This window comes from Nonomuraea sp. IBHARD001 (assembly GCF_056106265.1).
On sequence record NZ_JBWBBW010000002.1, the window covers coordinates 6,017,813 to 6,248,498 of the forward strand.

At 70.7% G+C, this 230,686-nt stretch carries 197 protein-coding genes and 2 pseudogenes (2 of these 199 cut by a window edge); 109 read left to right on the forward strand and 90 right to left on the reverse strand.

Translation table 11 applies throughout. From position 1 onward, the window contains the following. The 7 genes from ACTWNK_RS29445 to ACTWNK_RS29475 all read left to right on the forward strand — a co-directional run. Nucleotides 1-602 carry the 3' portion of a 1,2-dihydroxy-3-keto-5-methylthiopentene dioxygenase gene (locus ACTWNK_RS29445; RefSeq protein WP_474307800.1) on the forward strand. It extends 4 nt beyond the left edge of the window, so the window shows 602 of its 606 coding nt (coding positions 5-606); its start codon lies off the left edge, out of view; its stop codon occupies nt 600-602. A gap of 84 nt (nt 603-686) precedes the next feature. Further along, entirely contained in the window at nt 687-2,924 is a 2,238-nt protein-coding gene (locus ACTWNK_RS29450; protein ID WP_474307801.1) for a hypothetical protein, read from the forward strand. Further along, entirely contained in the window at nt 2,921-5,116 is a 2,196-nt protein-coding gene (locus ACTWNK_RS29455; protein WP_474307802.1) for a hypothetical protein, read from the forward strand. The genes ACTWNK_RS29450 and ACTWNK_RS29455 overlap by 4 nt, the downstream gene beginning before the upstream one ends. A gap of 26 nt (nt 5,117-5,142) precedes the next feature. After that, entirely contained in the window at nt 5,143-7,311 is a 2,169-nt protein-coding gene (locus ACTWNK_RS29460) for a hypothetical protein (RefSeq protein ID WP_474307803.1), read from the forward strand. Between the two features lie 11 nt (nt 7,312-7,322). Then, a complete protein-coding gene (locus ACTWNK_RS29465; RefSeq protein WP_474307804.1) occupies nt 7,323-9,551 on the forward strand; it encodes a hypothetical protein in 2,229 nt (742 codons plus the stop codon). Nucleotides 9,552-9,596: 45 nt separating this feature from the next. Further along, a complete protein-coding gene (locus ACTWNK_RS29470; protein WP_474307805.1) occupies nt 9,597-12,539 on the forward strand; it encodes a hypothetical protein in 2,943 nt (980 codons plus the stop codon). Further along, nucleotides 12,536-13,435 carry a hypothetical protein gene (locus ACTWNK_RS29475; protein WP_474307806.1) on the forward strand — a complete coding sequence of 300 codons (900 nt, stop codon included), beginning with the start codon at nt 12,536-12,538 and terminating at the stop codon, nt 13,433-13,435. Before ACTWNK_RS29470 ends, ACTWNK_RS29475 begins: the two co-directional genes overlap by 4 nt. A 135-nt stretch (nt 13,436-13,570) precedes the next feature. Here the strand turns inward: ACTWNK_RS29475 and ligD are convergent, their stop codons facing one another. Further along, nucleotides 13,571-14,752: a non-homologous end-joining DNA ligase gene (gene ligD, locus ACTWNK_RS29480; RefSeq protein ID WP_474307807.1), complete on the reverse strand. Its 1,182-nt coding sequence runs from the start codon at nt 14,750-14,752 to the stop codon at nt 13,571-13,573. 72 nt (nt 14,753-14,824) lie between these two features. Between ligD and ACTWNK_RS29485 the strand changes: the two genes are divergently transcribed. Beyond that, nucleotides 14,825-16,240: an LVIVD repeat-containing protein gene (locus tag ACTWNK_RS29485; protein WP_474307808.1), complete on the forward strand. Its 1,416-nt coding sequence runs from the start codon at nt 14,825-14,827 to the stop codon at nt 16,238-16,240. Nucleotides 16,241-16,252: 12 nt separating this feature from the next. On the opposite strand, the gene ACTWNK_RS29490 is transcribed toward ACTWNK_RS29485, so the two are convergent. Next, entirely contained in the window at nt 16,253-16,624 is a 372-nt protein-coding gene (locus tag ACTWNK_RS29490) for a DUF5997 family protein (protein WP_474307809.1), read from the reverse strand. Between the two features lie 54 nt (nt 16,625-16,678). Here ACTWNK_RS29490 and ACTWNK_RS29495 point away from each other — a divergent pair, with 54 nt between their 5' ends. After that, nucleotides 16,679-17,392: a LysR family substrate-binding domain-containing protein gene (locus ACTWNK_RS29495; RefSeq protein WP_474307810.1), complete on the forward strand. Its 714-nt coding sequence runs from the start codon at nt 16,679-16,681 to the stop codon at nt 17,390-17,392. A gap of 14 nt (nt 17,393-17,406) precedes the next feature. Here the strand turns inward: ACTWNK_RS29495 and ACTWNK_RS29500 are convergent, their stop codons facing one another. Continuing rightward, nucleotides 17,407-17,952 carry a DUF4291 domain-containing protein gene (locus tag ACTWNK_RS29500; RefSeq protein ID WP_474307811.1) on the reverse strand — a complete coding sequence of 182 codons (546 nt, stop codon included), beginning with the start codon at nt 17,950-17,952 and terminating at the stop codon, nt 17,407-17,409. Nucleotides 17,953-18,032: 80 nt separating this feature from the next. On the opposite strand from ACTWNK_RS29500, the gene ACTWNK_RS29505 reads away from it, so the two are divergent. Then, nucleotides 18,033-18,209, forward strand: coding sequence for a hypothetical protein (locus tag ACTWNK_RS29505; protein WP_474307812.1), 177 nt, complete (start codon nt 18,033-18,035; stop codon nt 18,207-18,209). On the opposite strand, the gene ACTWNK_RS29510 is transcribed toward ACTWNK_RS29505, so the two are convergent. Beyond that, entirely contained in the window at nt 18,196-18,612 is a 417-nt protein-coding gene (locus ACTWNK_RS29510) for an SgcJ/EcaC family oxidoreductase (protein ID WP_474307813.1), read from the reverse strand. The genes ACTWNK_RS29505 and ACTWNK_RS29510 overlap by 14 nt on opposite strands. 57 nt (nt 18,613-18,669) lie before the next feature. After that, the gene (locus tag ACTWNK_RS29515; protein WP_474307814.1) at nt 18,670-19,068 is read right to left on the reverse strand and encodes a hypothetical protein; all 399 of its coding nucleotides are present in this window, start codon (nt 19,066-19,068) and stop codon (nt 18,670-18,672) included. A gap of 273 nt (nt 19,069-19,341) precedes the next feature. On the opposite strand from ACTWNK_RS29515, the gene ACTWNK_RS29520 reads away from it, so the two are divergent. Continuing rightward, nucleotides 19,342-20,814 carry a hypothetical protein gene (locus ACTWNK_RS29520; protein WP_474307815.1) on the forward strand — a complete coding sequence of 491 codons (1,473 nt, stop codon included), beginning with the start codon at nt 19,342-19,344 and terminating at the stop codon, nt 20,812-20,814. Here the strand turns inward: ACTWNK_RS29520 and ACTWNK_RS29525 are convergent. Next, the gene (locus tag ACTWNK_RS29525; RefSeq protein WP_474307816.1) at nt 20,735-21,634 is read right to left on the reverse strand and encodes a hypothetical protein; all 900 of its coding nucleotides are present in this window, start codon (nt 21,632-21,634) and stop codon (nt 20,735-20,737) included. The genes ACTWNK_RS29520 and ACTWNK_RS29525 overlap by 80 nt on opposite strands. A 541-nt stretch (nt 21,635-22,175) precedes the next feature. Here ACTWNK_RS29525 and ACTWNK_RS29530 point away from each other — a divergent pair. After that, nucleotides 22,176-23,648, forward strand: a complete 1,473-nt coding sequence (locus ACTWNK_RS29530) for an AlbA family DNA-binding domain-containing protein (protein WP_474307817.1) — start codon at nt 22,176-22,178, stop codon at nt 23,646-23,648. 44 nt (nt 23,649-23,692) lie between these two features. Here ACTWNK_RS29530 and ACTWNK_RS29535 read toward each other — a convergent pair whose 3' ends face one another. Next, nucleotides 23,693-25,384, reverse strand: coding sequence for a DUF6119 family protein (locus tag ACTWNK_RS29535; protein WP_474307818.1), 1,692 nt, complete (start codon nt 25,382-25,384; stop codon nt 23,693-23,695). A gap of 96 nt (nt 25,385-25,480) precedes the next feature. Here ACTWNK_RS29535 and ACTWNK_RS29540 point away from each other — a divergent pair, with 96 nt between their 5' ends. From ACTWNK_RS29540 to ACTWNK_RS29560, 5 genes are all read left to right on the forward strand, one after another. After that, complete coding sequence (locus ACTWNK_RS29540; protein ID WP_474307819.1) at nt 25,481-27,505, forward strand: N-6 DNA methylase; 2,025 nt, start codon at nt 25,481-25,483, stop codon at nt 27,503-27,505. Between the two features lie 73 nt (nt 27,506-27,578). After that, the gene (locus tag ACTWNK_RS29545; protein ID WP_474307820.1) at nt 27,579-29,570 is read left to right on the forward strand and encodes a type I restriction-modification system subunit M; all 1,992 of its coding nucleotides are present in this window, start codon (nt 27,579-27,581) and stop codon (nt 29,568-29,570) included. Continuing rightward, nucleotides 29,567-30,832, forward strand: a complete 1,266-nt coding sequence (locus ACTWNK_RS29550) for a restriction endonuclease subunit S (RefSeq protein ID WP_474307821.1) — start codon at nt 29,567-29,569, stop codon at nt 30,830-30,832. Before ACTWNK_RS29545 ends, ACTWNK_RS29550 begins: the two co-directional genes overlap by 4 nt. A 190-nt stretch (nt 30,833-31,022) precedes the next feature. Further along, nucleotides 31,023-34,166 (forward strand): type I restriction endonuclease subunit R, encoded by a 3,144-nt coding sequence (locus ACTWNK_RS29555; protein WP_474307822.1) that lies wholly within the window; start codon nt 31,023-31,025, stop codon nt 34,164-34,166. 80 nt (nt 34,167-34,246) lie between these two features. Beyond that, nucleotides 34,247-35,797: a protein kinase domain-containing protein gene (locus ACTWNK_RS29560; protein WP_474307823.1), complete on the forward strand. Its 1,551-nt coding sequence runs from the start codon at nt 34,247-34,249 to the stop codon at nt 35,795-35,797. A 1-nt stretch (nt 35,798) separates the two neighbouring features. Here ACTWNK_RS29560 and ACTWNK_RS29565 read toward each other — a convergent pair whose 3' ends face one another. The 3 genes from ACTWNK_RS29565 to ACTWNK_RS29575 all read right to left on the reverse strand — a co-directional run bounded on the left by ACTWNK_RS29565 (nt 35,799) and on the right by ACTWNK_RS29575 (nt 38,183). Next, nucleotides 35,799-36,329 carry a hypothetical protein gene (locus tag ACTWNK_RS29565; RefSeq protein WP_474307824.1) on the reverse strand — a complete coding sequence of 177 codons (531 nt, stop codon included), beginning with the start codon at nt 36,327-36,329 and terminating at the stop codon, nt 35,799-35,801. A 61-nt stretch (nt 36,330-36,390) separates the two neighbouring features. Continuing rightward, complete coding sequence (locus ACTWNK_RS29570) at nt 36,391-37,377, reverse strand: hypothetical protein (protein ID WP_474307825.1); 987 nt, start codon at nt 37,375-37,377, stop codon at nt 36,391-36,393. Between the two features lie 8 nt (nt 37,378-37,385). Then, on the reverse strand, nt 37,386-38,183 hold the full coding sequence (locus ACTWNK_RS29575) for a MinD/ParA family ATP-binding protein (RefSeq protein WP_474307826.1): 798 nt from the start codon (nt 38,181-38,183) through the stop codon (nt 37,386-37,388). Nucleotides 38,184-38,765: 582 nt separating this feature from the next. Between ACTWNK_RS29575 and ACTWNK_RS29580 the strand changes: the two genes are divergently transcribed. The 15 genes from ACTWNK_RS29580 (at nt 38,766) to ACTWNK_RS29650 (ending at nt 49,980) form a co-directional block, all read left to right on the forward strand. Beyond that, nucleotides 38,766-39,299: a hypothetical protein gene (locus ACTWNK_RS29580; protein WP_474307827.1), complete on the forward strand. Its 534-nt coding sequence runs from the start codon at nt 38,766-38,768 to the stop codon at nt 39,297-39,299. Continuing rightward, nucleotides 39,275-40,048 carry a hypothetical protein gene (locus ACTWNK_RS29585; RefSeq protein WP_474307828.1) on the forward strand — a complete coding sequence of 258 codons (774 nt, stop codon included), beginning with the start codon at nt 39,275-39,277 and terminating at the stop codon, nt 40,046-40,048. The genes ACTWNK_RS29580 and ACTWNK_RS29585 overlap by 25 nt, the downstream gene beginning before the upstream one ends. 2 nt (nt 40,049-40,050) lie before the next feature. Then, entirely contained in the window at nt 40,051-40,689 is a 639-nt protein-coding gene (locus tag ACTWNK_RS29590) for an SAF domain-containing protein (protein ID WP_474307830.1), read from the forward strand. Then, the gene (locus tag ACTWNK_RS29595; RefSeq protein ID WP_474307831.1) at nt 40,690-41,460 is read left to right on the forward strand and encodes a hypothetical protein; all 771 of its coding nucleotides are present in this window, start codon (nt 40,690-40,692) and stop codon (nt 41,458-41,460) included. Beyond that, nucleotides 41,457-42,872: a CpaF family protein gene (locus ACTWNK_RS29600; RefSeq protein ID WP_474307832.1), complete on the forward strand. Its 1,416-nt coding sequence runs from the start codon at nt 41,457-41,459 to the stop codon at nt 42,870-42,872. Before ACTWNK_RS29595 ends, ACTWNK_RS29600 begins: the two co-directional genes overlap by 4 nt. Then, nucleotides 42,869-43,183: a hypothetical protein gene (locus ACTWNK_RS29605; protein ID WP_474307833.1), complete on the forward strand. Its 315-nt coding sequence runs from the start codon at nt 42,869-42,871 to the stop codon at nt 43,181-43,183. The genes ACTWNK_RS29600 and ACTWNK_RS29605 overlap by 4 nt, the downstream gene beginning before the upstream one ends. Nucleotides 43,184-43,192: 9 nt before the next feature. Continuing rightward, entirely contained in the window at nt 43,193-43,738 is a 546-nt protein-coding gene (locus ACTWNK_RS29610; RefSeq protein WP_474311017.1) for a type II secretion system F family protein, read from the forward strand. Nucleotides 43,739-43,819: 81 nt separating this feature from the next. Continuing rightward, nucleotides 43,820-44,644: a type II secretion system F family protein gene (locus ACTWNK_RS29615; RefSeq protein WP_474307834.1), complete on the forward strand. Its 825-nt coding sequence runs from the start codon at nt 43,820-43,822 to the stop codon at nt 44,642-44,644. A gap of 12 nt (nt 44,645-44,656) precedes the next feature. Then, nucleotides 44,657-44,872 (forward strand): hypothetical protein, encoded by a 216-nt coding sequence (locus tag ACTWNK_RS29620; RefSeq protein ID WP_474307835.1) that lies wholly within the window; start codon nt 44,657-44,659, stop codon nt 44,870-44,872. After that, nucleotides 44,865-45,248, forward strand: coding sequence for a TadE/TadG family type IV pilus assembly protein (locus tag ACTWNK_RS29625; RefSeq protein WP_474307836.1), 384 nt, complete (start codon nt 44,865-44,867; stop codon nt 45,246-45,248). Before ACTWNK_RS29620 ends, ACTWNK_RS29625 begins: the two co-directional genes overlap by 8 nt. Further along, on the forward strand, nt 45,214-45,696 hold the full coding sequence (locus ACTWNK_RS29630; RefSeq protein ID WP_474307837.1) for a hypothetical protein: 483 nt from the start codon (nt 45,214-45,216) through the stop codon (nt 45,694-45,696). Before ACTWNK_RS29625 ends, ACTWNK_RS29630 begins: the two co-directional genes overlap by 35 nt. Then, complete coding sequence (locus ACTWNK_RS29635; RefSeq protein WP_474307838.1) at nt 45,693-46,127, forward strand: pilus assembly protein TadG-related protein; 435 nt, start codon at nt 45,693-45,695, stop codon at nt 46,125-46,127. Before ACTWNK_RS29630 ends, ACTWNK_RS29635 begins: the two co-directional genes overlap by 4 nt. Next, nucleotides 46,124-47,239: a LysM peptidoglycan-binding domain-containing protein gene (locus tag ACTWNK_RS29640; protein ID WP_474307839.1), complete on the forward strand. Its 1,116-nt coding sequence runs from the start codon at nt 46,124-46,126 to the stop codon at nt 47,237-47,239. Before ACTWNK_RS29635 ends, ACTWNK_RS29640 begins: the two co-directional genes overlap by 4 nt. Nucleotides 47,240-47,347: 108 nt before the next feature. Further along, the gene (locus ACTWNK_RS29645) at nt 47,348-48,691 is read left to right on the forward strand and encodes an IS4 family transposase (RefSeq protein ID WP_474301915.1); all 1,344 of its coding nucleotides are present in this window, start codon (nt 47,348-47,350) and stop codon (nt 48,689-48,691) included. A gap of 71 nt (nt 48,692-48,762) precedes the next feature. Further along, the gene (locus ACTWNK_RS29650; RefSeq protein WP_474307840.1) at nt 48,763-49,980 is read left to right on the forward strand and encodes an AfsR/SARP family transcriptional regulator; all 1,218 of its coding nucleotides are present in this window, start codon (nt 48,763-48,765) and stop codon (nt 49,978-49,980) included. Between the two features lie 9 nt (nt 49,981-49,989). Here ACTWNK_RS29650 and ACTWNK_RS29655 read toward each other — a convergent pair whose 3' ends face one another. Further along, nucleotides 49,990-50,697, reverse strand: a complete 708-nt coding sequence (locus ACTWNK_RS29655) for a hypothetical protein (RefSeq protein WP_474307841.1) — start codon at nt 50,695-50,697, stop codon at nt 49,990-49,992. A gap of 30 nt (nt 50,698-50,727) precedes the next feature. On the opposite strand from ACTWNK_RS29655, the gene ACTWNK_RS29660 reads away from it, so the two are divergent. The 4 genes from ACTWNK_RS29660 to ACTWNK_RS29675 are packed head-to-tail and all read left to right on the forward strand — an operon-like array spanning nt 50,728 to nt 53,967. Then, on the forward strand, nt 50,728-51,195 hold the full coding sequence (locus tag ACTWNK_RS29660; protein WP_474307842.1) for a RidA family protein: 468 nt from the start codon (nt 50,728-50,730) through the stop codon (nt 51,193-51,195). Continuing rightward, nucleotides 51,192-52,190: an HIT family protein gene (locus ACTWNK_RS29665; protein WP_474307843.1), complete on the forward strand. Its 999-nt coding sequence runs from the start codon at nt 51,192-51,194 to the stop codon at nt 52,188-52,190. The genes ACTWNK_RS29660 and ACTWNK_RS29665 overlap by 4 nt, the downstream gene beginning before the upstream one ends. Nucleotides 52,191-52,226: 36 nt before the next feature. Further along, nucleotides 52,227-52,676 (forward strand): hypothetical protein, encoded by a 450-nt coding sequence (locus ACTWNK_RS29670; RefSeq protein ID WP_474307844.1) that lies wholly within the window; start codon nt 52,227-52,229, stop codon nt 52,674-52,676. Nucleotides 52,677-52,713: 37 nt separating this feature from the next. Further along, nucleotides 52,714-53,967: a barstar family protein gene (locus ACTWNK_RS29675; RefSeq protein WP_474307845.1), complete on the forward strand. Its 1,254-nt coding sequence runs from the start codon at nt 52,714-52,716 to the stop codon at nt 53,965-53,967. 16 nt (nt 53,968-53,983) lie between these two features. Here the strand turns inward: ACTWNK_RS29675 and ACTWNK_RS29680 are convergent, their stop codons facing one another. Next, a complete protein-coding gene (locus ACTWNK_RS29680; protein WP_474307846.1) occupies nt 53,984-54,547 on the reverse strand; it encodes a flavoprotein in 564 nt (187 codons plus the stop codon). Between the two features lie 71 nt (nt 54,548-54,618). On the opposite strand from ACTWNK_RS29680, the gene ACTWNK_RS29685 reads away from it, so the two are divergent. Both ACTWNK_RS29685 and ACTWNK_RS29690 read left to right on the forward strand, forming a co-directional pair. Further along, nucleotides 54,619-54,852 (forward strand): helix-turn-helix domain-containing protein, encoded by a 234-nt coding sequence (locus ACTWNK_RS29685; protein WP_474307847.1) that lies wholly within the window; start codon nt 54,619-54,621, stop codon nt 54,850-54,852. 12 nt (nt 54,853-54,864) lie between these two features. After that, nucleotides 54,865-56,105 (forward strand): IS3 family transposase gene (locus ACTWNK_RS29690; RefSeq protein ID WP_474307848.1). Its coding sequence is split into 2 segments (ribosomal slippage): nt 54,865-55,147 and nt 55,147-56,105, totalling 1,242 coding nucleotides; the frame shifts between segments, so codons are not numbered across the junction. On the opposite strand, the gene ACTWNK_RS29695 is transcribed toward ACTWNK_RS29690, so the two are convergent. After that, entirely contained in the window at nt 56,102-56,797 is a 696-nt protein-coding gene (locus tag ACTWNK_RS29695) for a zinc-ribbon domain-containing protein (RefSeq protein WP_474307849.1), read from the reverse strand. The genes ACTWNK_RS29690 and ACTWNK_RS29695 overlap by 4 nt on opposite strands. A 141-nt stretch (nt 56,798-56,938) precedes the next feature. Here ACTWNK_RS29695 and ACTWNK_RS29700 point away from each other — a divergent pair, with 141 nt between their 5' ends. The 7 genes from ACTWNK_RS29700 to ACTWNK_RS29730 all read left to right on the forward strand — a co-directional run bounded on the left by ACTWNK_RS29700 (nt 56,939) and on the right by ACTWNK_RS29730 (nt 62,388). Beyond that, nucleotides 56,939-57,496: an XF1762 family protein gene (locus ACTWNK_RS29700; protein WP_474307850.1), complete on the forward strand. Its 558-nt coding sequence runs from the start codon at nt 56,939-56,941 to the stop codon at nt 57,494-57,496. Then, nucleotides 57,493-58,671 (forward strand): DNA cytosine methyltransferase, encoded by a 1,179-nt coding sequence (locus tag ACTWNK_RS29705; protein ID WP_474307851.1) that lies wholly within the window; start codon nt 57,493-57,495, stop codon nt 58,669-58,671. Before ACTWNK_RS29700 ends, ACTWNK_RS29705 begins: the two co-directional genes overlap by 4 nt. A 125-nt stretch (nt 58,672-58,796) precedes the next feature. After that, nucleotides 58,797-58,937, forward strand: a complete 141-nt coding sequence (locus ACTWNK_RS29710; RefSeq protein WP_474307852.1) for a helix-turn-helix transcriptional regulator — start codon at nt 58,797-58,799, stop codon at nt 58,935-58,937. 3 nt (nt 58,938-58,940) lie between these two features. Then, complete coding sequence (locus ACTWNK_RS29715) at nt 58,941-60,203, forward strand: tyrosine-type recombinase/integrase (RefSeq protein WP_474307853.1); 1,263 nt, start codon at nt 58,941-58,943, stop codon at nt 60,201-60,203. An 89-nt stretch (nt 60,204-60,292) separates the two neighbouring features. Next, complete coding sequence (locus tag ACTWNK_RS29720) at nt 60,293-60,973, forward strand: DUF2637 domain-containing protein (RefSeq protein ID WP_474307854.1); 681 nt, start codon at nt 60,293-60,295, stop codon at nt 60,971-60,973. 108 nt (nt 60,974-61,081) lie between these two features. After that, entirely contained in the window at nt 61,082-61,576 is a 495-nt protein-coding gene (locus ACTWNK_RS29725) for an endonuclease domain-containing protein (RefSeq protein WP_474307855.1), read from the forward strand. Between the two features lie 281 nt (nt 61,577-61,857). Continuing rightward, a complete protein-coding gene (locus ACTWNK_RS29730; protein WP_474307856.1) occupies nt 61,858-62,388 on the forward strand; it encodes a hypothetical protein in 531 nt (176 codons plus the stop codon). 153 nt (nt 62,389-62,541) lie between these two features. On the opposite strand, the gene ACTWNK_RS29735 is transcribed toward ACTWNK_RS29730, so the two are convergent. Beyond that, nucleotides 62,542-64,281 (reverse strand): acyl-CoA dehydrogenase family protein, encoded by a 1,740-nt coding sequence (locus tag ACTWNK_RS29735; RefSeq protein ID WP_474307857.1) that lies wholly within the window; start codon nt 64,279-64,281, stop codon nt 62,542-62,544. A 31-nt stretch (nt 64,282-64,312) separates the two neighbouring features. Here ACTWNK_RS29735 and ACTWNK_RS29740 point away from each other — a divergent pair, with 31 nt between their 5' ends. Then, nucleotides 64,313-65,038, forward strand: a complete 726-nt coding sequence (locus ACTWNK_RS29740) for a PaaX domain-containing protein, C- domain protein (RefSeq protein ID WP_474307858.1) — start codon at nt 64,313-64,315, stop codon at nt 65,036-65,038. 27 nt (nt 65,039-65,065) lie between these two features. Here the strand turns inward: ACTWNK_RS29740 and ACTWNK_RS29745 are convergent, their stop codons facing one another. After that, entirely contained in the window at nt 65,066-66,106 is a 1,041-nt protein-coding gene (locus ACTWNK_RS29745) for a hypothetical protein (RefSeq protein ID WP_474307859.1), read from the reverse strand. 51 nt (nt 66,107-66,157) lie between these two features. Next, on the reverse strand, nt 66,158-67,600 hold the full coding sequence (locus ACTWNK_RS29750) for a glutamate-cysteine ligase family protein (protein ID WP_474307860.1): 1,443 nt from the start codon (nt 67,598-67,600) through the stop codon (nt 66,158-66,160). A 53-nt stretch (nt 67,601-67,653) separates the two neighbouring features. On the opposite strand from ACTWNK_RS29750, the gene ACTWNK_RS29755 reads away from it, so the two are divergent. Continuing rightward, the gene (locus ACTWNK_RS29755) at nt 67,654-68,679 is read left to right on the forward strand and encodes a zinc-dependent alcohol dehydrogenase family protein (protein WP_474307861.1); all 1,026 of its coding nucleotides are present in this window, start codon (nt 67,654-67,656) and stop codon (nt 68,677-68,679) included. Here ACTWNK_RS29755 and ACTWNK_RS29760 read toward each other — a convergent pair. The 3 genes from ACTWNK_RS29760 to pta are packed head-to-tail and all read right to left on the reverse strand — an operon-like array spanning nt 68,676 to nt 72,934. After that, nucleotides 68,676-69,770 carry a class I SAM-dependent methyltransferase gene (locus ACTWNK_RS29760; protein ID WP_474307862.1) on the reverse strand — a complete coding sequence of 365 codons (1,095 nt, stop codon included), beginning with the start codon at nt 69,768-69,770 and terminating at the stop codon, nt 68,676-68,678. The two genes, ACTWNK_RS29755 and ACTWNK_RS29760, sit on opposite strands and share 4 nt — an antisense overlap. Nucleotides 69,771-69,821: 51 nt before the next feature. After that, nucleotides 69,822-70,904, reverse strand: coding sequence for an acetate/propionate family kinase (locus ACTWNK_RS29765; RefSeq protein WP_474307863.1), 1,083 nt, complete (start codon nt 70,902-70,904; stop codon nt 69,822-69,824). Then, nucleotides 70,904-72,934: a phosphate acetyltransferase gene (gene pta / locus ACTWNK_RS29770; protein WP_474307864.1), complete on the reverse strand. Its 2,031-nt coding sequence runs from the start codon at nt 72,932-72,934 to the stop codon at nt 70,904-70,906. The genes ACTWNK_RS29765 and pta overlap by 1 nt, the downstream gene beginning before the upstream one ends. 64 nt (nt 72,935-72,998) lie before the next feature. Here pta and ACTWNK_RS29775 point away from each other — a divergent pair, with 64 nt between their 5' ends. Genes ACTWNK_RS29775 through ACTWNK_RS29795 form a run of 5 tightly spaced genes read left to right on the forward strand, consistent with a single transcriptional unit; the run spans nt 72,999 to nt 77,017 of the window. Beyond that, complete coding sequence (locus ACTWNK_RS29775; protein ID WP_474307865.1) at nt 72,999-73,490, forward strand: hypothetical protein; 492 nt, start codon at nt 72,999-73,001, stop codon at nt 73,488-73,490. Next, nucleotides 73,448-73,921 carry a zinc-binding dehydrogenase gene (locus ACTWNK_RS29780; protein ID WP_474307867.1) on the forward strand — a complete coding sequence of 158 codons (474 nt, stop codon included), beginning with the start codon at nt 73,448-73,450 and terminating at the stop codon, nt 73,919-73,921. The genes ACTWNK_RS29775 and ACTWNK_RS29780 overlap by 43 nt, the downstream gene beginning before the upstream one ends. A gap of 13 nt (nt 73,922-73,934) precedes the next feature. Next, nucleotides 73,935-74,198, forward strand: coding sequence for a hypothetical protein (locus ACTWNK_RS29785; RefSeq protein WP_474307868.1), 264 nt, complete (start codon nt 73,935-73,937; stop codon nt 74,196-74,198). Continuing rightward, the gene (locus tag ACTWNK_RS29790; RefSeq protein ID WP_474307869.1) at nt 74,176-75,150 is read left to right on the forward strand and encodes an aldo/keto reductase; all 975 of its coding nucleotides are present in this window, start codon (nt 74,176-74,178) and stop codon (nt 75,148-75,150) included. The genes ACTWNK_RS29785 and ACTWNK_RS29790 overlap by 23 nt, the downstream gene beginning before the upstream one ends. Before the next feature lie 46 nt (nt 75,151-75,196). After that, nucleotides 75,197-77,017, forward strand: coding sequence for a sensor histidine kinase (locus ACTWNK_RS29795; RefSeq protein WP_474307870.1), 1,821 nt, complete (start codon nt 75,197-75,199; stop codon nt 77,015-77,017). A gap of 188 nt (nt 77,018-77,205) precedes the next feature. Here ACTWNK_RS29795 and ACTWNK_RS29800 read toward each other — a convergent pair whose 3' ends face one another. Beyond that, nucleotides 77,206-79,794 carry a M14 family zinc carboxypeptidase gene (locus tag ACTWNK_RS29800; RefSeq protein ID WP_474307871.1) on the reverse strand — a complete coding sequence of 863 codons (2,589 nt, stop codon included), beginning with the start codon at nt 79,792-79,794 and terminating at the stop codon, nt 77,206-77,208. Nucleotides 79,795-79,970: 176 nt separating this feature from the next. Between ACTWNK_RS29800 and polX the strand changes: the two genes are divergently transcribed. The 4 genes from polX (at nt 79,971) to ACTWNK_RS29820 (ending at nt 85,641) form a co-directional block, all read left to right on the forward strand. Further along, entirely contained in the window at nt 79,971-81,662 is a 1,692-nt protein-coding gene (polX, locus tag ACTWNK_RS29805) for a DNA polymerase/3'-5' exonuclease PolX (protein ID WP_474307872.1), read from the forward strand. 154 nt (nt 81,663-81,816) lie between these two features. Continuing rightward, complete coding sequence (locus tag ACTWNK_RS29810; protein ID WP_474307874.1) at nt 81,817-82,884, forward strand: sulfite oxidase; 1,068 nt, start codon at nt 81,817-81,819, stop codon at nt 82,882-82,884. A gap of 239 nt (nt 82,885-83,123) precedes the next feature. Beyond that, the gene (locus tag ACTWNK_RS29815) at nt 83,124-84,611 is read left to right on the forward strand and encodes a WS/DGAT/MGAT family O-acyltransferase (protein ID WP_474307876.1); all 1,488 of its coding nucleotides are present in this window, start codon (nt 83,124-83,126) and stop codon (nt 84,609-84,611) included. Nucleotides 84,612-84,702: 91 nt separating this feature from the next. Next, on the forward strand, nt 84,703-85,641 hold the full coding sequence (locus ACTWNK_RS29820) for a GlxA family transcriptional regulator (protein ID WP_474307878.1): 939 nt from the start codon (nt 84,703-84,705) through the stop codon (nt 85,639-85,641). A gap of 9 nt (nt 85,642-85,650) precedes the next feature. On the opposite strand, the gene ACTWNK_RS29825 is transcribed toward ACTWNK_RS29820, so the two are convergent. Then, nucleotides 85,651-86,205: a TetR/AcrR family transcriptional regulator gene (locus tag ACTWNK_RS29825; protein ID WP_474307879.1), complete on the reverse strand. Its 555-nt coding sequence runs from the start codon at nt 86,203-86,205 to the stop codon at nt 85,651-85,653. A 126-nt stretch (nt 86,206-86,331) separates the two neighbouring features. Between ACTWNK_RS29825 and ACTWNK_RS29830 the strand changes: the two genes are divergently transcribed. From ACTWNK_RS29830 to ACTWNK_RS29840, 3 genes are read left to right on the forward strand one after another with little or no spacing between them, the layout of a single operon-like run. Continuing rightward, the gene (locus tag ACTWNK_RS29830) at nt 86,332-86,904 is read left to right on the forward strand and encodes a TetR/AcrR family transcriptional regulator (protein WP_474307880.1); all 573 of its coding nucleotides are present in this window, start codon (nt 86,332-86,334) and stop codon (nt 86,902-86,904) included. Next, a complete protein-coding gene (locus tag ACTWNK_RS29835) occupies nt 86,901-88,454 on the forward strand; it encodes an MFS transporter (protein WP_474307881.1) in 1,554 nt (517 codons plus the stop codon). The genes ACTWNK_RS29830 and ACTWNK_RS29835 overlap by 4 nt, the downstream gene beginning before the upstream one ends. A 35-nt stretch (nt 88,455-88,489) precedes the next feature. Then, nucleotides 88,490-89,419 (forward strand): aldo/keto reductase, encoded by a 930-nt coding sequence (locus tag ACTWNK_RS29840; protein WP_474307883.1) that lies wholly within the window; start codon nt 88,490-88,492, stop codon nt 89,417-89,419. A 3-nt stretch (nt 89,420-89,422) separates the two neighbouring features. Here the strand turns inward: ACTWNK_RS29840 and ACTWNK_RS29845 are convergent, their stop codons facing one another. After that, a complete protein-coding gene (locus ACTWNK_RS29845) occupies nt 89,423-93,175 on the reverse strand; it encodes an nSTAND1 domain-containing NTPase (RefSeq protein WP_474307885.1) in 3,753 nt (1,250 codons plus the stop codon). 74 nt (nt 93,176-93,249) lie between these two features. On the opposite strand from ACTWNK_RS29845, the gene ACTWNK_RS29850 reads away from it, so the two are divergent. Together ACTWNK_RS29850 and ACTWNK_RS29855 are read left to right on the forward strand one after the other, a co-directional pair. Beyond that, the gene (locus tag ACTWNK_RS29850) at nt 93,250-93,651 is read left to right on the forward strand and encodes a hypothetical protein (RefSeq protein WP_474307886.1); all 402 of its coding nucleotides are present in this window, start codon (nt 93,250-93,252) and stop codon (nt 93,649-93,651) included. Nucleotides 93,652-93,699: 48 nt separating this feature from the next. Next, nucleotides 93,700-94,071 (forward strand): hypothetical protein, encoded by a 372-nt coding sequence (locus ACTWNK_RS29855; RefSeq protein ID WP_474307888.1) that lies wholly within the window; start codon nt 93,700-93,702, stop codon nt 94,069-94,071. 98 nt (nt 94,072-94,169) lie between these two features. On the opposite strand, the gene ACTWNK_RS29860 is transcribed toward ACTWNK_RS29855, so the two are convergent. From ACTWNK_RS29860 to ACTWNK_RS29885, 6 genes are all read right to left on the reverse strand, one after another. After that, the gene (locus ACTWNK_RS29860; RefSeq protein ID WP_474307889.1) at nt 94,170-95,156 is read right to left on the reverse strand and encodes an aldo/keto reductase; all 987 of its coding nucleotides are present in this window, start codon (nt 95,154-95,156) and stop codon (nt 94,170-94,172) included. A 205-nt stretch (nt 95,157-95,361) separates the two neighbouring features. Continuing rightward, entirely contained in the window at nt 95,362-96,972 is a 1,611-nt protein-coding gene (locus ACTWNK_RS29865) for a solute symporter family protein (protein WP_474307891.1), read from the reverse strand. Beyond that, complete coding sequence (locus ACTWNK_RS29870; protein ID WP_474307892.1) at nt 96,969-97,271, reverse strand: DUF485 domain-containing protein; 303 nt, start codon at nt 97,269-97,271, stop codon at nt 96,969-96,971. The genes ACTWNK_RS29865 and ACTWNK_RS29870 overlap by 4 nt, the downstream gene beginning before the upstream one ends. Nucleotides 97,272-97,576: 305 nt before the next feature. After that, complete coding sequence (locus ACTWNK_RS29875) at nt 97,577-99,067, reverse strand: sodium/solute symporter (protein WP_474307893.1); 1,491 nt, start codon at nt 99,065-99,067, stop codon at nt 97,577-97,579. Between the two features lie 7 nt (nt 99,068-99,074). Beyond that, nucleotides 99,075-99,437, reverse strand: a complete 363-nt coding sequence (locus ACTWNK_RS29880) for a hypothetical protein (protein WP_474307895.1) — start codon at nt 99,435-99,437, stop codon at nt 99,075-99,077. Then, nucleotides 99,434-100,183 (reverse strand): LytR/AlgR family response regulator transcription factor, encoded by a 750-nt coding sequence (locus ACTWNK_RS29885; RefSeq protein WP_474307897.1) that lies wholly within the window; start codon nt 100,181-100,183, stop codon nt 99,434-99,436. Before ACTWNK_RS29885 ends, ACTWNK_RS29880 begins: the two co-directional genes overlap by 4 nt. Before the next feature lie 153 nt (nt 100,184-100,336). Between ACTWNK_RS29885 and ACTWNK_RS29890 the strand changes: the two genes are divergently transcribed. Genes ACTWNK_RS29890 through ACTWNK_RS29900 form a run of 3 tightly spaced genes read left to right on the forward strand, consistent with a single transcriptional unit; the run spans nt 100,337 to nt 108,068 of the window. Next, a complete protein-coding gene (locus tag ACTWNK_RS29890; protein ID WP_474307899.1) occupies nt 100,337-101,512 on the forward strand; it encodes a hypothetical protein in 1,176 nt (391 codons plus the stop codon). Further along, on the forward strand, nt 101,509-103,512 hold the full coding sequence (locus ACTWNK_RS29895; RefSeq protein WP_474307900.1) for a CHAT domain-containing protein: 2,004 nt from the start codon (nt 101,509-101,511) through the stop codon (nt 103,510-103,512). The genes ACTWNK_RS29890 and ACTWNK_RS29895 overlap by 4 nt, the downstream gene beginning before the upstream one ends. Next, nucleotides 103,509-108,068 (forward strand): hypothetical protein, encoded by a 4,560-nt coding sequence (locus tag ACTWNK_RS29900; protein WP_474307902.1) that lies wholly within the window; start codon nt 103,509-103,511, stop codon nt 108,066-108,068. Before ACTWNK_RS29895 ends, ACTWNK_RS29900 begins: the two co-directional genes overlap by 4 nt. A gap of 3 nt (nt 108,069-108,071) precedes the next feature. Here the strand turns inward: ACTWNK_RS29900 and ACTWNK_RS29905 are convergent, their stop codons facing one another. Genes ACTWNK_RS29905 through ACTWNK_RS29925 form a run of 5 tightly spaced genes read right to left on the reverse strand, consistent with a single transcriptional unit; the run spans nt 108,072 to nt 112,262 of the window. Beyond that, on the reverse strand, nt 108,072-109,256 hold the full coding sequence (locus tag ACTWNK_RS29905) for a sensor histidine kinase (RefSeq protein WP_474307903.1): 1,185 nt from the start codon (nt 109,254-109,256) through the stop codon (nt 108,072-108,074). 45 nt (nt 109,257-109,301) lie between these two features. Continuing rightward, complete coding sequence (locus ACTWNK_RS29910) at nt 109,302-109,706, reverse strand: HIT family protein (RefSeq protein WP_474307905.1); 405 nt, start codon at nt 109,704-109,706, stop codon at nt 109,302-109,304. Beyond that, the gene (locus ACTWNK_RS29915) at nt 109,703-110,863 is read right to left on the reverse strand and encodes an acyl-CoA dehydrogenase family protein (RefSeq protein ID WP_474307907.1); all 1,161 of its coding nucleotides are present in this window, start codon (nt 110,861-110,863) and stop codon (nt 109,703-109,705) included. The genes ACTWNK_RS29910 and ACTWNK_RS29915 overlap by 4 nt, the downstream gene beginning before the upstream one ends. 24 nt (nt 110,864-110,887) lie before the next feature. Further along, nucleotides 110,888-111,634: a DUF1838 family protein gene (locus ACTWNK_RS29920; RefSeq protein WP_474307909.1), complete on the reverse strand. Its 747-nt coding sequence runs from the start codon at nt 111,632-111,634 to the stop codon at nt 110,888-110,890. A 43-nt stretch (nt 111,635-111,677) separates the two neighbouring features. After that, nucleotides 111,678-112,262: a TIGR03086 family metal-binding protein gene (locus tag ACTWNK_RS29925; RefSeq protein WP_474307911.1), complete on the reverse strand. Its 585-nt coding sequence runs from the start codon at nt 112,260-112,262 to the stop codon at nt 111,678-111,680. Nucleotides 112,263-112,315: 53 nt separating this feature from the next. Here ACTWNK_RS29925 and ACTWNK_RS29930 point away from each other — a divergent pair, with 53 nt between their 5' ends. After that, nucleotides 112,316-112,744: a MarR family winged helix-turn-helix transcriptional regulator gene (locus tag ACTWNK_RS29930; protein ID WP_474307913.1), complete on the forward strand. Its 429-nt coding sequence runs from the start codon at nt 112,316-112,318 to the stop codon at nt 112,742-112,744. 6 nt (nt 112,745-112,750) lie between these two features. Here ACTWNK_RS29930 and ACTWNK_RS29935 read toward each other — a convergent pair whose 3' ends face one another. Further along, on the reverse strand, nt 112,751-113,194 hold the full coding sequence (locus ACTWNK_RS29935) for a protease inhibitor I42 family protein (protein ID WP_474307915.1): 444 nt from the start codon (nt 113,192-113,194) through the stop codon (nt 112,751-112,753). 64 nt (nt 113,195-113,258) lie between these two features. Continuing rightward, the gene (locus ACTWNK_RS29940) at nt 113,259-114,032 is read right to left on the reverse strand and encodes a hypothetical protein (protein WP_474307917.1); all 774 of its coding nucleotides are present in this window, start codon (nt 114,030-114,032) and stop codon (nt 113,259-113,261) included. Nucleotides 114,033-114,228: 196 nt separating this feature from the next. Here ACTWNK_RS29940 and ACTWNK_RS29945 point away from each other — a divergent pair, with 196 nt between their 5' ends. Beyond that, the gene (locus ACTWNK_RS29945) at nt 114,229-114,915 is read left to right on the forward strand and encodes an alpha/beta hydrolase (protein ID WP_474307919.1); all 687 of its coding nucleotides are present in this window, start codon (nt 114,229-114,231) and stop codon (nt 114,913-114,915) included. Between the two features lie 68 nt (nt 114,916-114,983). Further along, nucleotides 114,984-115,955 (forward strand): phosphotransferase, encoded by a 972-nt coding sequence (locus ACTWNK_RS29950; RefSeq protein WP_474307921.1) that lies wholly within the window; start codon nt 114,984-114,986, stop codon nt 115,953-115,955. 9 nt (nt 115,956-115,964) lie between these two features. Here the strand turns inward: ACTWNK_RS29950 and ACTWNK_RS29955 are convergent, their stop codons facing one another. The 9 genes from ACTWNK_RS29955 to ACTWNK_RS29995 form a co-directional block, all read right to left on the reverse strand. Next, nucleotides 115,965-116,903 carry a diacylglycerol/lipid kinase family protein gene (locus ACTWNK_RS29955; RefSeq protein ID WP_474307923.1) on the reverse strand — a complete coding sequence of 313 codons (939 nt, stop codon included), beginning with the start codon at nt 116,901-116,903 and terminating at the stop codon, nt 115,965-115,967. Nucleotides 116,904-116,989: 86 nt separating this feature from the next. Beyond that, the gene (locus tag ACTWNK_RS29960; RefSeq protein WP_474307925.1) at nt 116,990-119,758 is read right to left on the reverse strand and encodes an immune inhibitor A domain-containing protein; all 2,769 of its coding nucleotides are present in this window, start codon (nt 119,756-119,758) and stop codon (nt 116,990-116,992) included. A gap of 128 nt (nt 119,759-119,886) precedes the next feature. After that, complete coding sequence (locus tag ACTWNK_RS29965) at nt 119,887-120,222, reverse strand: hypothetical protein (protein WP_474307927.1); 336 nt, start codon at nt 120,220-120,222, stop codon at nt 119,887-119,889. A 5-nt stretch (nt 120,223-120,227) separates the two neighbouring features. Continuing rightward, complete coding sequence (locus ACTWNK_RS29970) at nt 120,228-120,605, reverse strand: hypothetical protein (RefSeq protein WP_474307929.1); 378 nt, start codon at nt 120,603-120,605, stop codon at nt 120,228-120,230. Then, nucleotides 120,602-121,339: a succinate dehydrogenase iron-sulfur subunit gene (gene sdhB / locus ACTWNK_RS29975; protein ID WP_474307931.1), complete on the reverse strand. Its 738-nt coding sequence runs from the start codon at nt 121,337-121,339 to the stop codon at nt 120,602-120,604. The genes ACTWNK_RS29970 and sdhB overlap by 4 nt, the downstream gene beginning before the upstream one ends. After that, entirely contained in the window at nt 121,336-123,066 is a 1,731-nt protein-coding gene (frdA, locus tag ACTWNK_RS29980) for a fumarate reductase (quinol) flavoprotein subunit (RefSeq protein WP_474307933.1), read from the reverse strand. The genes sdhB and frdA overlap by 4 nt, the downstream gene beginning before the upstream one ends. A 10-nt stretch (nt 123,067-123,076) precedes the next feature. Then, a complete protein-coding gene (locus ACTWNK_RS29985; RefSeq protein WP_474307935.1) occupies nt 123,077-123,310 on the reverse strand; it encodes a hypothetical protein in 234 nt (77 codons plus the stop codon). A gap of 78 nt (nt 123,311-123,388) precedes the next feature. Continuing rightward, on the reverse strand, nt 123,389-124,438 hold the full coding sequence (locus tag ACTWNK_RS29990) for a hypothetical protein (protein ID WP_474307937.1): 1,050 nt from the start codon (nt 124,436-124,438) through the stop codon (nt 123,389-123,391). A 103-nt stretch (nt 124,439-124,541) separates the two neighbouring features. Then, a complete protein-coding gene (locus ACTWNK_RS29995; RefSeq protein WP_474307939.1) occupies nt 124,542-125,030 on the reverse strand; it encodes a PASTA domain-containing protein in 489 nt (162 codons plus the stop codon). Nucleotides 125,031-125,227: 197 nt separating this feature from the next. On the opposite strand from ACTWNK_RS29995, the gene ACTWNK_RS30000 reads away from it, so the two are divergent. Continuing rightward, nucleotides 125,228-126,487 carry an aspartate aminotransferase type Ic gene (locus tag ACTWNK_RS30000; RefSeq protein ID WP_474307941.1) on the forward strand — a complete coding sequence of 420 codons (1,260 nt, stop codon included), beginning with the start codon at nt 125,228-125,230 and terminating at the stop codon, nt 126,485-126,487. Between the two features lie 15 nt (nt 126,488-126,502). Here the strand turns inward: ACTWNK_RS30000 and ACTWNK_RS30005 are convergent, their stop codons facing one another. Continuing rightward, a complete protein-coding gene (locus tag ACTWNK_RS30005) occupies nt 126,503-127,024 on the reverse strand; it encodes a hypothetical protein (protein WP_474307943.1) in 522 nt (173 codons plus the stop codon). Nucleotides 127,025-127,152: 128 nt separating this feature from the next. On the opposite strand from ACTWNK_RS30005, the gene ACTWNK_RS30010 reads away from it, so the two are divergent. From ACTWNK_RS30010 to ACTWNK_RS30040, 7 genes are all read left to right on the forward strand, one after another. Then, nucleotides 127,153-128,514, forward strand: a complete 1,362-nt coding sequence (locus ACTWNK_RS30010) for an FAD-binding oxidoreductase (protein ID WP_474307945.1) — start codon at nt 127,153-127,155, stop codon at nt 128,512-128,514. A 105-nt stretch (nt 128,515-128,619) separates the two neighbouring features. Continuing rightward, entirely contained in the window at nt 128,620-130,530 is a 1,911-nt protein-coding gene (locus ACTWNK_RS30015; protein ID WP_474307947.1) for a serine/threonine protein kinase, read from the forward strand. 50 nt (nt 130,531-130,580) lie between these two features. Then, on the forward strand, nt 130,581-131,219 hold the full coding sequence (locus tag ACTWNK_RS30020) for a TetR/AcrR family transcriptional regulator (protein ID WP_474307949.1): 639 nt from the start codon (nt 130,581-130,583) through the stop codon (nt 131,217-131,219). Continuing rightward, nucleotides 131,219-132,811, forward strand: coding sequence for an acyl-CoA carboxylase subunit beta (locus ACTWNK_RS30025; RefSeq protein ID WP_474307951.1), 1,593 nt, complete (start codon nt 131,219-131,221; stop codon nt 132,809-132,811). The genes ACTWNK_RS30020 and ACTWNK_RS30025 overlap by 1 nt, the downstream gene beginning before the upstream one ends. Then, the gene (locus ACTWNK_RS30030) at nt 132,808-134,694 is read left to right on the forward strand and encodes an ATP-binding protein (RefSeq protein ID WP_474307953.1); all 1,887 of its coding nucleotides are present in this window, start codon (nt 132,808-132,810) and stop codon (nt 134,692-134,694) included. Before ACTWNK_RS30025 ends, ACTWNK_RS30030 begins: the two co-directional genes overlap by 4 nt. Beyond that, nucleotides 134,691-135,470, forward strand: a complete 780-nt coding sequence (locus ACTWNK_RS30035) for an enoyl-CoA hydratase-related protein (protein ID WP_474307955.1) — start codon at nt 134,691-134,693, stop codon at nt 135,468-135,470. Before ACTWNK_RS30030 ends, ACTWNK_RS30035 begins: the two co-directional genes overlap by 4 nt. A 109-nt stretch (nt 135,471-135,579) precedes the next feature. Then, on the forward strand, nt 135,580-137,337 hold the full coding sequence (locus ACTWNK_RS30040) for an acyclic terpene utilization AtuA family protein (protein ID WP_474307957.1): 1,758 nt from the start codon (nt 135,580-135,582) through the stop codon (nt 137,335-137,337). Between the two features lie 149 nt (nt 137,338-137,486). Here the strand turns inward: ACTWNK_RS30040 and ACTWNK_RS30045 are convergent, their stop codons facing one another. Next, complete coding sequence (locus tag ACTWNK_RS30045; protein ID WP_474307959.1) at nt 137,487-138,371, reverse strand: ROK family protein; 885 nt, start codon at nt 138,369-138,371, stop codon at nt 137,487-137,489. Between the two features lie 154 nt (nt 138,372-138,525). Between ACTWNK_RS30045 and ACTWNK_RS30050 the strand changes: the two genes are divergently transcribed. From ACTWNK_RS30050 to ACTWNK_RS30065, 4 genes are all read left to right on the forward strand, one after another. Then, a complete protein-coding gene (locus ACTWNK_RS30050; RefSeq protein WP_474307961.1) occupies nt 138,526-139,347 on the forward strand; it encodes a GNAT family N-acetyltransferase in 822 nt (273 codons plus the stop codon). 783 nt (nt 139,348-140,130) lie between these two features. Next, nucleotides 140,131-140,337, forward strand: coding sequence for a hypothetical protein (locus tag ACTWNK_RS30055; protein ID WP_474307963.1), 207 nt, complete (start codon nt 140,131-140,133; stop codon nt 140,335-140,337). A 73-nt stretch (nt 140,338-140,410) separates the two neighbouring features. Next, on the forward strand, nt 140,411-141,262 hold the full coding sequence (locus tag ACTWNK_RS30060; protein WP_474307967.1) for a helix-turn-helix domain-containing protein: 852 nt from the start codon (nt 140,411-140,413) through the stop codon (nt 141,260-141,262). Nucleotides 141,263-141,336: 74 nt separating this feature from the next. Next, the gene (locus tag ACTWNK_RS30065; protein WP_474307969.1) at nt 141,337-141,615 is read left to right on the forward strand and encodes a hypothetical protein; all 279 of its coding nucleotides are present in this window, start codon (nt 141,337-141,339) and stop codon (nt 141,613-141,615) included. Here ACTWNK_RS30065 and ACTWNK_RS30070 read toward each other — a convergent pair. The 8 genes from ACTWNK_RS30070 to ACTWNK_RS30105 all read right to left on the reverse strand — a co-directional run bounded on the left by ACTWNK_RS30070 (nt 141,612) and on the right by ACTWNK_RS30105 (nt 150,925). Further along, on the reverse strand, nt 141,612-142,586 hold the full coding sequence (locus ACTWNK_RS30070; protein ID WP_474307971.1) for a P1 family peptidase: 975 nt from the start codon (nt 142,584-142,586) through the stop codon (nt 141,612-141,614). The two genes, ACTWNK_RS30065 and ACTWNK_RS30070, sit on opposite strands and share 4 nt — an antisense overlap. Beyond that, on the reverse strand, nt 142,583-143,218 hold the full coding sequence (locus tag ACTWNK_RS30075; RefSeq protein WP_474307973.1) for a TetR/AcrR family transcriptional regulator: 636 nt from the start codon (nt 143,216-143,218) through the stop codon (nt 142,583-142,585). The genes ACTWNK_RS30070 and ACTWNK_RS30075 overlap by 4 nt, the downstream gene beginning before the upstream one ends. Nucleotides 143,219-143,249: 31 nt before the next feature. Then, complete coding sequence (locus ACTWNK_RS30080; RefSeq protein WP_474307975.1) at nt 143,250-145,076, reverse strand: glycosyltransferase family 39 protein; 1,827 nt, start codon at nt 145,074-145,076, stop codon at nt 143,250-143,252. Further along, nucleotides 145,073-146,242: a bifunctional glycosyltransferase family 2/GtrA family protein gene (locus ACTWNK_RS30085; RefSeq protein WP_474307977.1), complete on the reverse strand. Its 1,170-nt coding sequence runs from the start codon at nt 146,240-146,242 to the stop codon at nt 145,073-145,075. Before ACTWNK_RS30085 ends, ACTWNK_RS30080 begins: the two co-directional genes overlap by 4 nt. A gap of 77 nt (nt 146,243-146,319) precedes the next feature. Next, on the reverse strand, nt 146,320-147,639 hold the full coding sequence (locus ACTWNK_RS30090; protein ID WP_474307979.1) for a HAMP domain-containing sensor histidine kinase: 1,320 nt from the start codon (nt 147,637-147,639) through the stop codon (nt 146,320-146,322). Further along, nucleotides 147,636-148,340 carry a response regulator transcription factor gene (locus ACTWNK_RS30095; RefSeq protein ID WP_474307981.1) on the reverse strand — a complete coding sequence of 235 codons (705 nt, stop codon included), beginning with the start codon at nt 148,338-148,340 and terminating at the stop codon, nt 147,636-147,638. The genes ACTWNK_RS30090 and ACTWNK_RS30095 overlap by 4 nt, the downstream gene beginning before the upstream one ends. A 19-nt stretch (nt 148,341-148,359) precedes the next feature. After that, a complete protein-coding gene (locus ACTWNK_RS30100) occupies nt 148,360-149,883 on the reverse strand; it encodes a phytoene desaturase family protein (RefSeq protein WP_474307983.1) in 1,524 nt (507 codons plus the stop codon). Between the two features lie 112 nt (nt 149,884-149,995). After that, nucleotides 149,996-150,925, reverse strand: a complete 930-nt coding sequence (locus ACTWNK_RS30105) for a LysR family transcriptional regulator (protein WP_474307985.1) — start codon at nt 150,923-150,925, stop codon at nt 149,996-149,998. Between the two features lie 70 nt (nt 150,926-150,995). Between ACTWNK_RS30105 and ACTWNK_RS30110 the strand changes: the two genes are divergently transcribed. The 4 genes from ACTWNK_RS30110 (at nt 150,996) to ACTWNK_RS30125 (ending at nt 155,973) form a co-directional block, all read left to right on the forward strand. Further along, nucleotides 150,996-152,036 (forward strand): YeiH family protein, encoded by a 1,041-nt coding sequence (locus ACTWNK_RS30110; RefSeq protein ID WP_474307988.1) that lies wholly within the window; start codon nt 150,996-150,998, stop codon nt 152,034-152,036. 132 nt (nt 152,037-152,168) lie between these two features. Next, nucleotides 152,169-153,098, forward strand: coding sequence for a pseudouridine-5'-phosphate glycosidase (locus tag ACTWNK_RS30115; RefSeq protein ID WP_474307990.1), 930 nt, complete (start codon nt 152,169-152,171; stop codon nt 153,096-153,098). 3 nt (nt 153,099-153,101) lie between these two features. Continuing rightward, nucleotides 153,102-154,046, forward strand: coding sequence for a carbohydrate kinase family protein (locus ACTWNK_RS30120; protein WP_474307992.1), 945 nt, complete (start codon nt 153,102-153,104; stop codon nt 154,044-154,046). A 64-nt stretch (nt 154,047-154,110) separates the two neighbouring features. After that, the gene (locus ACTWNK_RS30125; protein WP_474307994.1) at nt 154,111-155,973 is read left to right on the forward strand and encodes a hypothetical protein; all 1,863 of its coding nucleotides are present in this window, start codon (nt 154,111-154,113) and stop codon (nt 155,971-155,973) included. Nucleotides 155,974-155,982: 9 nt separating this feature from the next. Here ACTWNK_RS30125 and ACTWNK_RS30130 read toward each other — a convergent pair whose 3' ends face one another. The 7 genes from ACTWNK_RS30130 to ACTWNK_RS30160 all read right to left on the reverse strand — a co-directional run bounded on the left by ACTWNK_RS30130 (nt 155,983) and on the right by ACTWNK_RS30160 (nt 163,505). Continuing rightward, nucleotides 155,983-156,417 (reverse strand): GNAT family N-acetyltransferase, encoded by a 435-nt coding sequence (locus tag ACTWNK_RS30130; protein WP_474307996.1) that lies wholly within the window; start codon nt 156,415-156,417, stop codon nt 155,983-155,985. A 109-nt stretch (nt 156,418-156,526) separates the two neighbouring features. Continuing rightward, entirely contained in the window at nt 156,527-156,763 is a 237-nt protein-coding gene (locus ACTWNK_RS30135; protein ID WP_474307998.1) for a hypothetical protein, read from the reverse strand. Further along, entirely contained in the window at nt 156,760-157,746 is a 987-nt protein-coding gene (locus tag ACTWNK_RS30140; protein ID WP_474308000.1) for a RelA/SpoT domain-containing protein, read from the reverse strand. Before ACTWNK_RS30140 ends, ACTWNK_RS30135 begins: the two co-directional genes overlap by 4 nt. Nucleotides 157,747-157,937: 191 nt before the next feature. Further along, nucleotides 157,938-159,089: an acyl-CoA dehydrogenase family protein gene (locus ACTWNK_RS30145; RefSeq protein WP_474308002.1), complete on the reverse strand. Its 1,152-nt coding sequence runs from the start codon at nt 159,087-159,089 to the stop codon at nt 157,938-157,940. Beyond that, nucleotides 159,089-160,009 (reverse strand): hydroxymethylglutaryl-CoA lyase, encoded by a 921-nt coding sequence (locus tag ACTWNK_RS30150; protein WP_474308004.1) that lies wholly within the window; start codon nt 160,007-160,009, stop codon nt 159,089-159,091. Before ACTWNK_RS30150 ends, ACTWNK_RS30145 begins: the two co-directional genes overlap by 1 nt. Beyond that, on the reverse strand, nt 160,006-161,949 hold the full coding sequence (locus tag ACTWNK_RS30155) for an acetyl/propionyl/methylcrotonyl-CoA carboxylase subunit alpha (protein ID WP_474311018.1): 1,944 nt from the start codon (nt 161,947-161,949) through the stop codon (nt 160,006-160,008). The genes ACTWNK_RS30150 and ACTWNK_RS30155 overlap by 4 nt, the downstream gene beginning before the upstream one ends. A gap of 2 nt (nt 161,950-161,951) precedes the next feature. Next, on the reverse strand, nt 161,952-163,505 hold the full coding sequence (locus tag ACTWNK_RS30160) for a carboxyl transferase domain-containing protein (RefSeq protein ID WP_474311020.1): 1,554 nt from the start codon (nt 163,503-163,505) through the stop codon (nt 161,952-161,954). A 70-nt stretch (nt 163,506-163,575) separates the two neighbouring features. On the opposite strand from ACTWNK_RS30160, the gene ACTWNK_RS30165 reads away from it, so the two are divergent. Further along, nucleotides 163,576-164,160 (forward strand): SACE_7040 family transcriptional regulator, encoded by a 585-nt coding sequence (locus tag ACTWNK_RS30165; protein ID WP_474308006.1) that lies wholly within the window; start codon nt 163,576-163,578, stop codon nt 164,158-164,160. On the opposite strand, the gene ACTWNK_RS30170 is transcribed toward ACTWNK_RS30165, so the two are convergent. After that, complete coding sequence (locus ACTWNK_RS30170) at nt 164,157-164,897, reverse strand: AMP-binding protein (RefSeq protein WP_474308008.1); 741 nt, start codon at nt 164,895-164,897, stop codon at nt 164,157-164,159. The two genes, ACTWNK_RS30165 and ACTWNK_RS30170, sit on opposite strands and share 4 nt — an antisense overlap. Before the next feature lie 207 nt (nt 164,898-165,104). Beyond that, nucleotides 165,105-167,564, reverse strand: a complete 2,460-nt coding sequence (locus ACTWNK_RS30175; RefSeq protein WP_474308010.1) for an ATP-binding protein — start codon at nt 167,562-167,564, stop codon at nt 165,105-165,107. Between the two features lie 160 nt (nt 167,565-167,724). On the opposite strand from ACTWNK_RS30175, the gene ACTWNK_RS30180 reads away from it, so the two are divergent. Genes ACTWNK_RS30180 through ACTWNK_RS30190 form a run of 3 tightly spaced genes read left to right on the forward strand, consistent with a single transcriptional unit; the run spans nt 167,725 to nt 170,004 of the window. Further along, entirely contained in the window at nt 167,725-168,177 is a 453-nt protein-coding gene (locus ACTWNK_RS30180) for a PadR family transcriptional regulator (RefSeq protein WP_474308012.1), read from the forward strand. 4 nt (nt 168,178-168,181) lie between these two features. Next, a complete protein-coding gene (locus ACTWNK_RS30185; protein ID WP_474308014.1) occupies nt 168,182-169,150 on the forward strand; it encodes an ATP-binding cassette domain-containing protein in 969 nt (322 codons plus the stop codon). Then, nucleotides 169,150-170,004 carry an ABC transporter permease gene (locus ACTWNK_RS30190; RefSeq protein ID WP_474308016.1) on the forward strand — a complete coding sequence of 285 codons (855 nt, stop codon included), beginning with the start codon at nt 169,150-169,152 and terminating at the stop codon, nt 170,002-170,004. The genes ACTWNK_RS30185 and ACTWNK_RS30190 overlap by 1 nt, the downstream gene beginning before the upstream one ends. A 4-nt stretch (nt 170,005-170,008) precedes the next feature. Here ACTWNK_RS30190 and ACTWNK_RS30195 read toward each other — a convergent pair whose 3' ends face one another. Beyond that, nucleotides 170,009-170,230 carry a hypothetical protein gene (locus ACTWNK_RS30195; protein ID WP_474308018.1) on the reverse strand — a complete coding sequence of 74 codons (222 nt, stop codon included), beginning with the start codon at nt 170,228-170,230 and terminating at the stop codon, nt 170,009-170,011. A 126-nt stretch (nt 170,231-170,356) separates the two neighbouring features. Further along, nucleotides 170,357-171,724, reverse strand: a complete 1,368-nt coding sequence (locus ACTWNK_RS30200) for a hypothetical protein (protein WP_474308020.1) — start codon at nt 171,722-171,724, stop codon at nt 170,357-170,359. A gap of 204 nt (nt 171,725-171,928) precedes the next feature. Here ACTWNK_RS30200 and ACTWNK_RS30205 point away from each other — a divergent pair, with 204 nt between their 5' ends. Continuing rightward, complete coding sequence (locus ACTWNK_RS30205; RefSeq protein WP_474308022.1) at nt 171,929-174,148, forward strand: thiamine pyrophosphate-dependent enzyme; 2,220 nt, start codon at nt 171,929-171,931, stop codon at nt 174,146-174,148. A 7-nt stretch (nt 174,149-174,155) separates the two neighbouring features. On the opposite strand, the gene ACTWNK_RS30210 is transcribed toward ACTWNK_RS30205, so the two are convergent. Beyond that, entirely contained in the window at nt 174,156-175,274 is a 1,119-nt protein-coding gene (locus ACTWNK_RS30210; protein ID WP_474308024.1) for a magnesium and cobalt transport protein CorA, read from the reverse strand. Nucleotides 175,275-175,285: 11 nt separating this feature from the next. Next, nucleotides 175,286-175,762: a nuclear transport factor 2 family protein gene (locus ACTWNK_RS30215; protein ID WP_474308026.1), complete on the reverse strand. Its 477-nt coding sequence runs from the start codon at nt 175,760-175,762 to the stop codon at nt 175,286-175,288. A 138-nt stretch (nt 175,763-175,900) separates the two neighbouring features. Between ACTWNK_RS30215 and ACTWNK_RS30220 the strand changes: the two genes are divergently transcribed. Beyond that, the gene (locus ACTWNK_RS30220; protein ID WP_474308028.1) at nt 175,901-176,602 is read left to right on the forward strand and encodes a M50 family metallopeptidase; all 702 of its coding nucleotides are present in this window, start codon (nt 175,901-175,903) and stop codon (nt 176,600-176,602) included. Nucleotides 176,603-176,661: 59 nt separating this feature from the next. Then, the gene (locus tag ACTWNK_RS30225) at nt 176,662-177,576 is read left to right on the forward strand and encodes a TauD/TfdA dioxygenase family protein (RefSeq protein WP_474308030.1); all 915 of its coding nucleotides are present in this window, start codon (nt 176,662-176,664) and stop codon (nt 177,574-177,576) included. A 63-nt stretch (nt 177,577-177,639) separates the two neighbouring features. Here ACTWNK_RS30225 and ACTWNK_RS30230 read toward each other — a convergent pair whose 3' ends face one another. The 6 genes from ACTWNK_RS30230 to ACTWNK_RS30255 form a co-directional block, all read right to left on the reverse strand. Continuing rightward, the gene (locus tag ACTWNK_RS30230) at nt 177,640-178,989 is read right to left on the reverse strand and encodes an LLM class flavin-dependent oxidoreductase (protein WP_474308033.1); all 1,350 of its coding nucleotides are present in this window, start codon (nt 178,987-178,989) and stop codon (nt 177,640-177,642) included. Next, nucleotides 178,989-179,810, reverse strand: coding sequence for an ABC transporter permease (locus tag ACTWNK_RS30235; protein WP_474308035.1), 822 nt, complete (start codon nt 179,808-179,810; stop codon nt 178,989-178,991). The genes ACTWNK_RS30230 and ACTWNK_RS30235 overlap by 1 nt, the downstream gene beginning before the upstream one ends. Further along, nucleotides 179,803-180,627 carry an ABC transporter ATP-binding protein gene (locus tag ACTWNK_RS30240; protein WP_474308037.1) on the reverse strand — a complete coding sequence of 275 codons (825 nt, stop codon included), beginning with the start codon at nt 180,625-180,627 and terminating at the stop codon, nt 179,803-179,805. The genes ACTWNK_RS30235 and ACTWNK_RS30240 overlap by 8 nt, the downstream gene beginning before the upstream one ends. Next, on the reverse strand, nt 180,624-181,646 hold the full coding sequence (locus tag ACTWNK_RS30245) for an ABC transporter substrate-binding protein (RefSeq protein ID WP_474308039.1): 1,023 nt from the start codon (nt 181,644-181,646) through the stop codon (nt 180,624-180,626). The genes ACTWNK_RS30240 and ACTWNK_RS30245 overlap by 4 nt, the downstream gene beginning before the upstream one ends. A gap of 260 nt (nt 181,647-181,906) precedes the next feature. Continuing rightward, on the reverse strand, nt 181,907-182,416 hold the full coding sequence (locus tag ACTWNK_RS30250) for a hypothetical protein (RefSeq protein WP_474308041.1): 510 nt from the start codon (nt 182,414-182,416) through the stop codon (nt 181,907-181,909). A gap of 48 nt (nt 182,417-182,464) precedes the next feature. Beyond that, on the reverse strand, nt 182,465-183,460 hold the full coding sequence (locus tag ACTWNK_RS30255) for a winged helix DNA-binding domain-containing protein (RefSeq protein WP_474308043.1): 996 nt from the start codon (nt 183,458-183,460) through the stop codon (nt 182,465-182,467). Nucleotides 183,461-183,568: 108 nt separating this feature from the next. Here ACTWNK_RS30255 and ACTWNK_RS30260 point away from each other — a divergent pair, with 108 nt between their 5' ends. From ACTWNK_RS30260 to ACTWNK_RS30280, 5 genes and pseudogenes are all read left to right on the forward strand, one after another. After that, complete coding sequence (locus ACTWNK_RS30260; protein ID WP_474308045.1) at nt 183,569-184,774, forward strand: hypothetical protein; 1,206 nt, start codon at nt 183,569-183,571, stop codon at nt 184,772-184,774. Between the two features lie 14 nt (nt 184,775-184,788). Continuing rightward, on the forward strand, nt 184,789-186,024 hold the full coding sequence (locus ACTWNK_RS30265) for a hypothetical protein (protein WP_474308047.1): 1,236 nt from the start codon (nt 184,789-184,791) through the stop codon (nt 186,022-186,024). A gap of 1 nt (nt 186,025) precedes the next feature. Next, the gene (locus ACTWNK_RS30270) at nt 186,026-189,043 is read left to right on the forward strand and encodes a coiled-coil domain-containing protein (RefSeq protein WP_474308049.1); all 3,018 of its coding nucleotides are present in this window, start codon (nt 186,026-186,028) and stop codon (nt 189,041-189,043) included. A 143-nt stretch (nt 189,044-189,186) separates the two neighbouring features. After that, nucleotides 189,187-189,465 (forward strand): annotated as a pseudogene (locus ACTWNK_RS30275) (threonine/serine exporter family protein); the annotation flags it as partial. Nucleotides 189,466-190,036: 571 nt separating this feature from the next. Beyond that, nucleotides 190,037-190,444 carry a threonine/serine exporter family protein gene (locus tag ACTWNK_RS30280; RefSeq protein ID WP_474311021.1) on the forward strand — a complete coding sequence of 136 codons (408 nt, stop codon included), beginning with the start codon at nt 190,037-190,039 and terminating at the stop codon, nt 190,442-190,444. Between the two features lie 38 nt (nt 190,445-190,482). Here the strand turns inward: ACTWNK_RS30280 and ACTWNK_RS30285 are convergent, their stop codons facing one another. Next, nucleotides 190,483-191,886, reverse strand: coding sequence for a citrate synthase (locus tag ACTWNK_RS30285; protein WP_474308051.1), 1,404 nt, complete (start codon nt 191,884-191,886; stop codon nt 190,483-190,485). Nucleotides 191,887-191,939: 53 nt separating this feature from the next. On the opposite strand from ACTWNK_RS30285, the gene ACTWNK_RS30290 reads away from it, so the two are divergent. Further along, on the forward strand, nt 191,940-193,163 hold the full coding sequence (locus ACTWNK_RS30290) for a homocitrate synthase/isopropylmalate synthase family protein (protein WP_474308053.1): 1,224 nt from the start codon (nt 191,940-191,942) through the stop codon (nt 193,161-193,163). Nucleotides 193,164-193,259: 96 nt separating this feature from the next. On the opposite strand, the gene ACTWNK_RS30295 is transcribed toward ACTWNK_RS30290, so the two are convergent. The 3 genes from ACTWNK_RS30295 to ACTWNK_RS30305 all read right to left on the reverse strand — a co-directional run bounded on the left by ACTWNK_RS30295 (nt 193,260) and on the right by ACTWNK_RS30305 (nt 198,383). Then, nucleotides 193,260-193,625 (reverse strand): VOC family protein, encoded by a 366-nt coding sequence (locus tag ACTWNK_RS30295; RefSeq protein WP_474308055.1) that lies wholly within the window; start codon nt 193,623-193,625, stop codon nt 193,260-193,262. Nucleotides 193,626-193,742: 117 nt separating this feature from the next. Continuing rightward, a complete protein-coding gene (locus ACTWNK_RS30300; RefSeq protein ID WP_474308057.1) occupies nt 193,743-197,258 on the reverse strand; it encodes an AAA family ATPase in 3,516 nt (1,171 codons plus the stop codon). Then, the gene (locus tag ACTWNK_RS30305; protein WP_474308059.1) at nt 197,259-198,383 is read right to left on the reverse strand and encodes an exonuclease SbcCD subunit D; all 1,125 of its coding nucleotides are present in this window, start codon (nt 198,381-198,383) and stop codon (nt 197,259-197,261) included. 107 nt (nt 198,384-198,490) lie between these two features. On the opposite strand from ACTWNK_RS30305, the gene ACTWNK_RS30310 reads away from it, so the two are divergent. Further along, a complete protein-coding gene (locus ACTWNK_RS30310) occupies nt 198,491-199,981 on the forward strand; it encodes an alpha/beta hydrolase family protein (RefSeq protein ID WP_474308061.1) in 1,491 nt (496 codons plus the stop codon). Between the two features lie 21 nt (nt 199,982-200,002). Here the strand turns inward: ACTWNK_RS30310 and ACTWNK_RS30315 are convergent, their stop codons facing one another. Together ACTWNK_RS30315 and ACTWNK_RS30320 are read right to left on the reverse strand one after the other, a co-directional pair. Beyond that, a complete protein-coding gene (locus tag ACTWNK_RS30315) occupies nt 200,003-200,920 on the reverse strand; it encodes an alpha/beta hydrolase (RefSeq protein ID WP_474308063.1) in 918 nt (305 codons plus the stop codon). A gap of 5 nt (nt 200,921-200,925) precedes the next feature. Further along, entirely contained in the window at nt 200,926-201,807 is an 882-nt protein-coding gene (locus tag ACTWNK_RS30320) for an enoyl-CoA hydratase-related protein (RefSeq protein ID WP_474308065.1), read from the reverse strand. 130 nt (nt 201,808-201,937) lie between these two features. Between ACTWNK_RS30320 and ACTWNK_RS30325 the strand changes: the two genes are divergently transcribed. Continuing rightward, complete coding sequence (locus ACTWNK_RS30325; protein ID WP_474308067.1) at nt 201,938-203,383, forward strand: LCP family protein; 1,446 nt, start codon at nt 201,938-201,940, stop codon at nt 203,381-203,383. Here ACTWNK_RS30325 and ACTWNK_RS30330 read toward each other — a convergent pair. Continuing rightward, nucleotides 203,380-204,735, reverse strand: coding sequence for a hypothetical protein (locus ACTWNK_RS30330; protein WP_474308069.1), 1,356 nt, complete (start codon nt 204,733-204,735; stop codon nt 203,380-203,382). The genes ACTWNK_RS30325 and ACTWNK_RS30330 overlap by 4 nt on opposite strands. 74 nt (nt 204,736-204,809) lie before the next feature. Here ACTWNK_RS30330 and ACTWNK_RS30335 point away from each other — a divergent pair, with 74 nt between their 5' ends. Beyond that, nucleotides 204,810-205,325: a GNAT family N-acetyltransferase gene (locus ACTWNK_RS30335; RefSeq protein WP_474308071.1), complete on the forward strand. Its 516-nt coding sequence runs from the start codon at nt 204,810-204,812 to the stop codon at nt 205,323-205,325. 10 nt (nt 205,326-205,335) lie between these two features. Here the strand turns inward: ACTWNK_RS30335 and ACTWNK_RS30340 are convergent, their stop codons facing one another. The 8 genes and pseudogenes from ACTWNK_RS30340 to ACTWNK_RS30375 all read right to left on the reverse strand — a co-directional run. Then, nucleotides 205,336-206,337, reverse strand: coding sequence for an enolase C-terminal domain-like protein (locus ACTWNK_RS30340; protein WP_474308073.1), 1,002 nt, complete (start codon nt 206,335-206,337; stop codon nt 205,336-205,338). A gap of 12 nt (nt 206,338-206,349) precedes the next feature. Further along, complete coding sequence (locus ACTWNK_RS30345; protein ID WP_474308075.1) at nt 206,350-207,717, reverse strand: MFS transporter; 1,368 nt, start codon at nt 207,715-207,717, stop codon at nt 206,350-206,352. 390 nt (nt 207,718-208,107) lie between these two features. Further along, a complete protein-coding gene (locus tag ACTWNK_RS30350) occupies nt 208,108-209,289 on the reverse strand; it encodes a VWA domain-containing protein (protein ID WP_474308077.1) in 1,182 nt (393 codons plus the stop codon). Next, the gene (locus ACTWNK_RS30355) at nt 209,286-211,589 is read right to left on the reverse strand and encodes a DUF5682 family protein (protein ID WP_474308079.1); all 2,304 of its coding nucleotides are present in this window, start codon (nt 211,587-211,589) and stop codon (nt 209,286-209,288) included. The genes ACTWNK_RS30350 and ACTWNK_RS30355 overlap by 4 nt, the downstream gene beginning before the upstream one ends. A gap of 1 nt (nt 211,590) precedes the next feature. Further along, nucleotides 211,591-212,658, reverse strand: coding sequence for an ATP-binding protein (locus ACTWNK_RS30360; RefSeq protein ID WP_474308081.1), 1,068 nt, complete (start codon nt 212,656-212,658; stop codon nt 211,591-211,593). Next, nucleotides 212,655-214,016: a DUF5691 domain-containing protein gene (locus tag ACTWNK_RS30365; protein WP_474308083.1), complete on the reverse strand. Its 1,362-nt coding sequence runs from the start codon at nt 214,014-214,016 to the stop codon at nt 212,655-212,657. Before ACTWNK_RS30365 ends, ACTWNK_RS30360 begins: the two co-directional genes overlap by 4 nt. Nucleotides 214,017-214,427: 411 nt before the next feature. Continuing rightward, on the reverse strand, nt 214,428-215,429 hold the full coding sequence (locus ACTWNK_RS30370) for an SWIM zinc finger family protein (protein WP_474311164.1): 1,002 nt from the start codon (nt 215,427-215,429) through the stop codon (nt 214,428-214,430). A gap of 225 nt (nt 215,430-215,654) precedes the next feature. Continuing rightward, a pseudogene (locus tag ACTWNK_RS30375) lies at nt 215,655-215,909 on the reverse strand (SWIM zinc finger family protein); the annotation flags it as partial. A 121-nt stretch (nt 215,910-216,030) separates the two neighbouring features. Here ACTWNK_RS30375 and ACTWNK_RS30380 point away from each other — a divergent pair. The 3 genes from ACTWNK_RS30380 to ACTWNK_RS30390 are packed head-to-tail and all read left to right on the forward strand — an operon-like array spanning nt 216,031 to nt 218,997. Further along, a complete protein-coding gene (locus ACTWNK_RS30380; protein ID WP_474308085.1) occupies nt 216,031-217,332 on the forward strand; it encodes an ABC transporter substrate-binding protein in 1,302 nt (433 codons plus the stop codon). A 31-nt stretch (nt 217,333-217,363) separates the two neighbouring features. Continuing rightward, nucleotides 217,364-218,194: a carbohydrate ABC transporter permease gene (locus tag ACTWNK_RS30385; RefSeq protein ID WP_474308087.1), complete on the forward strand. Its 831-nt coding sequence runs from the start codon at nt 217,364-217,366 to the stop codon at nt 218,192-218,194. Beyond that, the gene (locus tag ACTWNK_RS30390) at nt 218,191-218,997 is read left to right on the forward strand and encodes a carbohydrate ABC transporter permease (protein WP_474308089.1); all 807 of its coding nucleotides are present in this window, start codon (nt 218,191-218,193) and stop codon (nt 218,995-218,997) included. Before ACTWNK_RS30385 ends, ACTWNK_RS30390 begins: the two co-directional genes overlap by 4 nt. Nucleotides 218,998-219,029: 32 nt before the next feature. Here ACTWNK_RS30390 and ACTWNK_RS30395 read toward each other — a convergent pair whose 3' ends face one another. Further along, nucleotides 219,030-221,558 carry an ABC transporter permease gene (locus ACTWNK_RS30395; RefSeq protein ID WP_474308091.1) on the reverse strand — a complete coding sequence of 843 codons (2,529 nt, stop codon included), beginning with the start codon at nt 221,556-221,558 and terminating at the stop codon, nt 219,030-219,032. Then, complete coding sequence (locus ACTWNK_RS30400; RefSeq protein WP_474308093.1) at nt 221,555-222,313, reverse strand: ABC transporter ATP-binding protein; 759 nt, start codon at nt 222,311-222,313, stop codon at nt 221,555-221,557. Before ACTWNK_RS30400 ends, ACTWNK_RS30395 begins: the two co-directional genes overlap by 4 nt. Nucleotides 222,314-222,455: 142 nt before the next feature. Between ACTWNK_RS30400 and ACTWNK_RS30405 the strand changes: the two genes are divergently transcribed. The 7 genes from ACTWNK_RS30405 to ACTWNK_RS30435 form a co-directional block, all read left to right on the forward strand. Beyond that, complete coding sequence (locus ACTWNK_RS30405; RefSeq protein ID WP_474308095.1) at nt 222,456-223,031, forward strand: cupin domain-containing protein; 576 nt, start codon at nt 222,456-222,458, stop codon at nt 223,029-223,031. Nucleotides 223,032-223,279: 248 nt separating this feature from the next. Further along, nucleotides 223,280-224,476 carry a Cmx/CmrA family chloramphenicol efflux MFS transporter gene (locus ACTWNK_RS30410; RefSeq protein WP_474308097.1) on the forward strand — a complete coding sequence of 399 codons (1,197 nt, stop codon included), beginning with the start codon at nt 223,280-223,282 and terminating at the stop codon, nt 224,474-224,476. 20 nt (nt 224,477-224,496) lie between these two features. After that, nucleotides 224,497-226,050 carry an aldehyde dehydrogenase family protein gene (locus tag ACTWNK_RS30415; RefSeq protein ID WP_474308099.1) on the forward strand — a complete coding sequence of 518 codons (1,554 nt, stop codon included), beginning with the start codon at nt 224,497-224,499 and terminating at the stop codon, nt 226,048-226,050. Nucleotides 226,051-226,188: 138 nt separating this feature from the next. After that, nucleotides 226,189-227,307, forward strand: a complete 1,119-nt coding sequence (locus ACTWNK_RS30420) for a hypothetical protein (RefSeq protein ID WP_474308101.1) — start codon at nt 226,189-226,191, stop codon at nt 227,305-227,307. 16 nt (nt 227,308-227,323) lie between these two features. Further along, the gene (locus ACTWNK_RS30425; protein WP_474308103.1) at nt 227,324-228,382 is read left to right on the forward strand and encodes a hypothetical protein; all 1,059 of its coding nucleotides are present in this window, start codon (nt 227,324-227,326) and stop codon (nt 228,380-228,382) included. A gap of 1 nt (nt 228,383) precedes the next feature. Next, complete coding sequence (locus ACTWNK_RS30430; protein ID WP_474308105.1) at nt 228,384-229,799, forward strand: hypothetical protein; 1,416 nt, start codon at nt 228,384-228,386, stop codon at nt 229,797-229,799. Between the two features lies 1 nt (nt 229,800). Next, on the forward strand, nt 229,801-230,686 hold the beginning of the coding sequence (locus ACTWNK_RS30435) for a tetratricopeptide repeat protein (RefSeq protein WP_474308107.1). It continues 2,633 nt past the right edge of the window; 886 of the gene's 3,519 nt are visible here — the first part of the coding sequence; the start codon lies at nt 229,801-229,803; the stop codon falls past the right edge of the window.

Sequence of the window (230,686 nt, forward strand, 5' to 3'; positions counted from 1 at the left end):
CTTACCTGACCGTCTACACCGACGGAGAGCGCCCCGAGACCCTGCTGGAGACCCAGGACACCGACGAGATCGCCGCCGCGCTCAAGGAGATCGACGTGCTGCTGCGGCACTGGCGCGTCGCCGAACTGCCGGAGGGCGCGGGCCAGGAGGAGATCCTGGCCGCCTACCGCGAGGAGATCGGCAAGGTGACCGCCGATGAGGGCTACACCTTCGTCGACGTGGCCAGGCTGCGCCCGGACGACAGCCCCGACTGGCCCGAGCGCGCGGCGGCGGCCCGGCAGAAGTTCCTCGCCGAGCACACCCACGACGACGACGAGGTGCGCTACTTCGTCGACGGCTCCGGCATCTTCTACCTGCACGTCGGCGGCAAGGTGCACGCGGTGCTGTGCGAGGCGGGCGACCTGCTCAGCGTGCCGAGGAACACCACGCACTGGTTCGACATGGGCACCACACCCGACTTCACCGCCATCCGCTTCTTCCACGACGACGACGGCTGGATCGGCGACTTCACCGGCGACACCATCGCCTCGCGCATCCCCGGCTACGACGACATCGCCGCACGCCGCGCAGCTCTCCGGCCCGGCGGGCCGTACACGGTCTGAGTAGGGGGCTACTCATTCGCCGGGCCCCGTAGCGGGGTCACCATCGTCACGCATGCCAGCTTCACCGACGGCGGGAGCGTGACGATGGCGGACTCCTTCGTGATCAAATTCGGCGGCGGCGAGGACGACTTCGCCCCCGTTCTGCCCGACCTTGATCTGCCCGACCTCACCCTGCCGGTGGGACCCGACCTCGAACAGCCGGGCCCCACCGTGATCGGCGTGCCGCTGCTGCCCGAGGACCAGCTGATCGTCAAGCGGCTGCCGACGCCCGACGTCTTCCCCCAGCGCGATGTGACGATCGACGACCTGTTCAGACCGGTCAAGGTGCCGCACTTCGACTGGCTCGACCTCGACCGCGACCGGTTGAGGCCGATACCGGACGAGGGGCCGCCGATCATCCCCGAAGAGGAACTGCCCAAGTGGTGGCAGGACCCCTTCGTACCCGACCCCGGCGTCATCTGGCCGCCGGACGTGCTCGGCCCGCCCCCGGTCGACCCCACCGTCGACGGCGTCCCGCGCGATCAGCTCAATGTGCCGATCGCCCTCAGCGCCACCCCTTCCGACATCGACGTGTTCGAGAGCCCGGACGGCCAGACCGGCTACGCCCTGCCGATCTACGACCTGATCTTCGACAGGGTCGGGGCGATCGACGAGCCGCGCGTGCTGATCGTCGACCGCGACGGCACCGCGACGCTCTCGCTGAGCTTCGTCGAGGTGGAGGTCAATCCCGGCTTCAGGGAGTTGCCGCACGTCATCGCGGTGGCCCTGAGGTACCGGGTGCCCGTGCACGGCGGCGGCAGCATGACGGTCGAGCTGCCCTTCCCGATCATCACGCTGGACGCGAGCCAGACCGTGCTCACGGCCGAGCTGCCGCTGACCACACCCGGCGTGCGCGAGCAACTGCTGGCCGCCATGGGCTCGCTGGAGGCCGCCGTCGAGCTGGTGATCAAACGCGGGGTGGTCGTCGGCCTGCCGACCGGCGCGGTCGACGGCATGGGCAACCTGCTCTACCGCGAGAGCACGCTGATGATGGAACGGGTGGCGCCGCCGAGCCCGCTCATCCTGTCCGAGGCCCAGCGGGTACGGCTGGGCGGCGGCGCGGCGGGCGGCGCCCTGCAGCCGATGAGCAGGGTACGCATCCCGCACGGCGACCGCAGCCACTCCTACTGGCAGGACCCGGTCAGGCCGAACCGCTTCTACTTCCTGCCCGACAGGTTCCTGCTGGCCAGGATGGGCGAGTCGCTGCGCAGACCGGCCGTCAGGGTCAGGGCGACCAGCGCCGCCAGCCAGGACGACCTGCGCATCACGACCGAGTTCCTGGCCCGGCCGATCTTCGTCCCCGAACGGCTTGAGCTCGCCGTCCCCCGGCTGGAGCAGGAGGCGGCGCTGCGGGGCGGGACCGGGGCGGTGATCATGGAGATCCTGCCGGACGCCCAGCCCGTGCTGCGGCTGGCGCTGCCGGTCGGCGGGGCGCCCTCGGCCGCGCTGACCGAGCGGCCGGACGCCCAGATCGACCTGGAGCTCGGCGTCACGCACGCGGAGACGTTCGCGCTCGAGGACTTCAGGCTGGTGCACGAGGCGCTGTTCGGGGCCTCGCTCAGCCTGCTGCGCGGTGAGGTGCGGGTCAGCGCGGGCGGCGGGCCCGTCGAGGACGTGCCGCTCGAACTGCGCCTGGAACACACCGCGGGCGACGTGCTGACCCTGACCCCGCTGCTGGCCGACGCCACACGGATCAGGGCCAGGCTGACCAACGCGGTGGAGAGCCCGGTCAGACTGGACCGCCTCGCCGCCACCGCGCTCGTCGGCGCGCAGCGGGTGGCGCTGGCGGTGCAGGGGCTGCCCACGGCCAAGCTGCTGACGCCAGGCGAGTCGCTCGACATCGACCTGGTGCCCGCCGCGCCGCTGGCCGGTCCGGCCGAGGCCGTGCTCCTGGACCAGAGCGGGCTCGTCGTCCTGCTGGACAGGGAGGCGGTCTGGACCTCGATCTTCGACGACAGCGCCAATCCCCGGCTCACCCGGCAGATCGTCGTCGAGGCCGTGCCCGGCCAGTTCGAGGCGCCTGGCGACCGGGTCGCGGCCTTCATCGTGACGATCGACGGCGCGTCGGCGTCGGTGCGGCTGACCGAGGCCGAGCCGCGCGCGGTCGCCACCGTCCTGGTGCCGATCAAACCGCTGCTCGTCGGCGCACCGCTGCCCCCGCTGCGCTACCGCACCGAGACCCTGTGGACCTCGGGCGGCATCGGGGTCAGCCAGCCGCGTACGACCGACGCGACGATCCTGCTGCCGATCAGGACGGCAGCCGGAGTGGGAGAGCAATCATGACCGTACTCAGCGGCCTGCCCGACCTGGCGTCACCGGTCGGCACGGGATACGCCGCCTTCGAACGCGCCGGACAGGTGGTGTCGGTCCCCGACCGACTCGACCTGGAACGGCAGGCGGACGGCTCGGCCGAACTGCTGCTCACCCTGGAACGCAGCCTCGTCTTCGAGCCGATCGGCAGGCTGGAGGCCGGCTTCGCCGCGGTGACGGCCGAGGCGGGCGACGGGAGCGTGGCGGGGGCGCGTGTGGTGCCCGCCGATGTGCGCGAGGGCGTGCTGGAGGTGACCGCGCTGCTCGGGCCCGCCGCCGAGAAGCAGCTCGTCCCTCCGCTCGCCCTCGCCCCCGACGAGGTGAGCAGGGCCAGGATGGCGGCTGTTCTGAGCACACAGGCGGCCGTGCTGGCCGCCAAGCTGATCGAGGACGCGACGCTCCCGGTGACGGCGGCGCTGCGCCTGTCGTTCAGGGCGGTGGCCGAGCGGGTGCCGTTCGCGACCGGCTTCGACCCGGCGGAGCTCGCCCTGCGCCTGGCCGGGCGGCTCGGCGAAGGGGCCAGGGTCAGGCTGGAGGAGCTGGGCGAGGCGCTCGACGCACTGCTCGAAGGCCAGGCCGACGGGTCCGAGGTCGCACGGCGGCGGACGCTCGCCCGCCGGATCGCCCCGCTGCTGGCCGTGCCCGCGCCCGGCGCCTCCCTCGACCTCGTGCTGCTCGACCCGGCGTCGGTCCCCTCCGGCCGGGTCGAGCTCGATCTGGCCGTGCCCGCGCCCGTCATCGTGCACAGGCGGCTCACCCTGGACCCGTTCGCCACGGCCAGGGGGCAGGCGGGCGGCTCGCTCGACAGGTTCGTCCGCAAGATCACCCTGCCCGAGCTGCCCACGGGGCACGTGCCCGTGACGGCGGTGGCGAACCTGCCCGAGCCGGTCGCCGGGCTGCTGCGGCTCTTCGCCGACCTGAAGGCGCCTCCCGCTCCGCCGCAGCGCCCGCAGCAGGTCAGCGTGTCCTTCCCGCTCACGACTCCGCACCGCACCGCCTCGGGCACCGTCGTGCTGGCCCCCGGCGAGACGCTGAGCGGCGAGGCCCGGCTGCGGGCGCTGGTCGACTCGGCCGACGGCCCGGTCGAGCTCGAAGGCCCGTGGGAGCCGGCGAACGCCAGGCACCTGCTGCTCGGGCGTGCCGCCTTCCCGCTGCCGCTGACCGTGCTGCGCGCCTCCGACGCGCTGCTCGCCCTGGCCACGGCCGCGGTCCTGACCACCTCCGGGCGTACGGCCGGGCTGCTCGCCACCGGCACCCCGCACCTGGCGATCCCCGAACACCCGGGTGACCGGGCGACCCGCGTGGTGCTGACGCCGCTGGGTCCGGGCCGGCCGATCGAGATCGCACTGGACGGCACGGCCAGGCACGACCTGGACCCGGCGCTGCTGCCCGGCTTCGGCGCGCACCGCGCCACCGTGGCCGCCCTCACGCCTCCCCTCACCGTCGAATGGCATGCCGAAGGCGGCTCCCCCGAAGAGCTCCAGCGGGCACGCCTGACGGTGGAACGTTCCTCGGCCGAGATCGGCTGGGTCGCCACCTCGCCCTTCCAGCCGGGCGTCGTGTGGCGCGTCGTACGCGGAGGCACGACCGGGCCCTGGTCCGCCCCCGTCGCGCCGGTCCCCGGCCTGGTCATCACGGTGGACGAGCCCGAGTCCGTCGTCGTGGACGGCCTGGAGCTGCGTCCGGACCGGCGCGAGCCCGGCACGTGGAACTACGTGCCGCCCGGCCCCTTCCTCGAACGCGACCAGCACGGGCGTCCGGCCGTCGGCCTCATCGAGGCGGGCGAGCTGGCCTTCCTGCAGCTCACCACCAGGCTCGACCTGCCGCAGGACTCCAGGGACGGCGTGCTCTCGGCCCTGCGCGGCCGTACGGCTGGCGACGCCAGGCAGGTGCGGCCCGCGGACGTGAGCGTGACCCGGGTCGCCGTCGAGGCCAAGGACGCCGACGGCACGTGGCGGCCGATCGCCGAAGGCGGCTCCTCCGGCCTGCCGCCGTGGACAACCGCCCTGTCGGCCACCCTCACCGCCGGGCAGCGCGCCGCGGTCAAGGCGGCGCTCGGCGGCGAGCGCGAACGGCTGCGGGTGGTCGGCGAACTCACCGAACGCGGGCCCGGCCGGGCCCACACCCGGGCCAGGGACCTGGCCGACCTCGTCAAGACCGACTGAAGAAAAGCCACAGAACGGGAGCAGTCATGCTGCAACTCATGGGCGCCATCGACACCGACCACGCCACCGTCTACCTCGACGACCAATCGGACCTCGACTTCTACGTCCTGCCCAAGGTGCCCATCATGCGCCGCGACGACCAGAACAAGGCCGTCTTCAAGTACGTGAAGTACCGCACGCCCAAGCCGCTGCCCAACGGCGACGTCGGCGCCGCGCTCGTCTTCATGGACATCGAACTGGCCCTCACCGACGCCCAGGACGCGGCCTTGCGCCAGCGGCTGGCCGAGCTGGTGCAGAGCCGCCGGGGCCAGGGCGCGCCGCCCGTCGACCCCAAGACGCTGGTGCTGTCCAAGCCGCAGGTCAACGATGCCACCGTGAGCGTCGAGATCCTCGCCGACAGCGGCAACCTGGTGCAGAAGGTCAACCACGCGGGCAAGCCGTCGATGTTCGGCGACAATGTCGTGGCCGTCTCGGCCGAGCTCACCCAGTTCGGCGCGCCGGTCTTCGAGGCCGTCATGAAGAGCGAGGGCGCCGGTGGCGTGCGGGTCGTCTACGACCTGACCTTCAGCGCCAGGATGCCGCCGATCAGGGCGTTCGGCCACTGGACTGCGACCAAGTTCTACAGCTTCGTCCAGCAGGTCGACTTCGAGGAGAACTTCTGGAGCGCCGACGACTTCAGCGAGCGGGTGAACGAGACGTTCGCCAACTCCGAGTCCCGGTTCGTCGAGGTCGACCCCGGCGGCTCCGTCAGCAGCGACCCGGCCAACGCCAAGGTCATCGACACCCTGCGCGAGGCCGTCACCAAGCAGCTCGACGAGGCGGTCAAGCGCAACCTGCTGGAGGCCATCGCGCCGGAGAACCGCGACTTCTCCAAGATCCGCGACGAGGACTTCGAGCACATCAAGCGCGACGTGACCGTCAACAAGTCCTCCGACGTGCACATCGAGTTCAGGGAGCGGCAGGTCACCGAGGTCGAGGTGCACCCGCAGGCCAACATGCAGTCGGTGGTCTCCCAGGGCTTCACCTGGGAGGACTACGCGATCGAGGTGGACGTCAACGACCCCTTCTTCGACATGTTCACGCTGCCGATCCAGGTCAACGCCGAGTTCGAGGTGCTGCCGATCTTCAGTGTGGACGTGAGCATCCACTACCCGCCCAGCCCGGTGCAGACCTTCACCTTCCGCAACGCCAACGACCTGCACAAGTTCCAGGTGTTCCGGGACGGCAGGCCGAGCGCCTTCAAGTACCGCTACGTCGTCAACTACAAGGGCGAGAGCCGTACGTTCGACAGCGGGCTGCTGGACGGCGAGGGCACCGACCTCAAGATCAACGTCGATGAGCTGGGCCTCTGGATGGTCGACGTCGAGATCGGCGACATGAACTTCGACCAGGTCACCAGGGCCGTGCTGACCCTGGAGCACCCGGAGATCTCGCCCGGTGTGCCGCCGGTGGCGACCTTCCAGATCAACAAGGACACCAAGACGCTCAAGGTCAAGGAGGTGCTGCTGCAGCCGGTGCAGGCCTACGGCGGCTCGATCAAGTACTTCATGAAGGACGGCCGCGAGTTCGTCAGGAAGTTGTCCGGGCTGAGGGGCCCGCGCTACAACGTCGACGACCCGTTCTCGGCCACCAAGGTCGTGCAGATCCGCAGCAGGGGCGACTTCGAGCGCAGTATCGACTCGATCTTCGTGGACTTCACCTACGTCGAGGCGGGCAACGACTTCAGGCAGACGCCGTCGGCCGTCATCACCAAGGACGGCAGGTTCAAGGACATCTCCTTCCCCGTCATCGACGAGAACGCCGGCGTCTTCACCTATCAGGCCATCACCACCTTCCGCGACGGCACCACCAGCGACAGCGGCGTCAAGCCGGTCGAGGGCCGGACGCTGATCCTCGGCGAGAAGTCCGAGACGCTCACCGTCAGGCTGGTGCCCGACCTCATCGACTGGACGCTCGTCAAGCTCGTCACGTTCGAGCTGCACTACCTGGACCAGGTCAACCACATCGACGAGCGCGAGACCTTCACCTTCCGCAAGGGCGCGGGCGATGCGGTGTTCGAGCTCGGCCTCAGGGAGAACTCGCCCAAGGAATACACGTGGAGGGCCAAGTTCTTCATGGTCGACGGCACTCGCGTGGAGAGCGAGTCGCCCGAGCGCGTCACCGACGAGACCCTCGTCATCGAGCCCCCCGCCTAGAGGAGCCGGACATGCTCATCGAGGCACCGCCGTACTTCATGATCGACGGCGTGCTGGTGCTGCCCGACCATGTCGACAGGCAGCGTTACTACTACATGCCGCTCGCCCCCTCCTTCGTCACGCGGGAGCAGGGCGGGCGGCAGGTGCCGCAGTTCAGCCTGCTGAAGTTCCGCTCGGCGACACGAGCGGGCGGGTTCGCCGACTTCGACGTGCATCTCGGGATGCCGGCCGAGCGGCAGGCCCGGGTGGCGGGTGAGCTGGAACGGCTGGCGGGGCTGCCCGGCACGCCGACGCTGGCCCCCGTACCGGTGATCGACGGCAGTGTCAGCCTCATGCTGTTCGGCCAGGCCAGCGGCACGCCGGGCGGCGGTGGCTCGCCCGGCGCCATGGTCAGGCAGATCAGGCACGCGGCCAAGCCCGCGCTGTTCGGCGACAACATGGCCGCCTTCTCCGTCGAGCTCGACCCGCAGGGCGTCACGCTGCTGGAGGCGGCGATGGAGCAGCTGGCGATGTCGCCGATCGGCGTCGTGTACAGCCTGGACTACCTGGCGCTGCGGCCCGCCTACCACGTGCGGCTCAGCATCGACTGGAACAGGACGCAGGAGATCCTCGACGAGAGCTTCGGCCACGAGGGGCAGTTCACCTCCGTCCAGATCCAGGACGTGATGGAGAAGCTGGAGGACGAGCGGGCCATCCGCTTCGAGGTCGACACCACGATCCCCGAGGACGAGGAGAACGGCTCGTTCACCTCGCGCAGGGACGCCGCCGTCGCCAGGGCGCGCGACATGATCACCGATGCGTTCTTCGAGAGCTCGCTCGACCCGCTGCGCACACCGCCCGACGGCTGGGACCGGGCGCGCGAGGTGATCGACTCCTTCTCACCGCAGCGGACGACGCCGCTCGGCGTCTTCAGCTACAAGAAGACGCACTTCACCAGGATCGACGTCAAGCGCCTTGACGTCGACATGTCCGAACGCATCACCGTACGGCGCACCATCTATCCGCAGGGCCACCTGGGCGGGCTGTTCGGCTCGGTCGAAGGGGCCGACTGGAAGGAGCACGTCCGAGAGGTCGACGTCGACGACGCCTGGTTCAAGCGGCGCAAGGTCAAGCTGATCTCGCATGCCGACTTCGAACGCGACCCGATCAGGTCGATGACCGCGACGCTGACCTACCACGGCACCACCAAGACCGTGCACCTGGACAAGAGCACACCCGTGGGCGAGGCCGAATGGCCGTCGGCGATCGTGGCGGGCAAGATGATCGAGCCGGTCGATCTCAGGTTCCACGTCGACCTGCTGCCCGACGGCGCGGGCGAGCGGCCGACCCGGCTGCAGTCGCCGAGCAGCCAGATTCTCGGCGAGACCGAGGGCATCGAACCCCGCACGCTGTTCGCGCGGGAGGCGCTGCCGGTGCTCACGCTGCCCGGCTTCCCCTGGCACCGCTACCCGCTGGTGGAGGTGGAGCTGCGCTACGACGATCCCGCGCACCGCATCAGGCAGCACGACGTGGTCAGACTGACCCAGGCCCAGCCCGACGCCGTGTGGGAGAGGTTCCTGGTCGGCGAGCCCGCGGGACCGGCCGTGGCGAAGATCACCTACCGGGCGGCCGACAACCGCGACCACGTCACCGCGCCACTGCCGGTGCTGCTGCCGCAGATCGACGTGTTCGACCCGTTCCCGCTGCGGCTCAAGGTGGCCATCGTGCCGCTGCTGGACTTCACACTGGTCGATCGGGCCTTCGTCGACCTGGTGTACGAGGACGCGGCGCACGGGATCAGGGTCGAGGACTCCATCGAGGTCGTCCAGGGCCAGCAGCCGAGGCCGTTCCTGGCCGACCGCGTCGACCCTTCGGCCAGCCGGGTGTCCTACCGCATCACGCTGCTGATGAAGGACATGACGGTCATCGAAGGGCCGAAGTCGAGCACGCTGGCCAACCGCATCATCGTCAAGACGGAGGTACGCGGGCACCGCTCGGTCACCCTGCGGGCGCCCGCCGACTTCGCCGGGCAGGGGCTGAGCCGGATCAAGGTGGAGGCGCGGGCGCACGACAGGCTGACCGGGATGTCGTTCGCCGACTCCTTCGAGTTCGACGCGCCGGGTGCGAGCGGGCTGTTCGAGTTCGACTTCGCCGATCCTTCGGCCGACGGGTTCGAGCTGCGGATCCAGCGTTTCTTCAGCAACGGCCTCGACGCCGTGCAGGACTGGCGCCCCTTCGACGCCGACGTCGTCACCGTCTGACCTCACCACCACTGGGCTTTCCACCACTGCGCAGGGAGACGCGCGATGCTGCAGTTCACTTCACGCTCCTTCGAGGTCGACGGCGTGCACGTCTTCCAGGACCACGAGGACAAGGACCAGCTCTGGTACCTCGCCACCGAGGTGCAGTTGCGCGAGCGGGCCGACGGCAAACCGGCCTTCACCTTCATCAAGTTCAGGCCCGAGGTCAACGACGCGGGCGTCGAGGGCGGCGGCTTCCTCATGTTCGAGTCCGCCGTGGTGCTGCCGCCCGCGACCCGGGGCCGGATCATGGCCAAGGCGGCCGAGCTCAGCTCGGCCCCACGCCTGGCCCCCGTGCCCGTCGAACGCGGCACCGTGCGCTGCCTGGCCCTCAACCTGGAGGGCAGCGGCGGCACGGTGGCCGCTCCGGCGCCGCCCGGCTCGTTCACCGCGGTCACCAAGATCCTCGGGGCGAGCAAGCCCTCGCTGGTCGGCGAGGAGACCGCCGCCTTCTCACTCGTCCTCGACCAGGCCGGGGCGATCATCCTGGAGCAGGCGTTCGACCAGCGCACGGCGCCGATCGGCGTGATCTACGACCTGGAGTACTCCGGGCTGACCCCCGACCTGCACGTGGAGATCACGGCCGACCTCGAACGCGTCTACACGCACTTCTCGGCCGGGCTGGACGCGCAGATCTACTGGTTGCGGGTGGGCATCGACGCCGGGTTCGAGGAGCTGGTGCAGAACGGCGCCATCCGCATCAAGGTCATCGACTTCGAGGGCGACGCCGACAAGGACGCACAGGAGAGGTGGGCGCTGGACTTCTTCAAGACCGACCTGCTGGCCAAGTGGTTCGAGCCCTCGCTCGACCTGGGCAAGCTCAAGGGCGAACAGCAGCCTGAGGGGCTCGACGCCGTGCTGGAGCGGCTCAAGCGCCTCGGTGCTCCCGGCGGGGGGACACCGGGTGGGGGGACACCGGGTGGAGGGGCGCCCGGTGGGGGGACGCCGGGCGGAGGTGGTGGGACTCCCGGCGGTGGCACACCGGGAGGAACGCCCGGCGGCACCCCCGGGGCCCTGCCCGGCGCCGTGCTGACGATCACGCAGACCACGCCCACGCCGCTCCCCCCTGGGTTCGGCCTCACCCTGACCCCCGGCACCCCGGCGAGCACGACCGAGACCCTGCACGTCACCGGCCCGGCGGGAGCCGTCGTCACCGTGGACGGGCAGCCGCGTCCCGTCGGCCCCACCGGCACGCTGACCGTCGACGTCCAGCCGTCGAGCACGCACCCGATCACCGTCGACTGGCCGGCCGCCCCGCCCGTCACCGAGACGTTCAAGCTGTTCTTCACCTTCGACCGGCCGCCGGAGGCCGGGTTCTCGCCCACGCCCAGCAATCCGATCTTCAACTCCTATCTGCTGGGCAACCCGCTGCCGCAACCGCCAGGCGACCCGCGCTTCGTCGCCAGCACCGCACCCGGTCGTACGGCTCCGCCGTCCGGCGCGGCGGCGTTGCGCGAGTGGCTCGACCGGCTGGCCGTACCCAAAAGCGTCGCCATCGAGGCGCACTGCAGCTTCGAGGGCACCGACACGCCCGCGATGGCCGCGCTCAACCAGTCGTTGTCGGAGCGCCGGCTGGCCATCGCCAGGGGCCTGGTCGGCAACCGGGCGGTGATCAGCTCGGGAGTCGCACTCGGCTTCACCCGCTCGCGTACCCGTGTGCTCGGCGGCGATCCCGGCAACCTGGAGGAGGACCGGGTCGCCGAGCTCACCGGCCGGATGCCGGGCGCCACCCCGGCCGTCGGCATCAGGGCCACCCTCACCCGGGCCGCCCGCCCGGTCACGCCCACGCCGACTCCCACGCCCACTCCAACCCCGACGCCCACTCCAACGCCCACACCGACACCGACACCGACGCCTCAGCCGGGTGGCGGCGGCACGCAGACGCCCGCGCTGGTGTCCTTCCAGCTCAAGTTCGTCCGCCAGGAGGAGCGCAAGAAGCTCACCTTCGTCTACGAGCGCAAGAAGGCCGTCAAACGCACCTACGCGCCGCAGGGCTTCGTCGGACTGCTCGTCGCCCCGCTCAACAGGAGCGAACACTTCGTCGAGGTCGACCTGGACGACCCGTTCTTCCGCGAGCTCACGGTCGACGTCCAGACGCCCGTCGACTTCGAGGCCATCGGCCTGTTCGCCAGCGACGTCACGATCGAGTACGGCGATCCGGGCGACGCCGAAGGCCATCGGCTCCAGGACTTCAGGCTCGCGCCCGGCGATGCGGGGCCCAAGAGGTTCGCCACGTTCCTGAACAAGGAGCACGACATCGGCTTCCAGGTCGGGATGCAGCATCACTTCCACGCCAACTCGGGCTGGATCGGCGAGCGGCTCAGCTACGAGATCCCGCCCCGGGCGAGCAAGGACCGCACGCTCAAGGCCGATCCGCACGACGACCTCGGCTTCCTCCGACTGCAGATCTTCCCCAACCGGATCGATCCCGGCATCGTCGAGGCCGTCGACGTCGAGATGCGCTACGACGACCAGGCCGGCTTCGCCCGGCGTGACACCTTCCGCGTCAAGCCCGGCGAGGCGCCCCAGCTGTGGCGGCTGCGCCTGAGCAGGCCCGAACGCCGTACGTGGAGCGCGCATTTCACCCATCACCTGAAGAACGGCACCCGCCGTACCTCTCCCGTCGTCGAGGGCGACGCCTCCTTCCTGCCGGTCGACGATCCGTTCGCCGACTCGATCGACATCGTCGCCGTGCCGCTCTTCCCGGCCGGGACGGTGCGTACGGCGTTCCTGGACGTGGACTACGACGACGACGCCAACGACTACCACCGCAGGGAACGCATCGAGATCCCCGGCGACGCCGTGCGCCCCGTGCCGTTGCGTATCGCGCTGCTCGATCCCGCGCGGCGGGAGTTCACGTACCGGATCACGCTGGTGACCTCGGACGGCAGGCTGGATCAGCGCGCCCACGTCACGGGCGAGGAGACACTGATCGGGATCGGGCCGTGAGCGAGGCGAGGGCCGCGCTGCTGCGGCTCGTCCCGGACATACCTCCACATCTGGCGGCCGTGCTCCGCCGCCTGGAGTCCAGCGCCTGGCCCGAGGTCGCCTGGACCTGGAGCAGGCTCACACCGTCCGGCTTCCCGGTCGAGGTGACCGCCGGTCCGTACGGCGATCGGCCCCGCTGGACGGCCGAGGTGGCCGGGCCCGAGCTGGACGACCACGAGCGACTGGCCGGCGCCGTCGAGATGCTGCGCGCGGCCGGTCAGGCGCCGCCCGCCGAACTGGTCGACCGGCTCGCCGCCGGGCAGAGGGGTGGCGATCTGCTGTTCGGCGCCTGGATCGGCGGTCGGGGGGCGGGCGGGCTGAAGATGTACGCCGAGGTTCGCCGCCTGGAGGACGCCGGGCCGCCGCCGCACATCTCGGCGCTGTGGCGGACGCTGCCCGCGGGGAGCGTGCCGCTCATGGCGGGCATCGAGCCGGGCAAGGGGCGTACCGAGGTCTATGTCGCCCTGCCTTCCGGTGATCCGCTCGATCTGGTGCCGTTCCTGCATGCGAGCGGGTACGCCGGGGCGTTGAACGCCTTGGCGCGGCGGTTGCCCGACGGGCTGGATCGGCTGCGGGGGCGCAGGCTTGGGGTGAGCCTGGCGTGGGGGGAGGTGGCAGGGGTTGAGGTGGCAGGGGTTGAGGTGGCGTTGTTCGTTTCCGCCCGGACGTTGTTTCCCGGGGCGTCGGAGTTGCTCGGGGGGGTGATGCCGGGGGTGGTGGTGCCTGAGGGGGTTCGGTTGGGGCTGGTGGGGTTTCGGTTGGATCCGGCCGGGGGTGCGCCGCTGGTCAGCGTGGGGCTCGCGCCGGTGGCGGCGTCGCGTCGGCCGGTCGAGGGGGCGGCGCTGGTGGCGGGGTGAGGCGGTCTGTGCGTTATGCCCCTGGGGTCGCGCTGACTTGCGTTATGCGCCCGGGGTCGCGCTATGCCCCTGGCTTGCGTTATGCGCCCGGGGTCGCGTTATGCCCCTGGCCTGCGTCATACCCCCGGACTCGCTTCATGCCCCCGGGTTCCAAGGGTCGTAGTCCGACTCCAGGGGCTCCTGGACCGGGCGCAACTCCTCGGGGACGTGCTGCAGGTTCACCCTGATGCGGGTCCAGGTCGAGCTGCGGCCCCGCATCGAGTCGACCAGGACGTCGGCGGGCCGCAGGTGGCGTGCGGCCTCCGGATGGCGGGACTTCCAGCGTTCGAGTCCGGCCAGCGCCTCGGCCTTCCCCGCCGACCTGGCGATCTCGACGAGCGGCATGGCCGAGCGGCGGCGGCCTTCGGCCGAGGCCCCCCTGGGCGCCTTGGGCGCGGGGCCGAGCTTCTCGGCGAGCTCCAGCAGCCCGGTGAGCGATCCGGCATGCCCATCCATGTCAGCCCAGGGATCGCCGATCTCCGCGAAACGGGCGGGAACCGTGGCCACGGTGAACGCCGCGGGGTCGCAGCCGGGTACCTCGTCCCAGGTCAGCGGCGTGGACACCCTGGCATCCGGCACCGGCCTGACGGAGTAGGCGGAGGCGACCGTACGGTCATAGGCGTTCTGGTTGTAGTCGACGAACACCCCCTCGCGTTCCTCCTTCCACCACTTGCTGGTCGCGATGTCCGGCGCCCTGCGTTCCACCTCGCGGGCCACGGTCTCGGCGGCCTTGCGCACCTCGGCGAAGCCCCACAGCGGCTCGATACGCGCATAGACATGGAAGCCTCGCGAGCCGGACGTCTTGGGCCACGAGGTCAGGCCGTACTCGCCCAGCACCGCGCGGACGACCTGCGCGGTCTGCAGCACCTCCGCCCACGGCACGCCGGGGATCGGGTCGAGGTCGATGCGCAGCTCGTCCGGTCTGGCGAGGTCGTCGGCCTGGACCGGATGCGGATTGAGGTCGACGCAGCCGAGATTGACCGCCCACAGCAGGGCACGAAGATCACGCACCACCACCTCGTCCGCACTGCGCCCCGAGGCGTACCTCAGCTCCGCGACCTCGATCCAGTCCGGCCGCTTGGCCGGGGCCCGCTTCTGGAAGAAGGCCTCCTCCTCGATGCCGTGCACGTAACGCTTGAGGATCATCGGGCGGCCCTCGACGCCGCGCAACGCCCCTTCGGCGACCGCCTCGTAGTAGCGGATCAGATCCAGCTTGGTCAGCCCCGCCTGCGCGAACACCACGCGGTCCGGGTTACTGATCCGTACTTCGTCCGGCATATCGCCACGATACGCCTCGCCTCTGGTTGATCTACGCGCTACCGTGCCGTCAACGACGAACGGGGTGGAACCTTGCCACGGGGATTGCTCATCTGCCTGCTCGCCCTCACCCTCACCGCCTGTACGGCCGAGCCGCCTCCCACGGCCGATCCCCTCCCCTCGCCGGTGGCGACCGTACCTGCCGACCCGCCCGGCCGTGCGATCGCCGCCGACGACGTCGCCGCCTACGAGGCGGGAGCCAGGTCGAGCCCGAACCTGCGCCTGATCGCCAGCGTGACCAAGCGCCCGCCGTTCAACACCGAGGCGGCGCTGGGCACCGACCTCGCCTTCACCGGCCACTACGCCGTGGCGGGCAACTACGAGGGCTTCACGATCTACGACATCGCCGAGCCCGCCAAGACCGCGATCGTCGCCGAGGTGTACTGCCCCGGTGTGCAGAACGACGTCACCGTCAGCGGCGACCTGCTGTTCGTCTCGGTCGACAGCCCCAGAACCGGCGAGAGCTGCCAGAGCCCGCCCTACACCGGGGACGGCGAGAGCCGCTGGGAGGGCATCCGCATCTTCGACATCGCCGACAAGTCGGACCCGCGCTACATCGGCTCGGTCGCCACGCCGTGCGGCTCGCACACCGCCACCCTGGTGCCTGGCGACGCCGAGCGCGTCTACCTGTACGTCTCGGCCGCGCCGAGCCGGGCGGCCTCCCCCGCGTGCGAGGAGCAGCGCGGCAAGATCAATGTGATCGCGGTGCCGCTGGCCGAGCCGTCACGGGCCGAGATCGTGTCCACACCCACGCTGATGGCCGACGGCGGCACCGATCCCGGCACCGACTTCGGCTGGGGCGGCTGCCACGACATCACCGCCTTCCCCGCCAAGAAGATCGCCGCCGCCTCCTGCATCGGCGACGCCCTGCTCCTCGACATCGCCGACCCCGTACACCCCAAGGTCCTCGACCGCATCCAGGACGACGAGCACTTCGGCTACTGGCACTCGGCCGTGTTCAACGCCGACGCCACCAGGGTCGTCTTCTCCGACGAGTTCGGCGGCGGCCGTACGACCGAATGCGACCCCGCCACCGGCCCGTCCTGGGGCGCCAACGGCATCTTCCACATCCGGAACGGCAAACTGCGCCCCGCCGGGTACTTCACCATCCCCCGCGCCGCCCTGGCCCCCAAGACGTGCAGCGCGCACAACGGCTCCCTGCTCCCGATCAAGGGCCGCGACATCATGGTCCAGGCCTGGTACGAAGCAGGCGTATCGGTCATCGACTTCACCGACCCGACCTCGGCCAAGGAAATCGCCTACTTCGAACGAGGCGTGTCGCCGTACTCCAACGCCGAGGAGTTCGGCGGCTCATGGTCGGCGTACTACTACAACGGCCACATCTACTCCAGCGACATCTTCAAAGGCCTGGACATCCTCGAACTCTCCGGCCTTCCCCTGACCCCCGCCCCCCTCCCGGAGTTCAACGCCCAGACCCAGCCAGGCTGACGCGGGAGGCTGTCAGCTTTCCTTGGTTTTGGCTGCCTGGCGGCGGAGGTCGGCCTGGAGGGAGCGTTCCTGGCGGAGCCAGGTGGGGTTCTCGGTCTTCAGGGTGTCGATCTGCTCGGTGGTCAGGGGCTCGGTGATGCCGCCTCTGAGCAGGCCGGACAGGGAGACGCCGAGCTTGGCGGCGACGACCTGCTTGGGGTGGGGGCCGTTGCGGCGCAGGTCGGCCAGCCAGGTGGGCGGGGTGGCCTGCAGTGCGTTGAGCTCATCCCTGGAGACGAGGCCCTCCTGGAACTCGGCGGGCGTGGCCGACAGGAGGACGCCCAGCTTCTTGGCCGCGGTGGCGGGCTTCATCGTCTGGGTCGTCTTGGGCTTGAGCGAGGTCATGGGTCAAGGGTAGTCAGTCGGGAGCGGTCGTCCGGACATCGATAGGCTGACGGGGTGAGCGACGAGCAGAGCCCCGCAGCGTTCCGCCTGGCCTACGCCCCGGGTGTGACACCCGCCAAGTGGGCGGGCATCTGGGCCGAACGCATGCCGGACGTGCCGCTCGCCCTGCTGTCCGTACCCGCCGCCGAGCTGCCCGGTCTGCTGCGCGCGGGAGGGGCCGACGCCGCTTTCGTGCGGCTGCCGGTGGATCGGGAGGGGTTGAGTGTGATTCCGCTGTACGTCGAGACGACCGTGGTCGTGCTGCCCAAGGACCACGACGCGGCCAAGGCGGAAGAGGTCGGCGTTTCGGGGGTGTCCGACGAGGACGTTCTGCATCCGCTGGACGAGACCATCGTGTGGGAGACCCGGCCGGGGCAGCCCGCCTTCGAACGGCCTGCGACCACGGCGGACGCCGTCGAGCTGGTCGCGTCCGGGGCTGGGCTGCTCCTCGTTCCGCAGTCGCTGGCCCGGCTGCACCATCGCCGCGACCTCACCTACCGCCCCGTGCCCGACGCTCCCCAGTCGCAGGTGGCCCTGGCCTGGCCCGCGGGTGAGACGAGCGAGCTGATGGAGGAGTTCATCGGCATCGTACGCGGCCGTACGGCCAACAGCTCCCGAGGCCGCACCCAGCCCCCGCCCCGCCCCGCGGCGAAGGCGGCCAAGCCCACGAAGAAAGCGTCGAACCGCAAGGCGATCCCTCCCAAGAAGGGCGGCCGCAAGCCCCGCTGAGCCGCCCTGCGGCGTCAGGTCGCCTCGATGAGCCGAGCCAGCTCCTCGGCGAGTGGATAGGGCCGCTCGTCCAGGTGGCGGGTACGCAGATCGCCGGTGATGTCGGTGATGGCGACGGTCCACTTGTCGACGTAGCGTTCGACGGCCTCGCCGGACAGGCCGATCTGGATCGACCGGTACGGCAGGGCGTTCAGGTGGGCGTCGCGTTCGGGGTCCCACTGGATGCGGACCGGGCTCTCGCGCAGCCGTCGCCTCCACGCGCCCGGATCGGTTCCCGGTGGGGAGTGGCTCAGGCAGGCGTGGGTCAGCGCCCACTCGAACCCTTCACGGGTGAGGTCGATCGCCAGTACCCGGGCCTGGCCGGGCTTGGTGGCCCAGCCGCAGCGGTACATCATCCAGTGGAACGACGGCTTGATCCACGTCATCCGCTCCCGCTTGAACGGCGGGACGAACCGCTGCGCGGCCACGGCGGCATCGGCGACGGCGGCGTCGTAGGCCTGGTAGACGGTGATCGTGGTGTCGGTGTGGGCGGCACGAATCTGCCGATAGGGGATGTCCATCCGGCCCAGCGTCGCAGGGCTGGACCTGACGGATCAATCGGATTTGCCGGCCCCACACGCGACTCCACCAGGACCCGGAGATGAATACGTCAAAGTGCTCCAGCGGCCGGCAGCTGGAACTCGGCGTCGAGGAGACCTACCTGCGGATCATCCGCCTCCGGGCCGAACAGATGATCACCCGTCCCTTCGGCACTGATCTGGCTTCACCCTCGTCAGGAGCCTGCGCGGCGACGCTGGAGATGGTCAGTCGCCGCTGAGCACACTGGTGTTCTGGCAGGCGGCCAGGCGCCACTGCCCGTCTTCCCTTGCCATGACAAACAGGGGTGTGCCCACCTCCTCCGTCCCGTCGGGGTTCCGATAGACCTGGCGCACCTTCACGGCTGCAACGTCAGGACGGATGAACAGCACGTGTTCGACCTCGAACGTGACCGTGGTGTCCTTCATCCCTCCGGGAAGCACCTGGTGCGTGAACGCCGAGATCGCATCACGGCCGAAGAGCCGCTTGCCGTGGCCCGTTGTCCAGATCGCGTCAGCTCGGAACAGGGCAACGAACTCGTCGGCGAGCTCGTTGTTCTGGGCGTGCTCAACCGCGGCCACCACCTGTTTGATCGCTTCGATGTCGGTCTGGTGCGTCCGGTCGGCCATGTTCATTGTGCTCATGAGATGGACGGTAGAACCTCAATCTCGCTTGAGGTCAAGCGCCTTGATGATCCAATCTCAGACGACGAGCGTGCCCGAGACCAGCTCGTCGAAGCGCTCCATGTCCTCCGATGGACGGTCGATGCCACGCAACGGGCCATGCTCCACGAGGTGCGCCTCGACGTACAACCGCGCCACCAGCGCCTTGCGCGTGCCGTACCCGGAGCGCTCCTCCCACCCGGCCTGCTCCAGCAGCAGCGCCCCCGCATAGACGTCCGCCATGAACTGGGCCAGCGGAAACAGCCTCGCCTCCGCGACATCGGCGGGCAGCGACGACCACGCGGTGATCGCCTTGCGGAGGTCTTCGATCCGCTCCCGAACGACACCGTCGGAGCCGGATGGAGCCTGATCAAGAGCGGCGGACAGCCGGTCGAGGAACGGCTCGTGGGCGTGCTCGCGGAGCATCGCCCGGCGCACGTCCAGGCAGAGGATGTTGTCGCCGCCCTCCCAGATGGGGTTGTTTCGGGAGTACGGCTGACGCTGCCGCAGGTCAGCACACCCGCCCAGGCTGAAACCTAGCCTGACCTGCGGTTTTCTCGTTCGCTATTGATCAATTTCTTTCGGAGCCTTTCAAGCTCTGGCGGAACAGCGGCGGAACAGACGAGGTCAGAGCCGTGCACACTGCGTAATGCCTGCGGCAGATTCGCCGTTCCGGTTGCACGGCCGCGCAACCTCCAGTGCGCTGAGCCCATGCGGAAATGGTCTCCTCTGAACGACCGGCAGTTGAGCGTACTGCGGCGAGTCGGCGACGACACCGATCCGGTCACCGCACGCGACTCAGCGCTGGCCAACACCGTCTACGCGCTCAGAAACCGCGGTCTGGTCGTGACGCCCCGGCAGAACGGCGTCTGGCAGGCCAGAATCACCGAGGCCGGCCGGTTCTATCTTGAGCACGGATACCATCCCGACCGTCCCACCGCCGAAGAAACCGATCTCAAGTCAGCGCCGAAGGATCTCCCGGCTGACCTCATTCGGAGACTTCAGCTCGAAGATCACACCATCCAGTTGGATGACCCCACCGACGACGTCCGTGCCGCCTATCGCCGGGCGATCAGCGCAGTCAAACGCCGGGGACTGATCCCCGAGGGCTTCCAGCTCCTACACACCGGGCGCGACAAAGGCCCGTTGATCATCAAGCTCGCTCCGGCCGGGCGTGACGTCGAGACCGAATGGAACCGGATCCGGCTGGCGGCTCGCGACGAACTCACGGGTGCCGACTTCTTCGCCAGGCTAGAGACAGACTCCGGAAGCATTAGCGTCAGCGATGCCGTCCTTCCGCGCGCCCTACAACTGTTCCACACCCTGTCTCAGGCGGCAGACCGCCGCGGCCATGTGTTCGGCATGTCCCGCAAGACAGGGCGTCTATACATCCGGGTGCGGGAGCACTTGTACACGATCGGCATCTCCGAAGGTGCGGATCAGGTTCCGAGACCTCTGGCGCCGGATGACTGGCAATTGCGGGAAGGCTACTCGTGGCAGCGAGTCACGCCACGCGAATACGACTCCGTCCCCAACGGCGTGCTGCACCTCACGCTCGGCACTCCCCCGAATGTCCACCGCAGCTGGAAGGACAAGGACCGGAGCAAGCTGGAGAACCGGATCAAGGAAATCATCGACGCGGCCGAGCAACTGGCGGACCACGCGGACGAACGCCGGCGAGAGGCCGAGCGCGAACACCAGAAGTGGCGCATCGAGTTCGAGCGGCAGCAGGCTGAGCGTGAGCGTCGCGACGCTGAGGTCAGAGCTCGGTGGGAGGCCGCCATGGCCGGAGCACGGGTTCTCGCCGTGGAGGACCTTCGAAAGAAAGCGTTCGAGGAGGCCCTGGCCGACTGGCGCGCCGCCGCCGAGATCCGAGCGTTCTGCTCAGCCTTGGAAGAGGCAATGGATGGAACGGCTGCCTACGACTGGCTCGCCTGGGGCCGGGCCTGGGCGGACCTCCTCGATCCAGTCCAACATCCAGCTGATTTCCTGGAGAGCTTCTCTCCCGAACCCCGAGCAGATGATCTACGTCCGCACCTCGGCGAGTGGAGCCCCAATCGACCAGAAAAGGAGTATCGCCCCGCACCGCGTCCCGCTCCGAGTGCTATGAGCGTCGCTTCGGAGGCGAGGGCCTCAGGCTGGAGATGGGGACGCCAAGGTCCTTTTCCATGGTGGCGGCGATAGCGTCCTGCCCACAGCGCCGGAGCTCTCGAATCGCTCTCTCCATGAGCATCCCGAGGCGGATCACTTCCTTCCTCAGTGCCTCGAGTTCGTCGTAGCGCCGGATCGCCTTCCTTCCGCACCACTCCCGGATCTGCACCATGGCCAGCTCCGACCTGGCGCGGCGCTCCTTGGTGTACTCGGGATGAATGGTCGTCACCTCACCGGTCCGGGGATCACGACTGGTACGGCCGTGGACCGCTTCCAGTTTGAGGGAGTACTCCTCGTCGACAACCTTCTCCATGATCGCGTCTCCGTTGAGTTCCGCGACCTGCCGGGCAATCTTGACCGCCAGCGACCACGGTGCGATCACCACACCGTGACGGTCCACGTACGTCAGCGGCTCGGCGAGCAAGGCGTCGCGATCCCAGCCAAGCGCCTGGGATACGACGGTTGGATTCTCAATCTGGACCGAGCAGCATTCACGCGCGTTGTAACCCAGCTCGACGCCGTCGATCAGCTCCCATTCAAACAGCAGGTAGGAGACAGCCTCATACTGCGGCGTGTCTTCGGCGTGGTAGGAGACTTCGACTACCGCCGCCATCTTGCGCTCGTCCGCCAGCCACGGCTCGCGATCCGCCCAGGACACGATGAGGCGCCCACCGGGAACCGTGTCCTCACGGTCGCCATCATCAACAAACCGGACCACGTACTTGTTGGCGCCGGCCACCTTCTCGACGATCTCCACCCGCTCGACCCGGCATGTGTGGTCCCGCGCCTTGTTCCGGTAGGCCCAGACATCTCCCGCCTGCATGGCGCCATTCAATTCCACGCCCGACTTCATGTCCGGCAATCTCGACAATCTGCCGAACCCCTCACCTGTCGCTGGCTGCGGATCCCCGATCGTCTGGGCAGACACGTGACACCCCCAACGTCAATGCCGAGTTCGAGCGTGGAGGCGGCGGCACAGTCGTGAGCCCTTGGAAAAGCCTGCTCCGCCCGGACGTACTCCTTCATCGCCCGGGACACGCGAGACAGGACGGCCGTCACGGGGAACTCCCGCAAAGTGATGGACACGCTGACGCTGGATCTTGCTCAGTCCAGAGGAAACGAGAAGGCCGCCGATGGCGTTGAAGGACTACAGCAACGAGTTCAGGGCCGTGCCGTAACAACTCTTACCTGCTTCAATACCGATGGCAGCCATCCTGTGGACCTACGACTTTGTCGGCAGCCGCCAGTTTCCGCCTACACCTTGTGGATCTTCAAGATGAGGGCCGAGGCCTCGTGACCGTTGATCCCAACCCTGCGGATTCCGGTTTGGGAAGGCCGGGCAACCAGTCGGCGGCCAGCCACACGCCAGGGAGACTCTCCGATGGGGCCTATCCTTGATCCCCTACGATCTCGGCGGCTCGAATCCGGAGACCCACGTGGTGCGCTACAGATCCCGCAGGTTGCAGACACTGCTTGGCGTCGCCATCCATGAAGCCGAGTACCACCATTTCGCCGCGCTCCTCGGCGACCAGGAAGCCCGTGAGGCTGACGACCTGGATTACAAGGCCACCTACAAGGGGCCCAACATGAGCGACGACGTCGCGGTCGATGTGGCCACCTTCGCCAACGCACGCGGAGGGCTGATCGTGGTGGGATTCGGCGACGCGAACGGGATACCGAAGGCTTCGTCTCACCTGCCACTCACCGATGCGTTCGAGCGCGATCTTCAAGTGGCGATTGCGAATCGGGTTCACCCCGTACCGATCTATGACATGAAGCGGGTCATGGATCCATCCAGCACCGGCAATCCGCGCGAGGGGTTGCTCTTGATTGCGGTCCCCGCCAGCGCGAACGCCCCCCACGCCGTCTCCGACCCCACCGCCCAGGACCGCCCTCTCCGCTATCCCATGCGGGTTGGATCGCGGAAGGAGTGGATGACCGAGAACCAGGTGGCCGCCGCTTACCGCCGTCGATACGCCCGGGCAGTAGATGCGGGCGGGCGCGCCGCGAGCGTCGAAGCAGCTGTCCTCGCACGGGTTGCCAAGTCTACCCAGTACTCGCCGATCCCTCGGCCCATCTTGACCATTACCATCGCGCCGGACCTGCCCGGAGACGCGGCGATCAACCAGGAGAGCTTCGAGGCGTTCCAGAAGGGGCTTCCTCAGGAATCTTTGCTCCCAGGATCAACCGCTCCGTTCTTCGGCAAGTCCGGTGTAGGCGCTCGCCACTTCTGGGCGAAGGGGTACATGTCCGGCGACTATGCGTGGACGGAGCTTCACACCGACGGCACGGGTTCCATCGCAGTTCCCCTTGGGGGAGCCAATCGGATTCCCTCGCACGACGATGACGCACGAGAAGTCCTTGACTTCGACATTGCCCTGTTCACGATCGCCAGCCTTCGGTTCCTCGCACGATTTGCGACCGAGCGCTCAGGAGCATCGGGAACAGCGATCATGCGGACACGGATCCTTCCTGATGTGCTCGCCTTCGACCAGCCGACCGGACCACTTGCACGCGAGATCCATCGGCAGCTCGCCGACGGCCCTTCGGTTTTCGATCCGTCTTGCCCGTACAACCCCTCGGCCATGACTGCACTCACGACTATGTCATCGAGCGGGCTCGGTTTCATCGGTAGCTGGGTGGGACCGGACCCTGTGCGGGACGCCTACGCCGAAACCGTCGGCTTTCTCGATGACTTGGCCGGCGGAGGCGAACCACTCGCTATCGCAACAGGTCAACTACTAAACGCCCAGTTCCAGGCCTACGGAGTCGCGGCGGCCTCACAGATCGGGCCGGACGGAACGTTGAACATCAAGTCGTGGGGCCCGTACGGCACCAAGGTCGTCCAGTGGATCAAGGACCGGTAGTAGGCAGCGATGTAGCCGCAAGCAGTAGCTGGACATGATGGCCCTCAACTTTCGGAGTCCACCGGGATACCGACGACTTCGACCGCTACGCCGTGGTCTCGCCGAAGCGTGTCAGCCAGGGTCACAAGACCGATCTGGGCGAACGGGTAGAGCGACTCGGCGGTAAGCTCCTTGCCTTTGAGCAGGATGGCGAGTACGACCTTGCGCGGGACGAAGTCCTCCGGCACCTCGACCTGGCCGCCACTCAGCTTGGCGACCTTGGCCCGGAAGGCAACCCTCGCCTCCGGTTCGAGGAAGAGCGCTCGGACAGAGGCGAGCGCCTGGCCGAACAAGTGGTTCAGCGGCGCGGTGCTGTCCGCGGCCTTGACGTGCACCAGCACGTGATCGGCTGTGAATCCGTCGCAGGCCTCGAAGCCGCGACCACGGCTGTGGTGCGGACTCCTGATGAACTTCTGGTCAAGACAGATGTACCGGCGACGCCCCAGGATGTCCTGCATCCGCTGGTTGTAGTCCTCCTCTTCCTCTCCGGGGCGCCAGGGCAGCATCGTGACCGAGGGGTCAGGGGTGACGAGTTCGAGCATGCTCCGCCTGACGGAGCCCAGATAGGCGGCGCCGTACTCGAACCAGTCGCCGTCGATCAGCTCGTAGACGCGAGGTCCGATAGCCACAGTGGCCTCAACCCACCGAATCGCGCGCATCCGCTCGATGACTTCCTTCCCCTCCCGGTCGGAGCACATCTCCACGTGCCCGGCACGAAGGGCAGCCGTCGGCCTCGTACCGTTCAGCACCTTGCACCGCCAGCGCAGGTCCTCCAAGTCGAGCTCCTCCCGGACGATGGAGCAATTGCCCACCTTGATCCGGTATGAGCGACTCTCGTGACGACGGCTGACCAGTTCGGCGGGCACGACGACCCGCACCCGCATGTCGCCCTTGCCCCGAAGCCCTTCGTCGAGCAGTGCGTCGAGCTCAGCGTGCAGATCGGAGGTGACCGGCTGGATCGCCTCCAGCCCAGCGAACTCGGGTGGCACGTCCCGGCCGCTGATCTCGTTCAGCCGGTGGAGCAGCCCCAGGAACGCTCCCGGCTCCAGCGGAACGGCGAGCCGGAGACCGTCGCTGCCGTCGATGGAGACCTCCTCGCGGTGGTTGAGGCCGAGGTCGGCGGCCTGGATCAGGCCGCCGAGCCGCTTGACCAACTCGGCGTACTCCCGGATGCCGATGCCGCCGATGTGGATGCCCTCCGGGACGTAGGTGGCGTCGTGCCGAGAGACACCGCCCAGGGAGCGGCGGTCCACGTCGCGCACACGGCGCGGGTCAATGGCGCGCAGCACGCAGCGGAAGCCGAATCCTCGCTCCTTCGTCCCGGCGATGGCGAGATAGCCCTGGCCGAAGGTCAGGCAGTAGACGTACGGTCCGGCGGCGACGACAAGCACCGCCTCGCCGTCCTGCCTGATCAGACCCAACGGCACTCCGGTGAGCTGGGACAGCCCAGGACACCAGCCGACCTTGGCGGGCGGGATCTGCCGGTGGTAGAGCAGCGCGGGAGCTCCGGCGATGGTGAGCGGCGTGACGTCGACGCCTGCGGCTGCGAGACGGCCGGATGAGGTCGCATCGAACATCGCTTCTTCGGTGGGCTCGATGCCGGTCAGCCGGTAGACGGTGGCGGGCAGGGTCTCGGATGCCATGGCGGTCCTCCAGGGGAAGTGGGCGCAATTTTGCGCCGAGAGCGTCGCTTGCACCGAGTATGACTGAAAGCACTGTCAAATAGTTCCCCATTGTCGAAGGCTGCTTTTCCCGGCTACTATCGAAGCTGTCGTCAAGCGAAGGAAGACGTTGTGGCTCAGGTCCAGGCGCACGTGACCGCTGCGGAGATCTCCCGGCTCGCCGGAGTGACGCGTGCCACCGTCAGCAACTGGCGGCGTCGACACCCCGACTTCCCCTCCCCCGTAGCTGGCACCGAGGCCAGCCCCCTCTACGATCTGGAAGCCGTGCGCGCCTGGCTTGCCGAACGCGGCCATACCGGCAGCGGCTCCAGGCTCAACGAGTTGCGCACGCTGCTGCGACTGCGGCTCGGGACCGCCGTCGCCGCCAGGCTGCTGCCGTTCGTGCTAGCCGTCGCGCAGGAAGATGAGGTACGGCAGGCGGAGTGGTCGAAACTCTCCGATGAGGATCTCCCCGCCATTGCCACCCAAGCGGTCGTAGGCGGACCGTTCCCCGAATCCGAGCCCTATTCCGCTGACGACACGGTCTTGCTCCGGGCCATCGTCAACGCCGTCCTCAGCGAGGGCGGCACCGCCGTGGTCGACGTCCTAGCCGAGCGAGAGCTTACCGACCTCCACTCCCCAGGCTCAGTCAGCACGCCGCACGATCTGGCAACCCTGATGGCCGCACTGCTCCAGATGGGCGAGTCCTATCCGCAGACGGTCTTCGATCCCGCCTGCGGCGGAGGCTCGCTATTGGAGGCAGCCGGACAGCTCGGCGCCCAGCGACTGGTCGGCCAGGACCATCTGGAGATTCAGGCACTCCGCGCTGCCGTACGCCTCACGATTTCCATGCCCGATGCCAGCGCCACAGTGAAGGCCGGCGACACTCTGCGCGCTGACGCCTTTCCGGAACTGATGGCTGACGCGGTGCTTTGCAACCCTCCCTTCGGAGATCGGGACTGGGGACACGACGAGCTCGCCTACGACCCGCGGTGGACGTACGGCACGCCTTCACGCGGCGAAAGTGAGCTGGCCTGGGTGCAACACGCCCTCGCCCACCTCGTTCCAGGCGGCCATGCCGTCGTGCTGCTTCCACCCTCCACTGCCGCGCGCACGCCGGGCCGGAAGATTCGCACCGAGCTACTCAAGGCCGGTGCGGTGCGAGCGATCATCGCTCTGCCACCGGGCCTCGCCGTACCTCTCCACGTCGGTCTGCACATCTGGGTGCTGCGCCATCCGAAGCCGGACACTCAGGCAGGCCCCGTCCTGATGATGGACGTGGCGGGCGATTGGGACTCGATCACCGCATCCGCACTGGCATCCTGGCGCTCCTTCGCAGCCGATCCGGCAGGGTTCGCTCCCGTTTCAGGTTCGGTGCGAGCCGTACCGGTGATGGATCTCCTCAGCGACACCGTTGATCTCACGCCCATCCGGCACCTGCACCGTGTTCCCATCGATCCCGCCGAAAGCTCCCGCCGTGCCCGGCTACTGCTGGATCAGCTCGCCGAGACCCAAGATCGGCTCGCCGACGCCGTGCGGGCACAACGATGGACCGCGTCGGAGACGCTGAGCACGTGGCGCACGGCTGCGATCGCCGACCTGGTCAGGGGCGGTCTAGTCACAGTCCATCGTCCGGGCCCTTCCCCCAAACTGCTCCCGGAGGAGCATCTGACGCGCCCTGTCCTGACTGGAGGGGATATAGCCCGCGGCGAGCACGCCAGCGGGAGCACCTCCGACGAGCAAGTCGGCACACCCTTTATCGTGGCCGAAGGCGACGTGCTTCTTCCCAAAGTCATCGCCTCCCGCGAACGCGTCGTCTACCGAGTCGCCGACGACCAGGACGCCGGATCGCTGCTGGGCAGCAGCGCCGTCGCGCTCCGGGTAGACGCCGCCCGTATGGACCCCTGGTTCCTGGCGGGCTTCCTGATGACCGACGAGAACCTGACTGCCGCCTCTGGCCTGCGGGGCACCATCGCCGTCGATCCCCTGCGCTTCAAAGTGCCCCTCATGCCGCTCACCGAGCAGGCCCGGTACGGCGCAGCGTTTCGGGAGATGTTCTCTTTGGATCAGTCGGCCCGCCAAGCGCAGCAGCTCGCCGCGGACCTGGTCCGTACCGTGGCCGACGGCCTCACGGGCGGCGGCCTCGCTCCTCCCTGACACGAATCCCCACTGTGACCGGCCAGCTTCCACCAGACTAGAACCTTGACCATCACACGACAAAGGACTCCCGTTGGACCTCGGTACGCACTCCAAACTGTCCAACCATGCCTGGGCCGTCGCCGACCTGCTGCGCGGCGACTACCGACGGCACGACTACGGCAAGGTCATCCTGCCGTTCACGGTGCTGCGCAGGCTCGAATGCGTGCTGGACAAGACCCGTGACGCGGTCGCCGATCTCGCCGAGAAGGGTGAGGATCGCGAGTTCTTCCTGAAGAAGGCCGCCGGACACGGCTTCTGGAACACCGGCCGCCTCACGCTAGCGAAAATCGCGGGCGACCCGGAGCATGCTGCATCGCTGATGAACCAGTATGTGGCCGCCTTCTCCGAGAACGCCCGTGAAGTACTGGAGAGGTACGACTTCGCCCAGCAGATCAAGAAGCTGGACGAGGCGGACCTGCTTTATCAGGTGGTCGGCAAGTTCGCCGACCTGGATCTTCGGCCGTCCTTGGTTTCCAACCAGCAGATGGGCTACGTCTTCGAGGACCTGATCAGGCGCTTCGCCGAAGCCTCCAACGAGACCGCCGGTGAACACTTCACGCCGCGCGAGGTCATCGAGCTGATGGTCGAGCTGCTCATCGCACCCGATGCCGATGTGCTGACAGACGGCGTGGTCAGGACCGTCCTTGACCCCGCCTGCGGAACCGGCGGCATGCTGAGCGCCGCCGAAGAGCACATCAAGCGTTTCAACAAGCATGTGACGGTCAAGGTCTTCGGGCAGGAGCTCAACCCTGAGTCGTGGGCGATCTGCCGCTCCGACCTTCTGATCAAGGGGCAGGACCCCGGCAACATCGCCTTCGGCAATTCCTTCACCGACGACGGCTTCCTTCGGGAGAAGTTCGACTACCTGTTGGCCAATCCGCCGTTCGGTGTCGAGTGGAAGAAGATCAAGGCGGAGGTCGAGAAAGAGGCCGCCAGCGACCCGGGCGGCAAGTTCCACGCCGGTCTGCCCCGGATCAACGACGGGTCCCTGCTCTTCCTGCAGCACATGATCTCCAAGATGAAAACGCCCGCGCTCGGGGGCAGCCGGATCGCGATCGTCTTCAACGGCTCGCCGCTCTTCACGGGCGCGCCTGGCTCCGGCGAGTCGAACATCCGCCGCTGGATCCTGGAGAACGACTGGCTGGAGGCGATCGTCGCCCTGCCGGACCAGCTCTTCTACAACACCGGGATCTCGACCTACTTCTGGATTCTCAGCAACCGCAAGCCTGAGGGCCTGTGGGGCAAGATCATCCTTCTCGATGCCCGTGACTACTGGCAGAAGATGCGCAAGTCCCTCGGCGACAAGCGCAAGATGATCGGCGAGGAGCAGATCAGAGAGATCACGAGACTGTACGGCGAGGCGCTCGTGGCGGTTGCCGATCCAGAGCATCCGGTGCCGGAGAAAGTGAAGCTCTTCCGCAACGAAGAGTTCGGCTACCGGCGGATCACTGTCGAGCGACCGCTCAAGCTCCGGTTCGAACTGACCGAAGACACGCTGGACAAGCTTCGGATCGCCTTCATGGTCCACAATGCCATCGCCGCCGGGAGCGACATCGGCGTTGCCAGTCAGGTCGAGGCCGTCCGGCCCCTACTCGGCACCACCTGGTGGACCAAGGCCGAGGCGTTCGCCGCTCTGCAGGAGGCGATCGCCGGGTCCGGGACCATCTGGCCGTCGAAGGCCCCCTTCCTCAAGTCGGTCCGTGACGCCATCGGTGTGAAGGACCCAGCTGGCGAGGTGCAGTACAAGAAGAAGAGCGACCCGTACCCAGAACCCGACCCGGACCTGCGCGACTTCGAGAACGTGCCGTTGGAGGAGGATGTGGAGGAGTACCTGAAGCGGGAAGTCCTTCCTCACGTGCCCGACGCCTGGATCGACCACGATAAGACCAAGGTCGGCTACGAAATCCCGTTCACCCGCAATTTCTACGTGTACACACCGCCCCGGCCGCTAGCTGAGATCGACGCCGAACTCAAGGCTCTTGAGGCCGAGATCCAGGCTCTTCTGAGCGAGGTGACCGAATGAGCGATTCCGGGATTCGCCTTCGCTACTATCTACACCCCAAAGAAGAAACAAATCAGCCCGACTTGATGGTTCTGTCCGTATATCGGGACTATGGAGTAATACCCAAAGATTCAAGGGACGACAACTTCAACAAGACGCCAATGGATGTCTCGCGGTACCAGGTCGTCCAATCCGGAGATCTTGTTGTTAACAAGATGAAGGCATGGCAGGGCTCCATTGCTGTGTCACGGTACTCAGGAATCGTAAGTCCGGACTATCTGGTGTGCTCGGTATCGTCTTCAGTTTATGCGCCCTACCTTCACTATCTACTCCGCTCGAAGCCACTCATTGCAGAGTACGCTAAACGCTCCAAGGGAATCCGACCCGCGCAATGGCGTCTCTACTGGGAAGATCTAGCCGATGTTCCCGTTAACCTTCCGTCGCTGGATGAACAACAGCGGATCGCGGATTTCCTCGACGCTGAAACCGCCCGCATCGATCGCCTCATCGATCTTCGTCGCTGCCAGTCAGCTAATATCGCCGAACGGTATACTGTCGCGATCTCTAATATAACTACTCCGGGGATCAGCGCATCCGATGAACAAAATGCTAAGTGGCCATGGCTTCCCAAGGAACTGAAAACAGCGCGACTCGGCTACTGGGCGCAGGTTCAGTCAGGAGTAACAGTTCACAACGCACGAATCAGATCTCCAGAAGATGCAGAGTTCCCCTATCTACGGGTGGCTAATGTCCAGGGCGAAAACGTCGATCTCGGCGAGATCAAAACTATCACCATCCCCAGATCGATGGCGGAACGGTCCATGCTTCGAACGGGAGACGTAGTGATGACCGAGGCGAACGGGAATCCCGACAATCTAGGCCGCGGAGCAGTCTGGTACGGAGAAATCCCAAACATGGTTCACCAAAACCATGTTTTCGCTATCAGGGTTAATCGAGAACGCCTGCTACCCGAATACATTTCTGCCCTGCTCGCCGCAAGCCATGGTCGCCGATACTTCCGTTTCACCTCGTCACAAGTGGGCATTGCAACGACTAGCAGCAGCAAGGTACTCGACTTTCCGGTCCCTATAGTTTCTCTGGCCAGGCAAGCAGAGATCGTCACAGAGTGCGAACAATTGCGATCATGGATGGGTCGTGCTAACAGCGCCTTGAATCGCCAGATCGACCTGTTGTTGGAGCATAGACAGACGCTCGTCACGGCGGCGGTGACCGGACAGGTCGATGTGTCCGCCGCCAGCGGACGAGGGATTGAAGTGTCATGAGGAACAGAGCTCCGGAGGGCAGGCGGCCGTTCGCCGCCCGGTGCGGATCCACGGCTACAAGGCGACTCGATCCTTCGATCAGGCCCGCCTGGCCGCGCAGCTCGCCTGGCCCCTGCGAGGGTGACGCGCCGTCATTCGACAAATTCCGGCGTGACGTCGAGTATCTGATCACAGGAACGAGGAAGAACCGGTGAAGGGCGCACACAGCGAGCAGGCGTTCGGTGACGCGATCGTGGTGGCGATGCGTGATCACGGCTGGGAGGTGGGCCAGCTCTCGAACTACCGTGCCGATCTGGGGCTGGACACCGCCGAGCTGTTCACCTTCATCGGCGCCACGCAGATCGACGCGTGGAACGAGCTTCTGTCCCTCTATGGCGACGACGCGGACGCCACCCAGCAGGGGTTTCTGAAGCGGCTGAACCAGGCGATCGCCACAGAGGGCGTGCTTGCCGTACTGCGTGGTGGCGTGAAGGACCGGGGCGTCAGGTTCCGGCTCGCGTACTTCAAGCCCAATCTGATCCTTTCAGACGACGTACTGGCCAGCTACCGGAAGAACCGGCTGACGGTCACTCGTGAGATCGCCTACGCGACCAAGGCCGGCGACACGGGTCACCGCCTTGACCTGGTGCTCTTTGTCAACGGCATCCCGGTGGCGACAGCGGAGCTGAAGAACCCGCTGACAGGTCAGGGCGTGGAGCAGGCCAAGAAGCAGTATCGCGAGGAGCGCGATCCCACCGAGCCGCTGTTCTCCCAGAAGGTCATCGCGAACTTCGCGGTCGATCCCGACCAGGTGTTCGTCACCCCCAGGCTACGAGGCAAGTCCACGCCGTTCCTGCCGTTCAACACCGGGTCGGAGGGGCCGGGCGAATCGGGTGGCGAGGGCAACCCCCACGTCACCGAGGAAGGCAAATACGCCACGTCCTACCTGTGGGAGCAGGTCTGGCAGCGCGACAACTGGCTGGATCTGCTCGAACGTTTCGTGCATCAGCCCAGGGACAAGAAGGGCTCGGGTCGGTCGGTCATCTTCCCGCGATACCATCAGTGGGACGCAGTCAAGCGACTGACCGCGCATGCCGTACGGCATGGCGCGGGCCACAACTACCTCGTCATGCACTCGGCGGGCTCAGGCAAATCGAACACGATCGGCTGGCTGGCGCACCGGCTCAGCTCACTACATACACCGACCGACGTCCGGCTGCTCGACTCCAAGGCGGTGGCGAACGGGCTTCAGCCCGGGGTGCCGGTCTTCGACAAGACCATCATCATCACCGACCGGCGCAACCTCGACTCCCAGTTGCGCGAGACGGTGGGCAGTTTCGAGCAGACCGCCGGGCTCGTCGTCAAGATCGACGAGCGGAAGGGTATCAAGTCGGCGCAGCTGGCCGCCGCACTCTCCAGCGAGGCCGGGAAGATCATCACTGTGACGCTGGCGACATTCCCGGTGTTGATCGAATATCTGAAGGAGAACCCGGCCGAGATCAAGGGCCGGACCTTCGCCATCATCGTGGACGAGGCGCACTCCTCCCAGTCGGGCGAAGCCGCGAAAGCCGTACGAGCGGCTCTGCGTGACCTGGGCCTGGACGCCGACGACGAGGAGCAGGGCACCATCAGCGTCGAGGCGAAGCTGAAGCGGAGCGCCGAGGAGCGCAGCAAGGCGGCGAACATCTCCTACTTCGCCTTCACCGCCACGCCCAAGGCCAAGACGCTGGAGCTCTTCGGCGAGGTCACTCTGGTCGGCGGTGAGCCGAAGTACAAGCCGTTCCACACCTATGCGATGCGCCAGGCCATCGAGGAGGGCTTCATCCTCGACCCGCTGCGCTCCTACGTCACCTACAACACCTACTGGAAACTCGTCAGCAACAACCCCAACGACCGGGAGGTCGAGAAGTCCAAGGCTAGCTCCCTGCTGGCCAAGGGCGCTCTCACCCACGACGCGACTGTCGCCCAGCAAGCAGCCGTCATCGTCGAGCACTTCCTCGCCCACACACGGACGAAAATCGGTGGCCGGGCCAAGGCCATGGTGGTCACCGCCAACCGGATCAGCGCCCTGCTGATGTCCCGCGCCATCAAAGACGAGTTGGAGATCCGGAGCGTCGACCTCGGTGTCCTGGTGGCCTTCTCCGGCAGCCTCGAGTACGAGGGCGACAAGGACATCACCGAAGTCAAGGAAAACGGTGGGCTCAGTGAGGACGCACTGCCGAAGGCGTTCGCCTACACCCGCGCCGATGACCCGATCGTGAAGGCGGGCGGCAAGGGCCGGCCCGAGTACCGGATCCTGGTAGTGGCCGAAAAGTACCAGACCGGTTTCGACGAGCCGCTGCTGACAACGATGTACGTCAACAAGAAGCTGGCCGGGATCGCCGCCGTCCAAACCCTCTCACGGCTCAACCGGACCGCCGAGCGGAAGTCGCAGAGCGACCTGGCGGTCATCGACTTCGTCAACGACGCCGAGCAGGTCCAGGCCTCATTCCGGCCCTACTTCGAACTGGCGATGACCTTCCCATCTGACCCGAACCTGCTCTACACGGCTCAGAGCAAAGTCCTGGGGCACGACCTGCTGTACAAGCAGGAGATGCTCGCTTTCGCCGCAGCATTGTTCCAGGCGGAGGAGTCGAAGGTCTCCCGTGAGAAGGTCCACGCGGAGCTCTACCGGCTGCTGGCTCCTGCTGTTGGCAGGTTCAGGGAGCTGCTCGACAGTGAGGATGAATACGAGCGGAAGGCGGCCGAAGACTTCCGGGCCGATCTTGACAGCTACGTCGGCAAGTACGGCTTCCTCTCCCAGGTCATCCCCTACCGGGACGATGATCTGGAGCTGCTCTACGTCTACGGCCGCTACCTGCTGGCTCGGCTGCCGCACGGTCCCCGGGGCGACGTGGACCTCGGGGAGGTCGACCTCACCCACGTCAGGATCGAGAAGACCGGCGAACACGACCTCGCTCTGCGGCCCGAGGGCGCCGCGGATCTGAAGGGCTTCGGGGACGGCTCCGGCCGCGCCAAGGAGGAGGAGAAGTCGCTCCTGTCGGAGCTGATCGAGAAGTTCAATGACAAGTTCGGCACCAACTTCACCGAAGAGGACTTGATCGTCCCTTTCAACGAGACGGTCGCCGACCCGAAGGTACGGCAGGCGGCGGTCGCCAATGTCGACCCGGAGAACTTCGGCCACGTCTTCAACGACGTCTTCGAGGAGAAGGTCGCCAACCACGTCGACAGCCTGCGCACCCTCGGCGACAAGTTCTTCGACAAGGACCCGGCCTTCAAGGTCGCGCTCACCAAAACGGCCCGCCGGGCGGCATGGCGTCTCATCCGAGAGCAGGAGCTCGGCGACGTAGCTTGATCGTCTGATAGCTGGACAACGGAGAGTCGCGCTGAGCACACTTGTTGCACAACGCTCACAGCGCGACTCCCGGAGCCAAAGTGTCATCTGAGCCCGTCGCCGGACGGTACGAGCTGACCGAAAAGATCAGCACGGGCGGTATGGGTACCGTCTGGCGGGGCTACGATGCCGTGCTCGACCGCGAAGTAGCGGTCAAGGTAATCCGGACGGAGATCGCCACCTCCGCCTGGGCCGCAGACGAACTCGCCGAACGCTTCCGGCGCGAGGCCCGCATCACCGCGCGCATCCGTCACCACGGTGTTCCCCAGGTATACGACGCCGTCCTGGCGGAGCCGTACGACCAGCTGTATCTGGTCATGGAATACATCCACGGCACTACCCTGCGAGGGTATCTCCAGCCGGGGAGTCTGCTGCCGGTCCCGTGGGCTGCCGCGGTCGCGGCCCAGATCGCCACCGTACTCTCGCACGCGCATGCCGTACCGGTCGTCCACCGTGACCTCAAGCCCGACAATGTGCTGATCACCTCCGACGGCACCGTCAAGGTGCTCGACTTCGGCATCGCCGCCATCATGCGACCGGATGCCACACCGCTCACCCGGCTCGGTATCCCGCTCGGGACCGACCAGTACATGTCGCCCGAGCAGACCCGCGCTAGTCAGGTCACGCCCCAATCCGACCTCTATTCGCTCGGCTGCATGCTGCACGAATTGCTGTGCGGGGAGCCGGTCTTCGCAGGCCCCGCCGAGGAGGATTTCTGGGACCAGCATCGCCACGTGCGGCCGAAGCCTCTGCGCAGTCTCCGCGCCGAGATCCCGGAGGAGCTCGAACGGCTCGTACTCGACCTGCTCGCCAAGAAGCCCGAGCAACGCCCACGCGACGCATATGCGGTCTACGTGAGTCTGCTGCCGTTTCTCCCCCAGCCTGGCTCGTCGGCTCCCGAACGAGGGCCTGCCCTCACCGGCTGCCCCGATCCAACTCAGATGTACCGGCGGCCCAACGCGCCGCGCCCTCCGGATGCACCACCGGCCGTCTCAGGTCCGAGTGTCCTGCCAGGGCCTGCCACAGCCCTGGACACGCCACTGAGGAACGCGATCTCGCTCGTCGAGCAGCATGTCGATGCGCTCCTGGATGACGACCGTTTCATCCAGGCGGCCGACAGTCTTGCGGAGTTGATCGCTTCTGCCCCGCTCGATGCCACGCACCCGCGCATTCTCGGGCTCCGCAAGAAGCGGGCGGCGATCCTGTTCGTCGGCGGTGACTTCCGCCGTGCTCTGCCCGAGTTCGATGACCTGGCGGCCATCTACGAGAATGCGGAGGGCCCGGCCTCCAAGAATGTGGTCAACTGCCGTCGGCAGGCCGCCGACTGCCGAGCTGAACTCGGCCAGGGAACCAGCGCGCTACGGCAATACCGAGAACTGCTCGCCGTGGTCAGCTCAGCGGAGAGCGACACGTCGCAGAACGCCATCGAGCTCCGCCGCAACATTGCCGCAGTCCTGGCCGGTGAGGGGGATATTCCGACTGCGCGTGAGGTGCTCACTGCGCTCCTTGATGATCTCCTCATTCTCCATGGTCCCGATCATGAGGAGACCCAGGAGGTAGCCGCGCTCCTGAGCTACCTCGCGAGCCGCTGATTCACTGCGATGGTCGTTTCTGGACGGCCGGGGGACGGTCATGCGCGAGATAGCCGGCGAGACTGTCTGCGGGATTCCCGGCAACTGGCGCCAGGGCCTCACGGATGCGAAGGGCATCCTCTTGCGGCAGCCGGAGCAACGGTCGACGCAGCATGATGCTCCACGTCGCTGGATTAGGGAAGACCGACAGATCGTCCACCAACTTGTGCAGTTCCACACCGGTCCCCCAAGCGGCGAGTGCCTCCAGCCTGATCGCGCATCCCGTCGCGAACGTCCTGTCGGCAAAAGTAACCGGCACGTCGAGGGACTCCGGCTTCGTCGTCACCACGGCTTGTCCGACGATTCGGCCCCGGTCTCGCGTGGGGTTCCGGTATGCGCCGCGTGTCGTGTAGATCAGCAGCTCGTCCCCCGCTTTCAACGCGGCCACTTCCGCGCGGGAGGTCGTAGGGAAGGCCATCCGCTGCTCACGTAACACCCAGGCGATCGCCTGCCGTTCTCCCAGAATCAGCAGATAGGAAGCGGTGTTTGACACGAGGGACACGGTAGCGAACCTGCCGCCCAGCTGCGTGATCCAGGGCAGGCGGACCACCAATTCAGCGGCGAAGGACATTGACACGTTCGGCACCGAGCAGCGGAGCATTCTCGGGTCCCGCGATGTATGGCGCGATCCAGATCGGCTTGTGGTCCTGGCGGGAGGGGAACCAGTGGTTGCGCCAGTGACCTCGGACAACCCACTGATGGTGATAGTTCCGCCCCACCTCGGCGCCCAACGGCTCGGCTCTCTCCGGGCGACGGGCCCGGCGCAACGTCAGCAGCCGGATCGGCTGGACAACCGCCCCCTGCCGCACCAGCCTGCGGCGAGTTCCGCGATCAGGGTCCAGTCGTTCTTCGGTCGCGATCTCCTGACTCGCCAGCAGCCAAGTGGCAATCATGGTGCGCCCCAACGACTCCAGATAGTCCATATCCTCCGGGCGAGTGTCCGCCCCGAAGTCCAGCCCCGCCCAGTCGGGCTCCTCCCGGAAGGTGAACACCGCCTCGGAGGTCATCGAGAGCCGCCCAACACCGAACATGTTGCGGTGCCCGCGTAGATACGCACCCCCCTTCTCGATCACTTGGGTGTAGAGGGCAGTCTCCGTATGGTCGTAGTAGAAGCTCACCCCTACCGCGTCCCCGTCAGGAGCCCAGGAGGCCGCGACGACCGGCGCCTCGCGGGGATTCCTCTTGGCCCAGGCGATCGGGCTGCCCCACACGATGAATCCCTGCGGCGCGGGCAGATCCTCAGGCATGAGCCGAAAGGCCGGCAAGCTTGCTCCGGCAGCCACCGCGACTTCAGTCATCGCATCGGAGACATGGAACAGCTCGGCATCCCGCACACGCTTGATCGTTTCGACGGTCAGGTAGGCGGCCAGCTCCTGCTCCGTGAGCTCGGACGTCTCGCGGGCGCTTGCCTCAAGGAGGCGTGCGTCAGTCGGATGGTCCCGGATGAACCGGAGCATCTGCTCAGGTCCGATGCGGAAGAGATCCTCAACAAGGCTCTGCCGAACCTCGGGAACCTGCCGGGCCTCGATGGGGTTGCCCACGTTCCTCCTCAAGCCGCGGCTGAGCGGCGACCGGCGGTGGGGAAGGCGTCGCCGACGGTGGCGGCGAGCACGAGGTAGGCGTCCCGGGTCTCCTCGGCCAGGCGGTCGAGGTCGACTTCGGAGTCCTCCTCCAGGTGCGGGTCGAAGGGGACCTCGACGACCGCGCGGCATCGCTCCCCGAAGTAAGCGCGCAACGCGTCCAGGTCGACGGTCGACTTGCTGCGCGGCCGCACGCTGGAGAGCACCACGGTCGCCGTTTTCACGAGGTCGGAGTGGTCGTGGGCGTGCAGCCAGTCCAACGTCGCCTCCGCCGATCGGGCTGCGGCCACCGATGGGGAGGTCACCAGCACAATTTGGTGCGACAGCGTGAGGATGCTCGACATCGCCGAGTGCAGCAACCCGGTGCCGCAGTCGGTGATGCTGATCGAGTAGTACTGCTCCAGCAGACGGGCGACCTCGCGGTAGTCGTCCGCGCTGAACGCCTCGGAGACGGCGGGATCCCGCGCGGACGCCAGAATCTCCAGCCGGTTGGAAAGCGACTGGGAGGTGAAGGCGCGCACGTCGGCATAGCGGGGGTTGGAGAAGGTCCGCAGCTCGGTCAGCAGTTCGCGGACCGTGGCGGCGGTCTCGACCCTGACCCGGTCGGAGAGCGTGCCCCTGTCCGGGTTTGCGTCCACCGCGATCACTCTGTCGCCGCGGATGGTGGCCAACGTGGCGCCGAGCCCGACCGTGGTCGTCGTCTTCCCGACGCCGCCCTTCAAGCTCAGGACGGCGATGCGATGGTGGCCGTCGGAAACGGGCGCCATCACCCGTCCCTTGAGATCCCGGTGCCGCAGCGCCTTCGGGGACTCCCCCGGATGGATCAGCCCTCCAGTCGAGCGGTAGACGAGGCGCCGCCATCCGTCAGACGGAGCGTGCCGCTTCCCGCGCAGCAACATCTCGGGCGAGAGCCGATCGATTGTGCTCGGTCGCGGGAGCCCCACCGTCGGGTCATCGTCCTCGTACGGCGAGACCGTGCTGTCCTCTGTCATCCGGCCTCCCGGCGGCTACGGAGCGTATGCGAGCCAGGAGTACCGCCATTCAAAGATTGATAAACATCTCTCCATCTGCGGTTATCCAATGGACACCCCTTTGCGTCTCCGAAAATCCCCAGAGCATCAAACCGAGCAATTAAGGATTAACCGCCCTAAAAGTCACGCCTCCAAGCCTGCTCTCTAGAGAGTTTAGTTACGTTCTGAAATACATGCTGGTCAGGACCATCCACCCTCTTGCACTTTGTCCGACTCCCGACTTACTCTCCCCATGCATGCGACTGACTACTCAGAGTCAAATATGGGGTGATTACGGTGACTCGCCCGGCTGTGAGACGACAGGCGACTCTCCTGGTATTGCTGAGCATCGCCTCGTTGGCGAGCTGCTCCACTACCAAGGGCGCAGTCCTTCCACCCCGTAGTTCGCCCCCACCAGCCATCCCCGAGAGCAGCAGCCCTTCCCCTTCGCGCCCCCACGACGCGGCACTCGCCGCCTACACCGCCTACTGGTCCGCCTCCGACCAGGCCGCCACATCGCCACCCGACAAGGCCCGCGAGCTGCTGGAGCCGTACACCGCCAAGTCCTACCGCGACGCTGAACTCAAGGGCATCCAGCAACTCCAGAAAGCACGCCGCGAACCATGGGGAACCGCCGAGGTCCGCGTCTACGAGGTCGCTATCAACGGCAAGCGCGCCCGCATCCGCGACTGCCAGGATGTCTCCGGCCGCGGCCTGGCCCACGCCGACACCCACGAGGTCATCCCGGAGTCCACCCAGGGGCCGGCCACCCGGCACGTGGAAGCGCGGCTCGACCAGGATCGCGCGGGCATCTGGCGGCTCATCCGCATTACGGCTCTGGACACACCATGCACTCCCCCCTCGTCCTCGTAACAGCACTCCTCCTGTCGCTCCCCGGCCCCGACGACGATCGCGGCGTCGCCCAGGGCCGCGACCGCTGGCTCCCGTGGGCCAACGACTCCACGACCACACCGGGCAGCGGAGGGCGCTCTGGCTCTGGAGGCGGCGGCGAGCCGTACTGGGACCGTTGCAGGTACACCCCCGGCCCGCACGGCAACACCTACCTGGAGTGCACCGGCGGACAAGCCGGCGGCCCGGACGCAGCCTTCGAAGGTGTCGTCCCAGAGAACCCAGCCACAGCCATCACCCCCGAGATGCTGCTGGAGCAGGCCCTACGCCAGCTCAAGCCGCCACTACCGCAGGTCAAGACCGCTCCCCCTCGCGGAAAGAACGGCTTGGTCGGCCTGGCGCACTACTACTGGATGGAACGTTCCCAATGGCGTCCGATCACCAGCCGCGCCCAGGCCGGAGCCGTCTACGCCGAGGTCACCGCCACCCCCACCAACCTCGTCATCGCCCCCGGAACAGGCCAGCCCACCGTCACCTGCCAAGGGCCAGGAGTGCCGTACCAGAAGGACCGGAAAGGCTCGTGCGCCCATACCTACACCCGCTCCAGCGCCGGACTCGCGAACGCGAGCTACCAAGCCACGGTCAGCGTGGTGTGGAGCGCGACCTGGGTGGGCTCCGGCGGCGCGGGCGGCCCGCTCGCCCCGCTGACGGTATCGACCTCCTTCCCCGTCCGGATCGCCGAGGGACAGGCGTTGATCCAGAGGAGTAGCTGATCGTGGCCCGCAAGACCTCCCCCGACATCCCACCTGTCAAAGTGCCGAAGCTGCCCCACCAGCCGAGGCACCGACGCCCCGGCATCGCGATCGTCGCTGTCGCCATCGTCATGGGCGGTGGCGTGCTGGCCTTCCACACCCTCCAGCAACTCGACGACCGCTCCCCCGCCCTCGTGGTCACCCGCGACGTCCCGATCGGTCAGCAGCTCACCAAGAACGACCTGGCCGTCGCCATGGTGAACGCCGACGACAACGTCGCCACCATCCGCGGCAGCCAGCTCGCCCGCGTGGTCGGCACCCGCGCCGCCCTCGACCTGAAGCAGGGCATGCTTCTGGTGCGGCAGGCGATCACCGATCAGATGAGCCCCGTCCCTGGCCAGGAACTCGTCGCCGTGGCCCTCAAACCCGGCCGCCTGCCCGCCCGCGGGCTGCGTCCCGGCGACGACATCCGCGTGGTCCCCGCCCCACAGACCAGCGCCAAGGCCCCGAAGGTCACCGCACGCGTCGACCAGGTCAGAGCGGCCGACACCGACGGTCTGGTGGTCGTCGATCTGCTGGTCAACGCCGCCGACGGCGACCGGCTGGCTGAGGCGTGTGCCGAGGGCCAAGTGATGCTCGTGCTCACTTCGAAGGGGACGTGAGTGGCCCTCTACTCGTTGATGAGCCCCGGCGACTCTCCCGGCGTCACGACCACGGCCCTCGCCGTCACCTACGCCTGGGGAGGCAAGGCGCTGCTCACCGAGTGCGATCCCAAGGGCGGCAATATCCTCCACGGCTTCCTTGCCGGACGGCTCGGCAGCCTCAACGGCGGCCTGCTGGAGCTGGCCATCGCCATCGCGCACAACCCCAACCCCACCGTGCTGTGGGAGCACGTCATCCCACTCGACCAGGACCTCCGCGAATGGCTCCTCCTGCCCGGCATCCGCGATCCCCGCCACGTGCCCCAGCTCGACCTGGCCTGGGACTCCCTGATCGATGTCCTCACCGCGGCTACCGGAGACGCCGTGGACATCGTCGCCGACGTCGGCCAGATCGGCCGCCCCGACACCCCGATGAAGCTCATCGCCCATTCCGACCTCGCGGTGATGCTGCTACGCCCCACGATGCGTCAGGTCGCCGCCGCCAGACCTCGCCTGGACGCGCTCGGCCGTTACGTCGGCGCCAACGTCCCGGTGGCGCTCGCGCTGGTCGGCGGCGGCGAGTACACCGACAAGCAGATCAGCCAAGCCCTATACGGCCTGCCGATCATCGCGAAGCTCCCCTACGATCCGCGCTCGGCCGCCCTGCTCTCCGACGGGAAGCGCACCCGGCGGCTCGTCCGCGTCTCCTCGCTGATGCGCGCCAGCGCCCGTTTCGCCACCGCGCTGCGCGCCTTCCAGATCGAAGATCCACCACTGGAGGTCGCCGGATGACCTGGCCCCCGAAAGGCGACTGGCAACCGAAGATCATCCCGGCCCGCCGCCCCGACAGCGCGGCCGAGCGACTGCTGATCGTGCCGCCCAGCCGTACCGAATCCGACCTGGGCGACAAGGCGTTCCGCGAGGCGGTCCTCGCTCTCACGGCCTCGGTCGCGGAGGATCTCAAGGACACCCGCGATCGCGAAGAGGCCCGCCACGTCATCCGGGCCCGCGTCCAGCGCTGGGCCCAGGACCAGATCGTCAGCGACGGCCCGCTCGACTTCGCCACCCAGCGCCGCTTGGTCGACGCGGTGATGGATGAGCGATTCGAGGTCGGCGTGCTCACGCCGTACATCAAGGACGGCGACGTTGAGAGCATCGACCTCAACGGCTGCGACGAAGTGTGGATCACCTACAAGGACGGCACCTGCGTCCGCGGCCCGGCGGTCGCAGCTACCAACGACGACCTGATCAAGATGATCCAGATGTGGGCACTGCACCGCAGCTACAGCCCACGCGAGTTCTCCGCAGCCAACCCTCTGCTCAACGTCGCGCTCAAGCCTGCCGAAGGCGAGGAAGGCGTCGGAGTACGGCTCAGTGCCACCATGGCCGTCACCGAACGCCCTCACGCCAGCATCCGCTGCCACCGCCTGGTCGATGTCACCATGAAAGACCAGCTCAAGCTGGGGACGGTGAACGAGAGCCTGCGGGCCTTCCTCAGCGCAGCCGTACGAGCCCGGTTGAACATCGTGGTGACCGGCGGCACTGCGGCGGGCAAGACGACGCTGCTGCGCGCGCTCGCCTCCGAGATCGACCCGATGGAACGCGTCGCCACTCTGGAGTCGGACTACGAGCTGTTCCTGAACAAGCTGCCGCACCGGCACGCCAACGTGATCGCCTTCCAGGTACGGCAGGCCAACTCTGAGGGCGCGGGAGCGATCGGCCTGGATCAGCTCATCCCGCACTCGCTACGCAAGCACATCAAACGGATCATCGTCGGCGAGGTCCGTTCCGACGAGATCATCGCGATGTTCGAGGCGATGAACACCGGCCACCCCGGCTCGATGTGCACCATCCACGCCGACGGCACTGAGGAGATCTTCAACCGAATCGTCATGCTGTGGACCCGAGGCACCCAGGCGAACACTCCGGCCTCGGTCATCCACCTCAACACCGGCGAGACCGTCGACCTGGTCGTCCACCTGCGAATGGACCCGGCGACCAACGTCAGGTTCGTCTCCGAGCTCTTGGAAGTGCTGCCGCCGGGTGACAGCGAGCTGCCCAGCCGCAACCACGTGTACCGGGCTACCGGACCGGCGGGACGAGCGATGCCCGATATCACCCCGCAGTGCCTGCCGAAGCTCAAGGCCGCCGGGTTCGATCCGAGTTTCCTTGATCCGCATCGTGCGACGTGGGAGGTGGGATGACCGCGCTCCTTGGCGCACTGAGCGCCTCGATGATCCTCGGTGGTGGCCTGCTGTTCGTCGCCGCCGTCATCGGCCGTCCCGCCGACGCCCCGATCCGTCCACCGACGCGCTGGGCCCTCTTGTGGGCTTCCCTTGTACGGCAACGCCGCCAACTGTCGCTGGCCCTGGGCGGGGGCTTCGGCGTCTTCGCTCTGACCGGGTGGCCGGTCGCAGCCATCGCCGGAACGGCAGCCGTCTTGGGCATCCCCCGCGTGATCACCAACCGAGCCTCCAGCCAGCGGATCAAGAAACTCGAAGCGCTGGAGGTATAGACGCGGCGCCTGGCCGACCTGCTGACCGCCAGCCGCGCCTTGGAGCAGGCCCTGGAACACAGCGCGGTCCGCAACGTTCCCGCTGCCATCGCGGGACCGGTGACCGCCCTCGCCCGGCGGCTCAGCGCCACGAGGATGCCGACGGAACAGGCGCTGCGTCTGTTCGCTGACGAGGTGGACGATCCCATCGGGGACCGGATCGCCGCCGCGCTCATCCTGGTCGCCCGGCGTCGGGGCAGCGGCGCGGTCGTGGTGCTCAACCGTCTGGCCGAACTGGTCGCCAAGGACGTCGCCGACCGCCGCGAGGTCGAGGCGGCCCGCGCTGAGCACCGGACCTCCATCCGCTGGATCATCGGCATCCTCGCCGCACTGTCCACGGTCGCGGTGCTGCAGAAGTCCTATGTCGCCCCGTTCGGCACCCCGCTCGGCCAGGTCGTCCTTGCCGCTGTCGCCGCCTTCTACGCCTCCGGGCTGTGGTGGTTGCACCGGCTGGGCACCGCACCCGCAGGTCAGAGGTTCCTAGGAGGAGATGATCATGCGCATAGATCGCTATGACTGCAGAAACTGGATCGTCTTCGGGGTATCCGTGCTGCTCAACCTGATCGTCTGCCTCTACCTCGACGCCCGGATCATCCCGTGAGCACCCTGGCGATCGCCTCCGGCTGTCTGATCGGGCTTGGTCTGGCCATCCTCCTCATCAGGCTGTTCCCCGGACCGCCGCGACTCGATACTGCCCTGGACGACACAGCCGTCCAGCCGAACGTGCTCGGGCGCTGGCTCCGTCGGCTGCCCGTCCCCCACGACGATCTGGCGCTCCTGGGCATCAGCGTCCGGCGGTTCACGCTCCAGCGGGTCAGCTTCACCCTGCTGGGGCTCTTCCTGCCCAGCCTGCTCCACCTGGTCTCCGCCACCGCCGGAGTCGTGTTGCCCTTGGCCGTACCCCTGGGCGCAGGCGTCGTCCTCGCAGTCCTCTTCGCCCTGGTCCCCGACATCGCCGCCCGGAGGCAGGCACGCGAGCGCCGCAGAGAGTTCCGCGCCGCCCTGTCGACCTACCTGGACATGGTCGCCCTCGAACGCGCCGCCGGCGCCGGTCCCGCCCAGGCGCTCCAAGCTCCGGTGGACGTGTGCGACGGCTGGGTATTCCGGCATCTGGCCCAGGTCCTGGACCAGGCCAAACGAGCCGGAGAGCAACCCTGGCGCGGCCTGGCCTCCCTGGGAGAACGCGCCGGAGTCTCCGAACTGACCGAGCTGGCCGACATCGCCGAAGACGCCGGATCAGAGGGCACGCAGGTCCTGTCCACACTGCTGGCCAAGGCCCAGTCGATGCGGACCACCGCTCTCTCCGACGCGCGTGCCCGCGCCAACTCCCGCACCAGCGAGATGCCGGTGGCCATCGGACTGTCGGTATTCGGCTTCCTGGTACTCGTCTGCTTCCCCGCCATCTACCGGATCATGAATTGAGAGGGATCCACTATGTCCAAGCTCCTTCCCCCGGAGGCTGCCTACTGGCTGACTCTCATGCGACTCCTGCACGACCGCTTGGAGAAGGCCCGACAGAATCCGGATAGGGGCGGCATGTCCGCCGAAGCGATGATCATCATCGCGGCGCTTGTTCTCGTGGCCATCACCGTCATGGGCATCGTCACCGCGAAGATCGCCGCCAAGGCGGGCGAGATCGACCTTGGCTGAGTCCGAGCGCGGGTCGGCGACCGCCGAAGTGGTCATCGTCCTGCCCGTCATCATGCTCGCGATCTTGGCGTGCATGCAGGTCTGCCTGCTGTTCTTCGCCCAATCCATCGCGCTCGCCGCCGCCCAGGAAGGCGTTCGTGCCGCCCGCGCGGATGGCGCGTCCCGTACGGCGGGGGCGACTGTGGCGCAGCGATACGCCGAGCGTACGGCGAGCGGATTTCTGGGTGCGATCAGCGCGTCGAGCACCGCGAGCGCCACCTCCGTGCGCGTAGTCGTGCGCGGGGAGTCGTTGTCGTTGGTGCCGTTCCTGCCCGCGATCACCATCTCGGAGGAGGCAGCCGGTGCCGTCGAGCGCTTCACCGTGGAAGTCCGATGATCATGGCGGTGTCACTGCCGAGGGCATCTTCGCCATCACCGCGGTGATGCTGGTGCTGCTGCTCGGCGCGGCTGCCGGACGGGTGATGGTCGCGACCTTCGCGGTGGAGGCAGCCGCTCGGGACGCGGCCCGGCAGGCATCCATCGCACGCACGGCCGCCGAGGCCCGCGCGGACGCACTCGCCAGCGCCGCCACCTCCCTCAGCAGTAGCGGCGTTGCCTGCGAGGCAGTGGACGTGCGCGTGGACACCGCGAGTTTCGGCCGTCCGGTCGGAAGTCCGGCGGCCGTGCAGGCCACCGTCCGCTGCACCGTTCCGCTGGCGGATCTGGCCTTCCCTGGACTGCCAGGGAGTGTCGTACGGCAGTCGAGCGCGACCAGCCCGCTCGACCCCTACCGCGGCCGAGGTCTCGGGTTCACGATTCCCGACGATTCCTCGGAGATTCCATGAGTCAGCCGAAGATCGACCTGACCGATGATCGCGGATCAATCACCGCGTACGCGCTGATCTTCATCACCGTCCTGCTGCTGTTCGTCGGGTTGGCCGTGGATGGCGGAGCCAAGTTGAGGGCCGGGTGGGAGGCCGTGGGCGCGGCGGAGGAGGCAGCCAGAGCCGGGGCCGGGATGGTCGACCAGGATGCCGTCTATCGCGGAGACCGCTTCACAGTGGACCGCGGCGCCGCCGTACGAGCTGCGCGGGCACAGTTGGCCGCCGGAGGACACGCCGGGTCGGTCAGCCTATCCGGGCCTGAGTCGATCAGGGTGCAGGTGACCGTCACCAAGCCGACGTGGTTGTTGTCGCTGGCGGGGTTGTCATCGGTCAGTGCCACAGCGACGGCGACCGCCGATCTGGTCTCCGGAGTGGAAGGACCTGGCCGATGATGCTTCGCCGCCTGTTGCGTTCCGTGGCAGCCACGCTGGTCCTGCTCGCGCTCGTCATCGGCCTGCCGCTGCTGCTGTACGGGGTAGCCGGCTCGCCACTGCCCGACCGGCTACCGAACTGGGAGGAGATTCTCGACACCCTGACCAGGCGCGACGACGGCACCCTGCTTGTCTGGGTGATGGAGGCGGTCGCCTGGGGTGCGTGGGCATGGTTCACGTTCACCGTGGTCGCCGAGACGATCGCCAGGGTCACGGGTGCCGGGTTCGGCTGGCTGCCGAACGTCTTCGGAATGCGCCACCTGGCCGTCTACCTGATCTCGTCGGCCACCGTCGCGGTCAGCGCCCATTCCGCCATGGCGGCGACCACCCCACCGACGTCGGTCGTTGCGACCGCGCCGTTGCGGCCCGCCGCCGTACCCAACCAGATGGTGTACAAGGTGCAACAGGGCGACACCTTGTGGGGCATCGCGGACGACCAGCTTGGCAACGGACGACGCTGGCCACAGATCTGGAAGGTCAACGCGCACAAGCCGCAATCCGACGGCCGGGTCTTCCATAACCCCGACCTCATCTATCCCGGCTGGAGACTGCGCATCGTCCTCCCTCCCAAGCCGAAGCCACCCGCCCAGGTGACTCCTACTCCCGCGCGCAGCGCCCCGCCCACGGCACCACCTGCCGCCTCAACCGCCGACGAGGCCCAATCCGCCGTCATCATCCGCCTGCCGTCGGGCTCCATGGTCACCTTGGCCTACGTGGCGGGCATCACCACTGCCCTGGCAGCAAAGAGACTGCTCCAACGGCGCTCAGCACCCGAAGAGATCGCGCCGGCCGTACGGCAGGCCCGGCGAGCACACACGGGTGCCCACGTCGAGCGCTCCCAGCCCGTGCCGTCCGACCGCGACCTGCTACGGCACCGCCACGAGGCGCTGGACGTCCCCGGACAGGTCACCATCGCGGTCGACGCCCTGGGGCAGCCCATCCGCCTGAACCTGGGCGGACTCGAACTCGGTCTCGCGGGCCCAGGCGCTGATGATGTCGCCCGTTATCTGCAATGCCGGTTAGTTAAGGTCTGGCTGCTGGTGGTGAGGGTTTCGGCTGAAGTCCGGACATGAGAACGGAGATCCAGTAGAACGGGTGATCTTCTACCACCGCCCGCACAGACTGGATCTCCGTTGGCTCGTCAGTCTGCCAGGTCTGCCCTGGCCTCCGCTATCTGTTCGGTGACGCACACGGTTCGGGTGGGTATGGGGGTGTTCGCGCCCGGTCATCTGGGCGAGCTGACACAGATCGTGCCGTTCGAGATGGTCGATGAGGTGCTGGCCGAGACCGGTGCGACCGAGCGGCGGGTGCGGGAGTTGCCCTCGCGTGTGGTGGTGTACCTGCTGGTGGCGGCGGGGTTGTTCGCCGAGCTGGGGTATCGGCAGGTCTGGTCGCGGTTGGTGGCGGGGCTGGAGGAGGGCGGGCCGGTGCCGTCATCGTCGGCGCTGGCCCAGGCCCGCAGGCGGGTGGGGGTGGCGCCGTTGAAGGCGTTGTTCGAATTGCTGGCGGGGCCACCTGCGGGGGCGGCGCGGTGGAGGGGGCTGCTGGTGTGCGCGATCGACGGGACGACGATGAGCGTGCCGGACAGCCCGCAGAACCTGGCCTGTTACGGGCGTCAGAGCGGATCTCATGGCGGATCGGGGTTTCCGCTGGTCCGGTTGCTGGCGGTGGTCGCCTGCGGTACCCGCACTGTGCTGGGGGCGAGGTTCGGGCAGTTCAAAACCGGTGAGAGCACCTATGCGCCGGACCTGTTCGGCTGCCTGCGGCCGGGAATGCTGCTGCTGGCCGACCGGAACTTCGCGGTCAAGGACCTCATCACCCAGATCGCCGCGACCGGCGGCGGCCTGCTGATCCGCTGCAAGAACAGCCGGCCGCTGCCCCGGCTGGCGGCCCTGCCGGACGGGTCGTGGATCTCGGTACTGGGCGGGGTCACGGTCCGGGTGATCGATGCGCAGATCACTCTTGGCCTCTCGGGTGGCGGCTGCCGGAGCGGTCGTTACCGGCTGATCACCACCCTGCTCGACCATCGGCGTTACCCGGCGCCCGACGTCGTGGATCTGTATCACCGGCGGTGGGAGATCGAGACGGCATACCGGGAGCTGAAATCGGCCCTCCTGGGCGGCAGGGTTTTGCGGTCCCGTACTCCTCAGGGCGTCGAACAGGAGATGTACGCCCTGCTGGTCGGCTATCAGGTGCTGCGGACCGCGATGGCCGGCGCCACCGGTCCCGACCCGGCCGTCCTGGACGACCGGGCCAGCTTCACCGTCGCTTTGTACGCCGCCCGCGACCAGATCACCGCAGCCGCCGGGATCATCACCGAGCCCGCCGGCCTGCCAGGCCGGATCGGACGGGCTGTCCTGGCCAGCCTGCTCCCCAAGCGCCGGAGCCGATCCAGTCCCCGCGTCGTGAAACGAGCGATCTCCAAACATCGCGCGAAAGGCCAGATAGACCGCACCAATCACCGCACGACCATCAACATCGACATCCTCACCGAAGCCATGTTGACGACCACCGAAGACCCTTAACTAACTGGCATTGCCGTTATCTGGTCAACGATCTGGTCCAGCAGGCACACAACTTCCGCACCCAGGTCATCGTGAGCTCAGCCGTCGCCTCGCAGCTGTGGAGCGGTTCGGCGCCAGCCGTACCAGGGCTGACCATCGCGAACAGCGAGTGCTTCGAAGAGATCGTCTTTGGCCGCCAGCGCATGCTCATGGAACGCGACGTCGACTCCATCGACAAGCTTCGTGAGCTGGATCCCGGCGAAAGCCTCCCAGCGGTGATTCTCGTCGCCGGATCCGCACCCATCGCGCCCTCCGATGCCACCGGAACCGGCGTGGTCATCCTCGGCCGCTGCGAGACCGGCACCAACCTCCAGATCGACGACCACCACCGCGTCGCCGACGCCTCAGGGCCGCTTACCGCGCTCATGACCGGCGCCGAACTGTGCCACCTCCAGGACGCCGAGTCCGCCCAACACCTGGGCGTGCTGGCTCCTCCCGAGACTGAGCAGCTCGATGACCTACCTGACGAGGAGATCTGGAACGGCCCCGCGCTCATCCGCCTGTCTATCCTCGGCCCGCCGCTCGTCCAGGTACGAGGCAAGCCCAGCCCGCTCGATCTGAGTTGGCTCCAGCTCAACACCCTCGCCTATCTCGCTCTCAATCCCGAAGGGGCAACCAACGCCGAGCTGACCACCGCCCTCTGGCCCGACGAGGTCGGCAAGGCAATCCACAACACCCTGCGCCACCTCCGCGAGGCTCTGGTCAACGCGACCGAATACAGGAACCCCGATCCGAAAACCGCGCCCTTCATCAGCGCCTCAACCACCAAGCGCAGCGCGATCTACCGGCTCGACCAACAACTTGTGAGCATCGACCTGCACGAGTTTCAGACCGCTCTGAACGAGGCGAGATCAGCCCGCTCCGACGATGCCCGCACGCAGGCTCTCGAACGGGCGGCTACCTTCTGCCGTGGTGAGCTCATGAAGGGCTTCGATGCCGAATGGATCGACGAACACCGTTACATCGTCACCCGCTCGCAAGCTGACACCCTCACCCGGCTCGCTGACCTCTACGCCTCCCAGGATCCGGAACGCTCCGTGGATCTCCTTGAGCGTGTCCGCGCGCTGGAGCCGGGGACGGAGGAGACCTATCTTCAGATCATCCAGCTCCAGGTCTCCATGGGGCGGCAGCAAGAAGCCCGCCGAACCGTGGAACTGCTGCGACACGATCTCGACGAGCTCGGGGCCCGGCCGTCGCGCCACGCCGAGCAGGTGATCGATCGCCTCCTCCCCGCTGTCCGAAGATCGTAAGCCGTCAGCTCAGTGGGGCGGTCGCTGCGCGAAGCCATGCGCGGCCTCAACCGCACTACAGCTACCCTCCCAGGGCATCACCTGGACCCTCGACGGCCACCACACCTCGACCAGCGGCGGCCTCACTCGGGCGAACAGGCATTCACCCGGCCCTTCTCGCAGCGCCACCCCGATCGCCCCGTTGACCTCAGCGATGTCTTGGCCTATCCGGTCGTCCAGGTCCAGCTCCTGTACGGCACGCCGCACCGCCTCCATGTCCAGCGTCTTTGGCAGCCTCTCCTTCAGCCACTCGAAGGCGCGCTCGGGCAACTCCGCGGGCGGACGGAACGTACGCGGCTCTCCATCTGGGCAGTCCACCTCATCCACGCCAGCATCCGAATAGGAGATCTCGATCTCGAAGCAGATCTTCACCGCAGGCATCGGAGTCGGTTCGACCGCCGTCCAGAAGCCGCCCCCTACGCTGCCCTGACCTCGGATCCGGATCAGGACCAGGGCAGGATCACTCACACTGAACTTCGTCCCGGTGCTGCTGAAGACCTCGACGTCCTCGTTCCTGCTGAGGGTGTGACCCACGTTCTCCGGATTCCACTGCAGATAGCGGGCCAGATCTTTCGCGATCTGGTCGGCCCGCGCCCTGGCCGCGCGGGCCGATGGATTCTCAGCGCAGGAGACGAGGACCAGCAGCAGGCACAGCATGATCGGTAAAAGGCGGCGCATCCCTCATCCCTACCTCGGCGCCCCTCGGACGTGTCCGGCAAGAAATCCAAGTGCAAGCAGATCGTCGCCTATCCGACAATCACCTCCATGACCATCACCCGCCTCAGTCCCGACACCCTGCATCCCACCCCCGGATACAGCCACATCACCGTGGTCGAGGCTGGTCGGCTGGCGTTCCTGGCCGGACAGTGCCCGCTCGATGCAGGCGGTGCCCTGGTCGGGAAGGGCGATGTGGATGCCCAGGTGGACCAGGTCGTGACCAACGCCTTGACCGCCCTGGCCGCCGTCCACGCGGGCCCCGCAGACGTGGTCCGCTCCGTCATCTACGTGGTCAGCCACGACACCCCCATGCTTGGCGGGGTGTGGCGACGACTGCTCGCCTCCCCGCTGGCGCCGGCCTTCACCACCGCCAGCACCCTGCTCGGAGTGGCGACGTTGGGCTTCAGCGGGCAGCTCGTCGAGATCGACCTCACCGCCGCGCTCGGAGGCCAGCGATGAAGCGGACCCCCTTCGACCTATCCTCCTACACCCACCGGGCGCGCTCCGGCCCCTGCTTCATCTGCGCATACCTGGCTGACGACCCGGACTACCGACATGAGCTGCTCGCCGAGGACGAGGCGCACGTTGCCTTCTTCGACAAGTATCCGACCCTGCCGGGCAAGGTCATCGTCGCAACCAAGGCACACGTCGAGCACGTCGTCTCTGGGCTGTCCGAGACCGACTACTTCGCGATGATGAGCTTCGTCCGGCGTATCGCCCTGGCTGTGGAGGCCAGCGTCCCGTGGGAACGCACCTACCTGCTCTCCCTCGGCAGCCAGCAGGGCAATGCCCATGTGCACTGGCACATCGCCCTGCTCCCGCCCGGCGTGCCGTACGAGGAACAGCAGTTCCACGCCCTCATGACCGAAAATGGGGTGCTGTCTCAGACTTCTGAACAGCTCGCCGCATTGGCACAACGAATCCGGGACACCCTGACTGTCAACGGCTCCGAGGCCGCGTTGAACCTGCAGCTCGCCGCCGCCCGCTGGGGCGGTCACCTGGGCACCGGCGGGCACGTGGTCCAAGCCGCCTGCGACGCCCTCGTCGCCGGACTGGACACCCCGTCGTTGCGCATCCTGGCCGGGGTGTCGCTGCGCGACCCCGGCTACGACGTCCACGAGTACCTGCCAGCTGCGATGCACGAGCTGCAGCTGACTTTCCATGCCCGTGACAGCTCCGAAGCCGCTGATGTGGGCACCCGGGCTATCGCCGTGCAAGTCCTGGCCGGTGATCTGGCGCCTCGTGACGCCGCCGCGATGATCCACTCCACCTTCGGACATGGACTGCCGCTGGCCGAACGGCTGGCCGACCTTGACGACGAGTACGACACCCTGGAGTTCAGCGCGCGGAGCGCAGCCGAGGTGGATGCCGACGTGCTGGCCGATTCCCGGCGCATCGTGGACATCACCCCCGACCCGATCGCCCAGCTCCGGCCGTTCTGCACGCTGTGGTAGCAGCTCTCCGACCTGTTCGCGATCGATGACGGCTCATTGCCCGAGGTCGAACTGCTGGAGCTGAGCAGGGAGGGGGCAGCGGCTATCTGGGCGCACCTGCTGAGCTACGCGGCGCCTCTGGAGGACAAGTGGCTGTTGTGGGCCATTGACTCCGACGAGAGCTTCCAGCTCAACCAGGTGTCCGATCCAATCGGCCGGATATTCACGGACGACCTTCACGCCGGTCACGTGGTGCTCACCGGCGTCACCTACGAAGGTGTAGCCATCCCTGATCTCGGAGTGTTCGTCTCGCCCGGAGGAATCAGCCTCAACTACCGCATGGGAGACGGTTGGGGGCCCATCACTCTGGGGTCCTTCGTCACCCTGCTGGCCGAGTTGCGTACCCTCGCCCCTGGGTGCCGCCTCACTTATTGGGAGCAGGTTCCGCCTGAGCTTCGAACCCGATTCGCCCTGGCCACTGATCAATTTCTGATGCGCAAGCGATAGGGTCGATCGGTACGGGCGCCTCGGAGGTGGGAATACGGTGGATCACCGATGGGTCTGGGACCATGAGGCGCCGCTGCGCTGGTTGCTGATCGACGAATACACCGGCGACCTGAACTCCCTCGGCCTCCCGATGGCGGTCTGCACCGAGATCGACGGCTTGTTCGTCGACCCCGAACCGCCTCCGGCTGCCGAGAAGTCCACACTTCTCGGCAGCACGCCGACCGGCCCGCTGCTCAAGGCACTGCAGCATGTCGGGACCGACGGTGCCTGGCTACCCCGAGTGATTCTGGACCCCTTACACGACTCCCACCGGCCGACGCCCGCAAACTGTCATCCCTACGCTCGCGGATGTTCGTGTGCCGTGGAACTCATGGACGTTTGGGTTACCGGGCATCGCCCCTCTGACCTTGGGCCCAACCTGATCGACATCGACCTGCACGGGCATCCGCTCCTCTTGCCGGAGCATCGATGGCCACCCGAGAAGCCGATAGAAGGGACGACCGGGTTCCTCATCAGCACTCAGGACGATCAGGACATGGGCCGCTGCGAAAGCACCCTCGGAGTCTTCAGAACGCGCCCACCTGCGTACGTACACCCGATAACCCTGATCGGCTGCCAGCCCGAGCCACCGATGCGCGCCCTGCTGGAGCGGCGATCACCCAAGCGACGCCGCTTGCAGGTGGCGATCCACTCCATCGACAGAACCGGGCTGGCCGTCCCGGCGCATGTGGGCTTCTTCGCCAATGTGTTGGAGTCGCGCCCATCCAGCCAGGGCAATGGACTGCTTGACATCACTCTCGACGGTGGCATCGAGGACGCGCCCTTCAGCGCCGCCACGCGAGAGATCTGGCAGATATGGTACGACGGCCGCCCGAGCCAGCCCAACCTGTGGGCCGGTTATGACCGGGCGGTGCGGGATGAATGGGTAGCGGCAGCCTCGTGTCACCACCGCGCCCCTATGTCGGATAGGCCCGCTGGGCACACCTACCACCTGGATGGTCGATTCGTCACCGACATCGCCGGTTTCTACTGCGCCATCGGTGAGGCGATGAATGGCCCCGGAGGCTACTTCGGCTCGAACCTCGACGCATTGGCCGACTGCCTTAGTGGCCGGTGGGGAGCCTCCGCCCCTTTCGACCTCGTCTGGAACGACGCGGAGGTCGCTCGTCAGCACCTTGTCCCCGGCTACGATCGTTCAGCCCACGATCGGCGAAGTTGGGGACCAGCCACTACCCTGCACGACCTGCTGGAAGTCTTCGACGAAGCTGGGATAACCATCGACATGCGATGACTCGTCTACTCGGCTCTCATGTGGAGATCAGCGTCCCGAGTTCCTTGTGAAGATCGTCCCAAGGGAAGGTGACGGCTCCAGGTTCTCCAGAGCTGGGAGCCGGGAGCCGGTCCAAGTCGAGGATTACTCTCACACCCCATTCGCGCAGGAGAGCCACGCTGTTGGCGAAGGCGGGATGACGGGCGAGGGCAACATTGGGCCAGGGCACGGCGACGATCGGCAGCCCCAAGCCGAGAGCTTCGTTGAGAAGTCCGAGGGCCAGGGTGTCGCTGATGCCATGGGCCCACTTGTTGATCGTGTTGAAGGTGGCGGGCACCACAGCCATCGCGTCGGCGGGAGGAAGGACGTCGGGCTCCTCCGGGCGCTTGTAGTCGCTGCGCACTGGGTAGCCGGTCAGCTCTGCCAGCTTAGGCGCGTCCACGAACTTCGTCCCGGACGGCGTGGTGACCACGCAGACAGTCCAACCCTCGGTGTGAGCGTGCTCGACGAGAGCTGGAAGGTGTGCAGCGGGACGCCCGCCACACGCGATCACGTACAGAACCGGCATATGCCCCTGCCTGGATAAATAACCCGCCGTCATCCTCCGATAACCGACGGAGAAAGCTACTGTGGTCCAAGGCGAACCCTACGTCCGAGGCCCGAGGTCGTGCCATGGTGACGCGTCATGAAGATCCAAGCGAGGCGGACAGGCGCATCGGCCAGCGTGTCCGCACGCTCCGGCTCCGCCGAGGGCTCGGCTTGAGGGCTTGTGCGGAGTTGTGCGGGCGCACCGAGGAATGGCTTCGCCAGGTCGAGCGGGGAGAACAGCGGCTCGACAAGCTGTCCACGCTGGTGAACCTGGCCAGAGTGAATCGCCCCGGCTTCGGTGGAGACTCGTTTCCTTGAGAGGATCGAGTCATGGCACGTCCGTCCCCCTACCCTCCCGAACTTCGTGAGCGCGCGGTGCGCATGGTCGCGGAGATCCGGCCGAACTATCCGACCGAGTGGGCCGCGATGAAAGCGGTCGCAGCAAAGCTCGGCATCGGGACGGCCGAGACAGTGCGCAGCTGGGTGCGCCGGGCGCAGATCGATGCAGGACGGCGGCCCGGGACCACGTCGACCGAGGCCGAGGAGATCAAACGGCTGAAGGCGGAGAACGCCGAACTGCGGCGGGCCAACGAGATCTTGAAAGCGGCGTCGGTTTTCTTCGCGGCCGAGCTCGACCGGCCACACAAGCGCTCGTAGCGTTCATCGACGCTCATCGCCAGGTGTTCGGGGTCGAGCCGATCTGCCGTGTGCTGACCGCGCACGGGTTGAAGATCGCAACGAGCACCTACTACGCCGCCAAGAATCGCACGCCGAGCTTCCGCGCTGTACGTGACGCCGAGCTCAAGCAGCACATCAGCCGAGTGCACGCCGACAACTACGGCGTCTACGGCGTGCGCAAAGCCTGGAGGCAGCTGGGCCGCGAAGGAATCGTCGTAGCGCGCTGCACTATCGCCCGGCTGATGGGCGAATTGGGGCTGGAAGGCGTCCGACGGGGCAAGAAGCTGCGCACCACCGTGCGCGACGCCGGACATGAGCGTGCCGGCGACCTGCTGAATCGCGACTTCACGGCCTCGCGCCCCCACCAGCGGTGGGTGGCGGACTTCACCTACGTGATGACCTGGGCCGGCGTGGTCTACGTGGCGTTCGTCGTCGATGTGTACTCCCGCGCGATCGTGGGCTGGTCGGCGGCCACCACCAAACGAGCCAAGCTTGTCTTGGATGCCCTGGACATGGCGCTGTGGCGACGCGCGCGGACCGGCATGCCAGCCGGGTGGGGTCTGGTTCATCACTCGGATGCGGGCAGTCAATACACCAGTTTCGCTTTCACCGCCCACCTGCTCCAGGCCGGGATCGACGCCTCGATCGGCAGCGTCGGCGACGCCCTGGACAACGCCCTGATGGAATCGCAGATCGGCCTGTTCAAGACCGAACTGATCAAACCCCGACCACCATGGAAAGGCCTTGCCGACGTCGAACTGGCCACCGCCGAGTGGGTCGACTGGTTCAACCGTCAGCGCCTGCACACCGCCATCGGCGACGTCCCGCCAGCCGAACACGAAGCCGTCTACTACGCTCAACACCAGCCCCAACCGGCGGCTGGAGTCAGCTAATAGAGTCTCCACCGATCCCGGAGCGGTTCAGAGGCTGCTTCGGATTTCCTTGTGTCCCTCGCTAAACAGCCAAGCGCGCTGTGGCTCCATCGCGGATTCAAGTCGATCAGCAGACCGCTGTCGGGCAAGAATAGATCGAAGCGGTCCTCTCTCCTACCCGCCAGTCGAACACGGTGATCCAGCTCTACACCACCGCCAGAGGCAGCCTCCACCAGCATGGCCACCTTGCATTCGAAATATGATCGCCCATGCCCCGAGCAGTCAGGGCACTCACGTCCGTTAGTTCGATTCGCAACCGTGGCGATGTTCTTATGCCCCTGCGGGCACTCCCATTCACACCGGTCATGGCTCTGAGGCCTTACGCGATCTGGGCCACGATGCGGCCTAGTGAGATTTCTCCGGAACTGCGCCGCGAGACCTGGATTCAGGTCGGCCAGGGACTCTCCAAGCCCTGGAGCCCGGTTCCGTTCCTTCCAACACCCTGGGCACCCCGTCGGCTTCCGTCTGCGACTGCGGAACACGAATCTCGTCGTCCACTCGTGCCCGCACTCCGAACACCTCCAGAGACACCGATCCGAAGAACTCGGCGTCATGTCGGCAAGCCCAACGCCTGGGCGCGTCAAGTTTGCGACGAACTCCAACGTGAGCAATGCCCATCTGTCTGATTCCGCCCTCGATCGCGATCCCGTCATAGCGGCGAATCATGGCAAACGTCGCCGACAGAAATAACCGCCAAAGCTGCGCCAACGGTCCGCCAAAGGTGGCTGCTCACCTGTAATCGGCGCACCCGCTTGCCGGGAGCGCTGCGGATCTGAGGCCCGCCCCAACCGGCGATGACCACACTCATCACCACCCCACCCACCAACATCTCCCCCACCGAGGCAAGCGACCCGCCAGGACCGCCGCCCTACAGGACCACCACCGCGGTTGGCGACGCCAGGCGACTCGTCATCGTCCCGATCACGCTGCGCACTGCCAAAGCGTTCATCGCCTGGTCCCACCGGCACCTGCTGCCGCCGCCCGGCGCCAAGTACGCCATCGGCGTCAGCACCGAGGACGGCACCCTCGTCGGCGTCGTCGTCGCCGGATGCCCGGACGCCCGGCACTTCGACGACGGCCTCACCATCGAGGTCACCCGGCTGTCCACCGACAGCACCCCGAACGCCTGCTCCTCCCTGCTGGGCGCTGCCTGGCGGGCGGCCAAGGCGATGGGCTACCGCCGCCTGATCACCTACACCCGCGCCGACGAACCCGGCACTAGCCTGCACGCCGCCGGACTCCAGCGGGTCGCCGACCGCCCCGCGCGCGCCGGATGGGACACCCCCAGCCGCCCGCGCACCGATCACGGAGCCGACGACATCGCCCGCGTCCTGTGGGAGATCACCCGATGAGCGGCCCATTCCTCGGCCCGTGGATCGGGTCGACATGCACCGGATACGGCGGCCTCGACCTGGCCGTCATGGAGGTCTACGGCGCCCAGCTGGCCTGGTGCGCCGACAACGACCCCCACGTCAAAAAGATCCTCGACACCCGCTACCCCGTCATCCCCAACCTCGGCGACCTGACCAGCGTGGACTGGTCCGCTATCCCGCGCGTGGACATCGTCACCGCCGGATTCCCCTGCCAGGACATCAGCTACGCCGGCCGCCACGCCGGAATGAGGAAGGACACCCGCAGTGGACTGTGGTTCACCATCGCCGACGCCCTTCGCGTACTTCAGCCCGGCCTCGTCATCGTGGAGAACGTGGCCGCCCTCCGCTCACGAGGACTCGACCGCGTACTCGGGGACCTGGCCGCGCTCGGGTACGACACGGCATGGACATGCCTACGCGCCAGCGACGTCGGAGCCTGCCACCGCCGCGAGCGGCTCTTCGTCCTTGCTGCCCACCCCGACCGCCCGCGACCACCACGGCGCCTCCACACCGAAAGCACGCAAGGAGGGCGGCCATGCGGTGAATCTGCCGGACGTGGCTTGCGCCTATCTGCTGCCGACTCCGGCGGCGTGCAACCCCAACGACGGAGAGAGCCCGGAGACCTGGCTGGACCGCCGAGCCCGCCAGCAGCCGCACCGGGCGATGCCACTGGCGATCGCGGTCAAGCTGCTCCCCACTCCGAGGGCGAGCGACACGGGTACGGCCGGCCGACAGCCGGGAGCGGGCTTCCGACCTCCCCTGTCGGCGGTCCTGCTTCCGACGCCGAAGGCCTGCGATGGGGAGAAGGGCTCTCAGCGCCAGACCGACTCCAAGGGCAACCCGACCCTACCGGGGATCGCCAGCCTGCTTGGGGTCCCTACGAGCCCGCCATCCGACGCTGGGAGCACATCCTCGGCCGCCCCGTCCCCTCCCCCACCGAACTCGGCACCCGAGGCCAGCCCCGGCTGAGCGCCCGCTTCGTCGAGTGGCTCATGGGCATCCCCGACGGCTGGGTCACCGGGATCGACCTTCCCCGCATCGCGCAGATGCGGGCCCTCGGCAACGGCGTCGTCCCCCAGCAGGCCGCCACCGCAATCCGCCATCTCGACGAGATCCTCTACGGCGAAGCCTCCCAAACGGGAGGTCTCCGGTGACCAAGGCGACACATCACCCCTCGTCGGGGGCTCCCACCGAGCCCTGGGCTCCCTACCATCCAGCTGGCCTGCGGATTCCCGGGCCGAACGAGCCGAAGTACGAACGTCTGTGGGGTGTGCAAGAGGTGTCTGAGTTCCTCGGCGTGCCGGTGGCCACGCTCTATGTCTGGCGGCACCGCCGCACCGGGCCGCAGGGCCGGAAGGTCGGCCGCCACCTGCGATACCGCCCTGAGGACGTCCACGCCTGGGTTCAGGAGCAGGAGTAACTGGTGGCCTACGTCAAGGACCTGTGGACCAAGCAGGTGAAGCGACCCGACGGCTCAGCTGAGCGGGTCAGGACGCCGCGGTACGGCAAGGGCAAGCGCTGGCTGGCCGTCTGGGACGACCCGGACGGCCGGGAACGTTCCGAGGCCTTCGCCCGGAAGACCGATGCCGAGAAGAAGGCGTCCGCCGCGTCGGCGGACGTGGCACGGGGAGACTACGTCGATCCCCAGGCGGGGAAGGAACTCTTCCGCGACGTCGCGGCGCGCTGGATGGCATCGCGGATGATCGACCCTGCCACGATGCTGCGCTATGAGAGCGCCTACCGCCTGCACGTGATCCCGACGTTCGGAGGCAAGCAGCTCAAGAGCATCCTGCCCTCTCATGTCCAGACCTGGATCAAGGACCTGAGCACCCGTGTCGGTCCCTCCACGATCCGCACCGCCTTCCTGGTTCTCCAGGGAATCCTGGAGCTCGCCGTCGCCGACGAGGCGATCAGGAGGAACCCAACCAAGTCCCCCATCATTCAGGTCCCCAAGCTCGACAAAGAGGAGATCACAGCATGGACCGACGAACAGGTCCACGCCGTGATCGACGCACATTCCGATCGGTTCCGGCTGATCCCCATCGTGGGTGCCGCCTGCGGATTGCGCCGGGGAGAACTGTTCGGGCTGGCCCTTGAGGACATCGACTTCGACGAGATGACCGTCAAGGTCCGCCGCCAGATCAAGAACCTCAACGCGAAGTACGTCTACGCCCTCCCGAAGAACGACCGAGAACGAATCGTTCCACTGCCCGACTGGGCGGCCCAGGCGATCCGCATGCACATCGAGAGGTATCCGCCCCTGGTCTACTCCCTCCCCTGGGAGAAGCCAGAGGGCAAGCCTCGTACCCACAACCTGCTCTTCAGCACGAACGACGGCGGGTTCATCAAGCAGCGCAACTTCAGCGAGAGCTTCTGGAAGCCAGCCCTGGTCAAGGCCGGGCTCATCCCCGTGCCCAAGAAGGACAAGAGGCGTCGCAAGCGCTACGCGACCACCCGAAGGGAGGGCATGCACCAACTGCGGCACTACTACGCGAGCGTCATGCTCGCAGGTGGCGTTTCCGTCCGGGAACTGGCCGAATACCTCGGCCATCACGACCCCGCCTTCACCCTCCGGGTCTACGCCCACATGCAGGCGTGCTCCCACGAACGCGCACGCAGAGTGATGGACGATCGGCTGTTCCGTCCGCGTGCGGTCATGCGGCCGGTCAGAGAGTCCGCGCAGTGAGCACCCATCCCGTTTCACCGGCCCCGCGACGTGCGTCCACACGCTCGCGGGGCCGCTCTCGTTCCTCCAAGCCGAAGGTTACGCAGGCCATGTCCGACCGAACCGCTGCCGCACCGGCCGCTCCGGGTGACGCGTTCACCCGGAGAACAGTCACCGTCACGCTCGTCCTCATCGCCGCGCTCACCTTCGCATTCAGTTTCGGCAACATCTGGAACCTCGGGCTGCGGCTGGGAGTCGAACCGTGGCTGGCCCCGCTGATCGGGCCCGCCGTCGACCTGTCAGTAGTCGGACTCCTCGTGGGCATCCGGTACTGCACCATCAACGGCGCCAGTCCAGTCCGACTTCGACCCGCCCGGGTCCTGCTCGTCTTCTCCGGCCTGACAACGCTGGCCCTCAACGTGGCCGAGCCTGCGCTCAACGGCGAATACGGCAAAGCGTTGTTCGACTCAGTCGGACCGCTCCTTCTTATCGGCTGGAGCGAAGTCGGACCCAATCTCCTCCGCGAGATCCACGCGCTCCGATCGGGCGCACCCCGGCTCCAGAGTGTCGAGTCCAAGGCGGACATCCAGCAGCGTGAACGACTCGCCTCTCAACCCGTTGATGAGGAGCACCTGGTAGCGCTCGCTCGTCTCGCGGACCAAACCCATCGAGAGACGTACGGCAGGCCGATCTCAGCCGACACACTGCGTCGTGAACTCTGCATCAGCACCGCCAGAGCCAGAACCGTGGCAGCGCAACTTCGTGAGAGTCACGGAGCCTCCGCTGGATGAGTGCGACTTGCCATTCGGGAAGTCCGACTGCCCGTACCACGATTCGATTATGCAGCCGCCCGTAGCGCCTTCGAGACTTGTCGGCCCTGCGATGTAGCGTGCATCAGCATGGTCGTCGATCGCTCCGAATGCGGCTGGTTAACCGACCGCAGGCGTCCCTGTCAGGCACAATCCGTGGCGGAGTGGCATACCCATTGGCCCAAGCAGGAGAATCCCGGCCGATGCAGGCGCCACCTCAGCGACGCTGATCGTGCCGTCTACGAGCGCTGTAAGGCAGAGGACGAACAGGTAGCGGACGCAGAGTGGGCAGAACGCGAACCGGCGTTCTCGTCATGGCCGGTTCCCGATGAGATCGCGCGTGTGGCCCAAGAGGGCAGGACGGCGGAAGACCCAGAGTCGGCAGCCGAGCGAAGCCCGCAGAGTTGGCATAACGGAAGGTGTGCGATTTGCGATTCCAGCCCGCGAGCCCTGGTGTGCGATCATGATCACGAAACAGCACTGGTTCGAGGGTTCCTCTGCCCTCAGTGCAACGCGATCGAGCCGCGCCGAGGCGGGCCCTTCGACAAGTACCGCGAGCGGCCCCCGCCGAGATTCTCGGAGTGAGGATCAGATACTACGACCCTGTCCGAGGTGAGCGTCTCGATCCGCCTGGAGACTTCCGGCCGTGGGAGGGTCATCGTCCCGCCCGCTGTCAGGCGTGTGGTGCCCCCGCTGGTTACGAGTGCGACTGCCCACCCATCTTCCGTCTTGACCCGGACACTCTTCTCTGGGACTTCATCGGCACAATCGTCAGCGCCGCGGCACTTCAGGTAAACGGCATCCAGCATCACATCCGAACAAACTTGAAACCCGCCGACAGTCCTGAGACGCATTTCGCTAGGGACATGATGCTCAACCCGAAGTTGGACTTCGTCGCCAGCCGCTGGTTCGGGGGACCGGATCAGGTGTCGGCACTTGGGCCACGTTTTCCCCGTTCTTCCTGGGCGGCGTCCAACTACCGACACCTTCTGCCCGACACGGAATCGGAAGTCACCATTCACGTTTCAGCCGACCTGATCGGCTCGTTGGTCGCGGCCTTGGGAGAGGCCGGGCAGTTCGCTATGGCAGCCAAGGATCCCGAGCTAAGTTATCGCTGCCTGACTGCGACGTCGGGGTTCGGGACTGCTCTCGCCGAGCGTGCAGGCACGCGATGGCCGGACGTAAAGGTCCCTGCCTCGGTCCTGTATCAGGCTCGCTACGTGCTGCATCGCGTCGCCGATCACATCCAGCTCAACGAATGGACCCGCAGCACTAACGAGCGCCAGGAGTTAAACGAGGAACTTGCGAGGGCGTTTCGCCAGGATGCCATGCGTATTGATGTTCTTCTGCAATCCCTCCCTGAACCGCGACCGCCCGACCTGCCAGATGCGGCGTAGCTCCTGGTCGAGAGGCGTAGTGCCACCTGGGCCACTCTCCATAGATCGTGACCCTGAGTAGTCGAACTCCTTCTGGTCTACGCCCCACATCCACACCGCTCCATCTCTCTGGCGGAACAGCGGCGGAACAGGGCCGGATTTGATGATCCAATCTCAGGCCGCGAACGCTCCAGAGACCAGCTCGTCGAAGCGCTCCAGATCCTCCGAGGGGCGGTCGATGCCACGCAGTGGACCATGATCCACGAGGTGCGCTTCGACGTAGAGTCGGGCCACGAGTGCCTTGCGTGAGCCGTACCCGGCCCGCTCTTCCCAGCCCGCCTGCTCCAGCAGCAGAGCCGCCGAGTAGACGTCAGCCATGAGCTGGGCCAGCGGAAACAGCCGTGCCTCCGCCACCGAGGCGTCCAATGAAGACCAGGCGGTGATCGCCTTGCGGAGGTCGTCGATTCGGCCGCGGACGAGGTCGGCCGTGGCCGAATCGCTCGACGGAGCCTGGTCGACAGCAGCGGCCAATCGATCGAGGAATGGCTCGTGGGCGTTCTCGCGGAGCATCGCGCGCCGTACGTCGAGGCAGAGGATGTTGTCGCCGCCCTCCCAGATCGGGTTGACCTGGGCGTCGCGCAGGAGGCGGGCCACGGGCCACTGTTCGATGTAGCCGTTGCCGCCGTGGATCTCGATCGCGTCGACGGCCGCGGTGAGGCCGACGCGGGCGCAGCGGAGTTTGACGAGCGCGGGGGCCAGGCGGAGCGGGGGGCCGCAGTGGCCGTCGAAGGCGAGGGCCTGGGCGGCTTCGGACTCGACGACGAGTTCGGCGAGCTTGCGGCGCATCAGGGGCTGGTCGGCCAGGGGCTTGCCGAAGGCCTCGCGGGTACGGGCGTAGGTGAGCGACTCCACCAGGGCTCTGCGGGCGATGCCGGCGCCCATCATGGCGATGCCGAGCCTGGCGCCGTTGGTGAGCGCCATCATCGCGGCCAGGCCGCCGGAGCCGTCGGCCCCGACCAGCAGGAACGCCTCGGCGTCGTCGAACTCGACCTCGGCCGACGCGACCGAGCGTGTGCCGAGCTTGTCCTTCAGCCGCCGGATGCGCACACCGTTGCGTGAGCCGTCGCGGCGCTCCCACAGCACCAGGAACGGCGCGACCCCGCGCACGCCGTCGGCCGCGCCTTCGGGCTTGGCCAGCACGACGAACGCCGAACCGCCCGCGTTGGAGGCGAACCACTTCAGCCCGGAGAGCGACCACGCCTCTCCCTTGCGTACGGCCGTGGACTCCATGGCGCCGAGGTCGGAGCCGCCGGTGCGTTCGGTGAGGAGCTGGGCGGCCTCGCCCGAGTGGTACCCGGCGGCGAACAGCTCGCGCACCCTGGCCTTGACGTCGTCGGGCGCGTGGCGCTCGGTCAGTTCGACGACCATGTCGCCGCCGGTGCCGAGCGCGCAGGCCATGCCGATGTCGGCCTGGTCGAGCAGGTAGCTCCAGGCCGCGCCGATCGCCACCGGGTCCGCTCCGGCGGCTCGGGCCGCGGCGGCGTAGCCGGGCGAGGTGACGCTGTCGGCGAGGATCGCGCTTCTCGCCCGCTCGAAGGAGTACGGCATGACGACGCGGCTGACGTCGCGGCCCCATCGGTCGTACTTCTCCAGCTGGGGCGGGTTGCGGTCGGTCTCGCGTGCCGCCGTCTCGACCTCGCCGCTCATCAGGGCGCCGAGCCGTTCGAGGTGCGGCGTGGCCCAGGCCAGTCCGGCCTCGCCGAGGTGGCGGTGCATGAGCCGCTGCAGTGTGGGGTCGCAGTGCCACCAGTTGAGCCCGGCGGCGCCCTGGTAGCGGTCGGTGTCGTAGCGCCTGGCCTTGCCGGGCGTCGCGAAGGGCAGGCGGTCGGCGGGTTCGAGGAGATAGCGCGACATACTCCGGAGTGTTACATATAATCGACACGCGATGGAAGAGCGTAATACGAGGCCGCTGACGGCCAGATCGGTCGTGCTGAGCACCCTGCTCGGCTGCCATCCGCCCAGGCTGCGGGCCCGTGCGCTGGTCCGGGTCGGCGAGCTGTTCGGCATCGCCGAAGGCACCGTGCGGGTCGCCCTGTCCCGCATGGTCGCGACGGGCGACCTGCGCCAGGACGAGGGGCACTACGCGCTGACCGAGCGGCTGCTGCACCGCCAGGCGCGCCAGGACGAGAGCCTGTCGCCGCACACCAGGGCGCACTGGGACGGCTCCTGGGAGCTGGCGATCGTCACGGCCGAGCGCAGGGCGCCCGCCGACCGGGCCGCGCTGCGCTCGGCGATGACCGCGCTACGGCTCGGCGAGCTGCGCGAGGGCGTGTGGATGCGTCCGGCCAATCTGGTGCGCGAGTGGCCCGAGATCGTGAGCGAGCAGTGCACCCTCGTCGAAGGGCGTCCGCACGACGACCCCGCGGCGCTGCTGTGGGACCTGCCGGGCTGGGCGGAGCGCGCACGCGGGCTCGGCGAGGCGTTGCGGCGGGCGGGCGGCCCGGCCGCGAGGTTCACGGCGGCGGCGGCCGTGCTACGGCACCTGCTCGCCGATCCGCTGCTGCCCGCAGCCCTCCTGCCCGGCGACTGGCCGGCCGACGACCTGCGCGAGCGCTACACCGCCTTCGAGACAGACCTACGCGAGATGCTCAGAGCATCACAGCTTGCTTAGCTAGCATCACAGCTTGCCCAGCGAGCATCACAGGGGCATCCCGTAGATCACCCTTCTGTTCCTGAACTCGGTGACGCTCCACAGCCTGCCCGCCTTGACCGTCAGGTCCTCGGGCCCCACCGGGTACGGCCGGACGGTCCTGCTGCCGTCGGGCGAGCACACGACGAGCTTGCCGTTGGCCCCGGCGCCCGCCGCCTGACTGAGGTACCAGTGGCCGTTCTGCGAGAGCGCTCCCTGGATCTTGGCGTCGGGCAGGGTGAAGGCGTCCCTCGGCGTGCCGGAGGCGGGCTCGCCGCCGGGCGTCAGGTTCCAGCGGGCGACACGGCCGCCGGGCGCGTTCTCCAGGTACTCCCCCGCCACCAGCGCGTGCCCCTGCAGCGTGCGGTCGACGGCGACGAAGGAGAACCTGGCGCCTGGCGTCGTCACCTTCCACGCGTCGACCTGCGGGATGGCATAGCGGTAGCCGAAGCAGTGGAACTTACCGCCCTGCCTGCCGATGATCGTCGGATCGCCGAGGTCGTTCTGGCCGGTGCGCAGGTCGTAGATCTGGTTCATGTCGAACACGCGCAGGCCCCTGAGCGTGTCGGCGACATAGAGCAGGTCCCCGTACCAGGCGATGCCGCCCGCGTGGATGTCGATGGGGCCGTAGGAGCCGTCGGGCTTGGCGGTGACCAGCAGGGCGTGCTGGTAGCGCAGCGACTTGGGGCTGAGGAAGCTGATCCTCGCGCCGCGCTCGCCCGCCTCCGGCTTGTAGTACCAGCTGATCGCGAACACCGGCACGCCGACGGCGCCGGAGTCGGCCTCGCAGGTCAGGCCCTGCGGGTACCAGTCGGCGGTGTCGTTGTCCTTGGCGTCGAAGCCGTACCACTCGGCGGGGCGTTGCCTCATCGAGCCGAAGGCCGTGGTGGCCGGTCTGCTGAGGGCCTTCCTGTTGGCCTGTGCGAGCACCGCGTGGACAGGAGCCGCCCCCAGCTCCTTGCCCATCGTCGACGCGCCCTCCGCGAGCGTTCCGGTGGCGCGCTTCAACGTGAACGCCGTCCCGTCCGCCGCGACCATCCCCCGTGCCATGATCCGCCCTCCTTTGCCGACTTATGGGGACAGCTTGACGGAAGGGATGGGTCATCGCCACTGATGCACGGGTTCTCCGGTCAGCGCGTGCTCGCGGTAGGCGCGTACCAGCTTCTCCCGGTCGCCGCCGAACCTCTCCAGCGCCTCCCGCTGCCACACGGCCCCGGTACGGCCGAGCCTGGTCCGCTGGGCGATCACCTCCAGCGCCGAGTCGACGTCGCCGGGCTCCACGCCCGCGGCCAGCAGCGCGGCACGCGCCTCGGGCAGCAGGCTGAGCACCAGGTCGGCGGCGCTCATCTCGCCCTCGCGGCCGGGCCAGGTCATCCGCGCCTCCATGCCGTGCATCGCGGCCCGGTAGAAGTTGCGGTAGGCGTGCTCGAAGGCGTAGCCGGACAGGTCGCACGACTCGGCCGCGAGGGTGAGGCCGAGCAGGAAGGCGCTGTTGGCCGCCATGTCGGCGCAGGTCGGACCGGCGGGAAGGGCGCGCATCTCGATCCGCAGGTGCCCGCCGTCCGCCGGGTCGTACACGGGCCTGTTCCAGTGCCAGACCGTGCCCTGGTGCAGGCGCAGCTCGGCCAGTTCCGGCACCTCGCCCCGCCGTACCTGCTCCAGAGGGTGCTCCTCGCCCGCGACGACCGGCATGATCGGGCCGTACTCGCGCACGTAGCGTTCGAACAGCTCGAAGGCCCCCTCACGCACCCAGCCCGAGCCGAAGGTGACGCGGCTTTCGGTACGGTGCAGCCGTTCGATGTCGCGGTCGTCGGCCGCCTCCTCGAACAGGGCGATGCGCGTCTCCTCCCAGAGCCTGCGCCCGAGGAAGGCGGGCGAGTTGCCCGAGACGGCGAGCACGGGGCCGATGGCCAGCTGCGCGGCGTTGTACAGCGCGGCGAACCTGTCTGGCGGCGTGCGCAGATGCAGCTGCCAGGAGGTGTTGGCGCTCTCCAGGATGACGTCGGCCACCTCCAGCTCCAGCTCGTCCTCGGCGCCTTCGATGCGCACCACGAACGGTTCGAGGCGAAGGCGCCTGATGCCACGGCTGAGCGCGCGGTAGCGGCGTTCGTCGGTGATCGCCTCCCGGGTGAAGTCGCCCGCGACCAGCGTCGGCAGGATCCCGATCGGTACGGCGCCGCCGCCCAGCCCCTCGGCGGCCTCGTCCACCCGGTCCAGCATCATGGCCATCTCCTCGCCCATCGCGGCGAAGGGACGGCCCGCCAGCGGGAGCGGGGTGAGGTTCACCTCCAGGTTGAACCGGCCGAGCTCCAGCACCACCCGGGGGTCGTCGACCGCCTCGCGCACCTCGGCGTTGCGGGGCATCGGCAGGCCGTCGGCGTCGACGAGGAACAGCTCAAGTTCTGCGCCCAGCGTCGTGGGCCCCTGGCCGAAGCCCGGCCTGGCCAGCAGTTCGCGCAGGGCCACCAGCGATTCGTCCAGGCGTTCGGCGAATCGGGCGTACTCCTGCTCGGTGAAGCGTTCCTTGTCCAGTTCCTCTCCCATAACCCGGCTTCTGTCCCGTTGAGGGCCATCCACACCTGCATTACGCTCGGCAGATGCGCGCGGTGGTGTATGACGAGTTCGGCGGGGCCCTCGAATGGCGTGAGGTACGCGATCCGAAGCCGCCTGCGGCGGGTGCGGTCATCAAGGTCGAGGCGACGGGGCTGTGCCGCAGCGACTGGCACGGCTGGCGCGGCCACGACCCCGACATCAGGGTCTTCCCGCACGTGCCCGGCCACGAGTTCTCCGGTGTCGTGGAGGCCGTGGGGCCCGATGTGCGCCGCTGGCGTGCCGGTGACCGGGTGGCGGTGCCGTTCATCTGCGCCTGTGGTTCGTGCGCGGCCTGCGCGACGGGCGACCAGCAGGTCTGCGAGCGTCAGACGCAGCCCGGTTTCCACCATTGGGGGTCGTTCGCCGAGTTCACCGCGATCGACCATGCCGACGTCAATCTGGTCGCGCTGCCCGAGGAGCTGTCCTACACGACGGCCGCGGCGCTGGGCTGCCGCTTCGCCACCGCCTTCCGTGCCGTCGTGCACCAGGGCGCGGTACGGCCGGGCGAGTGGGTGGCGGTGCACGGGTGCGGCGGCGTGGGGCTGTCGGCCGTGATGATCGCGGCGGCGGCGGGGGCCAGGGTGGTGGCCGTCGACATCTGCTCCGACGCGCTGGCGCTGGCCGAGCAGGCGGGCGCGACCCACTTCGTCAACGCCTCCGACGGCGACTCGGCCGCCCAGGTACGCGAGCTGACCAGGGGCGGCGCACACGTCTCGCTCGACGCGCTCGGCCACCCGGCCACCTGCGCCGCCTCGATCGAGGGGCTGCGCCGCCGGGGCAGGCACGTCCAGGTGGGCCTGCTGCCCGGCGGCCCGACCGGCGTGCCGATGAACCTGGTGATCGGCCACGAGCTCACCCTCATGGGCAGCCACGGCATGGCGGCGCACGCCTATGGGCCCATGCTGGAGCTGATCAGGGCGGGCACGCTGCATCCGGACCAGCTCGTCACCCGGACGATCGGCCTGCGGGAGGCGGGCCCGGCCCTGGCCGCGATGGGCTCGGTGCCGGGCGTCACCATGATCGTCCCCTAGTCGTCCCGCCCGTCCAGGCGGCGTACGTTCAGGCCCGTGCCCCAGCGCTCGACGGCCAGGTCGTCGGCGAAGGCGAGGGCGCGCATCATGTTGCCGCCGTCGGTGGCGTCGACGCTCTCGCGCAACCGGGCGCGCAGCGGTTCGGCCATCTTCGCCGTGCCCGCCTCGATCGTGTCGCCGTAGTGCGGCGCGCAGGCCAGGGCGGCGAACCCGGTGCGCCCGAGCAGCGCCGGCAGCGTACTGGCCGAGTAGAACATCAGGTGGTTGCGGGTGAACCCGCTCCAGCGCTCGCCGTACGCCTTGAGCAGCAGGGACTCGGCGTTGACGGTGAGGATGAGCAGCACGCCGCCGGGCGCGAGCAGCGAGCGGAACCGCTCGAAGTCGGCCAGCGGCCTGGGCAGATGGGCCAGTACCGACCACAGCGTGATGACGTCGAACCCTCCGGCCGCGATCTCGGGCACGTCCTCGGGCGCGCCGAAGTACGTGCGCGCCCGCTTCAGCCTGGCATTGGCCGAGGCCACCGAGTCGGGCGACAGGTCGACACCGTAGGCGTCGAACCCTCTGTCCTCGGCCAGTTCGAGGAAGAGCCCGACGCCCGAGCCGAAGTCGAGCAGCCGCCTGCCGGACCCGTCGGTGAACACCTCGCCGAACGCCTCCATCGTCAGGCGGTAGCGGCGCTGCCTGCTGAGGGCGTAGTCGCCGGTCAGGAAGGCGCTGTAGCCGCCGGCGTAGAGTTCGCCGAGCCGCTCGGGCCTGATGTTGGGGTTGCGGTAGAGGAAGCCGCAGGCCGGGCAGCGCACCACCCGGTAGGTCCAGGTCCTGCGGCCTTTGCCGCCCGAGGGGCGAAACAGCGGCTGCTGGCGGGTCTCGCCGCACATCGTGCAGCTGAGGAACTCCTCGATCGGCTCGGCCCTGACCTTCTCCCGGTACTCCTGAAGGCGCAGCACCGGGGCCCGGCGCAGCAACAGGCGCCATTGGGCCTCGCGGATGCGGCGCTCGCCGGGCCGGACGTAGACCCGCTGCCCCCAGGGGACGTCGTCGTAGCGCGAGCCGTACAGCAGGCGTCCTGCTGTTTTCTTGATGGAGAGCATGGCTACCTCGCAGGTTCTGTCCCCCCGAGCGTTTGCCCTCCTTAGATGGCGTTATGCCGGTAATTGTTCGGCTATGTCGCGGGTTTGGTCGGCGATCTCGCGTTCCTCGTCCGTTGGAACGCGCAAAACCGAGATCGGGCTGTCGTCGGCCGACAACACCGTCTCGCCCCTGGCGTTGCGGCCCGCGTCCAGGCGCACGCCCATGCCTTCGAGGCCGCGCAGGGCCAGCGCCCTGATCCTGGCGTCGTTCTCGCCGACGCCCGCGGTGAAGACGACGGCGTCCAGACGGCCGAGCACCGCGAAGTACGCGCCGACGTAGCTCCTGACGCGGTGGCAGTACACCTCGACGGCCAGCCGTGCCCGCTCGTCGCCCGCCTCGTGCAGCCGCCACACCTCGCGCAGGTCGCTGGCCCCGCACAGGCCCAGCAGGCCGCTGTCCCTGTTGAGCGCGTCGTCGATCTCCTCGATCGTCATCGACCGCGTCCTGGCCAGGTACGCGGGGAGCGCCGGGTCCACGTCGCCCGACCTGGTGCCCATGACCAGGCCCTGCAGCGGCGTCATGCCCATCGAGGTCTCCACACTGCGCCCGCCGCGCACCGCCGTGGCGCTCGCCCCGTTGCCCAGGTGCAGCACGATCGAGTTCACCTCGGCCAGCGGCCTGCCGAGCAGGTCGGCGGCACGGCGCGAGACGTAGGCGCATGAGGTGCCGTGGAAACCGTACTTGCGCACGCCCGGCCAGGCCGGCACCGCGTAGGTGTAGGCGGCGGGCGGCAGGCTCTGGTGGAAGGCGGTGTCGAACACGGCGACATGCGGCACATCGGGCAGCGCCCGGCGCGCGGCCCTGATCCCGGCCAGGTTCGCCGGGTTGTGCAACGGCGCGAGCGGCGACAGCTCCTCGATCGCCCGCTCGACCTCGCCGTCGACGAGCACCGGATCGGCGAACCTGTCGCCGCCGTGCACCACGCGGTGCCCCACCGCGCCGATGTCGCCGAGCGACAGCTCCGCCAGGGTGCGCCGGATGCCCTCGTCGTGGTCGCCGACCTCCTCGACCAGCCCCTTGGCCAGCACCTTCGCACCGTCGAACACCTGGTACTTGATGGAGGAGGAGCCCGAGTTCAGGACCAGGATCTGCATCAGCCCTCCTGGGCCTGGATCGCGGTGATCGCCACCGTGTTGACGATGTCGTGCACGGTCGCACCCCTCGACAGGTCGTTGACCGGTTTGCGCAGCCCCTGCAGGACCGGCCCGACGGCCACCGCGCCCGCACTGCGCTGGACCGCCTTGTAGAGGTTGTTACCGGTATTGAGGTCGGGCACCACGAACACGGTCGCCCGGCCCGCCACCGCACTGCCCGGCATCTTGGCATGCGCCACATCGGCGTCGACGGCCGCGTCGTACTGGATCGGCCCCTCCACCAGCAGGTCGGGCCGCTTGGCCTGGACGATGGCGGTCGCCTCCCGCACCTTGTCGACGCCGCTGCCCGAGCCCGAGGCGCCGGTCGAGTACGACAGCATCGCCACCCTCGGCCGCACGCCGAACTGCGCCGCCGTGGCCGCCGACGAGATCGCGATCTCGGCCAGCTGGTTCGCGTCCGGATCGGGCACCACCGCGCAGTCGCCGTAGACCAGCACCCGATCGGCCAGGCACATGAAGAACACACTGGAGACCAGCCCGAGACGGAGCACCTCGAACGAGGGCCTGATCGTGTGCGCCGTCGTGTGCGCCGCTCCCGAGACCATCCCGTCGGCCAGGCCCTGCTCGACCATCAGCGTGCCGAAGTACGACACGTCGGTCACCGTGTCGCGGGCCAGCTCCACCGTCATCCCGCGATGGGCCCGCAGTCCCGCGTACGCCTGGGCGAAACGCTCGCGCAGCCCCGGGTCGAACGGGCTCAGCACCTGCGCCTCGTCGACCGCCGCCAGGCCGAGCTCGGCCGCCTTGGCCCTGATCTCGCGCTCGTCGCCGAGCAGGGTCAGCTCGGCCACACCGCGCCGCAGCAGGATGTCGGCCGCCCGCAGGATACGCGGCTCGGCGCCCTCGGGCAGCACGATGTGACGCCGGTGCGCCCTGGCCCGTTCCAGCAGGTCGTACTCGAACATCAGCGGGGTGACCGCGATGCTCCTTGAGATGTCGAGCCGTCGCAGCAGCAGGTCGCCGTCGACGTGCGCGGCGAACAGCTCAAGGGCGGTGTCGATCTTCACCTGGGCGTCCGGGGTGAACCTGCCCTCGACGCCGGACAGTGTGATCGCGGTGTCGAAGGTGTCGCCGTCGGTCGCGATGATCGGCACCGTCGACGCCATTCCGGCCAGCAGTCTGTCCACCGAGTCCGGCAGGTCCATGCCGCCCGTCATGACGATCGCCGCCAGGGACGGGAAGCCCGGCGCGGTGTGCGCGGCCAGCAGACCGGGCACCACGGCCGCCGCCCGGTCCGACGGCACGATCACCGCTACGCCCTCGCTCAGTCTGTCCAGGATGTTGGGCAGCGACATCGCGCCCACCATCAGCGCCTCCACCTCACGCCCGACCTGGCGCGCGTCGCCGTACACCAGGCGTCCGCCGCACGCGGTCTGCAGGTCGCGCACGGTGGGCGCCTGCAACCCCGCCACCTCGGGCAGCACGAACACCGGCGTCGCGTGCTCGATCGCCGGACGCGACGACGCCCTCGTCACCACGACCGCCACCTCCCACGCGTGGTCCTCGGCCAGCTCCTTGGCCGACACCTCCACCGCGGCGGCGATCTCCTCGGGGGTACGGCCGAGCCCGCTGACCACATTGAGGACGGGCGTGCCGAGATGGGCGGCCAGATTGGCGTTGAACTCGAACTCGGTCGGCGCGCCAACATCGGTGTAGTCGGTGCCGATCACCACGACGGCCGCGCACTTCTCGGCCAGCGCACGGTAGCGCGCGACGATCTCGCCCACCGCGCGCTCGGGATCGGCGTGCACCTCCTCGTAGGTGACACCGGCACAGTCGGAGTACGGCAGGTCGATCTTGAACCGGGAGCGGGCGGTGTTGATCAGGTTGTCCTCCACGCCGCCCCGCACGACCGGCCTGAACACCCCCACCCCCCGCACCTGCCTGGACAGCAGCTCCAGCACCCCGAGCGCCACCGTGCCCTTGTTGCTCCGGGCATCACCGGCCGCGACATACACCGCACGCGTCATGCCCCCATTGTCCTCCGGCTCGCGCTTGACCTTGACCCTTACGTCACCCTCTGGCTTCGGCGGCATGAACAGTGTCGGGATACGCCTCGTCAGACCCGTGCGCGGGCGGCCGCGCCTCGCGGACTTCGCCGTCGCCGACGTCGTGCTCCCCGAGCCGGGGCCGGGGCAGGTGCTGGTACGCAACCGGGCGTTCGCGTTGCGGGCGGCGATGCGGACGTTGATGACGGGCGCGGGATACCAGGCGGGGGCGGCGAGGTGGTGGCCGGTGACGGGGAACCGGGCACGCTGGTGGCGCATGAGCTGGGGTGGCGGGATTACGCCCTCGCCGACACAGATACGGGCGCTGCCGGTGGACGCCGATCCCGTGGCGCACCTGGCACAGCCGGATGTCGCCTATGTCGGCCTGGTGGCGGCGGCGCGGCTCCAGGAGGGCGACACCGTGCACGTCACCAGTGCGGCCGGGTCCATCGGGTCGGTCGCGGGGCAGCCGGCCAGGCTCATGGGGCCGGGCGCGTGGTCGGCAGCGCCGGATCGGCGGCCAAGGTGCGCTGGCTGACCGACGAGCTCGGCTTCGACGCCGCCTTCGACCACCACGACGCCGACGGGCTGAGCACGGCCGCGCCCGACGGGATCGACGTGTGCTTCGACACCGTGGGAGGCGCCCAGCTCCGGGCCGCGCGTCCCGGCGCCAGGTTCGCGCTCTGCGGGGCGCTGGCCGCGCAGACCTCGCCGGACGGGCCGGAACCGGTCGAGCTGGACCCGTTCGCGGTGATCGGCGAACGCCTCACGCTCACCGGGTTCACCCCCGCCGACCATCCCGACGTCGTATGGCGAGGCCGCGAGGAGGTCGCACGCCTGCTGGCCGAAGGGCGTCTCGTCCTGCCCGTCACCCGGGCCCCCGGTCTGCGGGCGGCTCCGCAGGCCCTGCTCGCCCTGCTCGGGGGCGCGTACCGGGGTACGGTGGTGATCCAACTCGATCCGTCGTGAGCGGAGTCCCGGCATGATGTTCGCCGACCTGCTGGACCGCGAACTCCCCGCCCGCTTCGCCGTACGGGGACCCGACACCTGCACCGAGGCCATGCAGGTCGCCACCGAACGCCTCCGCACCCTGAACGACCGCATCCAACACCTGACGGCCCTGCACGACCGGTTGGCGGAACGGCTCGCCTCGTACGGGCTGGGTATGTTCCGGACGAAGCACCGCCTGCCCCGTGAGGAGGTGGTGGCTCTAGGCTCGGAGTATGGAATATGTGCGGCTCGGTAGGACCGGGATGAAGGTTTCGCGGGTCTGTCTTGGGATGATGAGCTACGGCGATCCCGGCAAGATGGCGTGGACGTTGCGGGAGGATGCGGCGGAGCCGATGGTGCGCAGGGCCGCCGAGGGTGGGGTGACCTTCTACGACACGGCCGACATGTACTCGGCCGGAGTGAGCGAGGAGATCACCGGCAACCTGCTGCGCAAGATCTTTCCCAGCCGTGAGGACTACGTGCTGGCCACCAAGGTGTACTTCCCGGTCGGCAAGGCGATCAACGACGGCGGCCTGTCGCGCAAGCACATCCTGGCCGCCATCGACGCCTCCCTCGCCCGGCTGGGCACCGATTACGTGGACCTGTATCAGATCCACCGCTGGGACGACGAAACGCCCATCGAGGAGACGATGGAGGCCCTGCACGACGTCGTGAAGTCCGGCAAGGCCCGCTACATCGGCGCCTCCAGCATGTACGCCTGGCAGTTCGCCAAGGCCCAGCACGTGGCCGAGCGCAACGGCTGGACGGCGTTCGTCTCGATGCAGAACCACCTCAATCTTCTGTACCGGGAGGAGGAGCGCGAGATGAACCCGCTCTGCGTCGACCAGGGCGTCGGGCTGATCCCGTGGAGCCCGCTGGCCAGGGGCAAGCTGGCCAGGGCCGGTCGGCAGGAGGGCGAGGCCACGGCGCGCAGCGGCAGCGACGGGCGCATCGACGCCCTGTACGACGCCGACAACGACGCGCTCATCCTGGAGCGGGTGGCCCAGGTGGCCCGCGAGCACGACGTGCCCCCGGCCCAGGTGGCCCTCGCCTGGCTGCTGCGCCGGCCCGGCGTGGACGCGCCGATCGTCGGGGCGACCAGGAACGAGCACGTCGACGACGCGGTCGCCGCCGTGGACCTGCGTCTGACCGATGACGAGATCGCCTTCCTCGCCGAGCCGTACCTGCCCAGGCCGGTGCGGATGTAGCCGTCGGCATTCTGGGCGGAGCCGTTCGGCCGCTACCTTCTTTGGCATGCGCTGGCGAGGGATGTGGCTCGATGCTCTGTTGGCGGTTTCCGGCGTCGTTCTCGATCTGCTCGTGGCGGGCAAGGCGGGCGGGCGCGGGGCGCTTCCCGACGTCTGGGTGCTGCCGGTCGCGCTCGCGGTGGGCGGGTCGATGGGGTTCGTACGGCGTTGGCCGACGCCGGTCGCGTTGTACCTGGCCGGGTTGCTGGCCCTGACCGACCAGTTGGGGTGGTTCACCTCCAACACCGTGCAGATGCTGACGTGTGTGGCCGTGGGGGTGGTGGCCTTCACGCGGGGGTGGCGTGAGCTGGCGGTCGTGGCGGGGGCGGCGCTCGGCGCGACGACCCTGAACCTGGCCGCTCCGGGCGTGGTGCCCGGGGTCGCCCCTCTGGCCTCCAGCGCGGGTGTGGCGCTGCTGCCCGCCGTCGCGGGGCTGTACCTGCGCAGGCCGGCGGCGCGGTGGGCCGAGCGTGACGTCACCGCGGATCTGGCGCTGGCGATGGGCGGTGTGGCCCTGGCCGTGCTGAGCACCTGGACGCTCTGGGACGAGGCCAGCCAGCCGGTCTGGGTGGTGGGGCTGTTCGTGGTGCTGAGCGGGCTGTCGCTGGGGGTGGCCAGGCGCTCCCCGGCGGTGGTGTTCGTACTGCAGGCGGTGCTGCTGCTGGCCGTCGAGCGCTATCTGCCCTCGGCGCTGCAGACGTGCATGGTGATGACGCTGATCTCGGTGGGCGTGTTCGCGATGCGGGTGGGATCGTGGTGGTGGACGGCGCTGGTGTACCTGGCGGCGTGCTTCCTGTCCGCCGCGGCGGTGGTCGACGGGCAGACGACCGTGACGCCGTTCCGCGTGGTGGTGCTGATGGCGCTGGTGGCCGCGCCGGTGGCGATCGGCAGGTACGCCGGGGCCAGGCAGGCGGCTGCCGAGGCCGAGCGCGCGCATGCCAAGGCCGCGGCCGAGGCCGAACGCGCCACCGCCAGAGCCGCGACGGAGGCCGAACGGGCCAGGGCCGAGGCCGCCGTCCAGCAGGCGCTCGCGGCCGAGCAGCAGGCGCTGGCCCAGGCCAGGGCCGACCGGCTGGCCGAACGCGAGCGCATCGCCCGCGAGGTGCACGACCTGGTCGCCCATCATGTCGGCGCGATGGTGATCAGGGCGGGCGCGGCCGGCTACGCGGTGCCCGAGGGCCCGGCCGCCGAGGCGCTCAGCGACCTGCGCGCGACCGGGCGGCACGTGCTGGAGAGCCTGCGCGGCCTGCTCGACACCCTGCACGAGCCCGGCCCCGTGCACGAGGCCGACCCTTCGGCCGCGATCGGCGAGGCCGCCGCCCGGATGTCGGCGGCCGGGCTGCTGGTCGACCTCGACCTCGACCCGGCCGCCGAACGCGCTTCGGCGGCGGTGCGCACGTCGGCGGCGGGCATCGTGCGGGAGGCGCTCACCAACACGCTCAAGCACGCGGGGCCAGGCACCCGGGTCGGTGTCGCCGTCACGGTCGCGGCCGGGTGCGTGCGGGTGCGCGTACGCAACGACGCCCCCGCCCGGCCGGGCGACCGGCTGCCGTCGTCAGGCCGAGGCGTCCCCGGCATGACCGAACGCGCCCACGCCCTCGGGGGCACCCTGACCGCGGGCCCGACCGAGGACGGCGGCTGGCTCGTCACCGCCACCCTCCCCTGCCCCGACCTGCCACCCTGCCCGGACCTGCCGCACCCCGCCCCGGCACACACCGGCAAGCCATGCGCTGACCTGCCATGCCCGGATCCCGCACACACCGGCAAGTCGTGCACCGACCTGCCGCGCCCGGATCACCCCCGCGCCGACCAGCCCGCCACGTCCTGAGCGGCGTATGAGCCGCGCCTGGGCGCCCCGCCGGACACCCCGCCGTGCCGCATGGGCACGGCGGGGCGGCCGGGGGGCGCCGCCCCGCCGTACGCGGGGGTGCCGCTGGGGACAGCAAGCTGTCCTCGGCGCCGCTGCTCACCTACCCGGCTGACGTCGATCATGCGTGCGGGCAGGCGGGCGCGGCGTCACGGCCGGGTCGCCGCCGGGGGGCCCGAGGTGGAGGCGCTCCAGTACAGAGCCTTGGCCACCTGGGCGAACTGGCCCTTGGGATGGTTGCGGAACAGCGGTTCGGTGCCGAACAGCACGACGGCGGCGCCGCGTTCGTCCCGCCCGCTCACCACCGACGCCTGGCCCCTGGCCTGCTCCTGGCCACCCGACCCGTTGGCGTTGGCCCGCCAATGGCCCGACACCAGCGGCCCGGCCGAGGCGTAGCTCTGCTCGACGCGTACCTCGGGACCGAGCGCGGTGAACCAGCGCGGCGAGTACACGAACGCGTGACCCGGAGCGCCAGACCCCACCGGACCGGCGCCCGCCACGACGCCCACCACGCCGTTGGCGTCGGAGCGCCCCGCGACCGATGTCGTGGTCAGCAGCCCGGCCGCGGCGTTGAAACTCGCCCCGGTCGAACCCCTGGTGACGACGCCGCCCGTGGCCAGGTACCCGTCGAGCGCCGTCCTGGCCGCCGGGTTGAGCCCGGCGAACGACAGGCCGGAGGAGACGTAGAGCACGTCGCTCGCACTCCAGTCGAACCCGGCGTTGAGCACGGCGGTGGACACCGGCGTCACCTGGAAGCCGAGTTCGCGCAGTGTGAACAGCTCGTCGGCCGAGGCGGCGGCGGCGATCCTGACCGGCGCGAGCGGCGTGCCGGTGGCGTTCCGCGTGCGTTCGAACCGCACGCCGTACCTGTCGGAGACCGTACGGGCGGCCTGGCGGGAGGAGGCGGGGACGACGACGGCGCCGTCGGGCGCCTGGGTCAGGCCGACGCCCTGGGCGAGCAGGTCGTTGACGGCCTGGACGTCCTTGCCGTCGGCGACGGGCAATGCCAGCGGGCCCTGCCCCCACGGCACCGAACCGGTCGGCGCGGCGGCCTTGACCGGCGCCGAGACGACGTTCAGACGGCCTTCCCGCACCCGTTCGACGCTCGCGCCCCAGAGCAGGGCGTGGCTCCAGCCGGAGATGTCGTACATGGCATCGACCTTGGGCGTGATGTCGGCGCCCGCCTCCAGCATGACGTTGGCCAGGCCGCGCTTGGGCTGGTGCATGTCGACGAGATAGGAGCCGGCCGGGTGCACGACGCCTCCCGCTCTGAAGGGCAGGAGCGCGCGTTCGACCTTCACGTCGTTGGCGACGAGGTGGTCGACGAGCCGGGCCGCGGCGGTCGCGGAGCGCTGGCCGTCGCCCGAGGGGATCACGTACGCACGCGGGTAGGTGGTGTTGTAGACGTCCTCGGGGCCGAAGCCGGGCACGATGCCGAGCGGCACCTGCTTGGAGGCCTCCCCAGCCGCGCCGCGCCTGAAGACCTCGATCTGGTCGGCGATCAACCGGCTCCGGCCGGTCCTGACGAAGGTGTACGTGGCGCGCATGGCGGCCGCGGCGATGTCGACGTTGATCTGCGCCCTGCGGCGCAGCTCCTCCACCGGCAGGTTGACATAGTTGGAGCCGTTGACCGCCATCGGGAACTCGATCGTGTGCGAGGCCACCGCGCCCTGGAACGGCGCGTACTGCGGGGTGAAGATCGGCGGCCAGTCGTCCCAGCCTTCGGGGGTGTCCCTGAACGGGATCTCCGGCTGGAACACGCCGTCCTTGTCGGGTGTGTACCCGAGTGCGTTGATCGCCGACTCCATGCCGAGCGCGTTGGCGTAGGAGTTCTTGATGAACAGGTCGTACTCGTAGTTGGCGCCGTGCGGAGGCGTGGTCGGCTCGATGAGCGTGCCGTTGACATAGCCGTGCAGGTCGATCATGGCGACGGGCTGGGTGTCGATCATCACCTGGCGCATGGCCTTCACCTCGGGCTGCGAGGCGGTGATGAAGTCGCGGTTCATGTCGAACCCGGCGCCGTTGGCCCTGACGCCGTTGACGCGGCCGTCGGGGTTGGCGGTGATGTTGAAGTACAGGCGCGTGCTGTTCAGCAGGTCGGCGATCTCGGGCGTCCGGCCGGTGGCCAGCTCCTCGATCACGCGCAGGGCGGCGTCGGTGCCCTCCCACTCGTTGCCGTGGATGTTGTTGTTGATGAAGATCGGCGCCTTGTAGTCCTTGCGGATCTCGCGGTCGCGGGCGGCGTCGGCCGGGTCGTTCTCGATCTTCTCGCGCATGCGTTCCTGCCTGCGCGCCTGGCTCGCGCTCTCCGGCGCGGTCACGGTGACGAGGTAGAGCTCCCTGCCCTGATGCGAGCGGGCGATGACCTCGACGCTGACCCGGTCGCCGAGTCGCTGCAGGTCGTTGAGCCTGCCCGCGAGCGCGTGGTGCGGGACGAGGCCGAGCTTGATGGAGGCGTCGGCCGGGTTCTCCGCCGGGATCGGCAGCACGGTCCTGCGCGGGTAGCCGCGCTCGCGGTCGCGCCCGCGCGACAGGTCGGCGCCCTCCTGGCCGGGCAGCGCCCTGAGCGTGGCCGCCACCTGCGGGTCGTCGGCCTCGGCCGCGATCTCGTTGCGCTCGGGCCCGTTGCCGAAGTCGCGTACGGCGGGCGAGGGCGGGCTGAGGGGGCCCGCGACGGCCGCGCCCTGGGGGATGAGGAGCGTCGCCGAGACCGCGAGGCTCAGTAAGGAGAGGGACATTCGTGCTCGCACGGATACCTCCGTAAGAGTAGAGACAGTCCCGTTCGTACTGATCACACATGAAATGGCACAAGAGGTGTGATCCGAGAGACGCGCTTTCCACGCCGATCCGTGATCTGCCGCGAGCGGCCCCTCGGCCTCGCCTTCCTGTCGGTGCCGGGCTCTAAGCTGGCCTTATGGCACGGGCAAACGACGAGGCGGCCGCCGCACTCGAGGAATACGCAGAGCTGTTCGCGCTGACCGGCGGCGACGCCTTCCGCGTGCGCAGCTACCAGAAGGCCGCCAAGGCCATCGCCGGCTTCCCCGAGGACATCTCGGTCGTCGACGTGCGCGAGGTGCCGGGCGTGGGCGAGGCCATCGCCAAGAAGATGGAGGAGTTCCTCCAGCGCGGCGGCTTCCGCCAGCTCGACGACCTGCGCGCCCGGGTGCCCGACGGCGTGCGCAGGCTGACCAGGGTGCCGACGCTCGGGCCGAAGAAGGCCGTCTTCCTGTTCGAGGAGCTCGGCATCGACTCCCCCGCCGCGCTGGCCGAGGCCATCACGCAGGGCAGGCTCGCCGGGCTCAAGGGCTTCGGCGCCAAGACCGAGGCCAATCTGCTCAAGGGCATCGAGCAGATGGAGCAGGCGGGCGCCCGCGTGCACATCGGCAGGGCCATGGACCTGGCCGAGAAGGTCATCGCCTCCCTGCGCGACGCGACCGTGCGCATCGCATACGCCGGGTCGCTGCGCAGGATGAAGGACACGATCGGCGACATCGACATCCTCGCGGTGGCCGACGAGTCGATCATGGAGTCGTTCCGCGCCCAGCCCTATGTGGCCGATGTCATCGCGGCGGGCGACAAGAAGACCTCGGTGCGCACCACCTCCGGCATCCAGGTCGACCTGCGGCTGATCCCCGAGGGCTCGTGGGGGGCGGCGATGCAGTACTTCACCGGCTCCAAGGAGCACAATGTGGCCATCCGCGAGATCGCGGTGAAGAAGGGCTGGAAGCTGTCGGAGTACGGCCTGTTCGAGGGCGAGCGCGTGATCGCCGCGGCCGACGAGGAGGAGATCTACACCGCGCTCGGCCTGCAGTACGTCCCGCCGCCGCTGCGCGAGGACGGCGGCGAGGTGCGCGCCGCGCTGCGCGGGGAGCTGCCGGTGCTGGTGGAGCTGGCCGACCTGCGCGGCGACCTGCACACCCATACCGACCTGACCGACGGCATCGCCTCGCTGCAGGACATGGTGGCCGCCGCGCGGGCCCGGGGCTACTCCTACTATGCCGTCACCGACCACGCCCCCGACCTGGCGATGCAGCGCATGACGCTGGACAAGGCGCTGGAGCAGCGCGCGGCCCTGCGCCGGCTGCAGGAGTCGTGCCCGGACATGCGCCTGCTGCACGGCAGCGAGCTCAACATCGCCCCGGACGGCTCGGTCGACTGGCCGCTCGACGTGCTCGACGGCTTCGACGTGTGCGTGGCCTCGGTGCACTCGCACTTCAACCAGTCGCGCGAGGAGATGACCAGGCGTTTCATCGCGGCCTGCGAGAATCCGGGCGTCGACGTCATCGGCCATCCCACCACGCGCAAGATCGGCAAGCGCCCGCCGGTCGACGCCGACTGGGAGGCCGTCTTCCGCGCCGCCGCGCGCACCGGCACGGCCATGGAGATCGACTCCTTCCCCGACCGCTCCGACCTGCCCGCCGATCTCGTCCGGCTGGCCAAGCACCACGGCGTGAAGTTCTCCATCGACAGCGACTCCCATGCCATCCCGCACCTGGACAACCAGCGCTACGGCATCGGCATCGCCCAGCGGGCCTGGCTGACCACCGACGACGTGATCAACACCTGGCCGCTCGACCGGCTGCTGGCGTTCTTCGACAAGGGCTGACCGGTGGGCAGGTCGATGCCCTCCAGGTGATGAAAGGTGACGTAGAGGGCACATCTCTGTAATGGAGAGACGCACAGGCGGCGACGACTCACCCAGGCGTTCCCATTTTATGGTTTATTGGTAGGGATTAAGGGATTCAAGGAGAGGTGGTCCGATGGAAGGCATCGGCCAGGTGACCAAGACGATCGTCAAACCCCTGCCGCCCGATCTCTACGTCGAGCGGGACGGCAGCGCCGAGATGCGCTGGGAGGCGATGCGAGGCCAGGGCTACCACACGCCGACCGACCGGTTCTTCGTCCGCAACCACACCGCCACGCCGATCGTCGACGCCGACACCTGGTCGCTGCGCCTGCACGGCTCGGGCGTGCGCAGCCCGGTGAGCCTGTCCTACGAGCAGCTGCTCGCCCTGCCCGCGCGCACGTTCGACGCCGCCATCGAGTGCGCGGGCAACGGCCGGGCCTTCTACGACACCCAGCAGGGCGAGCACCGGCCCGGCACCCAGTGGCGGCTCGGCGCGGTGGGCGTGGCGCGCTGGCGTGGAGCGCTCCTTTCCGACGTGCTCGACCTGGCCGGACTGCGCCCCGACGCCGTCGACGTGCTGGCCACCGGCCTGGACGCGCCCTTCGTCTGCGACGGCGCCGACCTCGGCCACGTGCGCAGGCCGCTGCCCGTCGCCAAGGCGCTCGACGACGTCCTGGTCGCCTACGAGATGAACGAGCGGCCACTGCCCGCCGACCACGGCTTCCCGGCCCGGCTGGTGGTGCCCGGCTGGGCGGGCATCGCCTCCATCAAGTGGCTGGGCGAGCTGGAGGTGTCGACCGAGGCGCTGCACTCGCCGTGGAACACGCTGTTCTACCCCGGCGTCACGACCACCCCGGTCCGCAGCGCGTTCGAGCTGGAGTGGGAGGCGATGATCCCCGCCGGACGCCACCACGTGCTGCACGGCCGATCGTGGTCGGGCACCGGCAGGATCGCCAGGGTCGAGGTCAGCCTCGACGGCGGAACGACCTGGCGTACGGCCGAGCCGAGCAGGAAACACCTGGTCGGGGCGTGGGCGACCTGGCACATCGACTGGCTGCCCACCGAGCACGGCCCGCACGTGCTGATGGCCAGGGCTACCGACGAGCACGGCCGTACCCAGCCGCTCACCGCGGCGGCGAACGCCTTCGGCTATCACTACGACGGCGTGGTGCGCCATCCCATCTGGGTGACCCCCAGATAGCCAAATCTCACCAATTTTCTGCACACCTGGCTCGACGTGCGCAAACGCGACCTAGCAGTGCTCGATCACAACTGAATCACGAAGCGACAAGCAGCTCGGTGACGAAGTCGCCGATTTCATCTGAAAGACTCTCGCGGTACGCCTGTGGAAACGCCCAGGAAACGAACCGGCGTGAGGATGGACAGCACGCCGACACGGAAGACCGGGCCGACACGGAAAGCCAGCACGGGAGAGGCCGCATGTCCCAGCAGTTGACCGCACTCGACGCCCAGTTCCTGCACGCCGAATCGAGCACGACCACCGCCCATGTGGCAGGGGTCGCGATTCTCGACCCGAGCTGCGCGCCGTCCGGTGTGGTCACCCGTGCGGCCCTGGTCTCGCTGCTGCACGAGCGGCTGCATCTGGCCCCCGCCCTGCGCATGCGCCTGAGCGAGGTGCCCTTTGGCCTGGACCGGCCGTACTGGGCCGAGGATCCGGACTTCGACCTGGACAACCATCTGTTCGAGCGCACGCTGGACGAGCCCGGCGGCCTGGCCGCCGAGGTCGCGCGGCTGCACGAGGTCGGGCTCGACCTCGGCCGGCCGCTGTGGGAGATGTACCTCATCCACGGCCTGCCGCAGGGCCGGGTCGCGCTCTACACGAAGGTCCACCACGCGGTCATCGACGGGGTGTCGGGCGCCGAGACGCTGGCCGCCCTGCTCGACCTGTCGCCCGAGCCCCGCCTGGTCGCCCCCGCGCCCGACCCCGTCCCCGTACGGGAGCCGGGTCTGTTCGGCAAGCTCACAGCGGCGCTGAGCGGCGCGGCCACCCATCCGTTGCGCGCGGCTCGCGCGCTGGGCAGGATCGCGGCCGACCTCGACGCCGTGCCCGTCGCCTCCGCACTGCCGGGCGCGGCCACGGTGGCCAGAACCGCGCGCTACCTGGCGGGCGACCAGCGGCCACGGCCGGAGCTGCCGGTGCTCGCCGCGCCCCGCACGCCGTTCAACGGGCCGATCGGTCCCGAGCGCGTCTTCGCCTCGGGCTCGCTGCCGCTGCACGAGGTCAAGCGGGTCGCCAGGTCGTTCGGGATGAGCGTCAACGACGTCGTGATGGCCCTGTCGGCGTCGGCGCTGCGCAGCTGGCTGCGGGAGCGCGACGCGCTGCCCGGCACGCCGCTGGTGGCCGCCGTGCCGGTGGCGGTGCGCACGGCGGGCGCGAAGGAGGCGGTGGGCAACCAGATCTCGGCCATGGTCGTGCCGATCGCCACCGACGTGGCCGACGCCCGCGACCGGCTGCTCACGGTCAGGGCGAGCATGCGCACGGCCAAGCGCCGCTTCGCCCTCGCGCCCGCGAACTGGCTGGGCGAGCTGTGCTCGATCATTCCGCCCTTCGCCGGAGGGCTGGCCACGCCCGCGCTGTTCCGGCTGGCCTCGCTGGCCTTCCCGCCGGTGAACCTCATCATCAGCAATGTGCCGGGGCCGCAGTTCCCGCTGTACCTGTGCGGGGCCAGGGTGGAGTCCTACTTCCCGCTGTCGGCGCTGACCGACCTCAGCGGCGGCCTCGCGATCACCTGCTTCGGCTACGACGGCTCGCTCGACTTCGGCCTGGTGGCCTGCCCCTCCCTCATGCCGGACGTGGAGCGCCTGATGGACGCCCTGCGCGCCGCCCTGGACGAACTCCTCGCCCATACGGAGCCCGCCCGCACCGAGCCGGCCCGCGCGTCCGAGCACGAGCGGCTGTCCGCCTGACTGGCCAGAAGGTACCCATGTCACGAGATTGTGGTCATTTCACGGACAGGTAGGAGACGCCCGAAACGCGAAAATAGGGTACTTTCGTGCCATGAAGCATCGTGTGGTGGCCGTCGTGGGCTCGATCCAGGAGATGTACCCGGTGACGTGCGCCTCGGCGATCTTCGGCTACCACGGTCCCGACATCCCGCAGCACTACGACTTCACGCTGTGCACCGAGAAGCCCGGCCCGGTACGCACCACGATGGGCGTCGACATCGTGGTGGAACGAGGGCTGGAGGCGCTGCGGGAGGCCGACACCATCCTGCTGGCCGGTTGGTGCCTGTGCCCCGACCTCATCGCGGGCCTGTCCGACGGCGTGCTCGCCGCGCACGCGCGTGGCGCCCGGATCATCGCGATCGCCGGAGGCATCTACGTGCCCGCCTCGCTCGGCCTGCTCGACGGCCGGACGACGGCGGCGCACTGGGAGCTGGCCGACGACCTGACCAGGCAGTACCCGAGGATGCGGCTGGACACCTGCGTGCTCTACACCGACCACGGCGACGTGGCGACCGCAGGGGCCACGGCCACCACGATGGACCTCTGCCTCAACCAGGTCAGGCAGGAGCACGGCGCCGCACTGGCGATGCGCATCGGCCGCCAGCTCTCGGCCGGGCCGCACCGCGAGGGCTGCCAGCGCCGCAATGCCGAGCCGCCGACCAACGGGCCGCTGCCCGCCTCGCTCGCACCGCTGCTGGACTGGATCATCGAGAATCTGGAGCGCCCGCTCACCATCGAGGACATGGCGGCCAGGACCGGCATGTCGCCCCGCACCCTGAGCCGGCACTTCACCGAGCAGATGGGCCTGTCGCCGGGCCGCTGGCTGCTCGACCGGCGCATCGCCAGCACGCTGTCGCTGCTGGAGGAGACCGACCTGCCCGTCGAGACCATCGCCCAGCGCGTGGGCCTGTCCTCGGCGGTCAACCTCAGGCGCCGCTTCCACAAGGCCACCCACACCACGCCCGCCGCCTACCGCCGCCAGTTCCGCTGAGGGGCCGGCCTAGAGGCTGGCGGCGATGAGCTCGGCGACCTTGTCCGGGTCGATCTGGTGGCCGGTGAGCTGGCAGAGGTTCTCCTGGTAGAGCAGCACGGCGGCGAACGTCGCCGCCGCCACCTCCAGCCTGGCCGCGTCGCCGCGCGCGGTGGGCGAGGCCAGCTCAAGGGCGAACCTCGCCCGGCCGATCAGCTCCCCGTTGAGCCTGCCCAGCCGCTCGCGCACCGAGCCGTGCGTGTCGGCCTCGCGGAACAGGATGCGCCGCATCGCCGGTGAGGCACGCAACGGCAGCCGCCTGGCCAGCTTGGACAGCGTGCCGGCCGCGTCGCCGGGCACCGCGTCGACCTCGGCGCTCTCCTCGACCAGCGTGCGCTCGTCGACCAGGGCGACCAGCACGTCGATCTTGCGCGGGAAGTAGTGGAACAGCAGCCCCTTGGGCACCCTGGCCAGCTTGGCGATCAGGGCTGTCGGCGTGGCGTCGTAGCCCCCGCCTGCGAACAGCTCCTCGGCCGCGTCCAGAATCCGCGTGCGTGAATCTGTGGTGTCCTCCGCGCTGCTCACAGACGAACCTTAGCCGCAGGTCCTGCTGGTATTCCATGCCGTCAAGGGAAGACCACGGTGAGCAAGCCCTGATGCGATCATGTATCGTTTGCAACATTGTTGTCTCATCTGCGACAGGAAAGCATCATGGCCATCGCCAGGGAGCAGATCATCACCGCGGCTCTACGGCACCTCAACATCGCCCCCACCGCCTCGATGGCACAGCTCGCCGAGGCGGCGGGCGTCAGCAGGGCCACCCTGCACCGCCACTTCACCAGCCGCGAGGACCTCATCACCGCACTCGGCCACCACGCGCTCGGCGACTGGGCCCGCATCCAGCACGAGTGCGGCCTGGCGCAGGCGCTGGCCGCCGACACCCGCGAGGCCGTGGAGTCGACGCTGCTGCGCCTGCTCGACGTGCTCGCCGTACACGCCGGGGACTACGGTTTCGCGCTCACCGACCACTCGCTGGCCGCCGATCCCGCCCTCACCGCCGAGGCCGAGAGGCTGGAGGCCAACGAGATCGCCCTGTACGCCGCCGCGCAGCGCCACGGCGTCATCCGGGCTGACATGCCGGCCCGGTGGGTAAGTGACAGTCTGTACGGCCTGCTCATCGCCGTGCGCGAGAGCCTGCGACGCGGGGACGTCGCACGCCGGGACGCCTCCCGGCTGATGCTCGAGACCTTCATGCACGGCTGCGCCACCCGGGGGAACTCATGACGCTCGCTTCCACGCCCGAACCTGGCACGGTGCCACCGCCGCACCCACGCCGCTGGGCCGGGCTCGCCGTCCTGTCGGCCAGCCTGCTGCTGGTCGTCATGGACATGACGATCCTCAACGTCGCCCTGCCCGCCATCTCCGCCGACCTGCGGCCCGACGCCATCTCGCTGCTGTGGATGGTCGACGTCTACGCCCTCGTCGTCTCCGGGCTGCTGGTCACCGTCAGCGCGCTCGGCGATCGGTGGGGGCGCAAGCGCATGCTGCTGACCGGCTTCACGGTGTTCGGCCTGGCCTCGCTCGCCATCCTGTGGGCCGACAGCGCGGGGGCCGTGATCGTGGTGCGGGCGCTGCTCGGCGTCGGCGGGGCGATGATCATGCCGTCCACGCTCTCGATGATCCGCAATCTGTTCACCGACCCGAAGGAACGTGCCACCGCGCTCGGCGTGTGGGCCTCCATGGCGGCGCTCGGCGGCGCGCTCGGGCCGATCCTCGGCGGCGCGCTGCTGGAGAAGTTCAGCTGGCACGCGGCCTTCCTCGTCAATGTGCCCGTCATGGTCGTCGCGATCGTCGCCGGGCTGTTCCTGCTGCCGGAGTCGCGCAACCCGAACCCGGGCTCGTGGGACGCCCTGGCCACCGTGCTGTCGATCGTCGGCATGGTCGCCCTGGTGTACTCGATCAAGCATTTCGGCAAGGAGGGCCTGACCGACACCGCCGCGCTCATCGCGGCTGCCGTGGCGGCCGTCTGCCTGACCTGGTTCGTCAGGCGCTGCCTGACCAGGGAGAACCCGCTGCTGGAGATCAGGCTGTTCGCCTCCAGGCCGTTCAGCGCGGGCACGATCGCCGCGATCACCACCTCGATCGCGATGGCGGCGATGATGTTGCTGATGGCGCAGTGGATGCAGCTCGTCATGGGCTACTCCCCGCTGGAGACCGGCGTGCGCCTGCTGCCGACCGCGGTGGGCGCGGGCATCCTGTCCCCGCTGGCCCCCGCGCTCGCCGCCCGCATCGGCGCGCGTACCGTGCTGGCGGGCGGCCTGCTGGTGGCCGGGCTCGGCTTCGGCATCCTCTTCGTCGCGCCCAGCCCGCTGACCTACCCGCCGGTCGCGCTCGCGCTGCTGCTCATCGGCGTCGGGATGGGCTCGCTGGCCATCGCGTCGGCCGTCATCATGGCCGGTGCGCCGCCCGAGAAGTCGGGAAGCGCCGCGGCCATCGAGGAGACCAGCTACGAACTCGGCGGCGCGCTCGGCGTCGCGGTGCTCGGCAGTGTGGCCGCGATCGTGTACCGGGCCGCGCTGCCGTACTCGACGCTGGCGGCCGAAGGGGTGAGCGGGCAGGCGGCCGAGGTGGTGCGCGAGTCGATCGGCGGGGCCCTGGAGGTGGCCAAGGAGGCCGGGGCCGCCGGTGCGCAGCTGGCCGCCCAGGCGCAGACGGCCTTCAGCGACTCGCTGGCCGTCACCGGGGCCGTGGGGGCCGCGCTGATGGGGGCGGCCACGGTGGCGGTGTGGCTGCTCACGCCGCGCAGCCTCGACCTGGCCAAGCTCGACCACTGAATTCCCGACCGGCCGCCCCTGGATAGGCTCCGCGCATGAGATCTCTTGGCAGCACCGACCTGTCCGTCTTCCCGCTCTGCCTGGGCGGGAACGTGTTCGGCTGGACGGCCGACCGCGACCAGTCGTTCGCCGTGCTCGACGCCTATGCCGAGGCCGGGGGCAACTTCGTCGACACCGCCGATCTGTACGGCACGTGGGTGGCGGGCGAGTCGCTGTCGGAGCTGATCATCGGCGAGTGGATGGCCGAGCGCGGCAACCGCGACCGTATCGTCCTGGCGACCAAGGTCGGGATGAAGCCCGGCCTGGAGGGCACCTCGCCCGCCACCGTGCGCACCGCCGTCGAGGCGTCGCTCACGCGGTTGCGCACCGACCGGATCGACCTGTACTGGGCGCACGTCGACGACGCCGACACGCCGATCGCCGACACCCTGACCGCACTCGACGAGCTCGTACGCGAAGGCAAGGTACGCCACGTCGGCGCCTCCAACTACGGGCCGCAGCGGCTGGCCGAGGCCATGACGATCTCGCGTGACAAGGGGCTGGCCGCCTATGTCGCGCTGCAGCAGCACTACAACCTCCTCGAACGCGACTACGAGGGCGAACTGCGGGACGTCGTCGCCCGTGAGGGGCTGGGCAGCACGCCGTACTTCTCGCTGGCCAGGGGGTTCCTGACCGGTAAGTACGCGGGGGGCGCGGCCGTCGATAGCCCGCGTGCGGGCAAGGCCGCGCTCTACCTGGAGACCGAGCGCGGGCCGCGGGTGCTCCAGGCGCTGGCCTCGGTCGCCGCCGCGCACGGGGTCGAGCCCGCGACCGTCGCGCTGGCCTGGCTGGCCGCCCAGCCCACCGTCACCGCGCCCATCGCCAGCGCACGCGACACCGCCCAGCTCAAGCCGCTGCTCGCCGCCGTCACGCTGGAGCTCACGCCCGGCGACCTGGCCGCATTGGACACCGCCTCGCAGCCGTGAGGCTCACCGGGCGCACCCGGCCCCGGCGCGTTCGCCCGACGTCAGGGCCGCACCGGTCAGCGCGCACGCCCTGGCGCGTACCCACGGCTCGGTGAGGCTCCACCAGCGCAGGGACCGGTCGTCCCCCGCGGTGACGAGCGTGCGCCCGTCCGGGCTGAAGGCCACCCCCCACACCGCGGCCGTGTGACCGGTCAGGGTGAGCTCGACCCGGCGGGTGGCGGCGTCCCACAGGCGTACGGCGCGCTCGTCGCCCGCAGTGGCGATCATGCGCCCGTCGGGGCTGAACGCGGCGCCGAGCACGGCGTCGGACCGGCCGCCCAGCGTGCCTTCGGCCTTGCGCCCGGCGACGTCCCACAGGCGCACGGTGCGGTCGTCGCCGGTGCTGGCCAGCCTGCGGCCGTCGGGGCTGAACTCCAGGCCGAACACCACGCCCGTGTGCCCGGCCAGCACGCCCGTGCGAGCGCCGGACGCCACCTCCCACAGCCGCACGACCCGGTCGTCGCCCGCCGTGGCCAGCGTGCGCCCGTCGGGGCTGAACGCCAGCGCGTAGACGCCTCCGGCGTGCGCGTCCAGACGACCGGCGACCGTGCGGGAGGCGACGTCCCACACCGTCACCACACCGTCGTCGCCCGCCGTGGCCAGCAGGGCGCCGTCGGGGCTGAAGGTCAGGCTCCACACCAGGCCGCCCGTGCCGGGCAGCACACGGGCCCGCCCGGTGGCGAGGTCCCACATCCTGACCGTGCGGTCGTACGCGGAGGTCGCGAGCACGCCTCCCCCCGGTGCGAACGCCACGCCGAGCACGGCGTCGTCGTGCCCGTCGAGCGTGCTCACGATCTGCCTGCCCGCCACCTCGCGCAGCCGTACGGCACGGCCGCCCGCGGTGGCCAGCAGGCGGCCGTCCGGGCTGAACGCCACCCACCTGGCCTCCTCGCGCGGCTCGCTCAGCCTGGCCAGCGGGCGCCCTGCCGCACTCCACAGCCGCGCTCCCCTGTCCTCGCCCGCCGTGGCCAGCGTGCGGCCGTCGGGTGCGAACGCCACGCCGTAGACCGGTCCGGCATGCCCGGTCAGCTCGGCCCGCTCCTCGCCTGCGGCCACGTCCCAGAGCTTGACGACCTGGTCGCGGCCCGCGCTGGCCAGGGTGGCGCCGTCGGGGCTGAAGTCCAGGGCCTGTACGGCGTCGGCGTGCCCGCGCAGCTCGGCGACCGGCCCGCCGCCTTCGGCCCGCGCGGGCCACAGCCTGATCACCTTGTCCCTTCCCGCCGTCGCGACCATGCGGCCGTCCGGCGCGAAGGCCACCGCCTGCACGGCTTCGCCGCCGCGCCCGCGTGCGCTCAGGCGGCGCCTGCTCGCCGCCTCCCACACGCTCAGGACTCCGTCGCCACCCACCGCCGCGATCAGGTCGCCGTCCGGGCTGAACGCCACACTGTGGAACCCCGCCTCGCGCGGGCCGTGCAGCCCGGCGCCGCGCACCGTCCCTACGGCCGTCGCCGTCAGCTCGCCCAGCGGGGCTCCGTCCGGCACGCGCCACAGCAGCAGCCGTCCTTCGCGGCCGGCGGCGGCCAGCACGCGGCCGTCCGGGCTGAACGCCAGCGCCTGCACCGCCTCCCGCATGCCCTTCAGCTCGCGCAGCGGCCTGCGGGAGGCGACGTCCCACAGCCGCACGCCCCCGTCGGCTCCCGCGCTGGCCAGCACCCGGCCGCCCGGTGCGAACCGTACGTCGAGCACCGCGTCGGTGTGCCCCTCGAACGTGGCCAGCACCTTGCCCGCCGAGCCCGTGTCCCACAGTTTGACCGTGCGGTCCCTTCCGCCGGTGGCCAGCAGGCGTCCGTCGTCGCTGTAGTCCACGCCGAACAGCGCGCCCGCGTGCCCGGCGTGCTGCCCGGCGGTGTACTGGGCGTAGGCGCTCAGCAGGCTGCCTCTCGCCTCCTGCGTGCCCGCCCGGCCGAGCGCCCGCAGCGCCAGCGCCATCGCGTCGCCCGGCCTGGCCGACGCCAGCGTCTCGGCCCTGGCCGCGAGCTGGCGGGAGAGGGCGACCTGCCGCTGCTGGTCGGCCAGCCTGCCCTGGTGCACGGCCATGGCCCCGGCGAGCGTCGACACCACCAGCAGCAGGCCGAGCGCGACCGTGAGGCGCTGCAGCCTGGTCGTGCGGCGGCGTTCGGCCTCGCGCCGGTCGTCCTCGTGCCTGCGGCTGGCCTGGAGGAACTCGGCGGCCAGCGGCCCGGCCTTGGGCAGGTCGGCCTCCTGCGCCCACTCCGTCGCCACCGCCAGCCTGGTGCCCCGGTACAGTGCCGACGGATCGCGGCCCTCACGCCGCCAGGTCTCGGCGGCCTCGGCCAGCTGCCTGCCGACCAGCAGTCCGCCCCGGTCGGCCTCGATCCAGGCGCGCAACCTGGGCCAGGCGCGCAGCAGCGCCTCGTGGGTGAGCTCGGCGCTGTCGTCGTCGACGGTGATCAGTCTGGCCCTGGTGAAGTCGTCGAGCACGGCCGCCATCGGCCCGGCGCCCAGCCGTTCGCCCAGCAGGTCCCTCCTGCTCATGCGGCGTCTGGTCTCCTCGGTGCCCGGCGCCAGGTGGACCAGGCGGAGCATCAGCGTGTGCGCCGCCCTTCGGGCCTCCGGGTCCAGGCGCAGGTACACGCGCTCGGCCGTGGCCGCGACCGCGCCCCTGATGCCGCCGCTGCGGCCGTAGCCCTCGACCGTGAGCGTGCGCCCGCTGCGCCGTTGCCAGGTCGCGCGCAGGGCGTGGGCCAGCAGCGGCAGCGCGCCCGGCGATGCCGTACGGGCGTCGCCCGCCGCGCCGAGGTCGGTCAGCAGCAGCTCGACCAGCCCCGGTTCGAGCTCGAGCCCGACCGCTCGCGCCGGTGCGGCGATCGCCTCACGCAGCTCCTCGGGCGTCATCGGGCCGACGGCCAGCTGGCGGTGCTGCATCGCCTCGGCCAGCTCGGGATGGGCCAGGCAGTGCCCGTAGAAGTCGGCCCGCACGCCCATGACGACGACCGCCCGCCGACCGCCCGCCCCCTGCGCCAGGGCGTGCAGCGCGGCGACGAACGCGGCACGCTCCTGCGGGGAGTCACACAGTGCGAAGGCCTCCTCGAACTGATCGACGACCAGGACGAGGCCACCGGAAGCGGGTGGGGTCGTGGGGGTGAGGGCGGTGTGGAGGGCGTGGAGGGGGGTGGAGGTGGGGGTCATGAACGTGACGTGCCAGGGGCCCGGGCCGGGGAGGGGGACCTCGGATCCGGCCAGGGCGGGCAGGAGGCCGGCGCGCAGGAGGGAGGACTTGCCCGAGCCCGATGCGCCGACGACCGCGACCAGGCCGCTGCGGCCGGCTTCGGCCACCCGTTGGACCAGCGCCGCCACCAGGGCCGACCGGCCGAAGAACCAGCGCGCGTCCTCGGCCCCGAAGGCGGCGAGCCCGGGATAGGGGCACAGCCCGGCCTGCCGCCCCGACCCGCCCGCCAGCACCACCAGAGTGCCTCCGGCCGCCAGCGCCTCGTCGCATCGGCGGGCCAGGTCCGAGCTGATCGGCTTGCGGCCGTTCTCGATCTTGCTGAGGTAGCCCTTGCTGTAGTGGACCATGCGGGCGAGCTCGGCCAGCGACACTCCGCGTTCGGCGCGCAACGCCCTCAGCCGTTGCCCGAAGGCTCGGCCCTGGTTGTGTTCGCCCTGGTCGGCGGGGGTTTCCCGTTGCCCGTGGGGCAAGGAGACGGTCACCTCCTTGGCCGTGCGGGCCCGGAGCCGCACGATCGGAACGAACACGCTGTGTAGCCAACAGGTTACGAGCTTCCCTCTCCCGGGGCGAGTGTTCGCCTCGGTCCGTTCAAGGAGTTCCCATGCGCGTCCGACCTCTGGCCGCAGGCGCCGCCCTCGCCGCCGCCCTCGCCACCGTGCTCGTCGCCCCCGCGTCCGCCTCCTCCTCGGCTGCCGCCGAGTGCGGGGTGCGCGATGACGGGAAGTTGTGGTGCGGCAACGCGCCGGACTCGCTGCTGCGGGTCGACGGCGCCTTCCACGTGGAGGAGTCGGGAGTCCTGATCACCGACTTCAGCTGGTTCGAGTGCTGGATCGACGCCCAGTACCACTCCGGCGGCAACAGCATCTGGTACCTCGCGGCAGGCGACAAGGCCCTGGGCGGCTACAGCGGCTGGGGCTTCCTGCCCGCATCGCAGGTGAGCACGATCGTCGACCCCGCCCCCCGACTGCGCCAATGCACGAACGAGGACTACGACCGCATCTGACGCCGCACCCGTCCGACGAAGAGATTCAGCGCGAAAGGCACCCGCCCGATGTCCAAGCACCTGCGCCTCCTGGCGCTCACCGCCCTCTGCGCCGCCGCGCTCGGCATCCCCCTGACGCCCGCCTCGGCCGCGGCCTGCGGCGTCGACCCGCACGACGGACGCCTGCACTGCACCAACGACGCGCCCGTCACCCTGCTCCACCTGCCCGGCGCCGGAGGCGAATGGGTCGACGTCCTGGAGACCACCGAGAGCTACTTCACCTGCTGGACCAAGGGCGACCAGCACTCGGGCGGCAACAACACCTGGTACGGCACGCATGGCGACCACTGGGGCAACTTCGGCTACGTGGCCGCGGTGAACGTCCACACCCCCAGCTGGTTCGACGCCGACCCGGGACGCTACGGCCTGCGCGGCTGCTGACCCGGGCCAAGTCCCGGGCGACGGCACGACACCGGCACCCCACGAGCCCCCGTCGGCCGTGGGGTGCCGGCATACGGCGCGAGCACCCGGGGCGGCGCCTAGTGCGCCGCGTCCAGCCGTTCGCGCTGGTCCCGGGTCAGCTCCAGGTCCACCGCGGCCAGGTTCTCCTCGAGCTGGGCCACCGACGAGGCTCCGGCCAGCGGGATCACCGGCAGGTCGCCGCCGATCTGCCAGGCGAGCACCACCTGGTCGACGCTCGCCCCGCTCTCCTTGGCCACCTCGCGCAGGACGGCGAGCCGGGCGGCGGTGCCGGGGTGGTCGTAGTCGGACGGAAGCGGCTTGTCCGCCCTGGAGTAGGCCCCGCCGAGCAGCGGCGAGTACGCCACCAGCGTGAGGCCGGGCTCGGCCCGCAGGTAGGTCCGCAGATCGGCGCCCGCACTGCCCAGGCTGCCGTCCTCGAACAGCGGGAAAGGCACGTCGGAACGCGGACGCAGCAGGCTGTGCTGGTACTGCAGCACCTCATAGCCCGCCACCCCGGAGGCGGCGGCCAGCGCACGGGCGCGCTCCACCCGCCAGACGGCGTGGTTGCTGACGCCCAGCAGCCCGACGCTTCCCTCGGCGACCAGTTCGCCGAACGCCCCGACCGTCTCCTCAAGGGCGACCGCACGGTCCTCGATGTGGGAGTACAGCAGGTCGATCTTCTCCACGCCGAGCCGCTCGCGGCTGCGCTCGGCCGACTCCCTGATCACCTTGGCCGACAGGCCCTCGGCATTGTCGGTGTACCCGGTGCCCGGCGCCAGCGGCCTGGCGCCCAGCTTGGTCGAGATGACGATCTCGTCGCCCACTCCGCGGCTGCGCCGCCACCGGCCGAGCAGTTCCTCGCTCTGCCCGCCCTGGCCCCCGTCGACCCAGAAGGCGTAGTTGTTCGAGGTGTCGATGAACGTGCCGCCCGCTTCGGCGAACCGGTCGAGGATCGCGTACGACGTCGCCTCGTCCGTGGTCGAGCCGAATCGCATGGCGCCCAGTGCGAGCACGCTGACCTGCCGCTGAGTGGCCGGATCACTGCCAATCGTCGTGTACTTCACAGCACTCCCCTTCGTTCCCCCTGTCGGGCTGAACGAAAGTCTGCGAGATGGAGCGCACTCCAGGTCAAGCCCGTGCGACGTTCGGTTCCGGGCCGAAGTCGGCTCGGGTGCCGTCGAGCGGCAGAGGCGAGCCCCGGACCGCCTGGGAGCGTTCCGGGGCCTGCCGTACTGGGGCTGGCGTACTGGGGGCTGGCGTACTGGGGGATCAGTGCGGGGTGGCCTGTTCGGCGCCGACGCCGGTGAGGCTGCGGACCTCGATCTCGGCGTACTTGGCCGCGTTGTACTCCTTGCTGAGCCTGGTGCCGATCCACCCGGCCAGGAAGCCGAACGGGATGGAGACCAGACCGGGGTTGCTCATCGGGAAGACGGCGAAGTCGACGTCCTTGAGCAGCGAGGCCCCGGTCCCGGACACGACCGGCGAGAAGATCACCAGCACCAGCGCCGACACCAGGCCGCCGTAGATGGCCGAGACCGCGCCGACGGTGTTGAAGCGCTTCCAGAACAGGCTGTACAGAATGGCGGGCAGGTTGCCGGATGCGGCGACGGCGAAGGCCAGGGCCACCAGGAAGGCGACGTTCTGCCCCTGGGCCAGGATGCCGAGACCGATCGCGACCGCGCCGATGACGAAGGCGGAGATCCGGGCGACCAGCACCTCCTCGCCCTCGCTGACCTTGCCGCGCTTGAACACGTGCGCGTAGAGGTCGTGGGCGAAGCTGGAGGAGGAGGCCAGGGTGAGCCCGGCGACGACGGCCAGGATGGTGGCGAAGGCGACCGCGCCGATGAGCGCCAGCAGGACCGTGCCACCGACCGAGCCGAAGAACTCGGTGCCGATCGCCTGGGCGAGCAGGGGCGCGGCGGTGTTGCCCGCCTTGTCGGAGGCGGCGATCGTGCCACTGCCCACCAGGGCCGCGGCGCCGAATCCGAGCACGAGCGTGAGCAGGTAGAAGGTGCCGATGATGCCGATGCCCCAGAGCACCGACTTCCTGGCGTCCTTGGCGGTGGGCACGGTGTAGAAGCGGATGAGGATGTGCGGCAGTCCGGCCGTGCCCAGCACGAGGGCCAGGCCGAGGCTGACCAGGTCGAGCTTGCCCCAGATGCCCTGCGCCTCGGTGCCGTACTTGAGCCCGGGTTCGAGGAAGGCCTGGCCCTTGGGGCTCTGCGCGGCGGCCTCGCCGAGCAGGGCGGAGAGGTTGAAGCCGGACTTGGCCAGCACCAGGATGGTGATCAGCGCGGCGCCGCCCATGAGCAGCACGGCCTTGACGATCTGTACCCAGGTGGTGCCCTTCATCCCGCCGACCACGACGTAGATGACCATGAGCACGCCCACGCCGACGATCGTCAGCGCCTTGCCCCTGGCGTCGGTGACGCCGAGCAGCAGGGTCACCAGCGCTCCGGCGCCGACCATCTGGGCCAGCAGGTAGAAGATGCTGACGGTGATCGTGGAGACGCCCGCCGCCGTGCGCACGGGCCTCGGGCTCATCCGGAAGGCCAGCACGTCGGCCATGGTGAACTTGCCGGAGTTGCGCATCAGCTCGGCCACCAGCAGCAGCGCGACCAGCCAGGCGACCAGGAAGCCGATGGAGTACAGGAAGCCGTCGTATCCCGACAGGGCGATGATCCCGGCGATGCCGAGGAAGGAGGCGGCCGACATGTAGTCGCCGCCGATCGCCAGGCCGTTCTGCACGCCGGTGAACGAACGCCCGCCCGCGTAGTAGTCGGCCGCGGTCTTGGTGTTCCTGCTCGCCCAGAACGTGATCACCAGCGTCAGGACGACGAAGGCGAGGAACAGCACGGTCGCAAGGAGGTGTGAGCTCATTCGGACTTCTCCTCCACCTGGCGACGGAGCTGGTCGGCGAGCGGGTCGATCTTCCTGCCCGCGTGTCTCGCATAGGCCCAGGCGATCCAGAACGTCGAGACGAACTGGAGTAAGCCGAAGATCAGCGCGATGTTGATGTTGCCGATCACCTTGATGCCCATGAAGTCGCGCGCCCAGCCCGACAGCACCACGTACAGCAGGTACCACACGAGGAACGCCGCGGTCATCGGGAACGTCCAGGCGCGGAAGCGGCGCTTCAGCTCCTGGAACTCACTGCTGGCCTGCACTTGCTCGTACACGGACGAGTCATGTTGTCGCGTTGTCACCGGGCCTCCTTCGTCGGCCGAGCGGGCCGGGTGCCTGGACCCTCGACCTACCGCGGGTGTGATGCGGATCACGCACAAGGTAAGAGGGCAAACTACCCGGCGAGGAGAGGCACAGTCGGAATGTTCGGTGAGCCGCCGCCGGACCGCGTTTAGTTGGTCCAGGCTTGCGGCGAAAGGTCCCTCTGCCGCGACGAACGGTCACCGCCTGTCCGCTCCTCGTACGACGAACGGTCGATGTCCGGCGATACGCCACGACACGTCCGTAACGCGAGATTTTCTCAGCCGCGGGGGCGCCAGTCGCCCCTGTTGAGGTCGAGCGTCTCGGGCGTGTGCAGGCGCACCATGATGCGCGCCACGCCCTTCGGCACCCGTTCGGGCGTCAGCAGCGACACCACCACCATGACGCAGAACGCGATCGGCACCGTCCAGGCGGCCGGCTGGGCCAGCAGCGCCCCCATCAGTCCCTCGTGCGGCCCGCCGGTGATCGTCGCCAGCACCGCCGCGCACGCCAGCCCGCCGCCCACGAACAGCCCGGCCAGCGCCCCCGTCGAGGTCAGCCCGCGCCACCAGATGCCCAGCACCAGCAGCGGGCAGAACGAGGAGGCCGCCACCGCGAACGCCAGCCCCACCACATCGGCCACCGGCAGCGCACGCGCCCACATCGCCAGCGCCAGCGGCACCACCACCGCCAGCACCGTCGCCACCCGGAACGAGCGCACCCCGCCCCGCAGCAGGTCCTGCCCGATCACCCCCGCGACCGACACCGCGAGCCCCGACGACGTCGAGAGGAACGCCGCGAACGCCCCCGCCGTCACCAGCGCCGTCAGCACGTCGCCCAGCGTCCCCCCGACCAGCCGCCCCGGCAGCGTCAGCACCACCGCGTCCGTGCGCCCGGCCGCGATCAACTCAGGGGTGTAAAGCCGCCCCAGAGCCCCGTACACCGCCGGAAGCAAATAGAAGGCCCCCAGCAACGCCAACACCACCAACGTCGTACGGCGAGCCGCCATGCCATCCGGATTGGTGTAGAACCGCACCAGCACGTGCGGCAGCCCCATCGTGCCGAGAAACGTCGCCAGGATCAGCGAATAGGTGGAATACAGCCCGTAGTCCCGGCCGCTCAGCGGAAGCGCCCACGTCGCGGCGTCGTGCGCGCTCAAGCCCGGCGCCCCGCGCCCGTGCCAGGCGATCAGCAGGAACACCACCGGCACCGCGAGCGCCGTCAGCTTCAGCCAGTACTGGAAGGCCTGGACGAAGGTGATCGAGCGCATTCCTCCCGACAGCACGTTCACCGCCACCACGACGGCCACCACCAGGCCGCCCACCCACACCGGCGCCCCCGTGACCGTGCGCAGCACCAGCCCGGCGCTCTGGAACTGCGGCATCAGATACAGCCACCCGATCGCCGCCACCAGCACGCTGGCCGTACGGCGCACCGCCATCGACTCCAGCCGCGCCTCGGCGAAGTCGGGCAGCGTGTAGGCGCCCGAACGGCGAAGCGGCGCCGAGACCAGCACCAGCAGCACCAGGTACCCGCCCGTCCAGCCGACCGGCAGCCACAACATGTCGGCCCCGTAGGCGAGGATCAGCCCGGCGATGCCCAGGAACGAGGCCGCCGACAGGTACTCCCCGCCGATCGCCGAGGCGTTCCACAGCGGTGTGACCGTGCGCGAGGCGACATAGAAGTCGGACGTGGTCCGCGAGAGCCGCAGCCCGAACGCGCCGATGAACACCGCCACCAGGACCACCACGACGACGGCGGCCAGGCTCACGGCGACCTCACTGGCGCTCCACCAGGTCGGCGAAGTGGCGCTCGTTGCGCTCGGCCTGACGAACGTACAACCACGCGCCCGCCACCATCGCCGGGTAGATCAGCCCGGCCAGCACCGCCCACGGCAGCGGCACCCCCAGCACCAGCACCTCGCGCAGCCCCGGCACCAGCAGGAACAGCACCGGCAGCCCGCCGATCACACACGCCAGCACCGTGCACACGAACACCGCGAGCCGGAACTGCGTGCGCAGCAGCGAGCGCATGTAGACCTCGCCCAGCCTGGTCTGCTCGTCGATCTCACGCGAGACCGGGTAGCGCGGGCGGCGCGCGGCGGCCGTGCGCGGGCTGGTCACCGTCACTCTCCTGCTCACGGCTGCCTGCCTTTCCTGGCCCTGCGCACCAGCAGGTCGCGCAGTTCGCGGGTGTGCCTGCGGCTGACCGGGATCTCGGTGTCGCCGACCCTGACCGTGCACCGGCCCGAGTCGATGTGCAACTCCTCGATGTGCTTGACCGCGACCAGATGGCTGCGGTGCACCCGGACGAACCCGGCGTCGGCCCAGCGCTCCTCCAGCGTCGTCAGCGGGATGCGCACCAGGTGGCTGCCGCCGAGCGTGTGCAGCCTGGCGTAGTCGCCGTGCGCCTCGACGTACACGACGTCGGCGCTGGAGACGAACCTGGTCACGCCGCCGAGCTCCACCGGGAGCGTGTCCGGGTCGCCGGTGTAGAGGGGCACGTCGGCCGACAGGCACACCCGCCTGATCGCCTCGGCCAGCCGTTCCGGGCGCACCGGCTTGAGCAGGTAGTCCTCCGCCTTGATCTCGAAGGCGTCCACCGCGTGCTCCTCGTAGGCGGTCACGAACACCACCCGGGGCGGATTGGCGAACTGCGACAGCAGCCGGCCGAGCACCACGCCGTCGAGCCCGCGCATCCTGATGTCGAGGAAGACCGCGTCGATCGGCCGCCCTTCGGCGATGGCCCGGTCCAGCAGGCGCAACGCCATGGCCCCGTCGCGCGCGGTCGCCACCTCCCCGATGCGGGGGTCGGCCCGCAGCAGGTAGGACAGATCCTCCAGCGCGGGCAGCTCGTCGTCCACCGCAAGGACTCGCAGGGCGGCCACAGGACTCCTCACCTCGAATGCCTCAACACAGTGCCCGACAGTCGAATGCCTCGACAGTGATGAAAGCGACATCAGACGTCAAGGCCGTCACGGCGCGGTCACAGGTATGCGATGTCCTTCCCGGCCCCTTCACGGCATCGTAAAGTCGCTAGGGTGCGCGTCCAGCCGAGAGTCGACCGCTCCGTCGCCACCGCCGACCTGCTGCGCGAGCAGGCCGCCGCCTGGTTCGCCCCCCGCGCCTGCCTGCGCCGCCACGCCCGGCACCTGTCGACCCTGCGCGAGGCCGCCGACGTCATGCTGGGCGCGATCCGGGCCGAGCTCGACGCCGTGCCCGTCACCGGGTCGAGCGCCGCCGCCTACGCCCGCTGCGCCGAGCTCGACGCCGCGACCGAGCGGGTCAGGACGCTGGTGGAGTGGTACCACTCCCGCATCGGCCCGCGTGAGGACCCCGCGCAGGCCGCCGTGCTGATCGCCGCCGACGAGGTCGTGCGCAGTTGCTGGCACCAGCCGCTCGCCCTGCTCGGCGACGCCCCCTCGCCCGCTCCCGTGCCCTACCTCGACCCCGCCTACGCCTTCGGCCCGGCCGCGCCCGAGCTCGCCGGCCTGATCCCGGTGCCCATGGTGGCGCTGCCCGCGTGGTCGGCCCGCGAGGCGTGGTGGCTGGTCGCCGCAGCCCGCGAGAGCGGGCGGCACGCGCTGCGCCGCCTGGGGCCCGGCGTGCGGGCCTCGGTGGCAGCCGTGACCGGGCAGGAGCGGGCCGAGGAGGTGTTCGCCGACGTCTACGCCACCCTGCTGACCGGCGACGCCGCCGTCCTGCTGCTCACCGAGCTCCGGCACGGCCACCCCCCGGACGGCGACCCGCGCCTGGCCGTCGTGCACGCCGTCGCGGGCAGCGCGCCACCGGACCCGGACGACGACGCCGGACGCGAGGGCGCGCGCGTCGCCGCCCTCCTGACCGGCCTGGAGATCGGCGGCAGCACGCTGGGCGCCCTGGCCGCGACGCTCGACCACCGCCTGCTCGCCGCCTGGACGCGGATGCTGCCCACACGCTCGCCCGCCATCACCAGACTCGGCGACCACGCCTCGGCCCGCACCCTCACCGCCGCCGCCGTCGCCGCGGCACAGGACGAGCGGTCCGCCGCACACGTGCACGCCAACCTGCTCGGACTGCTCCCGGCCTGCGGCCCCCAGGCCACGATGGGCGCCACCCCGGCCAAGCCCGACCTCACCCGCCTGTCCACCGACCTCCGCACCGCACTCCTGCACACGCCGCGGGCGCGCCCGGCGCCGAACGCCGCTCCTGCCCCGGTGCGGCGCGGGCAGCCGTGAGCCTGCCGCGCGTCGTGGTCACCGTGACCGGCCCGGCCGTCACCACGGACGTGGGCGAACACACGCTCGGCCCCCTGCCCGACCCCGGCACCCCCGCACGCCCCTACGGCCAGGCCCTGCTCAGCGCCCTGCTCGGCCCGCTCTGGCCGAAGATCGCGCACCTGCCCGCCGTACTCGCGCGCCAAGGGGTGGAGCTCGCCCTCGACCTGCCGCCCGAGCTGCACGCGCACCGCTGGGAGGCCATGCACGACGACGAACACCCGCTCGGGGCCAAACCCGGCCTGCTCGTCGCCGTCACCCGGCTGCTGCCCGGCGCCGCACCGCCCCCCGAGCCGGTACGGCGTGCGCCCCGGGTGCTGTTCGCCTCGGGGGCCGAGCTGACCGACGCCGACGTACGGCCGGGCGCGATGTTCCTAGGGCTGTTGCTGCAGTGCGAGTCCGAAGGGCTGGCCCTGGCCGACGTCGCCGACGCGCTCACCGCGCAGGCACTCGCCGAACGCTGCGCACGCGGCAGGCCCGACCTGGTGCACCTGGTCGCACACGGCGTGCTCGACGAGGACGAACGACTGCGCGTGCACCTCGGCGGCGAACAGGTCGGCGCCGACCGGCTCGCCGCCGCCCTCCTGCCCGGCCCGCACCGGCCGATCGCCATCGTGCTCAGCGTCTGCCACAGCGCCGGGCTCAGCCCCGCCTCACTCGCCGGAACCCTCGTGCGCGCGGGCGTGCCGATCGTCGTCGCCATGGACGGCGAGATCGGCGAACAGGCGTGCAGACTGTACTGCAAGCGCCTGGTCGCGGCCCTGCTCGGCGGCCAGGGCATCGCCGAGGCCGCCGCACACGGCCGCAGGGCCGCCCTGCTCGGCGAGAGCGACCCCGGCGACCGCCACGACTGGGCCATGCCCACCGTCTTCACCGCGTCCGCGCTGCCCGCCGCCTTCCACCCCGTCGAGCCGGGCCAGGCCCGACGGGTGCGCGAACTCGCCCGCGGGCTCGACCTCGTACGCGACCCCGTCCACATCGGCCGAAGGGACGTCCTCGACGCCGTCGCCGACCTGTTCGACCAGCGCCGGGCCCTGCTCGCCGTCACCTCCGAAGGCGGCTTCAGCGGACTCGGCGCCACCCGGCTGCTGCGCGAGATCGGCTTCAGGCTGCTGCACGCCGGGCACGTGCCGCTGCTGCTGGCGCCCATGACCAGCTCCAACGCGCCCGCCTCGCTGCGCCAGGTCGTGGCCCTGCTGCTCAAGACCCTGCTCGGCACCGCCGAACGGCTCGGCCTGCCGCCCGCCGAACTGCTCACCCTGCCCGCCTCCGGCTCACCGCCACCCGCGGACGTGCCCGCGCTCGTCCGCAACGACCTGCGCAAACGCATCGCCGCCTACCACCACGGCGACGACGGGCCGATCACCCCCGACGACGTGCGCGACCTGCTCGCCCATGACCTCGGCGCACTCGCCGCCGCCGCCTCCGCGCTCGGGCCGCCCTTCGGGCCGCACACCAGGGCCGTCGTCCTCGCCGAAGGCCTGCACCTGTGGCCCGAGGCGCTCGGCGTGCTCGACGGCAGGCCACAGGGACTGCTCGACCTGCTCACACCCGACGGGCTCGGCGCACCCGCCAGCCCCGTCCCGCTCGTCGCCACCGCCGCGCTCGACGCCTGCGCGCCGCTGCGGCTGTTCCGCGACTCCCAGCCGGGCAACCGCTCCCACCGCTTCGTCAGGCTCGCGCCGCTGCGGGCCGAGGAGGCGCTGCTCGGCTTCCAGTGGGTGCTGCTGCATCCCTGGCACGACGAGGACGCCTACCGCAAGGTGTGGGTGCTGCGCAGGGGCCTGACGCACGAGCAGCACATGCGTGCCTTCTTCGAGCAGCTCAGCGGCAGGCCCGCCCGCGTCGCCGACCTGCTGTACGTGTTCGTCGAGGCACTGGCCAAGGTCGACCACTTCGCCGCGCACGACGACGAAGGGGCCTGGCGCGCCTACGCCGACGAACACAGGCTGCCGTCATGACGGGCATCGAGCACCACCTCGACGCCCTCATCGGCCGCAGGTTCGACCGCCACGACCCGCACACCCTGGCCATGCTCGTCCTGCTGCCCCAATGGACCGACGGCCTGGCCGAAGCGCTCGGCCTGCCGCCCGTGCCCGACGCCGGACTCGTCGAACACTCCACCACCCTGCACGAGGACGGCGCCGAAGAACGCGTGTTCTGGGTGCGCGAGAGCCTGCGCCCCGACCTCGGCGCCCACCTGCGCGCCGAGCACCGCGACCTGCTCGACCGCACCCTCACCCGCCTCGTCGCCGCCCTGTCACCCGGCGCGGACGCCACACCCGCACCGCCCCCGGACGTACGGCGAGCCCTGGGCGCCTGGCTCATCGCAGGCGCCACCCACCGCGAGGACCCCACCGGCCTCAGCCTGCTCAACCGCACCTCCGACCTCATCGACTCCGGCGCGCACGCCGAAGCCGCCCAGCTCGTCGCCGTCGCCAAAGGCCTCGGCGACGTCGTCGGCGGCCACCTGACCGGCTCGGCACGGCGAGCCGCATGGCGCCTGGCCAGGGCGACCCGCGAGGCCGAGGACGCACACCACCTGCGCCACTACCTGCCACGCCACGACGCCGAACAGGCGCTGGCCGCCGTCATCGGCTCCACACACGGGCACTGGGCCGTGCACCTGCTCGGCGCGGGCGGCGCGGGCAAGACCATGCTCGTCAGGCAGCTCACCTCCGGCGCCTTCGCCACACGCGGCGGCTTCGCCCCCTTCCCCGTCGCCAGGGTCGACTTCGACCACCTGGACCCCAGCTTCCCCGCCGACCGGCCCGGCGAGATCTTCCTCGCCCTCGCCGTCGACCTGCTCGGCCACCTCGACTCCAGGAAGGCCGAAGGCGCCTACCGCGTCTTCCTCGCCACCGTCGAGCGCCTGCACACCGAACTGGCCAGACGCCAGCGGCTCGCCTCGCAGGCCGGACCGCTCATCGAGCAGATGGTGCTCAGCTTCGCCGCCCTGCTCACCGGCCTGCCCACCCCGGCCGTGCTCGTCCTCGACACCTGCGAGGAACTGGCCAAGCTCTACCCGCCCGGCGCCGAGGCGCCCGCCATCGACCTGACGTTCCAGATGATGGAGGAGCTGCACCGCCATGCCCAGGGCGTGCGGGTGGTCCTGGCGGGACGCCGCTGGCTGGTGCCCGCGCCGCCGGGCGCTCCGGCCGGGCCGCTGCTCAGCGCCAGGCCGTACCTGAGGGTGCACGCGCTCGGGCCCTTCACCGGGCAGGAGGCCGAGGCCTACCTCGGGCAGCGGCGGGTGCCGCCAGGCGTCGTGCCCGCCGTGCTGGAGCGGGCGCGCAGCGCCGACGGCGGGTACAACCCGTTCGACCTGGCCGCCTACGCCGAATGGGCGCTCGGCGCTCCCGGGCTCGACCCGGCCGCGCTGCGGGAGGCGCCAGGCGACCCCTACATCGAGCAGCGGGTGCTCGGCCGGGTCCGGGATCGGCGGGTCGCCCGGTGTCTCGGGGTGGCGGCCGAGCTCGGCAGGTTCGACCGGGCGCTGGTCTCGGCCGAGTTCGGCAGGCTCGGGGTGCCGCCCGACACCGTCATGGACGAGCTCGCCGCCCAGGAGTGGGTCAGGGTCACCGAGGTCGACGCCGAAGGCCGTCCCTGGGTCGTCGAGGTACACGAACACCTGCTGGAGCGGCTGCGCGCCGCCACCGCCGCCGCGCCCGCCGACTACCCGCTCAACCGCGACCGGCTCGGCCACGACGCCGCCGCCGTCGTCGACCGTGCGCGCGACATCACCTCCGTCGCACTCGCCACCGTCCTGGCCGCCCTGCGCCTGCTACCCGCAGTGGAGGCGCTGCGGCTGTGGCAACGCATCGAGGAACGCGTCGTCGAGCAGGACGCCTGGGGCTGGGCCGAACACGTCAGCGCACGCGCCGCAGCCGAACGCGGCGGCGGGCAGAGCGCGCCACGGGACGAGCTCGGCGCCGCCGTCCTGGCCACCCATGCCGCCGCCAGGAGGCACACCGGCGGGGCGGGCGCCGCGCAGGTGTGGCGCGATGTGGAGCGCCTGGCCGTCTCGCCCGGCCTCAGGACCAGGGCCGCGCTGGCCGCCGTCGCACTCGGCGAGCGGCGGCCCGACTCCTTCGTCACCGCACTGCGCCGCATCGTCGCCTCCGGCGAGGCCTCGGCCGGGTCGGTGGCCGCCGCCGTCGACGGCTGGATGACACACGACGACTGGGGCGGGCTGCGCAGCCAGGACGTGGAGGCTGCGGCCGACCTCACCGGCGACCCCGCGACCAAGGCCCTGCTGCTCAGCCAGGCCGCACTCACCGCCCTGCGCGAGGGCGAACCCGGCCTGGCCGCCGCACGCGACCTGGCCGGCCGTGCCGTCCTGCTGGCCAGGGACGAGGGCGGGCCCGCACGCTGGGCCGATCTGCCCGGCATCGACGTGCCCGCCCGCTGCGACCTGGTACGCCTGACCATCGCCTGTGCGAGCGGCGAGCACGACCTGATCGAGGAGTGGACCCGCCGCCCGCCCGCCCACAGCCCCGCCCCCAGAAGGGCGCACGGCTCCCCCGACCTCGACCGCCTGCACGGCCTGCTGCTGAGCGCCGACCCCGCCACGCCCGTCAGACGCGAACGCGACGCCTGGCAGCAGATGCAGGGCGCGCACTGGCTGCACCGCGCGCTCATGCCGCTCGCCCTCGTCCGGGTCGAACGCCTGATCGGCGCCGGAGCGCTCGACGAGGCGGCGGACGAGCTCAACCAGGCCCTCGACGCCGCCCTGGCACGCGGCGGCAGCCCCGAGAGCGCCGAACGCATCACGATCGCCCTGCTGGCGCTCTGCCGCCGTAGCCGCGACCTGGGCCACTGCCCCGACGCCCCCGTACGCGCACGCGCCGGGCCGCCGCTCGTCCGCGCCGAGGCGTGGATCACCCTCACCCTCGTCACCGGCGCCAGGCCCGCCGACCCCGCCGAGGCCGGATCGTGGTACGGCTGGTGGCAGTGCCAGGACCTAACGGCTCTCACCGCGTCCGCGATCACGCCGCCGCCCTCGGCCGAGCCCGGCATCCCCGAGGCGTTGAGCAGGGCCGCCCTCCGCGAGTACTACGCCCTGCGGCACGGCGGAACGCCCGGGGTCTCGCCTGACGAGCAGGTCCCGCACTTCGTGGTGGCCCGGCCCGCATCCGACGAGCGGGGCCTCGCGTTCGGCGAGCGCCTGCCGTGGCTGCGCGGGATCACGACGCTGGCCAGGGCCGAGGTCCTGGCCCTGCGCGACCCACGCCGGGCCGCCCCCCTGCTGGACCAGGCCGCGACCGACCTCGCCGACGACGACCCCGAGCGGGCGGCCCAGGCCAGGCTGCTGGCCTTCATCGCCCGCGTGCGCGACGGCGAGCCGCTCAAGCCGCTGCTCGCGCCGCCCGCGCCGTCGGGTGACGGCTGGGTGCGCCGCCGTACCCTGCTGCTCACGCTGGAGGCGGGCCGCCACCGGCCGGGCACGCTGCCCGAGCTGTCGCAGGCGGACGCGGTCGCCGAACAGGACGAGGAGCCGGGCGCCACCGTGATCGCCGCCACCGGCCGTCGCCGTGCCGAGATCGCGCTCATCGTCGCGGCGGGCGTGACCGCGTTCGTCGGCGCCTGGGCCTCCTCCGCCCTGTCGTGGCTGTCGTCCCTTGGCTTCGCCGTCGCCACCGCGATCCTGACGCTCGCCGAGCGGTTCGCCGCACCGGTGCGGCTCCCGCTCCGCCGCAACGGGCCGAAATCCGTACGGCTGTCGCGCATCTCCGACCGCCGGGCCAATATGGAGATCACCCCCTGGCGACCGCACCTGGCCGGAGCGGCCTGGCGGCGGCGACCGCGCGTGCTCTCCGTCCCGCGAGCGGGCGCCGTGGCCACCGGCCGGGTGAGCTTCGACCCGCCCCTCCTCGACGCCTCCGCCCTCGAAGGCGTGCGTGTCGTGAGGCTCGGCGGGCTGCGCCACTTCGACGCGCACGGCGTCGAGCACGCCCTGTTCGGCCATCTGGACGACCCGCCTTCGGTGTTCCGCTCCACCCACCGCACGGCCGCGCTCGGCGCCGGAGCCCTGGCCTACACCGGGCCCGGCCATCTGGCCCCGCAGCCGTGCGAGCTCCCGCACCGGGTGCGCATCGTGATCGGCCTGCCGGTCGAGACGGCCGCGGGCTGGCGGCTGCGTGTGTTCGCCGAGGACGGCGCCGCCTGGCACGACGTGCCGCCCGGCCTGCCCGCGGCGTTCTGGGTCGTACAGGCGAGCCCGGCCGACACCAGGCCCGAGCCGCTCGCCGGGCATCGGCGTGGTTTCACCGGGTTCGCCAGGGCGGTGTGCGGGGCGGGAGCCGCGGGCGCGATCATCGTCCCGCCGCTGCCCGACACGACCGCCGCCGAGGTCGCAGGGCTGTGCGCCGGATGGCCGGTCGGCAGGCGCGGAGTGATCGACGGCCATGCCGTCCTGCGGCTGCAGCGCCGGGTGCGCGAGACGATCGGCCGGGCGGGAGGCGACACGGCCGCCGCCTGCGACGTGATCGTCTACCTGCCCAGCGACGACGCGTGAGCGCTACCGCGCCGAGACGCCCGGATGGTACTTCGGCAGCCTGACGTTCACCTTCGTGCCCACGCCCTCGCCGGTCTCGACCACCAGCCCGTACTCGTCGCCGTACACCTGCCGCAACCGCTCGTCGACATTGGCCAGCCCGACGCCTCCCGCGCCGGAACGCGCGTCCGGCTCGCCCGCCAGGATGGCGCGCAGCCGTTCGGGGTCCATGCCGAGACCGTCGTCCTCGACGCTGATACGGCACTCGGCCCCGGCGTCCTCGGCCAGGATGGTGATACGGCCGATGCCCGGCTTGCTCTCCAGGCCGTGGCGCACGGCATTCTCCACCAGCGGCTGCAGGCACAGGAACGGCACGGCGACCGGCAGCACCTCGGGCGCGATGCGCAACGTCACCTGCAGCTGGTCGCCGAAGCGGGCCCGTTCCAGGATCAGGTAGCGGTCGATGGAGCGCAGCTCCTCCGCCAGCGTCGTGTAGTCGCCGTGCTTCCTGAAGGAGTAGCGCGTGAAGTCGGCGAACTCCAGCAGCAGCTCCCTGGCCCGCTCGGGATCGGTGCGCACGAACGAGGCGATCGTGGTGAGGGAGTTGTAGACGAAGTGCGGCGAGATCTGCGCCCGCAGCGCGCGTACCTCCGCCTCCATGAGCAGGGTGCGCGAGCGGTCGAGCTCGGCCAGGGCCAGCTGCGAGTCCACCCACCTGGCCACCTCCTGCGCGGCCCGCACCAGCCCGGCCGAGGCGTGCCCGCCGTAGGCCGCGAGCGACCCGACGATGCGTTCCTCGGTCGTGAGCGGGACCACGACGGCCTGCCTGATCGGGCACTCCGGCCTGCCGCAGTCCAGCGTGAGCACCTGGGTACGGCCGTCGGTGAGCGTGGCCTCGGCATGGCCGAAGGCGTCGCGGGCGTGGTGGTCGCCCTCGCCGTCGTAGACGAGCAGCCGTTCGCCGTCGGTGATGGCCAGCGCGGGCGAGCCCAGCAGCTCGCGCAGATGCCGCGACGCCTTCTGCACCCCGGCCTCGGTCAGCCCGGCCCGCAGCGGGGGCGCGGCGAGCGAGGCGGTGTGCAGGGTCAGGTGCGTGGCCCGCTCGGCCGGGCTGCTGCCCAGGTCCCTGCGCCCGCGCAGCACCTGCCAGAGCACGATCGCGGGCACCCCGACCAGGGCGGCGACGACCAGGACCACGACGATCTCCACGGCCGCCGAGCCTACCGCCCCGACGCCTTTACAAAGTAGATCAAATCATCGCAGCGCGGCCGAGACGCGCTCGCCGTACGCGATGGCCTCCTCGTCGGAGTCGTAGCGGGTGCGGGGCCAGAAGAAGCCGCGCAGGCCGTCCTTGCGGTTGCGCGGCACCACGTGCACGTGCAGGTGCGGGACGCTCTGGCTGATGCGGTTGTTCATCGCGACGAACGTGCCGCCCGCCTCCAGGCCGCGTTCCACCGCACCGGCCATCGCCTGGACGCGTTCGAAGAACGGCCCCACATCGCTCAGGTCGGTCAGCGTCTCGGCGTGCGCGCGCGGCGTCACCAGCACGTGGCCCTTGAACACGGGCCTGGTGTCCAGGAAGGACACCGCCACCTCGTCGGCGCTCACCACGACCGCGGGCCGCTCCCCCGCGACGATCTCACAGAACAGGCAGGTCACCAGCCGACCTTAGCGTCCCCCGAGATCAGCGCCCTGGCGATCACCAGGCGCTGCACGTCGTTGGTGCCCTCGCCGATCGCCATCAGCGGCGCGTCGCGGTAGAGCCGCTCCAGCACGAACTCCTGGGAGTAGCCGTAGCCGCCGTGCACGCGCATCGCCTCCATGGTGGTGCGCAGTGCGACCTCCGATGCGAAGTACTTGGCCATCGCCGCCTCCGCGTTGACCGCGCCCGCCTGCGAACGCGAGGCCGCCCAGTACGTCAGCAGCCTGGCCGCCTGGATCTCGGTGGCCATGTCGGCCAGCTTGAGCTGCACGGCCTGGAAGTCGGCGATCGGCCTGCCGAACGCCTGGCGCTGCTTGGAGTAGGCGAGCGCCGCGTCGTAGGCGCACTGCGAGATGCCGACCGCCCTGGCCGCGATGTTGACCCGGCCGAGTTCGAGCGCCGACAGCGCCTGCTGCATGCCGCGCCCCTCCACGCCGCCCAGCAGCGCCGAGGCCGGGACCCGCACGTCCCGCAGTACGATCTCGCACGTCTCGGTGCCCTTGTAGCCGAGCTTGGGCAGGTCGCGGCTCACCGTGTAGCCGGGCGTGCCGGCCTCGACGAGCAGGATCGACATGCCCTTGTGCGCGGGCGTCTCGGTCGAGGTCTTGACCAGGACCGGCATCGGGTCGGCGTGCCTGGCATTGGTGATCCACGTCTTGGTGCCGTTGACCACGTAGTGCTCGCCGTCGCGCACGGCCCTGGTCCGGATGCCCTGGAGATCGGTGCCCGCCTCCGGCTCGGTGAGTGCGATGCCGGTGCGGCGGGCCCCGCTCGCCAGGTCGGGCAGGTACTGCTCACGCTGTTCGGCCGTGCCGTGCACGGCGATCATCCAGGCGGCCAGCGAGTGCGAGCCCAGCACGCCCGCGACGCCCATCCAGCCTCTGGCGATCTCCTCGAAGACCAGGGCGAACGACACGCGGTCGAGGTCGAGCCCGCCGTACCCGGCCGGGATCGTCATCCCGAACAGGCCCATCTCCTTGAAGCGTTCGACGATCTCGGTGGGATAGCGGCCGGTGCGCTCCCACTCGGAGGCGACCGGGACGATCTCCCTGTCGACGAACTCCCGCAAGGTCGCCCTGAAGAGCTTCTGGTCCTCGTCGAGCTCGAAATCCATGCCTGGAGGCTAATCATCAGACCTTTAGGCGGTCAATCGTTTCCTGAACGCCGTCCAGCTCGTCTCATTGGGCGCGCTCCACTGCTCGGGCGCGTGCGCGTAGTGCTCGCCGACGTGCTCGCGCAGCCGCCGCGGCACCTCGTCGAAGCCGCCGAGCTTGGCGCCCCTGCAGTGGTAGACCAGTGCGCCCGGCCGCTGGGCCATGCCCATCCACGGCAGCCACGGCGACACGCGTACCCAGGAGAACGTCGAGGGCACCGAGTCCGCCTCCCCCTCCACGTCGGAGGCGGCGGCGAAGAACTGGAACAACTCCATCGCCCGATAGGTGTCACCGGCCGAGTTGTCCGGGAACTCGGCCACGGGCAGCGGCGAGGGGTAGGCCAGCAGCACGTCGGCATTGAAGACGACCTGCCCGCCCAGGCGTGTCGCCGGGATCGGGAAGTCACGCCACTTCTGGTTGACCGGATCGTTGAACACGTGCTGCACCTCGACGCTCTCCCCGGTGTACGGGTTGTCCCACACGTCGATCACCTCGCGGGACTTCGGATCGAGATAGGCCGCCGCTTCTCTGGTCAGCACCTCCCACAGCCCCTCCCCCTGGGTTGCTCTGGCGACATTGACCCCCTCGAACCCGAACAGATGGTGCGGTCCGTCGTCCGGCTGCCACGCGTAGACGTCACCGCTCCACCACGAGGTGGCCTGCGTCCCGTCGGCACTCGCGCGTACCCGGACGAAATCTCTGACACTGCCGAAATCTCTGACACTGCTCATGACACCGACCTTCTCGCGTCAGTCGTGTCAGCCGCAAGATCCTTTAGCTCTCCCTGCCCAGCAGTCCCAGAATCCTGTCGAACTCCGCCGCCCCCTCGGGCACCTCCCGCACGGGCCCGAACGCCGCCCCGCTCGCCAGCCGTGCCGCCCCCGCGGGCACGGCGAGCGCGATCGGCAGCGCCGCCGCGACCAGGCCCGGCTCCGGCCGGTACGGCACGCCGATCGCGGTGGCCACGTCCCAGGCGTGCACCAGGTAGTCGGCGAAGTGGAAGCCGATCGCGCTCGCCGCCGGGATCGGCACACCCGGCGCGATCTCCGGCAACTCGAACGCCACGTCGTCCCCCACCTGCCCGAACGCCGCCAGCACCTCCCGCGCCGCCTCCGCGTGCAGCCGTACGGCATCGTCGCCGTAGGGCCGCACCTGCCAGACGTCGAGATCGCCGCCGTGCCCTCGTGCGGCGGCGGCGAAGCCGTGGTGCTGTGCGGTCATATGAGCCAGCAGGTCGCCCACCGTCCACCCGGCGCACGGCGTCGGCCTGTCGAGATCGCCCGCCGCGACCTTGTCCACGACGACGAGACACGCCAGTACGGCACGCCGGTCCCACTCGACGACCTCATTGATAAGCATGTGCATACCATCTACGCGTGTAGATTATTTGTCAATCCCTACACTGGGTGCCTGTGACCGACGACCGTCCCGACCTGGCCGCGATGATCGTGCCGCTCGGCCGCGCGCTGATCGACGCCGAGCTGCCCGTGCTGCGCGCGCACGGCCTGACCATGTGGGCCTACGCGGTGCTGCTGGCGCTCGGCGAGCGACCGGCCGGGTCACAGGCGGCGCTCGCCCAGGCCATCGGCGCCGACAAGACACGCATCATCGGCGTGCTCGACGACCTACAGGCCAGGGGCCTCATCGAACGCACACCCGACCCCGCCGACCGGCGGGCCAGGCTGCTCGCCCTCACCCCCGAAGGCCGGGCGCTGCGCACGGCGGCCCAGGCCGGGATCAGGGAGAGCGAGCGCGGGCTGCTGGCCGGGTTCGGCGAGGAGGAGACGGCGGCGTTCCTGCGTGTGCTGAAGGCCCTTACGGAGCGCGCCGTCGAAGGGTGAGGCGGGTCAGGGAGTCGCGACGGTGATCCTGAAGGTCGCCTGGCCGGAGTTCTGCCTGCTCTGCTCGTCGCCCGGGACCCGGTCGGCCGGGCAGCGCCAGCAGTTGTCCAGCACGACCTCGGTCGCGCCCTCGCCCTTGGCGTTGAACACGAAGTGCGCCAGGCCGCCGGCGCCCGGCTGGTCGCCCGAGGATTCGTACTCCTCGCTGATGTAGGAGGCGACCTTCGGGTCGGGCACCTCACGCAGCACCCAGTCGTCGCCCACCGAGGCGTTGTCCGCCACGACGAGCGAGAACCGCTGCCCCGGTGCGACCCGGACGTCGACCGTCGTGCCGAGCGCGCCCCGCACGCTCTTGCCGTAGCTGGAGACCGCGCCGCCCTGCGCGCATCCGCCCAGGCTCGCGCCCAGGAGAAGGGCTGCGACGACGGGGGCGAGGGCACGGATCTGCACGCCGCCAGTGTAGGCCCCCACCCTTCCGCCCTCCCCCGCGCCACTTCACCTGCTTGTTCGCCTGCTACTTCGCTCGGGGCCAGCCCTTGCTCGCGCTCTTCTTGACGTTCTTCTGGACGTTCTTCTTGGCGTCCTTCGCGGCGCTCTTGAGGTCGTCGGCGGCCTTCCTCAGGTCGGCCTTGGTGGGCTTGGCGGAGGACTTGCCCTTCTCGGCCTTGCCCCGGGCCATCAGGCGCCGTACGACCAGGGCGGCCAGGGCCACACCTGCGGCGATCATCCACTTGGGCCGGGCACCGCCCTGGGGGTCGGCGTCCTGCGGATCCGTGGGGAGGGAGGCGCCGGGGTTCACGGCAGCATCCGGGTTGTGACCTGCGACCAAAGGGGCACTGACTTTGGGAGATTTTTCGGATTTGTCGGACCGGCTGGATTTGTCCGACCGGTCGTTCCGGTCGGCCCGGCTGGCCGCGCCCACATTTCCAGATTCCGCCACCGTCTTCGCCCCCATAGCTGTCGTCGCCCCTACCTCTGTCGTCGTCACTGCCGCCGTCTTCGCCCTCGCCTCGGCCGCAGCCCTCGCCTCGGCGGCCTCCTCGGCTGCGATGGCGGCGGGCTTGATGGGGGCGACGTTGATCGACTCCGGGTCGATGGCCGCGCCCACAGTCGCCCGGTGCGCACCCACGTCGCCCGCATGCAGTTCCCCGGCTGCGCGCAGGCCCCCGTCCGCCTGCCAGTCCTCGTCCGCCTGACGCTCTCCGCCCGCGTGCGGTTCCTCAGTCGTGTGCCGTCCCTTGTCCGTGTCGCCGGTTGTCCGTGTGGTGCCCGGATCGCGCTCGGTCATCGTGCGGCCCTCGCTTTCTGTCCCGCGTTCGGGGAGTACCCCGCCTACCCTCGCCTCTTACCCCGACACTCCTTCCGGGCACTTCGCACCACATGTGGCGATACACACCATCACCGACTCTTGTCGAGATCGCTGCCTTCTCTTGGCCCGTACGGCAGCAGCATCGAGAACGGAACACTTCGAGAATGGAGCGATCATGTCTGTTCGGAACGTGGTGCTCGTCCACGGCGCGTGGGGCGACGGCTCGCACTGGCGTGGTGTCATCCCCACCCTGGCCGCCAAGGGCTTCAACGTCACCGCCGTACAGAACCCGCTGACCTCGCTGGCCGACGACGTCCGCCGTACGACCGCGCTGGTCGACGCCCAGGACGGCCCGACGCTGCTGGTGGGCCACTCCTACGGCGGCGCGGTCATCACCGGAGCGGGCCACGCCGACAACACCGCGGGCCTGGTCTACATCGCCGCCTTCGCGCCGGACGAGGGCGAGAGCCTGGGCGGCCTGCTGGCGCGCGACAGCGGCCCGACGCCCGAAGGCCTGCTGAAGCCGGACGCCGATGGCTTCCTGTGGATCGACTTCGACATGTTCCACGGCGCGTTCTGCCAGGACGTGCCCGAGACCGAGGCGCTCGTCATGGCCAGGGCGCAGAAGCCGATCGCCGCCCGCTGCTTCGAGGACGCCTCGGGCGCTCCGGCCTGGCGCGACCGGCCCACCTGGTACCAGGTCTCGGCCCAGGACCGCATGATCCCGCCGGTCACCGAGCAGTGGATGGCCGAGCGCATGAAGCCGCGCGACACCGTCACCCTGGACGCCGGGCACGCCTCCCTGGCCTCACACCCGGACGAGGTGAGCGCGCTCATCGTCGAGGCCGCCCAGAGCCTGTAGCCGGAGCCGGGCACAGTCGAGGGCGCAGGTCCGGAATAGGCGGCATGTCCCTGGGGCATGATCCCCGGATGCGCAGCATGTCGACAGGCAGCACATCGGGAAGCGGCATCTCGGGCGACGGCATGACGATGAGCACGGCCGTGGAGGTGGCACGCGCCTACCAGCTGGGCGAGGTCCTGCGCCCTCCCGTACCGGTGGCGGGCGGCCAGAGCGGCCGGGTGCTGCGCCTGGACACCACCAAGGGCTCCTGGGCGCTCAAGGAGCTGTTCACCGCGCGGGAGGAGGCCTCGGCCGCCGCCGGCGCCGCCCTGCAGCGCCAGGCCGCCGCACTGGGCGTGGCGCTGCCCGAGCCCCGGCTGCGCCGCGGCGGTGAGGTCCTGCTGTCGCTCGGCGAAGGGCGGCAGGTACGCGTGCACGCCTGGGCCGAGCTGACCGGCGGCGAGCCCACGCCGGCCGAGCTCGGCACGCTGACGGCCGGGCTGCATCGCGCGGGCCGCCCGGCCGACGGGGAGGCGGAGGCGCGCTACACCGAGCCGCTCGGCGAGAGCGGCTGGACGCATGCGGCCGACCTGGTGCGTGCGACGGCCGAGCAGGCGGACGCCGACGCGTTCGACCGGCTGCTGCCCGGCCTCATCGCCCTGGACGGCCTGGTCGAGCCGCAGGACGCGACGCTCGCCCGTACCTGCCATCGCGACCTGACACCGGACAACGTCAGACGGCAGGCCGGGGGCGGAGTCGTCGTGCTGGACTGGGACGACTGCGGCCCCTGCCAGCCGAGCCGCGAACTGGCCGCCGTGCTGGCTGCACTACCGCTCGACGACGCGACCGAGGCCTACGCCGCCTACCTGCGGGCGGGCGGCCCCGCGAGGATCACCGGCCCGGCCGACTTCTCCACCGCCATCGCCGTACAGGGTGAGGTGCTGCGGGCCTGCGCCGGGCATCCGGGCGCCGCCGCCAGGCTCGCCGCCGTGCTGGCGGCGCCGCTCACCCTGCCCCGGGTGGGCGACCTGCTGGCCAGACTGACCCTGCTGCCGCTCTGAACATGGCGCTCAGCTGTCCTCGAACGCAGCCGGGACCATCACGCGCACGCCGTTGGGCACCACGCGCAGCCGGATGGGCGTGCGCAGGCGCACCTCGCCGTCGACGTCGGCCGCCATCGGCGGGTCGGTCTCCAGGAGCATCTCGCGACCGGTGACGAAGGGGCCGCCGGCCAGCGAGCGCCAGCGGCCCGTCGTGGCCCTGGCGAGTGTCTCCAGCAGCAGCCTGACCTTCTTGCCCGAGCCGAGCTGGTAGGCCACCAGCATGCCGTTGTCGATGCTGATGTCCTTGGCGACCTGCCAGCCGCCGTGGAAGCGCCCGTTGGCGATGTTGAGCTGGTGGGTGAGCAGCTCGTGGCGCTGGCCGTCGCAGGTGATGAACGCGCGGAAGGGCTTGTGCCCGGGCAGGATCGTCAGGGCGGTCATCGGATAGGCGGGGCGCCCGACGATGCGCTTGAGCCACGGCTTGACCTTGCCCGCGACCTCGACCGACACGCCGAAGGAGGCCAGGTTGGCGAACGGCCGGTCGTCGGCCATGCCGAGGTCGATGTCGGCGACCTTGCCGTCGGCGAAGACGCCGATCGCCCCGGCCAGGTCAAGCGGCAGGCCGAGGCTGCGGGCGAAGTTGTTGGTGGTGCCCAGCGGCAGCACGCCGAGTGCGACGTCGCGGTGTGCGACGTGGCGTACGGCGGAGGACAGCGTGCCGTCGCCGCCGCCGACGATCAGCAGGTCCGGCTTGGCGGCCAGCGCCTTGTCCAGGTGGTCGCGCAGCCGCTTGGGGTTGACCACGGAGTACTCGGCCAGCGGCTCGATGCCGAGACCGTGGATCTGGTCCAGCACCTCGAAGTAGTGCCGCCTGCCCCTGCGGGAACGTGTGTTGATCACCACGGCGACCCGGCGATCTCGGTGGATGGCTTCGGTGTGCTCCGCCTTGGAACGAAGAAGTTCCACGCTGCCTCTCTCGGGTCGGTTGCTCCCGCTACATCGTAGGGCCGCCGCGGCACATGCCACGGCGGCCCCATGATCGAGATGCGGTGTTACCTCTTCTTCGGAGCCGTGACGTAGAGCGTCACGGCCGTGTTGTCCGGCTGCGCGTTGAGCAGGCGGATCTGGACGCCGAGCGCCTTGCCCTCGTCGCCGGGGTTACCGGTGCCGAGGATGTGGCCGCCGCCCACGTCCGTGCCGTACAGCTCGGGCGCCGGGGTGCCGTCCGCGTGCACGACGCGGGTGCTGTAGGGCTGGTCGCCCTTGGCCGGGACCACGGTGGAGGCGTCGAAGTCGCGGTAGCCCAGAGCGCCGTTCAGCAGCTCGAAGCCGGGGTACCAGGTCTTCGCGTCGGTGAAGCTCGACACCTTGTTCAGCGAGGGCAGGTTGGTGCAGTACTCGCTGAACGGCTCGCCCGCCGCCTCCAGGCACTCCTTGAACGGGTAGGTGCGCTCGAAGCCGAAGGCCGCGTTGGAGGTCTGCGCCCTGCCGTCGAGGTTCTTGCGGAGCGTGGTGTCCTTCGTCGCGGCCACGCCGGTACGGCGAAGCGGCTCGTAGTGCGAGTCGACCAGCAGCAGGCTGCCCTTGGAACCAAGGGACGGCGGCAGCTGCAGGTTGTTGACGATGTTGTTGTTGGTGTAGGTCGAGTCGCGGTACCAGACGAGCAGACCGGGCGCGTTGTACTTGACCTTCTCCACCTTCCAGGCGCCATCGCGCTGGTAGGTCGAGTCGTAGGTGTACTGCAGGCCCTTGTCGAACCCGTCGAAGTTACGCCACTCCGCCAGGTAGAAGCGGGAGACCTCGCGCGAGCCGTTGTTGATCGTCCAGCCCTGGCCGCTCGTGTTGGTGAACGTGCCGCCGGTGGCCTTCCAGCCGTTCTCGCCGCCCTCGACGTCGTCGCTCCACACGGTGGTGGCGCCGTTGGTGACGGAGAAGTCGTCGGCGTGCCAGCCGCGCGGGGTGAAGGCCGCGTCGGTGTTGTAGGCCAGGCGCAGCTTGATGTTCTGACCGGCGAACGGCGTCAGGTCGGTGTAGTCGTGGCGCCAGCCGTGGGTGTCACCGGTGATGCCGTACTTCTTGTTGCCGAACGCGGTGAGGTTGTTGTTCGGGTCCGGGTAGCCGTCGGGCGTGGTGATCTCGGCGCCGGTGGAGTCGTAGACCTTGCGCTGCGTCCACGTGTTGCCGCCGTCGGTCGAGATCTCGATGAAGCCGTAGTCCCAGTCGGCCTCGATCTCGTAGTTGTTCCACAGCCAGAAGCGCACGTCGGTGCCGTTGGGCACGGCGATGTCACGCGTGACCTTGACGTTGGCCCACTCCTGGTCCAGACCGGACCACCAGGCCTTCGTCCCGCTGTGCGCCTGCACCATCTGCACGGGCGCGCTCGGCAGGTTGATCCGGACGCCGTCCTCGGTGTTCTTCGGCGTGCGCGAGGACTGGCCAAGGGTGAACAGGGCCTCCTTGTCGCCCGGGTTGATCACCTTGGGATCGGCCCAGCCCAGGACCCACTTGTCCCACAGACCCATGTGGGTCGGCATCGACTGGAAGATCGGGCCGGAGTGCGAGCCGCTGGACATCAGGTCCCAGAAGTCGACGGCGGAGCTGCCCTGGCCCGAGGTGTCGTACAGGTCGGGCAGGCCGAGGTCGTGGCCGTACTCGTGGGCGAAGACACCGACGCCGGAGTCCTCGGGCTGCACGATGTAGTTGGAGATCTTCTTGTTGGTGCCCGGGATGGTGTAGCCGCCCGCGACCGCGCTGGAGTGCGCCCAGATGGCGTAGGTGCCCTCGGCGCCGCCGTCGGAGGACTTGTCCTTGCCGGCGTGCACGAGCACGAGGTGGTCGATGACGCCGTCGGGCTCACTGGTGTTGCCGTCGCCGTCGGCGTCGGACAGGTCCTCGATGTCGTAGTCGGCCCAGGGGAAGTTGGGCTGGGCCGCGGCGAGCGCGTTGACGGTGTCGATGGGCAGCTGGGCGTTGCCGCGCGGGTTGTCCGGGTGACCGGACATGTCCTGCACGACCTGGCCACAGGCCGCGGCGCCGTACCACGCCTCGGAGTGGGGGACCTTGATCCAGCCGATGGACTGGCCGGCGACCGAGTAGGCGCCCTTGGACATCTCCTCGTACATCTTCTTCATGGTGTAGCCGGAGATGTCGATGCCGGGCTTGCCGTCGCGCGGGTCCTTGAGGTCCTTGCGCACGCGCTCGGTGATGCCGGTGTCGCTGTAGAGCATCTTGTCGAAGTGCGAGGTGCTGAAGTCGGGCACCCAGAAGGTGTTGTTGTCCTTGCCGCCGCCGGCCAGCGTGGCGGGGTTGGGGATCTTGTTGTGCAGCGGGCCGTTCTTCAGCGTGCCCGGAGGCTCGACGACGCACTCGGTGGGGGTGGCGCGCGGGTGCGCCAGGCGGTTGAAGCCGGAGAAGTCGTCGTTGGCGTTCTCGTTGAACTCCACGAGGATGGTGAGAAGCTTGGCCGTCTTCTTCGTCGGCGACTTCTTGTAGATGAAGTCGGCCGGGTTCTGACCGGTCTTGATGGCCTGGTTCTCACGCGCGGCGAGCACCCTGGCCGCGGCCGGGTTGCCGGAGACGAACTTCTGGTCGTACTTCTGCGCGGGGGTGAGGCTGCTGCGCTTGGCCTTGCCAGGCACGGCGGGCTCCTCGGTCGGAAGTTCGACCTGCGGAGGGGTGTAGTTGATGTAATAGTCTGCCGCGGTCGGCTGGTAACGGGCGACGGAGCCGTCCGACGAGGCCGCCGCCCCGGTGACGGCCAGTCCCGCGGCCAGCAGACCGACTGCGGGCACGATCGCGAAGAGGCGCTTTCTGCTCGGCACCTGTAACCCTCCCTGCCCGGGTTGACCGGGCGAACGTCCACGGCGCGCCGGGATGGGCGCGCCGATACAAGCGGACGCTAGATGGACGGTAAAGGACCCGTAAAGCCCGTTGTTGAAATGTGATCAATTTAGAATAAAACCCCAGCAGCACCACAGGTCCCGGCTATAGCACCGCCATAGGCGACCAGTGCTATGGCCGGATCGAACCTTCGAATTCCCGCTATTTCCTCACTGGTAAAGCGGATGCGATGCGCCGCGTGAAAGAAACACAGCCCCGCGACCACCACGAGCACGGCCCGCACGGGCCACGGATCCAGCAGTGCGCCCAGCCCCTGCGGCCACTGCAGCACACCGAGCGGCATCAGCACCCCGAACAGCACGACCAGCACGGGAAGCGCCAGCGCCGCCACCACTCCCCCACCGCTGAACAGCAGCCACAGGTACGGCTCCGCCCGACGTCTCACGCCGCTCACCTCAGTACGAAGAAGGCCAGGACCAGGGAGGCCAGCGCCCACGCCGAGTGGTTGCCGCCCTGGATCACGAACGCGGGCACCCGCCAGCCGTCCAGCCTGATCACCGTGGCCTTCGGCGCGAGGTTGAGAAAGGTCACGGAGTGGAACAGCGTGGCGGCCAGCGCGACGACGTTCAGCGCGACCAGCCACGGCTGGGCGGCCGTCACGGCGAACGCGGCCAGGTCGCCGTCGAGCACCGCGTCGCACACCATCAGCAGGTACACCATCGACCAGGCGACGAACACACTGGTCAGCTCGCGCAGCACGAACACCGTGTAGGCCCGGCTGCGCAGGAACCACAGCCGGTCGCGAGGCGGCCGGTAGAGCGCGCTCATCGCCTGCTCCACGGCAGCAGCGAGCGCATCGCGGCCGTTACCTTCAGCCGCTGGATCGCCTCGGCCGGGTCGACATGCTTGGGGCACGCGCTCGTGCACTCCCCGACGAAGGTGCAGCCCCACACGCCCTCGTCGCTGTCGAGCAGGTCGAGCCGGTCGCCCTGGTCGCGGGAGTCGAGCGAGTAGCGCTGGGCCAGCGCCAGGGCGGCGGGACCGAGAAAGTCCGGGTTGAGCACGTAGACGGGGCAGGCCGAGTAGCACAGCATGCAGTTGATGCACATGCTGTACTGCTTGTAGGCCTCCAGCTGGGCGGGCGTCTGGGCGTACTCCGCCGTCAGCGGCAGCTCCTCGCCCTCCCTGATCAGCCAGGGCCGCACGTGGGTGAGCTTGGCCAGGAAGTCGTCGATCTCCACGACCAGGTCCCTGATCACCGGGAAGCCCTTGAGCGGCTCGATCCTGACCGGGCCCTCGCCGTACTCGGTGAGGAAGGCGCCGCAGGTCAGTCTGGGCTCGCCGTTGACGTTCATGCCGCACGAGCCGCAGATGCCCATCCGGCACGACCACCGGAACGACAGCGTGCCGTCCAGCCTGTCCTTGACGTGGGCCAGGCCGTCGAGGACGGCCCAGTCCTCGTGCAGGGGGACGTCGTAGGCCTGCACGTACGGCTCGTCGTCCTGTTCGGGGCGGTACCTGGCCACCTCCAGGCGTATCGTGCGCTCCGCGCTCGCCGTCATCGGCCGTACACCCTTTCTCCAGGAGGCCAGCGGGTGATCGTCACGGGCAGCGCCCCGACCGAGGGGGCGCCGTCCGCGTCCCTGGTGACCAGGGAGTGCGCGAGATGACCGGCGTCGTCGCGCTCGGGGAAGTCGCTGCGCTGGTGCGCGCCCCTCGACTCGCGCCGCAGCAGCGCGCATGCCACGATCGTGCGGGCGATCTCGATCATCGAGGTGAGTTCGAGCGCGGTGAGCAGTTCGGTGTTGAAGGCGCCGCTGTGGTCGTCGAGCCCGGCGCGCGTGGCGCGTTCGCTCAGCTCGCCCAGCGTGTCGGCGGCCTCGGCCAGGCGCTCGCCGGTGCGGTAGATGCCCGCCGCCTGCTCCAGCGTCTCCTGCATGCGCTCGCGCAGGTCGGCGATGCGCTCGCCGCCCGCCCGCGCGTCCCTGACCCGCTCCAGCCTGCGCAGCTCGTCGGCGCCCTGGGTGCGCAGGGCCGACGCCTCGCCCCGCCTGTGCTCGCGCGCGTAGGCCGCCGCCGCCCGGCCCGCCCTGGCGCCGAAGACGAGGATCTCGGGCAGTGAGTTGGAGCCGAGCCTGTTGGCCCCGTTGATGCTCACGCAGGCCGTCTCGCCCGCGGCGTAGAGCCCGGCGATCGGGGTGGCGCCGTGCACGTCGGTGTGCACGCCGCCCATCATGTAGTGCACGACCGGCCTGACCGGGATGAGGTCGACGGCCGGGTCGAGGTTCTGGTAGCTGCGGCACAGCTCGCGTACGAACGGGATCCGCGCGTCGATCTTCGCCTCGCCGAGGTGGCGCAGGTCGAGGTAGACGACCGGGCCGTACGTGGTCTGCGCGGTGCGGCCCTTGGCCTGTTCGCCGACGAACGCCTGCGACAGGCGGTCGCGCGGGCCGAGTTCCATGCTGCGCAGCCTCGGCTCCCTGGTGGGCGTGCCCAGGTCGTAGTCCTGGAGGTAGCGGTAGCCGTCCTTGTTGATCAGCCAGCCGCCCTCGGCGCGTGCCGCCTCGGTGATGAGGATGCCGGTGAACGGCAGGCCGGTGGGGTGGTACTGGACGAACTCCATGTCCTTCAGCGGCGCGCCCGCCGTGTAGGCCAGGGCCATGCCGTCGCCGGTCTTGATGGCGGCGTTGGTGGTGAAGGGGAAGACCCGGCCGCAGCCGCCCGTGGCCAGGATCACGGTCCGGGCGGCGATCGTCTCGATCCTGCCCGTCCTGATCTCGACGGCGACGACGCCGTGCACCTTGCCCTCGTCGACCACGAGCCTGGTGACGAACCACTCGTCGTACCTGATCACGTCGGGCAGGCGCAGGGTCGTCTGGAAGAGCGTGTGCAGCAGGTGGAAGCCGGTCTTGTCGGCGGCGTACCAGGTGCGCAGGCGTTTCATGCCGCCGAACGGGCGCACCGCGACCCTGCCGTCGCGCTCCCTGCTCCAGGGGCAGCCCCAGTGCTCCAGCTGGATCAGCTCGCGCGGCGCCTCGGCGACGAACGCCTCCACCGCGTCCTGGTCGCACAGCCAGTCACCGCCCGAGATCGTGTCATAGGCGTGCTCGTCGAGGCTGTCGTCCACGCCGATCACCCCGGCGGCGCCGCCTTCGGCCGAGACCGTGTGGCTGCGCATCGGGTAGACCTTGGAGACGACGGCCACCGATAACGAAGGGTCCGACTCGGCGACCGCGATGGCCGCGCGCAGTCCGGCTCCGCCTCCTCCGACGACAAGTACGTCGATCATCGTTGCCCTCTCACCAGCCGCGGTCGGGGTCCTGGCGCTCCTTGACCTTCTTGCCGTCGTGCCTGACGGCGCCCAGATGGATGCTGCCGTCGTGGTACTCGTGCCTGATGCGGCGGCATCCGCAGTCGAAGTACTGGTCGCGGATGAGCAGGCCGTAGCCGTCGTCGTCGAAGAAGTGCTCTCCGTCCGACCTCCGGCCGCAGGGGGCGGGCTCCGCGGTGAAGGGGGTGCGAGTACCGCTCATCGGCACTCCTCCCGTGTGATGTGGATCACAGGTGGGCCTTGCTCTCCACACAAGCACCGCGAGCGGCTTCTGAAAAGGTCAGTTCGCCTGATTCAGCTGCCGATGCAGGGATCGGACGTGCCCCTCCTCGCCCAGCAGCACCAGCCACTCGGCCCCGAACTCCCGCACGCACCTGGCCATACGGAAGCGCACCCCGCGCCGGTCCTCCCGCCGCCGCAGCACACTCTTGTCCACCAGCCCGGCCAGTACGGCATGCACGTGCCCGGCAGGCAGGCCGGGCCCCAGGCAGACCTTCTCGGCCGAGGCCAGGTCGAAGTCGCCGGGGAAGACCGAGGCCCTGGCCCACAGCAGGCGTTCCTCGGCCGAGCACAGCTCGTGGCTCCAGCCGATGGCCGTGCGCATGGAGCGATGGCGCCTCGGGCCCTGCCTGTGCGGGTCGGCCAGCAGGTCGAGCAGGCCGCCCGCGAGGCCGAGCCCGGCGTCGCCGCCCTTGCCCGGCTTCGTGACCGGCGCGCAATGGCCGCTTTCGGCGAGGCGTTCGGCGGCGAGCCGCTCGGCGGTCAGGGCGGCCGCGGCCAGTTCCACCGCCAGCGGCAGGCCCTCACAGGCCGCGGCCAGCGCCGGGTCAAGCGTCAGTCCGGCGGCGAGCCTGCCGAACAGGGTGGCCGCCTCCCCCTGCGGCAGGCCGTCGAGCACACGCACGTGCTCGCCCAGCGTGCCGAGCGACTGCCTGCTGGTGGCCAGCACCCGCAGGCCCGGCATCGCCTTGAGCAGCGAGCCCGTGAGCGTGGCGATCTCGGCGAGGCCCGCGTCGCAGGTGTCGAGCACGAGCAGCATCCGCCGGGTGCCCAGCCAGTCGGCGAGCTCCTCCGGCCCGGTCGCGCCGACGCCCAGGCACTCGGCGATCAGCGTGAGCATCTCGGCACGCCCGCCGACCTGGCTCAGATCGGCCACGGCCACGCCGTCGGCCCACTCCTGCGGTGGTTCGGCGCTCGCCCGCTCGGCGATCCTGGCCGCCAGGTGCGACTTGCCGACACCCGCGGGGCCGGTGAGCGTCACCAGGCGAACATCTCTGAGCAGGGCGAGCGCGGCGGCCATCTCCGCCGACCTGCCGATGTGGGCGCGCATCGCCACCGCCTCAGCCAGGGGATTCGTCTCCCACCGTAGCCGAAAAACCACGGCACGTCGCCCGGCCGATGCGCTTGCCCTGAGCGGCCCTGCCCCGCTTCCGTCAGGGAAGGGCCGGGCTCGACGGCGCCGGACGCCCGCCGCGTGTGGCCGCCGGGCGGCGCAGCCACAGCACGACCTCGTCCGATCCGTGTACCTCGGTGCCGGGTCTGGGCGACTGGCCCACCACGACCCACATGCCCGACACCACGCCGCCGCGCCCTCCGACCGCCCGCTCGGCCACCGTGAACAGCCCGGCCTGCCCGAGCCGCTCCTTGGCCGTGCGGCCGTCCAGGCCCCTGACGTCGGGCAGCAGGACGAGCGGCGTGCCTTCGGGGCTGCGCAGTTCGACGGCGAGCGCCTCGGCCGCGGGCGGCGTGACGGCGGCGGGCACCCGGGGCGCGGCGGCCTGGTCGCCCTCGGCCAGGGCGATCACGCCGAGCACGCCGAACCCTCCGGTCAACGCCCCGAGCACGACCAGCACGGCCACGAGCGACGACGGCGCCCTGCGTGCGGGCGGCCAGGACTCCTGATCGGGGTGAGAGTAGTCCACGACAGTCCCTTCTCCCCCCGAAGTCGACTGTGCCGGATCGTAGTGCGCCCCCGCCCGGAAGTCCGCCAGACGGATGACGGTTCTGTCACGTTCCACACGACCCGGGTACGGCCTGGCCCCGGATCGGTCGGAAGCGCCGGGCGCACGGCCGGTATCCTCGGAGGTCCGACCCCGAACCACACGACCCTGGAGCCCCCGTGACCTCGACTGCCGAGCTGACCGCCCAGCACGAGCAGGCCAAGCGCGACTACGACGCCCTTCGCGAGCAGGGCCTGGCCCTCGACCTCACCCGGGGCAAGCCCTCGCCCCGCCAGCTCGACCTGGCGGCCGAGCTGATCACCCTGGATGTCGGCCACCGCGCCGCGGACGGCACCGACACCCGCAACTACGGCGGCCAGCAGGGCCTTCCGGAGATCCGCGAGATCTTCGCCGGGGCGTTGCAGGTGCCGGTCGCGCAGCTCGTCGCGGGCAACAACTCCAGCCTCGCCCTCATGCACGACGCGATCGTGCACGCGCTGCTCAGCGTGCTGCCCGGCGGCGAGCGCCGCTGGGTCGACGAGCCCGAGATCGTGTTCCTGTGTCCGGTCCCCGGCTACGACAGGCACTTCGCGCTGGCCCAGCGGTTCGGCATCAAGCTCGTCGCGGTGCCCATGGACGACGAGGGCCCCGACATGGACGTCGTCGAGCGCCTGGTCGCCGAGGACGCGCGGGTCAAGGGCATCTGGTGCGTGCCGAAGTACAGCAACCCCTCGGGCCTGACCTACGGCGAGACCACCGTGCGCCGCCTGGCGACGATGGCGACGGCCGCGCCCGACTTCCGCATCTTCTGGGACAACGCCTACGCCGTGCACCACCTGACCGACTCCCCCGCCGAGCTGGCCGACCTGCTGGCCGTCGCGACCGAGGCGGGCAACGGCGACCGGGTGTTCGTGTTCGGCTCGACGTCGAAGGTCACGCTGGCGGGCGCGGGCGTGTCGTTCTTCGGCGCCTCGCCTGCCAACGTCGCGTGGTTCCTCGGCCACTCGGGCAAGCAGAGCATCGGCCCCGACAAGGTCAACCAGCTGCGTCACGCCGCGTTCCTGCGGGACGAGGACGGGGTGACCAAGCACATGGCCAGGCACCGTGAGCTGATCAGGCCGAAGTTCGAGGTCGTGGAGCGGGTGCTGACCGCCGAGCTCGGCGGCACCGGCTTCGCCACCTGGACCAGCCCCGAAGGCGGCTACTTCATCAGCCTCGACGTGCCCGAGGGCTGCGCCAAGGCGGTCGTGGCCAGGGCCAAGGAGGCGGGTATCGCCCTGACCCCCGCGGGCGCCACGCACCCCTACGGCGACGACCCCGCCGACCGGACCATCCGCATCGCGCCGACCTACCCCGACCTGCCCGAGCTGGAGCAGGCCATCGCGGGCCTGGCGGTGTGCGTGCGCCTGGTGGCGACGGAGAAGCTGCTCGCGTCCTGACCGACCGGCCCGGGCTCAGCGGCGCTTGATGAAGCCGAAGATGTACTCTCGCGTCTCCCGGGGGTGGAAGGTGACACCCACCCCCGGCTCGAACACGACGTTGTCGCGCGAGCAGTAGTACAGGCTCTTCCACACCTCCAAGGCCTGCGCCCTGGCCGGAGCCTCGGCCTGGTCGCGCCGCCTGGCCGCGTACGACGAGCCGACGAACAACGCGCCGACGCCCCAGAACAGCCCGGTGAAGCAGAAGGGCGCCACCAGGACCCCCCACACGCTGGGGTCGTCGCCCATGCCGAAGAACAGTGCGGCCACCAGGTGGGCCAGCGCGGCCACACAGAGCACGACGATGCCCTGGTGCCGGGTACGCGGAATCTCGTGCGGATGCGGGAACGACAGCCAGATCGCCAGCTGTGTCCTGGTCATCGGCCGTTTGCCGGTGCCGAAGAACGTCATCGGCGGCACGTCGGCCAGATCGCGGTCGCGCGCCACACGGGTCCAGCCCATGCGGAACGTCGTACCCGAGGCCACGACTCCGGGCACCGACGTCGCCCGGTCCGACATTTCGCACTGAGGACAGGAAGGTTCCATTTGCACCCCGGCCAGTGTCGTGCCCTCGTCCTATGGACGCAACTCGAAGGCCGCGGGACGGCACCGGCTATGGTCCCTGTGTGACAGCTATCGAGGCGCTTGTCGGTTCCCTGCCCGAAGGACGGGTTCTTACCGATCCGGAGGTGGCCGACTCCTACGCCCGCGACCGTACCTTCCTCGAACCGGGCAAACCGCTCGGCGTCGTCCTGGCGGCCGATCGCGACGACGTGGTGACGACGATGCGCTGGGCCACCGAGCACCGGGTGCCCGTCGTGCCGCGCGGCGCCGGCACGGGGCTCGCGGGCGGCGCGACCGCCGTCGAGGGCTCGATCGTGCTGTCGCTGGCCAGGATGACCGCCATCAGGGAGCTCTCGCCCGCCGACGAGATCGCGGTCGTCGAGCCCGGCGTGATCAACGCCGACCTGGACCGGGCCGCACGCGCGCACGGCCTGATGTACGCCCCCGACCCCTCCTCCTACGAGATCTCCACCATCGGCGGCAACCTGGCCACCAACGCGGGCGGCCTGCGCTGCGTGAAGTACGGCGTGACGCGCGACTCGGCGCTCGGCCTCGAGGTGGTGCTGGCCGACGGCCGGGTCCTGACGACCGGCAGGCGCACGATGAAGGGCGTCACCGGCTACGACCTCACCGGCCTGTTCGTCGGCTCCGAAGGCACACTCGGCGTGATCACCGCGGCCACCGTACGGCTGCGGCCCGTGCCGTCGGCGCCGCCCACGACGATCGCGGCCGAGTTCGGCTCGCTGCACGACGCCGCCGCGGCGGTCTCGGCGATCATGGCGGCCGGGTGCGGCCCGTCGCTGATGGAGCTCATGGACAGGGCCACCCTTGAGGCCATCGACGACTACCGCAGCATCGGCCTCGAGGCGACCACGTCGGCGATGCTGATCGGCCAGTCGGACGCGGCCGACAGCGCGGCGGTGGGCGAGCGGATGGCGGCCCTGTGCGCCGGGCACGGCGCCTCGTTCGTCGCGGTGTCCACCACACCCGCCGAGGCCGACGAGCTCATCGCGGTGCGGCGCATGGCCTACCACGCCAAGGAGCGGCTGGGCGCGCTGCTGCCCGAGGACGTCTGCGTGCCGCGTTCGAAGCTGGCGGCGATGGTCACGGCGATCGAGGAGGCCGGGGCCAGGCACGGCGTGCGGATCTGCACGGTGGCCCATGCGGGCGACGGCAATCTGCACCCGGTGTTCATCTTCGAGCACGGCCTGCCCGAGCCGCCGCCGAACGTCTGGGCGGCGGCCGACGAGGTCTTCCGCGCCGCCCTCGACCTGGGCGGCACGCTGACCGGCGAGCACGGCGTCGGCCTGCTGAAGAAGCGCTGGCTGGGCCTGGAGACCGGGTCGCTGGTCGACGAGGTGTCGCACGGGATCAAGGCGGTGTTCGACCCGCTGGGCCTGCTCAATCCCGGCAAGGGGATTTGACAGCGATTGCGGCATTTCCGACCGGCGTCGGTAAGAGGTGGGACGTAACACACGTCCCACTGGTAGCGTTTCGCCCCAATAACAGGATTAAACCGGGGGTTAGACGTGACGCCATTCCAGCCTCTGGCTGCGGATGATCCGCGCCGGCTGGGCGTGTTCGACATCGAGGGCAGGCTCGGGGAGGGCGGTCAGGGGGTCGTCTACCTGGGGCGCGCCGCGACCGGCCAGCAGGTCGCGGTCAAGCTGCTGCACCAGGCGCTCGTCGCCGACGCCGACGCACGCCAGAGGTTCCTCGGCGAGGTGGCGGTGGCGCAGCGGGTGGCGCGCTTCTGCACCGCGCCTGTCCTGCACGCCGACCTCGACGGCAGCAGGCCGTACATCGTCAGCGAGTACGTGCCCGGGCCGTCGTTGCGCCAGCTCGTCGACCGGGAGGGGCCGAGGCGGGGCGCGGCGCTGGAGCGGCTGGCGATCAGCACCGCGACGGCGCTCGCCGCCATCCACCGGGCCGGGATCCTGCACCGCGACTTCAAGCCGGCCAATGTGCTGATGGGCCCCGAGGGGCCGGTCGTGATCGACTTCGGCATCGCCAGGGCGCTGGACTCGCCCGGCGCGACCGCCACGGGCATGGCGATGGGGACGCCGTCGTACCTGGCGCCCGAGCAGCTCACCGGGGAGAAGGTGACGCCCGCGGCCGACGTGTTCGCGTGGGGCGTCACGATGGTCTTCGCCGCGACCGGGCGACCGGCCTTCGGGTCCGACTCGATCCCCGTCGTGATGAACCGCATCCTGCACCAGGAGCCCGAGATCGGCCCGCTGGACGGCGTGCTCGGCGGCCTCGTCGCCGCCTGCCTGTCCAAGGACCCCACCCGCCGCCCTTCGGCCGAGGAACTCGTCACCCGCCTGACCGGCCAGACCACCGCCGTGGGCATCGCGGCCGCCGGTGCGTCTGCGAACAGCGGCGTCGCCCCCGCCGGGCAGCAGGCGCCGAGCGCCAGCGCGCCGGTCTACGACAACCCGCCCGTTCCTGGCGCCCCCGCAGAGGCTCCCGGAGCTCCTGAAAGCACGCCCGCCGACCCCGAGGACACCCCGGCCGTCCCGACCGGCTACGGCGCGCCGCCGGCCGTACCCAGGACGCAGGGAGCGCCCGCGCCCCACGGCGGCCACGGCGGAAAGCCCCGCGCCACCCCCGGCGGGCGGCGACGCACGCTCGCCGTGGTGAGCGGGATCGCGGTGGCCGGCGCCCTGGTGGTCGGCGGGACGGTGCTGCTCGCGCAGCCGAGCGGCCCGGCCAAGGAGGTGGTGCTCGCGGGCAACGCGAGCACCGCGCCCGACCCGCAGACCGAGGTCGTGCCCACGCCGGGCGACGACGTGGCCCAGATCCAGCCGCCCGAGGTCGTCGAGGACAGCCCGAAGCCCAAGGCGACCAGGACGAAGAAGCCGCAGCCCCCCGCGGACCCGATCGACGTCGTCTCCCCGCCGCAGGAGCGCCCGGCGCCCGACGAGACGACCGGCAAACCGGCGGCCAAGCCCACGGCCAAGCCGACGCCCCCCGCCAAACCGGACGACGACCTCGTCGAGCCCGAGGCCGGGCCGACGACACTGAACCCGGTGGAGCCGCCCCCGGCCAAGGCCACGCCCAAGCCGACCCCGAAGGCGACGGTCAAGCCTCCGGCCAAACCCGCGCCGAAGCTGAACCCCTACACCCCGCAGGCCGTGTGCGGCTCCGGCTTCAAGGTGCTCAACTCGCGCGCCCTGACCAAGGAATCGACCGTCTACCTGCTCTACCACGCCACCAGCAAGCAGAACTGCGTGGTGACGATGTCGAAGTACGTCCGCACCACCAAGTACCGGATGGCGGCCGTCCTGTCGGTCAAGGGCGGCAGCACCAAGACCGACAACAACCTCTACACGGCGTACGCGGGCCCGGCGAAGCTGACGGCGGCCAAGAAGTGCGTCTCGTGGGGCGGCACCTACGGCTCGGTGTCGTGGAAGAGCCCCTGGCAGCACTGCGGCTGACGGGCGTCCGGTAGCGGACAGCCCCTGGTCGCCCGGCTACAGTACTTGACGTGAGCGTCAACCCGGCGCCCCTGACCTCCAGGGGCCGCCGCACCAAGGCCGTGCTCGTCGACGCCGGAAGGCGCGCGTTCGCCGAGCACGGCTACGACGCGGTGCGCATCGACGACGTGTGCGAGCTGGCCGGGGTCTCGCACGGCACCTTCTACACCTACTTCGCCTCCAAGCAGGCGCTGTTCGGCGAGGTCGCGGCGACGGTGGTGGGCGAGATGTTCGCCGCGAGCGTGGTCGGCCCGGCCGTGCCCGACGACCCCTACGCCAGGATCGAGGCCGCCAACCGCCTCTACCTGCGGGCCTGGGCGGCCAACTCCCGCCTGGTGCGCATGATCGAACACGCGGCCGGCACCGACGACACGTTCGCCGGCCTGCTCCTCGAACTGCGCGAGGTCTTCGTACGGCGAGGCGCCGACGGCCTGCGCAGACTGCAGGAGCAGGGCCTGGCCGATCCCGCGCTCGACCCCAGGATGACGGCCGTCATGCTCGGCGGCATGGTCGAGCACTTCGCCCACGTGTGGCTCGACCTCGGCGAACGCGCCGACGAGGAGACGGCGGTCCAGGCGCTGACGGTGTTGTGGGCCAGGGCCATCGGTTTGACGATCACGTCGACTTCGCGGCCCCAGGAGGAGACCTGATGATCCACAGCAGGCTGGACACCGGCGGCGAGGAGTACCTCTCCAGGCGTGCGGCGATGCTCGCCAAGCTGGCCGACCTGGAGACCGAGCAGGCCAAGGCGGTCGCGGGCGGCGGCCCCGCCTATGTCGAACGCCATCGCGCCCGGGGCAAGCTGACCGCGCGCGAACGCGTCGAACTGCTGGTCGACCCCGACTCCGCCTTCCTCGAGCTCTCACCGCTCGCCGCGTGGGGCAGTGAGCGGTTCCAGGTCGGCGCGAGCGTCGTCACCGGGATCGGCGTCGTCGAGGGCGTCGAGTGCGTGATCGTCGCCAACGACCCGACGGTCAAGGGCGGCTCCTCCAACCCGTGGACCCTGCGCAAGACACTGCGCGCCGCCGACATCGCCCTGGTCAACCGCCTGCCGCTGGTGAACCTGGTGGAGTCGGGCGGCGCCGACCTGCCGACGCAGAAGGAGATCTTCATCCCGGGCGGCCGCGTCTTCCGCGACCTGACCCGGCTGTCGGCCGCGGGCATCCCGACCATCGCCCTGGTGTTCGGCAACTCCACCGCCGGAGGCGCGTACGTCCCCGGCATGAGCGACCACGTGGTCATGGTCAAGGGCGGCGCGAAGGTGTTCCTCGGCGGCCCGCCGCTGGTGCGGATGGCCACGGGCGAGGAGTCAGACGACGAGTCGCTCGGCGGCGCCGAGATGCACGCCAGGGTCAGCGGCCTGGCCGACCACCTGGCGGCCGACGAGCACGACGCCCTGCGCATCGGCCGGGCGATCGTCGCCTCGCTGGCCTGGCGCAAGCTCGGCACGCCTCCCGGGCCGGTGCGCCCGCCGTCCTACGACGAGGAGGAGCTGCTCGGCGTGGTGCCGGAGGACCTCAAGATCCCGTTCGACCCGCGCGAGGTCGTCGCCAGGATCGTCGACGGCAGCGAGTTCACCGAGTTCAAGCCGCTGTACGGCGCCAGCCTGGTGACCGGCTGGGCGACGCTGCACGGCTATCCGGTCGGCGTGCTGGCCAACGCCCAGGGCGTGCTGTTCAGCGAGGAGTCGCACAAGGCGGCGCAGTTCATCCAGCTGGCCAACCAGTCGCGTACTCCCCTGCTGTTCCTGCAGAACACGACCGGCTACATGGTCGGCAAGGACTACGAACAGGGCGGCATCGTCAAGCACGGCGCGATGATGATCAACGCGGTGTCCAACTCGACCGTGCCGCATCTGACCGTCGTGCTCGGCTCGTCGTTCGGGGCGGGCAACTACGGCATGTGCGGGCGCGCCTTCGAGCCGAGGTTCCTGTTCGCCTGGCCGAGCGCCAAGTCGGCGGTGATGGGCCCGGCGCAGCTGGCCGGGGTGCTGTCCATCGTCGGGCGGGCCGCGGCGCAGGCGCGTGGGCAGGTCTACGACGAAGAGGGCGACGCGGCGATGCGGGCGATGGTCGAGGCGCAGATCGAGACGGAGTCGCTGCCGTTCTTCCTGTCGGGCAGGCTCTACGACGACGGGGTCATCGATCCTCGGGACACGCGGACGGTGCTCGGGCTGTGCCTTTCGGCGATCAACAGTGCGGCCGTTCCGGCGCCCGCCGGGTTCGGGGTGTTCCGGCCGTGATCACGCGACTGCTGGTGGCCAACAGGGGCGAGATCGCCCGCCGCGTCTTCCGCACCTGCGACGAGCTCGGCATCGAGACCGTCGCGGTGTTCTCCGACCCCGACGCCGACTCCCCGCACGTGCGGGCGGCCGGGCAGGCGGTCAGGCTGCCGGGGGCGCGGCCCGCCGAGACCTACCTGGACGTGGCCGCGCTCGTGCGGGCCTGCCGCGTGTCGGGGGCCGACGCCGTGCATCCCGGTTACGGCTTCCTTTCCGAGAGCGCGGGGTTCGCCGAGGCCGTGCTGGCCGCCGGGCTGACCTGGGTGGGGCCGCCGCCCTCCGCCATCGCGGCCATGGGGTCCAAGGTCGAGGCCAAGCGGCTGATGGCGGAGGCGGGCGTGCCGCTGCTGCCCTCGCTCGACCCCGGCGAGCCCGGCCTGCCGTACCCGTTGCTGGTCAAGGCTTCGGCCGGGGGCGGCGGGCGGGGGATGCGGATCGTACGGGAGCCGGAGCGGCTCGCGGAGGAGCTGGCCTCGGCCGCGCGGGAGGCGCTGGCGGCGTTCGGCGACGGGAGTGTGTTCGTCGAGCCGCTGCTGGAGCGGGCCAGGCACATCGAAGTACAGATCATGGCCGACGCCCACGGCGTGGTGTGGGCGCTGGGCGAGCGCGAGTGCTCGATCCAGCGCCGCCACCAGAAGCTGATCGAGGAGAGCCCCTCACCCGCCGTCGGCCCCGGCCTGCGCGCCCGCCTGCACGAGGCGGCCGTGAACGCCGCCAGGCGCATCGGCTACGTCGGCGCGGGCACGGTGGAGTTCCTCGTCAGGGACGACACCGTCGCCTTCCTGGAGATGAACACCCGCCTCCAGGTCGAACACCCGGTCACCGAACTCGTGCACGACCTCGACCTCGTCCGGCTGCAGCTGCGGGTGGCCGAAGGCCATCGCCTGCCCGAGCACCCGCCGCCCGCGCGCGGCCATGCGATCGAGGCACGCCTGTATGCCGAGGACCGCGCCTTCGTGCCGCAGAGCGGCGTGCTGTCGAGGTTCGAGGTGCCGCCCGGCGTCCGGGTGGACTCGGGCGTCGAGTCGGGCACACGCGTGTCGGCGCACTACGACCCGATGCTCGCCAAGGTCGTCGCCCATGCCGAGACCAGGGCCGAGGCGATCAGGAAGCTGGCCGCCGCGCTGGCCGGGGCCAGGATCCACGGCCTGACCACCAACCGCGACCTGCTGCGCGACGTCCTGACGCATCCGGAGTTCCGGGCCGGCCGCACGCACACCGCCTTCCTGGACGAGCACGCCGCGAGCCTTGAGCCGGAGCCCGCGCCGCTGGAGCTGTCGGCGCTGGCGGCGGCGCTGGCCGGGCAGGCCGCCAGGCGGGCGGGAGCCGCCGTGCAGGGCTCGCTGCCCAGCGGCTGGCGCAACGTGCGCTCCGCCCCGCAGCGCATCCCGTACGCGGAGATCGTCGTCGAGTACTCCCTGAGCAGGTCCGGCGCGCTCGAAGGGCCGGTCGTCCTGGTCGAGGCCACGCCCGGCCGGGTCGTGCTCGAGGAGGACGGGGTGCGCAGGACGTTCGAGGTCGCGGCCGGTCCGGACGTCGTGCACGTCGACTCCGTGCTCGGCTCCGTCAGGCTCACGCCGCTGCCCCGGCTGCCCGAGCCCGCCGAACTTGCCGCCCCGGGCTCCTTGCTCGCGCCGATGCCGGGTAGCGTGCTGCGGGTCGAGGTCGAGCCCGGCGACCGCGTGGCCAAGGGGCAGCCGGTCCTGGTCCTGGAGGCGATGAAGATGGAGCATCGGATCGTCGCCCCCGTGACGGGACTGGTGGCCGAGGTACTCGTCACGGCCGGACGGCAGGTCGAGGCCGGGACCGTGCTCGCGGTCATCGAGGAAGGAACGAACACATGACGCGCCTGGTGCACAAGGAGCTCGAAGCGGGCATCGCCACCATCACGCTGGACTCCCCGCCCAATCGCAACGCCCTGTCGGTGCGGCTGCTCGGCGACCTGGAGGACCGGCTGAACTGGGCGCTCGGCGAGCCCGGCGTCAGGGTCATCGTGATCACGGGCACCGGGCCGGTCTTCTGCTCGGGCGCCGACCTGAAGGAGCAGCGGATCGAGCCGAGCAGAGGCGCGAGCGACGCGCCCGTGACGGCGTCCTTCCCCGAGATACTCGGCCTGATCTGGGAGTCGCCCAAGCCGGTCATCTGCCGCCTCAACGGCACCGCACGCGCGGGCGGCCTCGGCCTGGTGGCCGCCTGCGACTTCGCCGTCGCCCCGCTGACCGCCTCGTTCGCCTTCAGTGAGGTACGGCTGGGCGTGGCGCCCGCGATGATCTCCGTACCGGTGCTGCGCAGGCTGGAGTCGCGGGCCGCGGCCGAGTACCTCATGACCGGCGAGGTGTTCGACGCGGCCAAGGCACAGCAGATCGGCCTGCTGACCAGGGCCGTGCCCGAGGACAAGCTGGACGCCACCGTGGCCCACTATGCCGAGATGCTGGTCAAGGGCGGCCCGGAGGCCCTGGCGATCACCAAGCGACTGGTACGCGAGGTGCCCGCGCTCTCCTTCGACGAGGGCCTGCGCGAGATGGCCGCCCTGTCGGCCCAGCGCTTCACCTCCGAGGAGGGCCAGGAGGGCATCTCCGCCTTCATGGACAAGCGCCCCCCGAAGTGGACCGTGGTGTGAGGGTGACACGGGGGCACGGGGCGGTGCGGCATCTCGGGCTTCACGGACAAGCGCCCACCGAAGTAGACCGTGACGTGAGGGCGGCGCAGGCGCACGGGGCGGTGGTGTAGTGGTGCTGCGGGTGGCCAACTGCAGCGGTTTCTACGGCGACCGGCTGTCGGCGGCGCGCGAGATGGTCGAAGGCGGCCCGATCGACGTGCTGACGGGCGACTGGCTGGCCGAGCTGACCATGCTCATCCTGGCGGGCAACCGGCTCAAGGGCAGACCCGGCTACGCCTCGACCTTCGTCGAGCAGCTGGAGCAGGTCATGGGGACCTGCCTGGAACGCGGCATCAAGATCGTGTCGAACGCGGGCGGTCTCGACCCCGAGGGATGCGCCTCGGCCGTGTCCGAGCTGGCCGGGCGCCTCGGGCTGTCACCGTCGATCGCGTATGTCACGGGCGACGACCTCACGGGGTGGGGAGTTGACGGTCGCGGGGATGCGGGCGGTCGCGAGACGACAGGCGACGGCCTCGCGGGGAGGGCGGCGGCCGGGCGTGGGGGGCTCGATCTGGTGAATCTGGATACCGGTGAGCGCCTGAGTGCGCCTCCGCTGACCGCCAACGCCTATCTCGGCGGCCGTCCGATCGCCGCCGCGCTCTCCGCCGGGGCCGACATCGTGATCACCGGCAGGGTGACCGACGCCGCCCTGGTCACCGGTCCCGGCATCTGGAAGTACGGCTGGCGGCCCGGCGACCTCGACGCGCTGGCCGGGTCGGTCGTCGCGGGACACATCATCGAGTGCGGCTGCCAGGCCACCGGCGGCAACTACTCCTTCTTCGAGGAGGTGCCCGACCTGGCGCACTGCGGCTTCCCGATCGCCGAGCTGAGCGCCGACGGCTCCAGCGTGATCACCAAGCATCCCGGCACCGGCGGCCTCGTCTCGGTCGGGACGGTGACTGCCCAGCTCCTGTACGAGATCGCCGGGCCGCGCTACCTCGGCCCCGACGTCGTCGCGCACTTCGACACCGTCGCGCTCGAACAGCAGGGCCCCGACCGGGTACGCGTCTCGGGCGTGAAGGGCTCGCCGCCGCCCGACACGCTGAAGGTCGCCGCGACGTACATGGGCGGCTACCGCAACACGATGACGCTGGTGCTGACCGGCCTGGACCTGAAGGCCAAGGCCAGGCTGGCCGAGGAGGCGATCTGGGCGCGGGTGCCGCGTTCCGGCTTCGACCAGGTGGACGTCTCGCTCACCCCGCTGGGCGAGACCGCGCTGCTGCGCATCACCGTGATGGACGCCGACCGGCACAAGGCGGGACGCCGTTTCTCCTCCGCCGTGGTGGAGACCGCGCTGGCCGGGTACCCCGGGTTCTACGGCCTCACGCCGCCGGGTGACGCCTCGCCGTACGGGGTGTACTGGCCTTCGCTCGTGCCCGCCGCCGAGGTGGACGTGCGGGTGGTGGTGGACGGGCGGGAGCTGCCCGGCGAGCCCGCCGCCACGGTGACCGGGCCGCCGGTGGTGTCGAAGCCGAAGCGTGCCGTACGGGCGGTGGCGGCGGGGGCGAGGCGGGGGCCGCTGGGGGAGGTCGCCGGGGCCCGGTCGGGGGACAAGGGCGGCAACGCCAACCTCGGGGTGTGGACGCGTTCGCCCGGCCATTACGGCTGGCTGGCCGCCTACCTGACCGTCGACGAGCTCAAGCGCCTGCTGCCCGAACTCGCCCATCTCCGTGTCGAACGCCACGAGCTGCCCAACCTCGGCGCGGTGAACTTCGTCGTACACGGTCTGCTGGGCCGAGGCGTGGCCTCAAGCCCACGCCTGGACGCCCAGGCCAAGGCCCTGGGCGAGGAACTCCGAGCCTGCGTGGTGGCCCTTCCCGAGACATAGGAGCGCCCGCCCGCGTGGCATCCCTTCCCGAGACGTCAAGACGCCTCTACGGCCGAGCTCCAATCCCGCCCCCTACCCAACGCCACGAGCGACGAGCCCCACCCCAGCCCGGCCGCCCTCCCCAACGCATCCCCCACCCCCACCTCCCACTAGCCCACCAGCCGCCAAGCCAGCAGCGAAGCCCCCAGCACCCCGCCCCGATCTCCCAGCGCCGACAGCACCACCTCGGGCGGCGGCCGGAACGCCAGGCGGGCCGCGAGCCCGGCTCGCAGCGGCTCAAGGAGGGTGTCGCCGGTTTCGGCGAGGCCGCCGCCGATCACCACGAGGGAGGGGTCGAGCAGCATCGTGTGGGTCGCGAGGGCGTAGGACAGGGCGTCGATCGCCTCGCTCCACACCAGCCGGGCCAGCGGATCGCCCGTACCTGCTCGCCACACGACGGTCTCGGCCATGCTCTCGCCGCAGCGCCCGGCGATGGCCGAGGCCGAGGCGTACGCTGCCAGGCAGCCGAGCTGGCCGCACACGCACGGCAGCCCGTCGGGTACGACTGGGATGTGGCCGATCTGCCCGGCCCATCCGCGTGCGCCGCCGTACGGGGAGCCGCCCAGCACGAGCGCTCCGGCGATCCCGGTGCCGATGGCCAGGACCAGGGCCTCGCGTGTGCCCTGCGCCGCGCCGTACACGGCCTCCGCCTCCCCGGCGGCGCGCACGTCGTGGCCGAGTACGACCGGCACGCCGATGCTGGCGAACGCCGAGGCGGGCACGTCACGCCAGCCGAACGTGGCCGAGTACACCGCCGTGCCCTCGCTCACCAGACCGGGCACCACCACGCCGACCGCCTCGACCCGGCCCAGACCGGCGAGCGACAGCACGAACTCCCGCACCGCGCCGAGCACCCGGTCGGGCGACTCCTCACGAGGCGTGGGCCGCCGCTCGAAATGCCGTACCTCTCCCTGTCTCCCGACAACAGCACCCTTCATCGTCGTCCCGCCGACATCCACCGCGATCACCACACTCATCGGGCCATAGTCGCGCATATCCCCCCTTCCTCTCACCGCTTCCCCCGATACGGCAGGCCCTCCCACGCTCCCCCGTGAGCACATGGCCGGGCTCCCCCGCCCGACGCCCCTCAAGCCGACTTCGCCCACCCGCCGTCACGTCGCCCGTCCGGCTCTCTGCCAGGATGAAAGCATGGCTACGGTGATGACCCCACGACGCCTCGACACGGCCGATCTGCCCGCCTGCCTGACGCTCGCCCAGAGCCGGGGCTGGGCGGTCGAGGGCGACAAATGGCGCTTCCTGTTCGAGATCGGCGAGGCATACGGCATCGACGCACCCGACGGCGACGGCCTGGCCGCCACGGCGGTGCTCGTCCGCTACGGCAGCTCGGCCGCCGTCGTCAGCATGGTGCTCACCGCACCCAGGTACGGCAGGCAGGGCCTGGCCACCCGCGTGATGGAGCACGTCCTGCGACAGACGGGCGACGCCGTCGTCTCCCTGCACGCCACCGAGTACGGCAGGCCGGTCTACGAGCGGCTGGGCTTCGAGGTGGTCGGCAGGGTCGACTCCCACACGGGCCGCTTCACCGGCTCACCGTCGGGCCTGTCGCGCCCGGCCACGACCTCCGACCTCGCCGAGATCGTCAGGACCGATCCCGAGATCTTCGGCGCCGACCGGTCGAACATCCTGACCCGCATGCCGGACTTCCACGACCGCGTCCACGTGATCGACGGCGGCGGCTACGCGGGCGCGTGGCACAACGACGACACGCTGGTCGTCGGCCCGGTCGTGGCCAACGACGTCGAATCGGCCAAGGCACTCATCTCCGACCTGGCGGCGGGCCACCAGGGCGTCGTACGCCTCGACCTGGACGTCACCCTGGAGGACCTCGTCACCTGGGCCAAGGCCAACGGCATCACCGACAGCTTCGCCAACGCCGTCATGGTCCTCGGCGGCCCCCTCCCCGGCGACCGCACCCGCCTGTTCACCCCCACCATGCTGGCCCTGGGCTGACCCCCGTCCCTGCCGTTCTTGCGTCCACCTCACCTTGGTGCGCTTGGGAGGGGGAGATGGGCGCAAGGCTGGAGTAGAGCGCGGGGTTGGGCCTGAGGCTGGAATTCGGGGTGAGCGCAAGGCCGGGGTGAGCGCCAGAGAGTGAGCGCAACGCTGGGGTAGGGCCTGAGCCCAGGGTTGAGGTAGGGCCTGAGCCCAGGGTTGGGGTGGGGCTTGGGCCACTGGGGTGGGCCTTGGGACCTTGGAGTGGGGCTTGAGACGTCGGAGGTTAGAACTTGGGGGCTTGAGGCTTGGGCTTGGGTGTGGAGCTTCGGGCTAGGGCTTGGGCTTGGGGTTAGGGCTTCGGCTTGGGGTTGGGCTTGGGGCTTCGGCTTGGGGTTGGGGCTTCGGCTTGGGGCTTGTGGTTGGGGCTTGAGGCTTGAGGCTTGGGACTTGTGGTTGGGGTAGGGGCTGGGCTGACCGCCTGCCCCCTGGCCACGCCTGCGCGTGCGCCTGCGCCTGCGCCAGCGCCAGCCCACTGCGCCTCACCCCGGACACCCCCAGCGCGCCAACCTCACCCCACCGCACCTCCCCCGGACACTCCCGCGCAATACCCCGCAACCCCGCCCCACCGCAACCCCACCAGGCCCCACCCCGGCCCCGACACAGCCCCCACCCCCAAGACCGCTCTCACCCCGTTTGCCCGCCCACGGTGCCATATGTGACATTTGTAGACGAAGATCACCTCACCCCTCTACAATTGCGCGCAATTGCAACATGAGGAAGGCTCGGGGAAGGATCACCATGCGTATGCGTTTTCTCGGCTCCACTTCGGAGGCGGGGGCGTGTCCGACGCTCTACGAGACCGACCGGGGCACTATCGTCGTCCAGGGCATGCAGGTGACCGATCCGGAGGCGCTCGCGGATCTGCGCGACGTCCTCGAAGGGGAGGTCGCGGTCGAGGTTCCGCGCGAGTTGCTCACCGAGATAGCCAGACGCGTGCTCGCTTGATCACGATTGCGGCAGGGGCTCTGGCCTGATTCACGCGTGGGGGTCTAACCTCTAGCGCACTGGAGGTGGGGCCTTGAGCGGTTTTCAGCAGCAACGCATCGACCTCGGCCTGCACCTGCGCCAGTTGCGCGAAGCCGCGCATCTGTCGGGCAAGGAGCTCGCCGAGCGTCTGCGCTGGCAGCCGTCCAAGGTCTCCCGCCTGGAGAACGCCAGGCAGACGGCCACCGAGGACGACGTCGTCGTCTGGGGCCAGGCGGTCGCCGCACCGCCGGAGACCGTCGACCTGCTCATCGCCCAGGCCGTCGCCCTCCTCGAACGGCACGACGACTGGCGTCAGCGCCACCGCAGCGGCCTGGCCGCCATCCAGGAGGACATCCGCGACCTGGAGGCCAAGACCCGGGTGTTCAGGGTCTTCGAGCCGGGCCTGATCATCGGCCTGCTGCAGACGACCGAGTACGCCAGGCACGTCTTCCTCAAGGTCAAGCGCCTCTACAGCGCACCCGACGAGATCGACGCCGCCGTGCGCGTGCGGATGAAACGCCAGGACATCCTCTACGACCGGGGCCGCACGTTCCGCTTCGTCGTCCCGGAGGCGGCGCTGCGCACGCGGCTCGCCCCGCTGGACGTCATGCGCGGGCAGTTGGATCGCCTGCTGGCCGTCAGCACCCTGCCGAACGTGCAGTTCGGCGTGATCCCGTTCGAGGCGGAGCTGCCGTCGGCGCCGACCACCGGGTTCTGGATCTACAACGACGCCCTGGTCGGCGTGCCCACCCGGACGAAGGACCTGCTGCTGCGCGATCCGGACGACATCGCCTTCTACGTGCGGGCCTTCGAGGAGTACTGCGAGGTCGCAGAGTTCGACGAGTCGGGCAGAGCGGTCATCATCCGAGTTCTTGCCGAATATGCGAAACAATCCACACAATAAACCCCTGCAATTGCTTGCTTCGCCTCACAAGATCGTGCAATTCTGGCGCGATAGCGATGCGGAGGTGACGCACGATGCTGGACCCTACGTCCTGCCTTGAGCGATTCGCCTGGGCCGCCGGTCGGCATGCCGATCTGCTGGTCCAGAACCTCGCTCTGGCCAGCGAGCCGGTATACGTATCGGTGCGCAACAGATTCTCCCGTACTCTCGCCGAGACCGTCACCTGCAGCGAATCGGGGGCCTTCGTGACCTCCTGGGGATATCGGCTCGGCGACAACGACGACGTGGAAGGCGCGGCCGCCAGGCTCGCCTATCTCCTGGCCGCACTCCCCATCACCGACACCCGCCTCTAGGCCAGGCGCAACGCGTGGGCGACGCGGCCGTCCCTGCCCTGGGTGGTGCGGGCGGCCAGCAGGCCGTTGAGCACGGACTCCTCGACCACGTCCATCGCCGCGGTGAACAGCGGCCCGAGAGCGGCGTCGTCGAGCACCGCCGAGCCGCTCGTCGCCGTCGAGAAGGCCAGCGCGTAGTCGCCGCTGCCGTGCGAGTACGACGCCCCCACCCTGGCCAGGGCGAACACCGCACGCCGTGCGACACGCGTGAGCCGGCGGGCGTCCAGCGGCGCGTCGGTCGCGACCACGATCATGCAGGAGCCGTCGTCCGAGATCGGCGCACCGCCCTCGCCCGCCGCCGTGAACCCGGGGGGCAGCCGCAGCGTCCCGCCGAAGTTGGCCTGGACGAGCGCGCCCACCGTCACGGCGGAACCCGCGACGCTCACGACACGTGAGGCCGTGCCGATGCCCGCCTTGTACCCGAGTGCGGTCACGCCCGCTCCCGCGCCCACACAGCCTTCGGCGACCGGGCCGCCCGCCGCCGACTCCAGGGCGTCGAGCACGTGGCGTTCGGTGATCGGGCGCGACCTGATGTCCGACAGCAGGCCGTCGTTGCACTCGCCCACCACCGGGTTGACGCTCAGCAGGCCGGGGTCGCGCGCCATCGCCCAGCTGACGAGCGCGTCGGCCGCCCGGAACGCCGACAGCGTCGCGGTCAGCACGATCGGCGTCTCGATCAGCCCGAGCTCGGCCACCTGCGTCGCGCCGACCAGCTTGCCGTACCCGTTGCCCGCGAACAGCCCGGCGGGCACGGGCAGCGCGGCGGGGACGATCGCGGTGACGCCGGTGTGCAGGACGGGCGGCTCGCACACGGTCACCTGACCGACCCGCACGCCGGGCACGTCCGTGATCGCGTCGAGCGCGCCCGGTTCGTGCACCCCGACGAGCATGCCGAGATCGCGCGCCCGGGCGGCGGCGGACTCGCGCGTCATGCGCTCAGCGTCCTCGGATCCACGCCGACCTCGCGGGCCGCCGCCGTCCTGGCGTGCTCCAGCAGGCGCCCGCGCGAGAGCACCGTCGGATGAAGGGTGTAGCGGATGATGAGCCCGTCGAGCATCGCGTCGATGCGCTCGGCCGCACCCGGCGGGTCCTCACACGTGAACTCCCCGGACGCGACGCCCGCGGCGATCACCTGCTCCAGCGCGCCGATCCAGGTCGTCTCCAGCTCCAGCACGATCTCGCGTACGGCGGGCTCGCGCAGGGCGGTGTTCCACGCGTCGATCCACAGCAGCCAGCTCTGGTCGGAACGCGACTGCGGGATGTAGAAGCGCAGGACGCGGTCGAGGCGTTCGACCGCCGTGCCGGGTCCCACGCTGAGCTCGGCGAGCCTGTCACCCTCGGCCTGCAGGGTCGCGCGCAGCATGGCCGTGATCAGGTCGTCCTTGGTGGCGAAGTGGTAGTGGATGAGCCCGCCGCTGACATTGACCGCCTTGGCGATGTCGGCGACCCGGGTGCTGGCCAGGCCGCGCTCCAGCACCACGCGCCTGGCGGCGTCCATGATCTCGGCCCTGCGCTGGTCCGCCTGGTCGGCCCGGCTGCTCCGTGGCCCTTCCGCACTCTGCACCGGGCCAGCGTACTTGACCGCGCACACGGCCCTACCGGCCGCAGCTGTAGAGGCCGTCGTGGCCGCTCACGGCCGTGCACCGCGCCTCGACCCACGCGCTCACCTCGCTGTCGCCCCTGCCGGGACCGCCTCGGTCCTGACCTGTCATGACGAAGCGCAGCCTGCCGGACCCGACCAGCTCGCCCAGCCGTTCGACGGTCATCGCGCGATCGCCTCCCGTGAAGCCGCCCATCGCGATCACCGGCTCGCCGGTGGCCAGGATGATGCCCGACGCCTGCTGCGCGCTCGCCACCGCGACCAGCCACTCGGCCGCTCCCCTGTTCGCCTTCAGGTAGGCGATCAGCCCGTCGTCGGCCCGCCCGGCGCCCCTCCCAGGCGGCCCGCCGGGCATGCGTCCGAAGCCGCCGCCCATGCCCCTGCCCGTCGAGGGCCCGGCGGTCGGATTGGTCCCGTTGACCTGCGACCCCGCCGCCGACAGGGCGTACGCCGCAGGACCGGCCAGCCCGGCCACCACGGTCGCGGCCAGCGCCAGTACGGCCAGCCGCATCGCGACCGCCCGCCGTACCCTGGCCAGCGCCAGCCCGGCCACGGCCACCGCCCCGGCCACCGCGACCGCCCACGCCAGCCACGGCACGAACGAGGGAGTACGGCCGAGCACCGCGAACGACCACGCGGCGGTCAGCCCGACGGCCAGCGGCAGCACCCACGCCCACGCCCTGGAGCGCCGGTAGGCCCGCCACATGAGCACACCGCCCATCCCGGTCACGGCGGCCACGGCCGGAGCCATCGCGGTCGTGTAGTACGGATGGAAGGTGCCGCTGGAGAAGCTGAACACGGCATGGTGCACGACCAGCCAGCCGCCCCACACCAGCCACGCGGCCCCCGCCTCGCCCCGCCGCCCGCGCCACACGGCCGCGAACACCAGCGCGACCGCGCAGAACGGCAACAGCCACGAGATCTGCCCGGCCATCGTGTCGTTGAACAGCCGCCAGGCCCCCGAGGCCCCGCCGAACGACGCGCCACCACCGCCACCGCCGCCCTGGCCGAAGATCCGCCCGAGCCCGTTGTAGCCGATCACCAGGTCCCACACCGTGTTGTCGGCCGACCCGCCCACATAGGGCCGATCGGCGGCCGGCCACAGATCCACGACGACCATCCACCACGCGCTGGAGACGACCAGCACGACACCCGCGACCAGCAGCCGCGAGGCCCGCCTGAGCACGGGCCCGTGCGCGCACACCAGGTACGCCAGGGCGAAGGCGGGCAGGACCAGGTAGGCCTGGAGCATCTTGGTGTTGAAGGCCAGCCCGACCAGCAGTGCCGACAGGGCCAGCGTGCGTGTCCTGCCGTTCCGGATCGCCTCCAGGCAGCACCAGGCGGCGGCGGTGAGCAGGAACACGAGCACGGTGTCGGGGTTGTTGTCCCGGTTGATGGCCACCGTGATCGGCGTCAGCGCCATGACGACGGCCGCGACGAGCCCGGCCGCGTGCGCCGAGTGCCCGCTCAGGCTGCGCCGTACGGCGGAGAAGACGAGGGCGACGGAGGCCACGCCGGCCAGAGCCTGCGGCAGCAGCATGCTCCAGGTGGAGAAGCCGAACACGCGGGCCGAAAGGCCCATCACCCACAGCGCGAAGGGCGGTTTGTCCACTGTGATGAACGAGCCCGAGTCGAGCGCGCCGAAGAAGAACGCCTTCCAGCTGTGCGTGCCCGACAGGATCGCGGCCGAGTAGTACTCGTTGGCCATCCCGCTCAGTCCCCACGCGTACATCGCGAAGGCGGCGGCGAGCACGGCCAGCAGGGCGGGACGCGACCAGCGCGGGTCCTGCGGCGCGCCGAGGAGCAGACGACGGAGCCTCACCGGCCCACCCGCTTCGGGTGGAACACCCACACCCGCAGCAGCAGGAACCTGACCAGCGTCGCCGCGGCGTTGGCCGCGATCACAGCCGCCAGCTCCACGCCGTGCGAGACGCCCTGCGGCAGCAGCGCCAGCACGCCCGTGGTGAGCGTCAGCCCGACCAGGAAGGCGATGAGCCCCTCGACCTGCTGGCGCAGCGCGCCCGCCGGCCCGGTCAGCCCGAAGGTGAAACGCCGGTTGGCCGCGGTGTTGGCCACGGCGGTGACCAGCAGGGCCAGCGCGTTGGCCGCCAGCGGGGGCAGCGCGCCGCGCAGCAGCGAGTACAGCAGCAGGTAGGCGGCCGTGCTGACCACGCCGATCACCGCGAAGCGGGGCAGCTGCCTGGCCATGCCCTGGGGCAGCTCGGCCGCGCCGATCCTGGCGGGCACGGGGACGCGCGCCGCGCCCCACACCGTCTTACGGGCCACCCTCGCCATGCCGCGCAGGTCGTCGAGCGCGGTGCGCAGCACGTCGACGCGGCTGTCGGGGTCGTCGACCCAGTCGACGGGCACCTCGTGGATGCGCAGGCCGTGCCGCTCGGCCAGCAGCAGCAGTTCGGTGTCGAAGAACCACTCCTGGTCCTCGACGCCGGGCAGCAGCGCCTGCGCCACCTCGGTGCGGGCCGCCTTGAACCCGCACTGCGCGTCGGTGAAGCGCGCGCCCATGACCGAGCGCAGCAGCAGGTTGTAGGAGCGCGAGACGAACTCGCGCTTGGGCCCGCGCACCACACGCGAGGCCCTGGCCAGCCTGGTGCCGATGGCCAGATCGCTGTGCCCGGACAGCAGCGGCGCCACCAGCGGCAGGAACGCGTCCAGGTCGGTCGACAGGTCGACGTCCATGTAGCTGACGACGTCGGCGTCGCTGGCCGCCCACACCTGGCGCAGCGCCCTTCCCCTGCCCTTCTGCGGCAGGTGCACGACGCGCACGCCGTCGAGCTCGGCGGCCAGCTCCCCGGCCAGGCGCAGGGTGTCGTCGCCCGAGGCGTTGTCGGCGATCGTGATGCGGAAGCCGTAGGGGAAGTGCGCCGTCAGGTAGTCGTGCAGCCGCCTGATGCCGGCGGGCAGCGCCCGCTGTTCGTTGTGCACCGGCACCACCACCTCGACCAGGCGTGTCCGTGTCGCTGTCGTCATGTCCCAAAGATCGAGGTACGGACTTGGAAGCGGCTGAAGCCCTGATGAACGCCCGATGAGAATGACGTACGCCCTGCTCAGGACGCTGCCGGACCGCCCGGGATGACGACTCGGGCCACGACGCCGCCGCCCTTGGCGTTCTCCAGCGCGACCGTGCCGCCCGCCTCGCGCACGGCCTGGGCCACGATCGACAGGCCGAGCCCTGAGCCGGGCAGCGCGCGGGCCGACGGCGAGCGCCAGAACCGCTCGAAGACGTGCGGCAACTCCTCCTCGGGGATGCCCGGCCCGTGGTCGCGCACGCTGAGTTCGCCGTCGCGCAGCACCACCTCGATCGGCGCCTTGCTGAACTTGGCGGCATTGTCCATCAGGTTGAGCACCGCGCGTTCCAGGGAGGCGGGGCCGCCCTCGACGTACCAGGGCGACAGGGCGAGCGCGACCTCGGCGCCGCGCAGCCTGGCCCGTTCGGCCGCCGCCCTGACGACGTCGTGCAGGGCGACCTGCTCGCGCGGCTCCTGCTCGCCGTCGCCCCTGGCCAGTTGCAGCAGGTCGCCGACCAGTGTGGACAGCTCGGCGAACTGCGCCTTGAGGTTGACCAGCAGCCTGGCCTTGGCGTCGGGGTCGAGCGGGCGGCCCTGCTGCTCACTGCGCAGCAGCAGGTCGATGTTGGTCCGCAGCGTGGTCAGCGGGGTACGCAGTTCGTGGCCCGCGTCGGCGACGAGCTGGCGCTGACGGTCGCGCGATCCGGCCAGCGCCGAGGTCATCGCGTTGAACGACAGGCTGAGCCTGGCGATCTCGTCCTTGCCCTCGACCGGGATCGCGGTGTCGAGGTCCTCGGTCCTGGCGATGTGCTCGACCGCGCCGGTCAGCCGTTCGACCGGCCGCAGCGCCGAGCGCGAGATGAGCCGTCCGGCGTAGGCGGCGCCGAGCACGCCCAGCAGGCACACCGCGCCGAGCACCCAGGCCAGTCCCGCCAGGGTGGAGTCGATCTCGCCGAGCGGGCGCGACTCCATGAGCGCCACGCCGATCTTGATGTTGACGGTGTAGACGCGGACCTTGACGCCGTCCTTGGTGTAGCCGGTGCGGAAGTCCTCGCCGCCGCGCTCGACGATCCGCATGTCCTCGGGCGCGACCACGACGGCCGCGTGACCGGCGTAGCAGACCCGCTCGTCGGCGAAGACGACCTGGACGAGCGGGGTGTAGCGGTCGTCGTTCGGCTCGGGGCGGCAGTGGTCGATGGCGTACTTGAAGTCGTTGCCGCCCTGAAGGAACCGGTCGACGTCGTTGTAGAGCTGGTTGCGCATCACCACCCACGACACACCGGCGCAGATCGCGATGGCCAGCGCCACCGCGACGCTCACCAGCAGGGTGAGGCGCGAGCGCAGGCTGAGCTGCCTCATGGAGCCGCTCTGAGCACGTAGCCGACCCCGCGCACGGTGTGGATCAGCCTGGGCTCGCCCGCCGCCTCCAGCTTGCGGCGCAGGTACATGACGTAGACGTCGAGGGAGTTGGAGGTGGGCTCGAAGTCGAAGCCCCACACCTGGGCGAGGATCTGGTCGCGGGTGAGCACCTGGCGCGGGTGCGCGAGCAGCAGTTCGAGCAGGAGGTACTCGGTCCTGGTCAGCTCGACGGCGCGCCCCGCCCTGCTCACCTCGCGGGTGACGGTGTCCATGCGCAGGTCGCCGAAGGCCAGCGCGTCGCCGCCGGGCAGCGCGGCGGCCAGCGAGCTGCGCCGCAGCAGCGCCCGCACCCGGGCCAGCAGCTCGTCCAGCTCGAACGGCTTGGGCAGGTAGTCGTCGGCGCCCGCGTCGAGTCCCGAGACCCGGTCGCCGACGGCGTCGCGGGCGGTGAGCATGAGCACGGGCACGTGGTTGCCCGTCGCCCGCAGCCTGCGGCACGCGGTGAGGCCGTCGAGCCTGGGCATCATGACGTCGAGCAGCACCACGTCGTAGGACTCTCGGGCCAGCACGTCGATGGCCGCCTGCCCGTCGGAGGCGACGCCGACCCGGTAGCCCTCGAACTCCAGGCTGCTCTTCAACGCCTCACGCAACGCCGGTTCGTCGTCGACGACCAGCACCTTTGCCGCTTCCCCCTCGCTCACCCGGCCAACGCTAGCGCGCCTAGATGAGAGGACCCTGAACGCCGAGCACCTTCATCGCCGCGTTGTGTCCCGGGATGCCGCTGACCCCGCCTCCCCGTACGGCTCCGGCCCCGCACAGCAGGATGCGCTCGTGCTCGCTCTCCACGCCCCACGCGCCCTGCTCGCCGTAGGGCCAGCTCAGGTCGCGGTGGAAGATGTGGCCGCCGGGCAGGCCCGCCTCGCGTTCCAGGTCGAAGGGCGTCTTGGCCTCCAGGCACGGCCTGCCGTCCCGGTCGGTCAGCAGGCAGTCCCGCAAGGGTTCGGCCAGGACGGAGTCGATCGAGGCGAGCGTCGCGGCGACGGCGTCGGCCTTGCGCCTCGGGTCGGTGAACAGTCTGGCGGGCATGTGCAGGCCGAACAGCGTCATGGTGTGCGCGCCCGAGTCCCGCAGTTCGGGCCCGAGGATCGAGGGGTCGGTGAGCGAGTGGCAGTACACCTCGGCGGGCGGCACGTCGGGGATGCGGCCGGCCGAGGCCTGGCGGTGGGCCAGGGCGAGCTGGTCGCGGCCCTCGTTGACGTGGAAGGTGCCGCTGAAGGCCGCCGCGGGGTCGACGTGCGGGTCCTTGAGCCTCGGCAGCCTGCTCAGCACCATGTTGATCTTCAGTTGCGCGCCTTCGGGCGGCTCGACGCCGGTGCGGCCGAGCAGCCGGTCGAGCACGGCCGGTGGCAGGTTGACCAGGACGTGCCCGCCAGTGACCGTGTGCTCGCCGGAGGCGTCGCGGAAGCCGACCTCGCCGTTCGGGTCGACGGCGAAGACCTCGGCGCCGGTGCGGATCTCGGCCCCTGCCGCGCGCGCGGCGTCGGCGAGCGCGCCCGACACCGCGCCCATGCCGCCGACCGGGACGTTCCACTCGCCGGTGCCGTCGCCGATCACGTGGTAGAGGAAGCACCGGTTGGCCAGCAGATCGGCGTCCGGGTCGGCGAACGTGCCGATGAGCGCGTCGGTCAGCACGACCCCGCGTACGGTGTCGTCGCCGAACCACTCGGCCACCGTACGGCCGATCGGCCTGGTGAACAGCTCGCGCCAGGCCTGCTCGCCGACGAGGTCGCGGATCGCCGCCTCCGGGCGCAGCGGCTCCAGCAGCGTCGGGGCCAGGCGGCGGGCCACGTGTGCGGTCAGGTCGTAGAAGCGCCGCCAGGCGTCGTGGTCGGCGTCGCCGCCGGTGACGTCGCGGAAGGAGGCCCGGGTGCGTTCCTCGTCGCCGTTGTCGACCAGCAGGCCGCGTGTGGTGCCCGCGAGCGGCGTGTAGGAGGCGTAGCGGCGTCTGCGCAGCTCCAGGCGGAGGCCGAGATCCTTGACGACCTTGGTGGGCAGCAGGCTGACCAGGTAGGAGTAGCGCGAGAGCCTGGCCTCGACGCCGGGGAAGGCCTGGGCGGACACGGCCAGGCCGCCGACGTGGTCCTGGCGTTCGAGCACGAGCACACTGCGCCCTGCTCGGGCGAGGTAGGCGGCGGCGACGAGGGCGTTGTGCCCTCCGCCCGCGATGACGGCGTCGTAGCGCATTCGGGGTCCTTGGTGTCGTAGGGCGCGGGGCAGGGTTCGTCGGCCGCGCTACAGGCCGGTCTGCCAGTGCGGTTCGGGGCGCAACACACCCTTTGACACCATGTGGGGGACCTTACCCGGCCGCACCGGGCTTTGGAAGGCGGCCTTCGGCGATGCCCAGCAAGGTCGCGGCGGGACCGGTCAGCGCCCGGCCCTTGCGCCACACCGCCCGCAGCCTGCGCGCCAGGTCGAGCCCGGCCAGCGGCACCTCCACCAGCCGCCCGGTCGCCAGCTCGCTCTCCACCGCGTAGCCGCTCAGCACGGCGGGCGCGGCCCCCGCCTGCGCCGCGCCCTTGACGGCCGAGTTCGACCCGAGCTCCAGCCTCGGCGAGGCCTGGTGCAGCCCCCTGAACACCCGCTCGAGCGTCTCGCGCGTGCCCGACCCCCGCTCGCGCACCACCAGCGCCGTCGCCGCGAGCTCGGCCGCGCGCAACGGGGTACGGCGCCGCGCCCACGCGTGCGCCGGGGCCACCACGACGACCAGCCGATCGGTGCCCACCACCCGGCTGGCCAGCCCGGCGGGCACCTCGGGCCCTTCGACGAAGCCGAGTTCGACGCCGTTGACGCCTTCGGCCGAGCCGATCACCAGCCGGGCGACGTCGGTGGAGTTCACCACGTCGAGGCCGACCTGGATCTCGGGCAGCCTGCTCTGCAGCTCACCCAGCCACCGGGGCAGCAGGTACTCCGCCACCGTCATACTCGCCGCCACCCGTAGATGGGCCGCCTCGCCGTGCCGTACCGCCTCGGCCCCGCGCATCAGCTCCTCGGCCGCGGCCAGCACGTGCGCGGCCCAGCCCGCGACCATGCGGCCTTCGGGGGTCAGGACCGAGCCGCGCGGGGTGCGTTCGAGCAGGGGCAGGCCGAGCCTGCGCTCCAGCAGGGCGATCCGCTTGCTGGCCGACGGCTGGGCGATCCCGGCCGCCCTGGCCGCCTGGCCGAGGCTGCCGAGCTCGCCCACGTCGACGAGGAGCTTGAGCGAGTCGAGGTCAGGCAGGGCACTCATAGCTCCAGGCTATGACCTGCAAGCGAACTTCGTTCTACTGACGCCCCCGAGCAGGGCGAACACTGGAAGCATGGTCCAGACGCCCTTCCGTCGCCCGCAGCCGGCCGCCTCCTCCCCCGCCTACGTCACCTGGACCGCCTCGCACGCGCCCGGCGTCGTCCTGTCCGCCGCGGCCGTACTGGTGGCGATGCTCGTCAACCTCGCCGTGCCCGCCGTCAGCCCCGCCGTCGTCGCGGTGGCGCTGGGCGCGGTGCTGGCCAACACCACGGGGCTGGCCGAGCGGTACCGGCCGGGGCTGCGCTTCGTCTCGCGGCGGGTGCTGCGGGTCGCGATCGTGCTGCTCGGGCTGCAGATCGCACTGCCCGACGTGCTACGGCTCGGCTGGCCGACACTGGCCGTCGTCGCCATCGCCACCGGGCTCACGTTCGCCGTCACACCGCTGATCGGCCGCAGGCTCGGTGTACGGCCCGGCGCCTCGCTGCTGATCGCGACCGGCGTCTCGATCTGCGGCGCCGCCGCCATCGCGGCCATGCACGAGAGCGGCGAGAGCGACGACGACGACGTGGCCTCGGCGGTGAGCGTCGTGGTCCTGTACGGCAGCGCGGCCATCGTGGTGGTTCCGCTGCTGGCCGGGTGGCTCGGCCTGACCGCCCAGCAGTTCGGCGTGTGGGCGGGCGCGTCGGTGCACGAGGTGGCGCAGGTGGCGGCGATCGGCGCGGCGGCGGGCACGGCGGTGCTGGCGGTGGCGGTGACCGCCAAGCTGGCCAGGGTGGTGCTGCTGGCCCCGCTGGTCGCCCTCACCTCGCTGCGGCTGCGTCGCCGCAGGCCGGAACGTTCCACCGGGCAGGGGCACCGGCCGCCGCTGCTGCCGCTGTTCGTGGCCGGGTTCCTGGCGATGGTCGGGGTGCGCAGCCTCGGGCTGGTGCCCGACGCCCTGGCCTCGGTGCTGCCGCAGGGCACGTCGCTGCTGCTGGCCGCCGCGCTGTTCGGTCTCGGGACCGGCATCGACGTCAAGGCGCTCGCGCGGGGCGGCAGGTCGATGCTGCTCGGTGCCATCGCGACGGTCCTGATCGGCGTCATATCTCTGACGGGTGTCCTGCTTCTCGTCTGACCGCCGGTCGGCGGCATGCCGAGTGGACGCCATCGCATTCCACCCGTAACGTGCATATTTTGGAACAAAGCGCATCCATCGCATCGTTCCAAAAGCAGCACACGGAACCGCACAGGGAGCGCGAACCACCTCATGCCGATCAGCGCCGACACCGTCCTTCGCCCTTCGACCGAGGTAGCCGAGGCACTCGCCTCAGGCGCCCCGGTGGTGGCGCTGGAATCCACGATCATCTCTCACGGCCTCCCCCAGCCCCGCAATCTGGACGTGGCCCGCGAACTCGAGGAGATCGTCCGCGAGGCGGGCGCCGTACCCGCCACGATCGCGGTCCTGGACGGCGTCGCGCGCATCGGGCTCGACGAGGGCGACCTCAAGCGCATCGCGACCGAGTCGGGCCTGCGCAAGCTCGGTCAGCGCGACCTGCCCGCCGCCGCGGCACTGAAGGCCAGCGGCGCCACCACCGTCTCGGCGACCGCGTTCCTGGCCGCCAGGGCCGGTATCCGCGTGTTCGCCACCGGCGGGCTCGGCGGCGTGCACAGGGGCTGGACCGACGACCAGGACGAGTCGGCCGACCTCGGCACGCTGGCCTCGACCCGGATCACGATCGTGTGCGCCGGTGTGAAGTCCATCCTCGACGTCCCCGCGACGCTGCAGCGCCTGGAGACGCGGGCGGTGAGCGTCGTGGGCTACCGCACCGACACCTTCCCCGGCTTCTACCTCAACTCCTCCGGCCTGCCGATCGAATGGCGCATCGACGAGGCCGCCCAGGCCGCCGACATCATGCGCGCCCAGGACGCGCTCGGCGGCGACCGCACCGCGCTCGTCGTCGCCAACCCGGTGCCCGTCGAACTGCAGCTCGACCCGGCCCTGCACGACCGCGTGCTGGCCGGGGCGCTGGCCGAGGCCGAGCGTCAGGGCGTGAAGGGACAGGCCATCACGCCGTTCCTGCTCGGGTACCTGGTCGAGGGCACCGAAGGCGCCTCCCTTGAGGCGAACCTGGCCGCGGTCAAGGGCAACACCCGGCTGGCGGGGGCCATCGCCGCCGCCTGGTCGCGGACGGCCTGAGCCATGGGCGGCGGCAACGGCCTGCTCGTCATCGGCGACGTGGTCACCGACGTGGTCGCACTGGACGGCGGCGCGGTCGGCAGAGGCCTGGCGACGGGCACCGACACCGCCGCCGACATCGCACTGCGTCCGGGCGGCTCCGGGGCGAACACCGCCGCCTGGGCCGCCCACCTGGGCGCCGACACCCGGCTGCTGGCCAGGGTCGGCTACGACACCGGCGAATGGCACCGCTCGGAGCTGACCGCGACCGGCGTCAAGCCGTACCTGCGGATGGACCCCGACCACGCCACCGCCGTGATCATCGCCATGGTCGACCACACGGGCGAGCGCTCCTTCCTCACCAACAGGGGCGCGGGCGCGCACATCGGCCCGACCGACTGGTCGCCCGACCTGCTCGACGGGGTGCGCCTGCTGCACATCTCGGGCTACACGCTGTTCACCGAACCCGGCCTGCGGCTGGCCAGGCTGGCCATGGCCGAGGCGACCGCACGCGGCCTGACGATCAGCGTCGACCCCGCCTCGACCGGGCCGCTGGCCGAGTTCGGCGTCGAGCGCTTCCTCGCCGAGACCGCGCCCGCCGATCTCGTCATCCCGAACACCGACGAGGCCGTCCTGCTCACCGGCGCCCCCGACGCCGAGAGCGCGGCCCTGATCCTGAGCCGCAGGTACGGCCGTGCGGCGGTCAAGCTCGGGGCGCTCGGCGGACTGGTGGCACGCGACGGCCGGATCACGGCCAGGGCGAGTGCGGTCGAGACGACCGTCGTGGATTCGACCGGCGCGGGCGACGCCTTCGCCGCCGGACTGCTGTCCGCACTGCTCAGCGGGGCCGGCGACGCCGAGGCGCTGGCCGCCGGATGCCGTTCGGGAGCCGAGGCCGTGGCACTGGTGGGCGGCCGGCCACGGTACGGTTTGGGCTCCAACCGTCTTTACCCTATTCACACTGATTGATAGCTTGCGGCGTAGGCTGCACCATTAGCCACAAGCGTCACTTTGGGGAGGTAGCGGTCCGCCGATGGATGCCGAGTCATCGATCTGCCTGAGCGACCTGGTTCCTGCGCTGCGCTGGAGCCGCCCCCAGCAGATCGCCGAGGCCTTGGCCGACCCCCGCCTGCCCGCCGGTTGGTGGGGTTCGCTCGCCCTTCCGCGCGCACTCGGCGCGCTCGGCGTCGAATGGATCTGCGAGCGGCTGGCCCTGCTGGCCGCCTCCCGCTGGGACCACCTTCCGCTGGCCGAGGTCCTGCCCGCCCTGCACGTCCACCGCATCGACCCCGGGCTGCCCGGCTGGCCCGAACCGGCCAAGGCGGCCATCGCCGGGCTCGGCGGCTGGGCCCGCCTGCGCCGCCTGACCGCCGGGGACCTGGCCTCACCCGCCGGGGCCGACGTGCTGGTCGTCTCGGTGTTCCGCGAGATCCTCAGCCGGATTCCGGCCAGGCAGGGCGACGGGCAGGGTGCGATGGCGTTCCAGGGGCAGCCTGGGGGCACCGCTGGCGTGCCCGCGCCTTCGCCGTCCCAGGGCCTTCCTGCTGGGCAGGGTGTGCAGACGGGACAAGGTGGACAGGGCGGCGCTCAAGGCGGTCGGCCCGGCGTCCCTCAGGCCCCGGAGGCATCCGCCCAGCCCGGCCACCCCGCGCCTTCGGGCCCCCCGGCCGCTCCCGGCCAGCCCGGCACCTCCGTCGCCCCCGGCCAGCCCGGCTCCGCCGACGCCCAGCCGTCGGCCGCGCAGCCGCCCGCCGCCCCGGCCGCTCCCGCCCTCCCCACGCGCAAGCCCGCGGCCCCCGCCGTCCCCGCCGACCCGAACTCGCCCGACCACATCATGGCCGGTGTCGTCGACGGCATGTTCAGGAACTTCGAGCCGCTGGAGAAGGCCGTCGCCGTCGAGCGGCTGTTCGCCGCTGACCCGATCAGCCTGCGGGCCCTCGCGCATCGGCTCAACGTCGACCGTGAGGTGCTCTCGCAGGCCCAGCGCCAGGCCGAGGAGCGGGTGCTGCACTGGCTGCGCTCGTCGGAGTCTGCGCCGGTCACGGGGCACATGTTCAGGCTCACCGAGTGGCTCGGCGCCGCCGCCACCGAGGAGCAGCTGATCGGCGCCGACCCGGCCCACCCGATCGAGGTGCCCACCCTGCGCACACCGCTGTGGCGCGTGCTCGTCACGCTGATGCCCGACCGGCGGCTGCAGGGCGGCTGGCTGGTCGTGGGCGACCTGCAAGGCCTGCAGCGCCGTACCAGGCAGCTGCTCGCCGGCCGGGTGCCCGCCGACGCCGACGACGTGGCCGAATGGCTGGGAGAGCTCGGCATCAGGCGGCACTCCGCCATGGCCTGGCTGGACGCGCTCCCGGCCGACGACCACCGCCAGGCCGAGCCCCAGCCCGCCGTGCAGCAGCCGCTGCCCCGCCGTACCCCTGGAGCCAACGGCCACCACCACCGAGGCGGCGCGCCGATCCCCACGGTCACCGGCTCGATCGACCCCACCGCCGCACTGGCCACACTGTCGGCCCTGTCCGGAGGCCGCTCACCGTTCGCCGGAGCCGGAGCCGGCCCCGGTGCGGGCCCGAGGCAGAGCCCGCCGCCCCCACCGCCGCCGAGCCCCACGGCCGACCCGCGCCGCTGGCAGCGCATCGACGTCACGCCCGAGCATCTGCGCGGCGAGCCCGTGCCCGTGCCCGAGGGGTACGCGGCGCAGCTGGGCATGCGGCCTGGCACCCTGCTATCGGTCACGGGACCCGGCGACAACGCGGTCGTCCTGGTCTGGCGCGACCACCAGCCGGTCTTCGACTCGCTGCAGCCCGTCCTGATGCGCCTCAACGCCCGTCCGGGCGACCAGGTCTACGTGACCGTCGACGGCTACCGCCTGGACGCCCAGCTCACCAGCGCCTGACAAGTACGGCTAACGCAGCACCTTGCGGTAGAAGTCGGCCGACTGCTCGTAGCCGAGCGCGTGGTAGAACTCGGGCGCCCGGCGCGTGGCGAGCGCGACGTACCGGGCCTCGCGCGAGCGCGCCCAGGTCTCGAACTCCTCCAGCAGGGCCCGGCCGATCCCCTGCCGCCGATACCCCGACTGCACGATCGCCTCCTCCACCCAGGCGACATGCCCGTTGGCGAACAGCGTCAGATGCACATACCCCAGCAGATACCCGTGCACCCTGCCCTCGGCCACCGCCGTCAGCAACAACGCGTCCCCGTCGCCGAGCAGTACCGGCAACGCCCGGTCGAACGCCGCACGCTCCGGCCTGAACGTCACCCCGAACTCCCGCGCCAACGCGAAGATCTCGTCCGCGTCCGCCCTGCCCGCCCGTCGAATCACGAGATCGTCAGCCGTCATGCCGGTGACCTTAGAACCTCCACCCTGGACACGTCCAACAGGCGGCGGACTCTCGGCCTCCCTGACCGTCCGGCGTTCGACCGCACTGTGCCGCTCTACGGAGTGCGACCTATCGGTTGAGAGCGGACGCGGCGAGCTCACTGATCGTCTTGAAGTAGCGGGCGTGGGTACGGATCAGATCGGCATGCGAGCGTGCGCCGAGTACGACGACCTCGATGTTCGGCTCGCCACGGTGCGCACGCTCCGCGGCGAAACGGCCCTTCAGAGCAAGACTGCGATCATGGTGTTCCTCGTCACGCAGGAGCTTGCCACTCTGACGGTCGTAGACCAGCAGGAAGTGTCTCACTGGTGCTCCTCGGGCGAAGGCGCTGATGCTATCTCCTGCAATCTACCTCGGAAGAAAGTCTCCAGCTCCTCGTATCTGGGCTGGAGGTCGTCGAGGACTACGTCGGTACTCGCACAGAAAGCGATCAGTGAGTCCAGGACCGACCCGACTGTGCCCGGCGCTTGGACCGGTCGGCCGTCTTCGATGTACGTCGACTGCCCGATCCTGAGCGTGAACCCGCTGAGTTCTTCCGGGGTCGGGAATGCTTCCGCGATGAGTGCGGGCCATGGCGTGGCGCGGTCGAAGCGATCATCGAGGATGGCCGTCAGGCCCATGTAAGCACGCATGCGCCCCTCCATCCTCTCAATGAGGTCGCGCTGCGTCTCCAGCATTTCGATCGAGTCGCTCAGGGAGAGCAGGTCTTCCATGACCGAAGCGCGTGAGACGATCTCGCCGTCGATCTCGACCTCACCTTCCGGGACGTCTCCGTAGCGGATACCCCGCCCCCAGGTGTCGCCAAGCCTCTCCACCGTTTGCGCCCACCAGTCCTGAAGGTCGGTGCGCACCTGGATCTCCACAGGGACTCCATGCGGAAACACGATGATGTGGACCGCCCGATAGCCTCGCGAAGGTGTCTCCCGACGGTCGACGGTCCTGCAGTCCTTCTTGGCCCACCCGTTGAAGTGCGCCACGATGCGGGAGACGGCCTCGTCCTGTTTCACACGCCTCTTGACGACGATACGAGCTCCGGCGAAGTCCTGAACCTGGCCGAGGCGGCACTTCTCCCGTTGAAGCTTCTCGATCAGGACCTGGGTGGTTTTCACTCGGACGACGGCTTGGAAGCCCAGGCCGGACAGTTCCTGCTCGACAGCGTCAAGGACCTCTTGGTACGCGTCGGCAACGGCGGCGAACGTATCCTCGTCCTCGTCCGAGACATTTCCGTGAGCAGTGAGCCGTTCGCCCAGCTTGTCCAATGCTGATCTCGATATCGGCAGTCCAGGCATGGTTGAACGGTAGCGGAGAGTGTCCGGCAACCGCCCTGTGGTTGCCAACGCCGGTTCGCCTCCACTGCCTGATGGCATGACAGGAAGCCCCGCCCAAGCGTCCGGGAGTACTGGCAAGAGTTCGCTCAGCACTCCCGGATACGCAGGCGGCGGGTTCGGTCAGCGCAACTCCGCTGGAACCCGGTGGCCCCTCAGAGGCCGGAAAGGCCCAGTTCTCTGGCGATGAGCATGCGCTGGACCTCGGAGGTGCCCTCGCCGATCTCCAGGATCTTGGCGTCGCGGTAGAAGCGGCCCACCGGGTACTCGTTCATGAAGCCGTAGCCGCCGAAGATCTGGGTGGCGTCGCGTGCGTTGTCCATGGCGGCGTTGGAGGAGACCAGCTTGGCGATCGCCGCGGCCTTCTTGAACGGCTGGCCGTTCAGCATGAGTTCGGCGGCGTGGTAGTAGGCCAGGCGTGCGGTGTGCGTCCTGACCTCCATGTCGGCGATCTTGAACTGGATGGCCTGGTAGTGCCCGATGGGATGCCCGAAGGCCTCGCGCTCGCGCACGTACTTGAGCGACTCGTCCACGCACCCCTGGGCGAGGCCGACCGACAGCGCGGCGATGGCGATGCGGCCCTCGTCGAGGGTCTGCAGGAACTGAGCGTAGCCGCGGCCGCGTTCGCCGAGCAGGTTCGCCTCGGGCACCCGGCAGTCGGAGAAGGACAGCTCACGGGTGTCGGAGGCGTTCCAGCCCACCTTGGAGTACTTCTTCGACACCACGAAGCCGGGCGTCCCCGATGGCACCAGGATGGTGGAGATCTCCGGCTTGCCGTTCGCCCGGGTGCCGGTGATGGCGGCCACCCCGACGACGCCGGTGATGTCGGTGCCCGAGTTGGTGATGAACGCCTTGGTGCCGTTGATCACCCACTGGCCGCCTTCGAGCACGGCCGTGGTGCGCATGCCGCCGGGCACGTCGGAGCCGCCGCCGGGCTCGGTCAGGCCGAAGGCGCCCAGCCGCTCCCCCGCGGTCAGGGAGGGCAGCCACTCGGCCTTCTGCTCGGCCGTGCCGAACCGGTAGATCGGCATCGCGCCGAGCGAGACCGCCGCCTCCAGCGTGATCGACACGCTGGAGTCGACCCTGGCCAGCTCCTCAAGAGCCAGGCACAGGGCGAAGTAGTCGCCGCCCATGCCGCCGTGCTCCTCGGGGATCGGCAGGCCGAACAGGCCCATCGCGCCCATCTGGCGGACGATGTCGTAGGGGAACTCCTCGCGTTCGTACAGGTCGCCGATCACGGGGGCGACCTGGTTGCGGGCGAACGCCTCGACGGTCTTGCGCAGGTCCTCGTACTCTTCGCTGATCATCACTTCTCCTTGGGGGCGAGGGCCTGCACGACCCTTGAGGGCGAGGGACGGCCGAGCCGTTCGGCCAGCCACACGCTGGTGTCGACGAGCTTGTCCAGGTCGAGGCCGGTTTCGATACCGAGCCCGCGCAACATCCAGACCAGGTCTTCGGTGGCCAGGTTGCCGGTGGCCGACTCGGCGTAGGGGCAGCCGCCGATGCCGCCGGTGGAGGCGTCGACGACGGTGACGCCCGCCCTGAGCGCGGCGAGCGTGTTGGCCAGCGCCTGGCCGTAGGTGTCGTGGAAGTGCACGGCCAGCCTGCCGGGGTCGCCGAAGGCCGTGATGAGCTCGGTGACGTGCCCGGGGGTGCCGACGCCGATCGTGTCGCCGAGCGAGAGCTGGTGGCAGCCGAGCCCGAGCAGCCGCTCCCCCACCCGGACGACCTGCTCGACGGGCGTGGCGCCCTCCCACGGATCACCGAAGATCATCGAAACGTACGCCCGCACCCGCACGCCCTCGGCCAGCGCCCGGGCGACGACCGGCTCGAACATCTCGAACTGGCTGTCCAGACCCCGGTTGAGGTTGCGCCTGGCGAAGCTCTCGGTGGCGCTGGCGAACACCGCGATCTCCTCGACCCCGTGCGCCAGCGCCCGCTCCAGGCCGCGTTCGTTGGGCACCAGCACCGGGTAGCGGATGCCGGGCCGCCGCTCCAGCGTGGCCAGCAGCTCCCCCGCGTCGGCGAGCTGCGGCACCCAGGTGGGATGCACGAAGCTGGTCGCCTCGATGACCTGGTGCCCCGCGTCGGCGAGCCTGTCGATGAACTCGCGCTTGACCTCGACGGGCACGACGACGTCCTCGTTCTGCAGCCCGTCGCGCGGCCCCACCTCGTAGACCGTGACCCGCTCGGGCAGCCCTTCCATCGGGTACGGCTTCGCCGTCATGACGTCTCCTCCTCCGGCTTGACCACGGCCAGCACGGCGTCCATGGCCACCTGCTGACCCGCGCGCACGGGCAGCTCGGCCACGACTCCCGCCGACGGCGCGGTCACGGTGTGCTCCATCTTCATCGCCTCGACGATGAGCAGGGCCTGCCCCTCCTCGACCCGGTCGCCCGCGGCGGCCTTGACGACCAGCACGGTGCCCGGCATGGGGCTTCTGACCACGCCGTCGCCCGTTCCGGCCGCGCCGGTGCGCCCGGCGCCGTCGCCGATGCGGTGCCTGGTCAGCGCCCAGGCCGCGCCGCCCGAGCCGATCCAGACCGTGTCGCCGTCACGGGCGGCCGACAGGCGGCAGGTGCGCTCGCCGAGTGTCAGGGTGAGCCTGTCGCCTGCCCGCGTGAGCGTGGCCGGGATCGGCGTGCCGGCCGCGTCCAGGACCTCGGCGCCGGTGCGCGGCAGGCCTCTGACGGCCACCTCGGTGATCTCGCCACGGCTCTCCAGCCGCCATACGGTCCACGCGTGCTCGCCCGCGCGCCAGCCGTCTCCGATCTCCCAGGGGTCGGCGGCGTGCTCGGGGCCGGTGTGCAGGAGCAGGGCGGCGGCGGCCAGGATCTCGGCCGGTGTCTCCTGCGGGCCGACCAGTTCGGGCAGGGCGCGTTCGACCAGTCCTGTGTCCAGTTCGCCCGCCACGACGGCCGGGTGCAGGGTCAGGGCGCGCAGGAACGGGATGTTGGTGGTCAGACCGAGGATCGTGGTGTGGGCCAGCGCCCTGTCCAGGCCCTTCAGCGCCTCCTCGCGGGTGGGCGCCCAGGCGATGACCTTGGCCAGCATGGGGTCGTAGTCGCTGCCCACGACGGTGCCGACGGCCAGGCCCGAGTCGACGCGCTCGCTCTCGGGCTCGCGCAGGGCCAGCACCGTGCCGCCGGTCGGCAGGAACCCGCGCGCCGGGTCCTCGGCGTAGACGCGCGCCTCGGCCGCGTGCCCGCCGAGCCGTACCTCCTGCTGGGTGAGCGGCAGGTGCTCGCCGGCGGCGGCGCGCAGTTGCAGGGCGACCAGGTCGAGGCCGGTGACGAGCTCGGTGACCGGGTGTTCGACCTGCAAGCGGGTGTTCATCTCCATGAAGTGGTGCTCGCCGGTCGTGCCGTCGACGATGAACTCGACCGTGCCCGCCCCGACGTAGCCGACGGACCTGGCGGCGTCGACGGCCGCCGCGCCCATGCGAGCCCGCATCGGCTCGTCGACGAAGGGCGAGGGCGCCTCCTCGATGATCTTCTGGTGCCTGCGCTGCAGGCTGCACTCGCGCTCGCCCAGGTGCAGGACGTTGCCGTGGGTGTCGGCGATGACCTGGATCTCGATGTGGCGCGGGTTCTCGACGTACCTCTCGATGAGCAGGGTCGCGTCGCCGAACGCGGCACGTGCGGTGCGCCTGGCCGACTCCAGCGCCTCGGGCAGTTCGGCGCTCTCGCGTACCAGCACCATGCCCTTGCCGCCGCCGCCGGCCGACGGTTTGATCAGCGCCGGGAAGTGCGACCAGGTCGTCAGGTCGTCGGCGGGTTCGGCCGCGCCGGGCACGACGGGCACACCGGCGGCCGAGACCGTGGCCTTGGCCCTGATCTTGTCGCCCATGGCGTCGATGACCTCGGCCGAAGGCCCGACGAACACCAGCCCGGCCTCGGCGCAGGCCCTGGCGAACGCCGCGTTCTCGGCGAGGAACCCGTAGCCGGGGTGTACGGCCTGCGCGCCGACCCGCAGCGCGGCGGCGACCACGGCGTCGATGTCGAGGTAGCCGGGCACGAGCACGGCGAGGTCGGCCGCGCGAACGTGCGGCGCGCCCGCGTCGGCGGCGCTGTGCACGACGGCCGACGTCAGGCCCATCGAGCGGAGCGTCCGGATGATCCGGACGGCTATCTCGCCCCTGTTGGCGATCAGAACGGTGGAGAACATCATCACATCCGGAAGACGCCGTAGCCGATGGGGTCGAGCGGCGCGTTGGCCGCCGCGGAGAGCGCGAGGCCGAGCACCGTGCGGGTGTCGAGCGGGTCGATGACGCCGTCGTCCCAGAGCCTGGCGGTGGAGTAGTACGGGTTGCCCTGGCGTTCGTACTGCTCGCGGATGGCGTCGGGGTCGGCGTTGCCGACGGTGGTGAGGACGTTGGCCGCCTGCTCGCCGCCCATGACCGAGATGCGGGCGTTGGGCCACATCCACAGGAACCTGGGCGAGTAGGCCCGTCCGGCCATCGCGTAGTTGCCCGCGCCGAACGAGCCGCCGATGACGACGGTCAGCTTGGGCACCCGGGCGCAGGCGACGGCGGTGACCATCTTGGCGCCGTGCTTGGCGATGCCGCCCGCCTCGTAGGCCTTGCCGACCATGAAGCCGCTGATGTTCTGCAGGAAGACCAGCGGGATGCCACGGCGGTCGCACAGCTCGATGAAGTGCGCGCCCTTGAGCGCCGACTCGGCGAACAGGATGCCGTTGTTGGCGATGACGCCCACCGGATGGCCGTGGATGTGCGCGAACCCGGTGACGAGCGTCGAGCCGTACTCCGCCTTGAACTCCAGGAACCGGGAGCCGTCCACGACACGCGAGATGACGTCGTGCACGTCGTAGGGCGTGCGGGTGTCGGCGGGCACGATGCCGTAGAGGTCGCGCGGGTCGTGCGCGGGCTCGGCAGGCGGCCTGCGCTCCCACGGGGCGGCCTCGCGGGGGCCGAAGGTGGCGACGATGTCGCGCACGATGGCCAGGGCGTGCTCGTCGCTTTCGGCCAGGTGGTCGGTGACACCGCTGGTACGCGCGTGCAGGTCGCCCCCGCCGAGCTCCTCGGCCGTGACCTCCTCGCCGGTGGCCGCCTTCACCAGCGGCGGGCCGCCGAGGAAGATCGTCCCCTGGTTGCGCACGATGACGGCCTCGTCGCTCATCGCGGGCACGTACGCGCCTCCGGCCGTGCACGAGCCGAGCACGGCGGCGATCTGCGGGATGCCGCGCGCCGACATCGTGGCCTGGTTGTAGAAGATGCGGCCGAAGTGCTCGCGGTCGGGGAAGACCTCGTCCTGCCTGGGCAGGAAGGCCCCTCCCGAGTCGACCAGGTAGAGGCAGGGCAGCCGGTTGTCCAGCGCCACCTCCTGGGCGCGCAGGTGCTTCTTGACGGTGAGCGGGTAGTACGTGCCGCCCTTGACGGTGGCGTCGTTGGCGACGATCACGCATTCGCGACCGGAGACCCGGCCGACGCCGGTGATGATGCCGGCGGCGGGCGCCTGGTCGTCGTAGAGGCCGTTCGCGGCCAGGGGCGACAGTTCGAGGAAGCGCGAACCGGGGTCGAGCAGGCCGTCGACGCGGTCGCGCGGCAGCAGCTTGCCGCGTTCGACATGGCGCTGCCGTGAACGTTCGGGGCCGCCCCTGGCCGCGGTGGCCAGCCGTTCGCGCAGCTCGGCGACCAGCCGTTCCTGGGCTTCGGCGTGTGACTTGAAGCTTTCGCCGCCCAGATCGGCCACGGTGCCGAGCACCGGCCAATCGGTCATGTCGCTACTCCACTCATGAGCCGGATGTTAGTCATCATTAACGTCATCGTCTAGTATGCGAGATGTGACGACTGTCCGAACCCCTACCCCGCGACGGCTGGCCATCCTCCAGGCCGCCGCCTCCCTTTTCGCGGCCAGAGGGTTTCACGGGGTGTCGATCGAGGACATCGGCAATGCCGTCGGCGTCTCGGGACCCGCGCTCTACCGGCATTTCGCGGGCAAGGAGGCCCTGCTGGCCGAGATGTTGCTCGACGTCTCCACCCGGCTGCACGACTCGGCCGTCGAGGTCGTCACGTCGGGCAGCGACCCGGGGGCCATGCTGGACGCCCTGCTGAACGTGCAGATCACGTTCGCACTTGAGCAGCCCGCCCTCATCACCGTGCACGACCGCGAACTCGGCAACGTGCCCGAGCCGGCCCGGCGGCAGATCAGGCGCAGGCAGCGGCTCTACGCCGAGGAGTGGGTGACCGTGCTGAGCGAGCTGCACCCGGGCTGCCCGCCGCCCCGGCTGCGCGCCGCGACCCATGCCGTGTTCGGCCTGCTCAACTCCACCCCGCACAGTGCGGGCGAGCTGCCCGCCGAGGCGATGCGGCCGTTGCTGCACACGATGGCCAGGGCGGCGTTCGCCACCGTTTGTTAACGTCCGTTAACAAGGGCGCGTCGGCTGACGATCGGCTGCAGCGACACGGAGGCGGTGTAGCCGCGCAGCACGGCCGCGACCGAGCGCACCGCGACCCTGGCGCCGTCGTCGTCGAGCTCCAGCACGATCCTGGCCACCGCCGGTCCCTGCGGCCAGCTCGGCAGGCCGAACAACTCCTGCGGCGAGACCGCGCCCGCCGCCTTGAGCAGCGTGCCGTGCGAGATCGGCCGGCCCCGGAACGGCAGCAGCACCGGCCCGTCGCCGTCGGGGCCACCGGCCGGAGGCGGAGCGCCCCTGCCCGCCTCGACGATCGCGGCGAACCCGGTCGTGCCCGGCAGCGGGTCGCCGAGCACGATCACCTCGCGCACGCGTGAGGACTCGGCCGCCAGCACCGCGCCCGGCGCGAACCTGCTCGTCGTCAGCAGCAGCCTGATGTCCTCGTCGGCCAGCCAGGTGGCCACCCTGCTCGCCCTGGAGCCCAGCGGGATCGGCGCGACCATCCCGCCCGCCACGGCCACGGCGCCGACCGCGACGGCGCAGGCGACCGCGTCGTCGGCGTAGACGGCCGTCGGGTCGCCCGCCAGCAGGCCGCGCCGCAGCAGACCGGCTCCGGCCAGCCGCATGGTCGCCGCGAGATCGGCGAAGGTGATCTCCGCCCCGCTCGCCTCGTCGCGCACCGCGACGCGCGCGCCGAGCGTCTCGGCGACGCCGAGCACGGTCCACGCGACATTCGTCATGCCGAAGAACCTACGACCGAGGCGCCCGCGCGCACATCGGCAGATGTGTGTATGCGGGATGTGTATGCACAGGAAGAAGGGGTTCCCACTGCAAAAACCCGGGCTCCCGCTGGGCGAGTTCCCGCTAGGCGAGCGTTCCCGCTGGGCGAGCTCCGGCCAGGCGAGCGTTCCCGCTAGGCGAGAGCTCCCGCTAGGCGAGAGCTCCCGCTAGGCGAGTTCCTGCTCGACCGCCCAGGCCGCGACCTGGGAGCGCGACCCGAAACCCAGCTTGGCCAGGATGTTGGCGACATGCCGGGCGACCGTGGCCTGGCTGATGACCAGCTCGTCGGCGATGCCCCTGTTGGTCAGTCCTCTGGCGATCAGCGCGGAGATCTCCCGCTCGCGTGGCGTCAGCACACCGCCGCCCTCGGCGACCTCGGCGGGCGGCACGGCCGTGTGCTCCTCCTCGGGCGTCCTGTCGACGGCCAGGCTGATGGCCGCCTCCTCCTTCAGCGCCGCGCCCTCGCTCCACAGCGCCGCGACCCGCTCCTCGCCCAGCGCCTTGCGCGCCTGGCCGAGCAGCCGGTCGAGCAGGGCGCCCGAGCCGACCGAACGCACCCGGCCCAGCGGCTCGCGTATCGCCGATCCCGCCGACAGCAGGCGCACACCCCTGGCGGGCGCGCCGGTCTTCAGGGCGAGCGAGGCGGAGATCTCCAGCAGGCGCGCGGTCTGCAGCCGCTGCCCGCCCTGCCTGCTGCGCCGCAGCCCCTCCTCGATCACACCGCACGCGCCGTCGTGCTCGCCCTGCTGCACCAGCACCCTGGCATAGCCGACCAGCGCCCGCAGCAGCTCCTGCGGCGCGTCCATCGAGCGGGCGACCATGAGGCACTCGGCGAGCTGGCGTCGCGCCGCCGCCTGGTCGCCGCGTATCTCCGACAGCGCCGCCAGGCCGATCAGCGCGTTGCCGACGCCCCAGCGGTGATCGCTTGCGCGCATCAGCGCGAGCGCCTCGTCCAGGCGGCGCTGGGCCTCCTTGAGCCTGCCCTCCTGGCCCGCCATCGCGCCGAGCGAGCCGAGCGCGATGGCCTCGATCATCGTCTCGCCGGTCACCTTCGACAGCGTGACCGCCTCTTCGAGCAGGGCCGCGGCCCTGGCGCCCTGCCCGGACTGCCACAGCAGCAGCCCGAGTATGTTGAGCGCTCTGGCCACCGTGACCGGGTCGCCGAGCACCCGGCTGAGCTCGGCCCCCTGCTCGGCCGAGCTCAGCCCGGCGGCGAAGTCGCCCAGCGTGTGGCAGATCTCGGCATGGCAGACCAGGGCCCTGGCATGCACGGCGCTGCCCGACCAGGCGCCCTGCCCGGTCAGCAGGCGCTCCAGCCAGGCCCGGCCCTCGCGCGCCGAGCCGTGGCCCAGCCACAGCGGACGCAGTGCGGCGGCCAGGCGCAGGCCGAGCGCCCGGTCACCGGTGGTGGACGCCCAGCGCAGGGTGGCGCGCAGGTTCTCCTGCTCGGCGCTCACCGCGGTGTCCAGACGTACGCGCTCCTCCCAGGGCAGCACGCCGGTCACCGACGCCGACTCCCAGCGCTCGGCCAGCTCGATGAGGTGACCGGCCAGATGGAAGCGCAGCTCGGGCTCCTCGCCAGGCTCGGCCAGCATGGCCAGGGCGTAGGCCCTGATCGTCTCCATCATCCGATAGCGCGCCCCGCCCGGCTCCTCGTCCTCGGGCACCACGAACGACTTGTCGACCAGCCCGGCGAACACATTGAGCACCGCCTCCTGCGGCACCTCGGCGCCCGCGCACACCTCTTCGGCCATGCGCAGCGTCCAGCCGCCGGAGAAGATGGCCAGGCGGCGCAGCAGCGCGCGTTCCTGCCGGTTCAGCAGCTGGTAGCTCCACTCGACGGTGGCCAGCAGGGTGCGCTGCCTGGCTGGCGCGGTGCGATCGCCCGTCGTCAGCACCCTGAACCTGTCGCCGAGCCGGTCGACGATCTCGTGCACCGGCATCATCCTGATGCGCGCGGCCGACAGCTCGATGGCCAGCGGCACCCCGTCGACGGCACGGCACAGGGTGGCGACGTCGGCGGCGTTGTCGGCGGTGACGGCGAACCCGGGGCTGGCCGCCGCCGCCCGCTCCTCGAACAGCCGCACCGACTCGAACGCCGCCACCTCCCCCGCCTCCCGCATGCCCTTCCTCGGTACGGCGAGCGGCGGCACCCGCCACACGGTCTCGCCCTGGATGCGCAGCGGCTCGCGCGAGGTGGCCAGCAGCCGCACGCCCGGACATCCGGCCAGCAGCTCGTTGGCCAGATCGGCGCAGGCGTCGATGATGTGCTCGCAGTTGTCCAGCACGATGAGCAGCCTGCGGCCCGCGACGGCGGCCAGCAGCGTCTGCGTCAGCGGCCTGCCCGGCTCCGCCCTGATCTCAAGGGCTGCGGCCACCCGGTGCACGACGGGCTCGTTGCTGCCGGTGTCGGCCAGCTCGACCAGCCTGACCTCGTCCTCGGACCCGTCGGCGATGGTGGCCGCGACGTGCAGCGCCAGCCTGGTCTTGCCCACGCCTCCCGCTCCGCACAGGGTGATCAGCCTGGTCACCTCGATGAGACGGCACAGGTCGGCGGTGTCCCGCTCGCGACCGACGAACGAGCTGCGGGGGACGGGAAGGTTGTGCCTGAGCAGAAGGTGCTCCATGGCTCTCCCGATCGGCATGGGGCGCTGTCACTGTGAGTTTGCCATCGGTTACCGGATCTGTCTGCCCGCAATCATGACTCTTGCCACTTCCCGCTATCTAGATATATCGTCACACTATCTAGATAGTTGGACTAGAGGACCTTTGCGAGGTGAGCGGTCAATGCACCGGTTCGCACCCAGGGTCCGCCGGGGAGACGTACGCTCGGCACTGCTGGCACTGCTGGACGAGAGGCCGGCCAACGGTTACCAGATGATCCAGGAGATCGCCGAGCGCACCTCCGGCCTCTGGCGGCCGAGTCCGGGCTCGGTCTACCCCGCGCTGCAGCAGTTGCAGGACGAGGGGCTGGTCAGCGCCGAGGAGACGGGCGGGGTGCGCGTCTTCAGCCTGACCGAGGCGGGCAGGGGGCACGGCGAGAGCGGGCGTGAGCCCTGGCACGAGGTGGTCAGGTCGATCCCCGAGGAGCGCCACGAGCTGCGGCTGCTGTGGGCCCAGCTCGCCGAGGCCGTCGGCCACCTCACCCGTACGGCCGACGACAGGCAGCTCGCCGAGGCGAAGAAGCTGCTCAGGGAGACGAGGAAGTCGGTGTTCCGGATCATGGCAGAGGGGGAGTGAGACAATGGATCCCGCGATCTCGGTCAAGGGACTGACGAAGACGTACGGCAAGGTCGAGGCCGTCAAGGGCGTCGACTTCGAGGTGGCGTCGGGCGAGGTGTTCGGTTTCCTCGGTCCCAACGGCGCAGGCAAGACCACCACCATCAGCATGCTGTGCACCCTGGCCAACCCCACCGGCGGCACCGCCACCGTCGCCGGGCACGACGTCGTACGCGAACGCGACGCCGTACGCCGCAACATCGGGCTGGTCTTCCAGGACCCGACGCTCGACGGCTACCTCAGCGCGGAGCAGAACCTGCGCTTCCACGCCGAGCTGTACGGCGTGCCGAAGTCGGTCGTCGGGGCGCGGATCAGGCAGGTCATGGAGATGGTGGCGCTGTGGGACCGCAAGGACGCCAAGGTGATGACGTTCTCCGGCGGGATGAAGCGCCGCCTGGAGATCGCACGCGGCCTGCTGCACTCGCCCCGGGTGCTCTTCCTCGACGAGCCCACGGTCGGCCTCGACCCGCAGACCAGGTCGGCGATCTGGGGCTACATCAACAGGCTGCGGCACACCGAGGACATCACGATCTTCATGACGACGCACTACATGGACGAGGCGGAGTACACCGACAGGATCGCCATCATCGACCACGGCGAGATCGTGGTCGTCGACTCCCCCGAGGCGCTCAAGGCCAGCGTCGGAAAGGACCGCGTGCAGATCGTCACCGCCGACGCCGAAGCCGCCATCACGGCGCTGCGCGAGCGCTTCGGCATCGAGGCCGCACTGGTCGAGGACGCGGTGACGTTCGCGGTCGCGTCGGGCGAGGAGTTCGTGCCCAGGCTGTTCGCCGGGCTCGGCCTGCCGATCAGGTCCGTGAGCGTGTCACGCCCCTCCCTCGACGACGTGTTCATGAACTACACCGGCTCCACCATCAGGGACGCGGAGGCCGGATCCGGCAACGAGTGGATGAGAGCGATGGTGAGGCGCTGATGACGACCGACGTGGCGGGCGTCAGGGTCCCGCTGCACAGCACCGGCCACGACCTGCGCGCGATCAAGGTGGTGCTGCACCGCGAGATGCTGCGCTTCGTCAGCGACCGCACCCGGCTGGCCTCGATGCTGGTCCAGCCGGTGCTGTGGCTGTTCGTCATGGGCACGGGGCTCGGCTCGCTGGTCAAGGGCGCCATTCCCGGCATCGACTACCGCACGTTCATGTATCCGGGCATGATCTCGATGACCGTGATCATGACGGCGATGTTCTCGGCGGGCTCGATCGTGTGGGACAGGGAGTTCGGGTTCCTGCGCGAGATGCTGGTCGCACCGGTGAGCAGAGGCGCGATCGTGCTGGGCAAGTGCCTGGGCGGCGCGGTCGTCGCCACCGGGCAGGGCGTGGTCATCCTGGCGATGGCCGGGCTGGTCGGCGTGCCGTACTCGGCCGGGTTGATGGCGACGTTGCTGGTGGAGATGTTCCTCGCGGCGTTCGCGATGACCGCGTTCGGGGTGATGCTCGCCGCGAGGATGCGCAACATGCAGACGTTCTTCGGCCTGATGCAGATGGCGATCATGCCGATGCTGTTCCTGTCGGGTGCGATGTTCCCGCTGGCCAACCTGCCCTCGTGGCTGCACGTGCTGACCACCGTCAACCCGCTGACCTACGCCGTCGACCCGATGCGCCAGGCCGTGTTCTCCCACCTTTCGGTCCCGCCGCAGGTCGACGCCGTGCTCAACCCCGGGGTCACCTGGTTCGGCTGGCAGGTGCCCGTGCCGGTCGAGGTGGGGCTGGTCGTGCTGATCGGCCTCGGCCTGCTGGGCGTCGCCGTGGCGCAGTTCAGGAGGAGCGAGTAGCGGCTCAGTACGGCCGGACGTAGGGCGGCGACACGCACGCGTACTGCGGGCACGGCGTGGTGAAGCACTGCTTCGGCTCGTACAGGGCGAGCTGGCCCGGCGGGCACAGCGGCGTGGGCGGCGTGCCCTCGACCGCGAAGGGCGGCGGGGGCGGCGGCGCGGGCGTGGGGCCCGAAGGCGGCGGGCTCACGGCGGTGAGCAGGGCGAAGGCGAGCTCGATGACCATGCGTCAGAGCATTCCCCCCGCCTGGCAAAGAGCAGTCCCCCGCCGGGTCACGCTGTGGCCCGGACAGGCCGAAGGCCCGGAGTGCGGCTCCGGGCCTTCGGTGGTTTCACACAGGGTCGCGCACGCTCAGCGCTTCACACGGACGTAGTCCTTGCTGCCGCTGTCGCCGTAGGCGTCGCCGTCACCCTTGAAGACGAACTTCCAGTAGCCGGACTGGTAGGCCTTGGCCTTGGTGTAGATCTTGCCGGAGCCGTTGGCCCAGGTGGTCTTCACGAAGTACCACTTGTGGCCGCCCTTGGGCCAGAAGTACAGGCCGACCTTGCCGGCGTAGCCCTCCCAGTGCCCCTCGTCGTCGATCTGCAGCTTGCCCCTGAAGGACAGGTAGCGGCCGTACTTGACGGGCTCGGGGGAGGCGTTGAACTTGATCAGGCGGGAGTCCGCCTTGCTCGGGGGCGGGGTGGAGTCGACGACCGTCACCCAGTCGCCGCCGCTGGCGGAGCCGCTGACACCGTCGGCGCCCGCGAACGAGGCCTTCCACCAGCCGGAGGCGTACGCCCTGGCGCCGGCCCAGAAGCGGCCGTAGCCGTCGGTCCAGTCGCTGGTGACGTACTCCCACTTGGAGGAGCCGCTCGCCTTGAACAGGATCGCGACCTTCTGGCCCTTCAGGCCGTCCCAGCCGCCCTTGCCCTCGACCTGCAGCGTGCCCTTGAAGGAGAGCTTGTCGCCCTTCTCCACGGGCTCGGCGTAGGCGTCGAATCCGGTGATCCTGCTGGCGCGGGCCACGGCCTTGACCTCGACGCCGTCGGAGTCGCTGACCGAGCCCTTGGCCTGGGCGTGTCCGGCGTACTCCGCGCGCCACCAGCCGGTGGCCTCGACCTTGACCTTGGCGCCGAACGAGCCGTTGGCCGAGGTCGTCGCCTTCTCGATGTGCTTGTAGGCGTCGGTGCCCTTCTCCCTGAAGGTGATGACGACCTGCTGGCCGCCGTAGCCCTCCCAGCCCTTGCCCTCGCGCAGCAGCTGGCCGGAGACGGAGATGTGGTCGCCCTTGGCGACCAGGTCCGGCGTCGCGTCGAAGTCGACGATCTTGGTGTCGACCGCCTTCTTGACCACGATGTCGAACTTGCCGGCGACGGCGTCGGTGCCCTCGCCGGTGGCGGTGGCGCGGTAGCTCCACCTGCCGGCGTCCTTGGCGTCGAAGGACTTGGTGCCGGTGTACTTGGTCTCCTGGCCGTGCGGGGCCTTGCTCAGGGTGACGACGTCGCCGTCGCCGCCCTGGCCCGGCGCCTTGACCCGGAGCTCGGCCGAGCCCGCGGCCGAGGCCGTGAAGCTGAAGGTGACCGTGACGGGCTTGTCGGCGATCACCACAGGGCTGGGCGTGATGTCGACGTTGGAGATGTTCGGAGGTGCTGTCACCGCCGAGGCCGGCGGAGCGAGGGCGAGTGCCCCGGCTCCCACCGCGAGCGCCACGGCGACGGCTCGGATGCGTTGCAACATGCGGGTGTCCGTCCTCCCGTTGGTTGAACGCGGCATTGAGGGTGCCACGTCGTTCTTTAAAGTAGACGTAAGGGACAGGTCAATGGTTGTGAAAATTAACAACTTGTCATTCAGCTCTGTCAAGACCGGCAAATGGGAGCGGTCCACCGGCGGACCTGTGCGACAGGCAGACGAAGCCCGGCCCGTGGGGACATAATCGGGCTTGTGGCGCGCGACACTGTTGAAGACAATTTCGCCCGGGCGGTCGAGGGGTTGCAGGCAGGAGCCCCCAGAGATGCCGCGAAGCCGATCCGCGAGGGGTCCTCCCTGACGGGCGAGCAGTGCCTGGCACTGTTCGAGCACCAGCTGGGCAGCCGCCTTCTCGATGTGGCCGCCCGCTGGCTGCGCGAGCAGAACGAAGGCTTCTACACGATCGGCTCGGCCGGTCACGAGGGCAACGCCGCCGTGGCCGCCGCCCTGCGCCCGACCGATCCCGCGCTGCTGCACTACAGGTCCGGCGCCTTCTACCTGACCAGGTCCGCCCAGAGCGGCAGGCTGCCCGAGCAGGGGCTGCGCGACGTGCTGCTGGGGCTGACCGCCTCGGCCGAAGAGCCGATCTCCGGCGGCAGGCACAAGGTTTTCGGCCATCCCGACCTGGCCGTCATCCCGCAGACCTCGACGATCGCCAGCCATCTGCCCCGCGCGGTCGGCGTGGCGTTCGCGATCGAGCGCTCGACGGCACTCGGCATGGCCTCACCGCGCTGGCCCGCCGACGCGATCGCGGTGTGCAGCTTCGGCGACGCCTCCATCAACCACGCCAGCGCCATGTCCGGGCTCAACACCGCCTCCTACGGCGCCTACCAGGGCCTGCCGCTGCCGATCCTGTTCGTGTGCGAGGACAACGGGCTCGGCATCAGCGTGCGCACACCCAAGGGCTGGGTCGAGGCCGCGGCCAGGCGTCCCGGCATCGAGTACTTCTCCGCCGACGGCTGCGACCTGGCCGAGGCCTACGACGTCTCGCACCGGGCCGTCGAGCACGTCCGCACCCACCGCTCCCCCGCGCTGCTGCACCTGTCGACCGTACGTCTGATGGGTCATGCGGGGTCGGACGTGGAGACCTCCTACCGCACCGGCAAGGAGATACGGGCCGACCTGGCCCGCGACCCGCTGGTGGCCACGGCCGCGATGCTGGTCGAGGGCGGGCTGCTGTCGCCCGAAGAGGTGATCAAGCGCTACGAGTCCGAGCGCGACCATGTGCTGCGGGTGGCGCTGGAGACCACGCGCAGGCCCAGGCTGGCCTCGGCCGAGCAGGTCATGTCCACGATCGCACCGCGCGACCCGAGCCTGATCGCGAAGATCAGCCCGACGGCCGCCGAGCCGTCGCACCGGGAGCGGGCGTTCGCGGGCGCGCTGCCCGACGGCACGCTGCTGACGTTGTCGCAGTCCATCAACAGGACGCTCGTCGACGCGCTGTCCGTCTACCCGGAGATGATGATCTTCGGTGAGGACGTCGCGCGCAAGGGCGGCGTCTACGGCGTCACCCGGGGCCTGCAGAAGCGTTTCGGCGCCTCGCGCGTCTTCGACACCCTGCTGGACGAGCAGGCCGTGCTCGGTCTCGCACTCGGCTCAGGGGTGTCGAAGCTGCTGCCCGTGCCCGAGATCCAGTACCTCGCCTATCTGCACAACGCGCTCGACCAGATCAGGGGCGAGGCCTCGACGCTGCAGTTCTTCTCCAACGGCGCCTACACCAACCCGCTGGTCGTCAGGGTGGCCGCCTACGGCTACCAGAAGGGCTTCGGCGGCCACTTCCACAACGACAACGCCGTCGCCGCCCTGCGTGACATCCCCGGCCTGGTCGTCGCCTCCCCGTCGCGGCCGGACGACGCGGCCGCGATGCTGCGCACGTGCCTGGCCGCCGCGCGCACGAGCGGCTCGGTCTGCGTCTTCCTTGAGCCGATCGCGCTCTACAACGAGCGCCATCTGTTCGACGACGGCGACCAGGGCTGGATGGCCCCCTACGCGCCGCCCGCCCGCTGGCCGGAGACGCACGTGCCGATCGGCAGGGCGCGTTCCTACGGCGACGGGCGAGACCTGACGATCGTGACGTTCGGCAACGGCCTGCGCATGTCGCTGCGTGCCGCGGTGCGGCTGACCTCGGAGGGTTTCTCCTGCCGGGTGCTCGACCTGCGCTGGCTGTCGCCGCTGCCGATCGACGACCTCATGCAGGCGGCCGAGCTGACCGGCAAGGTGCTGATCGCCGACGAGACCCGCCGCTCGGGCGGGGTGTCGGAGGGCATCGTGGCCGAGATGCTGGACGCCGGGTTCGACGGCCTGATCGACCGGGTCACCTCCTGCGACAGCTTCATCCCGCTCGGCGACGCCGCCGGGCACGTGCTGCTGTCGGAGGAGGAGATCGAGCAGGCCGCGCGCAAGATGCTGGCCTGAGCCCGGCTCAGAGCCAGTCGCGCCGCTTGAACACCAGGTACAGCGTCAGGCACACCCCGGCCATGAGCAGGACGGCGAAGGGGTAGCCGCCCGCCCAGTGCAGTTCGGGCATCACATCGAAGTTCATCCCGTATATGGTGCCGACCAGCGTGGGGGCGAACAGGATGGCGGCCCAGGCGGAGATCTTCTTGACCTCCTCGCCCTGGGCGATGCTGGCCTGCGTCATCTTGGCGATCTCCTCGTTCTGCGCCTGGCTGACGAGGGTGGAGTTGACCAGCAGGATGTCCTGGAGCATCTGCCTGAACCCGTCGACGCGCTCGGTGACGGTGATCGCGTGGTCGGCCACGTCGCGCAGATAGGTCTGCAGCCCCTCGTCCACGCCGTACTTGGCCGAGCCCGCGATGAAGCCGTCGATCATGCCGAGCAGCGGCCTGGTCGCGCGCTGGAACTCGATCACCTCGCCCGACAGCTCGTAGACACGGCGCGAGACCATGGGGTCGCCGCCGAAGACCTGCGCCTCGATCTCGTCGATGTCGTTCTGCAACCCGGCCACGACCGGCGCGTAGCCGTCGACCACGGCGTCGAGAATGGCGTAGAGCACGGCCTGGGACCCCTGGCGCAGCAGGTCGGGGTCGGACTCCATGCGTCGCCGTACGGCCGACAGGTCGGGGGCCTCGGCGTGGCGTACGGTCAGGACGAAGTTGGCGCCGACGAAGATGTGCACCTCGCCGAAGGCGACCTCCTCGACGTCGTCGAGGTACTGGGCGGCGCGCAGCACGACGAACAGCGTGTCGCCGTAGCGGTCGGCCTTGGGGCGCTGGTGTGCGACGATCGCGTCCTCGAGGGCGAGTTCGTGCAGGTCGAACTCCTCGGCGACCTTGACCAGCTCCCAGTCCTTCGGCCGGTACAGGCCGATCCAGGCCATGGCGGCCTCGTCGGACTTCAGCGCGTCGAAGGCGTCGGCGAGGGAGGCGGGGGTGCCGACGCGCTTGCCGTCGAGGTAGACGGCGTTGTCGATCACACTCGGCCGGTACGGCGTGTCCTCGTCCGCGCCTCGGGGGTCCATCGACTGCTCGGGGGCCGCCTCCCGGACGCCCCCTCGCAGGAAGTCGCGCATCCGTGCCATGCCGCCTCCGCTCAGCCCACGCGCCGGTAGTCGTCGAGCGCCTCGACGGCCCGGTCGCGGATGCTCTTCCTGAACATCGGCGTCCAGCCGAGCAGCAGCCCGGCCGGCCTGCCCAGGGCCATCTTGGACCAGTGCCTGAAGTCGTAGGCGTCGTGATGGCGCACGATCAGATCGTCCTCGAACCTGAACAGCGCGTCCACCTCGTTGACGACCTTGCGGCCGGTGCGCGAGAAGGTGTAGCTGGCCGTCCAGTGCGCGGCGCCCGAGTGCGCGTCGGCGCTGACGTCACGGCACTGTACGGCCAGGCCGCTGCCCCGGCTCAGCAGCAGCCGCCACATGGCCATGACCCGGTCGCGGCCCTCGACCTCCTGGAAGATCGGGTCGCCGAAGCTGACGTCCGGGTGGTAGCACCGCTCCATCGTGTCGGTGTCGCCACTGCCGAAAGCCCGATAGAAGGTGTGAAGCAGTCGTTCGTACTGATCGTTCATCAATACCCCCCAGGTGCCATCAGATCATGCCCGTCGCATTGTCCAGCACACCTGTCCGCGCGGTCGGCGGCGACCCCGGGCCCGCAATGGTGTTCTATCGCCACAACCAGCCCTTTACCTCGGTAGGGTCATCTCTCGATGGACAAGCTATGGGCTCACCTCACCGCGGCGCAGGACGCCCCCCAGCCGTGGGTGGTCGTGGCCGCCGCGCTCGCCGCACTGGTGCTGGTCACCTACCGGCCGTCGTGGCATCTGGCGCGCGGGCTGATCACGATCGCGCACGAGGGCGGCCACGCGGTCATGGCCCTGCTGACCAGGCGCAAGCTGGAGGGCATCAGGCTGCACTCCGACACCTCGGGCGTGACGCTGACCAGAGGCAGGCCCAACGGGCCCGGCATGGTGCTGACCGCCCTGGCCGGTTACGTGGCGCCGTCGCTGCTGGGCCTGCTCGCGGCCTGGCTGACCGCGCAGGGGCGCATCACCCTGCTGGTCTGGTCGGTGCTGCTGTTCCTCGTCTGCATGCTGGTGCTGATCCGCAATGTGTTCGGCGCGCTGATCCTGCTGGCCTCGGGCGGCGCGGTGTTCGCCCTGTCGATGTACGCGCCCGAGCAGGTGCAGCAGATCGCGGCGCACTTCGCGGTGTGGCTCCTGCTGTTCGGCGGGGTCCGGCCGATCGTCGAGTTGCAGCGCAAGCGGCGCAGGCGGCAGGCGCCCGACTCCGACGCCGACCAGCTGGCCCGGCTCACCTTCCTGCCCGGCGGCTTCTACGTGCTGTTCTTCCTGCTGGTGGCGCTGGCCTCGGTGGCCGCCGGCGCGTATCTGATGGCGCCGATCCCCTAAATCCATAATTCCCTACCTGTTATGTTGCCTTTAGGGGTGAGGCGTTCTACCGTGGCGGCATGGCCACCACAACCTCCCTCGCCATCACTCCCGTAGCCGGCCGCATCGGCGCCCAGCTCGACGGCGTACGGCTCGGCGGCGACCTGCCCGACGAACTCGTCGCGGAGATACGCCTGGCCCTGCTGACACACAAGGTCGTCTTCTTCCGCGGCCAGGACCACCTCGACGAGCAGGGCCAGGTCGCCTTCGCCCGGCTGCTCGGCGAGCTGACCACGGCACACCCGACCGTGCCCGCCGCACGCCAGAGCGAGCACATCCTCGACCTCGACTACAGCGACGGCCAGAAGGTGGACCGCTGGCACACCGACGTCACCTTCGTCGACAGGCCGCCGCTCGCCTCGGTGCTGCGCGCGGTGACCGTGCCGCCGGCCGGGGGCGACACGTTGTGGGCCAACACCGTGACCGCATACGAACACCTGTCGGCCGAGCTGCGCACACTGCTCGACGGCTTGCGCGCCGTCCACACCAACGCCTACGACTACGCCAGGATCGCCGCCTCCGAGCATCCCGAGATCTCGCTGCGCCATGCCAAGGTGTTCGCCTCGACCGCGTTCGAGACCGAGCACCCGGTCGTCAGGGTGCACCCGGAGACCGGCGAGCGCTCGATCCTGCTCGGCGACTTCGCCAAGCGGCTGACCGGGCTCGACACCAGGACCTCACACGCGCTGATCAAGCTCATCCAGGAGCAGGTCACCCAGGTGGAGAACACCGTGCGCTGGCGCTGGGCGCCCGGCGACGTGGCGGTGTGGGACAACCGGGCCACCCAGCACAGGGTCGTGCACGACTTCGGCGACCAGCCTCGACGGCTGCACCGGGTGACGATCGCGGGCGAGGTGCCCGTGGGCGTCGACGGGCGGCCCAGCACGTCGCTGGAGGGCGACGCCGCGGCCTACACCTCCCCCGCGGCGGCCTGACCCGACGGCACCAGGAGGGGCCTCCCGTGCCGGGGGCCCCTCTCGTGTGCCGGACGCCTCCCGTCAGGAGGCGACGGCGGCGGCCGGGCGCGTGACCTCCTTCCCCGCGGCGTATCGCGAGGCGGGCCTGCGCAGTCCGTAGTTCTCGCGCAGCGTCCGCCCTTCGTACTCGGTCCGGAACAGCCCCCTGGTCTGCAGCTCGGGCACCACGTGCTCGACGAAGCCGGCCAGGCCGCCGGGCAGCAGCGGCGGCATGATGTTGAAGCCGTCGGCGGCCCCGTTGCCGAACCACTCCTCGATCACGTCGGCGATCTGCTCGGGCGTGCCCGCGACCACCCGGTGGCCGCGCCCTCCGGCCAGCTTGCCGAGCAGTTCGCGCACGGTGAGGTTCTCGCGCCTGGCCAGGTCGACGACGAGCTTGCGCCTGCTCTGCGCGCCCTCGGTCTCCAGCGGCACGTCGGGCAGCGGACGGTCGAGCGCGTCCTCGGTCAGGTCGATGCCGACCATGTGCGAGAGCTGGGCCAGGCCGTACGCGGGGATGATCAGCTCGTGCAGGTCGCGTTCCAGGGTGCGGGCCTCGTGCTCGGTCGCGCCGATGATCGGCGACAGGCCCGGCAGCACCAGCAGGTCGCCCTCGTCGCGGCCGTGGCGGCGCAGGCGGGACTTGATGTCGGCATAGAAGTCCTGGCCCTCGCGCAACGTCTGCTGTGCGGTGAAGACGGCCTCGGCGTGCCTGGCGGCGAACTCCTTGCCGTCGTGGGAGGAGCCCGCCTGCACCAGCAGGGGATGGCCCTGCGGGGTACGCGCGGTGTTGAGCGGGCCGCGTACGGAGAAGTGCGGGCCCGCGTGCTCGATGGCGTGGATCCTGGCCGCGTCGGCGTAGTGGCCGCCGCCGGTGTCGCCCAGGACGGCGTCGTCCTCCCAGCTGTCCCAGAGCTTGGTCACCACTTCGAGGAACTCCGTCGCACGGGCGTAGCGCGCCGCGTGCGCCGGGCGGCCCACGCCGAAGTTGCCCGCCTCCGCCTCCGTGGCCGAGGTGACGATGTTCCATCCGGCCCTGCCGCCGCTGATGTGGTCGAGGGAGGCGAACTTGCGTGCCACGTGGTAGGGCTCGTTGTAGGTGGTGGAGACCGTGGCGATGAGCCCGATGTGCTCGGTCGCCACGGCCAGCGCGGCCAGCAGGGTGAGCGGCTCCAGCCCGCCGAGCGCGTTGTGCCGCACGTCCCCGGCCAGCGCAACGCCGTCGGCCAGGAACAGCGAGTCCAGCTTGCCCCGCTCGGCGATGCGGGCCAGCTCCTGGTAGTGGCGCACGTCGTTCAGCCTGGAGGGGTCGCTCGAAGGATGACGCCAGGCGGCCTCGTGGTGCCCTACTCCCATGAGGAAGGCGTTCAGGTGCAGCGTGCGGACGGCCATCAGGGGATCCTCCAGGTCGAGAAGCGGCGTTCGACGGCGATCAGCAGCAGGTTGAACAGCAGGCCGAGCACGGAGATCGTGATGATCCCCGCGTACATCTCGTGGATGCGGAAGCTGGCCTGCGCGTCGTTGATCAGATAGCCGAGCCCGGCCTTGGCGCCGACCATCTCGGCGAACAACAGGACGAGAATGGAGTACGCCCCCGCCAGCCGCACACCGGTGAAGATCGTGGGTACGGCCGCAGGCAGCACGACCTTCTGGAACAGCCGCAGCGACCCCAGCCCCATCGACCTGGCCGACTTGATCAGCAGGGGCTCGACCGTGCGCACCCCGCTGACGGTGTTGAGCAGGATCGGCCAGCTGCAGGCGTAGAGCACGAACCCGATCTTGGAGGTCTCCCCCAGCCCGAGCACCAGCACGAACACCGGCAGCAACGCCACCGGCGAGGTGTTGCGCAGCAGTTCGAGCACCGGGTTGAGCAACGTCGCGAGCGGCCGGTACCAGCCGATGAACAGCCCGAGCGGCACGGCCAGCACGATCGCCAGCCCGAACCCGGCCAGCGAGCGGCCGAGCGAGGCCTGGAAGTGCTCGGCAAGCCGCCCGCTGAGCAGCAGGTCGTACCAGGCGACGAGGACCTCCGAGATCGGCGGCACGAACACCCGGTCGACCGCCCCGATCCTGGGCAGCCCCTCCCACAGCAGCAGGAGCACGACGACGGCCGTACTGTTGCGGACCACCGCTCCGGCGCCGCGCCGCCATCCGGGCGCGCGTGCCGGGGCCGGGGCGATGGCCGGTTTCGGGGTGAGGGCGAGGTCAACCATGGGCGCCGCGCTCCTGCCTGCCGGCCTGCGCCACCTCGTCGCGCAAAAGCGTCCAGATGTGGTGGCGGTAGTGGGCGAACGCCGGGGCGGCCCGCAGGTCGCCCTCGCGCGAGTCGAAGCTCACCTCGACGACGTCCATGATCCGGCCCGGCCTCGACGTCATGACCGCCACCCGCTGGCCCAGGTAGACGGCCTCGTCGATGCCGTGCGTGATGAACACGATGGTCTTGCCGGTCTTCTCCCAGATGTGCAGCAGCTCCTCCTGCAGCGACTCGCGGGTCTGGGCGTCGAGCGCGGCGAAGGGCTCGTCCATGAGCAGGACCTCGGGGTCGAAGGCCAGGCTCCTGGCGATCGCCACCCGCTGGCGCATGCCGCCCGACAGCTCGTGCGGGTACCTCGTCTCGAACCCGGCCAGGCCGACCAGGGCCAGGAAGTGCCTGGCCCGCTCCTCGCGCTCCTTCCTGCGCACGCCCTTGGCCTCCAGGCCGAAGGCGACGTTGGCCAGCGTCGTACGCCAGGGGAACAGCGCGTACTGCTGGAAGACGACCCCCCGGTCCAGGCCGGGACCCGAGACCGGGACGCCGTCGATGACGATCTCGCCCGACGACGGCTCGGTCAGACCCGCCACCAGGTCGAGCAGGGTCGACTTTCCGCATCCGCTCGGGCCGACCAGGGTGAGGAACTCCCCTTCACGTACGTCCAGCTCGATGTCGTGCAGTGCGGTCAGATGTCCGGCGGCGTCGCGTACGGGGAAGACCTTGCTCACGCCACTGATGCCGATCTTGGTACGGGTGGCGCTGCCGACGGCGACGCTCATGAGCTGCCTCCGTTCGCGAAGGGGTTGAAGGCGTTGGTGTAGACGTCGGCGAGGTCGACCTGGCCCTTGGTCAGCTCGCCCTCGGCGATCAGCCAGTCCAGCCAGGTGCCGAACTCCTTGTCGGCGATGACGCCGCCCGCTCCCGCGATGCCGCCGCTCTTCCAGAACTCCACGGTGCTCGCGTCCTCGTTGCGGCCCCGCTCGGCGATGATCTTGCGGAACCTGGCCACGACCTCCTCCCTCGGGCGGGTCTGCGTCCACCGCACGGCCTTGGCGAAGCCCGCGACGAAGGTACGCGTGGTGGTGGGGTTGGCGGCGATGAAGTCCTCGCGCAGCACCATCGAGCCCGCCGTGAACGGCCCGAACAGCCCCACGTCGGTGAACAGCGGCCGCAGCCCGCCCCGTTCGAGCGCCTTGTCCTTGAGCACGCCGCCCAGCGTGCCGACGTCGAGCTGCCCCTGGCGTACGGCCTGCTCGGTGTTGACGGGCGGGACGACGACGAGCTGGACCTGCTCGACCTCGGCCGGGGTCAGGCCGTTGCGCTTGAGGTACTCCTTGATCACGGCCTCGTGGTGCGCGCCGAGCGTGTTGACGCCGATCTTCTTGCCGACGAGGTCGCGGGCGGTCCTGATCGGGCTGTCGTTCAGGACGTAGTAGCCGCTGAAGGTCTTGTGGTCGGCGCCGTAGTAGCCGACCACCGCCTTGATCGGCGCCTTGGCCGCGCGCAGCTTGAGAATGGCGCCGTTGAAGGCGCCGCCGACGTCGATCTGCCCGGTGGCGACCGACTGGATGTCCTGGGGCCCGGAGATGGTGTTGCCGATCCACTTGAGCCTGACGTCACCGAGATGGCCGAGGTCGGCGGCGAGTTCGGCGAAGAGCACGGCGCCGACCGAGCCCTGGTAGCGCAGCTCGGTCACCTCCGCGCCTCCGGCGGCGCCCGCCGAGCCGCAGCCGGTGAGCGAAGGGGTGAGCAGGGTGACGATCAGGGCGGAGATCAGGGCAGGTCCGAACTTGATCACGATGGTTCCTCACCGGATCCGGAAGATGGGGGTTTCGGGGGTGTCTTCGGAGGTGCCGGACGGCTCGGTTCAGCGACACTGCGCGCTGCAGACGTGACCGAAGTCGACGTGCTGGCGGCGGGTCAGGTGGAGGCCCATGCCGCGAACCTACGTAGCCACCCGACAAAGGTCAATATTTCCTACTTGAATTACATGAATTAGATGAAGCAGGCATGCCGCGGGCGTCCCGGGCATACCGGGACGCCCGCAGGGTGTGCTCGTTAGTTGGAGCCGCCCAGGATCTGCCTGCCGCGCTCGGTCAGCTGGCCGTTCAGGTCGACCAGGCCCTGCTCGACGCGCTCCTTGAGCTGCTTGAGCGCGGTCACCGGGTCGTCGGCGTAGTCCACGGCGTTCGGGTCGTACACGCCCGCCTGCTTGAGCCGCTGCAACTCGGCCTGCGCCTGCGCGGTGTCGTCCGACAGCTTGATCTGCAGCTGCTGGGCCGCCTGCGACGCCTTGGCCTTCGCCTCGCCGGTCAGCTCCGACACCTTCGCCTGGGCCGACTCCATCGCGTCCGCGCCCTTGGACCGCAGATCGGAGGCCGCGGCCGTGGCCGTGGCCATGCCCTGCGACACCTTGGCCTGCGCACTGTCGAGCGCCGAAGGCATCGAGCTCGCCACCTCGCTCGCCTTGCTCTCCGCACTCCTCTTCGCCTGGTCGATCTCGCTCTGCGAGCAGCCGGTCGCCAGGACACCCGCCACGGCCAACGCCGCCACGAACGTGTATCGCATCTCCGTATCCCCCCGAACACGCCCACCCCCCAGTGGGCCACACCCTCCCTATGCCCCCAAGATCACCCCGAGGAACCGCTCCACCTCTTCGACCTCGGCCGCGACCAGTGCCGACACCTCCTGCGGCACCTGTCCGAACGGCGTCACGCTGACCACGCCCGCCGGTCTGGTCCAGGTGCCCTCCATCCGCCCGCCGACCAGGAGCACCGGCTTCAGCACCCCGCCACCGGGGAAGACCAGCGGCCAGTGCGCGGGCTCGACCATGGGATCGCGCTCCTTCCAGCCGAGGACGTACTCGTCGAAGGCCGGGACCAGGCGCACGCCCTCCGCGGGCTCCGGCGAAGGCATCACGCGCGAGGTGCGCGCCCACGCCGCCCTGGCCGTGCCGAGCGGCAGGCCGGACCAGGCGGCCAGGTCGGCCGGGGTCGCGGGGGCGTGCGCCCGCTCGTAGCGCAGGGCCAGCTCGGTCAGCGCCGCGTCCCGGTCGACGGCGGCCAGGTCGACGGGGGCGCCCAGCCAGTCCGCCGCGTGCACGTAGGTGGGTTTGCCCGCGCCGGTCGCCGGGCCCATGACCGCCAGCCCGTGCAGCGCCGCCAGCCGCGCGAGGTGGACGACGCCCTGGCCCTTGGCGACCAGGCCGCGTGCGGCGAGGCGCGCCTCCAGGTCCGGCTTGGTGAGCGGCCCCTCGCCCTCCATGGCGGCGGCCGTCCTGGTCACCAGGTCGTCGCCGTGCACGCCCTCCTGCTCCAGACGCCGTCGCGAGGACGTCACCTGTCCGGGCGCGGTCAGGGCCAGCAGCCAGGGCAGGTCGTCGGCGTGCATGTAGTGCAGGGTGCCGCGCGGCCCCCACGTCCGTATGATCTCGCGCCGCTCGACCGCCGCCCGCACGTCGCCCGCCGTGAGCGCGGCCGAGCGCGCCCTGAACGCCAGCGGCACGGCCGCCAGGTCCTGCGCCTGTACGGCGAGCAGCCGCCTGACGACCTCGCCGGGGCCGAGGGCCTCCTGCCGGTCGAGCAACTGGGCACGCCACCGGGAGCCGAGCATGTTCCCCCACTCATATTTCGCAGCCAATCGCCCGCAATCGCCTGGCCTGCCGTACCGAAGGTCGATCGGCGGCCAGGAATGTCGGGCGCAACCCTTACCTTAGAGCGCATGTCTGATCAGCCCTTGACCCTCGACTCGGCGCTGTCGGAGGAGGCGGTGCTGTCCACCTACCGGCGCATGTTCGCGACCCTGGCCCGCGACAGCGGCGCCGTCGTCGACGATCCCGCCCTGGTCGACATCGCCGAGACGCTGTTCGCCGCGTTCGCCGAGGCGGGCGAGGAGTGGATGACGCACGAGCAGATGCGCCACGTCTGCCGGGCCTACCCCGCCGACCAGTTCGAGAACCGGCTGCGCGTGCTGCGCGGCCTCGGCGCGATCCGCGAGGTGTTCCCCAAGCCCAACCAACTGCGCTATCGGGCCTCCTTCACCAGTGTGGTCGGGCTGATGTTCATCAGGCGCATGATGGACGATGGCGGGCAGAGCGAGATGCACCGCCTGCTGGCCCTCGAAGACCTCAATGTGGCCGATCCCCGCACGACGATGGAGCAGGCCCGCCAGACAGCCGCCAACCTGGCACGCGCCTTCAGGCTGTGGGCCCTGGAGCTGATCACGCTGACGACCGGCACCATCGAGGAGCTGCGGGAGCAGGCGCCCAAGCTGTGGGGCACCGAGGAGGTCGCGCTGCGCGCCCAGAGCCTGCACGCCACCATCCTCACCCGCTGGCCCGCCCTCGACCGCGTCTGCACCGAGCTGCGCTCCTCCATCTACGCCTACAGCGACGCCTCACGCCGGGCCGCGGGCCGCCTGGCCGACTCGGCGGGCACCACGCGCAATCTGACGCTGCTGCCGACCGAGACCTGGCGCACGTTCTCCCAGACGGCGGGCAAGGAACGGCTGGCGGCCGTGCTCGACGGCTTCGTCTTCGACGCACCCGCCCCCTGGCACGACCCGGCCGCCATCGCCCGCGCCGTCGACGAAGCCCCGCGTCCCGTTCCGGCCCAGCCCACACCGCCGCGTTCCGCGCTGCCCGATCCGGGTCCGGAGGGCGTGCTGGAGCAGACACTGGCCGCCGGGATCGCCCGGCTGGCGGAGGTGGCGGAGTCGGCGCTGGGGTCGGGCGAGCGCGTGCCGATCGCCGACCTGCTCAAGCAGCCCGGCGACTGGACGTCGGCCCGGCGGTTGCTGGCCGACCTCACCTCCATCGACCTCCGGCCGGAGTTGCCCTATCGGGTGGTGTGGGGCGACGGGCTGACCGTGGAGCCCGGGCACGAGCCCTCGTGGTTGTCGCACGGAACGTTGGAGCGTGTGCGGTGAAGGAGGAGGCGGGCATGACCGGCGCGGACCGGGCGGGTGACGCGCAGGCGCATGCGCTGGCGCGGGCGGCGGGGCCGTTGCGGCTGGGCGGCGGGCGTGCGGCTCCCGCCGGGATGGTGCGCCTGGCGCACGACGACGCGAGCGGTGTGGCCGTGCCGCTCTGGCCCGACGGGGTGACGCCTTCGATCCTGGAGGAGCACCAGGTGGCCCCGGTGCCGGTCGAGCGCGCGGGCGAGACGCGCCGCGTGCTGGCCGCCTGTCTGAAGTGCTGCTGGCACGACCTGTCCGCCGACCCGTGGCCAGGCGTCGCGGCCCCGGTCGAACGCGTCCTCGACACCTACCGGGCGCTGATCGGCCGCACGGACGACCTGATGCGCAACTGGGCGATCGGCGCCCTGCGCAGGCTGCACGACTCCGCCTGGGTGGTGCTGTCCGACGGCGTCATCCGTCTCGGTCCCCGCTGCGCGACCTGGCCGGGTGAGTCGCACGCCCAGCTGAAGGAGCTGGTCGGGCGCGTCCCCGAGCCCGAACGCCCGGCCCTCACCGTGGTGGCCGACGCCGACATCGTGGCCGCCGCCGACATCCCGCACTCCCCCGACGCCCCGCTGGCGGGCGTGCGCGTCGAGGGCGGCGAAGGGGAGTTCGAGGAGCTGCTCGGCGTCTTCGACGAGCGGCGGCGCGCGGAGCTGGTGGCGGCGTTCATGGCGGTGGAGTTCGGCGCGGAGCCGGTGCTCGAAGCGCGGTTCGCGGCCCTGCGGGATCCGGCGTTGCGCAGGGCGCTCGGCGAGATGCTCGGGCGGCGCGGGCGGGTGCTGCTGCAGGTGCGCGAGAAGTGGACCTCCGGCTACGACGACGGCGCGGCGGCCCGGATCGGCGTGCGGCTGGGCGAGAGCGAGCGCGCGGTGCTGACCCTGGTGCTCGTGCACTCGGTCGCGATTCCCCGTGCCGAGGGCCTGCTGCCCGAGGACACCTGGCTCTCGCCGCACCCCACGCCCGTCGACGAGCTCAGGCGACAGACCCAGGTGCCGATCGGCGAGCTGGAGGCGGCCCTCAGGGTGCTGCGGCACGCGGGGCTGCTCGCGCAGGTCAAGGCGGGCGAGGAGGCGGGCGGCTATGTGCCGGGACCGCAGTTCAACAGGCTCACGCCGCAGGCCAGACGCCGCCTGCAGGAGGAGCTGATCCTGGCGGCCGGACCGCACACACCGCTGGCGGCAGCCGTACGTTCATCACGTAAGACGGGGGAATCCTAGGGTGGCGCAGGTCGAGAATGTCGTCGGGGACCGGGTGCTGATCGCGATGCAGGCGGTCAACATCTCGCGGCTGTCCACGCATCCCGTGCCGACCGTGCCCGGCACGCTCATCGTGGTCGCGGGCGCGGGGCCGAAGGACTCCAACGGGGCGGGGAAGTCGTCGTTCATCGCCTCGATCACCGCACTGCTCGGCGACGAGCAGTGGCGGTTCGCCTCGGGCGCCAAGGCGGTTTCGGAGCTGCTGTTCAACGCCGAGCTGGCCAGCGGCGCCGGAGGCCGCCAGTGGGCGAGCGCGGACCACGGCTACATCGTGGGCGTGTTCGGCCCGGCCGGGCAGATGGAGCAGGTGCTCGGCGAGACGCCGCAGCCGCCGGAAGGCGAGACGGGCGAAGGGCTGTTCCCCTCGGGACCGGTCGGCGGTGATCGCTCGATCGGCGCCGTGACCGTGTGGCTGAAGGTCAACCAGGAGGCGCCGCATCTGGAGATCCGCTGGGCCGAGGGCGTGCACCTGGCCGCGGCGGGCTCGGAGGCGGAGCGGGTGAGCAGGGCCGACGAGGTGTGGGCCTCGCTCCCCCGCTCGGCCGGGCGGCGCGACGTGATCGCGCGTGACCTGACGAAGGTCCTGTACGGCGACCGGGTGCGGTGTGTGTCGTTCCTGTCGACGTCCGTCCGCAGCAAGGTGGCCACCAATCTGCTGTCGCAGCCGCTCAACGAGATCTCCCCCGAGCGGGTCTTCGAGGCGATCGCCGCCCTGACGGGGCTGGACGCCGAGCTGGAGCAGGAGCGTGAGGCCAGGCGCGACGAGCATGCCAGGCGGGTGAAGGCGGCGCAGGCGGCGGAGCGGCTGGCGGAGTTCGAGCTGGAGTCCAAGGCGCTGCTGACCACGTTCGACCGGCGCGACCAGGCCAGGACGCGCCTGGCGGAGGCGCTGCGCGGCTGGCGCGGGCGTCAGGCCAGGCGCATCGCCGACGCGGCGGCCAAGGACGAGACGCTGGCCGCCGAGCTGGAGCGCCACGAGGCGGCCGGCACGGCGGCCGCCGATGAGATCGCCCTGGTCCGTGCGGAGATCGCCACCCTCAAGGACGACACGCTCGACCGGCAGGTCGGCGAGGCGCGCAAGGACCTGACCGACCTGCAGGTGCGTGTCGCCAAGCTCGACGCCGACCGGGCCGTCGCCGAGAACTCCGCCGACGAGCTGCGCGGGCGCATCCCCTCCCTCGAGGAGCAGCGCAGGTTCGCCGACGGCCGCGACATCGCCGCCGCCGAGCACGAGTCGCGCCAGGCCCGCCTGCGCCTGAACGAGGCGCTCAAGGCGCTGGGCGTGGCCGACCGCGAGGTCGCATCGGCCAGGGCAGCGCTCGACGACGCCGAAGGCGGCCCCGCCGCCGCCCAGCTCAACGCCCTGCTCCAGGCGGGTGTGGCGGCGACCGGCCTGCTGGACGCGGTGGACGTCGCCGAACAGGCCAGGGACGAAGCGGGCGCACTGCCGATCGGCGCCCTGCGCGGCTGGCCGCAGGAGCATGCGGTGATCGTCGACGCCGCCGACCTCGGCGAGGCGGCCGAGGCGCTGGCCGCGATGCCCGGCTCGGTCCTGGTCAGCTCGGCCGGGGTCACGGTCGTCGGCGCGTTCGACGGCGTCGCCACCGGCAGGGAGGCCCGGATCAAGGCCGCCGAGCAGCGCCTGCACCGGGCCAGGGACACCCAGGAACAGGCGGCCTCCGCCGTACGGCAGGCCGAGGACGGTGTCGCCGAGGCGGGACGCCGGGTGGAGGGCGCCAAGGCCGCCGGGCAGCTGGCCGAGCTGGAGCTGCGGCTGGCCGAGCGCAGGGCCAGGCTGACCGAGCTGACCGAGGCGCTCGGCGAGCTGACGCCCAAGGTCGGCGAGGCCGAACGGCAGGCCGCCGCGCTCGACTTCAGGGCGCGCACCCGCGACATGGAGATCGAACGCCTGGAGACCCGCAGGTCGGGCCATGAGGCACAGCGCGAGCAGGCCAGGACGCAGGCGGCCAGGGTGGGCGCCGAGCGGGAGGCGCTGAAGCTGGAGGAGCTGACCCGCGACTGGGGCGGCACGGTCGAGGGCGCGATGCAATGGATCACGGCGCTGCCCGAGGAGGAGCGCGGGCGCGGCGCCGACGAGTGGTGGCGCATCGCCGAACGCCATGTCGAGCAGGCGTTGCGCGACACCTTCCCGGCCTGGCCGCAGGAGGAGGAGCAGGTCCCCGAGGAGCTGCGTTTCCTGCTGGCGGAGCGTTCGGGCCGCTCCTCGCGCGAGCAGGCGACGTTCGCCGCCGTGTGCGGGTCGCTGGCGTCCTACCTGCGCGGACAGGAGGAGTACGAAAAGCATCAGCGCCGTCAGATCGAGACGCAGGTCGTGACCAGGCAGCGCGACCTGGCGAGTGCGGCGAAGGGCGCGGAGGAAGCGGCCCAGTCGACGGCCGTGCACCGGGCTGCGCTGACCGCGGCGATCAGGGCCAGGCTGACGCGGGTGGCCGAGGAGTTCGAGAAGCTGGACACCTCATACGGCGGCTACGGCGCGACGCTGGAGTTCCCGGTGCCTCCGGCTCCGGCCGATCCCGAGCAGCGCTGGCAGTGGCGGGTCACCCCCAAGTGGCGCCGCGGCGAGGGCCAAGGCTGGGTGCCCTACAACCGCAGGGCCAACACCGCGCTCATGGACGAGAAGGCGGTCAAGCTGGTGTGCGCCGCGGCCATCGCCTCATCGGGCGGCGGGCATCTGTGCCTGGTGCTGGACGAGCTCGGGCGAAACCTGGGCAAGGAGCACAGGCGGGAGGCGGTGGCGCTGTTCAGGCGGATCGGCGAGACCTATGGGATCACGGTGATCGGCGCGTTGCAGGACGACATGGAGCCCTATGCGATCGACGCCTGCGGGCAGTACATCAAGCTGCGCCGCTCCAGCGACGCCATGCCGTACAACGACCCGCCTGTGATCGTCGGGCACGACGAGCATGCCGATCGGGTACGCGCGCTGGCCGCCTATGTCGACCGGCGCCTCCATCCTTAGGCAAAGCGCCGTGTTTCGGTTTTGTTGGGCGATAGGGGGAGCGATAGCGTCCTGATCAACAGGTGTCCTGTGCGTACTGTTGTGATGGGAGTTCGGTGAGTTCGGTCGGTTCCATGATCTCCGAAGCCGACGCTCACCGGGCCATGGCCCTGGCCCTGCGGGTCGGCGAACTGCTGCTGGGCAGCGGCGAGGCGACCGAGAACGTCGCGGGCGCGCTGCGCCGCATCACCGAGACGTTCGGGCTGCGGCACTGCGAGGCCGATGTGAACCTCTCGGCGCTGACCCTGTCGATGGTGCACACCGACGGCCGCCCCGCCGTGACCGCCGAACGCCGGGTACGGCGGCGCCAGCCCGACTACGACCGGCTGATCGCCGTGCACAACCTGGTCGGGGAGATCACCTCCGAAGGGCTCTCGCTCAAGGAGACCGAGGACCGGCTGCGCGAGATCACCCGGCGGGTGCGGGTCTATCCGAGCTGGGCCGTGGTCACCTCACTGGCGCTGATCGCCGCCTCGGCGGCCGTGCTCATCGGCGGCGGGCCGCTGGTGGCGGTGGCGGCGTTCGTCGCGACCGTGCTCGGCGACCGGGCCGGGGCCTGGCTCGGGCGCAGGGGCGTCGCCGAGTTCTTCCAGCTCGCGGTGGCCGCCGGGATCGGCTCGCTGGTCGCCGTCGTCCTCATCTGGCGCGAGGTACCCGTGCACGCGTCGGCGGTCGTCGTCGGCGCGGTCATCGCCCTGCTGCCCGGACGGCCGCTGGTGGCGTGCGTCCAGGACGGCATCGCGGGCGAGTACGTCACCGCGACCGCGCGACTGGCCGAGGTGGTGTTCATCGTGGCGGCGGTGATCTCGGGCATCGGCACGACGATCTCCGCCGCGGTGCGGCTCGGGGTGCCGATCACGGTGGAGAACGTGCCGATCGCCCCCCCTGTCGCTCGACGCGCCGCAACTGCTCGGCGCGGTCGGGGTGAGCCTGACGTTCGCGGTGGCCCTGCTGGTGCCGCCTCGTTACGTGCTGCAGGGGGCGCTCGGCGGTGCGGTCATCTGGGTGTCGTTCGTCCTGCTCGCCTCCAACGGGCTGCCGTCCCTGATGGCCACCGCCATCGCCGCCGCCGTGGTCGGACTGCTGGGCACGGCGTACGCACGGTGGGCCGGGGTGCCGTCGATGGTGTTCGTGATCCCTTCGATCGGGCCGTTGCTGCCCGGGACGTTGCTGTATCGGGGGATGCTGGAGATGAGCCTGGGGGATCTGTCGAAGGGGACGCTGCACTTGGTGGAGGCGTTGTCCATCGCGTTGGGGATCGGTGCCGGGGTGATTCTGGGGGCGGAGATCCTCCGGGCGTTCCGGGGTCGGGGGCTGGCTCGGCGCATTCGACCGGCTTCTCGGCGTACTCGGGGGTATTGAGGGGGCGCTGCCGCGATCGGCCGGAGGAGTGGCGTGTTCTACTGCGGGTGGATGGGCGGGCCTGTGTAGACGGCGCGAGGGCGTAGGGGCGTGTTGGCGGCGTACTCCTCGATGATGTGGGCCAGCCAGCCTGCCGTACGGGCCACGGCGAAGACGGCCTCGCCCGCGCCCGGGATCATGTCGGCGACGGTGGTGAGGGTGGCGAGCGCCAGGTCCACATTTGGCTCGGGCAGCCGCCTGCGCCGCCCTTCGGCGAGTACGGCGACGGCCGCGAGCAGCCTGGGGTCGCCCGGCACGACCTCGTGCAGCAACTCGAACAGCACTGCGGCCCGCCGATCCCCCGCCCGGTAGACCGTATGGCCGAATCCGGGGATGCGGTCGCCCCGCCGGAGGCGTTCCCCGACGACTCTGGCCGCGTCGCCCGGCTCGCCGATCTCGGCCAGCAGCCGCTCGGCCCCGAACGACGCCCCTCCGTGCAGCGGCCCGCCGAGCACGCCGAGCCCCGCGAGCACGGCGGCATACGGATCGGCCCTGACCGACGCCGCCACCCGTACGGCCAGCGTCGAAGCGGCCAGTTCGTGATCGGCCAGCAGGACGAGGGCGGCATGCATGACGGGCAGCAGGTCGCCGGGCGGTCGCGGGGTGAGCCGCGCCCACAGCCTGGCGGCGATGGAGTCGTCCACCGGCTCCCCCAGCGCCGGAAGCCCGTCGGCCAGGGCCGCGATGAGCCCTTCACCTGCGGCGACGACCGCATCGGCGTCAAGCCGGAAGCGCAACGGGTCGGTGGCGGCGACCACCGTGGTGACGATGGCCAGCCGATCCAAGGGAAGGACGTCCGGCGGGAGGGACCGCTGAGCGCCTCGGGCTGCTTGGAGGGCTTGGGTGTCGGCTTGCCACGGGGTGTGGAGGGATGGGGTGTGGAGGGATGGGGTGTGAAGGGATGGGGTGTGAAGGGATGGGGTGTGAAGGGATGGGGTGTGAAGGGATGGGGTGTGATGAGCTTGGACGAGCGATGGGAGGACTACGGCAGATCGGCCTGCCTGGGCGGCTGACGGGAGGAAAGCCGCAGACCGATCCTCCTGGACGGGCGGAGGAAGCGGCGTTGCGGTCCAGAGCCAGTCGGCGACGAGTTCGAGGGTGGTCGTGGTGGCGAGGGCGGTGGCGTCGAGGCCTCGGTAGTACGGGCGGTCGGAGCCGAGGGTGGTGATCGCGGACTGGATGACGATCTCGGGAGGCGAACCGGCCGGGCGGCGGGGCCGGCCGCGCCGGGCGAGTTCCTCGATCTCGGCGACGGCGAACAGACTGCGGCGGCCGTCGTCGCTGTGACGGCGCTTGAGTATGCCCCGGCTGACATACGCGTAGAGCGTCGCCGGTTTCACACCTAGACGGTCGGCCGCTTCGGCTGCGTCGATCCAGTCCACACTCGACACCCAGCCTTCCATGTTGATTAAAATCAATATTGATGGATGTCAGTTGAGCATGTCAACGTGGATCCATGCCTCAAGTTCATTTTCTCGACGTGACCAACCGCGACGGCGTGCAGACCGCCAGGACCGGCCTGTCCAAGTTCGGCAAGACCATGGTCAACTTCTATCTGGGCAGGCTCGGCGTCGCCCAGTCGGAGATCGGCTTTCCCTTCCTGTTCCACGAGGTGCCGTACGTCAGGGCGCAGATCGCACTGGCCGAGGCCGGGGCGTTCGGCGATCTGCGGCTTTCCGGGTGGTGTCGTGGGGTGATCGGCGATGTGGAGAAGGCGCTGCCGCTGGGGCTCAGGCATTACAACCTGTCCATCTCGACATCGGACTACATGATCCAGAACAAGTTCCGCGGCCGGCTCGACCGCGAGTCGATCATCGGCGAGATGAGCGCGGCCGTACGCGCGGCCAAGACGTACGGCGGGGTCGAGACCGTGGGCGTCAACGCCGAGGACGGGTCGAGGACGGACGACGGGTTCCTGCTGGAGTTCGCGCTGGCCGCAAAGGAGGCCGGTGCCGACCGGGTGCGGTACTGCGACACGATCGGCGGCGACACGCCCGACCGCATCAGGGAGCGTTTCGCCAAGCTGGCCGCCGCCGTGGAACTGCCCATCGAGACGCACTGCCACAACGACCTCGGCATGGCCGTGGCGAACTCCGTCGCCGGAGCGCTCGGCGACCTCGAAGCCGGCCAGGACGCCTGGATCAACACCTGTGTCAACGGAGTCGGCGAACGCTCGGGCAACGCCGACCTGCTCTCCACCATCCTCGCCTTCCAGCACGGCTTCGGCCTCGACGCCGAGATCGGCGACCCCCTCGACCTGTCCTGGGCCAGGCGGTTCGCCCTGTGGGCGAGCTACGCGTTCGGCCGGCCGCTGCCGTACAACCAGGTCGGTGTCGGCCGCAACGCCTTCGCCCATGAGTCGGGCATCCACGCCGACGGCGCCCTCAAGGACCACGGCAACTACGAACTGTACGACGAGAGCACGCTGGGCGAGTTCCCCGCCGATTGGCATGCGCGGGAGGGCCGGGTGGTGCTGACCGGGGAGTACGGCGGCAAGGCCGGGTTCCGCCACGTGATGGACGGCCTCGGCGTGGAGGTCACCGATGAGGAGCTTGCCTTCCAACTCGTCCAGGTATGCAACGCCGCAACCGCACGCCCGTTGACGGACGACGAGCTACGACTGATCGGGCGCTACCCACGGGAACTGGCGTTGCTGTTCCCGGGGGTGATCGACAGCTGAGTTCCGTGATCGCGCGCCTCCTGCGTCGCGTCCGCCAAGGCGATCGATGATCGGCCGGGTCCGGTCGCAGGCCGCGCCCCCGACCCCGCGCCCCGCCTACCCGTGGCTCAGGTCGATCACGCAGAACCTGTTCCCCTCGGGGTCGGCCAGCACGATGAAGTCCGGGTCCTCCGGATAGGAGTCCCAGGCCACGCGCTCCGCGCCCAGGGCCAGCAGCCGGTCCACCTCGGCCGCCTGCTCCGCCGCGTCGGTGGCGAACAGGTCGAGGTGGACGCGGGGCTTGGGCTGGATCTCGGAGCGGCTGACGCCGAGTGCGAGGGGGACGCCGTCGCCGTTCTCGGGGTGCAGGACCGTCCAGCCGTCCCATTCCTGGCGGGGTACGTAGCCCAGGGCCTTCGTCCAGAAGTGTGTGGCCCTCTCCAGGTCCTCCACGCCCAGCACGACCTGTCCGATGGTCAACATACGCCCGATTCCCCCGTTGTTCGATTGCGGCGACGCCGGTGCCGCCGTGAATGATCCTCGCATCCTCGCCGAGCCTGCGAGACGCGTTGCGCATACCTGCCTGTACCTTGCCCGGCGTCAGACCCGGGCGATGACGGCCAGGCTGGAACCGGTGCGCGTCTTGGTGACCTTGAGCTGCGTGGGAATACGAGTACGGAGTTCGGCGACGTGACTCACGATGCCCACGGCCCTGCCGCCGTCGCGCAGGTCGTCCAGGATGTCGAGCACGCCGTCGAGGGTGTCCTCGTCCAGCGTGCCGAAGCCCTCGTCCACGAACAGCGTGCCGAGCTCGGCGCCTCCCGCCTCCTGGGTGACGACGTCGGCCAGGCCGAGCGCCAGGGCGAGTGAGGTGATGAAGCTCTCGCCGCCGGACAGGGTGGCGGGATCGCGGTCGACGCCGGTCCAGCCGTCGAGCATGAGCAGCCCGAGGCCGCCTCCCGCCCTGCCGCGCGCGCCCGCGGTCTTGCGCAGGTCGTGGCGCAGCCGGTAGCGCCCGGCCGACATGTGGTCGAGCCTGGCGTTGGCCGCGTCGACGACCTGGCGCAGGCGCTCGCCGAGGACGTAGGACGACAGGCTCATGCTCCACTGGTTGTCGCTCGACGTGCCGCTGGCCAGCGCGGCGAGCCGTTCGGTCAGGCGATGGCGGTCGGCCGAAGGCTGCCAGGCGGCCAGCCTGCCGCCGAGTTCGGCGTTGAGCTCCTCCAGCCTGCGCTGCCGTCTGGCGGCTCCGTCGCGTTCGGAGGCGAGCGCGGTGTGCGCCTGCTCGGCCTCCTCGCAGGCGGCTTCGAGCGCCTCGATGTCGGGTGCGGGCCTGGCCGAGGCGTCGACCAGCTCGGGGTCGGCCAGCGCCCGCTCGGCCGCCGCCTGCCTGGCGTCCAGGTCGCGCAGCCGTTCGGCGCGCTGCGCCCGCTCCTGCGGCGGACGTACGGCGGCGTGCGCGTCCTGCACACCGGTGAACCCGGCCTCCAGCGCGGCACGCAGCGCCGATGCCACGGCCCTGTCGTGCTCCTGCGCCGCGGCGCCCGCCGCCTGCGTGGCGTCGTGCGCCTCCCTGAACAGGTCGGCCTCGTCGGCCAGTCTGCCCAGCCTGGCCGTCAGGGTGACGTCGCCGCCTCTGGCCTCGTCGAGCCGTTCGGTCAGGCGTCCGGCGTCGCCCGACAGCTCCTCCTTGCGCGTGCGGCAGGAGGCGAGCCTCGCGGCGATCTGGCGGGCGCGCTCCTCCAGGCCGCGCCGTTCGGTGGTGAGCTCGGCCACCTGCCGCTGCGACGCGGGCTCACGTGCCGCCGATGCCCGCAGGCCGGTCAGCTCCTCGTCCACCCGGCCCAGCACCGACAGCGCGCCGGTGTCGGTGGCCGTGGCGCCCGCCTCGTCCAGTCGCTGCACCAGGCGGTCGCGCTCGGCATGCAGCTGGGTACGGCGGGTGCGATGCCCGGCCAGCAGCTCGCCGATCTCCCGTGACTCGGCCAGCGCCCTTTCGCGTGCCGCCTGCAGCCGTTCCATCTCGGCGGCGGCGCCCGGCTCGTGCTCGGCCGCGCCCTGCGCCAGGCCGAGCTCCGCCTCGGCGGCCGCCACCTCCTCCTCGGCCTGCGACGCCGTCAGTCCGGCCGAGGCCGTCGTCGCCTCCTCCAGCCGGGAGCTCAGCGTGGCGACCTCGCGCTCGGCGCTCTCGCGCAGGGTGTGGGCGCGGTCGAAGGCGCGCTCGGCGGCCTGCTCGTCCTCGGGCGAGGGGGCGCTCCGGGCGGGCGCGGCGGGGGCGGGGTGGTCGGGAGAGCCGCAGACCGCGCACGGCTCACCGTCGGCCAGCCTGGTGGCCAGCTCGGCCGCCATGCCGTCGATGCGTGCCTGCCGTACGTCCAGCCAGGCCTCGCGCAGGCCCAGGGCGGTGGCGACCGCGTCCTGGGCGCTCGCCCGGGCGGCGGTGAGCGCGCCCGCGAGGGCGTCGCGCCGCTGGGCGGCCAGCAGGCGCAGCACGGCGGCGTCGCGTGCGGCCTGGGCGGCGGGCACCCGGGCGGCCTGGGCGCGGGCCTCGGTCAGGCGGGCGGCGGCCTCGGCCAGCAGGGCGGGCAGCTCGGCCGCGGCGTCGGCGGCGAAGGCCTCGCGCCCGGCCAGGCGGCCGAGTTCGGCGTCGAGCCCGGTGAGGTCGCGTTCGACGGCCAGCCAGTCGGCTGCGGTCGACCTGACCGACTCCAGCACGGGTACGCGAGCGGCGTCCACCCTGGCGGCGTCGAGACGGCCTTCGGCGGCCTCCAGGAGCGCGGGCAGCGCGTCGAGCCTGGCGGCGGTCGCGGCGTCGTCGGCGAGGAAGGCGGTCAGCTCCTCCTCCAGCCTGCGCAGGTCGTGGTGGACGACCGAGAGCCTGGCCTCCTCGGTGAGCAGGCCGGAGAGCCTGGCCACCTCGCTGCGCCGTTCGCGCTCCAGGGTGAGCAGCCGGTCGGCGGCCAGGTCGCCGAGGCCGTCGTGCTCGGCGGAGGTGAGCAAGGGTCGGGCTCTGGCGACGGCGTCGGCGGCCAGGTCGCGGGCCTTGGCGACGGCCTCGGCGCGCTGGGCGGCATGGGCGGCCAGCGGCATGACGGTCTCGGCCCGGTTCGCCTCGTCGAGGATGACGGCCAGGTCGGCCCGCTCTTCGGCCCGTTCCTCGAGCATGTGGAGTACGGCGAGCGCGTCGGCATGGCGGCGTCGGCGATCGGCCAGGGCGACGGCGGCGTCGAGCCCGGCCCGCGCCTCCTTCGCCACCAGGCCGGCCGCCGCGACCCGCTGCTCGACACGCGCCGCGACCGCACGGGCCGCCACCTGCAACGCCCCGGCCCACGCCAGCGGCTCCGTCTCGGGATCGGGCGCAGGCACGGCACGCTCACTCCCGCCCGAACCGGGATCGGGCGCACTCTCCGGTGCTTCCAGGCCCCCCGCCACCAGTGCGGTCAGCTCCTCCCCCGCCGCCTCCTCCAGGCGTTGGACGGCGAAGTCCACCTCCTGGCGTTGTTCCTGCTGCTCGCGCCAGGTCTGCTTGCGGCGTTCGGCCAGCCAGGCCTCCGCCTGGGTGAACACCTTGACGGTGAACAGCCGCTCCAGCAGCTTGCGCCGGTCCTCGCCGTCGGAGCGCAGGAAACGGGCGAACTCCCCCTGCGGCAACATCGCGACCTGGCAGAACTGGTCGGCGTTCATGCCGAGGAGCTGCCCCACGAGGTCTCCGGCCTCGTCCGACCTGGTGGTCAGGCCGTGCCAGGCGGAGCCGGTGCGCTCCTCGACGACGACCTTGGCCTTCTCCTCGGTGACGCCGGTGCCGCGCAGTTTGGGGCGCAGCCAGGCGGGTGAGCGCTGGATGCGCAGCAGGCGGCCTCTGATCGTCACCTCAAGGGTGACGGCAGGGCCCTGACCGGGGGCGGCGTGGTCGCAGCGCAGGCTGCGGGCGCTGCCGCGCTGGCCGGGCACCTGGCCGTAGAGGGCGAAGCACAGGGCGTCGAGGATCGTGGTCTTGCCCGCGCCGGTGGGACCGTGCACGAGGAAGAGGCCGGATTCGGCGAGTGCGTCGAAGTCGACGCTCTCGGTGCCGGGAAAGGACCCGAACGCCGTGAGCACCAGCCTGTGCGGGCGCATCTACGCCATCGCCTCCTTGATCCTCGCGAACTCGACCGCCTGCCTGAGCAGGTCACGCTCCGGCTCGTCCGCCGCCTCGCCGCGTACCTCGCGGACGAAGTCGAGGGCGACCTCGATCTCGGGCCTGCCGGTGATCCTCGCCCCGGCGACCGGCGCCTCGGCCCCTTGCGGGTCGAAGGAGAGGGCCAGCGTATGGGGAAATCGCGTCCTGAGTCGCTCCATCGCCGCTTTCGGGCGAACCGCATCGGTCAGCACGATCTGCAGCCAGTGCTCGGCGTAGCCTTCGTAACGCTCGGCGCCGAGCAGCTCGTCCAGGGTGTCGCGCAGACGGCCGATCGGCCTGGGCACGGGGGCGGCGACGAACTCGGCGCCCCGGAAACCGGCCTCGGACAGCTCCACCAGCCACGAGCCCTTGACCTGGCCGACCTCGGAGAAGGAGTAGGCCAGCGGCGAGCCGGAGTAACGCACGCTCTCGCTCATGCGCTGCCTGCCGTGCAGATGCCCGAGTGCGACATAGTCGACGCCGTCGAACGTGCTCAGCGGCACGTGTGCGATGCCGCCCACACTGATGTCGCGCTCGCTCTCGCTGGCCTGCCCGCCGGTGACGAACACGTGGGCCAGGACGAGCGAGGGCAGCCCGCGGGCCGCGACGTCGCGGCGGATCCTGTCCATGGCGTGGGCGACGGCGGCGCTGTGGGTGCGCTCGGCCAGCTCCCACGGCCCCCGGACGAGCTCGGGCTCAAGGTACGGAATACCGTAGAAGGCGACGCCGTCGACGAGCACCGGCTGCCAGGCCAGGTCGGGATCGGTGCGCAGGTGCACGCCGCCCGCCGCCATCAGGTCGGCGCCGAAGCCGAGCCGCCGCGCCGAGTCGTGGTTGCCGCTGATCATCACGATCCTGACGCCTTCGGCGACGAGGCGGCGCAGGGCGTCGTTGCACAGGGAGACGGCGTCGACGGACGGCAGCGCCCGGTCGTAGACGTCTCCGGCGACGGTCACGACGTCGACCCGCTCGCTCCTGACCGTCTCGACCAGGTGGTCGATGAAAACCGCTTGCGGCTCTATGAGGCTTTCGCGGTGAAATGATCGGCCTAGATGCCAATCGGAGGTGTGCAGGACGCGCATGTCGCAGGAAGCTAACAGCTCCCACCGACAAATGTGGCCCCTCTGGCCACTGACACGACGAGTAGGCTGGAAGATCGGTGGGCACACAGACACACATGGACGGGGCGATGCGCGCTGGCCGAGGCACTCTGAGCGTGGCCGCGGGCCTGGTGTTGCTGGCCCTCGCGACGGTCGGCTACGCGCTGCCCCCCGCATTCGACCCGCCGCCGCTGCCCGCGCACGACACCTTCCAGTCGATAGCGCCGCAGCCCGCGGCCGAGCTCGCGCCGATCCCGGCCGCTTCCGGGTTCCGTGAGGAGCAGGTCACGGTCCAGGCCGAGGGCCAGAAGCTGCACGGCACGATCCGCTCGCCGCTGACGCCTGGGCCGCATCCGGCGATGGTGTTCGTCTCGGGATCGGGCAACGGCTCGCGTGACGAGTTCACGCCGCAGGCCGAGTGGCTGGCGCGGATCGGCGTGGTGACGCTGGCGTTCGACAAGCGCTCGGTCGGCTACGACTTCCGTAGCAGGGACTTCTCGCTGCTGGCCGACGACGCCCTGCGCATGGTGCGCGTCCTGCGGGCCAGGGCGGACGTCGACGAGACCCGCACCGGGCTGTGGGGGGTCAGCGAGGGCGGCTGGGTGGTGCCGATCGCCCTGGCCAAGAGCACGGACGTCGGGTTCGCCGTCCTGGTGTCCTCGCCCAACGTCTCGCCGCTGCGCCAGGTGGCGTGGGCGCTCAACGAGCAGCTGCTGAGGCTGCACGCGCCGATCGGCGTACGCGACCTGCTGACCAGGGCCATGGGCGGCATCGGCTTCGACTTCCTGCGCTACGACGCCACCCCGGCGCTGCAGCAGATCAAGCAGCCGGTCCTCGCGCTCTACGGCACGACCGATCCCTCGATCCCGTTCGTGGAGAGCACCCAGGCGCTGACCAGCGGGCTGCGGGCCGCGGGCAACACCGACTACACCATCCGCTTCCTGGCCAGGGCCGACCACGCGATGCGCATACACGGCGGCCCCTTCGCGCCCGGCTACCTGGAGACGATGGGCAACTGGATCAAGGGCCTGCCCGGCACGGCCGAGCCCGAGCTGCATCTGGCGGGCGCGACCCCCGTGCAGCGCTTCCAGGCCGCGGACGTGCCGGTCGCCCCCTGGTACGCCGGAGGCACGGTGCTCGGCCTGGCCATCTGCCTGGCCGCCGTCGGCTATGTGGCGGGCCCGGTGGCCGAACTCGTCGTACGGCTGCGCGGCAGGCGCCCTCCCGGTGAGGCCAATCGCAGGCTCTGGCCGCCGATCAGGAAGCGGCTGCACCGCATGGCCTGGACCGGCGTGGCCTTACTGGCCTCGGTGATGGCGTTCATCGTGGTGCTGGTGATGTTCTCGGTGAACCAGGCGGGCGCCTGGCCCGCGGTGCTGGCCGGGTGGCTGGTCGTGCGGGTGCTGGCCATCCTCATGCTGCTGCAGGAGGTGACGGCCGTGGCCGCGGTGGTGTCGGCGTTGCGTGAGGGGCTGCGGCCGAGCCGCTGGCAGCACGTCGCGGTCGCGGGCGTGCTGGGCGGCACCGGCCTGCTCCTGGTGGCGGCGGCCTACTACGGCCTGTTCGCCTTCCCCTGGTAGGGCGCTCCCCTGGCAGGGCGCTCAACGCTCGACGTAGGCCGCGCTCCACCGGTCCATCTCGTCGAAGACGCGCTTGCGTGCGGGCTCGGCCGACAGCACCAGGTCGTGGATGCCGCCCGGAATGCGGACACAGGTGACGTGCGGCCCGATCGAGGTCGACCAGCGGGCGATCTGCCGCGGGTCCAGCACGACATCGGCCGACTTGGCCTCGGGGCTGAAGTCGCGCATACGCAGGCCGGTCTCGGCGGCGAGCACCAGGACGGGCACGTCGACGGCCAGGCCCTTGTGCAGCCGTCGCTGCGCCCTGCGGACGGCCGCCAGCCACACCGCGTGCACGTCGAACCCGCCGAGCGGCTTGAGCTCCAGGTCGAAGTCCCATTCGCCGTCGTGCTCGCGGTGGATGCTCCTGCCGTACGCCGAGGCCATGCCGAGCGGGAGCGTGCGGGCGGGCGCGGCTCGTGACAGGGGGCCGCGCAGCAGGTCGGCGGCCAGGCGCAGCGGGGTGGGGACGTTGAGGTCGAGGAAGGGGCTGTTGAGCACGAGGCCCTGCACCCGGCCCTTGCCCCGCACCCGGTCGGCCCACAGCGCCGCGACCAGGCCGCCGGTGGAGTGGGCGTCGATCACCAGGGTGTCGTGGTCGCGGCGGATGATGGCGACGGCGGCGTCGATCTCGGCGAAGTACTCGGTGACGCTGGAGATCAGGCCGCGCGTCTGGTGCGCCAGCAGCGACCTGCCGTACTTGCGCAGGTCCAGGGCGTAGAAGTCGACGCCCTTGGCGACGAAGTGCTCGGCCAGGTGGTCCTGGAAGAAGTAGTCGGTGAAGCCGTGCAGATAGAGCACCGCCGCGCGCGAGGGCGTGGCGGCCCTGCGGGTGAGCAGGGTGGCGACGACCTCGCCCTCGAAGTCGTCCTCCAGCGGGATGACGGTGGTCTCGTACATGACCTTCACGCTACGTCGTACGGGTTGACGGGCCACGAAGGCACGCTGTCCGGCAGGTCGCCGCCTACCTTCATCGGGAAGACGGGCGCGCGTTTGTCCAGGAAGGAGGTGATGCCCTCGGCCGCGTCCGGCGCGGCGCCGAGCGCGGTCATCAGACGGGAGTCGGCCGCGTGCGCCTCCCACGGCGACGACGCCGACAGGCCGGACCACATGAGCCGCCTGATCGCCGCGACCGAGACGGCCGAGGTGTTGTCGGCGATCTCCCTGGCCAGCGCGTAGGCGGCGGGCAGCAGCTCCTCCGGGGGCAGGACGCGCGAGACCAGCCCTCCGGCGAGCGCCTCGGCCGCGGGGAAGAGGCGTCCGGTGACGGCCCACTCCATGGCCTGGGCGATGCCGACGAGGCGGGGCAGGAACCAGCTGGACGCGGCCTCGGTGACGATGCCCCTGCGGGCGAAGACGAAGCCGAACCTGGCGGTGTCGGCGGCCAGGCGCACGTCCATCGGCAGGGTCATCGTGACGCCGACGCCGACGGCGGGCCCGTTGATGGCGCCGATGACCGGTTTGAGGGATGCGGCGATGCGCAGGGCGACGGTACCGCCGCCGTCGCGGGGCGAGCCGTCCACGGTGTCGGCGTCGCCGTACATCTCGCCGCTCTTGTCATGGTTGAAGGTGTCGCCTCCGCCCTGGAGGTCGGCCCCCGCGCAGAATGCCCGGCCTGCCCCGGTGACGACTACGACGCGTACCTCGTCGTCGCGGTCCGATCGGTCGAAAGCCGCGATCAGCTCCTCGCGCATCGTGAAGGTGAAGGCGTTGAGGCGCTCGGGGCGGTTCAATGTGATGGTCGCGATCCCGTCGGCCACCGCGTAGTCGATGTGTGAGTAGGCCATGGGCCGAATGCTATTCGGTGCCCGGGTTCGCGCGTTGTTCACCCTCTGATGGGCTAGAAATTCGGGATGAATCAGTATGATCCCGGCTCGATGTCGGCCTATAGCAGGTCATTCGGGGAACGGGGATGGCGTGGAACCTAGGACAAAACCGGACAGGGCGGGCTCCGTCCTGGGATGGACCGCGCTGTCAGCCCTCGTTCCCGGCGCGGCGCATCTGCGGGCCGGATGGCGCCGCACCGGGCTGGTGCTGGTGTCGCTCTACGCCGTGCTCCTGCTCGGCCTGCTCTGGCTCGTGCTCGGCGCCGACGGCGGCCTGGTGGGAGAGCTGGTCGCGCCCGGCCGCCTGGCCGTCATCCTGGTCGCCTCGGCCGTCCTCGGCCTGGGCTGGTTCGCGATGGTCGTGCACTCGTTCGTGATCATGGGGCCCGGCCGGTTGGAGCAGGGGTGGCAGATCCTCACCGGGGTGCTCGCCGGGGTGCTCTCGGTCGCGGTGATGGCCCCGTTCGCGCTGGTCACCCAGTACGTCTGGATCTCCAACCGGATGATCGACGAGATCTTCGACAACCCGCCCGACATCACCCAGCCGGTACGCAAGCCGGAGGACCCCTGGGAGGGGCGCGACCGGGTCAACATCCTGCTGCTCGGCGGCGACGCCGACACCCACAGGCCCGGCGTCCGCACCGACAGCATCAACCTGGCCAGCATCGACGCCAAGAGCGGCAACACCGTCCTGCTCAGCCTCCCGCGCAACCTGGAGAACGTACGCTTCGTCCCGGGATCACCCATGGCCGCACGCTTCCCCGACGGCTTCAGGCTGCCGGCCGACCCCGGCGGCGGGCGCAGCGACCTGCTGTTCGGCGTGTGGGAGTGGGCCGACGCCCATCCCGAGGTGTTCGGCGGCAGGCACAAACAGGGCGCCAGGGTTCTGGCCGAGACGATCGGCTACACGCTCGGCCTCAAGGTCGACTGGTATGCCCTGGTCAACATGTGGGGCTTCGCCCGGCTCATCGACGCGATCGGCGGCATCGAGCTGACCGTCGAGCAGGACGTCGTGTTCGGCAAGTACAACGAGGGCCTGGTCAAGGCGGGCACGCGCAAGCTCAAGGGCGCGGACGCCATGTGGTACGCCCGTTCGCGTACGTTCAGCGATGACTACACCCGTATGCACCGACAGCGCTGCGTGCTCGGCGCCCTGCTCTCCCAGGCCGATCCCGCGACCGTGCTGACCAGGTTCAACCGGATCGCCCTGGCGACCAAGGAACTCCTCAAGACCGACATCCCGCGCGACATGCTGACCCACCTGGTGCCGCTGGCCCTCAAGGTCAAGAACGCCAAGGTGACCAGCGTGCAGTTCGTACCGCCGTTGATCAACACCGGCTATCCGGACTGGAACAAGATCCGCACCATCACCGCGAAGGCCATCACCGCCTCCACCCGCGTCAAGACCCCCCTGGCCGCCGCCAGCCCCACCGCGTCCCCGTCCCTCTCCCCTTCCGCAGGCGCCACCCACTCCCCCAGGCCCACCGCGTCGCAGAACCCGGTCAAGGGCCTCACCGACGGCTGCACGGGCGTCTAGCGTGCCAGCTCCAGTGCCAGCGCCACCGTGTCCTTCACCTGTCCGTCGGGGCCGCGCAGCAGGTGGGTGTCGTACGGGGTGGCGTTGACGTAACCGGCGTCGCGCAGGGTCAGGGCGACGTAGGGGCGCAGGACGCAGACCTCGGGGGCGGGGTGCGGACAGGGCGCGCCCCGGTGCCGTGCGGCCAGGCGCTCGGCCTCGCCCGCGGCGATCAACTCCTTGACCTCGGCCAGGCCCGCCCCCGGGCCGCGCAGTTCGGCCGCGACGCCCAGCACCTGCTCCCAGGTGGCCTGCTCCAGGTAGCGCCACAAATCGGAGGTCTGCTCGTCGAGGCGGACCGCCGTGTCGCTCTGGGGCAGTATCCCGGCCTCGCGGAACAGCATGTTGTAGAGGGCCAGGCCCAGTCGCCGCTCCACGCGCTCGGGCAGGCCGGTCAGCACCGGGTCCTTGACCTCGGGCAGCGGCATCTCCGCGCTGCCGCCGAGGTCCTCGATCTCGGCCTGGGTGGTGTCGCCCACCCTGGCCTGGAAGGCGAGCGTCGTGGTCCTGAACTGGCCCGCCGTCGGTGTCAGCGCGCGGAGCCCTTCGTACAGGTCGATCACACGGCGCCGGGGCGGGAGGTGCGGCAGGACGTACTGCTGCAGGTACCAGTCCCAGACGGCCGTCACCTCCATGTCGCGGATGAGCGCCGCGATCATGTTCTCGCGGCCCGCGAGCCTGGCCGCCTTCTCGTACATGGACCGGTTGAGCTCCCGAACGGTCCGCAGCACCCGCTCGTCCATCGCCACCGGCCTGCCGTGTGAGCCCGAGCCGACGGCGAAGCCGTATAGGGACCAGGTCAGGCGTTCGGTGCGGGTCCAGTCCTGTCTGGCCACCATCAGGCTCACCCACATCGCCCGCAGTTCGTCAGTCTCCATGCCGATGAGGTGCGGCAGGCCGATGTGCAGATCGGTGCCGCGCGGGCCGCGCATCAGGTAGGCGAGACGGGGCATCGGGCTGACCTGGACGCGCAGCCGCTTGACCCCGGTCAGCCGTTCGACGTCGGCGACCACGGCCGCCAGGCGCGGATGCTCGTTCAGGTCGAGCAGCACCGACTGGCGAGCGCGCCCGTCGCGAAGGACCGCGGGCACCAGGGCCGCGCCGACCATGACGGCGCCCACGGTCACCAGGATCACGATCTGGTCCGAAGGCCACCACCACAGGACGCCACCGAGGAAGGCGGCGATCACGACGAGGGTCACCAGATGCCGGAGTGCGAACCGCGTGGGGAAGGGCAGCACGTGCGCAAGGTGGCGCGGATTCCAGCGCAGCACCAGCAGAACGACCCGCAGCGTGCTCGGCCGGTTCGTCATCGGGGCCTCCTATGGTCCCGGGCGAATCTAGAGGTCATCCGACATCACCGGCAAGGCACGCATAGGCTTTCCCTGTGAAGATCATCGCCCAGGGTCCCCGCGTGCACCTGCGCCGGCCGACGGCCGAGGACGCCCGGCAGTTCACCGCCCTGGCCAGGGCGAGCGTCGAACTGCACCGCCCGTGGCTGTTCCCGCCGACCGACGAGGAGGACTTCCTCACCTATCTCCGCCGCTTCGACTCGGCCGAGAACATGGGCTTCCTGGTGTGCGAGGGCGCCACGATCGCGGGGTACGTCAATGTGAACAACATCGTGCGCGGCAACTTCAGGAACGGCTCGCTCGGCTACGGGGCGTTCGCGCCGAGCGCGGGCAAGGGCTGCATGAGCGAGGGGCTCGGCCTGGTCGTCGAGCAGGCCTTCGGCGTGATGGGCCTGCACCGCCTCGAAGCCAACATCCAGCCGGGCAACGAGCCGTCCAAGAACCTGGTCAAGCGCCTCGGCTTCCGGCTGGAGGGGTTCTCGCCCGCGCTGCTGCACATCGACGGCGCCTGGCGCGACCACGAGCGCTGGGCGCTGCTCGGCGACCGGTGAGCGCCGGGCCTCACCCGGCGAAGGAGTCCTTGGCCAGCCGTCTGACCGTGGCCTCGTCGATCGTGTGCCCGAGTCCTGGCTGGGTCAGCGGCACCGCGACCACGCCGCCGTTGGCGCCGACCGGCGGGGTGACGATCTGGGCGGCGCGCGGCGGCTGGCTGACGTCGCAGGGCAGGGTGCAGCCCGGCAGGCTGGCGACGGCGACCGCGGCGGCCCTGGCCAGACCGGCGCCGCTGCCTCCGGCGCAGACGATGTCCCACCCGGCGGCCACGGCCCGGTCGTGCGCCCGCCGTACGTCGCTCAGCGACCCGAACCGCGAGGGCCGCAGCAGCAGCGCGCGGGCTGCGCGCACGGTGACGTAGTCGTCGAGCTCGGCCGGTGAGCACACCTCGACCGCGACCGAGGCGCCGACGCGGTCCTGCAGCTCGGCATGGGCGTGGACGTCGCCGACGGCGAAAGGCCGCTCGATGAGCTCAAGCCCGTAGCCGTCGAGCGCGGCGAGCTGGTCGGGATCGGTGTAGGACTCCCCGGCGTCCACCGAGACGGACAACGCCGGATAGGCCTGCCGCACGGCCCGCAGCGGCTCGACGTCCCAGCCCGGCCGCACGTCGATCGTGACATGCGCGTAGCCGCCGCAGATCTGCTGGTTGACCCGCGCCACCAGCGACTCGATCGACCCGTCGGGGATGAGCCGCACGGTGGCCATGAGAGAGGTACGGCTGCCGCCGAGTGCGTGGGCGAGCGGGACGCCGCGCATCCTGGTCCACAGGTCCCAGCAGGCCATGTCGACGACCGGCCCGGCCTTGACCGTGTCGGGGTGCTCCCAGTCGACGCCGATGATCTCGGCGGCGAGGCTCTCCTGCAGCGTCTCCCACACCTTCGGCCGGGGCTCCACGATCTCCCCCCAGCCGGTCATCCCGCCGTGGTCGGTCAGCCGGAGGAGAACGCTCTCCGGCCGCCTGCCGTACGGCAGGACCAGCCGGAAGGCCTCGAACTCTCGCACGCGCGGCATGGAGCACTCCCCCTAAGACATGACTCCTTCCATGGTGCCCTTCTTCGACGGCTGCGCAAAACGGGGGGCGATGAGCACGCCCAGCACGCTGAGGGCGAAGGTGAGGGCGAATCCCAGCAGGTAGCCCTGCCCGGACGCGGTGAACAGGGCGCCGGTGAGCGCGACGGCGACCACGGTGAACACCGTCTCGCCGACACCGAGCGAGGCGGTGTTGCGCCCCTCCTCGCCGGGCGCCGACAGCTCCAGCACGAGGACCGAGACGGTCGGGTAGAGCGCGCCCATGCCGAGCCCGGTGATCACCCAGGCCACGTAGGCGAGTGCGATCGGCATCGAGTCGACGAGGACGAGCGACATCAGCGCGATGCCGATGCCGATCAGCGCCATGCCGCCGCGCAGGGCGACCAGATGGCTGATGGAGCCCCTGCCCTTGAGCCAGGAGCCCGCCGACCAGCCGAGCGCGCCCGTGGTGAGCACCATGCCCGCCCCGGCCGCCGACAGCCCACGCTCGCCCATCAGCAGCAGCGGCACCATGACCTCGGTGGCGAGCATCGCACCGTTGGCCAGGCCGCGCAGCACCACGGTGGTCGGCAGGCCGCGTGCCGCCCTGAGCGTGCCCTTGGGCAGCAGCCTGGGCAGGGTGACGGCCAGTACGACGAGCCCGGCGGCCAGGACCCACGGCTCGGTGGCGCTGCCGTACTGGATGAGGGCGGCGGCCACGGCGGTCAGCACCGCCCAGCCGATCTTGCGGCCGAGGCCGGGCGCCGCGTCGGCGCGACCGCCGGAGACGTCCTGGCGGCGGGTGCCGCGCCACAGCGCCAGCGCGAACGGCGCGGCGAGCGCGGGCACACCGAGGAAGATCCACCGCCAGCCGACCTGCTCGGCGACCACTCCGGCGATGGCCGGGCCGATCATCGAGGGCAGGATCCAGGCCGCGGAGAACAGCGAGAACACCTTGGGATGCATCGCCGCCGGGTACACCCTGGCGATCAGCACGTACAACGCCACATTGAACAGCCCGCTGCCCAGCCCCTGCAGGAACCGCCCCGCGACGAACACCTCCATGGACGAGGCGAACCCCGCCACCAGCAGTCCGGCCGTGAACCCGGCCAGCCCCGTCCACATGGGTGCGATCGGCCCGCGTACGTCACCCCACCGCCCGGCGATCACCGTGGCGATCACACTGGCGGCGAGCGTGCCGCTGAAGGCCAGGTTGTACAGGTGCATCCCCTGCAACTCCCTGGCCACCACCGGCATCGCCGTCGCCACCGCCATCGCCTCGAACGCCGTCAGCGTCACCAGCGCGATCAACCCGAAACTCAGCGCCCTGTACCGCGCCGACACCACACCCTGCGCCTCGACAGGCGCATCGATCATCGTCATACCGGGAAGGTACGGCCCCCGCACCACCGAGCGCATCGGGCGGATGACCTAGGTCTCCTGGTCCGGGGCCTGCCCGGTCACCCGATGTGAGGCTGCGCCCCTTCGTCGAGCAGATGGCCGAGGCGTAGCCGCTGCGTGTGGTGCATGGGCAGGCCGTCGAAGTCGCCGGGCGCCACCCAGGCCAGACGCGCGTCGCCTGGGACTGGCAGCGCGGGGTGTTGCGGGCTCGCATGCTGGACAACCGGGCAGTGCGGCCGGATCTGAGAAGTGTGAATGTGGCCCGGCTGGTGGAGCGCGGCGTACGGCTGCGGCACGCCCTGGCCGGTCAGCTTCTGGTGCGGCTGGACGATGTCGTCGTGCTCCCCCGCGAAGCCGGGCGCTGAGCGGTCGTCAGCCCGGCGGGTTCAGGTGGTGTTCGGCCCAACGGCCGATGTCGCGGCGTTCGACGGCCGCGGCCATCAGGTCGGGGAAGGCGTCGGGGGTGCAGGCGAAGGCGGGGACGCCGAGTGCGGCGAGGCGGGCGGCGTTGTCGTGGTCGTAGGAGGGGGCGCCCTCGTCCGACAGGGCCAGCAGGACGATCACCTGGACTCCGGCGGCCGTCATCGCCGCCACCCGGCGTAGCATCTCCTCGCGCACGCCGCCTTCGTACAGGTCGCTGATCAGGATGAGGATGGAGTCGGCGGGCCTGGCGATGAGGCCCTGGGCGTAGGCGAGTGCCCTGTTGATGTCGGTGCCGCCGCCCAGCTGGGTGCCGAACAGCAGCTCCACCGGGTCGTGCAGATGCTCGGTCAGGTCGGCGACGGCGGTGTCGAACACCACCAGCGACGTCCGCAGCGAACGCATCGAGGCGAGCACCGCGCCGAACACGCCCGAGTACACGACCGAGGCGGCCATCGAGCCGCTCTGGTCGACGCACAGCACCACGTCGCGTTGCACGGCCTGCTGCCTGCGCGAGTAGCCGACCAGCCGCGACGGCACCACGGTCTCGTGCTCGGGCAGGTACGTGGCGAGATTGGCCCTGATCGTGCGGTCCCAGTCGATGTCGGCGGCACGCTTCGGGCGGCGGGTACGCGCCGAGCGGTCGAGCGCGCCCGTCACCGCCGCCCTGGTACGGCGGGCCAGCCGTCGCTCCAGGTCGGCGACGACCGTGCGCACGACCGTCCTGGCCTGGTCCTTGGCCCGTTCGGGCATCACCCTGCCCAGCGACAGCAGGGTGCCCACCAGGTGCACGTCGGGTTCGACGGCCTCCAGCATCTCGGGTTCGAGCAGCAGCCTGGTCAGGTCGAGCCGCTCGATCGCGTCCTTCTGCATGACCTGGACGACACTGGCCGGGAAGTACGTCCTGATGTCGCCGAGCCAGCGCGCCACCTTGGGCGCCGAGGCGCCGAGCCCGGCCGTACGCGGCCCGCCGCTCTCGCCTTCGCCCTGGCCGTCGTAGAGCGCGCCGAGTGCCGCGTCCATCTGGGCGTCGCCCACGGCCAGGGCGCAGCCCGTGCCGTCGGCCTGCCCGCCGAGCACCAGCCGCCATCGGCGCAGCCGTTCGTCCTCGTGCGCGGGCGTCATGGGGGTCATCGGCGTGGCTCCTGGGAGGCGAGGGCGGGCGGGAGGGGCAGGCCGAGTATGGTGCGGGCGGTGACGGCCGCCGGGGCCGCGCGGCTCTCGTCGAGCTGCTCCCGGGGCTCGGGCGCGGAGGAGGAGGCGCCCGCGCGTATCCGTTCGCCGATCGCCCTGCGCTCGGGCGCGGCGAACCTGCCGAACGTACGGCGCAGCAGGGGGAGCACCTCGGTGAACTGCCGCGCGCCGAGCCCGGCGAGCCAGTCGTCGACGAGGCCGAGCAGCCGGGCGTCGTGCACGAGCAGCAGGCCGCCCCCCGAGAGGAAGCCCTCGATCCAGGCCGCGGCCCTGGCCGGAGCGTGCCCGGACGACATGCCACTCGCCATCCGTGTGCCCGCCTGCGAGGAGTCGATCTCTCCGGCGTCGAGCAGGATGCGCGTCAGGCGGCCCTCGATCAGGCCGTGCAGCCCCTGCCGCCCGCCGATCCCCGCCAGGGTGGCCAGCCACCTGCCACGCGCCTGCCGCCGACCGGCGACGACGGGCCCGTCCGGCTCGCCGTCGGAGAGCAGGGCGACGGCGGCGTGCACGGCGTCGACATGGACGAGCAGGGCCGCCGCCGCGTCGTCGTCGAGCCCGGTCACCGCCACCGGCAGGCCGACGAGGATACGGTCGAGCATCGAGTCGGCGATCACCCCGAGCCCTTCGGCCGAGGTGGAGCGCACGTCGCCGTAACGCCTGGCCCGCACGATCGCGGGAAGCGCCGCCATCAGATGCGTCACATCGGTGTCGAGCGCCGCCCTGGCCGACAATGCGCCGAGCACACCCGGCAGTGCGCCGGGCAGATCGGCCAGCAGGCACCGCTCGACCAGCCCGGTCAGCCCGGCGAGCGAGGCCCCCTCGCCCGGCGCGAGCGCCTCGGCCAGGTCGCTCACCTTGCGCAGGGCGGCGTCCTCGACCGTGGTGCCGAGCGCCGCGGCCTCGATCAGCGTGAGGTCGAACTCCGGCTGCCACGCCAGGGTCCACGCCTCCCTGAACGTGCCCTTGCCCTTGGCCTGCCGCGTGCTGCCCCAGGCGACGCCGAGCAGCTTGAGGCGGTGCAGCAGTCTGCTGCGGGCCAGGTCGAGCTCCTTGCGCAGGTCGAGGTCGAGCTCGCGCTCCAGCGCCTCGGGCTTGAGCCGCAGTCTGCGCTGCTGTTCGCGCAGGTCGCGCTGCAGCGGGACCATGGGCGTGCCCTCGGGCGCCCTGCCCATGCGCTCGCCCACGACCAGCCGCCGCCTGATCAGCTCGACCGGCAGGTCGTCGCCGTCGCAGAGCACGGCCCTGGTCGCCTCGGTGACCTCGCCGAGCCCGGCCAGCGGCCGCTCCCGCAGCGCCGCGAGCGTCTGCGCCAGCCGTACGGCCTCGATGACGTGGGCGGGTGAGACCGCGACGCCCTCCTCGCGCAGCAGGGCCGCGGCCCGGGTGAGCCAGCGTTCGACCGGGCGGTCGGGGGCGGTGAACAGATGGTCGTACCAGCCTGGCGAGGTGATTCCGGCGCCGTAGCCGCTCCAGGAGCCGAGCCTGCCGTAGGTCCACGGCACCCAGGTGATCTCCACCTTCGCCTTCGGCATGCCCCTCAGCAGGGCGTCGTCCGTCCTGACCGCGGGTAGTCCCTTCCAGCGCACGGTCTCGGCGCCGCCGCCGCCTTCCGCCGGGACGTACCCGGTCAGGGCGGGCACGTGCCAGGCGCCGCACACGACGGCCAGGCGGGTGAAGCCGTCCTTGACGGCGGTGCGCATCGCCCTGCGCATCCACGCCTCGCGCCTGGCCTCACGCGGGCCCGGCTCGTGGCCTTGGCGTACGGCGGACATGGCTTCGGCGATCGCCTCGAACGGGGTGTCGCCCCTGTGCTCGACGACGTCCTCCCACCAGCGTTCGGCGTCGTCGTAGCCTGCGGTCGTGGCCAGGACGCCGATCGGGTCGGCGCGCAGCCCCTCCGCCTCGTCCTGGGCGGGCCCGGCCAGCGTGTAGGCGGCGGGCAGGTCGCAGAAGCGCACGGGCACGCCCGCGCCGATGCCGTACGCGATGGCCTGCCACTCGGGCGAGAACACGGCGAACGGCCAGAACGCCGCCTGCGACGGCTGCCCCGGCACGTGCGCGAGCAGGGCGACGGGCGGCTCGGCGTCGGCGGCCAGTGCGATCAGGGCGTCGGCCTCCGGCGGCCCCTCCACGAGGACGACGTCGGGCCGCAGCACGGCCAGCGCGTCACGCACGGCGCGGGCCGAGCCGGGCCCGTGATGGCGTACGCCGAGCACCCAGGCCCTGGCCTCCCGCGCCACCTCAGGAGACCTCGCGGCAGGCGCGGTAGAAGTCACGCCAGTCCTCGCGCTCGCGCACGACCGTCTCCAGGTACTCCCGCCAGACCACCCTGTCCGACACCGGGTCCTGTACGACCGCGCCCACGATGCCCGCCGCCACATCCGCGGCGCGCAGCACGCCGTCGCCGAAGTGCGCGGCCAGCGCGATGCCGTTGGTCAGCACCGAGATCGCCTCGGCCGTCGACAGCGTGCCGGTCGGCGACTTGACCTTGGTACGCCCGTCCTCTGTCGCACCCGTGCGCAGCTCGCGGAACACGGTGACGACCCTGCGGATCTCCGACAGCGCGGCGGGCGTCGGCGGCAGCTCCAGCGACCGGCCGAGCTGGGCGACCCGGCGCGAGACGATGTCGACCTCCTCCTCCGCCGTCGCGGGCACGGGGAGCACGACCGTGTTGAAGCGGCGGCGCAACGCGCTGGACAGGTCGTTGACGCCCCGGTCGCGGTCGTTGGCGGTGGCGATCACATTGAAGCCGCGCTGGGCGAGCACCTCCTGGTTCAGCTCGGGGATCGGCAGCGTCTTCTCCGACAGTACGGTGATCAGCGCGTCCTGCACGTCGGAGGGCATCCGCGTCAGCTCCTCGATCCTGGCGATCGCGCCGGTCGCCATCGCCCGCATCACCGGGCTCGGCGTCATCGCCGCCGTCGAGGGGCCCTCCGACAGCAGCCTGGCGTAGTTCCAGCCGTAGCGGATGGCCTCTTCGGCCGTGCCCGCCGTGCCCTGGACCAGCAGGGTCGAGTCGCCGCTGATGGCCGCGGCCAGGTGCTCCGACAACCAGGTCTTCGCGGTGCCGGGCACGCCGAGCAGCAGCAGCGCGCGATCGGTCGCGAGGGTGGCGACCGCGACCTCGACCAGACGCCTCGCGCCGACGTACTTGGGCGTGATGCGCTCGCCGTCGCCCAGGACGTAGGTCGTGACCGCCCACGGCGACAGCCGCCAGCCCGGTGGCCGCACCCGGTCGTCGTCCTTGGCCAGGAGTGCCAGCTCCTCGGCGTAGAGGTCTTCCGCATGCGGACGCAGAACTGTGCTCACTGATGTCCTCCGAGTTCGGTTGCCATGTCGGCGCGGAAGCGCAGGATGGCGGCGACCGTCTGCACCTGGGGTTCCTGCGAGAAGGCGCCGACCAGGCCGTGCAGCGCCGGGTCGACGCGCTCGGCGGCAATCGAGGTCAGCTCGCCCAGGTTCCACGGCTGGGTCGCGGCCACTTTGACGATCTTGTCGAGTACGGCACCGGCCAGGCGCCTGCCCCACGGCGCGCCCGCGCCGCCGAGCACCATGATCAATTGTCCGTCGAGGCCGTGGCGTTCCACGAAGTCCGCCGCGACCTGCTCGCGTTCGGCCGGGGGCAGGACCGCCAGCAGGTCGGCCAGCGGGTCCCAGGCGAACAGCGCCGCCGCCCATCCCGGATCGCGCTGCAGCACGGCCGCGCGTACCCAGCCCGCCTTCACCTCGCGCTCCCAGTCGGGCGCGCCCGTACGGACCAGGCGCTCCGGGGGCAGGCCGAACAGCCCGGTCCACACGCCCAGCGGGGTACGGGCCACCGTCTGCTGCAGCCACCAGCTGCGCTCGCCGGTGCCGCGCGGGGGCTTGGCCCTGATCCCGTCACGTTCCATCGCCGCGTCGCAGCCGGTCGGCGGGTCGACGGCCAGCCGGTCGCCCTCCAGCCTGACGTAGTCGGCCGCCCGCTTCGCCATGCGCAGGCCCAGGCGCGATCCGGGCAGTCTGGTCAGCAGGTCGGCCGCCTGCTGGCGTACCTCGCGGCGCCGGTCGTCCAGGACCGATTCGAGGAACGGCTCGTCGGCCGCCGACAGGCCCTCGGCGAGCACGTCGACGAACGCGGCCCTGTCGTCGGGCGTCTCCTTCTCCCAGGCCTGTTCCAGCAGGCGCCTGGCCGCGTCGCGATCACGCCTGCGCAGCTCCAGCAGATGCGCCCGCCGGTCGCCCTGGCTGCCGAACTGCCAGGCCTCGACGCCCGTCGCCTGGTCCAGCAGGTAGGCCCACGGCCGGTGCCGCGCCGCGAGCCAGCGCCCCCTGTGCCCGGCGAGCGGCCCGATCCCGGCGCGGAGCGAGTGGTCCCTGACCGCACGGTCGAGCAGCTCGGGCAGCAGGTCGGGCGGCGCCAGCCACCCTCCGGCCGAGGCCAGCTCCAGCCATTCCGGCAGCAACCTCGGCTGCTCGCCCTCCAGGATCCGGCCCAGCCTCTCCCCCGCCCGCCTCGACACCACCACACGCTCTTCCTCACGCGCCGCCTCCACCACGACCCCCGCCTCCAGCACCGCCCCCGCCCGCCGCCTGACCGCCTCCACCGCAGCCTCGTCGAGCAGCCCCGGGTACGGCCTGCGGTCCGTGCCCATGAGCGCGGCGGAGACGAGCTCGTCCCAGTTGGCCATGGGTGCTCCTTTTGCTGGGGGTGAAGGGTCGGGTCGAGCTGAGTTTGTGAGCGGGGAAGCCCACCGGAGCGACGAAGCAGCAGCAGCGGCGGCGGGACAAGCCTGGCCGCGCCTAGCCAGGAACAGCGCGGCACCGCCGACGCGCCCTCCGCATCCCGAGCGTAAGCGCAGGACACGCACACCGGCGCATCCCGAGCGCAAGCAGAGAGCACGCACACCGGGGCATCCCGAGCGCAAGCAGAGAGCACGCACACCGGCGCATCCCGAGCGCAAGCAGAGAGCACGCACACCGGGGCATCCCGAGCGCATGCAGAGGGCGGGACGCACGGCGCGTACACCGGGCACGAGACCCGCGCGAACGGCGACACCCACGCGCGAGAGGTATGGGTGTGGAGCGAGGCCGGGGTTCGGTCACAGCCGGACGAGCCTTCCGGACGGGGTCCAGGTCGAGATCGGCACAAGGCCCTGCGGGGTCCACTCGGCCGCCACCGTGACGGGATGTCCGCCCGACACGGCGACCAGCCGCCACGGGACGGGCGCTCCGGTGTGCAAGGGCAGAGCGGCATGCCGATCCCCCAGCCTGCGCCCGTCGTACACGACATCCCGCAGCACCACGGGCCACGAGTCGAGCCAGGGATCCCCGGCCAGCGCTTGGGCGACCTCCCGCGCCACCTCCCGAGGCGAACACCCCACCGGCACCATGAACACCCCACCCCCAGCACCCGCGCCTGCCCGCATGCCCACGCCAGGCTCCAGCCCGCCCCCCGCACCCGACCCCTCGCCAGCCCGCACCCCCCGGTCATCCCCACGCCCCTCTCCATCCCCCTCGTGACGCGCAGCCACGAGCGCGCGCAGTGGCGAGGCGCCGGGGTAGAAGGCCAGGTCGGCGTGCACGGTCGTGCCGGGGACGAGGGAGGCGTCCAGCGCATGGCCGGGTGCCGCGAAGGACAGGACGACGGCCGGGCGGCGGGTGTGGTGGCCGTGGAGCCAGATGCGGCGGGTCGTCAGGCGGTCGTGTTCGTCGTCCTTGAGGCCGAGGACGTGCCATGTGTCGCGTACGCGGGGACCGGCCAGGACCTCCTCCTTGGCCACCGGGTAGCCCACGCGGGAACGCATGGTCCTGACCAGGTCGGCGGGCAGGTCCTCCTGACGGCGATGTGCGGTCGCCAGCAGGTGGAGCAGGGCGAGTTCGGACAGCATGCGGCCGGGCCACGCGGCATCGGCGGGCAGGTGGGCGAGCCGCCCGACCGCACTGGCGACGCCTGGCGCCTGCGCGTCCACGAGGCGTCTGGAGACGTCCTCCCACCGCACGCGCTGCCCCAGCCCGGCCAGCCCCTGCCGCACCTGATCCCCGAGCCACCGCTCCAACTCCTCCAGCCCACCCGCGACCCGCTCCCCCCGCCGACTCCCCACCCCAGCCCGACCCCCCGCACCAACACCAACACCCGCGTGCGCGCTCCCCCCGCCACCCGAACCTCCGGCACCGCCCCCGCCAGTTCCCTCGTCGCCCCCCTCACCCTCAACCGAACCCCCCGCCCCCGACGCCCGCCGAGCAGCACGCTCCTGCCGTCGCTCGTGCCACTCCGCCGCCCACCCGGGCACCGCGCCCCCGTCCACGACCCCACCCCCGGCCCACAGCAACAGCACCCCCAGCACGTGCTTGCACGGCGTCTTACGACTCGGGCAGGTGCACCGGAACCCGAAGCCGTCCCCAAGATCGACGCACGCCAGATAGGCGACCGCCCCACTCCCCTTGCACGCCCCCCACAGCAGCCCCTCCCCCACCCCGGCGGCCTGCCATCTCCCGGGCACGGCGAGGGCCTGGGCGGCTGTCAGCGAAGCGGTGTCGGGGGCGAGGGTGAGCACCTGGTCCCGGCTCCAGCGCTCGATCATGGGAAGACATTAGCCAACTCCCCCGACAAAAACTGGGGACTGGTGTGAGCAAGGACACGCGTCTACTGTATTCAAAACTCAGTATTCGACACGTGACATTGCACAAAGATGGAGCTCCATCGTGAAGAAGGTCATCGCCGGACTGCTGGCGTTGGGCGCCCTGTCCCTCGGCGGTTGTGCGACCGGCGGCGCCCCGGCCAAGCAGGCGCCCACGATCGCGCAGACCCCCGCCGCCAAGCTGTCCGGCGAGATCGAGGTCTGGTCCTGGGACGTGGCGGCCAAGGCCCTTGAGCGCATGGCGCCCGAGTTCGAGAAGGCCCACCCGGGCACCAAGGTCAAGGTGACCGACATCGGCTACGACAACGCCTACGACAAGATCACCGTAGGCCTCAAGTCCGGCTCGGGCCTGCCCGACGTCATCACACTCGAGGACACCCGCATCCCGGGATACGCCGAGCACTTCCCCGGCGGCCTGGTCGACCTGACGCCGGTCGCGGGCAAGTACGAGCGCGACTTCGACCCGGCCAAGTGGGCGGCGGCCAGGAGCGGCAAGGGGCTGTTCGCCCTGCCGTGGGACAGTGCGCCCGTCGGGCTGTACTACCGCCGCGACTACTTCCAGGCCGCGGGCGTCGACCCGGAGTCGATCGCGACCTGGGACGACCTCGTCACGGCGGGCGAGAAGATCAAGAAGGCGACCGGCAAGCGGCTGTTCGTCTCCGACCTGACCTCTCCCGCCGCCTTCACCACCCTGCTGCAGCAGCTCGGCCAGGGCTACTTCACCGACGGCAGGGTCACGGTCGGCGGCCCCGAGGCGGTCAAGGCGCTCACCCTGCTCAAGACGCTCAAGGACAAGGACCTGCTGCAGAACGAGAAGGGCTGGGACGGCCGCGTCACCGCCACCAAGCAGGGCAAGGCCGCGGCCCAGCCGACCGCCGCCTGGTGGAGCGGCACGCTGACCGGCGAGATGGCCGAGCTGTCGGGCAAGTTCGGCGTGATCGCGCTGCCCGCCTTCGAGGCGGGCGGCAGCCGTACCTCGGCCAATGGGGGGTCCGCGCTGGCGATCACCGCGCAGACCCGCAACCAGGACCTGGCCTGGGCCTTCACCGAATGGCTGCTGGCCTCCAAGGACAGCCAGGTCGCCATGATGAGGACCGAGGCGCTCTTCCCCGCCTACCTGCCCGCGCTCGCCGACCCGTTCTTCGACGAGGCGCAGCCGTACTTCGGCGGGCAGAAGACCAACAGGCTCTTCGCCGACCTGGTCAAGGACATCCCGCCCGTCCAGCTGACCGGTGACGACGCCCAGGCCGAAGAGCTGGTCAAGAAGGCGGTGTCGGCGGCGCTGCTGAGCGGCGAGGACCCCGAGGCGGCGCTGGAGAAGGCCGCGGGGCAGATCGCGGCGGCCACCGGCAAGCCGGTCGGCTGAGCGGCCGAGCGGCCGCATGGCAGGGGTGACGATGTCCAGGAGCAAGGCGTGGATCTTCGCGGGTCCCGCCGCCGCCCTTCTATTGATCTTCTTCGCCTACCCGCTCGGGGCCTCGCTGCTGCAGAGCCTGCAGGGCGAGGACGGCGGGTTCACGCTCACGCACTACGCGCGGATGGCGGGCGATCCGTTCTTCCTGACCTCGCTGGTGAACGTGGCGCTGATCCTCCTGGTCCAGGTGCCGGTGATGGTCGGCCTGGCGGTGGTGATCGCGTACGTGCTCAACCAGTCGTGGCTGCGGTTCAGGGCGACGCTGCGGGTGGCCTACTTCCTCCCGGCGGTGACGACGCTGGTGGCCTACGCGGTGGTGTTCAGAGTGCTGCTGCGCACCGAGGGCGGGATGGTCAACCAGGTGCTCGGCGTCCAGGTCGACTGGCTGAACGACCCGTTCTGGGCCCGCGTCGCGCTGATCGCCTCGATCACGTGGCGCTGGGCCGGGTACAACGCGGTGATCCTGCTGGCCGGGCTGCAGAGCATCGGGCGCGAGCAGTACGAGGCGGCGGGCATCGACGGGGCCGGGCCGCTGCGCACGTTCACGGCGGTGATCCTGCCGCAGCTGCGGCCGGTGGTGCTGTTCTGCTCGATCACCTCGACGATCGGCACGCTGCAGCTGTTCGACGAGCCGCTGGTGCTGACGGGCGGCGGGCCCGGCGACGCCACGCTCACGCCGATCCTCTACCTGTACCAGGTGGGGTTCAAGCAGTTCGACTTCGGTTACGCCGCGGCGATCGCCTGGGTGGTCGTGGCGCTCATCGGCGCTCTGGCCTGGCTGCAGTTGCGCTGGTTCGGAAAGGAGCACCGATGAGGTGGCTGGTCTGGACGCCGGCCGCGGCCGGGGCCGTGCTCAGCGTGGTGCCGTTCTACTGGATGGTGGTCGCGGCGACGCACGACGGCGGCGCGCTGTTCGCCTCGCCGCCTCCCTTCCTGCCGGGCGGCGAGCTGATGTCCAACATCGCCGAGCTGGAGGAGAGCGTCCACTTCAGCCGGGTGATGCTGACCAGCGTGTGGACCGCGCTGGCCTACACCGGGCTGAGCGCCCTGGTGTCGGCCATGTGCGGGTACGGCCTGGCGAAGTATCGCTTCAGGGGCAGGGGCCTGCTGCTCGGCGTGGTGCTGGCCACGATGATGATCCCCTTCCAGGTGCTGCTGGTGCCGCTGTTCCAGATGATGGCGAGCATCGGCTGGGTCGACACCTACCAGGCGATCATCGTGCCGTTCCTGGCCAACTCCTTCGGCATCTTCCTGATGCGCCAGGCCTTCCTCGACTTCCCCGACGAACTGCTGGAGAGCGCCAGGCTCGACGGGGCCGGAGATGTGCGGGTGTTCTACCGGATCGTCCTGCCGTGTGTCCGGCCGCAGCTCGGCGCACTGGTCATCTTCACCTTCATGGGCCAGTGGAACGCCTTCATCTGGCCGCTGCTCATGCTCAACTCCGAGGAGCGGTACACCGTGCCGGTGGCTCTGAACCATCTCATCGGGCTCTCGCACGTGGACTACCCGGGTCTGATGCTGGGCGCCTTCCTCGCCACGCTGCCGCTGATGGCGGTGTTCCTGCTGTTCCAGCGGCAGTTCGTGGCGGGATTGCTGGGCGGGGCGGTCAAAGGCTGACCGCCCCTCCCCTCCCTGCAGCCGCGCCCCGCTCAGCCGCGCAGCCGCTCGGCCGGCCTGCCGAGCAGGGCGGCACGGGCGGGCACGGCGGTGGCGGCCAGCGCCAGGCCGACCGTGCCGAGCACGATGACCGCGGCGGCCGTCAGCGGCACGTACGGCACCATCGAGCCGGTCAGCCCGTAGCTGACGGCGACCAGCGTCGGCGTCGCGATGGCCGTGCCCGCGACCACCGCGACGCCGCCGACGAGCAGCGCCTCCCAGCGGATGACACCGAGCACCTGCCGCCTGGTCCCGCCGACCAGGCGCAGCAGGGCGAACTCACGCGCCCGGCCGGTCGTGGCCATCACCAGCGTGTTGACGACCGACACCGCGACGAAGGCGACGATCAGGCCGAGCGCCATGCGGTTGACCCAGTCGTTGAGCTCCTGAGCGGCGTCCCGCCCGGCCGCCACCTGCCCCTTGTCCTGAACGGCATGGCCCGCGCCCAGGGCGGCGAGCCCCTCGCGCACCCCGGCGCCTTCGGACACGACCAGCACGCTGCCCGTCATGCCGGACCCGCTGTGCCGCCTGGCCAGCTCGACCGGCAGTGCGACGTCGCCGAAGCCGAGACCCCGCTCGTACAGCGCCACCACGGTCAGCATGGCCCGCGTGCCGTCGCCCAGGCGTACCTTCACCCGGTCGCCTGGCCGCGCGTCGAACGAGCCCGCGACCATCGTGCTCAGCGCGACCGTCGACGTGCCGTCCAGCCGGTCGAGCGAGCCCTGTGTGACGCCGAGGTCGAGCCCGCGCGCCGCCGGGCTGACGCCGATCGCACGGTAGGCGCGCAGGACCGGCTTCCCGAGTTCGGTCAGCTCGGCGACCACCCCGGTCTCGACGACCTCACTGACCGCCTTCACCCCGGGTACGGCGGCGGCGGCCTCGGCCAGGCCGGAGGGCAGCCCGGCGCCCGTGGCCCGCAGCACGTAGTCGGCGCGCATGCCGTCGGCGCTCTGGACCTCGGTCGCCTTGCCGATCGTGGCCTGGGCGAACAGCGTCGCCCCCGCGAAGGCCAGCATGAGCACGAGCGGGCTGACGACCGAGGCCAGACGCCTGGCCCCGGTCCTGGTCGAGGCCACGGCGAGGTAGCCGCCGACGCGGGAGACACGGCCGAGCGCCCCGCCGACCAGGAGGGCGGCCAGCCGTACCAGCCAGGGGCCGAGCAGGGCCGCGGCCACCGACAGCAGGACGACGATGCCGCCCGCGCTCATCACGGCCGTCTCCCCGGCCAGCGTCATGGCCGCACCGGCGACGCCGAGTCCCATGGCCAGGAAGACCAGGCCGGTGATCGTGCGGGCCTTGCCGAGCTCCTTGGGCTCGACCGTGGACTCGCCGAGCGCCTCGGTCGGCCTGATCCTGGTCGCCCTGCGCACGGCGCCCCTGGAGGCGATCCAGGCGGTGAGAGTGCCCACGAGCACGGCGACGAGCATCGGCAGCGGGCCGGTGGTCAGCCGCAGCGAGCTGGGGAACATGCCCTGGGCGAGGAGTTCGCCGAACATCCAGTTGGCCACGTACAGGCCGGGCAGCACACCGAGCACGCCACCGGCGGCGCCGAGCAGCAGGGCCTCCTTGCCCGCCATCGAGCGCACCTGGCGAGGCGTGGCGCCGATGGCCCGCATCAGGGCGATCTCGCGCCTGCGCTGGTTCATCGCCAGGCCGAACGTGCCCGCGATGACGAACGAGGCCACCATGACCGCGATGCCGCCGAGGCTGGCGCTGAGCGCGACCAGCATCTCCTTGGCGCCCACCACCTCCCGCGCCTCGGCCAGGCCGCGCTCGTCGCCCGCGTAGACGACCGCGCGTGCGCCGAGCGCCTGCTCCACGCGCTCCTTCAGCGCCTCGGCCGCGCCCGTGCCGAACACGCCGTATGCGCTCACCCGGTCCTGGCCGCCCGCCAGCCGCGCGGCCGTGCCGTCGTCGAAGAACACCGCCTGCTGCCCTCGCGCCGCCTGCCCGGCGATCCCCGCGACCAGGTACGGCCTGACGCCGTCCCTGCCGAGCACGCGCACCCGGTCGCCGACCGTGACGCCCGCCCGCCCGGCGACGGCCGCGTCGAGCACGACCTCACCGGGCCCGGCCGGAGCCTTGCCCCGCTCGACGGTGTAGGGCATGAGCCGGGCCGAGGCCCAGCCGTGTCCGTAGGTGACGCCGTCGAGCGGGGTGCCGTCGGCCGCCAGCGGCGAGACGGGGAAGGCCAGGTCGGGCACGACCGCGCGCACGCCCTCGACCGCCTTCAGGCGTGCGGCCGTCGAGGCGGGCAGCGTGGCCGGTTCCGGCAGGGCGACGCTGATCTCGGGCTCGGGCGGCGCGTCGGCGCGCTTGGTGACGGGAGGCTTCACCGTCTGCGGCGCGGTCACCACGACGGGGGCGGCGCCGTACCTCTGGACGGGGGGTTCGGCGCTCAGGCCGGTCTGCAGCAGCAGGCCGCACGCGGTGACGAGCGCGGTGGCCAGGACGAGGGCGACGAGGGATCCGGCCAGCGAGGGCAGCCTGCCGCGCAGGGTGGCCAGGACCAGGCGCGTCATGCCGCGCTCCCGGACACGGCGTGACGGCCGGGGCGCAGGGCGGCCATGCGGGCGCCGATGTCGTCGGCGCCCTTGGCGGGCACGTCCATCACGATCTGGCCGTCGGCCAGGAAGAGCACGCGGTCGGCGTAGGAGGCGGCGACCGGGTCGTGTGTCACCATGACGACCGTCTGGCCGGTGCCGTCGACGACCTGGCGCAGCAGGCCGAGCACGTCGGCCGCGGTCTGGGTGTCGAGCGCGCCGGTCGGCTCGTCGGCGAAGACGACCTCCGGCCTGGTGACCAGCGCCCTGGCGATGGCCACGCGCTGCTGCTGGCCGCCCGACAGCTGCGAGGGGCGGTGCTTGGTACGCCCGTCGAGGCCGACGCGGTGCAGCACCTCGGCCATCCACTGCCGGTCGGGGCGCTCGCCCGCCAGGCGCAGGGGCAGGGTGACGTTCTCCGTGACGTCGAGCGAGGGCACCAGGTTGAAGGCCTGGAAGACGAATCCGGCCTTCTGCCTGCGCAGCACGGTGAGCTGTGTCTCGTTCATGCCCGACAGCTCGACCTCGCCCAGCCTGACGCTTCCCGAGGTGGGGGTGTCGAGTCCGGCGGCGCAGTGCAGGAAGGTGGACTTGCCGGAGCCCGATGGGCCCATCACGGCGGTGAAGCCGCCGCGCGGCAGTTCCGTCGTCACCCCTCGCAGGGCGTGCACCACGCCTGTTCCCTTGCCGTAGGTCTTGGTCACCGTGTCGAGGCGTACCGCGTGCGTGGTCAAGTCGAACCCTCAGCTCATTCGGTCGGTCATTTCGCACGACAAACGCTAATGATTCGGACATTTCCCAACGAGCTGGCGATCCCCCTAGGTCATGGTGGTGCTGGCCCTACCTTCGGCGGGTCTCTCGGCTAGCATTTCTGGGGTGCAAATCCTGATCTTTCCTGACGGATCGCAGACCCCGGTCGGCGACGACGCCGACGCCCTGCGGGTGGCCGCGCAGTACGAAGGCGACCTCACCGTCGTCGACGGCTCCCGCGTGCGCCACGTGCGCAGAGGCGTCGACGGCCTGCCCCGCGCCCTCGACGTGCGCCCGCCCACCGCCGAGGCGCTCGGCCTGCTCCCCCATCCCGAGGGCGGCTGGTTCCGCCAGACCTGGAAGACACGCCACTGGTTCGACCCCGACGGCTACGACGGCGCCAGGGCCAGTGCCACCGGCATCTACTTCCTGCTCGGCCCCGGCGAGGAGTCGGTGCCGCACCTGGTCACCTCCGACGAGGTGTGGCTGTGGCACCGGGGCGGCCCGCTCGCCCTGACGATCGGCGACGACACGCTCCTGCTCGGCCCCGACGTCGAGCACGGCCAGGTGCCCCAGGCCGTGGTCCCCGGCGGCGTGTGGCAGTCGGCGCGCCCGGCGGGCGAGCAGGAGGTCCTGGTGAGCTGTATCGTCTCGCCCGGCTTCGAGTTCGCCGACTTCACCGCGACACGCCCCGGCGGCTAGAGAGGGCGGAGCGGCCGAAACCGAGGTGCGGTGGCCGGGCGGCCGTCGGTAGAGTGAGGATCATGTCGAGCCCTGAGGCATCCACTCGGGGGCTTTCGGTCACGCCGTCAGCCCCTTGAACCGCTGTTGAACCGCTGAGGTTCCAGCTGAGGTCGCAGCCTTCCCGCCCTGCCGCTCCCGCATGGCATCCCAGGTGCTGGCCGTGGTGACGAGACGCCTTCCGTCCGTCCTCCGCCTCGGAGCTCTCGATGCCCTTTCCTGTCTACGTGCTCGCCCTGGCCGTCTTCGCCATGGGCACATCGGAATTCATGCTCGTCGGCCTCGTGCCCGACATCGCCACCGGCTTCGGCGTCCCGGTCGGGACCGCCGGGCTGCTCACATCGGCCTTCGCGCTCGGAATGACCATCGGCGCGCCGGCCATGGCCGCCTGTACCCGCCGGTGGCCTGCGCGGGCCACCCTGTTCGGGTGTGTGGTGGTCTTCGCCGCCTGTCACGTCGTCGCCGCGGCGACATCGTCGTTCTCCGTGCTGTTCGCCACGCGTGTCGTGGCGGCGGTCGCCAACGCGGGCTTCCTGGCGGTCGCGCTCGGCGCCGCGACCCGGCTGGTCGCCCCGGACCGCAAGGGACGCGCCCTGGCGGTCCTGCTGTCCGGCACCACGCTCGCCACGGTCGCCGGTGTGCCCGCCGGCGCCCTGCTCGGCGACGCGCTGGGCTGGCGGGCCGCGTTCTGGGCCGTCGCGCTGTTGTGCCTGCCCGCCGCGGTCGGCATCGTCGCCGGGCTCCGCACGCGTGGCGAAGCCGTACCTGGTGGTGGTTCTTCGCTGGGCCGCGAGATCGCGCAGCTCCGCTTGCCCGCTCTGCTGGTCGCGATGGCGCTCGGGGCGCTGGTCAACGGGGCCACGTTCGCCGCGTTCACCTTTCTTGCGCCGCTCGTCACCGGGAGCGCCGGAGCGGACGGGATGGGGGTGCCTGCGGCCTTGGTGCTGTTCGGGGCCGGGTCCTTCATCGGGGTCACCGCCGCCGGGCGTCTGGCCGACCGGCGCCCCCGCCTGACGCTCGGTGTGGCCACGCCCGTCCTGACGGCGGGCTGGGTCGTTCTCGCGCTGGTGGCCGGGCATCCGGCGCCGCTGCTCGGCATGGTGTTCGTCCAGGGCGTGCTGGCGTTCGCGGTGGGCGCCACCCTGATCGCCCGGGTGCTCCACGCCGCGTCCGGGGCGCCCACCATGGGCGGTTCCTATGCGACCGCGGCCCTCAACATCGGGGCCGCCGGTGGTCCGGCGATCGGCGCGGCGGCGTTCACGGCATTCGGGGGCCTCGGACCGGTGTGGGTGGCGGTCGTGCTGAGCGGGCTCGCGCTCCTCGTCATGCCCGCCTCGCTGCGGCTGCTCGCGCCGCGGGAGCGGCCGACGACGCCGGGTCCCGCTACGACCACGACGCCCTCATGACGTAGAAAGGGAGCGCAACCATGAACGAGGAGGATGCGGTGGCACGTCAGATCGGCTCCATCGTCGGCGGCAAGGACGTCCCGGCGTCGGGCGCCTACGACTCGACCAACCCCGCGAGCACCGGCGAGGTCGTGGCGAACGTCGCACTCGCCGACGCGGCTGCCTTCGCCGAGGCGTGCGCCACGGCCGCGCGCGCCCAGCGCGAGTGGGCCCGCACGCCCGCACCCGTCAGAGGCAGGGTGATCGCCTCGATCGGCAGACTGGTCGAGGCCAATGCCGAGACGCTCGCCGCCCTGGTCACCGAGGAGATCGGCAAGCCGTACGCGGAGGCGCTCGGCGAGGTGCGCGAGATCGTCGACACGTGTGACTTCTTCCTCGGCGAGGGCCGCAGGCTCTACGGGCAGACCGTGCCTTCGGAGATGCCGGACAAGCAGCTGTTCACGTTCAGGGTGCCGGTGGGTGTGGCCGCGATCGTCACGGCGGGCAACTTCCCCGTCGCCGTGCCCTCCTGGTATCTCGTTCCGGCGCTGCTGTGCGGCAACGCGGTGGTGTGGAAGCCCGCCGAGTACGCCGCCGCGTCGGCGCATGCCATGTTCCGCCTGTTCGAGGCGGCCGGGCTGCCCGACGGTGTGCTCAACATCGTCTTCGCCGACGGCGAGCAGACCTTCCGCGGCCTGGAGCTCGCCCTGGAGGCCGCGACCGTGCACAAGGTCGGCTTCACCGGCTCCAGCGAGGTCGGCAGGCGGGTCGGCGAGCTGTGCGGCAGGCATCTGCAGTCGCCCTGCCTCGAACTCGGCGGCAAGAACCCCATGGTCGTCACCCAGGACGCCGACCTCGACCTGGCCGTCGAGGGCGCGCTGTTCGCCGGGTTCGGCACGGCCGGCCAGCGCTGCACCTCGCTCGGCACCGCGATCGTGCACGAGTCGGTGCACGAGGAGTTCACCGAGCGTCTGGCCAGGGCCGTGCGCAACGCCAAGATCGGCCCGCCGACCGGCGACGTGCTGGCCGGGCCGCTGCTCGACCAGAAGTTCGCCGACCGCTACGAGGACTACCTCACCTGGATCCAGCCGCACCACACCGTGGTCACCGGCCCGGTCGGGCGCATCACGGCCGAGAGCCCGCACCACGACTTCACCGGCGAGCACGGCCTGTACTACCACCCGGTGGTCGTCGACGGCGTCAGGCCGGGCGACCGGCTGTTCCTGGAGGAGACGTTCGGGCCGATCGTCGGCGTCACCGTCTTCCGCACGCTGGAGGAGGCGATCGAACTGGCCAACAGACCCGGGTACGGCCTGTCGTCGTCGATCTACACGACCGACCCCAAGGCGGCCTTCCGCTTCAGGGAGGGCGTCTCGGCCGGGATGGTCAGTGTGAACAACTCGACGTCGGGCGCGGAGGCGCATCTGCCGTTCGGCGGCAACGGCAGGTCGGGCAACGGCAGCAGGCAGTCGGGCGTGTGGGTGCTCGACCAGTTCACCCGCTGGCAGGCGATGAACTGGGACTACTCGGGACGCCTGCAGAAGGCCCAGATGGACGTCGCGGAGATCACACCCGACCTGGAGTTCCGCCTCTGACCCCTCCGTTGGCCCGGACATCTGTCCTGGACTACCGCAACTATGGACAAGCCGGGCGCGTCCTCGTCGCGCCCGGCCGATCCGCCCTAGGCAAGATCCCTTCTGACCCGCACAATATTGGTCCGGAGGGGATGCCCCATGAGCTCGCGCCAGCATCTCGATCAGGTGGCCAGGTCGGCCAGGACGCTGCACGGCACGGTCGAGGAGTTGCGCCAGGCCCTCGCCTCCGGCGACGACGAGGGCGCCGACTACGCCCGTGACAGCCTGGTGCGCCAGGCCAGGCGCGAGCTCGGCGACGACGCCGGGCACGGCTTCGAGTCGACCGGGGCCGAGGCCGACGACCTCGACGACGACGACCTGCTGGCGGGCGCGCTGCGCGATCTCGGACTGGCCGAGGCGCTGCTGTCGGGCAGCAGGGCGGTCGGCGAGGAGGGCGGCGCTCGCGACAGCGCGGGGCTCGGGCCCGCCGTACACGGGCTCGAACGGGTGGCGGGCGCGCTGGAGGCCGCCGTGCGCGGGCCCGCCACGCTGGGGTTCGAGGCCGGGGCGCGGCCCTCGGCCGATCGGCCCTCCGCATTGGCCGCCCTGCGCACCCGGACCGACTCCTGTCTCGACGCCATCGTCACCCGCTCCGCCGCCGTCGCCTCGGCGGCGTTCGCCGAGATCCCGTACGTCACCAAGCTGGCCGAGGCCGCGAAGAAGATCGGCGACGACCTCGGGCTCGGGCAGGCGACCGGGACGCTGGCCAAGCTCGGCCTGCGTGCGCTCGCCCGCGCGCTCGCCGCCCTGCGCAGCCTGATCCCATCGGCGATCCTGGAGACCGCGCGCAAGGGCGTGAGCGATCTGGCCGACGCGCTGGAGCGCGGCGACGACCTGGCCGCCCTGGCGATGGGGCGTGTCATCGGCTGCGAACGCGTCAGAAGCGACCTGGCCGCCAGGCTCGACGCCACGACGGCCGACACCGCCGCACTCGACCGGGCCGCCTCCGAGCTCACCGACCTCGGCGTGCGCTTCGGCAAGAGGATGGACCTGATCGGCGCGACGCTCGCCGTGAGCGGCGCCGTGCTGACCGCGGTGGCCGGTGTGGCCGGGGCGACGGGCGCTTTCGGGGTGGCCCTGTCCTCGCCGGTCGTCGCCACCGGGATCGCGGCCCTGCTGCTCGGCGTGGTGCTCGTGCTCGCCGCCGACTACGCCGACGCCTGGCGGCTGCCCGTGCTGGTGCGAGGCGTGCGCACGGTGGTCGAAGAGGCGACATGAGACACGGGGGCGGACGATGATCGAGGCCCACGTCTCCGCCGAGATCGACGCACTGCGCAGGGTCGCCGCCCTGGTGCACAGGGTGGCCGGCGACACCGGGACGGCACGCGCGGTCGCCGCGCAGGCGGGCGACCTGATCGGCGAGCTGTCCAGGGTCGGCGCCGGAGGCTGGGACCGGCTGGCCGGGCTCAGGCACGAGGCGGAGAAGCTGCGGGCCGAGGCGCTGTGCCACGCCCAGAGCGTGCTGCTGCACGACGAGGGCCTCGACGACGGGGCCGGCGCGGCCGTCGGCGCCCTGGTCGCCCACCTCTGCGACCGCGCCGGGGTGCAGGCGCGTATCGTCACCGGGATCGCGACCGGCTCGGAGTCCTTCACCCGCACGCTCGACCTGGTCAGACTGCCCCTGCAACCCGACGTGTGGCATCTGCCCGTCGTCGCGCACGAGGTCGCGCACTACCTGGTCCGCGAGCTCGGGCACGTGCGCGACCGGGACGAACGCCCGCTCGCCACCCTGGTGGGCGAGATCTGGGCCGCCGAGTCCCCCGACGAGCAGGTCGGCCGCTCGCACGCCGAGGAACTGCTCGCCGACGCCTACGCCACCTTCACCGTCGGACCCGCCTACCCGCTGAGCTGCCTGTGGCTGCGCGTGACGCCCGACGCCCTGCGCGCCTCCGGCCGCACGCACCCCGCGTGGGAGCGCCGTGTGCACCTGATGCTCGCCCTGCTGCGCCGCATGAGCACCAAGTACGGCACCGGCCAGTACGAAAGCGCGGCCGAGCGGCTGATCCTGCCCGCCTGGCAGAGCCTGACCGGCACCGAGGCCCCGCAGAGCGCGCCCACCCCGGCAGGCCCCGTGCTCACCGCGCTCGAACGCCACCTGGGCGGCGCACGCTACGACGTCGGCTCGCACGTCACCGCCGCGATCGAGGCCCTCACCGAGGGCACGGCGCCGGGGCGCGGCGTCACGCCCGCCCACGTGCTCAACGCCGCGTGGAGCCTGCGCGTACGCGCGGGCGGCGCGGCCGACCCCGTGGTCAACAGGAGAGCGCTCGACCTGCTCGCACGGGAGGACTGACATGGCGGGACGCGAGATCCTGGAGACACGGCTGCTCACCCTGCTCGACGACCTGACCAAGGTGAGCGAGGCGGTCGCCACCGCGGCCTCCAAGCGCGAGCACGTCGCCGCCGCGCTCGACTCCCTGCGCAAGGCCGAGATCCAGATGCGCGCGCTCAGCGGCACCGCGAACCTGGTGGAGCTGGAGCTCGCCGACGAGGAGCACGGCCTGCTCGGCCATCTCAGGTCCGAGCACGAGACGCTGTTCGTCGGCCTGTCCAACGTGACCGGCCAGGTGCAGAAGGCCGTCGAGCAGATCCGCGCGGTCAAACGGCTGCTCGAACCCGTGCGCAACCGCATGGTCGCCATCGACAACCAGCGCGCCCTGCAGAACGCCCTGCAGAGCGACTGCGACGACCTCTCCGTCGAGGTCGCCGACCTGCGTGCCCGGCTGCGGAGCGGCGGGACCTCCCTGGCCGACCTCTGGCAGGACTACCTGCGTTTCGTCGACACCAAGGCGCGTCCACTGTTCGACGCCTATGTCGACTTTCTCGGCGGTCTGGCCGTACGCGACAACGACCTGGACGGGAGCATCTGCGCGATCAGCGACAACCTGATCGACGGGCTGCTCGGCCAGCACGAGGCGCTGTCGCTCCCGGCCAGGGAGGCGGCGCTGAGCATGCATGCCATCGTCAAGCTCGGCTTTCCCGAGTGGGGCATCTGGAGCGTGCCGCTGGCGGCGAGGGAGGCGGGCGCGAGCCTGGTCAAGCACGCGGCCGACAACCGCAAGCGCCTGGAGCGGCTGCTGGCCGACCCACCCGGCGGGCTCGGCAGGGAGGAGGCCGAGCGCCTGGTCGAGGACGCGATCGGCGCCTACACGCTCGGGCCCGCCTACGCGCGGGCGATGTTCACCTTCAGGCTCAGGCCCGGCTGGGTCTCGCAGCCGGGCATGCCGCCGGACTCGCGCAGGGCGCAGGTGATCCTGCAGACGCTGAGCAGGCAGGGCGAGGCCGACGGGCAGGACGCCTTCTCCGACGAGGTGGCCGAGCTGAGCGGGTTCTGGTCGCGGGCCAGTGCGGACCTGGAGGCGGGCCCGGCTCCCGCGCTGGAGGCGGCCTTCGCGGCGAGCGTGCACGAGGTGCTGCTGTCGGACAAGAAGCTGCGCGGGTTCGCCACCGACAACTGGGGCGACGTGACCGCGTGGGCCGACCGGCTGCTCGGCCGTCAGAGCGGCGAGGACGCGCCCGCGCTGGCCCAGGCCGACCGGGTGGTGACGCTGCTCAACGCCGGGTGGGCCGCGAGGAAACAGGCGCCGCAGCTGGAGCCCGACATCGGCAGGCGGCTGATGGAGCTGCTCAGGCAGCCCGCCGAGAGCGCGTCGGCCCGGGTCAGGAGCGGCGGCGCCCCCGTCACCTCACGCACGCTGCCGAGGGGATGAGATGACACTCCCGCCCGCCGATGACGCCGAACAGCCCGGCCGCGAGCCGGGGCACCAGATCCCGCTGGAGGAGCTGTGGCGTTCAGGGGTACGCGCCAGGCTCGTGCCCACGCTCGGGGCCCTGCGCGAGAGGCTGTCCGACGGCCTGGCCGCCTACTGGGAGCAGCGCGCCGACGGCCTGGAGGAGCGGCTGCTGACCCTCGCGGGCGACTGCAGGACGGCGCTGAAGGTACGCGCCGCCGTCCATCACGACGACCTGGAAGCCCAGCTGGGCGCGACGCTCACCCTGCTCGGCCTGCTCGCCCTCGACGAGGACAGGACCGGACCCGCCGGTGAGCACTTCGCCGAGGCGCTGGCCGTGGCCAAGGCGTGGATCTCCCCCGCCCTGTACGCGCTCGCGCTGCTGCACTCCGGGCGGCTGCCGGAGGCGCAGGGCGTGCTGGAGTCGGCCGATGTGCCGGAGGAGGCGTTCGCCCTGGCCCAGGTGACGGCACGCACCGACGCGCCGCGCGCCCTGGCCGGCCTGACGACGGCATGCGAGCGCTGGCCGCTCGACCTGCGCCTGGCCCGCCTGCACCACGCCCTCGCCACCGAGCTCGGCCAGGCGGACGAGCGGGCGTGGGCGGGCCTCGGCCACGCCTGCTACGCCGCCGGGCACTACGCCGAGGCCGAGCAGGCGCTGAGCCGGGCCGACCAGGACGACCCCGAGGTCCTCATCGGCCTGGCCAACAGCCGTTCCATGCTCGGCGACCACGCGGGAGCGGCCGAGGCGGGAGCCGCCGCCGTGCTGCTCGACCCGGACGCCGCCCTGCACCTGTTCGTCGCCGACATGTACGCCAGGGCCCAGCGGTACGACGAGGCCATGACCCATCTGACGCACGCGCTGC

Excerpts from the sequence above, each read along its gene's own strand:
- ACTWNK_RS29450 (WP_474307801.1), top strand. The coding sequence starts at position 687 with ATGGCGGACTCCTTCGTGATCAAATTCGGCGGCGGCGAGGACGACTTC.
- ACTWNK_RS29455 (WP_474307802.1), top strand. The coding sequence starts at position 2,921 with ATGACCGTACTCAGCGGCCTGCCCGACCTGGCGTCACCGGTCGGCACG.
- ACTWNK_RS29460 (WP_474307803.1), top strand. The coding sequence starts at position 5,143 with ATGCTGCAACTCATGGGCGCCATCGACACCGACCACGCCACCGTCTAC.
- ACTWNK_RS29465 (WP_474307804.1), top strand. The coding sequence starts at position 7,323 with ATGCTCATCGAGGCACCGCCGTACTTCATGATCGACGGCGTGCTGGTG.
- ACTWNK_RS29470 (WP_474307805.1), top strand. The coding sequence starts at position 9,597 with ATGCTGCAGTTCACTTCACGCTCCTTCGAGGTCGACGGCGTGCACGTC.
- ligD (WP_474307807.1), bottom strand. The coding sequence starts at position 14,752 with ATGCCGGACGAAGTACGGATCAGTAACCCGGACCGCGTGGTGTTCGCG.
- ACTWNK_RS29490 (WP_474307809.1), bottom strand. The coding sequence starts at position 16,624 with ATGACCTCGCTCAAGCCCAAGACGACCCAGACGATGAAGCCCGCCACC.
- ACTWNK_RS29500 (WP_474307811.1), bottom strand. The coding sequence starts at position 17,952 with ATGGACATCCCCTATCGGCAGATTCGTGCCGCCCACACCGACACCACG.
- ACTWNK_RS29505 (WP_474307812.1), top strand. The coding sequence starts at position 18,033 with ATGAATACGTCAAAGTGCTCCAGCGGCCGGCAGCTGGAACTCGGCGTC.
- ACTWNK_RS29510 (WP_474307813.1), bottom strand. The coding sequence starts at position 18,612 with ATGAGCACAATGAACATGGCCGACCGGACGCACCAGACCGACATCGAA.
- ACTWNK_RS29520 (WP_474307815.1), top strand. The coding sequence starts at position 19,342 with ATGCGGAAATGGTCTCCTCTGAACGACCGGCAGTTGAGCGTACTGCGG.
- ACTWNK_RS29525 (WP_474307816.1), bottom strand. The coding sequence starts at position 21,634 with ATGAAGTCGGGCGTGGAATTGAATGGCGCCATGCAGGCGGGAGATGTC.
- ACTWNK_RS29550 (WP_474307821.1), top strand. The coding sequence starts at position 29,567 with ATGAGCGATTCCGGGATTCGCCTTCGCTACTATCTACACCCCAAAGAA.
- ACTWNK_RS29575 (WP_474307826.1), bottom strand. The coding sequence starts at position 38,183 with ATGGCGCCCGTTTCCGACGGCCACCATCGCATCGCCGTCCTGAGCTTG.
- ACTWNK_RS29585 (WP_474307828.1), top strand. The coding sequence starts at position 39,275 with ATGCACTCCCCCCTCGTCCTCGTAACAGCACTCCTCCTGTCGCTCCCC.
- ACTWNK_RS29600 (WP_474307832.1), top strand. The coding sequence starts at position 41,457 with ATGACCTGGCCCCCGAAAGGCGACTGGCAACCGAAGATCATCCCGGCC.
- ACTWNK_RS29605 (WP_474307833.1), top strand. The coding sequence starts at position 42,869 with ATGACCGCGCTCCTTGGCGCACTGAGCGCCTCGATGATCCTCGGTGGT.
- ACTWNK_RS29620 (WP_474307835.1), top strand. The coding sequence starts at position 44,657 with ATGTCCAAGCTCCTTCCCCCGGAGGCTGCCTACTGGCTGACTCTCATG.
- ACTWNK_RS29635 (WP_474307838.1), top strand. The coding sequence starts at position 45,693 with ATGAGTCAGCCGAAGATCGACCTGACCGATGATCGCGGATCAATCACC.
- ACTWNK_RS29640 (WP_474307839.1), top strand. The coding sequence starts at position 46,124 with ATGATGCTTCGCCGCCTGTTGCGTTCCGTGGCAGCCACGCTGGTCCTG.
- ACTWNK_RS29655 (WP_474307841.1), bottom strand. The coding sequence starts at position 50,697 with ATGCGCCGCCTTTTACCGATCATGCTGTGCCTGCTGCTGGTCCTCGTC.
- ACTWNK_RS29665 (WP_474307843.1), top strand. The coding sequence starts at position 51,192 with ATGAAGCGGACCCCCTTCGACCTATCCTCCTACACCCACCGGGCGCGC.
- ACTWNK_RS29680 (WP_474307846.1), bottom strand. The coding sequence starts at position 54,547 with ATGACGGCGGGTTATTTATCCAGGCAGGGGCATATGCCGGTTCTGTAC.
- ACTWNK_RS29685 (WP_474307847.1), top strand. The coding sequence starts at position 54,619 with ATGGTGACGCGTCATGAAGATCCAAGCGAGGCGGACAGGCGCATCGGC.
- ACTWNK_RS29695 (WP_474307849.1), bottom strand. The coding sequence starts at position 56,797 with ATGACGGGATCGCGATCGAGGGCGGAATCAGACAGATGGGCATTGCTC.
- ACTWNK_RS29700 (WP_474307850.1), top strand. The coding sequence starts at position 56,939 with ATGACCACACTCATCACCACCCCACCCACCAACATCTCCCCCACCGAG.
- ACTWNK_RS29705 (WP_474307851.1), top strand. The coding sequence starts at position 57,493 with ATGAGCGGCCCATTCCTCGGCCCGTGGATCGGGTCGACATGCACCGGA.
- ACTWNK_RS29720 (WP_474307854.1), top strand. The coding sequence starts at position 60,293 with ATGTCCGACCGAACCGCTGCCGCACCGGCCGCTCCGGGTGACGCGTTC.
- ACTWNK_RS29725 (WP_474307855.1), top strand. The coding sequence starts at position 61,082 with ATGGTCGTCGATCGCTCCGAATGCGGCTGGTTAACCGACCGCAGGCGT.
- ACTWNK_RS29730 (WP_474307856.1), top strand. The coding sequence starts at position 61,858 with ATGATGCTCAACCCGAAGTTGGACTTCGTCGCCAGCCGCTGGTTCGGG.
- ACTWNK_RS29735 (WP_474307857.1), bottom strand. The coding sequence starts at position 64,281 with ATGTCGCGCTATCTCCTCGAACCCGCCGACCGCCTGCCCTTCGCGACG.
- ACTWNK_RS29740 (WP_474307858.1), top strand. The coding sequence starts at position 64,313 with ATGGAAGAGCGTAATACGAGGCCGCTGACGGCCAGATCGGTCGTGCTG.
- ACTWNK_RS29745 (WP_474307859.1), bottom strand. The coding sequence starts at position 66,106 with ATGGCACGGGGGATGGTCGCGGCGGACGGGACGGCGTTCACGTTGAAG.
- ACTWNK_RS29750 (WP_474307860.1), bottom strand. The coding sequence starts at position 67,600 with ATGGGAGAGGAACTGGACAAGGAACGCTTCACCGAGCAGGAGTACGCC.
- ACTWNK_RS29755 (WP_474307861.1), top strand. The coding sequence starts at position 67,654 with ATGCGCGCGGTGGTGTATGACGAGTTCGGCGGGGCCCTCGAATGGCGT.
- ACTWNK_RS29760 (WP_474307862.1), bottom strand. The coding sequence starts at position 69,770 with ATGCTCTCCATCAAGAAAACAGCAGGACGCCTGCTGTACGGCTCGCGC.
- ACTWNK_RS29765 (WP_474307863.1), bottom strand. The coding sequence starts at position 70,904 with ATGCAGATCCTGGTCCTGAACTCGGGCTCCTCCTCCATCAAGTACCAG.
- pta (WP_474307864.1), bottom strand. The coding sequence starts at position 72,934 with ATGACGCGTGCGGTGTATGTCGCGGCCGGTGATGCCCGGAGCAACAAG.
- ACTWNK_RS29775 (WP_474307865.1), top strand. The coding sequence starts at position 72,999 with ATGAACAGTGTCGGGATACGCCTCGTCAGACCCGTGCGCGGGCGGCCG.
- ACTWNK_RS29785 (WP_474307868.1), top strand. The coding sequence starts at position 73,935 with ATGATGTTCGCCGACCTGCTGGACCGCGAACTCCCCGCCCGCTTCGCC.
- ACTWNK_RS29790 (WP_474307869.1), top strand. The coding sequence starts at position 74,176 with ATGGAATATGTGCGGCTCGGTAGGACCGGGATGAAGGTTTCGCGGGTC.
- ACTWNK_RS29795 (WP_474307870.1), top strand. The coding sequence starts at position 75,197 with ATGCGCTGGCGAGGGATGTGGCTCGATGCTCTGTTGGCGGTTTCCGGC.
- ACTWNK_RS29800 (WP_474307871.1), bottom strand. The coding sequence starts at position 79,794 with ATGTCCCTCTCCTTACTGAGCCTCGCGGTCTCGGCGACGCTCCTCATC.
- polX (WP_474307872.1), top strand. The coding sequence starts at position 79,971 with ATGGCACGGGCAAACGACGAGGCGGCCGCCGCACTCGAGGAATACGCA.
- ACTWNK_RS29810 (WP_474307874.1), top strand. The coding sequence starts at position 81,817 with ATGGAAGGCATCGGCCAGGTGACCAAGACGATCGTCAAACCCCTGCCG.
- ACTWNK_RS29815 (WP_474307876.1), top strand. The coding sequence starts at position 83,124 with ATGTCCCAGCAGTTGACCGCACTCGACGCCCAGTTCCTGCACGCCGAA.
- ACTWNK_RS29820 (WP_474307878.1), top strand. The coding sequence starts at position 84,703 with ATGAAGCATCGTGTGGTGGCCGTCGTGGGCTCGATCCAGGAGATGTAC.
- ACTWNK_RS29830 (WP_474307880.1), top strand. The coding sequence starts at position 86,332 with ATGGCCATCGCCAGGGAGCAGATCATCACCGCGGCTCTACGGCACCTC.
- ACTWNK_RS29835 (WP_474307881.1), top strand. The coding sequence starts at position 86,901 with ATGACGCTCGCTTCCACGCCCGAACCTGGCACGGTGCCACCGCCGCAC.
- ACTWNK_RS29840 (WP_474307883.1), top strand. The coding sequence starts at position 88,490 with ATGAGATCTCTTGGCAGCACCGACCTGTCCGTCTTCCCGCTCTGCCTG.
- ACTWNK_RS29850 (WP_474307886.1), top strand. The coding sequence starts at position 93,250 with ATGCGCGTCCGACCTCTGGCCGCAGGCGCCGCCCTCGCCGCCGCCCTC.
- ACTWNK_RS29855 (WP_474307888.1), top strand. The coding sequence starts at position 93,700 with ATGTCCAAGCACCTGCGCCTCCTGGCGCTCACCGCCCTCTGCGCCGCC.
- ACTWNK_RS29865 (WP_474307891.1), bottom strand. The coding sequence starts at position 96,972 with ATGAGCTCACACCTCCTTGCGACCGTGCTGTTCCTCGCCTTCGTCGTC.
- ACTWNK_RS29900 (WP_474307902.1), top strand. The coding sequence starts at position 103,509 with ATGACGGGCATCGAGCACCACCTCGACGCCCTCATCGGCCGCAGGTTC.
- ACTWNK_RS29915 (WP_474307907.1), bottom strand. The coding sequence starts at position 110,863 with ATGGATTTCGAGCTCGACGAGGACCAGAAGCTCTTCAGGGCGACCTTG.
- ACTWNK_RS29920 (WP_474307909.1), bottom strand. The coding sequence starts at position 111,634 with ATGAGCAGTGTCAGAGATTTCGGCAGTGTCAGAGATTTCGTCCGGGTA.
- ACTWNK_RS29925 (WP_474307911.1), bottom strand. The coding sequence starts at position 112,262 with ATGCTTATCAATGAGGTCGTCGAGTGGGACCGGCGTGCCGTACTGGCG.
- ACTWNK_RS29940 (WP_474307917.1), bottom strand. The coding sequence starts at position 114,032 with ATGACCGAGCGCGATCCGGGCACCACACGGACAACCGGCGACACGGAC.
- ACTWNK_RS29945 (WP_474307919.1), top strand. The coding sequence starts at position 114,229 with ATGTCTGTTCGGAACGTGGTGCTCGTCCACGGCGCGTGGGGCGACGGC.
- ACTWNK_RS29950 (WP_474307921.1), top strand. The coding sequence starts at position 114,984 with ATGCGCAGCATGTCGACAGGCAGCACATCGGGAAGCGGCATCTCGGGC.
- ACTWNK_RS29970 (WP_474307929.1), bottom strand. The coding sequence starts at position 120,605 with ATGAGCGCGCTCTACCGGCCGCCTCGCGACCGGCTGTGGTTCCTGCGC.
- sdhB (WP_474307931.1), bottom strand. The coding sequence starts at position 121,339 with ATGACGGCGAGCGCGGAGCGCACGATACGCCTGGAGGTGGCCAGGTAC.
- frdA (WP_474307933.1), bottom strand. The coding sequence starts at position 123,066 with ATGATCGACGTACTTGTCGTCGGAGGAGGCGGAGCCGGACTGCGCGCG.
- ACTWNK_RS29985 (WP_474307935.1), bottom strand. The coding sequence starts at position 123,310 with ATGAGCGGTACTCGCACCCCCTTCACCGCGGAGCCCGCCCCCTGCGGC.
- ACTWNK_RS29990 (WP_474307937.1), bottom strand. The coding sequence starts at position 124,438 with ATGCGCGCCCACATCGGCAGGTCGGCGGAGATGGCCGCCGCGCTCGCC.
- ACTWNK_RS30025 (WP_474307951.1), top strand. The coding sequence starts at position 131,219 with ATGATCCACAGCAGGCTGGACACCGGCGGCGAGGAGTACCTCTCCAGG.
- ACTWNK_RS30035 (WP_474307955.1), top strand. The coding sequence starts at position 134,691 with ATGACGCGCCTGGTGCACAAGGAGCTCGAAGCGGGCATCGCCACCATC.
- ACTWNK_RS30045 (WP_474307959.1), bottom strand. The coding sequence starts at position 138,371 with ATGCGCGACTATGGCCCGATGAGTGTGGTGATCGCGGTGGATGTCGGC.
- ACTWNK_RS30050 (WP_474307961.1), top strand. The coding sequence starts at position 138,526 with ATGGCTACGGTGATGACCCCACGACGCCTCGACACGGCCGATCTGCCC.
- ACTWNK_RS30055 (WP_474307963.1), top strand. The coding sequence starts at position 140,131 with ATGCGTATGCGTTTTCTCGGCTCCACTTCGGAGGCGGGGGCGTGTCCG.
- ACTWNK_RS30065 (WP_474307969.1), top strand. The coding sequence starts at position 141,337 with ATGCTGGACCCTACGTCCTGCCTTGAGCGATTCGCCTGGGCCGCCGGT.
- ACTWNK_RS30070 (WP_474307971.1), bottom strand. The coding sequence starts at position 142,586 with ATGACGCGCGAGTCCGCCGCCGCCCGGGCGCGCGATCTCGGCATGCTC.
- ACTWNK_RS30085 (WP_474307977.1), bottom strand. The coding sequence starts at position 146,242 with ATGACGACAGCGACACGGACACGCCTGGTCGAGGTGGTGGTGCCGGTG.
- ACTWNK_RS30090 (WP_474307979.1), bottom strand. The coding sequence starts at position 147,639 with ATGAGGCAGCTCAGCCTGCGCTCGCGCCTCACCCTGCTGGTGAGCGTC.
- ACTWNK_RS30100 (WP_474307983.1), bottom strand. The coding sequence starts at position 149,883 with ATGCGCTACGACGCCGTCATCGCGGGCGGAGGGCACAACGCCCTCGTC.
- ACTWNK_RS30105 (WP_474307985.1), bottom strand. The coding sequence starts at position 150,925 with ATGAGTGCCCTGCCTGACCTCGACTCGCTCAAGCTCCTCGTCGACGTG.
- ACTWNK_RS30110 (WP_474307988.1), top strand. The coding sequence starts at position 150,996 with ATGGTCCAGACGCCCTTCCGTCGCCCGCAGCCGGCCGCCTCCTCCCCC.
- ACTWNK_RS30115 (WP_474307990.1), top strand. The coding sequence starts at position 152,169 with ATGCCGATCAGCGCCGACACCGTCCTTCGCCCTTCGACCGAGGTAGCC.
- ACTWNK_RS30120 (WP_474307992.1), top strand. The coding sequence starts at position 153,102 with ATGGGCGGCGGCAACGGCCTGCTCGTCATCGGCGACGTGGTCACCGAC.
- ACTWNK_RS30125 (WP_474307994.1), top strand. The coding sequence starts at position 154,111 with ATGGATGCCGAGTCATCGATCTGCCTGAGCGACCTGGTTCCTGCGCTG.
- ACTWNK_RS30130 (WP_474307996.1), bottom strand. The coding sequence starts at position 156,417 with ATGACGGCTGACGATCTCGTGATTCGACGGGCGGGCAGGGCGGACGCG.
- ACTWNK_RS30140 (WP_474308000.1), bottom strand. The coding sequence starts at position 157,746 with ATGCCTGGACTGCCGATATCGAGATCAGCATTGGACAAGCTGGGCGAA.
- ACTWNK_RS30145 (WP_474308002.1), bottom strand. The coding sequence starts at position 159,089 with ATGATCAGCGAAGAGTACGAGGACCTGCGCAAGACCGTCGAGGCGTTC.
- ACTWNK_RS30150 (WP_474308004.1), bottom strand. The coding sequence starts at position 160,009 with ATGACGGCGAAGCCGTACCCGATGGAAGGGCTGCCCGAGCGGGTCACG.
- ACTWNK_RS30155 (WP_474311018.1), bottom strand. The coding sequence starts at position 161,949 with ATGTTCTCCACCGTTCTGATCGCCAACAGGGGCGAGATAGCCGTCCGG.
- ACTWNK_RS30165 (WP_474308006.1), top strand. The coding sequence starts at position 163,576 with ATGCGAGATGTGACGACTGTCCGAACCCCTACCCCGCGACGGCTGGCC.
- ACTWNK_RS30170 (WP_474308008.1), bottom strand. The coding sequence starts at position 164,897 with ATGACGAATGTCGCGTGGACCGTGCTCGGCGTCGCCGAGACGCTCGGC.
- ACTWNK_RS30175 (WP_474308010.1), bottom strand. The coding sequence starts at position 167,564 with ATGGAGCACCTTCTGCTCAGGCACAACCTTCCCGTCCCCCGCAGCTCG.
- ACTWNK_RS30180 (WP_474308012.1), top strand. The coding sequence starts at position 167,725 with ATGCACCGGTTCGCACCCAGGGTCCGCCGGGGAGACGTACGCTCGGCA.
- ACTWNK_RS30185 (WP_474308014.1), top strand. The coding sequence starts at position 168,182 with ATGGATCCCGCGATCTCGGTCAAGGGACTGACGAAGACGTACGGCAAG.
- ACTWNK_RS30190 (WP_474308016.1), top strand. The coding sequence starts at position 169,150 with ATGACGACCGACGTGGCGGGCGTCAGGGTCCCGCTGCACAGCACCGGC.
- ACTWNK_RS30195 (WP_474308018.1), bottom strand. The coding sequence starts at position 170,230 with ATGGTCATCGAGCTCGCCTTCGCCCTGCTCACCGCCGTGAGCCCGCCG.
- ACTWNK_RS30200 (WP_474308020.1), bottom strand. The coding sequence starts at position 171,724 with ATGTTGCAACGCATCCGAGCCGTCGCCGTGGCGCTCGCGGTGGGAGCC.
- ACTWNK_RS30210 (WP_474308024.1), bottom strand. The coding sequence starts at position 175,274 with ATGGCACGGATGCGCGACTTCCTGCGAGGGGGCGTCCGGGAGGCGGCC.
- ACTWNK_RS30215 (WP_474308026.1), bottom strand. The coding sequence starts at position 175,762 with ATGAACGATCAGTACGAACGACTGCTTCACACCTTCTATCGGGCTTTC.
- ACTWNK_RS30220 (WP_474308028.1), top strand. The coding sequence starts at position 175,901 with ATGGACAAGCTATGGGCTCACCTCACCGCGGCGCAGGACGCCCCCCAG.
- ACTWNK_RS30225 (WP_474308030.1), top strand. The coding sequence starts at position 176,662 with ATGGCCACCACAACCTCCCTCGCCATCACTCCCGTAGCCGGCCGCATC.
- ACTWNK_RS30230 (WP_474308033.1), bottom strand. The coding sequence starts at position 178,989 with ATGGCCGTCCGCACGCTGCACCTGAACGCCTTCCTCATGGGAGTAGGG.
- ACTWNK_RS30235 (WP_474308035.1), bottom strand. The coding sequence starts at position 179,810 with ATGGTTGACCTCGCCCTCACCCCGAAACCGGCCATCGCCCCGGCCCCG.
- ACTWNK_RS30240 (WP_474308037.1), bottom strand. The coding sequence starts at position 180,627 with ATGAGCGTCGCCGTCGGCAGCGCCACCCGTACCAAGATCGGCATCAGT.
- ACTWNK_RS30250 (WP_474308041.1), bottom strand. The coding sequence starts at position 182,416 with ATGCGATACACGTTCGTGGCGGCGTTGGCCGTGGCGGGTGTCCTGGCG.
- ACTWNK_RS30255 (WP_474308043.1), bottom strand. The coding sequence starts at position 183,460 with ATGCTCGGCTCCCGGTGGCGTGCCCAGTTGCTCGACCGGCAGGAGGCC.
- ACTWNK_RS30260 (WP_474308045.1), top strand. The coding sequence starts at position 183,569 with ATGTCTGATCAGCCCTTGACCCTCGACTCGGCGCTGTCGGAGGAGGCG.
- ACTWNK_RS30265 (WP_474308047.1), top strand. The coding sequence starts at position 184,789 with ATGACCGGCGCGGACCGGGCGGGTGACGCGCAGGCGCATGCGCTGGCG.
- ACTWNK_RS30285 (WP_474308051.1), bottom strand. The coding sequence starts at position 191,886 with ATGGAAGGCTGGGTGTCGAGTGTGGACTGGATCGACGCAGCCGAAGCG.
- ACTWNK_RS30290 (WP_474308053.1), top strand. The coding sequence starts at position 191,940 with ATGCCTCAAGTTCATTTTCTCGACGTGACCAACCGCGACGGCGTGCAG.
- ACTWNK_RS30295 (WP_474308055.1), bottom strand. The coding sequence starts at position 193,625 with ATGTTGACCATCGGACAGGTCGTGCTGGGCGTGGAGGACCTGGAGAGG.
- ACTWNK_RS30300 (WP_474308057.1), bottom strand. The coding sequence starts at position 197,258 with ATGCGCCCGCACAGGCTGGTGCTCACGGCGTTCGGGTCCTTTCCCGGC.
- ACTWNK_RS30305 (WP_474308059.1), bottom strand. The coding sequence starts at position 198,383 with ATGCGCGTCCTGCACACCTCCGATTGGCATCTAGGCCGATCATTTCAC.
- ACTWNK_RS30310 (WP_474308061.1), top strand. The coding sequence starts at position 198,491 with ATGCGCGCTGGCCGAGGCACTCTGAGCGTGGCCGCGGGCCTGGTGTTG.
- ACTWNK_RS30315 (WP_474308063.1), bottom strand. The coding sequence starts at position 200,920 with ATGTACGAGACCACCGTCATCCCGCTGGAGGACGACTTCGAGGGCGAG.
- ACTWNK_RS30320 (WP_474308065.1), bottom strand. The coding sequence starts at position 201,807 with ATGGCCTACTCACACATCGACTACGCGGTGGCCGACGGGATCGCGACC.
- ACTWNK_RS30330 (WP_474308069.1), bottom strand. The coding sequence starts at position 204,735 with ATGACGAACCGGCCGAGCACGCTGCGGGTCGTTCTGCTGGTGCTGCGC.
- ACTWNK_RS30340 (WP_474308073.1), bottom strand. The coding sequence starts at position 206,337 with ATGCCGCGCGTGCGAGAGTTCGAGGCCTTCCGGCTGGTCCTGCCGTAC.
- ACTWNK_RS30345 (WP_474308075.1), bottom strand. The coding sequence starts at position 207,717 with ATGACGATGATCGATGCGCCTGTCGAGGCGCAGGGTGTGGTGTCGGCG.
- ACTWNK_RS30350 (WP_474308077.1), bottom strand. The coding sequence starts at position 209,289 with ATGACCCCCATGACGCCCGCGCACGAGGACGAACGGCTGCGCCGATGG.
- ACTWNK_RS30365 (WP_474308083.1), bottom strand. The coding sequence starts at position 214,016 with ATGGCCAACTGGGACGAGCTCGTCTCCGCCGCGCTCATGGGCACGGAC.
- ACTWNK_RS30385 (WP_474308087.1), top strand. The coding sequence starts at position 217,364 with ATGTCCAGGAGCAAGGCGTGGATCTTCGCGGGTCCCGCCGCCGCCCTT.
- ACTWNK_RS30390 (WP_474308089.1), top strand. The coding sequence starts at position 218,191 with ATGAGGTGGCTGGTCTGGACGCCGGCCGCGGCCGGGGCCGTGCTCAGC.
- ACTWNK_RS30395 (WP_474308091.1), bottom strand. The coding sequence starts at position 221,558 with ATGACGCGCCTGGTCCTGGCCACCCTGCGCGGCAGGCTGCCCTCGCTG.
- ACTWNK_RS30410 (WP_474308097.1), top strand. The coding sequence starts at position 223,280 with ATGCCCTTTCCTGTCTACGTGCTCGCCCTGGCCGTCTTCGCCATGGGC.
- ACTWNK_RS30415 (WP_474308099.1), top strand. The coding sequence starts at position 224,497 with ATGAACGAGGAGGATGCGGTGGCACGTCAGATCGGCTCCATCGTCGGC.
- ACTWNK_RS30420 (WP_474308101.1), top strand. The coding sequence starts at position 226,189 with ATGAGCTCGCGCCAGCATCTCGATCAGGTGGCCAGGTCGGCCAGGACG.
- ACTWNK_RS30425 (WP_474308103.1), top strand. The coding sequence starts at position 227,324 with ATGATCGAGGCCCACGTCTCCGCCGAGATCGACGCACTGCGCAGGGTC.
- ACTWNK_RS30430 (WP_474308105.1), top strand. The coding sequence starts at position 228,384 with ATGGCGGGACGCGAGATCCTGGAGACACGGCTGCTCACCCTGCTCGAC.